The sequence below is a fragment of the Embleya sp. NPDC001921 genome, from assembly GCF_053594475.1.
Genome location: NZ_JBSFEO010000002.1, coordinates 111,842 through 340,005, shown reverse-complemented (window position 1 = coordinate 340,005; position 228,164 = coordinate 111,842). Strand labels below are relative to the sequence as shown.

At 72.6% G+C, this 228,164-nt stretch carries 193 protein-coding genes, 5 pseudogenes and 2 riboswitches (2 of these 200 running past the window's edge); of the genes and pseudogenes, 116 read left to right on the top strand and 82 right to left on the bottom strand.

Going from position 1 to position 228,164, the window contains the following annotated elements:
• The 4 genes from cobC to ACWCPW_RS03200 form a co-directional block, all read left to right on the top strand.
• On the top strand, window positions 1-179 hold the 3' end of the coding sequence (gene cobC, locus ACWCPW_RS03215; protein WP_449759845.1) for an Rv2231c family pyridoxal phosphate-dependent protein CobC. It extends 925 nt beyond the left edge of the window; only the last 179 of its 1,104 coding nucleotides appear in the window; the start codon falls outside the window, past its left edge; it ends in the stop codon at window positions 177-179.
• Window positions 176-5,590: a nicotinate-nucleotide--dimethylbenzimidazole phosphoribosyltransferase gene (gene cobT / locus ACWCPW_RS03210; RefSeq protein ID WP_449759844.1), complete on the top strand. Its 5,415-nt coding sequence runs from the start codon at window positions 176-178 to the stop codon at window positions 5,588-5,590. Before cobC ends, cobT begins: the two co-directional genes overlap by 4 nt.
• Before the next feature lie 285 nt (window positions 5,591-5,875).
• Window positions 5,876-7,099, top strand: a complete 1,224-nt coding sequence (gene cobA, locus ACWCPW_RS03205) for a uroporphyrinogen-III C-methyltransferase (protein ID WP_449759843.1) — start codon at window positions 5,876-5,878, stop codon at window positions 7,097-7,099.
• A 253-nt stretch (window positions 7,100-7,352) separates the two neighbouring features.
• Window positions 7,353-8,156 carry a TrmH family RNA methyltransferase gene (locus ACWCPW_RS03200; protein ID WP_449759842.1) on the top strand — a complete coding sequence of 268 codons (804 nt, stop codon included), beginning with the start codon at window positions 7,353-7,355 and terminating at the stop codon, window positions 8,154-8,156.
• Window positions 8,157-8,226: 70 nt separating this feature from the next.
• Here ACWCPW_RS03200 and ACWCPW_RS03195 read toward each other — a convergent pair whose 3' ends face one another.
• Complete coding sequence (locus ACWCPW_RS03195; protein WP_449759841.1) at window positions 8,227-9,120, bottom strand: hypothetical protein; 894 nt, start codon at window positions 9,118-9,120, stop codon at window positions 8,227-8,229.
• A 412-nt stretch (window positions 9,121-9,532) separates the two neighbouring features.
• Here ACWCPW_RS03195 and ACWCPW_RS03190 point away from each other — a divergent pair, with 412 nt between their 5' ends.
• Window positions 9,533-10,651: a DUF2637 domain-containing protein gene (locus ACWCPW_RS03190; protein ID WP_449759840.1), complete on the top strand. Its 1,119-nt coding sequence runs from the start codon at window positions 9,533-9,535 to the stop codon at window positions 10,649-10,651.
• Between the two features lie 265 nt (window positions 10,652-10,916).
• Here ACWCPW_RS03190 and ACWCPW_RS03185 read toward each other — a convergent pair whose 3' ends face one another.
• Window positions 10,917-13,022: a protein kinase domain-containing protein gene (locus ACWCPW_RS03185; protein ID WP_449759839.1), complete on the bottom strand. Its 2,106-nt coding sequence runs from the start codon at window positions 13,020-13,022 to the stop codon at window positions 10,917-10,919.
• 197 nt (window positions 13,023-13,219) lie between these two features.
• Here ACWCPW_RS03185 and ACWCPW_RS03180 point away from each other — a divergent pair, with 197 nt between their 5' ends.
• A complete protein-coding gene (locus ACWCPW_RS03180; RefSeq protein ID WP_395872162.1) occupies window positions 13,220-13,447 on the top strand; it encodes a hypothetical protein in 228 nt (75 codons plus the stop codon).
• A 129-nt stretch (window positions 13,448-13,576) separates the two neighbouring features.
• Window positions 13,577-14,152 carry a phosphoribosyltransferase family protein gene (locus ACWCPW_RS03175; RefSeq protein WP_449759838.1) on the top strand — a complete coding sequence of 192 codons (576 nt, stop codon included), beginning with the start codon at window positions 13,577-13,579 and terminating at the stop codon, window positions 14,150-14,152.
• 45 nt (window positions 14,153-14,197) lie between these two features.
• On the opposite strand, the gene ACWCPW_RS03170 is transcribed toward ACWCPW_RS03175, so the two are convergent.
• A complete protein-coding gene (locus ACWCPW_RS03170) occupies window positions 14,198-14,566 on the bottom strand; it encodes a WhiB family transcriptional regulator (RefSeq protein WP_402229876.1) in 369 nt (122 codons plus the stop codon).
• Window positions 14,567-14,827: 261 nt separating this feature from the next.
• On the opposite strand from ACWCPW_RS03170, the gene ACWCPW_RS03165 reads away from it, so the two are divergent.
• From ACWCPW_RS03165 to ACWCPW_RS03135, 7 genes are all read left to right on the top strand, one after another.
• The gene (locus ACWCPW_RS03165) at window positions 14,828-16,720 is read left to right on the top strand and encodes a penicillin-binding transpeptidase domain-containing protein (protein WP_449759837.1); all 1,893 of its coding nucleotides are present in this window, start codon (window positions 14,828-14,830) and stop codon (window positions 16,718-16,720) included.
• A gap of 239 nt (window positions 16,721-16,959) precedes the next feature.
• Entirely contained in the window at window positions 16,960-17,190 is a 231-nt protein-coding gene (locus ACWCPW_RS03160; protein ID WP_395872170.1) for a hypothetical protein, read from the top strand.
• Between the two features lie 120 nt (window positions 17,191-17,310).
• Window positions 17,311-17,712, top strand: coding sequence for a hypothetical protein (locus tag ACWCPW_RS03155; protein ID WP_449759836.1), 402 nt, complete (start codon window positions 17,311-17,313; stop codon window positions 17,710-17,712).
• 312 nt (window positions 17,713-18,024) lie between these two features.
• Window positions 18,025-19,437 (top strand): HEAT repeat domain-containing protein, encoded by a 1,413-nt coding sequence (locus ACWCPW_RS03150; protein ID WP_449759835.1) that lies wholly within the window; start codon window positions 18,025-18,027, stop codon window positions 19,435-19,437.
• A gap of 92 nt (window positions 19,438-19,529) precedes the next feature.
• Entirely contained in the window at window positions 19,530-21,077 is a 1,548-nt protein-coding gene (locus ACWCPW_RS03145) for a hypothetical protein (RefSeq protein ID WP_395872176.1), read from the top strand.
• Window positions 21,074-21,925, top strand: coding sequence for a hypothetical protein (locus tag ACWCPW_RS03140; protein ID WP_449759834.1), 852 nt, complete (start codon window positions 21,074-21,076; stop codon window positions 21,923-21,925). Before ACWCPW_RS03145 ends, ACWCPW_RS03140 begins: the two co-directional genes overlap by 4 nt.
• A gap of 215 nt (window positions 21,926-22,140) precedes the next feature.
• Window positions 22,141-26,691 (top strand): hypothetical protein, encoded by a 4,551-nt coding sequence (locus ACWCPW_RS03135; RefSeq protein ID WP_449759833.1) that lies wholly within the window; start codon window positions 22,141-22,143, stop codon window positions 26,689-26,691.
• On the opposite strand, the gene ACWCPW_RS03130 is transcribed toward ACWCPW_RS03135, so the two are convergent.
• Window positions 26,688-27,326 carry a nuclear transport factor 2 family protein gene (locus tag ACWCPW_RS03130; protein WP_449759832.1) on the bottom strand — a complete coding sequence of 213 codons (639 nt, stop codon included), beginning with the start codon at window positions 27,324-27,326 and terminating at the stop codon, window positions 26,688-26,690. The two genes, ACWCPW_RS03135 and ACWCPW_RS03130, sit on opposite strands and share 4 nt — an antisense overlap.
• Before the next feature lie 96 nt (window positions 27,327-27,422).
• Between ACWCPW_RS03130 and ACWCPW_RS03125 the strand changes: the two genes are divergently transcribed.
• Complete coding sequence (locus ACWCPW_RS03125; protein WP_449759831.1) at window positions 27,423-28,550, top strand: serpin family protein; 1,128 nt, start codon at window positions 27,423-27,425, stop codon at window positions 28,548-28,550.
• Here ACWCPW_RS03125 and ACWCPW_RS03120 read toward each other — a convergent pair.
• Complete coding sequence (locus ACWCPW_RS03120) at window positions 28,538-29,212, bottom strand: helix-turn-helix domain-containing protein (protein WP_449759830.1); 675 nt, start codon at window positions 29,210-29,212, stop codon at window positions 28,538-28,540. The two genes, ACWCPW_RS03125 and ACWCPW_RS03120, sit on opposite strands and share 13 nt — an antisense overlap.
• Before the next feature lie 38 nt (window positions 29,213-29,250).
• Between ACWCPW_RS03120 and ACWCPW_RS03115 the strand changes: the two genes are divergently transcribed.
• Both ACWCPW_RS03115 and ACWCPW_RS03110 read left to right on the top strand, forming a co-directional pair.
• Complete coding sequence (locus ACWCPW_RS03115; protein WP_449759829.1) at window positions 29,251-30,492, top strand: MFS transporter; 1,242 nt, start codon at window positions 29,251-29,253, stop codon at window positions 30,490-30,492.
• Between the two features lie 282 nt (window positions 30,493-30,774).
• Window positions 30,775-31,749, top strand: coding sequence for an LLM class F420-dependent oxidoreductase (locus tag ACWCPW_RS03110; protein WP_449759828.1), 975 nt, complete (start codon window positions 30,775-30,777; stop codon window positions 31,747-31,749).
• Here ACWCPW_RS03110 and ACWCPW_RS03105 read toward each other — a convergent pair whose 3' ends face one another.
• The 4 genes from ACWCPW_RS03105 to ACWCPW_RS03090 all read right to left on the bottom strand — a co-directional run bounded on the left by ACWCPW_RS03105 (window position 31,750) and on the right by ACWCPW_RS03090 (window position 35,397).
• Complete coding sequence (locus ACWCPW_RS03105; protein ID WP_449759827.1) at window positions 31,750-32,616, bottom strand: amidohydrolase family protein; 867 nt, start codon at window positions 32,614-32,616, stop codon at window positions 31,750-31,752. It lies immediately after the preceding gene.
• A gap of 101 nt (window positions 32,617-32,717) precedes the next feature.
• The gene (locus ACWCPW_RS03100) at window positions 32,718-33,911 is read right to left on the bottom strand and encodes a lipid-transfer protein (protein ID WP_449759826.1); all 1,194 of its coding nucleotides are present in this window, start codon (window positions 33,909-33,911) and stop codon (window positions 32,718-32,720) included.
• Window positions 33,908-34,354 carry a Zn-ribbon domain-containing OB-fold protein gene (locus ACWCPW_RS03095; RefSeq protein ID WP_391582043.1) on the bottom strand — a complete coding sequence of 149 codons (447 nt, stop codon included), beginning with the start codon at window positions 34,352-34,354 and terminating at the stop codon, window positions 33,908-33,910. The genes ACWCPW_RS03100 and ACWCPW_RS03095 overlap by 4 nt, the downstream gene beginning before the upstream one ends.
• A 131-nt stretch (window positions 34,355-34,485) precedes the next feature.
• The gene (locus tag ACWCPW_RS03090) at window positions 34,486-35,397 is read right to left on the bottom strand and encodes an AurF N-oxygenase family protein (protein WP_449759825.1); all 912 of its coding nucleotides are present in this window, start codon (window positions 35,395-35,397) and stop codon (window positions 34,486-34,488) included.
• 166 nt (window positions 35,398-35,563) lie between these two features.
• Between ACWCPW_RS03090 and ACWCPW_RS03085 the strand changes: the two genes are divergently transcribed.
• From ACWCPW_RS03085 to gcvP, 16 genes are all read left to right on the top strand, one after another.
• Window positions 35,564-37,597 (top strand): acetoacetate--CoA ligase, encoded by a 2,034-nt coding sequence (locus ACWCPW_RS03085; RefSeq protein WP_449759824.1) that lies wholly within the window; start codon window positions 35,564-35,566, stop codon window positions 37,595-37,597.
• Window positions 37,598-38,248: 651 nt separating this feature from the next.
• Window positions 38,249-39,685, top strand: a complete 1,437-nt coding sequence (locus tag ACWCPW_RS03080; protein ID WP_449759823.1) for a glycosyltransferase 87 family protein — start codon at window positions 38,249-38,251, stop codon at window positions 39,683-39,685.
• A gap of 62 nt (window positions 39,686-39,747) precedes the next feature.
• Complete coding sequence (locus ACWCPW_RS03075; RefSeq protein ID WP_395872198.1) at window positions 39,748-40,404, top strand: CDP-alcohol phosphatidyltransferase family protein; 657 nt, start codon at window positions 39,748-39,750, stop codon at window positions 40,402-40,404.
• 112 nt (window positions 40,405-40,516) lie between these two features.
• The gene (locus tag ACWCPW_RS03070) at window positions 40,517-43,012 is read left to right on the top strand and encodes a sugar phosphate nucleotidyltransferase (protein ID WP_449759822.1); all 2,496 of its coding nucleotides are present in this window, start codon (window positions 40,517-40,519) and stop codon (window positions 43,010-43,012) included.
• Window positions 43,013-43,159: 147 nt separating this feature from the next.
• Window positions 43,160-44,209 (top strand): DUF881 domain-containing protein, encoded by a 1,050-nt coding sequence (locus ACWCPW_RS03065; RefSeq protein WP_449759821.1) that lies wholly within the window; start codon window positions 43,160-43,162, stop codon window positions 44,207-44,209.
• The gene (locus ACWCPW_RS03060) at window positions 44,206-44,538 is read left to right on the top strand and encodes a small basic family protein (protein ID WP_020548716.1); all 333 of its coding nucleotides are present in this window, start codon (window positions 44,206-44,208) and stop codon (window positions 44,536-44,538) included. Before ACWCPW_RS03065 ends, ACWCPW_RS03060 begins: the two co-directional genes overlap by 4 nt.
• A 457-nt stretch (window positions 44,539-44,995) precedes the next feature.
• Window positions 44,996-45,904: a DUF881 domain-containing protein gene (locus ACWCPW_RS03055; protein ID WP_449759885.1), complete on the top strand. Its 909-nt coding sequence runs from the start codon at window positions 44,996-44,998 to the stop codon at window positions 45,902-45,904.
• A gap of 73 nt (window positions 45,905-45,977) precedes the next feature.
• Window positions 45,978-46,364 (top strand): glycine cleavage system protein GcvH, encoded by a 387-nt coding sequence (gene gcvH / locus ACWCPW_RS03050; RefSeq protein ID WP_449759820.1) that lies wholly within the window; start codon window positions 45,978-45,980, stop codon window positions 46,362-46,364.
• A gap of 373 nt (window positions 46,365-46,737) precedes the next feature.
• Complete coding sequence (locus ACWCPW_RS03045) at window positions 46,738-47,256, top strand: FHA domain-containing protein (protein ID WP_395872204.1); 519 nt, start codon at window positions 46,738-46,740, stop codon at window positions 47,254-47,256.
• A gap of 26 nt (window positions 47,257-47,282) precedes the next feature.
• A complete protein-coding gene (ftsR, locus tag ACWCPW_RS03040; protein ID WP_449759819.1) occupies window positions 47,283-48,008 on the top strand; it encodes a transcriptional regulator FtsR in 726 nt (241 codons plus the stop codon).
• A gap of 154 nt (window positions 48,009-48,162) precedes the next feature.
• A complete protein-coding gene (locus ACWCPW_RS03035) occupies window positions 48,163-48,636 on the top strand; it encodes a bifunctional nuclease family protein (RefSeq protein WP_020548711.1) in 474 nt (157 codons plus the stop codon).
• Between the two features lie 404 nt (window positions 48,637-49,040).
• Entirely contained in the window at window positions 49,041-49,655 is a 615-nt protein-coding gene (locus tag ACWCPW_RS03030) for a MerR family transcriptional regulator (protein ID WP_395872208.1), read from the top strand.
• A gap of 46 nt (window positions 49,656-49,701) precedes the next feature.
• Window positions 49,702-50,388 carry a SanA/YdcF family protein gene (locus ACWCPW_RS03025; protein ID WP_449759818.1) on the top strand — a complete coding sequence of 229 codons (687 nt, stop codon included), beginning with the start codon at window positions 49,702-49,704 and terminating at the stop codon, window positions 50,386-50,388.
• A 40-nt stretch (window positions 50,389-50,428) separates the two neighbouring features.
• Window positions 50,429-51,778 (top strand): DNA polymerase IV, encoded by a 1,350-nt coding sequence (locus ACWCPW_RS03020; RefSeq protein WP_449759817.1) that lies wholly within the window; start codon window positions 50,429-50,431, stop codon window positions 51,776-51,778.
• A 55-nt stretch (window positions 51,779-51,833) separates the two neighbouring features.
• A complete protein-coding gene (locus ACWCPW_RS03015; RefSeq protein ID WP_395872214.1) occupies window positions 51,834-52,526 on the top strand; it encodes a DUF4230 domain-containing protein in 693 nt (230 codons plus the stop codon).
• A 48-nt stretch (window positions 52,527-52,574) separates the two neighbouring features.
• Window positions 52,575-52,671, top strand: a riboswitch (glycine riboswitch).
• Window positions 52,672-52,673: 2 nt separating this feature from the next.
• A riboswitch (glycine riboswitch) is annotated at window positions 52,674-52,810 on the top strand.
• Window positions 52,811-52,871: 61 nt separating this feature from the next.
• Entirely contained in the window at window positions 52,872-55,790 is a 2,919-nt protein-coding gene (gcvP, locus tag ACWCPW_RS03010; RefSeq protein WP_449759816.1) for an aminomethyl-transferring glycine dehydrogenase, read from the top strand.
• Window positions 55,791-55,830: 40 nt separating this feature from the next.
• Here the strand turns inward: gcvP and ACWCPW_RS03005 are convergent, their stop codons facing one another.
• From ACWCPW_RS03005 to ACWCPW_RS02980, 6 genes are all read right to left on the bottom strand, one after another.
• A complete protein-coding gene (locus ACWCPW_RS03005; RefSeq protein ID WP_449759815.1) occupies window positions 55,831-56,421 on the bottom strand; it encodes a TetR/AcrR family transcriptional regulator in 591 nt (196 codons plus the stop codon).
• 152 nt (window positions 56,422-56,573) lie between these two features.
• Window positions 56,574-56,774, bottom strand: coding sequence for a DUF5999 family protein (locus ACWCPW_RS03000; protein ID WP_026217855.1), 201 nt, complete (start codon window positions 56,772-56,774; stop codon window positions 56,574-56,576).
• Between the two features lie 156 nt (window positions 56,775-56,930).
• On the bottom strand, window positions 56,931-57,500 hold the full coding sequence (locus ACWCPW_RS02995) for a hypothetical protein (RefSeq protein WP_395872220.1): 570 nt from the start codon (window positions 57,498-57,500) through the stop codon (window positions 56,931-56,933).
• Between the two features lie 302 nt (window positions 57,501-57,802).
• Window positions 57,803-58,789, bottom strand: coding sequence for a hemolysin family protein (locus ACWCPW_RS02990; protein ID WP_449759814.1), 987 nt, complete (start codon window positions 58,787-58,789; stop codon window positions 57,803-57,805).
• A complete protein-coding gene (locus ACWCPW_RS02985; protein ID WP_449759813.1) occupies window positions 58,789-60,021 on the bottom strand; it encodes a hemolysin family protein in 1,233 nt (410 codons plus the stop codon). The genes ACWCPW_RS02990 and ACWCPW_RS02985 overlap by 1 nt, the downstream gene beginning before the upstream one ends.
• A 389-nt stretch (window positions 60,022-60,410) precedes the next feature.
• Complete coding sequence (locus ACWCPW_RS02980) at window positions 60,411-61,229, bottom strand: polysaccharide deacetylase family protein (protein ID WP_449759812.1); 819 nt, start codon at window positions 61,227-61,229, stop codon at window positions 60,411-60,413.
• A gap of 320 nt (window positions 61,230-61,549) precedes the next feature.
• Between ACWCPW_RS02980 and ACWCPW_RS02975 the strand changes: the two genes are divergently transcribed.
• The 13 genes from ACWCPW_RS02975 (at window position 61,550) to ACWCPW_RS02915 (ending at window position 82,118) form a co-directional block, all read left to right on the top strand.
• Complete coding sequence (locus ACWCPW_RS02975) at window positions 61,550-63,028, top strand: glutamate--cysteine ligase (protein WP_449759811.1); 1,479 nt, start codon at window positions 61,550-61,552, stop codon at window positions 63,026-63,028.
• Between the two features lie 28 nt (window positions 63,029-63,056).
• Complete coding sequence (locus ACWCPW_RS02970; RefSeq protein ID WP_406294167.1) at window positions 63,057-63,854, top strand: CPBP family intramembrane glutamic endopeptidase; 798 nt, start codon at window positions 63,057-63,059, stop codon at window positions 63,852-63,854.
• A gap of 198 nt (window positions 63,855-64,052) precedes the next feature.
• On the top strand, window positions 64,053-64,631 hold the full coding sequence (locus ACWCPW_RS02965; protein WP_449759810.1) for a hypothetical protein: 579 nt from the start codon (window positions 64,053-64,055) through the stop codon (window positions 64,629-64,631).
• 100 nt (window positions 64,632-64,731) lie between these two features.
• Complete coding sequence (locus tag ACWCPW_RS02960; RefSeq protein WP_449759809.1) at window positions 64,732-65,958, top strand: hypothetical protein; 1,227 nt, start codon at window positions 64,732-64,734, stop codon at window positions 65,956-65,958.
• Window positions 65,955-67,994, top strand: coding sequence for a caspase family protein (locus ACWCPW_RS02955; protein WP_449759808.1), 2,040 nt, complete (start codon window positions 65,955-65,957; stop codon window positions 67,992-67,994). Before ACWCPW_RS02960 ends, ACWCPW_RS02955 begins: the two co-directional genes overlap by 4 nt.
• A complete protein-coding gene (locus tag ACWCPW_RS02950; RefSeq protein WP_449759807.1) occupies window positions 67,987-69,096 on the top strand; it encodes an AAA family ATPase in 1,110 nt (369 codons plus the stop codon). Before ACWCPW_RS02955 ends, ACWCPW_RS02950 begins: the two co-directional genes overlap by 8 nt.
• Before the next feature lie 3 nt (window positions 69,097-69,099).
• Window positions 69,100-71,796, top strand: a complete 2,697-nt coding sequence (locus ACWCPW_RS02945) for an SAV_2336 N-terminal domain-related protein (protein WP_449759806.1) — start codon at window positions 69,100-69,102, stop codon at window positions 71,794-71,796.
• Window positions 71,797-72,073: 277 nt separating this feature from the next.
• A complete protein-coding gene (locus tag ACWCPW_RS02940) occupies window positions 72,074-74,011 on the top strand; it encodes a hypothetical protein (protein WP_449759805.1) in 1,938 nt (645 codons plus the stop codon).
• On the top strand, window positions 74,008-75,009 hold the full coding sequence (locus ACWCPW_RS02935; RefSeq protein ID WP_449759804.1) for a hypothetical protein: 1,002 nt from the start codon (window positions 74,008-74,010) through the stop codon (window positions 75,007-75,009). Before ACWCPW_RS02940 ends, ACWCPW_RS02935 begins: the two co-directional genes overlap by 4 nt.
• A 3-nt stretch (window positions 75,010-75,012) precedes the next feature.
• Window positions 75,013-76,890 carry a vWA domain-containing protein gene (locus ACWCPW_RS02930; RefSeq protein WP_449759803.1) on the top strand — a complete coding sequence of 626 codons (1,878 nt, stop codon included), beginning with the start codon at window positions 75,013-75,015 and terminating at the stop codon, window positions 76,888-76,890.
• Window positions 76,891-76,950: 60 nt separating this feature from the next.
• Window positions 76,951-80,703 (top strand): VWA domain-containing protein, encoded by a 3,753-nt coding sequence (locus ACWCPW_RS02925; RefSeq protein WP_449759802.1) that lies wholly within the window; start codon window positions 76,951-76,953, stop codon window positions 80,701-80,703.
• Window positions 80,704-80,708: 5 nt separating this feature from the next.
• Window positions 80,709-81,506, top strand: a complete 798-nt coding sequence (locus ACWCPW_RS02920) for a PhzF family phenazine biosynthesis protein (RefSeq protein WP_449759801.1) — start codon at window positions 80,709-80,711, stop codon at window positions 81,504-81,506.
• A gap of 159 nt (window positions 81,507-81,665) precedes the next feature.
• Window positions 81,666-82,118 (top strand): VOC family protein, encoded by a 453-nt coding sequence (locus tag ACWCPW_RS02915; protein WP_406294152.1) that lies wholly within the window; start codon window positions 81,666-81,668, stop codon window positions 82,116-82,118.
• A gap of 128 nt (window positions 82,119-82,246) precedes the next feature.
• On the opposite strand, the gene ACWCPW_RS02910 is transcribed toward ACWCPW_RS02915, so the two are convergent.
• Complete coding sequence (locus ACWCPW_RS02910) at window positions 82,247-83,158, bottom strand: LysR family transcriptional regulator (RefSeq protein ID WP_449759800.1); 912 nt, start codon at window positions 83,156-83,158, stop codon at window positions 82,247-82,249.
• A gap of 119 nt (window positions 83,159-83,277) precedes the next feature.
• On the opposite strand from ACWCPW_RS02910, the gene ACWCPW_RS02905 reads away from it, so the two are divergent.
• Window positions 83,278-84,780, top strand: a complete 1,503-nt coding sequence (locus ACWCPW_RS02905; RefSeq protein WP_449759799.1) for an MFS transporter — start codon at window positions 83,278-83,280, stop codon at window positions 84,778-84,780.
• Complete coding sequence (locus ACWCPW_RS02900) at window positions 84,777-85,547, top strand: siderophore-interacting protein (protein ID WP_449759798.1); 771 nt, start codon at window positions 84,777-84,779, stop codon at window positions 85,545-85,547. Before ACWCPW_RS02905 ends, ACWCPW_RS02900 begins: the two co-directional genes overlap by 4 nt.
• 90 nt (window positions 85,548-85,637) lie before the next feature.
• Here ACWCPW_RS02900 and ACWCPW_RS02895 read toward each other — a convergent pair whose 3' ends face one another.
• Both ACWCPW_RS02895 and ACWCPW_RS02890 read right to left on the bottom strand, forming a co-directional pair.
• Window positions 85,638-86,054, bottom strand: a complete 417-nt coding sequence (locus ACWCPW_RS02895; protein ID WP_449759797.1) for an RNHCP domain-containing protein — start codon at window positions 86,052-86,054, stop codon at window positions 85,638-85,640.
• The gene (locus ACWCPW_RS02890) at window positions 86,048-86,431 is read right to left on the bottom strand and encodes an RNHCP domain-containing protein (RefSeq protein WP_449759796.1); all 384 of its coding nucleotides are present in this window, start codon (window positions 86,429-86,431) and stop codon (window positions 86,048-86,050) included. The genes ACWCPW_RS02895 and ACWCPW_RS02890 overlap by 7 nt, the downstream gene beginning before the upstream one ends.
• Window positions 86,432-86,840: 409 nt before the next feature.
• Between ACWCPW_RS02890 and ACWCPW_RS02885 the strand changes: the two genes are divergently transcribed.
• Window positions 86,841-87,308 (top strand): GNAT family N-acetyltransferase, encoded by a 468-nt coding sequence (locus tag ACWCPW_RS02885; protein WP_449759795.1) that lies wholly within the window; start codon window positions 86,841-86,843, stop codon window positions 87,306-87,308.
• A gap of 74 nt (window positions 87,309-87,382) precedes the next feature.
• Here the strand turns inward: ACWCPW_RS02885 and gdhA are convergent, their stop codons facing one another.
• The gene (gene gdhA, locus ACWCPW_RS02880; RefSeq protein WP_449759794.1) at window positions 87,383-88,744 is read right to left on the bottom strand and encodes an NADP-specific glutamate dehydrogenase; all 1,362 of its coding nucleotides are present in this window, start codon (window positions 88,742-88,744) and stop codon (window positions 87,383-87,385) included.
• A 192-nt stretch (window positions 88,745-88,936) separates the two neighbouring features.
• Between gdhA and ACWCPW_RS02875 the strand changes: the two genes are divergently transcribed.
• Both ACWCPW_RS02875 and ACWCPW_RS02870 read left to right on the top strand, forming a co-directional pair.
• Window positions 88,937-89,890 carry a glutamate ABC transporter substrate-binding protein gene (locus ACWCPW_RS02875; protein WP_449759793.1) on the top strand — a complete coding sequence of 318 codons (954 nt, stop codon included), beginning with the start codon at window positions 88,937-88,939 and terminating at the stop codon, window positions 89,888-89,890.
• Between the two features lie 53 nt (window positions 89,891-89,943).
• The gene (locus tag ACWCPW_RS02870) at window positions 89,944-90,861 is read left to right on the top strand and encodes an LLM class F420-dependent oxidoreductase (protein WP_449759792.1); all 918 of its coding nucleotides are present in this window, start codon (window positions 89,944-89,946) and stop codon (window positions 90,859-90,861) included.
• Between the two features lie 66 nt (window positions 90,862-90,927).
• Here ACWCPW_RS02870 and ACWCPW_RS02865 read toward each other — a convergent pair whose 3' ends face one another.
• On the bottom strand, window positions 90,928-92,142 hold the full coding sequence (locus ACWCPW_RS02865; protein WP_449759884.1) for a pyridoxal phosphate-dependent aminotransferase: 1,215 nt from the start codon (window positions 92,140-92,142) through the stop codon (window positions 90,928-90,930).
• Window positions 92,143-92,442: 300 nt separating this feature from the next.
• On the opposite strand from ACWCPW_RS02865, the gene ACWCPW_RS02860 reads away from it, so the two are divergent.
• From ACWCPW_RS02860 to ACWCPW_RS02850, 3 genes are all read left to right on the top strand, one after another.
• Window positions 92,443-92,964, top strand: a complete 522-nt coding sequence (locus ACWCPW_RS02860; protein ID WP_449759791.1) for a GNAT family N-acetyltransferase — start codon at window positions 92,443-92,445, stop codon at window positions 92,962-92,964.
• Window positions 92,965-93,244: 280 nt separating this feature from the next.
• On the top strand, window positions 93,245-94,219 hold the full coding sequence (locus tag ACWCPW_RS02855; RefSeq protein ID WP_449759790.1) for a ketopantoate reductase family protein: 975 nt from the start codon (window positions 93,245-93,247) through the stop codon (window positions 94,217-94,219).
• 294 nt (window positions 94,220-94,513) lie between these two features.
• On the top strand, window positions 94,514-95,869 hold the full coding sequence (locus ACWCPW_RS02850; protein ID WP_449759789.1) for an SDR family NAD(P)-dependent oxidoreductase: 1,356 nt from the start codon (window positions 94,514-94,516) through the stop codon (window positions 95,867-95,869).
• A gap of 152 nt (window positions 95,870-96,021) precedes the next feature.
• Here the strand turns inward: ACWCPW_RS02850 and ACWCPW_RS02845 are convergent, their stop codons facing one another.
• The gene (locus ACWCPW_RS02845) at window positions 96,022-96,627 is read right to left on the bottom strand and encodes a PadR family transcriptional regulator (RefSeq protein WP_079026232.1); all 606 of its coding nucleotides are present in this window, start codon (window positions 96,625-96,627) and stop codon (window positions 96,022-96,024) included.
• Between the two features lie 508 nt (window positions 96,628-97,135).
• Between ACWCPW_RS02845 and ACWCPW_RS02840 the strand changes: the two genes are divergently transcribed.
• From ACWCPW_RS02840 to ACWCPW_RS02830, 3 genes are all read left to right on the top strand, one after another.
• Window positions 97,136-97,456 carry a hypothetical protein gene (locus ACWCPW_RS02840; RefSeq protein ID WP_449759788.1) on the top strand — a complete coding sequence of 107 codons (321 nt, stop codon included), beginning with the start codon at window positions 97,136-97,138 and terminating at the stop codon, window positions 97,454-97,456.
• 45 nt (window positions 97,457-97,501) lie between these two features.
• The gene (locus ACWCPW_RS02835; RefSeq protein ID WP_449759787.1) at window positions 97,502-97,936 is read left to right on the top strand and encodes a proteasome activator; all 435 of its coding nucleotides are present in this window, start codon (window positions 97,502-97,504) and stop codon (window positions 97,934-97,936) included.
• Window positions 97,937-98,056: 120 nt separating this feature from the next.
• The gene (locus ACWCPW_RS02830; protein WP_449759786.1) at window positions 98,057-98,917 is read left to right on the top strand and encodes a thioesterase family protein; all 861 of its coding nucleotides are present in this window, start codon (window positions 98,057-98,059) and stop codon (window positions 98,915-98,917) included.
• Window positions 98,918-98,966: 49 nt separating this feature from the next.
• Here the strand turns inward: ACWCPW_RS02830 and ACWCPW_RS02825 are convergent, their stop codons facing one another.
• A complete protein-coding gene (locus ACWCPW_RS02825; RefSeq protein ID WP_449759785.1) occupies window positions 98,967-99,842 on the bottom strand; it encodes an AIM24 family protein in 876 nt (291 codons plus the stop codon).
• Between the two features lie 172 nt (window positions 99,843-100,014).
• Between ACWCPW_RS02825 and ACWCPW_RS02820 the strand changes: the two genes are divergently transcribed.
• On the top strand, window positions 100,015-100,962 hold the full coding sequence (locus tag ACWCPW_RS02820; RefSeq protein WP_449759784.1) for a TIGR03620 family F420-dependent LLM class oxidoreductase: 948 nt from the start codon (window positions 100,015-100,017) through the stop codon (window positions 100,960-100,962).
• A gap of 192 nt (window positions 100,963-101,154) precedes the next feature.
• Here the strand turns inward: ACWCPW_RS02820 and ACWCPW_RS02815 are convergent, their stop codons facing one another.
• Window positions 101,155-102,237: an aminotransferase class V-fold PLP-dependent enzyme gene (locus tag ACWCPW_RS02815; protein WP_449759783.1), complete on the bottom strand. Its 1,083-nt coding sequence runs from the start codon at window positions 102,235-102,237 to the stop codon at window positions 101,155-101,157.
• Between the two features lie 365 nt (window positions 102,238-102,602).
• On the bottom strand, window positions 102,603-103,094 hold the full coding sequence (locus tag ACWCPW_RS02810) for a hypothetical protein (protein WP_406294122.1): 492 nt from the start codon (window positions 103,092-103,094) through the stop codon (window positions 102,603-102,605).
• Between the two features lie 257 nt (window positions 103,095-103,351).
• Between ACWCPW_RS02810 and ACWCPW_RS02805 the strand changes: the two genes are divergently transcribed.
• From ACWCPW_RS02805 to ACWCPW_RS02795, 3 genes are all read left to right on the top strand, one after another.
• The gene (locus tag ACWCPW_RS02805; RefSeq protein WP_449759782.1) at window positions 103,352-104,818 is read left to right on the top strand and encodes an MFS transporter; all 1,467 of its coding nucleotides are present in this window, start codon (window positions 103,352-103,354) and stop codon (window positions 104,816-104,818) included.
• A 170-nt stretch (window positions 104,819-104,988) separates the two neighbouring features.
• A complete protein-coding gene (locus ACWCPW_RS02800) occupies window positions 104,989-105,822 on the top strand; it encodes an ABC transporter ATP-binding protein (RefSeq protein ID WP_449759781.1) in 834 nt (277 codons plus the stop codon).
• Window positions 105,822-108,356, top strand: coding sequence for an ABC transporter permease (locus ACWCPW_RS02795; RefSeq protein WP_449759780.1), 2,535 nt, complete (start codon window positions 105,822-105,824; stop codon window positions 108,354-108,356). Before ACWCPW_RS02800 ends, ACWCPW_RS02795 begins: the two co-directional genes overlap by 1 nt.
• A 108-nt stretch (window positions 108,357-108,464) precedes the next feature.
• On the opposite strand, the gene ACWCPW_RS02790 is transcribed toward ACWCPW_RS02795, so the two are convergent.
• Together ACWCPW_RS02790 and ACWCPW_RS02785 are read right to left on the bottom strand one after the other, a co-directional pair.
• A complete protein-coding gene (locus tag ACWCPW_RS02790; RefSeq protein WP_449759779.1) occupies window positions 108,465-109,139 on the bottom strand; it encodes a response regulator transcription factor in 675 nt (224 codons plus the stop codon).
• A complete protein-coding gene (locus tag ACWCPW_RS02785; RefSeq protein WP_449759778.1) occupies window positions 109,136-110,521 on the bottom strand; it encodes a histidine kinase in 1,386 nt (461 codons plus the stop codon). Before ACWCPW_RS02785 ends, ACWCPW_RS02790 begins: the two co-directional genes overlap by 4 nt.
• Before the next feature lie 316 nt (window positions 110,522-110,837).
• On the opposite strand from ACWCPW_RS02785, the gene ACWCPW_RS02780 reads away from it, so the two are divergent.
• The 3 genes from ACWCPW_RS02780 (at window position 110,838) to ACWCPW_RS02770 (ending at window position 114,984) form a co-directional block, all read left to right on the top strand.
• Complete coding sequence (locus ACWCPW_RS02780) at window positions 110,838-111,509, top strand: DUF2269 family protein (RefSeq protein WP_449759777.1); 672 nt, start codon at window positions 110,838-110,840, stop codon at window positions 111,507-111,509.
• Window positions 111,510-111,657: 148 nt separating this feature from the next.
• Window positions 111,658-112,437, top strand: coding sequence for an ABC transporter ATP-binding protein (locus ACWCPW_RS02775; protein ID WP_449759776.1), 780 nt, complete (start codon window positions 111,658-111,660; stop codon window positions 112,435-112,437).
• A 6-nt stretch (window positions 112,438-112,443) separates the two neighbouring features.
• Window positions 112,444-114,984 carry an FtsX-like permease family protein gene (locus ACWCPW_RS02770; protein ID WP_449759775.1) on the top strand — a complete coding sequence of 847 codons (2,541 nt, stop codon included), beginning with the start codon at window positions 112,444-112,446 and terminating at the stop codon, window positions 114,982-114,984.
• A 299-nt stretch (window positions 114,985-115,283) separates the two neighbouring features.
• On the opposite strand, the gene ACWCPW_RS02765 is transcribed toward ACWCPW_RS02770, so the two are convergent.
• Complete coding sequence (locus ACWCPW_RS02765; RefSeq protein WP_449759774.1) at window positions 115,284-119,102, bottom strand: ABC transporter ATP-binding protein; 3,819 nt, start codon at window positions 119,100-119,102, stop codon at window positions 115,284-115,286.
• Between the two features lie 338 nt (window positions 119,103-119,440).
• Between ACWCPW_RS02765 and ACWCPW_RS02760 the strand changes: the two genes are divergently transcribed.
• Entirely contained in the window at window positions 119,441-119,722 is a 282-nt protein-coding gene (locus ACWCPW_RS02760) for a family 1 glycosylhydrolase (RefSeq protein ID WP_449759883.1), read from the top strand.
• Between the two features lie 266 nt (window positions 119,723-119,988).
• Window positions 119,989-120,192, top strand: a complete 204-nt coding sequence (locus ACWCPW_RS02755; RefSeq protein ID WP_449759773.1) for a hypothetical protein — start codon at window positions 119,989-119,991, stop codon at window positions 120,190-120,192.
• A gap of 299 nt (window positions 120,193-120,491) precedes the next feature.
• On the opposite strand, the gene ACWCPW_RS02750 is transcribed toward ACWCPW_RS02755, so the two are convergent.
• Entirely contained in the window at window positions 120,492-121,049 is a 558-nt protein-coding gene (locus ACWCPW_RS02750) for a GlcG/HbpS family heme-binding protein (protein WP_395874280.1), read from the bottom strand.
• Between the two features lie 272 nt (window positions 121,050-121,321).
• Between ACWCPW_RS02750 and ACWCPW_RS02745 the strand changes: the two genes are divergently transcribed.
• From ACWCPW_RS02745 to ACWCPW_RS02715, 7 genes are all read left to right on the top strand, one after another.
• A complete protein-coding gene (locus ACWCPW_RS02745) occupies window positions 121,322-122,569 on the top strand; it encodes a sensor histidine kinase (protein ID WP_449759772.1) in 1,248 nt (415 codons plus the stop codon).
• Window positions 122,566-123,198: a response regulator gene (locus ACWCPW_RS02740; RefSeq protein ID WP_449759771.1), complete on the top strand. Its 633-nt coding sequence runs from the start codon at window positions 122,566-122,568 to the stop codon at window positions 123,196-123,198. The genes ACWCPW_RS02745 and ACWCPW_RS02740 overlap by 4 nt, the downstream gene beginning before the upstream one ends.
• A gap of 96 nt (window positions 123,199-123,294) precedes the next feature.
• On the top strand, window positions 123,295-124,200 hold the full coding sequence (locus tag ACWCPW_RS02735) for an SDR family NAD(P)-dependent oxidoreductase (protein ID WP_449759770.1): 906 nt from the start codon (window positions 123,295-123,297) through the stop codon (window positions 124,198-124,200).
• On the top strand, window positions 124,197-125,213 hold the full coding sequence (locus ACWCPW_RS02730; RefSeq protein WP_449759769.1) for a TIGR03617 family F420-dependent LLM class oxidoreductase: 1,017 nt from the start codon (window positions 124,197-124,199) through the stop codon (window positions 125,211-125,213). The genes ACWCPW_RS02735 and ACWCPW_RS02730 overlap by 4 nt, the downstream gene beginning before the upstream one ends.
• Window positions 125,214-125,554: 341 nt before the next feature.
• A complete protein-coding gene (locus tag ACWCPW_RS02725; RefSeq protein WP_449759768.1) occupies window positions 125,555-125,878 on the top strand; it encodes a hypothetical protein in 324 nt (107 codons plus the stop codon).
• Window positions 125,879-126,015: 137 nt separating this feature from the next.
• A complete protein-coding gene (locus ACWCPW_RS02720) occupies window positions 126,016-127,590 on the top strand; it encodes a putative Ig domain-containing protein (RefSeq protein ID WP_449759767.1) in 1,575 nt (524 codons plus the stop codon).
• Window positions 127,591-127,835: 245 nt separating this feature from the next.
• Window positions 127,836-130,064, top strand: a complete 2,229-nt coding sequence (locus ACWCPW_RS02715) for a HelD family protein (protein ID WP_449759766.1) — start codon at window positions 127,836-127,838, stop codon at window positions 130,062-130,064.
• Window positions 130,065-130,152: 88 nt separating this feature from the next.
• Here ACWCPW_RS02715 and ACWCPW_RS02710 read toward each other — a convergent pair whose 3' ends face one another.
• The 3 genes from ACWCPW_RS02710 to ACWCPW_RS02700 form a co-directional block, all read right to left on the bottom strand.
• Complete coding sequence (locus ACWCPW_RS02710; RefSeq protein WP_449759765.1) at window positions 130,153-131,088, bottom strand: alpha/beta fold hydrolase; 936 nt, start codon at window positions 131,086-131,088, stop codon at window positions 130,153-130,155.
• 30 nt (window positions 131,089-131,118) lie between these two features.
• On the bottom strand, window positions 131,119-132,042 hold the full coding sequence (locus ACWCPW_RS02705) for an SDR family NAD(P)-dependent oxidoreductase (RefSeq protein WP_449759764.1): 924 nt from the start codon (window positions 132,040-132,042) through the stop codon (window positions 131,119-131,121).
• 144 nt (window positions 132,043-132,186) lie between these two features.
• On the bottom strand, window positions 132,187-133,671 hold the full coding sequence (locus tag ACWCPW_RS02700) for a flavin-containing monooxygenase (RefSeq protein WP_449759763.1): 1,485 nt from the start codon (window positions 133,669-133,671) through the stop codon (window positions 132,187-132,189).
• A 273-nt stretch (window positions 133,672-133,944) separates the two neighbouring features.
• Between ACWCPW_RS02700 and ACWCPW_RS02695 the strand changes: the two genes are divergently transcribed.
• The gene (locus ACWCPW_RS02695; protein WP_449759762.1) at window positions 133,945-134,268 is read left to right on the top strand and encodes a ubiquitin carboxyl-terminal hydrolase 14; all 324 of its coding nucleotides are present in this window, start codon (window positions 133,945-133,947) and stop codon (window positions 134,266-134,268) included.
• Between the two features lie 82 nt (window positions 134,269-134,350).
• Window positions 134,351-135,340 (top strand): sigma-70 family RNA polymerase sigma factor, encoded by a 990-nt coding sequence (locus ACWCPW_RS02690; protein ID WP_449759761.1) that lies wholly within the window; start codon window positions 134,351-134,353, stop codon window positions 135,338-135,340.
• Here ACWCPW_RS02690 and ACWCPW_RS02685 read toward each other — a convergent pair.
• Window positions 135,251-135,664, bottom strand: a complete 414-nt coding sequence (locus ACWCPW_RS02685; RefSeq protein WP_449759760.1) for an STAS domain-containing protein — start codon at window positions 135,662-135,664, stop codon at window positions 135,251-135,253. The genes ACWCPW_RS02690 and ACWCPW_RS02685 overlap by 90 nt on opposite strands.
• Window positions 135,665-135,852: 188 nt before the next feature.
• Between ACWCPW_RS02685 and ACWCPW_RS02680 the strand changes: the two genes are divergently transcribed.
• Window positions 135,853-136,668 (top strand): SAM-dependent methyltransferase, encoded by an 816-nt coding sequence (locus ACWCPW_RS02680; protein ID WP_449759759.1) that lies wholly within the window; start codon window positions 135,853-135,855, stop codon window positions 136,666-136,668.
• 108 nt (window positions 136,669-136,776) lie between these two features.
• Here ACWCPW_RS02680 and ACWCPW_RS02675 read toward each other — a convergent pair whose 3' ends face one another.
• Entirely contained in the window at window positions 136,777-137,283 is a 507-nt protein-coding gene (locus ACWCPW_RS02675; RefSeq protein ID WP_449759758.1) for a hypothetical protein, read from the bottom strand.
• Between the two features lie 361 nt (window positions 137,284-137,644).
• Here ACWCPW_RS02675 and ACWCPW_RS02670 point away from each other — a divergent pair, with 361 nt between their 5' ends.
• Entirely contained in the window at window positions 137,645-137,998 is a 354-nt protein-coding gene (locus tag ACWCPW_RS02670; protein WP_449759757.1) for a hypothetical protein, read from the top strand.
• Between the two features lie 11 nt (window positions 137,999-138,009).
• Here ACWCPW_RS02670 and ACWCPW_RS02665 read toward each other — a convergent pair whose 3' ends face one another.
• Entirely contained in the window at window positions 138,010-138,816 is an 807-nt protein-coding gene (locus ACWCPW_RS02665; RefSeq protein ID WP_449759756.1) for an enoyl-CoA hydratase/isomerase family protein, read from the bottom strand.
• 88 nt (window positions 138,817-138,904) lie between these two features.
• Between ACWCPW_RS02665 and ACWCPW_RS02660 the strand changes: the two genes are divergently transcribed.
• Window positions 138,905-139,369, top strand: coding sequence for a DUF4442 domain-containing protein (locus ACWCPW_RS02660; protein ID WP_449759755.1), 465 nt, complete (start codon window positions 138,905-138,907; stop codon window positions 139,367-139,369).
• A 113-nt stretch (window positions 139,370-139,482) separates the two neighbouring features.
• Window positions 139,483-141,765 carry a hypothetical protein gene (locus tag ACWCPW_RS02655; protein WP_449759754.1) on the top strand — a complete coding sequence of 761 codons (2,283 nt, stop codon included), beginning with the start codon at window positions 139,483-139,485 and terminating at the stop codon, window positions 141,763-141,765.
• Window positions 141,766-141,793: 28 nt separating this feature from the next.
• Here ACWCPW_RS02655 and ACWCPW_RS02650 read toward each other — a convergent pair whose 3' ends face one another.
• The 3 genes from ACWCPW_RS02650 to ACWCPW_RS02640 form a co-directional block, all read right to left on the bottom strand.
• Window positions 141,794-142,258 (bottom strand): hypothetical protein, encoded by a 465-nt coding sequence (locus tag ACWCPW_RS02650; protein WP_449759753.1) that lies wholly within the window; start codon window positions 142,256-142,258, stop codon window positions 141,794-141,796.
• Window positions 142,259-142,369: 111 nt separating this feature from the next.
• Window positions 142,370-142,960, bottom strand: coding sequence for a DUF3558 family protein (locus tag ACWCPW_RS02645; RefSeq protein ID WP_449759752.1), 591 nt, complete (start codon window positions 142,958-142,960; stop codon window positions 142,370-142,372).
• Window positions 142,957-143,685 (bottom strand): DUF3558 family protein, encoded by a 729-nt coding sequence (locus ACWCPW_RS02640; protein WP_449759751.1) that lies wholly within the window; start codon window positions 143,683-143,685, stop codon window positions 142,957-142,959. The genes ACWCPW_RS02645 and ACWCPW_RS02640 overlap by 4 nt, the downstream gene beginning before the upstream one ends.
• Window positions 143,686-143,811: 126 nt before the next feature.
• Here ACWCPW_RS02640 and ACWCPW_RS02635 point away from each other — a divergent pair, with 126 nt between their 5' ends.
• The gene (locus tag ACWCPW_RS02635) at window positions 143,812-144,558 is read left to right on the top strand and encodes a nucleotidyltransferase family protein (RefSeq protein ID WP_449759750.1); all 747 of its coding nucleotides are present in this window, start codon (window positions 143,812-143,814) and stop codon (window positions 144,556-144,558) included.
• Window positions 144,559-144,784: 226 nt separating this feature from the next.
• On the opposite strand, the gene ACWCPW_RS02630 is transcribed toward ACWCPW_RS02635, so the two are convergent.
• Entirely contained in the window at window positions 144,785-145,219 is a 435-nt protein-coding gene (locus ACWCPW_RS02630) for a MarR family winged helix-turn-helix transcriptional regulator (RefSeq protein WP_449759749.1), read from the bottom strand.
• A 177-nt stretch (window positions 145,220-145,396) separates the two neighbouring features.
• On the opposite strand from ACWCPW_RS02630, the gene ACWCPW_RS02625 reads away from it, so the two are divergent.
• Window positions 145,397-145,975 (top strand): YceI family protein, encoded by a 579-nt coding sequence (locus ACWCPW_RS02625; protein WP_449759748.1) that lies wholly within the window; start codon window positions 145,397-145,399, stop codon window positions 145,973-145,975.
• A 173-nt stretch (window positions 145,976-146,148) separates the two neighbouring features.
• On the opposite strand, the gene ACWCPW_RS02620 is transcribed toward ACWCPW_RS02625, so the two are convergent.
• On the bottom strand, window positions 146,149-147,348 hold the full coding sequence (locus ACWCPW_RS02620) for a DegT/DnrJ/EryC1/StrS family aminotransferase (protein ID WP_449759747.1): 1,200 nt from the start codon (window positions 147,346-147,348) through the stop codon (window positions 146,149-146,151).
• Window positions 147,349-147,463: 115 nt separating this feature from the next.
• On the opposite strand from ACWCPW_RS02620, the gene ACWCPW_RS02615 reads away from it, so the two are divergent.
• Entirely contained in the window at window positions 147,464-148,399 is a 936-nt protein-coding gene (locus ACWCPW_RS02615; protein ID WP_449759746.1) for an aldo/keto reductase, read from the top strand.
• Window positions 148,396-149,172: a FadR/GntR family transcriptional regulator gene (locus ACWCPW_RS02610; RefSeq protein WP_449759745.1), complete on the top strand. Its 777-nt coding sequence runs from the start codon at window positions 148,396-148,398 to the stop codon at window positions 149,170-149,172. Before ACWCPW_RS02615 ends, ACWCPW_RS02610 begins: the two co-directional genes overlap by 4 nt.
• Window positions 149,173-149,616: 444 nt before the next feature.
• Here ACWCPW_RS02610 and ACWCPW_RS02605 read toward each other — a convergent pair whose 3' ends face one another.
• From ACWCPW_RS02605 to ACWCPW_RS02595, 3 genes are read right to left on the bottom strand one after another with little or no spacing between them, the layout of a single operon-like run.
• A complete protein-coding gene (locus ACWCPW_RS02605) occupies window positions 149,617-150,363 on the bottom strand; it encodes a succinate dehydrogenase/fumarate reductase iron-sulfur subunit (protein WP_395868427.1) in 747 nt (248 codons plus the stop codon).
• Window positions 150,360-152,372 carry a fumarate reductase/succinate dehydrogenase flavoprotein subunit gene (locus ACWCPW_RS02600; RefSeq protein WP_449759744.1) on the bottom strand — a complete coding sequence of 671 codons (2,013 nt, stop codon included), beginning with the start codon at window positions 152,370-152,372 and terminating at the stop codon, window positions 150,360-150,362. The genes ACWCPW_RS02605 and ACWCPW_RS02600 overlap by 4 nt, the downstream gene beginning before the upstream one ends.
• Before the next feature lie 5 nt (window positions 152,373-152,377).
• Window positions 152,378-153,091: a succinate dehydrogenase cytochrome b subunit gene (locus ACWCPW_RS02595; RefSeq protein WP_449759743.1), complete on the bottom strand. Its 714-nt coding sequence runs from the start codon at window positions 153,089-153,091 to the stop codon at window positions 152,378-152,380.
• Window positions 153,092-153,179: 88 nt separating this feature from the next.
• On the opposite strand from ACWCPW_RS02595, the gene ACWCPW_RS02590 reads away from it, so the two are divergent.
• The gene (locus tag ACWCPW_RS02590) at window positions 153,180-154,100 is read left to right on the top strand and encodes a LysR family transcriptional regulator (protein WP_449759742.1); all 921 of its coding nucleotides are present in this window, start codon (window positions 153,180-153,182) and stop codon (window positions 154,098-154,100) included.
• A 63-nt stretch (window positions 154,101-154,163) separates the two neighbouring features.
• Here ACWCPW_RS02590 and ACWCPW_RS02585 read toward each other — a convergent pair whose 3' ends face one another.
• Complete coding sequence (locus ACWCPW_RS02585; protein ID WP_449759741.1) at window positions 154,164-154,613, bottom strand: PaaI family thioesterase; 450 nt, start codon at window positions 154,611-154,613, stop codon at window positions 154,164-154,166.
• A gap of 69 nt (window positions 154,614-154,682) precedes the next feature.
• Here ACWCPW_RS02585 and ACWCPW_RS02580 point away from each other — a divergent pair, with 69 nt between their 5' ends.
• Window positions 154,683-155,471: a TetR/AcrR family transcriptional regulator gene (locus ACWCPW_RS02580; protein ID WP_449759740.1), complete on the top strand. Its 789-nt coding sequence runs from the start codon at window positions 154,683-154,685 to the stop codon at window positions 155,469-155,471.
• 58 nt (window positions 155,472-155,529) lie between these two features.
• Here ACWCPW_RS02580 and ACWCPW_RS02575 read toward each other — a convergent pair whose 3' ends face one another.
• The 3 genes from ACWCPW_RS02575 to ACWCPW_RS02565 form a co-directional block, all read right to left on the bottom strand.
• Window positions 155,530-155,649, bottom strand: coding sequence for an Rv0909 family putative TA system antitoxin (locus ACWCPW_RS02575; RefSeq protein WP_379989414.1), 120 nt, complete (start codon window positions 155,647-155,649; stop codon window positions 155,530-155,532).
• Between the two features lie 265 nt (window positions 155,650-155,914).
• Window positions 155,915-156,490, bottom strand: a complete 576-nt coding sequence (locus tag ACWCPW_RS02570; protein ID WP_449759739.1) for a TerD family protein — start codon at window positions 156,488-156,490, stop codon at window positions 155,915-155,917.
• Between the two features lie 395 nt (window positions 156,491-156,885).
• Window positions 156,886-158,826 (bottom strand): histidine kinase, encoded by a 1,941-nt coding sequence (locus ACWCPW_RS02565; protein WP_449759738.1) that lies wholly within the window; start codon window positions 158,824-158,826, stop codon window positions 156,886-156,888.
• A 304-nt stretch (window positions 158,827-159,130) separates the two neighbouring features.
• On the opposite strand from ACWCPW_RS02565, the gene ACWCPW_RS02560 reads away from it, so the two are divergent.
• Window positions 159,131-161,266 carry an MMPL family transporter gene (locus ACWCPW_RS02560; RefSeq protein ID WP_449759737.1) on the top strand — a complete coding sequence of 712 codons (2,136 nt, stop codon included), beginning with the start codon at window positions 159,131-159,133 and terminating at the stop codon, window positions 161,264-161,266.
• Window positions 161,267-161,406: 140 nt separating this feature from the next.
• Window positions 161,407-161,817, top strand: coding sequence for a VOC family protein (locus tag ACWCPW_RS02555; protein WP_449759882.1), 411 nt, complete (start codon window positions 161,407-161,409; stop codon window positions 161,815-161,817).
• A 78-nt stretch (window positions 161,818-161,895) separates the two neighbouring features.
• Here ACWCPW_RS02555 and ACWCPW_RS02550 read toward each other — a convergent pair whose 3' ends face one another.
• From ACWCPW_RS02550 to ACWCPW_RS02510, 9 genes are all read right to left on the bottom strand, one after another.
• On the bottom strand, window positions 161,896-162,576 hold the full coding sequence (locus tag ACWCPW_RS02550) for a response regulator (protein WP_449759736.1): 681 nt from the start codon (window positions 162,574-162,576) through the stop codon (window positions 161,896-161,898).
• Window positions 162,573-163,802 carry a sensor histidine kinase gene (locus tag ACWCPW_RS02545; protein WP_449759735.1) on the bottom strand — a complete coding sequence of 410 codons (1,230 nt, stop codon included), beginning with the start codon at window positions 163,800-163,802 and terminating at the stop codon, window positions 162,573-162,575. The genes ACWCPW_RS02550 and ACWCPW_RS02545 overlap by 4 nt, the downstream gene beginning before the upstream one ends.
• Window positions 163,803-163,914: 112 nt before the next feature.
• Window positions 163,915-166,182, bottom strand: coding sequence for an MMPL family transporter (locus ACWCPW_RS02540; RefSeq protein ID WP_449759734.1), 2,268 nt, complete (start codon window positions 166,180-166,182; stop codon window positions 163,915-163,917).
• Between the two features lie 259 nt (window positions 166,183-166,441).
• A complete protein-coding gene (locus tag ACWCPW_RS02535; RefSeq protein WP_449759733.1) occupies window positions 166,442-167,944 on the bottom strand; it encodes a sensor histidine kinase in 1,503 nt (500 codons plus the stop codon).
• Window positions 167,945-167,954: 10 nt separating this feature from the next.
• Window positions 167,955-168,686: a response regulator transcription factor gene (locus ACWCPW_RS02530; RefSeq protein WP_395868399.1), complete on the bottom strand. Its 732-nt coding sequence runs from the start codon at window positions 168,684-168,686 to the stop codon at window positions 167,955-167,957.
• Window position 168,687: 1 nt separating this feature from the next.
• Window positions 168,688-169,728, bottom strand: coding sequence for a hypothetical protein (locus ACWCPW_RS02525; RefSeq protein WP_449759732.1), 1,041 nt, complete (start codon window positions 169,726-169,728; stop codon window positions 168,688-168,690).
• 45 nt (window positions 169,729-169,773) lie between these two features.
• The gene (locus tag ACWCPW_RS02520) at window positions 169,774-170,994 is read right to left on the bottom strand and encodes an ABC transporter permease (RefSeq protein WP_449759731.1); all 1,221 of its coding nucleotides are present in this window, start codon (window positions 170,992-170,994) and stop codon (window positions 169,774-169,776) included.
• Complete coding sequence (locus ACWCPW_RS02515) at window positions 170,991-171,794, bottom strand: ABC transporter ATP-binding protein (protein WP_449759730.1); 804 nt, start codon at window positions 171,792-171,794, stop codon at window positions 170,991-170,993. Before ACWCPW_RS02515 ends, ACWCPW_RS02520 begins: the two co-directional genes overlap by 4 nt.
• Window positions 171,791-173,380 (bottom strand): efflux RND transporter periplasmic adaptor subunit, encoded by a 1,590-nt coding sequence (locus tag ACWCPW_RS02510; RefSeq protein ID WP_449759729.1) that lies wholly within the window; start codon window positions 173,378-173,380, stop codon window positions 171,791-171,793. The genes ACWCPW_RS02515 and ACWCPW_RS02510 overlap by 4 nt, the downstream gene beginning before the upstream one ends.
• Before the next feature lie 2,179 nt (window positions 173,381-175,559).
• Between ACWCPW_RS02510 and ACWCPW_RS02505 the strand changes: the two are divergent.
• From ACWCPW_RS02505 to ACWCPW_RS02495, 3 genes and pseudogenes are all read left to right on the top strand, one after another.
• Window positions 175,560-175,856, top strand: a pseudogene (locus tag ACWCPW_RS02505) (VOC family protein); the annotation flags it as partial.
• A 254-nt stretch (window positions 175,857-176,110) separates the two neighbouring features.
• On the top strand, window positions 176,111-176,335 hold the full coding sequence (locus tag ACWCPW_RS02500) for a VOC family protein (RefSeq protein ID WP_449759728.1): 225 nt from the start codon (window positions 176,111-176,113) through the stop codon (window positions 176,333-176,335).
• Window positions 176,336-176,431: 96 nt separating this feature from the next.
• On the top strand, window positions 176,432-177,118 hold the full coding sequence (locus ACWCPW_RS02495; RefSeq protein ID WP_449759727.1) for a TIGR00266 family protein: 687 nt from the start codon (window positions 176,432-176,434) through the stop codon (window positions 177,116-177,118).
• 221 nt (window positions 177,119-177,339) lie between these two features.
• Here the strand turns inward: ACWCPW_RS02495 and ACWCPW_RS02490 are convergent, their stop codons facing one another.
• The gene (locus ACWCPW_RS02490) at window positions 177,340-178,107 is read right to left on the bottom strand and encodes an AraC family transcriptional regulator (protein WP_449759726.1); all 768 of its coding nucleotides are present in this window, start codon (window positions 178,105-178,107) and stop codon (window positions 177,340-177,342) included.
• A 216-nt stretch (window positions 178,108-178,323) separates the two neighbouring features.
• Here ACWCPW_RS02490 and ACWCPW_RS02485 point away from each other — a divergent pair, with 216 nt between their 5' ends.
• Both ACWCPW_RS02485 and ACWCPW_RS02480 read left to right on the top strand, forming a co-directional pair.
• On the top strand, window positions 178,324-179,616 hold the full coding sequence (locus ACWCPW_RS02485) for an MFS transporter (protein ID WP_449759881.1): 1,293 nt from the start codon (window positions 178,324-178,326) through the stop codon (window positions 179,614-179,616).
• A gap of 30 nt (window positions 179,617-179,646) precedes the next feature.
• On the top strand, window positions 179,647-180,402 hold the full coding sequence (locus tag ACWCPW_RS02480; protein WP_449759725.1) for an HAD family hydrolase: 756 nt from the start codon (window positions 179,647-179,649) through the stop codon (window positions 180,400-180,402).
• Here the strand turns inward: ACWCPW_RS02480 and ACWCPW_RS02475 are convergent.
• Window positions 180,368-180,820, bottom strand: coding sequence for an RpiB/LacA/LacB family sugar-phosphate isomerase (locus ACWCPW_RS02475; protein WP_449759724.1), 453 nt, complete (start codon window positions 180,818-180,820; stop codon window positions 180,368-180,370). The two genes, ACWCPW_RS02480 and ACWCPW_RS02475, sit on opposite strands and share 35 nt — an antisense overlap.
• A gap of 51 nt (window positions 180,821-180,871) precedes the next feature.
• Here ACWCPW_RS02475 and ACWCPW_RS02470 point away from each other — a divergent pair, with 51 nt between their 5' ends.
• Entirely contained in the window at window positions 180,872-181,729 is an 858-nt protein-coding gene (locus ACWCPW_RS02470; RefSeq protein WP_449759723.1) for a helix-turn-helix domain-containing protein, read from the top strand.
• A gap of 233 nt (window positions 181,730-181,962) precedes the next feature.
• On the top strand, window positions 181,963-182,370 hold the full coding sequence (locus tag ACWCPW_RS02465; protein ID WP_449759722.1) for a VOC family protein: 408 nt from the start codon (window positions 181,963-181,965) through the stop codon (window positions 182,368-182,370).
• A 137-nt stretch (window positions 182,371-182,507) separates the two neighbouring features.
• Here ACWCPW_RS02465 and ACWCPW_RS02460 read toward each other — a convergent pair whose 3' ends face one another.
• Window positions 182,508-183,350 (bottom strand): metallophosphoesterase, encoded by an 843-nt coding sequence (locus ACWCPW_RS02460; protein WP_449759721.1) that lies wholly within the window; start codon window positions 183,348-183,350, stop codon window positions 182,508-182,510.
• 194 nt (window positions 183,351-183,544) lie between these two features.
• Here ACWCPW_RS02460 and ACWCPW_RS02455 point away from each other — a divergent pair, with 194 nt between their 5' ends.
• Window positions 183,545-184,024, top strand: a complete 480-nt coding sequence (locus tag ACWCPW_RS02455; protein WP_449759720.1) for a GNAT family N-acetyltransferase — start codon at window positions 183,545-183,547, stop codon at window positions 184,022-184,024.
• 147 nt (window positions 184,025-184,171) lie between these two features.
• On the opposite strand, the gene ACWCPW_RS02450 is transcribed toward ACWCPW_RS02455, so the two are convergent.
• From ACWCPW_RS02450 to ACWCPW_RS02435, 4 genes are all read right to left on the bottom strand, one after another.
• Window positions 184,172-185,740 carry an MFS transporter gene (locus ACWCPW_RS02450; RefSeq protein ID WP_449759719.1) on the bottom strand — a complete coding sequence of 523 codons (1,569 nt, stop codon included), beginning with the start codon at window positions 185,738-185,740 and terminating at the stop codon, window positions 184,172-184,174.
• 117 nt (window positions 185,741-185,857) lie between these two features.
• Window positions 185,858-186,412, bottom strand: a complete 555-nt coding sequence (locus ACWCPW_RS02445) for a TetR/AcrR family transcriptional regulator (protein ID WP_449759718.1) — start codon at window positions 186,410-186,412, stop codon at window positions 185,858-185,860.
• Between the two features lie 74 nt (window positions 186,413-186,486).
• On the bottom strand, window positions 186,487-187,008 hold the full coding sequence (locus ACWCPW_RS02440) for a pyridoxamine 5'-phosphate oxidase family protein (RefSeq protein WP_449759717.1): 522 nt from the start codon (window positions 187,006-187,008) through the stop codon (window positions 186,487-186,489).
• 67 nt (window positions 187,009-187,075) lie between these two features.
• Window positions 187,076-187,738, bottom strand: coding sequence for a hypothetical protein (locus ACWCPW_RS02435; RefSeq protein WP_449759716.1), 663 nt, complete (start codon window positions 187,736-187,738; stop codon window positions 187,076-187,078).
• A gap of 237 nt (window positions 187,739-187,975) precedes the next feature.
• Between ACWCPW_RS02435 and ACWCPW_RS02430 the strand changes: the two genes are divergently transcribed.
• Window positions 187,976-188,266 carry a hypothetical protein gene (locus ACWCPW_RS02430; RefSeq protein WP_449759715.1) on the top strand — a complete coding sequence of 97 codons (291 nt, stop codon included), beginning with the start codon at window positions 187,976-187,978 and terminating at the stop codon, window positions 188,264-188,266.
• A gap of 33 nt (window positions 188,267-188,299) precedes the next feature.
• On the top strand, window positions 188,300-189,448 hold the full coding sequence (locus ACWCPW_RS02425) for an epoxide hydrolase family protein (protein ID WP_449759714.1): 1,149 nt from the start codon (window positions 188,300-188,302) through the stop codon (window positions 189,446-189,448).
• A 279-nt stretch (window positions 189,449-189,727) separates the two neighbouring features.
• On the opposite strand, the gene ACWCPW_RS02420 is transcribed toward ACWCPW_RS02425, so the two are convergent.
• Together ACWCPW_RS02420 and ACWCPW_RS02415 are read right to left on the bottom strand one after the other, a co-directional pair.
• Window positions 189,728-190,795 carry a CNNM domain-containing protein gene (locus ACWCPW_RS02420; RefSeq protein ID WP_449759713.1) on the bottom strand — a complete coding sequence of 356 codons (1,068 nt, stop codon included), beginning with the start codon at window positions 190,793-190,795 and terminating at the stop codon, window positions 189,728-189,730.
• Complete coding sequence (locus ACWCPW_RS02415) at window positions 190,792-192,219, bottom strand: hemolysin family protein (protein ID WP_449759712.1); 1,428 nt, start codon at window positions 192,217-192,219, stop codon at window positions 190,792-190,794. The genes ACWCPW_RS02420 and ACWCPW_RS02415 overlap by 4 nt, the downstream gene beginning before the upstream one ends.
• A gap of 547 nt (window positions 192,220-192,766) precedes the next feature.
• Between ACWCPW_RS02415 and ACWCPW_RS02410 the strand changes: the two genes are divergently transcribed.
• Window positions 192,767-192,970 (top strand): hypothetical protein, encoded by a 204-nt coding sequence (locus tag ACWCPW_RS02410; protein ID WP_395868349.1) that lies wholly within the window; start codon window positions 192,767-192,769, stop codon window positions 192,968-192,970.
• A gap of 128 nt (window positions 192,971-193,098) precedes the next feature.
• Here ACWCPW_RS02410 and ACWCPW_RS02405 read toward each other — a convergent pair whose 3' ends face one another.
• The 8 genes from ACWCPW_RS02405 to ACWCPW_RS02370 all read right to left on the bottom strand — a co-directional run bounded on the left by ACWCPW_RS02405 (window position 193,099) and on the right by ACWCPW_RS02370 (window position 200,512).
• Complete coding sequence (locus tag ACWCPW_RS02405; protein WP_449759711.1) at window positions 193,099-193,749, bottom strand: LuxR C-terminal-related transcriptional regulator; 651 nt, start codon at window positions 193,747-193,749, stop codon at window positions 193,099-193,101.
• Window positions 193,713-195,026: a sensor histidine kinase gene (locus ACWCPW_RS02400; RefSeq protein WP_449759710.1), complete on the bottom strand. Its 1,314-nt coding sequence runs from the start codon at window positions 195,024-195,026 to the stop codon at window positions 193,713-193,715. Before ACWCPW_RS02400 ends, ACWCPW_RS02405 begins: the two co-directional genes overlap by 37 nt.
• 125 nt (window positions 195,027-195,151) lie before the next feature.
• Window positions 195,152-195,892: an alpha/beta fold hydrolase gene (locus ACWCPW_RS02395; protein ID WP_449759709.1), complete on the bottom strand. Its 741-nt coding sequence runs from the start codon at window positions 195,890-195,892 to the stop codon at window positions 195,152-195,154.
• Window positions 195,893-196,094: 202 nt separating this feature from the next.
• Window positions 196,095-197,234, bottom strand: coding sequence for a magnesium and cobalt transport protein CorA (locus ACWCPW_RS02390; protein ID WP_449759708.1), 1,140 nt, complete (start codon window positions 197,232-197,234; stop codon window positions 196,095-196,097).
• A gap of 170 nt (window positions 197,235-197,404) precedes the next feature.
• Window positions 197,405-198,301 (bottom strand): SDR family oxidoreductase, encoded by an 897-nt coding sequence (locus ACWCPW_RS02385; protein WP_449759707.1) that lies wholly within the window; start codon window positions 198,299-198,301, stop codon window positions 197,405-197,407.
• A 6-nt stretch (window positions 198,302-198,307) separates the two neighbouring features.
• Entirely contained in the window at window positions 198,308-199,087 is a 780-nt protein-coding gene (locus tag ACWCPW_RS02380) for an enoyl-CoA hydratase/isomerase family protein (protein WP_449759706.1), read from the bottom strand.
• A 135-nt stretch (window positions 199,088-199,222) separates the two neighbouring features.
• Entirely contained in the window at window positions 199,223-199,597 is a 375-nt protein-coding gene (locus ACWCPW_RS02375; RefSeq protein ID WP_449759705.1) for a VOC family protein, read from the bottom strand.
• A gap of 39 nt (window positions 199,598-199,636) precedes the next feature.
• Window positions 199,637-200,512: an acyl-CoA thioesterase gene (locus ACWCPW_RS02370; RefSeq protein WP_449759704.1), complete on the bottom strand. Its 876-nt coding sequence runs from the start codon at window positions 200,510-200,512 to the stop codon at window positions 199,637-199,639.
• Between the two features lie 57 nt (window positions 200,513-200,569).
• On the opposite strand from ACWCPW_RS02370, the gene ACWCPW_RS02365 reads away from it, so the two are divergent.
• Window positions 200,570-201,814, top strand: coding sequence for an MFS transporter (locus ACWCPW_RS02365; RefSeq protein WP_449759703.1), 1,245 nt, complete (start codon window positions 200,570-200,572; stop codon window positions 201,812-201,814).
• Window positions 201,815-201,863: 49 nt separating this feature from the next.
• Window positions 201,864-202,118 (top strand): hypothetical protein, encoded by a 255-nt coding sequence (locus ACWCPW_RS02360; protein ID WP_158695782.1) that lies wholly within the window; start codon window positions 201,864-201,866, stop codon window positions 202,116-202,118.
• Between the two features lie 275 nt (window positions 202,119-202,393).
• Here ACWCPW_RS02360 and ACWCPW_RS02355 read toward each other — a convergent pair whose 3' ends face one another.
• A complete protein-coding gene (locus tag ACWCPW_RS02355) occupies window positions 202,394-203,362 on the bottom strand; it encodes a helix-turn-helix domain-containing protein (RefSeq protein WP_449759702.1) in 969 nt (322 codons plus the stop codon).
• A gap of 101 nt (window positions 203,363-203,463) precedes the next feature.
• Between ACWCPW_RS02355 and ACWCPW_RS02350 the strand changes: the two genes are divergently transcribed.
• On the top strand, window positions 203,464-203,595 hold the full coding sequence (locus ACWCPW_RS02350; protein WP_449759701.1) for a hypothetical protein: 132 nt from the start codon (window positions 203,464-203,466) through the stop codon (window positions 203,593-203,595).
• A 131-nt stretch (window positions 203,596-203,726) separates the two neighbouring features.
• On the opposite strand, the gene ACWCPW_RS02345 is transcribed toward ACWCPW_RS02350, so the two are convergent.
• Window positions 203,727-204,095: a hypothetical protein gene (locus ACWCPW_RS02345; RefSeq protein ID WP_449759700.1), complete on the bottom strand. Its 369-nt coding sequence runs from the start codon at window positions 204,093-204,095 to the stop codon at window positions 203,727-203,729.
• Between the two features lie 404 nt (window positions 204,096-204,499).
• On the opposite strand from ACWCPW_RS02345, the pseudogene ACWCPW_RS02340 reads away from it, so the two are divergent.
• Window positions 204,500-204,673: pseudogene (locus tag ACWCPW_RS02340) on the top strand (TROVE domain-containing protein); the annotation flags it as partial.
• Between the two features lie 68 nt (window positions 204,674-204,741).
• Entirely contained in the window at window positions 204,742-205,131 is a 390-nt protein-coding gene (locus ACWCPW_RS02335; RefSeq protein WP_449759699.1) for a hypothetical protein, read from the top strand.
• Here ACWCPW_RS02335 and hpnH read toward each other — a convergent pair.
• Window positions 205,059-206,063, bottom strand: a complete 1,005-nt coding sequence (gene hpnH, locus ACWCPW_RS02330; RefSeq protein ID WP_449759698.1) for an adenosyl-hopene transferase HpnH — start codon at window positions 206,061-206,063, stop codon at window positions 205,059-205,061. The genes ACWCPW_RS02335 and hpnH overlap by 73 nt on opposite strands.
• Window positions 206,064-206,202: 139 nt before the next feature.
• Here hpnH and ACWCPW_RS02325 point away from each other — a divergent pair, with 139 nt between their 5' ends.
• Window positions 206,203-206,811 carry a TetR/AcrR family transcriptional regulator gene (locus ACWCPW_RS02325; RefSeq protein WP_449759697.1) on the top strand — a complete coding sequence of 203 codons (609 nt, stop codon included), beginning with the start codon at window positions 206,203-206,205 and terminating at the stop codon, window positions 206,809-206,811.
• A gap of 32 nt (window positions 206,812-206,843) precedes the next feature.
• On the opposite strand, the gene ACWCPW_RS02320 is transcribed toward ACWCPW_RS02325, so the two are convergent.
• The 4 genes and pseudogenes from ACWCPW_RS02320 to ACWCPW_RS02305 form a co-directional block, all read right to left on the bottom strand.
• Window positions 206,844-208,313 carry a penicillin-binding transpeptidase domain-containing protein gene (locus tag ACWCPW_RS02320; protein WP_449759696.1) on the bottom strand — a complete coding sequence of 490 codons (1,470 nt, stop codon included), beginning with the start codon at window positions 208,311-208,313 and terminating at the stop codon, window positions 206,844-206,846.
• Complete coding sequence (locus ACWCPW_RS02315) at window positions 208,310-209,686, bottom strand: FtsW/RodA/SpoVE family cell cycle protein (RefSeq protein WP_449759695.1); 1,377 nt, start codon at window positions 209,684-209,686, stop codon at window positions 208,310-208,312. The genes ACWCPW_RS02320 and ACWCPW_RS02315 overlap by 4 nt, the downstream gene beginning before the upstream one ends.
• Window positions 209,687-209,740: 54 nt before the next feature.
• Window positions 209,741-210,523 carry an ABC transporter permease gene (locus tag ACWCPW_RS02310; RefSeq protein WP_449759694.1) on the bottom strand — a complete coding sequence of 261 codons (783 nt, stop codon included), beginning with the start codon at window positions 210,521-210,523 and terminating at the stop codon, window positions 209,741-209,743.
• Window positions 210,524-210,600: 77 nt separating this feature from the next.
• Window positions 210,601-211,245, bottom strand: a pseudogene (locus ACWCPW_RS02305) (ABC transporter ATP-binding protein); the annotation flags it as partial.
• A gap of 159 nt (window positions 211,246-211,404) precedes the next feature.
• Between ACWCPW_RS02305 and ACWCPW_RS02300 the strand changes: the two are divergent.
• The 7 genes and pseudogenes from ACWCPW_RS02300 to ACWCPW_RS02270 all read left to right on the top strand — a co-directional run bounded on the left by ACWCPW_RS02300 (window position 211,405) and on the right by ACWCPW_RS02270 (window position 218,843).
• Entirely contained in the window at window positions 211,405-212,658 is a 1,254-nt protein-coding gene (locus ACWCPW_RS02300) for a sensor histidine kinase (RefSeq protein ID WP_449759693.1), read from the top strand.
• Between the two features lie 11 nt (window positions 212,659-212,669).
• Window positions 212,670-213,305: a response regulator transcription factor gene (locus ACWCPW_RS02295; protein ID WP_449759880.1), complete on the top strand. Its 636-nt coding sequence runs from the start codon at window positions 212,670-212,672 to the stop codon at window positions 213,303-213,305.
• A gap of 176 nt (window positions 213,306-213,481) precedes the next feature.
• Window positions 213,482-215,584: a hypothetical protein gene (locus ACWCPW_RS02290; RefSeq protein WP_449759692.1), complete on the top strand. Its 2,103-nt coding sequence runs from the start codon at window positions 213,482-213,484 to the stop codon at window positions 215,582-215,584.
• A 127-nt stretch (window positions 215,585-215,711) separates the two neighbouring features.
• On the top strand, window positions 215,712-216,635 hold the full coding sequence (locus ACWCPW_RS02285; RefSeq protein WP_449759691.1) for an SPFH domain-containing protein: 924 nt from the start codon (window positions 215,712-215,714) through the stop codon (window positions 216,633-216,635).
• A 9-nt stretch (window positions 216,636-216,644) separates the two neighbouring features.
• A pseudogene (locus tag ACWCPW_RS02280) lies at window positions 216,645-216,857 on the top strand (hypothetical protein); the annotation flags it as partial.
• Window positions 216,858-217,105: 248 nt separating this feature from the next.
• Complete coding sequence (locus ACWCPW_RS02275; RefSeq protein WP_449759690.1) at window positions 217,106-217,777, top strand: GOLPH3/VPS74 family protein; 672 nt, start codon at window positions 217,106-217,108, stop codon at window positions 217,775-217,777.
• A gap of 31 nt (window positions 217,778-217,808) precedes the next feature.
• The gene (locus tag ACWCPW_RS02270; protein ID WP_449759689.1) at window positions 217,809-218,843 is read left to right on the top strand and encodes an EamA family transporter; all 1,035 of its coding nucleotides are present in this window, start codon (window positions 217,809-217,811) and stop codon (window positions 218,841-218,843) included.
• A gap of 16 nt (window positions 218,844-218,859) precedes the next feature.
• Here ACWCPW_RS02270 and ACWCPW_RS02265 read toward each other — a convergent pair.
• Both ACWCPW_RS02265 and ACWCPW_RS02260 read right to left on the bottom strand, forming a co-directional pair.
• Window positions 218,860-219,261 (bottom strand): annotated as a pseudogene (locus ACWCPW_RS02265) (class I SAM-dependent methyltransferase); the annotation flags it as partial.
• Between the two features lie 12 nt (window positions 219,262-219,273).
• Window positions 219,274-220,533 (bottom strand): YihY/virulence factor BrkB family protein, encoded by a 1,260-nt coding sequence (locus ACWCPW_RS02260; protein ID WP_449759688.1) that lies wholly within the window; start codon window positions 220,531-220,533, stop codon window positions 219,274-219,276.
• A 333-nt stretch (window positions 220,534-220,866) separates the two neighbouring features.
• Between ACWCPW_RS02260 and purB the strand changes: the two genes are divergently transcribed.
• Both purB and ACWCPW_RS02250 read left to right on the top strand, forming a co-directional pair.
• Entirely contained in the window at window positions 220,867-222,309 is a 1,443-nt protein-coding gene (purB, locus tag ACWCPW_RS02255; RefSeq protein ID WP_449759687.1) for an adenylosuccinate lyase, read from the top strand.
• Between the two features lie 370 nt (window positions 222,310-222,679).
• Complete coding sequence (locus ACWCPW_RS02250) at window positions 222,680-224,221, top strand: ATP-dependent DNA ligase (RefSeq protein ID WP_449759879.1); 1,542 nt, start codon at window positions 222,680-222,682, stop codon at window positions 224,219-224,221.
• Window positions 224,222-224,242: 21 nt separating this feature from the next.
• Here the strand turns inward: ACWCPW_RS02250 and ACWCPW_RS02245 are convergent, their stop codons facing one another.
• Window positions 224,243-225,097, bottom strand: coding sequence for an amidohydrolase family protein (locus ACWCPW_RS02245; RefSeq protein WP_449759686.1), 855 nt, complete (start codon window positions 225,095-225,097; stop codon window positions 224,243-224,245).
• A 140-nt stretch (window positions 225,098-225,237) separates the two neighbouring features.
• Here ACWCPW_RS02245 and ACWCPW_RS02240 point away from each other — a divergent pair, with 140 nt between their 5' ends.
• From ACWCPW_RS02240 to ACWCPW_RS02230, 3 genes are all read left to right on the top strand, one after another.
• On the top strand, window positions 225,238-226,953 hold the full coding sequence (locus ACWCPW_RS02240) for an alkaline phosphatase D family protein (RefSeq protein ID WP_449759685.1): 1,716 nt from the start codon (window positions 225,238-225,240) through the stop codon (window positions 226,951-226,953).
• Between the two features lie 134 nt (window positions 226,954-227,087).
• Window positions 227,088-227,549 (top strand): MarR family winged helix-turn-helix transcriptional regulator, encoded by a 462-nt coding sequence (locus ACWCPW_RS02235; RefSeq protein WP_449759684.1) that lies wholly within the window; start codon window positions 227,088-227,090, stop codon window positions 227,547-227,549.
• Between the two features lie 5 nt (window positions 227,550-227,554).
• Window positions 227,555-228,164 carry the 5' portion of a GNAT family N-acetyltransferase gene (locus tag ACWCPW_RS02230; protein ID WP_449759683.1) on the top strand. It continues 215 nt past the right edge of the window, so the window shows 610 of its 825 coding nt (coding positions 1-610); its start codon is at window positions 227,555-227,557; its stop codon lies beyond the right edge, outside the window.

Genomic DNA, 228,164 nt, shown 5'->3' with positions numbered 1-228,164 from the left:
TCGTGCTCGCGCGGATCGAGGGGGGCCCAGAGATCCGCGAGCAGCTGAGGGAGCGAGGCTACGCGGTTCGGCGGGCCGACACCTTTCCGGGCCTGGGTCCGGACTGGCTTCGGATCGCGGTGCGGGATCGTGCCACGACGCTGGCCTTCGCGGCTGCCCTGGAAGGAGTAGTTAGATGAGCGAAGCCGACGAGCGCCGACCTGCCGGGGAGGGCGTGGGCCCTGGCCCCGCCAGGCACGCCGCCGGCACCGGCCCGGTCGGGGAACCGGCCGGTCCGTATCCGTACGACGATCTGGACGACGAGGACTCGCTGTTGATGCCGGGGCCGCAGGCCGGCTGGGCCGATCCGAACGCCGCGGTGACGGGCGCGCCGGGGATGTCCCTGGCCGACCGGATGGCCGCGGCCGGCGACGACGCGTCGGGACAGGTTCCGGTGCCGCCGGTCGAGCAGGCGTACGACGCCGTGCCCGGCCCGCAGTCCGGCATGTTCGCCACGATGATCATCGACGAACCGGAATTGCCGGTGACCCAGGTCGCGCCGATGACGGCCGGTCAGATCCCGTATCCGCCCGGTCCCATGACTCCGCATCAGGAAGTCCCGCAGCCGGTCCAGGGGTTCGGCCCCGGGGAGTACGGCGCGCCGCAGGGCGTGGCCGAGCCGTATCCGGCGCCGGCCCAGGGTGGTCCGGTGCAGGGAGCGCCGATCCAGGGTGTGCCCGCGCAGGGTGGCCCGGTGCAGGGTGGATCGGCCCAGGGGGCCGCCGTACCGGATGTGCACGTACCGGGTGTGCCCGCGCCGCTGCCGGCGCAGGCGGCGCCCGTTGTACCGCCGCCCGCCGCACCGCAGTTCGTGGCGCCGCGGTTCGTGCCGCCGGGCGCCGCGCAGCCGGTCGCCGGGTACGGCTCGGATGCACCGGTGGCGCCGGATCGCGCGCCGGTCGAGGCCGGGTCCGAGGCGACTTCGAACGTGACGCCGAACGCGACGCCGAGTGCGACGCCGAGCCCGGTGGCGAACCCGGCCGGCGATCCGGTGCCCTCGGCGTTCGCCGAGCAGGCCGGGACCGGTGGCGGGCGGTTGCGGCAGCGCGTGCGTGCGGCGCAGAGCGTGGACCAGCCGCAGGCGGTCCAGCCGGCTCAGCCGCAGCCGATCCAGGCGGTCCAGCCGGCTCAGCCGGTCCAACAGGCTCAGCAGACGCAGGAATCCGGGCAGGTCCAGGAGCCGGTGGCGCCGCAGCAGCCGGCGCAACCGGTCGGCGGGAATCCGGTGGACACCCCGCCGTTCCCGGTCGCCGCCGCCGTGCCGCAGCGCACCACGCTGCCGCCGCGTCGGCAGCGTCGGGTGGGGCGCGGCCCGGTGCCCCAGCAGAGCGGCCCACACAGTGGCGCGCATCCCGTGGGCGACGCGGTGAACACCGGCATCCCCGTGCAGGCGACGCCGGCGCACGCGCTGCCGCTGGTACCGCCGCCGCCGGCCCCCGCGCCGCAGCCGCCCGCGCCGGCACCGGTCGAACCGCCGCCGGTCGCGCCGGTCGCCGAGCGGCCCGCGCCGCCGGCCACGCCCGCGCAGGGGGTGACCGCGCCGGCCATACCGCAACCGTTGCCCGGTGTGCCGCCGCAGCCCGCGCATCCCAGGTTCGTCCAGGCCGCGCCGGACGCGGTCGTCACCGCGTTGGCCGGGCAGACCGCTCCGCAGGCCGCCGTTCCCACGCCCGTCGCGGGGCCGATCGGCAGCGCGGAGGCGGCCGGTTCGGTGCCGCCGGGTGTGGCCGACGCGCCACCGCGGGCGGCCGAGCCCGCATCGGCGCCCGAGTCCGCACCGCAGGTCGCGCCGGACCAGGCCGTGGCCGAGGCCGGGCCGTCGGTTGCCGCCACACAGCAGGAGCACGCCGAACCGCCGGTGGCGGCCGAGCCGGTGCCGGCGGTCGCGGCCGTCGCGCCCGTCGTGCCGGAAGGCAGCGGAGGTCGGCGACGCAAGCCCGAGACCGGGTCGGCCTCGGCCGAGTCCGGTGAGCACGGGGCGACTCCCGTCGTCGAAGGCCCGATCGGTCCGGTCCCACCGCCCGAGCCGGTGACCGCGCAGGTCGCGGAGGAGACCGCGGCGGCATCGCCGACGGCAGCACCGGCCGAACCGGCCGCGCCTGTCGCCGGTGCGGTCGAGTCGCCGGATGCGGCGGCGTCGAACGCGGGTCCGTCGGCGACCGAGGTGCCGGCGGAGGCCGCGCCGGTCGCGACGGCCGTGCCGGCGAAGCCGGTTGCGGCGGAGACGCCGTCCGAGGGTTCGATCGCGGCGCCGACCGAGCCGACCGCCCCGGTCGAGCCGACTGCTCCGGTCGAGCCGGGCGCGGCGGGCGTACAGCCGGCCGGGTCGCAGGTCGAGACCGGTGGCGTCGACGTGGTCGCGCCGGAAGACGGTGCGCCCCGGGCGTCCGGGAGCGCGACGGCGGCAGTGGCCGGGGAGCCGGGTGTCGAGTCGGCACCGGTCGCGCCGGCCGTGTCCGCCGGCTCCGGGGAGGCGTCGGTACCGGTCGCGCAGGCCGATTCGGCCACGCCGACGGCGCCGACCGAGCCGTCCGTACAGCCGGTGCAGACCGCGCCGTCGCCGTCGACCGGGCCGACCGCGCCCGTCGAGCAGGCCGCGTCGGTTGTGCGGGCCGTGCCGGTCACGCCGACCGCCGCTGCCTGGATCGAGCAGGGTGCGTCCGCCGAACCCGCGGGGGCCGGAGCGGCTTCGGCCGAGCCGTCCGCGCGGGGTCGGGGTGCCGAGCCATCGGGCGAGGCGCCGCCTGTCGCCGAGGCCGTTCCGGTCGCGGCACCGGCCGAGCAACCGGTGGCCGCCGCCGAAGCGGTCGCCGAGGCCGCACCGGTCGCGGTCGCCGCGGGCGAGGCATCCGCCGAGGCGACTCCGGTCGCCCCCGCGGACGACGCGTCGGCCGACTCGACCCCGGCCGCGCTTGCGACCGAGGCGCCCGTCGCCGGCGATCCGGTCGGGCCCACATCCGCCGGACCGACCACGCCGTCCGTCGCGGCGGAGCAGGTCGCGGAGGAGATCCCGGCGCCGCGGGCCGCCGGCGAGCAGCAGGCGCCCGCGACGGCCCCCGAGCCCGTCGCGGCACCGACGCCGGCCGAGGCCGCGCCGGCCGCCGGTCCGGTCCCGGCCGGGTCGGCCGGATCCACCGCCGCCGACCCGGCAGTTCCACGTACGTCCGACGAAGGCACCGCCATGCAAGGCCCCGAGGTAACGCCCACCGCCGAGCCGGATCGGCAGCCGCAGCCCGCGGCCGTCGCCGGAACCGGAACCGGAACCGGAACCGGAACCGGCGAGATTCCCAGGATCCCGCCGCCCCCGGCCGATCCGGTCGGCGCCCTGCCGATCGCACCGGCTCGGGATGATGCGGCTCAGGGTGGGCCGGCAGCGGGCGAACCGGTACCGGGCGGGCCGGCTCAGGCCGGCCCGGCCGAGGCGGTCGCGGCGGAGGCAACGGCTCCGACCGGGCCCACGTCTACCGGGCCCGTCGGCGAGGCGCCCGCGGGTGACACGCCGGCGACCGGCGACGGTGGTGCGGCTGCCGACGGTGACGCGGCGGGCGAGCCCGTCTCGGCGACCGCCGTCACCGTGCTGCTGCCCGCCACCGAACGTCCGGTCGCGGCCGAACCGGCAGCGGCGGCGGACGGTTCCGCGCCGGCTCCGGCCGAGGAGTCGACGTCGGAGGTGGTCGCGGCCGAGTCGGTGACGCCCGACGCGGGCGCACCGGTCGAGACGCCCGCCGAGTCCGAGGCCGCCGCCACGCCGGAGCAGGAGCAGGAGCAGGAACAGGAGCAGGAGCAGGAGCAGGAGCCCGAGGTCGAGCGTGGTCCGGCCGCGCCCGGTTACGACGACGCGGCGCGCGAGGCGGTGCATCGGGTGATGCGCGAGCGCCGGGACGTCCGGGCCGGTTTCCGACCGGATCCGGTGCCGGACGACGTGCTGGTGCGGGTGCTGGAGGCCGCGCACGCGGCGCCCAGCGTCGGCTACTCGCAGCCGTGGGACTTCGTGGTGATCCGCTCCGAGGAGACCCGGGTCACCGTCCAGGAACTGGCCCAGCGGCAGCGCGAGGCGTACGCGACCTCACTGCCCAAGGCCCGGGCCAAGCAGTTCCTGGAGATCAAGGTCGAGGCCATCCTGGAGACCCCGGTCAACATCGTGGTCACCGTGGACTCCACGCGCGGCGGTCGGCACACGCTCGGGCGGCACACCCAGCCGCAGATGGGCCCGTACTCCAGCGCGCTCGCGGTGGAGAACCTGTGGCTCGCCGCGCGGGCCGAGGGCCTGGGCGTGGGCTGGGTGAGCTTCTTCGACGAGCGGGAGCTGGCCACGGCGCTCGGCCTGCCCGACCACATCGACGTGGTCGCCTACCTGTGCGTCGGCTACGTGGACGCCTTCCCGGACGAGCCGGAGCTGGCCACGTCGGGCTGGGCCAAGGCCCGGCCGCTGTCGTGGGTGGTGCACGAGGAGACGTACGGCCGGCGCGGCCTGCCGGGCGAGGACCCGGTCAGCCTGCTCGACGAGACGCTCCACTCGGTCCGACCGCTCGACGCCAAGGCGCTGGGCGCGGCGTGGGAGCACCAGCGCGTGATGACCAAGCCGCCGGGCTCGCTGGGCATCCTGGAGACGATCGGCGCGCAGTTGTCCGGGCTGGCCCGGACCTTCCCGCCGCCGATTCCGGAGCCGGCGGCCGTCGCGGTGTTCGCCGCCGACCACGGCGTGCACGCGCAGGGCGTGTCGCCGTGGCCGCAGGAGGTCACCGCCCAGATGGTGGGCAACTTCCTCGCCGGCGGCGCGGTGGTCAACGCGTTCGCCAAGCAGATCGGCGTCGAGGTGTGCGTCGTGGACGTCGGCGTCGCGACCGAGCTGCCGCAGGCGTCCGGACTGCTCCCGCGTCGGATCCGGCCGGGCACCGGTGACATGACCCAGGGCCTCGCGATGACCCGCGAGGAGGCCGTCGCGGCGATCGAGGTCGGCATCGAGACCGCCCGCGACCTGGTCACCGCTGGTAACCGGGGCCTGCTCACCGGCGACATGGGCATCGCCAACACGACCGCGTCCGCCGCGCTGATCTCGGTGTTCACGGGCATGGACGTGGCCGAGGTGACCGGGCGGGGCACCGGGATCGACGATGCGACGCACCGGCGCAAGATCGAGGTGGTCAAGGCGGCGCTCGCGCGGCACGAACCCGACCCGGGTGACCCGATCGGAGTACTGGCCGCGGTCGGCGGTCTCGAGCACGCGGCGATCGCCGGCTACATCATCGGCGCGGCGGCGCTGCGCGTCCCGGTGGTGCTCGACGGCGTGATCGCCGGCGCGGCGGCGCTGGTCGCGCAGGCGATCGCGCCGGAGGCGATCCAGGCCTGTGTCGCGGGCCACCGTTCGGCCGAACCCGGCCACGCGGCGGCTCTGGCGAAGTTGTCGCTGCGTCCGCTCGTCGAGCTGGAGATGCGGCTCGGCGAGGGCACCGGCGCGGTGCTCGCGCTGCCCCTGGTGCAGAGCGCGGTCCGCGTACTGCACGATGTGGCCACGTTCGACTCGGCGGGGGTCAGCGGCAAAACCGACTGATTTCGACCCCCGCCCGCAGCAGCCGAAGGGCACCTCGGCCACGATGGAGTGGCAGAGGTGCCCTTTCCGCGCGGGAAAACGCCGAGACGGTGCCGGTATCGCCGAGGCGGTGCCGGTGCAACGCCGGAGCGACACCCGGACCGGAGCCGGTGTCGGTGCCGGCTTCGACGTCGGCGTGGACGTCGGTGTCGACGTCGACTCGATCACCGGAAAACCCGAGAACCCGAGAACCCGAGAACCCGTACCCGTACCCAGAGCACCCGCCCCACCCGAAAAGTGAGAACGATGTCCCGACTTCCTGGTCCTCCCGCCTATCCCGCCGGCCTGCGCCTGGAGGGGCGCCGGGTCGTCGTGGTCGGCGCCGGTACGGTCGCCCAGCGCCGTCTGCCCGCCCTGCTCGACGCCGGCGCGGACGTCCTCGTGGTCGCCCCCGAGGCGACGCCGGCCGTCGAGGGCATGGCGACCGGCGGCGAACTGCGGTGGGCGCGGCGCGCCTACGCGCCCGGTGACCTGGACGGCGCCTGGTACGCGCTGGCCGCGACCGACCTGGCCGAGGTCAACGAGGCGGTGGCCGCGGACGCCGAGGAGCTGCGGGTGTTCTGCGTGCGCTGCGACGACGCGTCGCACGCCAGCGCGTGGACGCCGGCCAGCGGCCGGCACGACGGACTCACCGTGGCGGTGCTCGCGGGTGGCGACCCCCGGCGGGCGGCGGGGGTGCGGGATCGCATCGTCGAGGGCCTGCACGACGGCTCGCTGGCCGCACGGGGGGAGCGCCCGGTCGGTGTGCTTCCGGGCGTGGCCCTGGTCGGTGGCGGCCCCGGTGATCCGGACCTGATCACCGTGCGCGGCCGGCGACTGCTCGCCGAGGCCGACGTGGTGATCGCCGACCGGCTGGGCCCGCGGGCGCTGCTCGGCGAGCTGCCGCCGCACGTCGAGGTGATCGACGCGGCGAAGATCCCGTACGGGCGGGCGATGGCCCAGGAGGCGATCAACGACGCGATGATCGAGCACGCCAAGGCGGGGCGGTTCGTGGTCCGGCTCAAGGGCGGCGACAACTACGTCTTCGGCCGGGGCTTCGAGGAGGCGCTCGCGTGCGCCGAGGCGGGCGTGCCGTGCCAGGTGGTGCCCGGGATCACCAGCGCGATCTCGGTGCCGGCCATAGCCGGCATCCCGGTCACCCACCGGGGTGTCGCGCACGAGTTCGCCGTGGTCTCGGGGCATGTCGCGCCGGAGGACCCGCGCTCGCTGGTGGACTGGGCGGCACTCGCGCGGCTGCGCGGGACGCTCGTGCTGCTGATGGCGGTGGAGCGGCTCGGGCCGATCACCGCGGCACTGGTCGCGCACGGGCGGGCGGAGGACACGCCGGTGGCGGTGATCCAGGAGGGCACGATGGCCACCCAGCGGGTGTTGCGCACGACGCTGGCTTCGGCCGCGGCCGATGTGGCGGCGGAGGGCATTCGGCCTCCGGCCATCGTGGTGATCGGTGACGTGGTCGCGCTCACGGGCTGAACGGTTGCCGGGCGGCTACGGGGGTGGGGGCCTGTGGTCCGGGTGTCCTCGGGCGCCGGTCGCGCCGAGTTCGGTGGGCCGGGCGGGGTGGTTGCAGTTCGCGGGCGCCTGCGGCGCGCGTCCTCGAACGCCGGACGGGCGGTCGGTGGCCGGATGGGCGAGGTCGGTGCCGGACCGTGGGTTGGCTGCCGGGTCGGTGGGCGGGTTGGTGGGGGCTGTCGGGGGGTGTCGGGTGGGCTGGGAGACTGAGGGGGTGTCCGTGATTCTGCTTGACGACTGTGCCGACCCGCGGCTTGTGGATTACACCGATCTGACCGATGTGGAGCTGCGTCGTCGTCGTGAACCGGCCGAGGGGCTGTTCATGGCGGAGGGCGAGAAGGTGATCCGTCGGGCGCTCGCGGCGGGTTACCCGATGCGGTCGATGCTGCTGTCGGAGCGTTGGATCGCGACGATGGCGGACGTGATCGAGGCCGCCGATGCGCCGGTGTACGTGGGCAGTCCGGATGTGGTCGAGCGGGTGACGGGCTATCAGGTACATCGCGGCGCGCTCGCCTCGATGGGCCGACAGCCGTTGCCGGCGGCGGCCGAGGTGGTGGCCCGGGCGCGGCGGGTCGCGGTTCTGGAGGGTGTCAACGACCACACCAACGTGGGCGCGATCTTCCGTGGTGCGGCGGCGCTGGGCATGGACGCCGTGCTGTTGTCGCCGGACTGCGCGGACCCGCTGTACCGGCGTTCGGTGAAGGTCTCGATGGGGGCGGTGTTCTCGGTGCCCTATGCCCGACTCGAGCCGTGGCCCGGCGGGCTGGACGTGTTGCGCGGAGCCGGTCTGACGCTGCTCGCGCTGACCCCCGCCGAGGGTTCGGTCGCGCTCAACGAACTGCCGGCGGCGGATCTGGACCGGTGTGCGCTGATGCTCGGTGCCGAGGGGCCCGGGCTCACCGCGAAGGCGCTCGCCGCGGCCGATCGGCTGGTGCGGATCCCGATGTCGCACGGGGTCGACTCGCTCAACGTGGGCGCCGCGGCGGCGGTCGCCTTCTACGCGGTTACGTTCGGCTGAACCCGCTGAACCCGCTGAACCCGCTGAACCCGCTGAACCGGGCGAACCGGGTGGGCCCGGGTGGGCCGGTTCAGTCGTCGGCCGGGTCGGCCTCCCGGCGTTCGTACGGGGTCGGGCCCGAGCGCTGGATGTCGTTGATCGAGCGGGTCTCGTAGAGCGCCGGCCGGTGGACCACGCGGCGCCCGCGCATCCGCTCCTTGCGGATCTCGGTGCCCCGGACCCAGATGTGTCGGCGGACCGGGTCGCCCTCGTGGTGGCCCGGGCCGGCGTGCCGGTCCGGTGGCACCGGGAGCGACCGGATCTCGCGGCGCGCGGTGCGGGCCGCGCTGACCCGGCGGCGGAAGTCGTGGAAGATCTGGAACTCGTAGTGGTGCAGGTACTCGTAGGCCATCGGGGCCTTCGCGGACACCTCGAGGCTTGCGATCAGCACCGCCTCGCGCAGCAGCGCGTCGGTGTTCCCGGGCAGGACCAACAGTCCGTCGCGCACCGTATGGTGCGGCTTGCGCTTGCGCCGACGCTCCCGCTCCCAGTCCCAGGGCGGCTGCGGATGCTCCCGCTGCCATGCCTCCCGGTCGGCGAGTGCCGCGGTCAGGCCGTGGGTCTGCCAGCGCACGGTGCCGTCCGGGGTGGCCGGCGCGGGCAACAGTTTGCGCAAGTCGCGTGCGGCCCGGCCACCGAAGGGTGTGCGCTCGGTCGCGAAGAGCACGATGGGCAAGGACGGTTCGGCCTCGAACGGGGTCGGGGTCAGGAACCGTCGATCGATCACCACGAGGGTGTTCTCGTGCCGCCCGTAGGCCAGGCCCCACAGCAGCCGGGCGAACAGCCGGGCCCCGGCCCGGTCGGACAGCACGTGCCAGGAGTCGTGAAAGTGGTTGACGGCGAATCGGGCCGTGGTGGAGGGTCGCAACGTGATCAGCGTGTACGGTCGTCCGTCCAGGTAAGCGGCGGTCCGATGCAGTTTCATCCGATCGTCCGCGTCCGTTTTTGCACCCGAACGCCCGTCATTGTGTGTTTGGTTGGTAGTGATCTGCTTCCTCTTTCTTCCTGCCCATTGATAGGTTTCTTCCGATTGCTCGGAATTGAGCGCAAGGCCCTTCCCTAATTTCTCCCAGGACATGCCGATCGTGTCATGCCAATTTCGATCGAATGTGATCTTGGACTAGCGTGTGCGCGGAAGTGCAGTACGGTCGAGCGTCGCCCTAATTGGCGCAGTGGCCTGTTGGGGTCGCACGGGCGGCCGAAAAAGTGGTTGTGCAGGGGAATGTGCTGTCACCCACACGCGGGATATTCGGTGGATTCGACCCGCACCAGGCGAAATTCCGCCAGTATGGGGCGCCGCGCAATCGGATCAGGAACGGGAAGCGAGGCAAAGCTCGTTGGAGATCATGGGTGTACCCCTGGCCTGGGCCCTCGTCGGCTTGGCGGAACTGGTCGCCCTTATGGCGCTTGTGGCGTATCTGGTCGTCCGACGCCGCAAGGTCGACGCGACGGATACCGGGGAAGGGTCCGACAACTGGGAGCGTGAGCAGGACCGTCGGCGGCGCAAGGAGCTGATGTACGGGGTCGCCTCGTACACCCTGCTGTTCGTCTGCGCCGGTGTCGCGGCCGCGCTGTCGTTCCACGGCCTGGTCGGCTTCGGCCGGGAGAACCTCGGGTTGGCCAACGGCTGGGAGTACCTGGTGCCGTTCGGGCTCGACGGGGCGGCGATGTTCTGCTCCGTGCTCGCGGTGCGCGAGGCCAGCCACGGTGACGCGGCGCTCGGCTCGCGGATACTGGTCTGGACGTTCGCGGGTGCCTCGGCCTGGTTCAACTGGGTGCACGCGCCGCGCGGCGACATGCACGCCGGTGCCCCGCAGTTCTTCGCCGGCATGTCGCTCTCCGCGGCCGTCCTGTTCGACCGTGCGCTCAAGCAGACCCGTCGGGCCGCGTTGCGCGAACAGGGCCTGGTCCCGCGTCCGTTGCCGCAGATCCGGATCGTGCGGTGGCTGCGTGCCCCGCACGAGACATTCAACGCGTGGTCGCTCATGCTGCTCGAAGGCGTGCGCACCCTCGACGAGGCCGTCGAGGAGGTCCGCGAGGACAAGCGTGCCAAGCAGGACGATCGCGAGCGTCGCCGGATCGACGGCAAGCGCGAGCGCGCGCAGCTCAAGGCGCTCAGTCGCGGCGAGGGTGGTGGCCACTTCGGCCGTCGCGGTGCCGCGCGTCAGGAAATGGCTGCTCTGCCGGGAGGTGGCGGCTCCGAAGCACTCTCGGAGCCTGCTATAGCCGGAAACGACGTTTCCGGCCACGGCGGCTCAGCCGATGCGAACAACCCTTCCGGCCGTCCGGCTCTTGCCCCCTCCGCGCGAGCGAGCGAGCTCCCGGCGGCGACTGGCGGCACCGGTGGCGAGCGGCGCGACGTCATCGACCTCACTGCCGAGGACGACACGATGACGCTGCCCCGGCTCGACTCGCTGGAGCGCAAACTGAAGGACCTGGAGCGCCAGTTCGGCTGAGGCCGGGCAGCACGATCCGCTCACCCGACGAGATGTGATCCGATCGATCCACGACGAGGGGCACCCGGCTTCGGCCGGGTGCCCCTCGTCGTGTCGGTCGGTAGTGGGTGCCCGGTGGTCGTCGTCCCGGTCCGGACGGCGACCGCGTGGTTGTCGCGCGCCGGTCGTCTCGTGCCCCTCGCCGGTCGGCTCGACGATCACGGTGCCGGGCGGGCACGGGGCACGGTGCGGAGTAGGGGGCGCGCCCGTTCGGTCGGGCGGCGCCTCACGCCCCGGCGGGGACCAGCACGCCGTCGGGGCCGACGACGTAGCGGGTGGTCACGTCCGGGACGTCCACGTAGGAGCGGATGCGCACGATCGCGCCGTCGGCGACCGTCCATCGGGTGGCCACCGCCTGCGGATCGGCGGCCGCCGCCAGCGCCGCCACCGCGACCGGCGTCCCGTTGGCGAACCGGAAGAGTTCGACCAGGTGGGTCGCCGCGCCGCCGGCACCGGGGGAGCGGGTGAGCACCACGATCACCGCCGGCGCGCCGTCCAGGCTTGCCGGGACCACGTCGCCGAGGGTGATCCGGTCGCTGCCGACCACCGCCGTGCCGTCGGCGAGGGTGACGCCCGCGCCGCCCGCGGACGGGTCCGCGTAGGTGCGGTCGGACCAGTCGGCGATCGGGATCGTGCCGTGCGCCGGGCCGATCCGGAACGGGCCGGGAGCCGGCGGGGCCTGGGCGGGCTCGGCGGCGGTCGTGGTCTTCACGCCGTCGTCGCCGTCCCCGCCGTCGTTCTGGAACGCGGCGATGGCGAACGCGGCGATGGCGGTCACCACGACGAATACGATCAACTGCTGGATCAGCAACCGCCGTCGGTCCTCCGGCCGGCGCCGGCGCGGAGTGCCGCTCCCGGCACGCGAGCGCGGCCCGTGGTCGACCCGGCCGGCGCGCTCGGCGCGGTCGGTACGCTCCTGGCGGTCCGGCGCCGCGCCACGCGCCGGGTCACCGCGCTCGGTGCGTTCGCCGCGGGTGAGGTCGTGCCGCCCGGAGTCGTGCCGCCCGGCATCGCCCCGACCCGCCTCGTGCCGAATCGGGTCCGGCCGCCCGCCGTCGGTCGAACGCCCGTCCTGCCCACGGCTGTCGTGGCCGCGTCCTTCGTGTCCACGGCCCTCGTGCGCGCGCCCTTCGTGCCCCCGCGCGTCGGGTCGCCCGCCTTCGGGTCGCCCGTCGGGCCGGGTCGAATCGTGCCGGCCCGCATCGTGCCGGCCCGACTCCGGTCGGGTCGTCGAGCGCCCGTCGCCCGGCAGCCGTCCGGAATCCGCCCGGCCCGAGTCGGCACGGCCCGCCGAGGACCGGTCGGCACGCGTGTCCTCGTCCCGGCGCGCGCTCTCCCGACGGGCCGCCTCGCGCCTGGTCCGATCCCGCTCCCGATCCCGTTCGCGCGGCGCGGCCGGGGCCGTCGGGCCGCCGTCGCCCCGCGCCGCGCCGCCTTGACCCTTGGTCGCGACCGAGGCGGCCGCGCTCGAGGCCGTCGCCTCCAGGCCGCGGGCCGGCGTACCGCGTTCGGCCTCGCGCTGACGGGCGATCGCGGCCAGCCGCTCGCGGACCTGCTCGGCCGAGGGCCGCATCCGCGGATCCTTGGACAGGCAGGCCGAGATCAACGGCACCACCTGCTCCGGCACGCCCTCCAGGTCCGGCTCCTCGTGGACGACCCGATACAGCAGCGCGTCCACCGGCCCCGACCCGAACGGCGGGGCGCCGCGGCCCGCGTAGGCGAGCGTGACGCCGAGCGCGAATATGTCGGTGGCCGGGGTCACGGTCTGCCCGCGCACCTGCTCCGGGGCCAGAAATCCCGGTGAGCCGACCGCCGTTCCGGTCACCGTCAGGGTGCCGGCGCCGTCCGCGTAGGCGATTCCGAAGTCGATGATCTGCGGGCCGTCCGGCGACAACAGGATGTTGGACGGCTTCACGTCGCGGTGCACGACGCCGACCGCGTGCACGGACACCAGGCCGTCGGCCACCGCCGATCCGACCCGGGCCAGGTCCAGGCAGCCCAGCGGGCCGCGCTCGCCGACCCGGCGCTGGAGCGAGGGCCCGGGGACGTACACGGTGGCCAGCCAGGGGCGGTCGGCGCCCGCGTCGGCGTCCACCAGCGCGGCCGTACGGTTGCCGCGCACCATCGCCGCGGCGGCCACCTCGCGCGCGAAGCGGGAGCGGAACTCCGGGTTTCCGGCCAGCTCTTGGCGGATCAGCTTGAGCGCGACCCGGGTGCCGTGCCGGTCCACGCCGAGATAGACCACGCCCATGCCGCCGGCCCCGAGACGACGCAGCAACCGATAGGACCCGACGATGCGCGGATCCTGCCGTCGCAGCCGCACCATCGTCATGTGTGACCGATCCCCTCGCGTGGTGCCGTCGTCCGGGTGTCGTGTGCCCGGATCCCCTGTGCGACACACGTTAGAGGAACCCCGGCGCCCGGCGCGGTAAGGCGCCCCGGAGTCGGGCCGGGACCACCCCCATCGGGGAGACGGTCGATGTCGGACCTGTGGGAGAAGATGGAGGTAATCGGTCGAAGGGGGCACGTATGAAGGGCGATCGGGTCGAGATAGTGGTCGACGCGGGCGACAGCACCAAGACCTACGAGATGACCGCGACGCGCGCGGGGCGCCGGGTGGACGTCGCGGTCCGCCGCGGCGTCGTCGAGGTGAGCGAACTGACCCGCACCGGCACGGTGGTGCGGACCGCGCGGTTCATGGCCAGTCGTGTGCTCGCGCTGGTCGAACAACCGCTGGACCGCCCCGGCGCGGACTGAGCGCGCCCCGGGCGGTCGCCGTGCCGCGGGCGTCCCGGGGCGGGTTCGCGGATTCGATCGTTCCCGCACCGGTAGCCTGTCCGGTCGAAGATCCACAACCGGTGCCGGAACGGAACGGGGTGCGCCGAGGTGACGAGCCGTCAGGGCAGCGGGGGACCCATCGCGCGGCGACTCGCGGACGCGTTCACCTGGCGCGAGACCCCCTGGGGCACGTTCGCCGACGCCTCCGGCTGGTGGCACGACCCCGAGGTGCTGGCGATGCTCGGCCCCGGGCTCGGCGCACTGCACGCGGAGGCGCGGCCGACGCTGATCGTCGGCATCGAGACGCGCGGCCTGGTCCTGGGCCCGATCACGGCCCTGCACCTGGGCGTCGGCTTCGTCGAGATCCGCAAGGATCGGCGGATCGTCGGCGACGGCCGACGACCCGGCGACGATCCCATGCTGCGCGCCGCCACCCCGCCCGAATACCAGGACGGTGGCCTCACGCTGGTGGTTCCGAGCCGGTTGTTCCGACCGGGCGATCGGGTGCTCCTGGTCGACGAGTGGCTCGAGACCGGCGCGCAGGCCAGCGCCGTGCGGCGGATGGTCACCGAGGCCGGCGCCGAGTGGGTCGGCGCGGCGGTGGTGGTGGACGCGTGCGCGCCGCACGTGCGGGATCGACTCGACGTGCGCGGGCTGCTCACCGAGGACGACCTGCCGGCCTGACCCCGGATCCGGCCGCGCGCCCGACGACGCCCGACGCGGGCCCGATCAGGCCGCCGTCGTGGTTTTCTCCCGCTCGTGCTCGTGCTCGTGCGCGTGTTCCTGCTCCTGCTCGCGCAGCAGCGCGGCGCGCTCGGTCTCGCCGAGACCCGCCCACACGCCTCGGCGCTCCGGGACCGACATCGCGTGCTCGTGGCAGCGCCGCCGCACGGGGCAGGACAGGCAGACCTTCTTGGCGACCCGCTCGCGCGCCCGGCGCTCGCCGGGCCGCTCCTGGTCGTCACCGAAGAAGAGCCCGGCGTCCAGGCCCCTGCAAGCCGCGTCCTCCTGCCACCCGTAACGCGGTGGTGTCGGTATGGCGATCCGTGTGGTCCCCATCGCCCCGTTCTCCTCCTGCTCGACGGTGCCAACGGTCAACTCGGGCCCCCGACCCGGCGGACCCTCATGCTCCTACCGACGCATCGGATGGGGGACCGGTTTCCTTCGGTCGCGAATTCGGCTCCCGTTCGGCAAGGGTTGAGGGCGATCCCTCACGTCCCCCGTTCGGAGCACCTCAACAACCAGGTCACAAGTCGGTCGTACGGGTGCCCGATGGCCGAAGCCGTCCGGCCGTCCGGGTAGCGTGACCGAAGACCTCCGGCGGGCCGCCGGGGGTCATGGACGTTCGGGAGGAATCTGGTGGGCAGCAAGAAGCGGCGGTTCCCGTCGACCGTGCCCTTGGCGTTGTCCGTCGTCGTGGTGGCCGCGTTGACCTCGTGCAGTGGCGGCGGTGACGAGAAGAAGGACACGTCCGAGACCACGGCCAGGAACTTCCTGAGCGCGTGGCAGGGCGGCGATCTGGCGAAGGCGGCGTCCTTCACGGACAACCCCACCACGGCGCAGCAGGGGCTGGACACCACCGGCAAGCAGTTGGGCATCGTCAAGGCCGAGTACAAGCCCGGTACGTACACCGAGGGCAAGGACAACGCGCCCGCAACGCTCACCTACAACGCGACGCTGACCCTCAAGGGTGTGGCCGACCCGGTGAAGATCGACTCGACGGTCCCCGTGGTCACCGCGAACGGCAAGACCACCGTGCACTGGACGCAGACCATCGTGCATCCCCAGCTCGCCGACACCGGGAAGATCAAGCGCGACCGCACGCTGCCCAAGCGCGGAGAGATCCTGGACCGCTCGGGCAAGGCGCTGGCCACCTCGACGCCGGTGGTGGCGCTGTCCCTGTGGCCGGCCAAGATCACCAGCCCGGACGCGCTGTACGCCGCGCTCGCCGACCCGATGTTCGACCTGGACATCCCCAAGCTCAAGTCCCGGGTCGCGGCCGCGGATCCGAACCAGTCGCTCCCGCTGGTGACCCTGCGCAAGGACAAGTGGGACGGCGGCGGTCAGGTCAAGCTGGCCGGTCAGGCCGGGATCCAGGTCAAGGAGGGCACGCAGCAGACCAGCGACGTGGCGAAGCAGATCGTCGGCACGGTCGGCTCGGGCGACAACGCGGACCTGCTCAAGAACGCGGACCCGAGCGCGTCCTCGGCGGACTCGGTGGGCGCGTCCGGCCTCCAGTACCGCTACGAGAAGAAGCTGGCCGGCACCGCCGCCCTGAAGATCACCATCGTGGACGCCGCGGGCGCCGAGAAGGCGAGCCTGGTCGACGTCAAGGGCAAGCCGTCCGAACCGCTGAAGACCACTTTGGATCCGAGCACCCAGAGGCGGGCCGAGGAGGCGCTCAAGGCGGTCACCGGCGGCAACAACGCCTCGATCGTGGTGCTCGACGCCAAGACCGGCGGGATCATGGGTGCCGCGAACACCCCCGCGAACGGCGACAACCGCGCGTTCACCGGTCGGTACCCACCGGGCTCGACCTTCAAGACGGTCTCCTCCGGCGCGCTGTTGCGGGCGGGCCTGAAGCCGACCGACAAGGTGCCGTGTGAGAACACGCTCGTGGTCAACGGCCAGACCTTCAAGAACTACGACGGTCTCCAGCCGATGCCCAACGCGCTCTTCCAGGAGGACTTCGCGCAGTCCTGCAACACGGCCTTCATCGGCAACCGGTCCAAGATCGACAACGACACGCTGAGCAAGCTGGCCGGCGAGCAGTTCGGCATCGGCGCCAAGTGGGACGTCGGCACGGCGACCTTCGACGGTTCGGTGCCCGCGGCCAACAGCGAGAACGACAAGGCCGCGTCGATGATCGGCCAGGGTCGGGTGCTGGCCAGCCCGCTGGTGATGGCCTCGGTCGCCGCGACGATCGCCTCCGGCAAGTTCAACCAGCCCGTGCTCGCGCCGGACGACGTGCCCGGACGGGTGCCCTCGCACGACCTGGACCCGGCCATCGCCGGTCAGCTCAAGGCGCTCATGCAGGGCGTGGTGGCCAACGGCTCGGGCAAGATGCTCCAGGGCATCCCGGGCACGGTGGGCGCCAAGACCGGTACCGCCGAGTTCGACGAGAAGGGCGAGACCCTCACGCACGGCTGGATGATCGCGTTCAAGGACGACGTCGCGATCGCGGTCCTGGTCGAGAAGGGCAAGTCGGGCGGCTCGGCCGCGGGACCGGTGGTGAAGGCCTTCTTCGGCTGATCCACCGGGGGATTCGAGTACGGCGACGGGCCGTTCGCGATTCCCCCACACGAAGGACCGCTCGACTCGAGGCCCCGGCGCGCGACGCGTGCCGGGGCCTTTCGACGCGTCGGGGTGCGCCTCGCGCGCTCCTTGTGCCACCGGAGACACCTGGACACCGTCCGTACACGATGCGAGCGTGAGTGGTGACCGGCAATGACAACGGCGATCGTTTTCGCTCTCCGAAGGGAGTCGACGTCATGTCGAACAATGTCACCCTGGTGGCCCGGGTTCCGGTGCTGCCGTCCGCCGACGCCGATCGTCCGATCGAACTGCGCTTCGGCCCGCACACCGACGAACAGGGCCGCCCCACCGACGAGTGGACGGTCGAACGACTGACCCCGGACCAGGCCGCCAACCTGGTCGAGGACCTGGCCGCGGTGCTCGGCCTGAGCGTGGTCGGCCCGGCCGAACTCCGGGTGGTGTCCTGACCGACCGCACCACTGCACCGTCCCACTCGTGTGGCGCGCGCGTGCGCCGTACGGGTGGGACGCGTGCGTGCGGGGGCGCTTTCCGGCCGGCGCGCCGCCGCGGCGCCGCACAATGGCCGCGTGAGCAGCAAGACCGCAGTCGTACGGAATCCGACCGCCGCCGGCGAGTCGCCCCCTTCCCTCGCGGAGCCCGGTCTTCGGGAGCCGCCGCCGGGCCCGATCGGCGAGCGACGCAAGGAGGCGGACTCGCACGCCGCGGGTCCGCGCGTGCGCATGCGCCTTCCGGACGGGCAGTACCTCGAGGTCACCCTGGTGAGTTGGCACCAGTACCGGGACGGCACCTGGCGCGCCCGCGTGCGCTGGCCCGTCTGGGGGGCGTACGGCTTCGCGGCCGACGTGCGGACCCGGGCCTGGGCGATGGAGTCGTTCGTTCCGGCGAGCGTGCTCGGCCCGCTCGACGGCGAGGACTACGGGACCGTCCGGCGCGACCGGCCGCGCGTCCAGGTGCCCAAACAGCAGTGAGGCGCGCCCGCCGGGGCCGGCCGCGGACGGGTCGACGTGTGCTCGGCCGCGGACGGGTCCACGCGTGCTGGGCCCGCCGGGTTCGCGCCGGGCGGGCGGCTCGCGAATCGCCCCCCGCGCGGCGACCCGCGGATCGGCCCCGCGCGGCCCGGACCCGCGACACACCCGGTCTTCGCACACACGAACGAGGTCGGTACAGTTCGTAGCTTCGGGTGACGAAACAGCGACGAGGTTTCCCCGAAACAACGGGCAACGGGTACATGTGTCCTAAATCCTGTTGCTCCAGGGTTGCCGGCCACCGATGCTTGCGGCATGTTCGATCCGGTCATCACCTCGCATGACGCCCTCCTGGGCCTGCTTCGCAGCGGCCACGGTCAGGGCGCCCGGCGGGCCCTCGTCGCCGACCGCGTCGCTGTGCTCGACGCGCTCGACGGCTGTGTGGTCCGCGATCCCCGCACCGTTCCGGCCACCGAGTCGCGGTCGCTGTACTACGCACGCCTGTACGCGGACCTCGACGCCGGTCTCGACGGCCTCGCCCGACACCTGTTGTGTGACGACGACTGGACCGACGAGGACGCGGACCGTACCGCGCTCCCGCTCGCCGTCCTCGGCACCCTCGCCCGGCTGGGCCGCGCCGACGCGATCACGCTGCTGCGGGACTACGTCAAGGAGGGCCGCGACTGGCCCGAGGCGTTGGACCGGCTCGCCGCGATCGGCCACGACGCGGCCCTGACCGGCCTGCTGGAGGTGGTCCTGGACCGCGGCGAGGACGACGAGCTCTACGACTGCGTCAAGCGCTCGACCGGGATGCGCCCGTGGCGGGTCTGGGCGGCCGAGGACGAGCGCGTGCGCACGGTCGTCGAGCAGGTCGACCTGGACTGGTGGCACTGGGAGTTGACCCGCTCGGTCAAGACCCCCGCCGGTCCGACCGCGCCCGCGCAGACCGTCGACCAGGTGCTCTCCGAGGCCGCCGACGGCCCCCGACAATCACTCGCGTGCGGACGACGGCTCGGCGCCGTGGCCGGACCCGAGCACCGGGGCGCCATCCTGGCCGCCGCCTGGGCCGGCCCCGACGGAGCCCGGGCCGCCGCGCTGAGATACCTGGGCGAACAGGGCGACGGCGCGCTCCTGGACCTGGCCGAGGGCGCGCTGGCGCCGGACGCGCCGACCGGCGTGCGGCTCGCTGCCGCACACGCCATCGGCGGGCTGCGCAGCCCGGCCGCGGTCGAGCGGGCCCGCACCTGGGCCGGCCGCGAGGACCTGCTCGGCGAGGTCGCGGTGCGGATACTGGCCGGCGCCGGAGAACCCGTGGACGGACCGATTCTGCTGGCCGCGCTGCGCACCCGGGTGGCCGAGCCGGCGCGCGTCGGTGCCCCGATCACCGACCAGGCCGACCACTTCCGACTGTGCGACCTGGTCTCCGGGATAGGGCGCCTGGCCCTGGTCGACGCGCTCGACCTGGTCCGCGGCGTGTATCGGGAGGCCGCCTCCGCCGGCCTGCGCGCGTGCGCGGTGCGCGCCCTGGCCCGGATAGAGCCCTCGTTCGCCGCCGGGACCGCCGTCGAAGCCCTGTGGGACTGCCAGGCCGACACCCGACTGATCGCCGCGCGCCACGTGGACGCGCGCCGCCCCGAGGCCGTGACGCGCCTGCGCCGGCTCGCGGGTGATCCGGCCGAGCACGACGAGGTGCGCACCGCCGCGCTGGCCAGGCTGAGCGAGATGTAGCCGCTCGCCCGCCGACCCGCGCCCCCGTTCGGCCCCCCGGGGCCCCAGGGCGTGTCCGAAGCTGTCGGCCGAACGTCCTAGGCTCTACTCCCATGACCGTTTCCGCCCGAGCCGTCCTGCCCGGGGAGCTGCCGCCGACCCTCGGCACGGCGCTGCCCCCGGGCGCGGCACACCCGCGCTCCGGGGTGACCGAGGAGGGGCTCGCCCGCCGCCTCAAGGCCCTCGCCTGCACCGCGCCCCTGCACGACCTGGAGGCGCGCAAGGCCAACCTGGCGGGCGAGTACACCGTCTACGCGATGGCCGAACTCGGCCTCACCGCGATCGACCTGGTCACGGTCACGATGGACTTCGACACCGGCGCCGACCACGACGAGATCGTCGCCCGGCTGCGCCCCCGGGTGGCCGCGCAGGCGCCCGGGCGCGACCCCGCCGAGTACGAACGCGTCGCCCGCTGGGTGCTGGAGAACCTGATCAACGTCGGCAGCGTCGACCGGGGCTTTCGCGCGGTCTACGGGATGTGGACCCGCGAGGGTGAGTACATCCGGCGCGACTACGACTTCAAACTGCTCGAAGAGGTGCCCGGCCCGGACGGGCACATCTTCCTGCGCGCCACCGACGAGGCGATCAACGTGCTCGTCGGCGCGCTGGACACGGACGTCACCAGCGCGCAGATCGCCGCCGACGTCAAGCTCGAACACCTGATCCGGCGCGGCCGGCTGGCCGAGGCGCGGTTCGCCGCCGAACAGGCCCGCTACCGCACCGTGCAGTACGCCGAATCGCTGCGCCGCGCGCTGGACGCGACCCGGCGCAACGTGCGCGCGGTGGACTGGTTGCGGGCCGTGCCGGACCTGATCGACGAGGCGTTCGAGCACGTCGCCGACCGCTACCGGCACGAGAACGCGATCCTGATCAACATCCGGCGGGCCCGGGACGAGGCCGAGGAGAGCGAGCGCAAGCGCGGCGCGGCCGAACTGGTCGACATCGTGCAGGACTGCATCCGCCGGCACACCCAGTTGCAGACCCGGCTGATGGAGGCCGGGCCGCTGTTCCGCGCCGAGCAGGACCGGCAGGCGTTCGCCGCTCCGAGCACTCGCACCGGGCTCGACCTGTACGGGCAACTGCTGCGCCCGCTCCTGGAGTTGCCGGTGGGCGACGCGCGCCGGGTGACCGACCGGTTCTTCGCGGCGGGCACGGGCCTGCGCACCCCGGTCGCGGTGCGCCTGCACGACCTGACCGAGATGCTGCTCACCCCGCCCGCGCCGCGCGACCACCTCGGTGCCGAACTGCCCGAGCCGGACGTGTCGCTCACCCCCGACGACAGCCGCTACAGCGAGAGCCAGCACGACGCGGCGGCGCTGCTCCTGGACATCCCGCCGGAGACCCCGCGCCGGCTCTCCGGGCTGCTCGCCGAGGCCCGCGAGGCGGATCCCGACCTCGGCTATCTGGTCGCGCTGCTGGCCTTCCACGCGGCCTCGCCGCCGGTGGGCACCGCGCTGCGGCAGGGCGACCGCACTCTCCTGGTGGCCGTCGACGACGGCACCGAACTCGACGACCCCGAGGTCGGCGGCGCCGACCTGATCATCGGCACGGCGGTCCTGACCGGCGCGCGACCCGAGCCGGAAGGCCCCACCCCCGCATGAACCACGACACGGCCGGCGAGGCCGCGCCGATCACCTCGGCCGACGTCGGCGACGCCGCGCGCCTGGTCGCCTACGGCCTCCAGCCCAAGCTGCTGCCCGCCCGCGACGCCGAGTACGCCGACCTGATCCGCAGACACCGCGAGGACCCGCGCTTCGCGGCGCTGGCCGCGGCGGTCGCGGCCGGCCTGGGCCTGGTGGTCCTGGAGGTGTCGCCGCGCGCCGGGATGGCGGTGACCGCCGGCGAGGACTCGGTGTTCGCGGTCCGGATGGGCGACTACGCGCGCCGGGCCGGCACCGAGTCGAGCGACCGGTTCCTGCACGGCCTCGCCCACCTCGCGGTCGCCGCGATGGCCTTCCCGCGTCCCGAGGACCTCGCCGACGACGCCTACGTGGGCCGGCTCAGCGTGCACGGCGTGGACGCCTTCGTCCGCCAGGCCTGCCTGCGCCTGGAGGAACGCGCCGAGCGGCGCGGCGAGATCAGCGACCCCGAGGTGGACGGCCCCGGCCTGGAGGTCGCCTGGCGGGTCTACGCCCGGCGCAGCGCCACCGGCGCGACCAAGGACGCCCGCCGGCTGGCCGCGTCCACCATCGGGATCGTGGCCAAGGCGGTCGCGTTCCTGGTCGACTCGGGCTTCCTGCACCGGGTCTCCGACGACGCGGGCGGCACCTACCGCACCACCGCGCGCTATCAGCTCCAGGTGCGCGACACGGCCGGTTCGGCGGCCATGTCCGAACTGCTCGAACTGGGTGTGGTGGCGGTGACCGACGGCAGCCCGAGCCTGTTGGCCGCCGCGACCGACGGCGGCGAGCTGGCGCCCGGCGCCGGGTTGCCCTTTCACGGGGTCTGACGGGCAAGGGGCCGGCGGGTGTGGGGATTCGCCCCGTCGCGGGCCCCGAGTCGTCGGGGAGCCGGCTCGTTTCGGGTCGGCCGGCTGCGGGCCCGAGTGGGCGGCAGGTGCCGGGTGTTCCCGGGTGTTTCGCCGGCCGAGTGTTCTTCGCTGTGTTGTTCGACCGCTGTGTGACCGTCTTGTCCTGTGCTTCGACCAGAGAGATTTGACCGCCGATGTACGAGCTGTCCCGGGTCCGCCTGTTCTCCATCGGGCCCGCCGGTGCGCGTTACGCCGACACCGTGCTGGACCTGCGCGGAGTCGGTGCGCCCGTGCCCGACCCGGCGCCCAGGCAGGCGCAGTTGTTCGAGGGCGAGCCGGTCGGGCCGCCACGCCGGCCGGCGCCGGCGGGCGTGTTGTTCCTGGAGAACGGCGGCGGCAAGTCGGTCCTGCTCAAGCTGATCTTCTCGGTGATGTTGCCCGGACACCGCAACACGCTGGGCGGCGCCAGTTCGGGTGTGCTGCGCAAGTTCCTGCTCGCCGACGACTGCGGGCACGTCGCGCTGGAGTGGCAGCACGTGCTCACCGGCGAGACGGTCGTGGTCGGCAAGGTCAGCGAGTGGCGCGGGCGTCAGGTCTCCTCCGACCCGCGCAGGTTCGCCGAGAGCTGGTACTCCTTCCGGCCCGGTCCCGGGCTCACCCTGGAGGGGCTGCCGGTGCAGGTCGGCGGGCGGCGGCGGACCATGCGCGGCTTCCGGGACGCGATGACCGAGCTGCACAAGGTCTACCCGGACGTGGACGTGGTGTGGGAGGAGATCCACGACCGCTGGATCGAGCACCTGAACGCGCTCGGGCTGGACCCCGAACTCTTCCGCTACCAGCGCGAGATGAACGCGGACGAGGGTGAGGCGGCGGGCCTGTTCGCGGTCAAGAACGACGCGGACTTCGTCGACCTGCTGCTGCGCGCGGTGTCCGATCCGGCCGACACCGACGGACTGGCCGACCTGGTCGACGGGTTCGCGGTCAAGCTCGCCCAGCGGGCCGAGTTGACCGCCGAGCGGGACTTCGTCGAGGGCGCGGTGGAACTGCTCGACGCGGTGAGCGAGGCGGCCGGCCGGCGCACCAGGGTTCGGGCGGCGCATCGCGGCGCCGAGGACGCCGCGCGCGGGCTCGGCCGCGAACTGGGCGCCCGGGCCGAGCGCGAGCGCGAGCGGGCCGCCGAACTGGCCCGCCGGGTGGCCGAATCCGCGGCCGCGGTGGACGCCGCCGAGCGGGCCCGGGCACACGCCGCCCTGGTCACCGCCGAGATCACCCACCGGCACGCGGGCATGCGGTTGACCGCCGCGGAGAAGGACGCCGCGCGGCTCAAGCGCGAACTGGCCGACGCGCGCGGGCTGCACTCGGCCTGGCTGGCCACCGAGGCGGTGTTGCGGCACCGGGCGGCGGTGGACCGCTCCGAGCGGGTGGACGTGGCGATCCGGGCGGCCGAGCGGGACGCCGCGCCGGCGCTGGCCGCCCGGCAGGGGGCGGCCGGCGCGCTGGTGCGCGCGCTGCACGCGGCCGCCGCCGGGGCCGAGGGCCGGGCGGACACCGAGGAACGCCGGGCCGCCGAACTCCAGGACCGGGGCGAGCGGGCCCAGCGCGCGGCCACCACCGCGGCGACCGAGGCGCAGCGCACCCGCAGCGAGGCGGCGCACCTGCGCGGCCGACTCGCCGAGGTGGGCGCCGAACTCGATCTCGCGGTGCAGGCGGGCTGGATCGACGACGACGGCGATCCGGCCGAGTCCGCCGCGCGCGCCTCGGACGAGGAGAAGGCCGCGTCGGCCGCGTGGGCGCAGGCCCGGGCCAGTGCCGAACAACTCGCGGCGGGCGTGCGCGAGGCCGAGTCGGCGCGCGGTCGGGCCGAGTTGGCCGCGGCGAGGGCCGCGGACCGCCTCGGCGTGGCCGAGGCCGACCTCACCGCCGTGCACGCGGGTGCGGCGGCGTTGGCGGCCGATCCGCGGGTGGTCGAACTGCTGGGCCCGGACGCCGAGGTCGCGGTCGGCGAGCAGGCCGCGCAGTCCTTCGATCGGGCCGCCGACGTGTTGCGCGAACTGCTCGCGGAGGCGGTCTCCGACGGCGAGCGCACGCTCTTCCAGTTGCGCACCGGCGCCGCCGACGACTCGCGGATCCTGGGCGCGCTCGGCGACGGCGGTCTACTGCCGGCCGGGCCGGACGTGCTGGCCGCGGTCGAACTCCTGGGCGAGCACGGCATTCCGGCGCTGCCGGGCTGGCGCTACCTGGCCCAGTCGGTGCCCGCCGAGCGGCACTCCGCGGTGCTCGCGGCCCGCCCCGAACTGGTCGACGGCGTGATCGTGACCATGCACAACGCGATGGACCGGGCCCGGGACGTGCTCGCCGAGGCCGCGCTGTTGCCGCGTTCGGCGGTCGCGGTGGGCACCCCCGAGGCGCTGCTGGAGCCGGGCGTGGACCGCCCGGACACCTTCCTGGTGCCGCCGAACCCGGCCATGCACGACGAACGGGCCGCGGACACCGAGCGGGACGCGCTGCGCCGTCGGGCCGGCGAGCGGCAGGAGGCGATCCGGGTCCGGGCCGCGCGGCTGGAGGGGGACCGCGCGTTGGCCGGGCGGCTGGCGACCTGGCGGGCCGCGTGCCCGGCGGGCCGGCCGGCCGCGCTGTGGGAGGCGGTCACCGAGGCGCGGCACGAACTGGCCGCCGCGCAGGCGGCCGGGGAGGCCGCGGAGATCGCCGCGGTCAGCGCCGAGCAGGCCCGCGTACAGGCGGTGGATCGGCGGGATCGGCGGATGGACGCCGCGCAGACCGCGCGCCGTCGGGCGGACGCGTTGGCGGGTCTCGCCTTCCGGCTGCGGGAGCGGGCCGGATGGGCGCGCCGGATCCGTGAGCTGGAGCAGGAGACCGCCGAACACGAGGCGGGCGTCGAGGCGGATCGTACGCTGGCCCGCACCGCCGACGAGGACCGCCGGCAGGCGCAGCGCTCCGCCGACGACGCCCGGCGGACCGCTCGCGCGCTGCGCGAGGAACGCGCCGAGATCACCGGCGCGCTGGAGGAGCAGGTCGCCGACGCGCCGGCCGACGAGGCCGCCGCGCGCGCGTCGCTGCCCGCTCTGCGCGAGGCGTACCGCACCGCCCGCGCGCTGTACGAGAAGGTCGGTGTGGGTGCCGATCTGCGCGCCGAGCAGGCCCGGGCGGAGAGCGAGGAGTCCGCCGCGCAGAGCACGCTGGACCGGCTGAGCGCGAAGGTGCGCCGGCAGGCGGCCGAACTGCTGGATGGATTCGACGGCTCCGACGGCCCGTCCCGGTTGGCCGCGGCCGGCCGCGCGGAGGACCACGTACGCACCCTGGAGGGCCGGGCCGACGCGGCCAGCGAACTGCTCGGCCGATTGCGTGGCGAGGTCGAGCGGCACGCCCCGGCCGAGGGCCGTGAGCATCACCTGGACCTGCCCGAGGAGCAGCGTCCCCGGGACGGCGCGCACGCGCTCGAACTGCTGCGCGCCGCCAGCGCCGAGCACGCCGGGCGTACCGAGGCGCTGACCTCGGCGCGCGAGACGCACGGCCGGTTGGCCCGCGAGCACACCGACGCGGACCACGCGGCGGGTGCCTTCGGCGAGGTGGCGGCCTCGCTCACGGACACGCTCCCGGCGGTGCCGGTGGATCCCGAGCAGCCCCCCGCGACGCCGTTCGCGAGCCCGGTCGCGGACGCCCGGGACGCGGCGACCACGTGCCGGCGGGCGCTGCGCGCGGCGGCGGCCGAGTTGTCCGCCGCCGAGGGCCAGGTCCGGGATCGCATCGAGACGCTGGTGCGGCACGCCGGCGCGACCCGGTTCGAGCAGGTCCGGATGCCCGCCCGGCAGCAGATCCGGGAGCTGCCGCCGGCCGCGCTGGCCGAGCACGCGCCCGCGTGGTCGGCCGCGTTCGCGCCGCGCCTGCGGGTGCTCACCGACGAGCTGCGCCAGATCGAGCGCAACCGGGACAGCATCGTGGACCGCATGCGCGGCATGGTCGAGGCCGCGCTGACCACGCTGCGCGCGGCCCAGCGGTTGTCCCGGCTGCCGGAGGAGCTCGGCGAGTGGTCCGGCCAGGAGTTCCTGCGGATCAGGTTCGACGAGCCGGACGCCGCGGGCCTGGTGGAGGCGCTGGGCGAGGTGGTCGACGAGGCGACCCGCACGATCAAGCGCGGTCGCGACGGCACGGTCGGCGGCGTGCGCCGGGACGGGATGACGCTGCTGCTGCGCGGGGTGCACGCGGCGCTGCGTCCGCGCGGGGTGCAGGTGGAGATCCTCAAGCCGGACTCGGTGCTGCGTGCCGAGCGGGTGCCGGTGGGGCAGATGGGCGACGTGTTCTCCGGCGGGCAGTTGCTCACCGCGGCCATCGCGCTGTACTGCACGATGGCCGCGCTGCGCAGCAACGATCGTGGTCGGGCCCGGCACCGGCACGCGGGCACGTTGTTCCTGGACAACCCGATCGGGCGGGCCAACGCGTCGTATCTGCTGGAGCTGCAACGCGCGGTCGCGGACGCGCTGGGTGTGCAACTGGTCTACACGACGGGGTTGTTCGACACCACGGCGTTGGCCGAGTTCCCGTTGGTGGTGCGCTTGCGCAACGACGCGGACCTGCGCGCGGGGCTCAAGTACATCTCGGTCGAGGAGCATCTGCGGCCCGGGCTGCCGGTGCCGCAGGAGCCGGACGCGCCGCAGATCGTCGGCGAGATCCACGCGACGCGGGTGTTCCGCCGGCCGGTCGAGGTCTCGGCGGAGTCGACCGACTAGGACCGGCCCGGCTCCCCCGGATTCGGTTCGCCCGGGTCTCCGGGATCAGTCCCGCCCGGGTCTCCGGGATCCGTGCCGCCCGGGTTTCCCGGTCCGGTTCGGGGCGGGGCGAGGGGGAAGGGCGCGTACACCGCGTCCGTGCGGTCCCGTCGGCCGGTTCGGATGCCCTCGGGCACCGGCCATTGCCCCGCCGCGTCGTCGACCCGGACCCATTCGGTGGTGGCCACGCGGCGGGCGATGCGCCACACGCCGTCGCGTCGGGCGAAGTCGTCGATGTAGCGGAAACCGGTGATCAGGTTGCCCCTGGGCGCGGGGTCGGCGCTGCGGTGGAAGGCCGTTCCGTACGTCTCCGAACGGGCGAGATCGGGCGTGTCGTCGCGGAATTCCACCAGGTGGTTGCCGGTGAGATGCATGGTCGAGGTGTATCGGGGGAGCAGTCGACCGATCCACGCGAGGTACTCGTCCACCGTCCCGGCGAAGCTGCCGTGCTCGTCGGTGGCGTCGGGGTGGTAGCACGCGCGGACGGCGTCGAGGTCCATGCGATCGATTCCCCGGCAGTACCGCATGACCACGTCGTGGATGGCCTGACGGTCGATCAGTCTGCGCAGCTCCAGGTCCCCGCCGAAGTCGTTCATGACCCACGACACTACGGTCGGGAGGCATGGATCTCCTCGGCCGGGGGAGACCGAAACGACTCCGGGCAGCGGCGACGCGACGACAAGGGTGATCAGATGGAACCGGCTCTGCGTGAACACGCGGGCACCGTACGGGAACTGGCCTCGCGCTGGCTCGACTCGATGCTGAGCGATCCCGGTGTGCGGTCGGCCGGCGGCGACGTGGTGTGCTCGCCGACCGGCCTGTGGCTCGCGCTCGCGGCGGTGGCCACCGGCGCGGAGGGCGACACCGCCGAGGAACTCGCCGATCTGGTGGGCCTGGCGTGGCGTGAGGCGGCTCCCGTGGTCACCGCCGTCGCGCGCGATTTGGCCGGCACCGAGGCGCTCGCGGTGGCGACCGGGGTGTGGAGCGCGTCGCCGCTGCACGAGGGATTCCGCGCGGCGCTGCCGGACATCGGGTTCGGCGCCCTGGCGGCGCGGGCCGACCTGGACGCGTGGGTCGCGCACGCCACCGACGGGCTGATCGAGCGGATACCCGTCGAACTCGACGCGAGGACCCGGGTGGTGCTGGTCAGCGCGCTCGCGCTGCGGGCCCGCTGGCGCGAGGAGTTCGACGCGGCCAGGACCCACGACGGGTACTTCCACGCCGCCGACGGGACGCACGCCCAGGTGCCGACGATGCGGCGCGAGGTGCCGGCCGCGGACGTGTGGGCGATTTCCGGCCGGGACGGCGAGGTCACCGTCGTGGAGTTGGCGTGCGCGGGGGAGCAGCCCGCCCGGGTGCGGTTCGCGCTCGGCCCGGAGCACGCGCCGCCGGCGTCGGTGATCACCGCCGCGTGGGCGCCGCGCGACACCGGGAAGGCGTACGAGGGCGAGGACGTGGAGGTGCGGCTGCCGCGCTTCGAACTGCGGACCCGGCTGGACGTGGTGCCGCATCTGATCGACCTGGGCGTGGAGGCCGCGTTGACCGACGGCGCGGACTTCGGCGGGATGACCGACGAGCCGGTGTGTGTCGATCGGGTGCTTCAGGAGTCGTTGTTGCGGATCGCCGAGGAGGGTGTCGAGGCGACAGCGGTGACCACGATCAAGCTGGACTGGATGAGTTACGAGCCGGAGCCGGCCCGGCGGCGGGTGGTCTTCGACCGGCCGTTCGCGTGTGTGGTGATGGACGCCTCCGGCTATGTGCCGCTGTTCGCCGCCTTCCAGGCCACCGCGCCGCGGGACGCGCCCGATCAGGGGTTGTGACGGCCCGGGGGCGGTGACGGGGCCTCGGCGGGATCCGCGCGGCCGGCGTCTTCGGGCGTCGCCGGCCGCCGGCCCTCCTGTCGGTAGCGCGGATCGCCCGGTCCCGGGTAGACCACGGTCATCGTCAATCGCGCCGGTTCGGCGTGCGGATTCCGGTACAGGTGCGGCCGATCGCCGCGCATCCGCAGCGCGTCGCCGGGGCCGACGGTGAAGGTCGCCCCGCCCACCTCGACCACGACGGCGCCCTCGCGTACGTGCAGCAGCTCGCGCGTACCGGTGGGGTGCGCGTGCGCGGGCACCTCGTCGTGTGCCGCCAGGTGTACGTCCCACAGCTCGGTGAACGGCGCGCTCGCGTCGTTGATCAGCAGGCGGAACACACTGGCCCGACCGCCGGGCCGGGTCGGCGCGTCGGCTGCCCGCGCGACGTGGCCCAGTTCCTCGGGCGGCTCGACCAGCCGGCCGATCGGGATGCCGAGGGTGGCCGAGATCCGGGCCAGGGTGGCGATGCTCGGGTTGGTCCGGCAGGTCTCGATCTGCTGGAGCATGTTGCGGCTCACGCCCGAACGGACCGCGAGTTCCTCGAGCCGCCAGCTTCGGGCCTGCCGGGCGGCGCGCAGGTTGGCGGCGAGCGTGTAGCCGACGGCTTCGGCCGGATCGGTCATGGTGGAAGTCCGTCCTCGGGGGCCAAAATACTGTGTCCATGAGACAAGATACTGTTCCCGGCTCCGAGGTCGGGACCGGACGGGCGGTGCGTCGCCTGCTCGGTGTGGGCCTCGTGGACTACCTGGGCGTCGGCCTGTTCGTCGCGTTCTCCGCCGTCTACTTCACCCGGATCGTCGGCCTGTCCGCCGGCGCCGTGGGGCTGGGCCTGGGCCTGGCCGGCGTGGTCGCGCTCGGGGCGGCGGTGCCGATCGGCCGGCTCGGCGACCGGTTCGGCGTCCGGCGCACGCTGATCGTGTTGCACCTGGCCCGGGCCGCGGGCACCGCCGGGTACGCCGCCGTCGGCGAGTGGTGGGGCTTCGTGGCCGCCGTCGCCGTGGTCACCACCGCCGACCAGAGCGTCTCCGCGCTCACCCAGGCGTTCGTGGCCGAACTCGCCCGGGGCCGGGACCGAGTCCGCACCCTGGCCGCCTACCGCACCGTGGCCAACCTCGGGATCACCGTCGGCGCCCCGCTCGGCGGCCTGGCGATCGGCCTGGACGACGCCGCCACGTTCCGGATCCTGGTCCTGGTCAACGCCGCCGCGTTCGTCCTGGTGGCCGCGCTGTTGGCGACCATCCCCGAGCCGCCAGGCCGCGCGTCCCCGGCGCGCGCGTCCGGCCGGGAGGCGCTGCGCGATCGGCGGGTGTGGGGTCTGGCCTCGATCGACACGCTGCTGCAACTGTGGCTGCCGGTGCTCAACCTGGGCATTCCGCTGTGGTTGACCACGCGCGGCGGGTTGCCCGCGGCCTGGCTGGGCGCGCTGTACGCGGTCAACACCGTGTTCGGGGTGCTGTTCCAGGTGCCCGCAGCCCGGCTCGCGGTATCCGTGCGGGCCGCGCGACGCTGCCAGGTCGCGGCCGGCGCGCTGCTCGCGGCAGCGTGCCTGGTGTTGTGGTCGGCCGCGCACGGGTCGGCGGCCGTGGCGTTCCCGGTCGGCATGGTGCTGCTCTCGTGCGGCGAGCTGATCGCGGTCTCCGCCGCCTGGACGCTGTCCTACGCCATCGCTCCACACGATCGCCGCGCCGAGTACCTGGCCGCGTTCGGCATGGGCCGCTCGGTCGGCCGCCACGTGCTCGGCCCCATCCTGGTCACCGGCCTGCTCCAGGCGGTGGGCGGCGCGGGCTGGGGCGTACTGGCCGCGGTCTTCACCACCGCGTCCGTCGGCACCCTGTTCGTGCGCCTGCCCGTCGAACCGGCGACCGAGGCCGCCGCGCACGCCCCCGACGAACAACCGGCCTGAGCCTCCCTCGGGCCCGGGACCGCCGCACCGCCGCCCGCGCGGCGCGCGCGTACTCCGCGGCGCCGAGCGCGACCGGTTCCGGATCGATCACCTCTCGCGGTGAATCGGGCGTCGCACGCCGCCGCCGCCGACTCGGGCGGCGGAGCCGCCTCGCGGGCGCCCGCGAACGGGGAGAACGCGAACGTGTCGAGGCACAGGGTCGACATGCCGTCTGACGGTACATCAGGTATTCGGCGGGTTGTGGTAGTCCTGAGGAACCATCAGGACCGCGGAGGAGCACGCATGAGCCAGTCTCGATATGGCATCACCGTTCCGCTGAACGCGCCGCTCGCCGACCACCCGCGCCTGATCGGCGCACTGCGCGCGGCCGGCTACACGGACGTCTGGTCGGCCGAGGTGGACGGCCTGGACGGCTTCACCCCGCTCACCGTGGCCGCCCTGGCCGATCCGGACGTGCGCCTGGGCACCGCGATCGTCTCGCCCTACACGCGCGGCCCGGCGACGCTGGCGATGACCGCGGCGGCGCTGGCCGAGGTGGCCCCGGGGCGCTTTCGGCTGGGCATCGGCGCGGGCTCCGCGCCGATCGTCGAGGCGTGGAACGGCGCGAGCTTCGACCGGCCGTACCAGCGGGTGCGGGACACCGTGCGGTTCCTGCGCGCGGCGTTCACGGGGGAGAAGGTCACCGAGGAGTACGAGACCTTCGCGGTGCGCGGCTTCCGGCTGTCCCGAGCGCCGCAGAGCCCGCCGCCGATCCTGGTCGCGGCGCTGCGCCCGGGCATGTTGCGGCTGGCCGGACGCGAGGCGGACGGCGCGATCCTGAACTGGCTCTCCGCCGAGGACGTCAAGCGCGTGGTGCCGTACGTGCACGAGGGCGGGCCGGACAAGGAGATCGTGGCGCGGATCTTCGTGATCCCGATCGAGGACCGGGACACCGCGCGGGCGATCGGCCGGCGGATGATCACCTCCTACCTCACCGTGCCGGTCTACGCCGAATTCCACGGGTGGCTGGGCCGCGCCGAGGAACTGGCGCCGATGTGGGCGGCGTGGGCCGAGGGCGATCGCAAGCGGGCCCTGGAACTGGTCCCGGACGCGGTCCTGGACGACCTGATCGTGCACGGCGGCCCGGCCGAGTGCCGCGCGAAGATCGCCCGCTACGTCGACGCGGGGGTGACCGTCCCGGTCCTGGCGGTGGTCGATCCGCGGCCGGACGCCGACCCGATCGAGGCCGCGCTCGCGCTCGCGCCGGCCGCCGACTGATCACAGGCCCAGGACCCGCAGCGCGTTGGCGCGCAGGAACTTCGGCCACACCTCGTCCTTGAGGCCCACCCCGGGCAGCTCGGCGAAGATCCGGTCCAGGGTCAGGCCGTACGGGAAGTAGCCCGCGTACATGATCTTGTCGGACCCGCGCGTGTTCGCGTAGTCGACGATCGCGCGCGGATAGTGCTTGGGCGCGAAGGCCGACGAGGACCAGTGCAGTCCGGGCCACTTGAGCATCAGCTTGACCGCCAGGTCGCACCACGGCTCGCCGCCGTGCCGCATCACCACGGTGAGCTCGGGGAAGTCGTAGCAGACCCGGTCGAAGCGCATCACCTCCTGCGCGGCGGCCGGCACCCGGGGGCCGGGGATGCCCGCGTTCACGAACACCGGCAGACCGAGCTCGACGCAGGTCGCGTAGAGCGGGTAGGCCAGCCGGTCGTCGATCGGCACCGGGGGCGTGCAGCCGCACGGGAAGAAGGTCGCGGCCAGTACGCCCGCCTCCTCGCGCGCCCGGCGCAGGCCGCGCACGCCCGCCATCACGTCGGTGGGATCCACCTGGAAGCTGCCGAGCAGCCGGTCCGGGTGTCGGCGCACCGCCGCCAGCGTGCCCTCGTCCTCGAACGAGACCGGGATCAGCGCCTTCTCCACGCCGAACCGGTCCATCTCGCGCAGCAGGTCCTCGGCCGAGGAGTCGGTGCGCTCCATCTGCGGCAGGTCCTTGAACATGTACCCGGCCGGATGGGTCATCCCGGTCCGGCTCTCCCGGTCCCGCAACGTGCCCGCCATCGCGGTCGCCCACCAGCGCCGATCGCGGTTCGGCAGGCCCATCAGCAGGTCGACCACGCCGACGCCGTCCGGAAATCCCATACAACCCTCCGCTGAGACGGAAACGATCCCGGAGTCGAGGGGTCGGCGGGCGCCGAGAATCCCGTCGACCCCGAGACCGTTTCGATGAATCCGAGCCGGCTCTACCGGGTGACGATGATCGAGGAGCCGTGTCCGAACAGGCCCTGGTTGGCGGTGATGCCCACCGTCGCGCCGGGCACCTGGCGCTCGCCCGCCTCGCCGCGCAGTTGCCAGGTGAGCTCGCAGACCTGGGCGATCGCCTGCGCCGGCACCGCCTCGCCGAACGAGCCCAGGCCGCCGGAGGCGTTCACCGGGATCCGGCCGGTGATCTCGGTCGCGCCGTCGCGCAGCAGCTTCTCCGCCTCGCCGCGCGCGCAGATGCCCAGGTCCTCGATCCAGTCCAGCTCCAGCGCGGTGGACAGGTCGTAGACCTCGGCCAGGCTCAGGTCCTCCGGGCCGATGCCCGCCTCCTGGTAGGCGGCCTGTGCCAGCGACGCGCGGAAGGACAACTCGTTCGGGGCCACCGCCACCGAGGAGTCGGTGGCGATGTCGGGCAGTTCGATCAGCGCACTGGGGAAGGTCGGGGTGACCGTGGAGACCGCCGAGATCCGCACCGGGGAGGTGGTGTGCCGGGCGGCGAACTCCTTGCTGCACAACACGACCGCCGCCGCGCCGTCGGAGGTGGCGCAGATGTCCATCAGGCGCAGCGGGTCGCACACGATCGGCGAGGCCGCGACGTCCTCCATCGTGAACGCCTTGCGGTAGCGCGCGTTCGGGTTGGCCAGACCGTTGCGCGCGTTCTTGACCTTGACCCGGGCGAAGTCCTCGACGGAGGCGCCGTACAGGTCGATCCGGCGCCGAGCGTACATCCCGAAGTAGGCCGGGTTGGTCGCGCCGAGCACGTGGAAGCGCACCCAGTCCGGGTCGTCCGGGCGGTCGCCGCCCACCGGCGCGAAGAAGCCCTTGGGGGCCGCGTCCGCGCCGACCACGAGCGCGACGTCGCACAGACCCGCGAGGATCTGCGCACGGGCGCTCGCGATCGCGTGCGAGCCGGACGCGCAGGCCGCGTACGAGCTGGAGATCCGCGCACCGGTCCAGCCCAGCGCCTGGGCGAAGGTGGCGCCCGCGACGAAGCCCGGGTAGCCGTTGCGGATGGTGTCCGCGCCGGCCACGAACTGGATGTCCTGCCAGGCCAGGCCGGCGTCCCGCAGCGCGTCCTGGGCGGCCTTGACGCCGTACTCGACGAAGTTGCGGCCCCATTTGCCCCACGGGTGCATGCCCGCGCCCAGGACGACGATCTCGCGGTCGGTGCTCATGCCTTGACCTCCACGGGTCGCACGTTCCACGTGGTGTAGACGTGCTCGTCGTTCTCGTACAGCACGCCGGGCACGATCTCGACCTCGACCCCGACCTTCAGGTCGTCCACGCCGACGCCGGGCGCGCCCTGGCCGAGCACGATCAGGCCCTCGGCCTCCAGGCGCACCGCGATGATGGTGAACGGCTGCCACTCGGTGTCCGGGTCGGACACGAACGGGGCCGGCGGGCGGTAGCCGGCGTTCGTGTAGGACCACACCGTGCCGCGCCGGGACAGCGGTACCTCGGCGAACTCGGTGCCGGCGCACGCCGGGTTGCTGCAGAACGTCTCCTGGCGCGGGAAGAACACGGTCCCACAGGCGGTACACCGGGTGCCGAGGAGGGAGAAGTCCTCCCCGGACGTGGTGAACCAACCGGGGACCACAGGCTTGTGGTCCTTCGTCACGGGGCCCTCCAACTCGTCTGGCCGTGTCGTGCGATGTGTGTACGGACCACAGTCTGACGGATCGTCAGTTCCGGGCGCCAACCCGACCGGGGTATTTACGGTCACACCCGCCCGCGCCGCCCGGCCGGACGCTACATCCGACGTCCCATCAGGCCCGAGGCCCGCCACAGCCGTTGCCCCGGGCCGCCGAGCAGGCCGTGCTCGTCGTAGAACGCGATCAGCCGCCTCGACCAGTGGCCCAGGGTGTCCAGGCGATGCGGATTGGCGCGTGCCACCCGGTACGCCTCGGCCGGATCCAGGCCCACCGCCGCGTAGACACCCGGATGGACCAGGCGGGTGGCGATGATGTGCGCGGCCCGGGCCAGCGCCAGGCGGGTGATCGCCCGCTCGGCGCGGGACATGTGCGGCGCGCCCCGGGCCACCTCGTCGCGCGCGTAGCGCACGTGCCGGGCCTCCTCGACCACGTGGATGCGCGCGGTCTGCCGGGTGATCGGCTGGAGCGACTCGTCGGCCATCATCTCGCGCTGCATCGTGTCCAGGACCTCCTCGGCGATCAGGGCCATCGCGAAGGCCTGCACGCCCGAGCCGAGCGTCTTCATCGCCCGCGCCGCCATGTGCGCGTACGGGCCGGGTCCGTACTCGGGGCACTCCAGTTTGTCGATCAACCTGCCGAACATGGTCGAGTGCCTGCACTCCTCGGCGATCTCCATGAACGCGTACTGCACGTGCCGCGAGGTCAGCGGGCGGTCGTAGACGTGCCGGATGAGCAACTGCATCAGCACGACCTCGAACCAGATGCCGACACTGGCCATCGAGGCGACCTCGTGCCGGGACAGGTCGATCCGCTGCCGTTCGCTCATGCGTTCCCAGGTCGGCGTGCCGTACAGGCTGACCCGGTGCGCGGGCAGGAAGTACGCGCCGTCGAGCAGCGGCGCGTCCCAGTCGACGTCGGTGATCGGGTCGAACGCGTGCGAATGCGACGCGGCGAGCAGCCGCTCCGCGACGCGCTCGCGGTCGGTGACGGTGCCGTGCGTGGTGGGCATGCGAGGCCTCCTCTGCCGGACTTGTTTCCCGTCGGTAACATCCCGCGTTCGGCGCGGCGCGTCCAGAGTGGACACGAAGATCCTTTACGACCCGCCCGGGGGATGCGCGCCGAGGCGCGAGATGGCAGGGTCGGGGGGCACACCGCGCGGAGGGGGCAGTAAAGAGATGACGGAATCGAGCGAGCGGGCCGAGCTGTTGTGGCAGCCGTCGGCCGAGCGGGTCGCCACCGCGGCGGTCACCCGCTATCGCGAGTGGCTCGGCGCCGAACGCGGCGTCCGCGCCGAGGACTACGCACAACTGTGGGCCTGGTCGACCACCGAGCCCGAGGCCTTCTGGGCCTCGCTGTGCGACTGGTTCGAGCTGGACCTGGGCGATCGGGAGGTGGTGCTGGCCGACCGGACCATGCCCGGCGCCCGCTGGTTCCCCGACGCCCGCCTCAACTACGCGCAGCAGGTGCTGCGGCACGCCGAGGACGGCGACCCGGAGCGGGCCGCGATCGTCTACCTGGACGAGGAACTGACCCCGCGCGAGATCTCCTGGGTCGAACTGCGCCGCCAGGTCGCCTCCTGCGCCGCCACCCTGCGCGAGCTGGGCGTCCGGCCCGGGGACCGGGTCGCGGCCTACGTGCCGAACACCCCGCACGCGGTGATCGGACTGCTCGCGTGCGCCGCCATCGGCGCGGTCTGGTCGGCCTGCGCGCCCGACTTCGGCGCGCGCAGCGTGCTGGACCGGTTCCAGCAGATCGAGCCGGTCGTGCTGATCGCGGTGGACGGCTACCGCTACGGCGGCAAGGAGATCCGCCGCGCCGACGTGGTCGCCGATCTGCGCGCGGGCCTGCCGACGGTACGACACGTGCTGCATGTGCCACTTCTGGACGAACCGATGCCCGCCGACGTGCTGCCGTGGGCCGAGGCGATCGGGCGCGAGGTCTCGGGCGCCGACCTCGACTTCGAGTCGGTCGGCTTCGACCACCCGCTGTGGATCCTGTACTCGTCCGGCACCACCGGCCTGCCCAAGGCGATCGTCCAGGGCCACGGCGGCATCGTGCTCGAACACCTCAAGCAGGCCGCGTTCCAGCTCGACCTGGGTCCGACCGACCGGTTCTTCTGGTACACCTCCACCGGCTGGATGATGTGGAACATGCTGGTCGGCGGCCTGCTCGCGGGCAGCACGATCGTGCTCTACGACGGCAGCCCCGGCTACCCCGGCCCCGACGCGCAGTGGACCGTGGTCGAGCGGTCGAAGGCGACCTGGTTCGGCACCTCCGCCGCGTACGTGATGGCCTGCCGCAAGAACGAGCTGACCCCGCGCGTCAGCCACGACCTGAGCCGGGTCCGGGCGGTCGGCACCACCGGCTCGCCGCTGCCGCCGGACGGCTTCCGCTGGATCTACGACGCGGTGGGCGCGGACATGTGGCTGGCCTCGGTCAGCGGCGGCACCGACGTGTGCAGCGCGTTCGTCGGCGGCAGCCCGGACCTGCCGGTGTACCTCGGCGAGATCCAGTGCCGCGCGCTGGGCTGCGCGGTCGAGGCCTGGGACGAGGACGGCCGGCCGGTGGTGGACGAGGTCGGCGAACTGGTGATCACCCGGCCGATGCCCTCGATGCCGGTGTACTTCTGGAACGACCCCGACGACGAGCGCTACCGGGCCAGCTACTTCGACACCTACCCGGGCGTGTGGCGGCACGGGGACTGGATCACGCTCACCGGGCGCGGCACCATCGTGGTGCACGGCCGCTCCGACTCGACGCTGAACCGCCAGGGCGTGCGGATGGGCTCCAGCGACATCTACGAGGCGGTCGAACGCCTGCCCGAGGTGCGCGAGTCGCTCGTGGTGGGGCTGGAACTGCCCGACGGCGGCTACTGGATGCCGCTGTTCGTGGTCACCGCGCCCGGACACAACCTCGACGACGCGCTCAAGGCGCGGATCCGTACGGTGATCCGCGAGGAGGTCTCGCCGCGCCACGTGCCGGACGAGATCATCGCGGCGCCGGGCGTGCCGCACACGCTCACCGGCAAGCGGATCGAGATCCCGGTCAAGAAGCTGCTCCAGGGCCGCCGACTGGAGGACGCGGTCAACCCCGGCTCGGTGGACGACCTCGACGTGCTCCGCTTCTACGCCGAGGTGGGCCGGTCGCGGGCCCGCGCGCAGGAGGACCGGCAGGAGACGAAGCAGGGGGACAAGCAGGGGGACAAGTAGGGACAAGTGGAGATGGGCGGGCGTTGCCGGACCGATCGGGTCGACGCCCGCAACCCTCCCGAGGGCGCCAGAGTGTGACGCACGCGCAGTAATGCGCGGAGCAAACGGGCGTTCGTGATGGCGCGATCGCACGCATGCCCGAGACGTCACGTCGCACCCGGCGCTTGCCCGGACGTCTCCCGGCGGTGGCTGCGGTCCCGGTCGTGACATCGGGCGCCGGCCGCGCCGACCGCCGCCGTTCCGGGCCGTCGGGTCGCGCTCCCGGTGCCGGTGCCCACCGGGCCGATCCGGCAGGTCCCCTACCGCGACGGCCGCGAACTCCGGCTCGCCGGGTGGGATCTCGTCCTCGCCGACGCGTACACTCTCGCCGGGCTCGCCGCGTTGATCGCGATCGCGGTCGGCCTCGCGGCGTCTCGAGGAAGGTGGACGAGCCGGTCGGCGGAAGCCGTTACGCTCGATCCGCCCGAACCGGTGGGTCGACCATCCCCCGGGGAGTCCCACCCCACGCCGGCCGGGGCCCAGGCCCTGTCCGGGAGCGTGTCCGGGAGGGTTCACCGGTTCCCGGCACCGGACGCCGGGCGGGACCGAACCGGGCGTGTGGATATCCTGACCCGGCGCCACCCGGCCAGGCGCCCATTGAACCGTGCAGTTGTGGAGTCCCCGACCGACATGTCCTTCCCCCAGGTGCTCGTGACCTCCTGCCGCGAGCTCTTGACGCTCGCGCCCCGCGTCCCGTTCGGGCACGAGCGCGGCCGGGAACCGCGTCGACCGCGCCGCGCCGCCCTCGTCGGCGGCGCCCTGCTGGTGCTCTCGCTCGGCCTGTGGGTGTTGTGGACCTACCTCGGCCGCCGCGACATGTGGCACATGCTCGACCTGAGCGTCTACCACGACGCCGCGCACCGCTTCCGCGACGGCGACGAGATCTACACCCGCAACTACGGCAATTGGACCGACAAGCTGCCGTTCATCTACCCGCCGATCTCGGGCCTGCTGTTCTACGGTCTGCTGCCGCTGGGCTTCGCCGGCCTCAAGTGGTTCATGGCGGTGGTGAGCCTGCTCTCGCTGTTCGCCGTGGTCTGGTCCTCGTGGGGCATGCTCGGCTACCGCCGCGGCCTGGGCCGGCTCGGCGTCAGCGCGGCCACCTTCGCCGTGGTGTTGTGGCTGGAGCCGGTGCAATGGACGCTCGTGTGGGGGCAGATCAACCTGCTGCTCCTGGCGCTGATCGTGCTCGACCTCGGGTTGCCGGACAGCCGCAGGTACAAGGGCATCGGCGTCGGCATCGCGGCCGGCCTCAAGCTCACCCCCGGCATCTTCATCGTCTACCTGCTGATCACCCACAGGTTCCGGGCCGCCGCGGTGGCCAGCGGCGCGTTCGTGGGCACCGTCCTGGTGGGCCTGGTCTCCGCGCCGTCGGGGTCCGTCTACTACTGGTCGCACATCGTGTCGATCAGCGGCAAGGTCAACGACAAGCTCAGTGTGGGCACGCTCAACAACCAATCCGTGCAGGGCATGTTCACCCGGTGGCTCGGCGACGGCGGGGCGGCCTCGGCGCTGTGGTTCCTGTGCTGCGCGCTGGTCGGCGCGCTCGGCCTGGTGGCCGCCGCGCGGGCCTCGCTGCGCGGGCACGAACTGGTCGGCGTGGTGATCACCGGCGCCCTGTCGCTGTTCGTCTCGCCGATCTCGTGGTCGCACCACTGGGTCTGGGTGGTGCCCGCGTTCGTCCTGCTCGCGCACACCGCGCTGACCCGGGCCCGACCGCTGTGGTGGTGGCTGACCGGCACGTTCTTCGTGTTCTTCGCCGCGTGGCCGCTGCGGCTGAACGTGCGCGGCGACTGGGACGACTCGCAGACCCTCCAGCCGTGGGGCCTGATCTGGCTCGCCCCCCGGGACGGGAACCGGGAACGGCACTGGACGCCGATCGAATTCGTGCTCGGCAACGGCTACCTCTTCGCGGGCATCGCGCTGACCCTGATCCTGGTGTGGCGCATCCTGCGCGACCGCACCCCGCTGCCCACGGTCGCCGAGCCGGTCGTCGAGCCCGCCACCCCCGATCCGGACCCGGTGAGCAGCGGATCCGCGCGTCACTAGGCTGGACTGCGAACGAGTCGGACCCGGAACGAGAAGCCCCACCGGCAGAAAGCGGAGGTCCCGTGGAGGCCCACGTGGACGCGGCGCCGCCGCATCCCCGAGACGGCGGCGTGGATGCTCCCAGCGATCGGGTCCTGACCATCCCCAACGCGCTCAGCTTCGCCCGGCTGCTCGGCGTACCGGTCTTCCTGTGGCTCATCCTGGCGCCCGAGTTCGGCGGTCCCAAACACGATCTGTGGGCGCTCGCGCTGCTCATGCTCAGCGGGATCAGCGACTACCTGGACGGCAAGCTGGCCCGCAGGTGGAATCAGGTCAGCAAGGTCGGCGCGATCCTGGACCCGGCCGCGGACCGGCTCTACGTGCTGGCCACCCTGGTCGGCCTGACCTGGCGCGAGATCCTGCCGATCTGGCTGACCGCGATCATCCTGGGCCGCGAGCTGTTCATGGGCGTGGTGCTGCTGATCCTGCGCAGGCACCGCTACGGCGCGCTCTCGGTCAGCTTCGTGGGCAAGGCCGCCACCTTCAACCTCATGTACGCCTTCCCACTGCTGCTGCTCAGCGACGGCACCGGACGTGTCGCAACTCTCGCCGCGATCTTCGGATGGGCGTTCGCCTGGTGGGGTACCGCGCTGTACTGGTGGGCAGGAGTCCTCTACGCAGCCCAGGCCAAACGCCTCGTGGCCGCGGACAAGGCGGGTCGCTCGGCGACCGCCGGGTAGCGCAGGGATCGCCCGACACCGCGGCGATCACCACGTACAGAAGGCACGCCACCCGGCCCCGGTAATTCAGCCGCGGGTGCGGGTGGTGTGACGCGATAGGAGGACGAGACCGATGAAGGCCGTCGTCATGGCCGGAGGCGAGGGCACCCGCCTGCGCCCGATGACCTCCAGCATGCCCAAGCCGCTTCTGCCGGTGGTGAACCGGCCGATCATGGAGCACGTGCTGCGGCTCCTGAAGCGGCACGGACTTTCCGAGACCGTAGTCACCGTCCAGTTCCTCGCGTCGCTGGTTCGCAACTACTTCGGCGACGGCGAAGAACTCGGGATGACCCTCACCTACGCGAACGAGGAGACCCCGCTCGGCACCGCGGGCAGCGTCAAGAACGCCGAGGAGGCGCTCAAGGACGACACGTTCCTGGTCATCTCCGGCGACGCGCTCACCGACTTCGACCTCACGGCGCTGGTCGAGTACCACCGCGCCAAGGGCGCGATGGTCACCGTGTGCCTGACCCGGGTGCCCGACCCGCTCGAGTTCGGCATCACGATCATCGACGACGAGGGCCGGGTGGACCGGTTCCTGGAGAAGCCGACCTGGGGTCAGGTCTTCTCGGACACCGTCAACACCGGGATCTACGTGATGGAACCCGAGGTCTTCGACTACGTTGCCGCGGGCGTGTCCGTGGACTGGTCGGGCGACGTGTTCCCCAAGCTGCTCAAGGAGGGCAAGCCGATCTACGGCTATGTCGCCGAGGGCTACTGGGAGGACGTGGGCACGCACGAGAGCTACCTCAAGGCCCAGGCCGACGTGCTCACCGGCAAGGTCGACGTGGACATCGACGGCTTCGAGCTCTCGCCGGGCGTCTGGGTCGCCGAGGGCGCCGAGGTGGACCGCGAGGCGATCCTCAAGGGCCCGCTGTACATCGGCGACTACGCCAAGGTCGAGGGCGGCGTGGAGATCCGCGAGCACACCGTGCTCGGCTCCAACGTGGTGGTCAAGCGCGGCGCGTTCCTGCACAAGGCGGTCGTGCACGACAACGTGTACATCGGCCCGCAGACCAACCTGCGCGGCTGCGTGATCGGCAAGAACACCGACGTCATGCGCGCGGCCCGGATCGAAGAGGGCGCGGTGATCGGCGACGAGTGCCTGATCGAGGAGGAGTCCCTGGTCGCGGGGGACGTGCGGATCTACCCGTTCAAGACGATCGAGGCCGGCGCGGTCGTCAACACGTCGGTGATCTGGGAGTCGCGCGGCCAGAAGTACCTGTTCGGCCCGCGCGGGGTCTCCGGCATCCTCAACGTCGAGATCACCCCCGAGCTGGCCGTGCGGTTGGCCGGCGCGTACGCCACCACGCTCAAGAAGGGGGCCACCGTCACCACCGCGCGTGACCACTCGCGTGGTGCCCGCGCCCTCAAGCGAGCGGTCATCTCCGCGCTCCAGGCGTCCGCGATCAACGTGCGCGACCTGGAGAACGTGCCGATGCCGGTGGCCCGCCAGGAGACCGCGCGCGGCTCGGCGGGCGGGATCATGATCCGCACCACGCCCGGGGTGCCGGACTCGGTGGACATCATGTTCTTCGACGAGCGCGGCGCGGACCTGTCGCAGGCCGCGCAGCGCAAGCTGGACCGGGTCTTCTCCCGTCAGGAGTACCGCCGCGCGTTCCCCGGCGAGATCGGCGAACTGACTTTCCCCGCACGGCCGTTCGACAGCTATGCCGGTTCCCTGCTGAAGGCGTTGGACATCACCGGCGTGCCCGAGTCCGGGCTCAAGGTGGTGGTGGACGCCGCGCACGGCAACGCCGCCCTGCTGCTGCCCAGCATCCTGGGCCGGCTGGGCATCGACGCGTTCACCGTCAACTCCGGCCTGGACGACGCCCGCCCCACCGAGACCGCGGACGAGCGGCACGAGGGGTTGTTGCGGCTGGGCGAGATCGTGGCCTCCTCCAAGGCCGCGTTCGGCGTACGGTTCGACCCGGTCGGCGAGCGCATGTCGCTGGTGGACGAGCGCGGCCGGCTCATCGACGACCACCGCGCGCTGCTGGTGCTGCTGGACTGCGTCGCGGCCGAGCGCGGCGGCGGCAAGATCGCGCTGCCGGTGACCACGACCCGGATCGCCGAGCAGGTCGCGGCCTACCACGGGGTCCAGGTGCAGTGGACCACCACGTCGCCGGACGACCTGGCCCGGGTGGCCATGTCCGACGACACGATCTTCGGCGGCGACGGACGCGGCGGCTTCGTGGTCCCCGAGTTCAGCACCGTCTTCGACGGTACGGCCGCGTTCGTCCGGCTGATCGGGCTGGTCGCGCGCACCCAGTTGACGCTGAGTCAGATCGACGCGCGGATCCCGCGCGCGCACGTGCGCCGGCGGGACGTGGCCACGCCGTGGGCGGCCAAGGGCATGGTGATGCGCCGGGTCGTGGAGGCGGCGGGCGACCGCGAGATCGACACCACCGACGGCGTGCGCGTGGTGGAGGCCGACGGGCGCTGGGCGCTGGTGCTGCCGGACCCGGCCGAGGCGGTCACCCACGTGTGGGCCGAGGGCCCGGACGACACCGCCGCGGACGAACTCCTGGACGAGTGGAGCCGGGTCGTGGAGCACGCGGGCGACTGACGGCCCCTGCCGGCCGCCGACTCCGGCGGTGCGGGCAGCCGTCTTGTAGGGTCTTCCCCGGCCGTGGATCGCCTGTCGCGATCCGCGGCCGGACCCGGTATCGGACCCTGCATCGAGCACTCCGTCGGGCATGGAACGATGGGGCGCATGTCATCGCGGGAGACACCAGGCACGAGCCGGTTCAGGCGGCCGGACGCCTCGATGTCCCTGCTCGTGGACATGATGACGAACAGCCTGGACGCGGGCTACGCGGAGGCCACCGCCCGGCGCGCGGTACGCGGCGACACCGGGATGAACAAGGGCCCGCTGGCCCGGGTGCTGGCCGTGGTCGGGGTCGCGCTGATCGCGATGATCCTGATGGTGGCCGCGATGAAGGTGCACGCCGCCGCCCCGCAGGCCGAGCGCGAGCGGCATCAACTGGTGGACCGGATCCACACCGACGAGGCCGAGGTGGACGCGCTCACCGCCACCGTCGAGCGATTGCGCGCCGAGGTGGACGCGATCCAGGAGGTCTCGCTGCCCAAGGGCGCCAAGGACCGGGTCGAACTGCTCGCGCTGCTCACCGGATCCGATCCGGTCGAAGGGCCGGGCCTGAAGGTGATCGCGGACGACGCCAAGGGCTCGGACAACACCGACGGCTCGACCGACCCGCGCCAGGCCGAGGCGGCGGCGAACGGCCGGATCCTGGACCGCGACCTCCAACGGCTGGTCAACGGCCTGTGGAAGGCCGGCGCCGAGGCCATCTCGATCAACAACCAGCGGCTGACCGCGCTGTCCGCGATCCGCGCCGCGGGCGCCTCGATCCTGGTCGACAACCGGCCGCTGGCGCCGCCGTATACGATCCTGGCGATCGGTGACGCCAAGCCGATGCAGGTCGAGTTCATGGTCGGCGCGGACGGGCGATATCTGCGCCAGCTCCAGGAGAACTACGGGATCCGGGTCAACCTGAGCGCACAGAAGAAGCTCAAGCTGCCCGCCGCGCTGGGCACCTCGTTGCGCTACGCGGACGTACCCGGCGGCCCGCCGCCCGCGAGCACGGCGCCGAGTACACCCTCGAGCCCGCCCGCGAAGCAGACCCCGGGCACACCGCCCGCGACGGCCACGGGCCGGAGCACGGCACCGCCGAGCGGTTCGGCCCCGCCGACCGGCTCGTCGATACCGTCGCAGAAGCAGACCGAACGAAAGGGTAAACAGTGATCGCGGTCCTCGGCCTGGTCCTCGGGGTCGTGGTCGGGTATCTCGCCCGACCCGTGATCCCGCACGAGCTGGAGCCGTACCTGCCCATCGCGGTGGTGGCCGCGCTGGACGCGGTCTTCGGCGGTCTGCGCGCACTGCTCGACGGCATCTTCGACGACAAGGTCTTCGTGGTCTCGTTCCTGTCGAACGTGGTCGTCGCCGCGCTTATCGTCTTCCTCGGCGACAAGCTGGGCGTCGGCGCGCAGTTGTCCACCGGCGTGGTGGTCGTGCTCGGCATCCGGATCTTCTCCAACGCGGCGGCCATCCGGCGGCACGTCTTCCGGGCCTGACGGGGAGTCACACATGGCCGACGAAACGGACGAGACGCGCGGGCGGCACGCCCGCCACGACGAGGATCCCCGCGACCTGGGCATCCCTCGCACGGCCGCGGAGCCCGCGCCCGCGCCCGAGCCCGCTTCCGGGCCCGGGCCGGTGCCCGAGCCCGAGCCGGAACCCGAGGCGGAGCAGGAGCCGGAGGCGCCGGCCGCCCGCAAGCCCACGGTCGAGACCCGGCGCCCGGTCGACCTCTATCACGAGGGCCGGCACATCCGGGAGCGGATCCGCGAGCAGGCCGCCGAGGTGACCTCGGAGATCCCGCCGATCACCGCGCCGATCCGCGAATCGGCGCGGGAGACACGGCAAACGCCCCAGGCGCCCCAGGTCTCCCAAGCCTCCCAGGCCTCCCAGACACATCGGGCGGCACAGGTGCCGCAGACGCCCCGGGCCGCGCGGGCGTCCGTGCCGCCCCTGGTGCCCGCGGCGCCCTCGCCCGAACAGGCCCGGGAGCGCGAGGTGTCCGGGCCGCGCGACCCCCTCGCGCGGCCGCACGCGGGAGCGCACGCGGTGGCGCGCGACACGCCCGGACCGGAAACGGATTCGAACGCGGTTTCCGAGCCGCACCCGCACGAGCCGGTCGACGATCAGCCGGGCCGCCGCAGGCTGCTCGAGGCGTTCTGGCCGCCGCGCGTGAGTCGGGCCCAACTCGTGGGCGCGGTACTGCTGTTCGCGCTCGGGGCGGGGTTGGCCATCCAGGTCCGCTCGAACACCGCGTCCGATCCGCTGCGTGGTGCGCGACAGGAGGACCTGGTCCGTGTGCTGGACGAACTCGGCGAGCGTACCCGGCGGTTGGAGGACGAGAAGCATCGCCTGGAGAACAGCCGCACACAGCTCCAGAACAGCAACGACCGGGTCCAGGAGGCGCGTGAGCAGAACGCGGCCAAGGCGGACGCCCTGGGCGTGCTCGCGGGCACCGTCAAGGCCAGCGGACCCGGTATCACCCTGACCATCACCGATCCGCAGCGCACGGTCAGCGGCGACGTGCTGCTGGACACGCTCCAGGAACTGCGCGCGGCGGGCGCCGAGGTGATCCAGATCAACGACGTGCGCGTGGTGGCCGGCACCTGGTTCAACGGCACGCCGCCCGGCGACATCGTGATCGACGGTACCAAGGTGCTGCCGCCGTACGTGTTCAAGGTGATCGGCAATCCGCAGGATCTCCAGCCCGCGTTGAACATCCCCGGGGGTGTCGTCAAGACCCTGGAGAAGAAGCAGGCGGGGGCCATTGTCACCCCCTCGCAGGAGGTGCTGATCGACGCCTTGCGGCCTGCGAACAAGCCTGGTTACGCTCGCTCGGCACCGGGCGCCGGTAACGGGTGAGCACACCTGACAGAATCAGTCCGCCGGTCGCCGTCGGTGCACACTCATCAGGCAAGAAGGGCAGGCTGTCCGCATGTACCCCGCAGATCTCGCGTACACGACGGAGCACGAATGGGTGCGCGTCATGGAAGAGATCTCCGGGACGGTGCGGATCGGCATCACCGAATTCGCGCAGGACGCGCTCGGTGACATCGTCTACGTCACGCTGCCGCCCATCGGCACCCGTGTCGTGGCCGGACAGCCCTGCGGCGAACTGGAATCGACCAAGAGTGTCAGCGACCTCTTCGCGCCGCTCGACGGCGTCGTGACCACCGTCAACGACGTGCTCGACGGTGCACCGGAGTTGGTCAACTCCGATCCCTACGGCGACGGTTGGATGTTCGAGGTACGCCTCGACGATCCCGCCGCACCGGCCGCGCTCTTGGACGCGGCCGCCTATCAGAACAGCCTGGGCTCCTGACGGCCCGGCGAAGCGGTAGGCAGTCCATCACCACGACCCACTCCTCCTGCCCCACGGGCGGGCCAGGTTCTCTCGGGGAGGTTCGCCCGTGAAGTTGTTCGCGAAATTGTTCGGTCGTTCCCGTCGCTCCGGCGACGCGCCGGCTGCCGATGCGGGGAGGTCCGGCAACCCGCCGGCCGCCCCGCCGACGATGCCCCCGGGCACCCCGTACGGGGCGTCCGCCGGCTCACCCCCCGCACCCGCTCCGCACCTGGGCGAGTCCGACGCGACCGCCGGGCATGTCGCTGTTGACCAGGAACACACGGCGCGCATAAGTTTCGGGCAACTCTCGACCGAAGGTCGAGGTGCGACCGGCACGGGTCAGGAGGCCGACGTGGTGGTGTGCGGCGCCTGCGGGCATCACAATCCGCCCGGTGGCCGGTTCTGCTCCAACTGCGGCGCTCGGCTGGGCGCGGGCGCCGAGCGCGCGTCCGAGCAGACCTCGACCATCTCGATCAGCGGCATCGAGGCGCTGGACGCGGAACCCGCGCCCCGTGAGATCCTCACCCCCGAGGCGCAGGCCGCGGTGGACGCGCTGCCGCCGGGAACCGCGCTGCTCGTGGTGCGCCGGGGCCCCAACTCCGGCAGCCGCTTCCTGCTCGACTCGGACCGCACCACGGCCGGTCGGCATCCGCAGAGCGACATCTTCCTCGACGACGTCACGGTCTCGCGCAAGCACGCCGAGTTCCGCCGCACGCCCGGGGGCTTCGCGGTCGCCGACGTGGGCAGCCTGAACGGCACCTACGTGGGCCGCGAGCGGATCGACGAGGTTCCGTTGGCGCCGGGCGACGAGGTACAGATCGGCAAGTACCGACTGGTCTTCTTCCCCAGCCGCCAAGGGCAGATCGGGTGAGTCCGGCGGCGGCCGGATCGGTCTCCTTGAGCATCGGCGGGGTGTTGACCCTGCTGCGTCCCGAGTTCCCGGACATCAGCATCTCCAAGATCCGGTTCCTCGAGGCGGAAGGGCTCATCGAGCCGCAGCGGAGCCCGTCGGGCTACCGCAAGTTCGGCCCCGCCGACATCGAACGACTGCGCTACGTGCTGCGTGTGCAGCGCGACCGTTACCTGCCGCTCCGGGTGATCAAGGATCAACTGGACGCGATGGATCGCGGGCTCGAACCGGCCGGCCCGACCCCGGCCGAATCCCCACGATCGCAGGACACCGAAGGCGATCCGGACTCGGCCGGTCGGGAGGGCACCACGGTGCTGCTCGACCGGCCGGGCCTGATCGCCGCGGCCGGCATCCAGGACACGGACCTGGCCCGGCTGGAGGAATTCGGCCTGATCCAGCCGCATCGTCCGCGACCCGGCGCCGCCGGCGACGGCGAGCAGGCGGTGGTCTACGACGGCGACGCGCTGGTGGTGGCCCGACTGGTGGCCGCGCTGGGCCGCTACGGCGTGGAGCCGCGCCACCTGCGGCAGACCAAGGCCGCCGCGGACCGTGAGGCCGCCCTGGTCGAACAGATCGTCGCGCCGCTCCTGCACCGCAGGGGCGCCCGCGCGAAGGCGGGCGCCGAGGAGACCGTGCGCGACCTGCTCGCGCTCACCTCGCGCCTGCACACCGTCCTGGTCACCACCGCGCTCGCGCCCCGCCTGGGCCGCTGACCCGCGTCGCCCGCGCCGCCGCCGACGGGCGCCGATCGGACCGCGAGGCGGACCGGGACGTGAACACAGGGCCACGAAGAAAAAACGACGAATCCCCGACCTATTCGGCCCCCGGGGATCGGTGACCGACAGCCGAGCGCGCTAGTGTGGCGATGTGAACGAGCTAGAGGTTGTGGGCGTCCGGGTGGAGATGCCCTCTAACCAGCCGATCGTGCTCCTACGGGAGACGGGGGGCGATCGTTATCTCCCCATCTGGATCGGCCCGGTAGAGGCGACGGCCATCGCGTTCGCCCAACAGGGCGTGGTACCCGCGCGTCCTCTGACGCACGATCTCTTCCGGGACGTGCTGGAGGCGTTGGGCCAGGAATTGACCCAGATCCGGATCACCGACCTGCGCGAGGGCGTGTTCTACGCCGAGCTGGTCTTCTCCGGCGGCGTGGAGGTCAGCGCGCGTCCGTCGGACGCGATCGCGCTCGCGCTGCGAACCGGGACATCGATCGTCGGCAGCGACGCGGTCCTGGACGAGGCGGGCATCGTGATCCCCAACGAGCAGGAGGACGAGATCGAGAAGTTCAGGGAGTTCCTGAACGACATCTCGCCCGAGGACTTCGGCACCACGAGCCAATAGTCGGCCCGCCGCGGCCGGGTGCACGTCCGAAACCGCCGACCGTCCCGCCCGCCGCTCCCGGCGAGGCGGTAGCGGACGGCGGTTTTTTCGCGTCCGGGACCGGTCGGCGCCCACGCGGGCCCGCCGGCGCGCCGCCGATCACGCTCGATCCGGCTCGATCCGCTTCGATCAGAGGCAAAGCGGCCAGACCTACCCCTGGGCAACCGGTTCAAACCACTCGTGCGAGCAGCGTCACTCGGCGTGCCGAACGGCCCGGTCGTTGACGCGCTGTTGGTGACTGCCTACCGTCGAAATCGACAGTTCCGGGATGACCCCTGCGCGTTGCACCTCGCCGCCTGCGGCCCGGGACTGAAAGAGACTCTCCGCGCCGTACTCGGGCGCGGGGAGACGAAAGGGAGGTCGGCGTGAGCAGCACCGGCGACATCACGGCGGCGGAACGCGCCCGCACGGCACGTCCTCTGCCGGCGACCGACCCCGGTGCGGGCCCCCGGCGGCAGGACGTCACGCCGCCCGGCACCCCGTCGGAGGACGTCGGTTACCGGGGCCCGACGGCGTGCGCGGCGGCCGGCATCACCTATCGCCAACTCGACTACTGGGCCCGCACCGGCCTGGTCGAGCCCACGGTCCGCCCGGCCCACGGCTCGGGCACACAGCGGCTGTACGGCTTCCGCGACATCCTGGTGCTGAAGATCGTCAAGCGGCTCCTGGACACCGGCGTCTCGCTGCAGAACATCCGGATCGCGGTGGCCCACCTGCGCGGTCGCGGGATCGGCGACCTGGCCGGGATGACCCTGATGAGCGACGGTGCCAGCGTGTACGAGTGCACGTCCTACGACGAGGTGATCGACCTGGTCCAGGGTGGTCAGGGGGTCTTCGGGATCGCCGTGGGGGCGGTGTGGCGCGAGGTGGAGGGCTCGCTCGCGCAACTCCAGGGCGAGCACACCGGCACCGGGGAACCGATCACGCAGGTCCATCCGGGTGACGAACTGGCACGCAGACGCCGGGACAAAGCGGTCTGAGGCGCCCGGGGCGGGTGGGAACCGGTTCGCCGGGCAGGACGTCCCCATGGACGTGATCCTTCGTCGGCCGACCCCGCCGCGCTCGCGGCGGGCCCAACGGCGCGGCTATCAGGCCGCCGTCCTGCTCACGGTGGCCGGGCTGGCCCCGATCACGGGGCTGCATCTGTACGCCGGGAACCGGGTCCGCACGGTGGCCGACGTGCCGCACGAGGACGTCACCATGGTGCTCGGCGCGGGTGTGCACGGGGACCGGCCGTCCGATCTCCTGGCCCGCCGGCTCGACGTCGCGCTCGCGTTGTACCGCGCCGGCAAGACCCGGGTGATCCTGGTCAGCGGCGACGGCGGAGGCAACCGCTACGACGAGACCAGGGTGATGCGGCGCTACCTCGCGGACCGGGGAATCCCGCGACACCGGATCGTGACCGACGAATCGGGATTCTCCACCTGGGAGTCCTGCATACGCGCCAAGCGCGTCTACGGGATCGACCGGGTCATCGTGGTCACGCAGAGCTTCCATCTGCGCCGTGCGCTCGGCCTGTGCCGGGCCGCCGGGATATCCGCGTACGGCGTCCCGGACGAGTCCTTCGCGTGGGGCCACATCGGGCCCACCGTGTACGGAACCGGTCGCGAGACGCTCGCCGCGATCAAGGCGACCGGGCAGATCGTGCTCAAGCCGGATCCGCGGGTGAAGGGCCCGGAAAGCGACGAGATCCGACGCGCCCTGAGCGGTTGAACGCGCGTTCTGTCGCACCCGTGCGTCATCATTGCCCGGTGTGAGACAGGCCCCGGGCATCCTCCATCTCGACATGGACGCGTTCTACGCGTCGGTCGAGCAGGTCGCGAAGCCCAGTCTGGCCGGCAAGGCGGTGATCGTCGGCGGCATCGGCGTGCGCGGCGTGGTGGCCACCGCCTCCTACGAGGCCCGGGTGTTCGGTGTGCGCTCGGCGATGTCGATCGGCGAGGCCCGCCGGCGCTGCCCCAACGCCGCCTTCCTCGGCCCGCGCTTCGCGCTCTATCGCCAGGTCAGCGACACCGTGATGGAACTGCTGCACCGCCTGTCGCCCCTGGTGGAGCCGCTCAGCCTGGACGAGGCGTTCGTCGATCTGGAGGCGGGCCCGCACGGCGGCACCCTGGACACCGAGCGGGTCACCGAGATCGCGGTGCGCCTGCGCGCGGACATACACGCGGCCACCGGGCTCACCTGCTCGGTCGGCGCGGCCACCTCCAAGCTGCTGGCCAAGATCGCCTCCGAGGCGGACAAGCCCGACGGGCTGTGCGTGGTCGCGCCCGGGACCGAGCGGGCGATGCTCGACCCGCTGCCGGTGCGCGCGCTGCCCGGGGTCGGCCCGGCCACCGGCGACGTGCTGCGCCGGGCCGGCCTGGACACCGTGGCCGACCTGGCCGCCGTCGACGAGAGCGAACTGGTCCGGCTGCTCGGCCAGGCGCACGGACACGGCCTGCACGTGCTCGCCACCGGGCTGGACGCGCGTCCGGTGGTCGCCGACCGGGACGCGAAATCGGTATCCGTGGAGGACACCTTCCCCACCGACCTGGTCGACCGCGAGCGCATCACCCGGGAACTGGACCGGCTCTCGATCCGGTGCGTGGAGCGGTTGCGCGCCGCCGGACGCTCCGGGCGCACGATCGTGCTCAAGCTGCGGCGCTACGACTTCAGCACGCTGACCCGCTCGGAGACGCTGCGCGGGCCCACCGACGACCCGGGGGTGGTGCGCGAGACGATCCGCCGGTTGGCCGCGCAGGTGGACGTCACGGGCGGCGTGCGGCTGCTGGGGGTGGGCGTCGGCGGGCTGGCCGACTTCGCCCAGCAGGACCTGTTCGGCACGGCCGAACCGGAACCCGCCGAGTCGCACGAGGAGGACGCGGAGGCCGACCGGGAGGCGCCGGCACAGGCCGCCCCGGAGCGGGTCTCCTGGTCGCCCGGCCAGGACGTGGTGCACGAGGAGTTCGGGCCCGGCTGGGTGCAGGGCAGCGGCGTCGGGCGGGTCACCGTGCGGTTCGAGGTACCGGGCGGAAAACCGGGCCGGGTGCGCACGTTCGCGATCACCGATCCCGCGCTGCGACCGGGGGAGCCGATTCCGCTGCCCGCCGCCGACGGGGGATAGCCCGGGTGATCCGGGGCAGGCGCCGGGCAGACGACTCCTCGGGGGTGTCCCGACAATGACTGATGTCAAAGAGCGGCCGGCGCGAGGGCAGGGTGCCTTCCGATCGGTTCGCCGCAGGCTCGGCCTGCCCGCCTTCCTGGTCACACTCCTGGTCGGCTTCATCGTGCTGGCCCTGGTGCTGGTCGGCCTGGTCAACCTGCTGCCCGGCAAATTCAATCCGTTCGGCGAGACCACCAAGGACCACAGCGGACCGGTGATGCTCAAGGCCGTGCAGGATCTCAGCCGCTACGAGGCGGTCAGCGGCACCTTCCAGGTCGTGGTGGACCTGGAGAAGGACGCGAAGTTCCTGCCGGACGCGGTCCGAGGCCAACGTACGCTGTTCGTCGGCGTCGGCCAGGTGGGTGGTTTCGTGGAGTTCGGCGGGATCGGCCAGGACGCGATCCAGACCTCGCCGGACAACAAGAGCGTGACCATCAAGCTCCCGCACGCGCGGCTCGCGCCCGCCGCGCTCGACCAGAAGAACAGCCACGTGATCGCCCAGGACAAGGGCCTGTTCGACCGCTTCGGCGACTTCTTCTCCAGCAATCCCGGCGATCAGCAGCAGCTCTACGTGCTGGCGACCAAGAAGATCGACGACGCGGCGAAGACCGCGGGACTGGTGGAGCGCGCGGAGCGGAACACCACCGGCATGCTCCAGGGGATGATGCGCTCGCTGGGTTACACCACGACCACTGTGACCTACGCCTAGTGCGAAGCCCCTGGTGGGTGTCACGCTGATACCGTTGTAGCCGCCCATTACGTTCGCGCGGGAGAGTCCTCGTGTCGTGCACACGAGGCGCCGAAGGAGCAACTCCTCCCCGGAATCTCTCAGGCACCCGTACCGCGTGGTCGTGGGCACTCTGGAAAGCAGGATCCGCGCGTGGCTCGCCGAGTCGGGTCGGATCCTCGCCGACGGTGCAAATCGCGCCCGTGGGAACCGGTCCGACCGGTACTCCGGGCGCGGTGAAGCTCTCAGGTACAGATGACAGAGGGGGAGGCCGGTGGACGCGCGACCCGCGTGTCCGTCCAGGAGCGATCCAGGAGGCCTTTCGCGATGACCCCGCGCACCCCCGCCCCGCGTGCTCACGCCGTACTCCCCTCCGGCCCCGGCTCGTTGACCGGCCTGGAGGCCGCGTCGCCGTTCACCGGCCGGCACATCGGTCCGGACACCGACGAGCAGGCGAAGATGCTCGCCGCGATCGGCTACGGATCCCTGGACGAGCTGACCGACGCGGCGGTGCCCGCCGCGATCCGCGCGCTGGAGGGCTTCGAACTGCCCGCCGCGCGCAGCGAGGCCGAGGTGCTCGCCGAGCTGCGCGAGCTGGCCTCCCGCAACAGCGTGCTGACCTCGATGATCGGGCTCGGCTACCACGGCACCTTCACCCCGCCGGTGATCACCCGCAACGTGCTGGAGAACCCGGCCTGGTACACCGCCTACACGCCCTACCAGCCGGAGATCTCGCAGGGCCGGTTGGAGGCGCTGCTCAACTTCCAGACCGTGGTCACCGACCTGACCGGCCTGGACGTGGCGGGCGCCTCGCTGCTGGACGAGGCCACCGCCGCCGCCGAGGCGATGACCCTGGCCCGCCGGGCCGGGCGGGCCACGAGCGACGTGTTCGTGGTGGACGCGGCCACGCTGCCGCAGACGATCGCGGTGGTGCGTACACGCGCCGAGGCGCTGGGCATCGAGGTCGTGGTCGCCGACACCGCACAGGGGCTGCCCGAGGGCGGCTGCTTCGGTGTGTTGCTGCAGTACCCCGGCGCCGACGGCCGGGTCCGCGACCTGACCCCGGTGATCGAGGCCGCGCACGCGCACGGCGCGCTGGTGGCGGTCGCCGCCGACCTGCTCGCGCTCACCGTGCTGCGCGCGCCCGGCGCGATGGGCGCCGACATCGCGGTCGGCACCAGCCAGCGGTTCGGCGTGCCGATGGCCTTCGGCGGCCCGCACGCGGGCTACCTGGCGGTCCGCGAGAAGCTCACCCGCAGCATGCCGGGCCGGTTGGTCGGGGTGTCCGTGGACTCCGACGGCGCGCCCGCCTACCGACTCGCGCTGCAGACCCGCGAGCAGCACATCCGCCGGGAGAAGGCGACCAGCAACATCTGCACCGCGCAGGTCCTGCTGGCCGTGATGGCCGGCATGTACGCGGTCTACCACGGGCCGGACGGGCTCACCTCGATCGCGCGCCGCACCCACCGGTACACCACCGTGCTCGCGGCCGGGCTGCGCGCGGGCGGCGTCGAGGTCGTGCACGGCGACTTCTTCGACACGATCACCGCGCGGGTGCCGGGCCGGGCGCGGGACGTGCTCGCCGCGGCCCGCGCCGCCGGGATCAACCTGCGCCCGGTGGACGCCGACCACGTCGCGATCACCTGCGACGAGACCACGCTGCGGGCGCATGTCGAGGGGGTCTGGGGCGCGTTCGGGGTCACCGGCGACGTGGCCGCGCTGGACGCGGACACCGCCGACGCGCTGCCGACGGCGCTGCTGCGCGACACCGAGTTCCTGACCCACCCGGTCTTCCACACGCACCGCTCCGAGACCGACATGCTGCGCTACCTCAAGCGGCTCGCGGACAAGGACTACGCGCTGGACCGGGGGATGATCCCGCTCGGCTCGTGCACGATGAAGCTCAACGCCACGGTCGAGATGGAGCCGATCACCTGGCCCGAGTTCGCGAACCTGCACCCGTTCGCGCCGGTCGACCAGGCCGCGGGCTACCTGGAGCTGATCGACGGGCTGGCCGACTCGCTGGCCCGGATCACCGGCTACGCCAAGGTCTCGCTCCAGCCCAACGCCGGTTCGCAGGGCGAACTCGCGGGCCTGCTCGCGGTCCGCGCCTACCACCACGCCAACGGCGACACCGCCCGCGACGTGTGCCTGATCCCCTCCTCCGCGCACGGCACCAACGCGGCCAGCGCGGTGATGGCGGGCATGCGCGTCGTGGTGGTCAAGACCGGTGAGAACGGCGACGTGGACCTGGCCGACCTGCACGACAAGATCGAGCGGCACCGGGACACGCTCGCCGTGCTGATGGTGACCTACCCGTCCACGCACGGCGTGTTCGAGGAGGGCATCGAGCAGGTGTGCGCGGCGGTGCACGAGGCCGGCGGCCAGGTGTACGTGGACGGCGCGAACCTGAACGCGCTGGTCGGGCTGGCCCAGCCGGGCGGCGCGATCGGGGCGGACGTGTCGCACCTGAACCTGCACAAGACCTTCTGCATCCCGCACGGCGGCGGCGGTCCGGGCGTGGGCCCGGTCGCGGTCCGCGCGCACTTGGCGCCGTACCTGCCCAACCACCCGCTCCAGCCCACCGCGGGCCCGGAGACCGGCGTGGGGCCGATCTCGGCCGCCCCGTGGGGCTCGGCGGCGATCCTGCCGATCCCGTGGACCTACCTGCGCCTGATGGGCCCCGACGGCCTCAAGGAGGCCACCCAGGTCGCGGTGCTGGGCGCCAACTACATCGCCAAGCGGCTCGCACCGCACTTCCCGGTGCTCTACACCGGCCCGAACGGCCTGGTCGCGCACGAGTGCATCATCGACGTGCGGGGGATCACCAAGGCCACCGGCGTCAGCGTCGACGACGTGGCCAAGCGGCTGATCGACTACGGCTTCCACGCGCCGACGATGTCCTTCCCGGTGCCCGGCACGCTGATGATCGAGCCGACCGAGAGCGAAAACCTGCGGGAGATCGACCGGTTCTGCGACGCGATGATCGCGATCAAGGGCGAGATCGACCGGGTCGCGTCCGGTGCGCTGCCCGCCGAGGACAACCCGCTCGGCAACGCGCCGCACACCGCCGCGTTGCTCGCGGGCGAGTGGACGCACGCCTACACCCGCGAGGAGGCGGTCTTCCCGGCCGGTGTGGTGCCGGCCGAGAAGTACTGGCCGCCGGTGCGTCGGATCGACGGCGCCCAGGGCGACCGCAACCTGGTCTGCTCGTGCCCGCCGATCGAGGCGTACGGCAACAACTGACCTCGACCGCGCGGCCCGCTCCCGATCGAACGCGCTTCGATCAGGGGCGGGCCGCGCCGTAGGTCAGCAGGTGGGCCACGGACGCGGCGAACCCGGGCTTGGCGGCCAGGTCGCTGCCCAGCACGCCGAACATCAGCGCGCCGCTGAGCGACTCGAAGAGCAGATCGGCGTCCACGTCCGGGCGGGCCTGGCCGCGCGCGATCGCGTCCGCCACGAAGGCCCGGAAGATCGCCCGGACCGGGTCCATCCGGGCCACGAGCAGTTCCTTGAGCTCGGGCTGGTCGCGGTACTCGGCGAGCAGCCCCGGCACCGCGCCCGCCGTCTCCGGGCGCCGGAAGGACTCCAGCGCGGCCTCGGCGAAGCGCAGCACGCCGGTCGCGAAGTCCTCGTGCGGCAACGGCCGGAAGCTCATCTCCCGGGCCGGGTAGACCGCCTCGTGCACCAGGTGCGCCTTGGACGGCCAGCGGCGGTACACGGTCGGCCGGGTGACCCCGGCCCGGCGCGCGACCGCGTCGATGCTGACCCGGTTGTACCCCTGCTCGGCGATCAGCTCGCGGGTCGCGGACAGGATCAGTTCGTCGGTACGCGGATCACGCGGGCGACCGGGCCGAGGGGTGCCGCCAGTGCCCATGGGGATGGAACTCCCAGTCGTCGCGCCGACATCGTTTCGCTGCGTGCTGCCGTTCGGACTGTACCGGGACGGCGGCCCGACCGGCCCCGGGCAGACCAGAGCCGGAGGTCGCTCCGAGGTGACCTCCGGCTCGTCAGGGCCGTGCGAACGGATCAGGCCGCCGAAACCAACCCCACAGGGGGTCGGTGCGGGGCGATGGTGCGTCCGTCCGGCAGCAGTTCGCCCGTGTCCTCGAACAGGACGACGCCGTTGCAGAGCAGGCTCCATCCCTGTTCGAAATGGGCGGCCACAACGGCGGCGGCCTCACGATCGGGACTGTCCGCCGGCGGGCAATGCGGTCGGTGCTGGCACATCCTCGTACCTTCTCGGTGTCTCTGCGCGGAGCGCGTCGGGCAGCCTTGCCCGGCAGCTCACAGTCTCCGCCTCGAAAGCGCCTCGCGCAGGACTTCTCGCGGTTCTCACCCGACTGCGTCCAAGATGTGACCACACGTGTGAACTCCGGGGTGTGATCAGCTGTCCGGAGCCCCCACGGCGGCCGGCCGGCGGGTGCGCGCGGCCAACACCTCGGCCAGTTCGGCCGCGGTGTATCCGCGCAGCGCCTGCACGCCGCACGGCGCCGGCGCGAGCGGGATGAGCAGGTCGACACCGCCCGCCTCGTCCGCCAGCCACAGCGCCACCATGTACATCCCCGGCACGTTCAGCAGGCGTGCCTCGTCCCGGCGGAGCAGGGTCTGCGGGAGCGCGCGGGCCGCCGCGGCGGCCGGTGCGGTGGCGACGGTGAACGGGCCCTCGACGAATCGGCCGACGCCGTGGCCGGACGGACCCGGGCGGACCTCGATGCCGCCGACGACCACGTCGCCGGACCACATGAGCCAGCGCCAGCCCACGGGGCGGGCGCTGCGCACGCCACGGTCGGCGACCAGGTCGAGCAGGTCGATCTCGAAGACGCGGTGCGGGAATCCGGCCGTGAGCGCGGCGTGATCGGCGCGGCAGTCGGCGGGAAGCGAAGCGCGGGATTCGAGCACGGCTCGGGCCGCTCGTCGGGCCGACTCGGGAGCCTCGGGCACACGCAGGACCATGAGACCGCCTCATTTCGATGCAGAGTCCAAAAACCCGGAGAATCCGGGGAGGGGAAAGCGGCGCTGTGCTGTGGGGAACCGGGTATCCGACCGGGGGACGACCCGGCGGCGTACAGAGGGACCCGGCAGGGCCGGTCAGCGCATTGTACCGAAACGGCTCCGAAAAGTAACGGTGTAATGCGAACTGACACCCGTTTGAAGACCTTTTGGACAGTCTCGATCAGCGGAGCGGTCCTCGATCAAGGGGGCGGTCCTGCTCGGGCGGCCTTGCTCGGGGGGCTCGGTCGGGGGAGCGGTTCCGGTCAGGGGAACAGCGAGGACATCACGTCGTCGAGGGTGACCAGGCCGAGCGGGGTCGCGTCCGGTTCGCCGACCAGTGCCAGGTGGGTACGCGAGCCGCGCATCCGGGCCAACAGGGCGGTCAGCGCGGTGTCCGGGCCGACGGTGACGAGTGGGTATACCGGTACCGAACCGTCCGGTTCGGGCGCCAGCACGTCGAGCACGTGTACGTAGCCCACCGGCCGCTCGGTCGCGTCCAGGACCGGGAAGCGGGACAGGCCGGTGCGTACCGCGACCTCCTCCAGGGCCGCCGCCGGCACCGGTCGGGGCAGGGCCACCACGTCGGTCCACGGCCGCATGACCGACGCGGCGGCACTGGAGTGCAGCGCCAGCGCGCCGGCGAGCCGGTCGTGCTCGCGCACGTCCAGCAGTTCGTGCTCGCGCGACTCGGCGAGCAGCGCCGGGAGTTCCTCGACGGTGTACACGCTGCGCACCTCGTCGACCGGGCGTACCCGGAAGGCGCGCAGGAACAGGTTGGCGACGTGGTTGAGCAGCCACAGGATCGGCGCGGTCAGGCGGGAGAACAGCAGCAGCGGCGGGGTCAGCCACAACGCGCACTCCTCCGGGCCGGCCAGCGCGATGTTCTTGGGCACCATCTCGCCGAGCACCATGTGGCAGAACACCACCACCGCCAGGGCGAGCACGAACGCGATGGGGTGCACCGCGCCCGCGGGCAGCCCGATCGCCTCGATCGGGGCGGCGACCGCGTGTGCGAGCGCGGGTTCGGCGACCGCGCCCAGACCCAGCGAGGCGACGGTGATGCCGAGCTGGGCGGCGGCGAGCATGGTGGACAGCCGGCCCATCGCGGTGAGCACCATCGCGGCCCGGCGCGAACCGGCCTCGGCCATCGGGGCGATCCGGGTGCGCCGGGCCGAGATCACCGAGAACTCGGCGCCGACGAAGAAGGCGTTGGCCGCGAGCAGGACCAGCGAGAGCAGCAGGTCGCCCATCAGGAGTCGGCCTCCATCCGCAGCTCGACCTCGTCGACGCGGTGCCGGTCCATGGCGGTCACGGTGAGCCGGCGGCCGTCCACGTCCACGTGGTCGCCGATCCTGGGCAGTCGGCCCAGACGGGCCAGTACCAGTCCGGCCAGCGTGCTGTAGTCGCCCTCCGGCAGCCGCCAGCCGCTGGCCTCCTCGACCTCGTCCGCGCGCAGCAGGCCGGACAGCCGCAACACGCGGGAACTGGGCACCCGTTGCGGCGGCGCGTCCGGCTCGTCCGCCGGGTCGTGCTCGTCGGCGAGGTCGCCGACCAGTTCCTCGGCGAGGTCCTCGGCGGTGAGTACGCCGGCTGTGCCGCCGTACTCGTCGACCACGATCGCCAACTGGGTCCGGCCCTCGCGCAGTCGTTCGACCGCGCGTTTGAGGTCCAGCGAGGTCGGGATCAGCACCGGGGCGCGGGCGATCCGGGTGAGCGGGGTGCGCGCGCGGTCGGCCGCCGGTACGCGCAGCGCGTCGCGGAACACCGCCACGCCGACGATCTCGTCCAGGTCCTGGCCGCGGACCGGAATGCGACTGTGGCCGCACTCGCGGGCGGTGTTCATCAGTTCGCTCACCGACGCGGTCGAGGGCAGGGTGACCAGCTCGGTGCGCGGGGTCATCGCCTCGGCGGCCTGCTTCTCGGCGAACCGCAGCGCGCGGTGCAGCACCCGGGCGGTGCCGGTCGGGAGCACTCCGGCGCGGGCGGAATGTCGGACCAGTTGGGCCAGTTCGTCGGGCGAACGAGCCGAGCCGAGCTCCTCCTGCGGTTCGATGCCGAGCTTGCGCACGAAGTAGTTGGCGGAGCCGTTGAGGAAGACGATCAGCGGTCGGCACAGCCGGGAGAAGCCGACCTGGAACGGGCCGGCGACGCGTGCGACGCCCAGCGGGCGGGCGATGGCGGCGTTCTTGGGCACGAGTTCGCCGAGCACCATCTGCAGGCCGGAGGCCAGTACCAGGGCGGTGAACCGGGGCAGTCGGAACGCCGCCTCGGCGAGGTAGCCGGCGATCAGCGAGGTCACGGTGATGCCGAACTGGGCGCCGGACAACTGGAAGGACAACGTGCGCAGCGCGTGCAGCACCCGGCGCGCGCCTCGGTCGCCGGCCTCGGCCCGGGCCGCCACGTCGCCGCGCTCGACGGTGACCAGGGAGAACTCGGCGGCGACGAACATGCCGTTGCCGGCGATCAGCAGCACGAGCAGCACGATGGCCAGAGTGGCGTCGATCGGGCGGCCTCCCCCGGGGTGCGGTTGGGTGTGGGCCTGGCACACATGCCCGGTGGGCGCGGGGGCTATTCACTGGGGTGTGGTGCGGAGGGGGTGTGGGGGTGGTGTCCTCGAACGCCGGACGGGCTGGACGGCTCGCACGGGCGGGTGAGGAGGTTGCCGTCGGGGGGTGTCCTCGAACGCCGGACGGGCTGGAGCCGGGCCGGGTGGGGAGGTTGCCGTTGGGCGTGGGGTGGGTTGAGCGGTGTCCTCGAACGCCGGACGGGCTGGAATCGGCCCGGGTGGGCCGAGGGCGACGTGGGGGCCGGATGACCGGGGCCCGAGATGGCCCGGGCGGCCCGAGGTGGCCGGGGGTGGGGTGGACTGGGTCAGGGGGTGACGAAGGTGTAGCCGGCGGACTTCAGTTCGGGGATGAGGCGGTCGAGCATGGCGATGGTCTGGGTGCGCTCGCCGCCGCCGTCGTGGCAGAGGATCACTCCGCGCGGGCCGATTTGGCTGTGCACCGTCTGGAGCATCTTGTCCACGCCCGGCTTCTGCCAGTCGTTGGTGTCCACCGTCCAGTGCAGCGAGCCCATGCCCAGCGACGCCGCGGTCTGGCGCACCTCGTCGGACCAGTTGCCGCCCGGCGCGCGGTACCAGCGCACGGGCGTGCCCGGGGACGCCTTGTGGATCCACTCCAGCGCCTCCTGCATCTGGGCGTGGATCTGCTCCGGCGTCTTCTTCTTCAGGTTGATGTCGTGCGTCATGGTGTGGTTGCACACCGTGTGGCCGGCGGCGACCACCTTGCGGACCAGGTCCGGGTGATCCTTGGCCTGCTGGCCCACCATGCAGAAGGTGGCCTTGACCTCGTAGCGGGCGAGCAGCGACAGGGCCTTGTCGGTCCACTCCGGCCACGGACCGTCGTCCAGGGTCAGCGCGACCACCTTGCCCTCGCCCTTGACCCTGGACACCAGCGTGGGATCCACCGGGAGCGGCGGCGCGGCGGGCGGGGTGGCCGGCTGCTGCGCGTTCGGATTTCCCGGCGGCGGCAGCGGGGCCTGTATCTCCTTGGGCGCGTCGGCGGCCCGGGGCGAGGCGGCGGCCTGCGACCATCGGCCGGCATTGCCGACATTCCAGATCAGCGCCCCGCAGACGAGTATCGAGATCACCGTGATCACGGCCTGGAAACGCAGTCCCTGTATGGGCATCGCCCGAACCGACCCTCGCACGACAACCCCCATAGATCTCGCCACGCCCGCCACGGCAGAGGACACCCTAGGTGATCTCCGAGAAGCCTTGAAGATCGACCGCCGAACGCGTCCTCGATGTGATCAGTGACGTGGTTCCCGGCCCCTTGGTTCCCCCCTGTGATTCGTCACGGTCGATCGGTAATGTTCCCAATGTCGGCCCGATGCATCGGTTTGGGAGAACGTCGGCGGGAACGATCAGGTCGTCCCGATCCGACAGGTACCGGATTGCGACCACTCGACCGGCTCCGCGGGAGCCGGGTTCATGGGGGAGGGCATTCATGGGCGAAAAGGTGGAGGTCACCGGGTTCAGCCGATCCGATCGGCAGCGCTACCGGCACAAATTGCGTCGCTGCCTGGAAACGCTGCAGCGCATGCTGGACGAGGAGCGGTTCGAGAGCGCCCGCAAGCTCATGGGCGTCGAGATCGAGCTCAACCTGGCCGACGCGGCCGGTCGACCCCGGATGAGCAATGCCGAAGTCCTGCGGCGGATCGCGAGCCCCGATTTCCAGACCGAGCTGGGCCTGTTCAACATCGAGGTCAACATTCCGCCGCATCGGTTGACCGGACCGGTGTTCTCCGAATTGGTCGAGGAACTGCGTACGAGCCTGGACTACGCGGACCGCAAGGCCGCCGAACTGGAGGCGCGGATCGTGATGATCGGCATTCTGCCGACCCTGACCGACGCGCACATGGCGTTCGAGACGATATCCGACAACGCCCGCTATACCCTTCTCAATGATCAGATCCTCAACGCCAGGGGCGAGGACATACGGTTGCATATCGAGGGCGTCGAGCGGTTGGACACGACCTCGACCACGATTGTCTCCGAGGCCGCGTGTACGTCCGTGCAGTTCCACCTCCAGGTCACTCCGGGGAATTTCGGCCCGCTGTGGAACGCGGCGCAGTCGATCACCGGGGTGCAATGCGGGATCGGGGCGAATTCACCGTTCCTGTTCGGGCGCGAGCTGTGGCGCGAGACCCGCCCGATCCTGTTCGAGCAGGCGTGCGACACCCGCCCCGAGGAGCTGATCGCACAGGGCGTGCGACCGCTGACCTGGTTCGGCGAACGATGGATCGACTCGGTGGTCGACCTGTTCGAGGAGAACCTCAAGTACTTCCCGTCGCTGCTGCCGATCTGCGACGACGAGGACCCGATCGAGGCGCTGGACCGGGGTGACGTCCCGCACCTGCGCGAACTCAAGCTGCACAACGGCACCATCTACCGGTGGAACCGGCCGGTGTACGACGTGGCCCGGGGCAAGCCGCACCTGCGGGTGGAGAACCGGGTGCTGCCGGCCGGGCCGACCGTGGTGGACATCATGGCGAACGCGGCCTTCTACTACGGCGTGGTGCGATCGCTGGTGGACGACGAGCACCCGGTGTGGGAGCGGATGCCGTTCGAGGTCGCCACCGAGAACTTCCACGCCGGCGCCCGGTACGGCATCGACGCGCGGCTGAACTGGCCCGGCCACGGCACCGTTCCGGTCACCGAACTGGTGCTGGAGGACCTGCTGCCGCGGGCCTACGAGGGCCTGGACCGGTGGGGGATCGATCCGCGCGAGCGGGACGAGTACCTGGGCATCATCGAGCAGCGCTGCCTGCTGCGCACCAACGGGGCGACCTGGCAGAGCGCGCAGTACCACCACTATCGGGACACCAAGGGCATGGACCGGTTGGAGGCGCTGCGCGCGATGACGCTGCGCTACGCCGAGCACATGCGCGGCGGGGACGCGGTGCACACCTGGCCCGTGGGCTGACGGCGACCTTATCCGCACTCGATACCGTGTGCGGGTGATCACCGAGCCCGAGCCCGTCCGGACACCCACCGAGCCCCGGCGCCGCGTGCTGCGCTCCGAAGTGGTGCTGGTGCTGGCTCTGTCCCTGGGCGCCTCCGGGGTCTCCTCGCTGATCTCCTTCCTCGGGTCGCTGACCGCGCCGGGCGGTCTGGGGCACAAGGCGGCGGTGCTGAACGGCTCGCGGGCGGCGGATCGGCCCTGGTTGGATCTGGCCTGGCAACTGTTCGGGATCGCCACCGCGCTGGTGCCGGTGTTCCTGGTGGCGCACCTGCTGATGCGCGAGGGCGGTTCGCTGCGGGTGCTCGGGGTCGACCGGGCCCGGCCGTGGTGGGACCTGGGCCGGGGGGCGGCGGTCGCGGCGGCGATCGGCGGGTCCGGCCTGGCGCTGTATCTGGGCGCGCACGCCGCGGGCGCGAATCTGACCGTGGTGCCCACCACGCTGCCGGATGTGTGGTGGCGCATCCCGGTCCTGGTGTTGTCCGCGATCCAGAACGCGGCCCTGGAGGAGGTGATCGTCCTCGGCTATCTGCTGTACCGGCTCGATCAGTTGCGAGTGCCGTGGGTCAAGGCGGTGGCGATCAGTTCGGTGGTGCGCGGCTCGTACCACCTCTACCAGGGCATCGGCGGCTTCTTCGGCAACGTCGTGATGGGCGTGGTGTTCTGCCTGCTGTACAAGCGCTGGGGGCGGGTGATGCCGCTGCTGGTGGCGCACGCGCTGATCGACATCGTCGCATTCGTGGGCTACGTACTGCTCGCGGGCAGGGTGGACTGGGTCCCCACGCCGTAGCCGGCCGCCGGGACGTCCCCGGGCCCGGGGACGCGCGTGAACGTGCGGCGAACATCGGGCACGGTGGTCGATTTGTGGACTCGTTGGTACGTCTCGAGCGCCTCGTTGGTGTCTGATGGTCATAGTGGGCAGACCCCTTCCGAGTGGGTTCGCCACGCACGGGCGCATATCGGGCGACACGGGGACGCAGGGGGTCGTATGGACAACCGGAGGCGGGTGGAGTTCTTCTCCACGCCGACGCCCATCGGCGGGCCGCCGCGCGGGCGGTTCGGATTGAACGCGCTGAGTCGGCATCCGGTGCGGATCCTGATGGTGGTCGGCGGACTGATCCTGTTGGTGATCGTCTTCTTCGTGGCGCTGCTCACGGTGGACGGCGGCGGCTCGGACGACAAGAAGCCCAAGACGGCGGGCACCGCTTCGGGCAAGAGCTCTTCGGCCTCGCCGAGCCCGGCCAAGTCCGGTACCGGAAAGGCGACTTCCGGTCAGACCCCGAACGCCGGGCCCAAGCCCGGGTCGATCGCGGCAACCGTGCACACCGGTGGCCGGCTGGTGATGTACAAGGGCACGTCGTACCAGTCGGACAAGGTCGTGCAGATCCAGACCGGCACCGAGGTGCGGGCGAACTGCCACGCGGAGGGCTCGATCGCCTACTACGCGGGCTCCTCCAGCCGCACCTGGGCGCAGATCGACGTCGAGGGCAAGACCGGTTTCGTCCCGGCGATATTCCTGGAGACCGGCGGCGACGTGAGCAAGCAGATCCCCGCCTGCACGAGCTGACGAATCGACCCGGGCGGCTGGGGAAGTGACCCCATCGGGTCGGTTGGATCACTAGCGTACGGCGGGCAAGGGCGGATCGACTTCGTATCCGGGGGAGCCCATGACCACGATCGTGTTCGTGCACGGAACCGGTGTGCGCGAGATCGCCGACTCGTCGACGGTGCGCGCGGTCACCGCGAACATCGCCGAGCGGCTGCCGGGTGTGCGGGTGGAAGTCGTGGACTGGGGGGACGCGTTCGGGGTCGAGGTGTCGCCGGCACTGCGCGCGCTGATCGGCATCGCCGATCCGGGCGAAAGCGCCGAGGCCGCCGAGGTCGACCCGGAGGAGGCCGAACTGCGATTGTGGGCGGTCCTCGAGCAGCACCCCCGGCACGAATTGCGCGAGGTGGCCGCGGGCCGGGACGGCGTGGACGCCGGCCGGCGGAGCGAGGCGGCCGAGGACCTGGACTGGGCGGTGCGGCACGACGTGGTGGGCATCGACGTCACGGCCGTGCTGCCGAAGGCGCCGACCGACTGGGCGCCGGTGTTCGCCGAGGCGGCGCGCGCCGTCGCCGACTCGGCCGAGTTCGCGGGTGTGGTCGACACGGTGGCCGCGAGCGCGGACTACGACGTGATCGGGCGGGCCGTGGTGGCGACCTTCGCACACGCGCTCGCCGCCCGTCCCGCCGGTGCGACGCCGTGGTCCCAGGAATGGCGCGACGCCCTGGTGGCGGCCGTGCGGGACGCGTGCGGCGGCGCCGCGGCCGGTGGCGGGCGGCTCACCGGAGCGCTCAAGGGCGGCCTGATGTACGCGAGTTGGCCGTTGCAGAACGCGCTGCGCGGCGGCACGCTCGGCGGCAGTGTGCCGCAGATCGGCGACATCCTGTACTACCAGGCGCACGGCGCGATCCTGCGCGCCTACCTGGCCGAGCGGATCTCCCGGGTCCCGGGGCCGGTGGTGCTGCTGGCCCATTCCCTGGGCGGCATCGCCTGCTACGAGACGTTGGCCGAGGCCCGCTCGCAGAGCGAGCCGGATCGGCCGCGCCACGCGCTGCCGCGGGTGCGCGCGTTGATCACGGTCGGCTCCCAGGTCGGCTATCTCGCCGCGGTCGGCGCGCTCGCCACGCATCCCGCGCACGGGGTGCGGCCCACGCACCTGTCCATCCCGTGGAGCAACGTGTGGAACGCGCGCGACTGGCTGTCCTTCCGGGCCGAACCGGTCTTCCCGGGCGCCGTGCGCGACGTCGAGGTCCGGGTGCGTCGACCCTTCCCGCAGGCGCACGGCGTCTACTGGACCTGCGGCGCGCTGTACGACGAGATCGCGCGCGTGGTGGAGGCCACTCGGTGACGGTGCACGCCCTGTTGGTCTGCGTCGAGCACTACCCCGAACACGAGGGAAGCCCGGACCACCTGCCGGGCGCGCTGGCGCAGACCCTGGAACTGGTGGAGTGGTTGTCCCGGTGCTGCGGGGCACAGCGCGGCGACATCACCGTGCTCGCGTCGGTGAGCGCGACCTCGCGGGCGACGGCCGAGCGGTTGCGCGCGTTCGTGGGCGAGCGCTCGATCCTGCTCGGACCGGGCGCCGAGCCCGGGGAGTTGCGGCCCGAGCAGATCGAGTCGGCGATCGCGGTGGCCGCGGACGCCTGGCGGGACGGGGACCGATTCCTGCTGCACTGGTCCGGTCACGGCTACCTGACCGAGCGCGGACGGCGCCTGGAACTGCCCGCGTGTCACCCGGTGGACGGCCCGCCCCGGCAGCGCGTGCTCTCGGTCGAGGACATGCTGACCCACTTCGGCTCGATCCCGCGTCGCGTCGACCAGTTCGTCGTCTTCGAGACCTGCGCCGACCGGCGCCGCGACCCTCGGGGCATCGTGCTGAACCTGACCGCGGAGGGAGCGATCGCCAAGTCGGCCAAGGCCCGGGTGTCCGCGGCCTTCGCCGCGGACGACGGTCAGTTCGCGCGCCGCCCGGGCAATCGGGCGGTCTTCACCCGGGCGCTGCTCGAACACCTGGCGGTCTGGGGGCCGAACGCGCTGACCGAGCGCGGCTTCAAGGAGGTGTTCGACGCGATCGACGCCGAACTGGCCCGCGCCGCTCCGGGCGGCCGGCCGCTGTGGCAGTCGCCGCGCTACCGCGGCCCCGGCGAGACCCGGTGGCGGACCGGCGAACGCGATCCGGAGGACCCGTTCGGCATCGACGGCCGCCGGCTGCTCGCGCTGCTGGCCGACCTGGAGATCGGCGCCGGCGAGCAGGCCGTGCTGCGGACCTACCTGTGCGAGCAGCACGTCCCCGAGTGGGTGGTCGCCGGCGACGACCTCGTCGCCTGGGGACGGGCACTGATGTCGCTGCCGGCCGCCCCCGGTCGGCATCCCGTCCGGCACCTGCTGGAGTGGCTGCACGCGTGTTGCCGACAGGTGCAGGTCGCGCAGTGGGCCGACCGGCTGCGCGAGGCCGGGCACATCGCGGACTTCGAACCGGCCCGGGTTCGGGTGCGCCAACCGCTGACCCTGGTGTTGTTCGTCCGCGAGGACGACCATTCCCCCGAGGACCGCGCGCTGGTCCGCTACGACACCGAACCGCAGTTCTACGTCGGGTCCGAGCGGTTCGCGTCGCCCCCGGGACCGGTCCCGGAACCGGTCCCGGTCCCGGGAGCGGGCCTGCCGGCCGATCGCCTCGGCGCTTCCCTGGCCGCATTCTATCTGGCCGTGCGAGCGCACTGGACGTCCCTGGACAAGGCCGGGATCCAGGTGGTGGTACCGACCGAACTGCTCAACGAACCCTTCGAGTTGACCCGGGTCGGCTCGGCCGAGGACCACATCGTGCTCGGTGAGCACCACGAGGTGGTGCTCCGGCCGCTCGTGCGGCACGGCATCGCCAGACCGATGCACTACGACACCTGGGCCGGCTCGGCACACCTGCGGACCAACCCGGCGCTACGGCACCTGAACCGGCACCGGTGCGGCCTGGGCGGTCGCGCGTGCGACAAGGAGGTGGTCGGCTTCCTCCAGGACTACGGCTGGCGGCACCGGCCGGGCGAACCCGGCACGGTCGAACGGGCCGTCGGCCGCGGCGACTGGGCGATGGTGTGGACGGACCGGACCACGTGCACCGACGCGTGCGCCGGAGCGAACGGCTCGAACGGCTCGAACGCGGTGTGTTCGGGCTCTCTCGTGGGTGAGGACCTGTATCGCATGCTCGATCGCGAGGATCGAAAGCTGGCTCAACTGCCTTCCACGGTGGCGCGGTTGCGAGGCACCCTGGGTCGCAAGGCCGCGTCGTCCGAGCGGGTCGTGCTGCTCTTCGACGATCCGGGCTGGTGCCCGTGGCAGGGGGCGGGGTTGCTGCGAAGCACTCCGAGGGCACAAGGGACGCGCCATGGTTGAGTCGACGGCGACACCGGGCGGGGATCGGGCCGACGGACACGTCGAGGTTCCCGCGCCGTGGTGGATCTATCACGGCGACACCGCGACCGCGGTCGGGCCGGCCGGGTCGGGAGGGGGCTCCGGTCCGGTCGCGGTCCCGCCGCCACCGCCGTGGCGCAGCTTCGGCATCGACGACGTCGACGCGGCGACCTTCGCCAAGCTTCCCCGCGATCGATCCGACGAGCCCTACGCGGGCGAGTTCTACGGCGACAAGCGGGTGTACGACCTCGTCAACGCCGCGATCTACCTGCGCCGCCCGCTCCTGGTCACCGGCAAGCCGGGCACCGGCAAGACCACGCTGGCCACCAGCATCGCGGCCCGACTGCGGCTGGGACCGGTGCTGCGGTGGGGGATCACCAGCCGGTCCACCCTGCGCGAGGGGCTCTACGAGTACGAGGTGCTGGGCCGGCTGCACGACATGAACCTGCGGCTGAAGGGCGCCCAGGGGAGTGTCCGACAGGACATCGACGACATCGGCGCCTACATCAGGCTGGGCCCGCTGGGTGACGCCCTGCTGCGCCGACCGCATCCGCGGGTGCTGCTGATCGACGAGATCGACAAGAGCGACGTCGACCTGCCCAACGACCTGCTGCACGTGTTCGAGACCGGCAGATTCGAGATCCCGGAACTGCGCCGGGCCCGCGTGGAGTCGGCACAGGTGACCCCGTGCGACGGCGATTTCGGGGATCGGGTCGAGGTACGGGACGGCATCGTGCGCTGTGCGGCGTTCCCGATCGTCATCCTCACCAGCAACGGCGAACGGGCCTTCCCGCCGGCCTTTCGGCGACGCTGCGTGCCGCTGGAGCTGGGGCCGCCGACCAAGGACGTGCTGAAGCGGATCGTGCGAAGCCGGCTGCGCGGGTACGTGGAGCTCGACGAACCGTTGCTGGACGAATACCTGGCCGCGGCGGAGCGGGTGGACGGGCCGCTGTTGTCGCCCGACCAGCTCCTGAACGCGCTCCAGTTGCGGGCCCGGATCCGGCAGTTGCCGGGTGGCGCGGATCGACCGCCCGAGAACGACGTGCTGGCCAAGATCCTCTTCCACGACCTGAACGGCGGGTGAGCGATGGCGCAGGCGGATCCCGTCGGGGTCACCGTCGACGCGGTCCTGGACTGGGCCTGGCTGAACGCGGCGATCACCGCGGCGGGCGAGCGACGTACGCCGGCCCAGACCCGGACCGCCCCGGTCGAGTCGGGATCGATCCCCGACCCGGGGGTTCCGGACGCACCGCCGCCGGGGCGAAGACGGGACGAAGCGGGGGACGGGTCGCGGTCGTGCGTCCCGGGCGGACCGGACCCGGGGACCACGCACGCGTACACGGTGGCCTCCGAAGAGGTGGAGTCCGTCGAGCAGACCGGGTCCGGCGGCACCCGGACGAGCGGTCTTCCGGTGCCCGCGTGGCTCGGCAAACCCCCGCCGCCGGCCGCGTCCGTGTTGCCCGACCGATTGGAACTGGCGCGACTGCTGCGCCGGTTGCGGCACTTCGGCCCGGCACCGGACTCGGTCGTGCTGGACGAGGACGCCACGGCCAAGCACGCGGCGTTCACCGATCTGATCGTGCCGGTCCTGAACCCGGCCCGGGAACGCTGGTTCGAACTCGCGCTCGTCGTGGACGGTTCGGCCTCGATCGGCCCGTGGCGCCGATTGCTGGCCGAGTTCACCCGGCTGGTCGGCGGGCACGGCACCTTTCGTTCGGTGCGCACCTGGACGCTGGACACCGAGTCGGCGGGTGCCGCCGTGCTGCGCACCCCGTTCGGCACGGTGAGCCCGACCGCCGCGCCCGTGGGTCCCGTCGGCCGACGGATCGTGATGGTGATCAGCGACGGTGTCGGCCCGGCCTGGTCCGATCCGCGCACCTCGGCGATGCTCGCGTCCTGGGCCGGGCAATGCCCGGTGGTCTTCCTGAACCTGCTGCCCAGGCGGTGGTGGGACCGCTCGCGCATCCCGCTCACGCCGGTGGTCTTCCGCGGTCACGGTGTGGGCCCGGGACGCCGGGCCGGCTTTCGGCTCCGGCACACCACGCGCTGGCTGCGCCCGTCCGAACGGGTCGCCATCCCCGTGATCGGCCTGCATCCCGACGGCCTGCGACCGGGCGACGCGGCGGACGCGGCGGCCGGTCGCTGGAGCGAGTTCTCCCGCTGGACCCGGATGATCACCGACGACCGCGGGCGCGAGTTCGCCAATCCGGCGTGGGTGCTCGATCCCCGGCCGTCGGCCCGGGACGCCGAGCCGGTCGTCGTGCCCGCCGAGGACGAACGCACCCCCCGGGCACGGCTCGCCGAATTCCGCGCCGGCGCTTCCCCGGCCGCCGTCGAGCTGCTCGGCAAACTCGCCGCCGCGCCGATCAGCCTGGCCACCATGCGGGTCGTGCAGTCCACGGTGCTCGAGGCGGAGGATCCCGCCTTCGCGGCCGAGGTGTTCCTCAGCGGCCTGCTGGTCGAATCCGCCGAGCGCGACGACCACGAGCGCGGGGACAACGCCGAGTACGACCTGGACGAGAGCGTCCGGGAGACGCTGCTGACCGCGATGAGTCGGCGCTCCGCCCTGGAGGTCTACTTCCGGGTCGCGGAGTTCGTGCACGATCGGCTCGGGCACGCGGAGTTCGACTTCCAGGACCTGCTCACCGCGCGCGAGCCCGCCACCGTCGGGCTGATCGGGCCGCGCAGCCGGTCGCTGGCGCGAGTCGGCGCGACGCTGCTGTATCGACTCGGCCCCGACTACCAGCACCGCGCGCGACGGCTGGAGGCCCGGGCCAACGGCCCGATGCTGCGCCGACGCGACCTCGTGCACCGGTGGACCCTGCGGATGGGCGACTGGATCCGCGCCCGGCCGATCGTGCTGGACGACCTGATCCTGGTGCAGGACACGGCGGGCAACCTGGTCGGGCTTGATCCGCTGACCGGCCTGGCCCGATGGCCCACCGTGGCGGGCGGCGCCACGCGGTGCGCGCCGGTGCTCACCCCCGGGACGGTGTGGACGGGCACCGAGTCCGGCACGGTGTGTCGCTACGACCTCGCCCGCGGACAGGCGATGTCGCCGCCGGTCGAGGTCGGGATCGGGGCCGTGGTCGCGCTGGCGCCGATCGGCGCGCGGGACGTACTCGCGACCACCCTGGACGGCGGCGTCGCGCTGATCGGCGGCGCGGACGGGCGGGTGCGGGCGCGGCCCGCGGACGGCTCGGGCGCGCCGGTCGGCGTCTGCGCCCGGGACGGGTGGGGCGCGGTACTCGACCGCACCGGGCGAGCACGCGCGTGGCACCTCGATCGGGACCCGGAAACACCCTCGTGGGAGGTCGGGTTGCCCGGTGCGGCGCACGGCGCGCCGATGGCGGACCACACGCTGGTGTACGTGCCGCTGGCCACCCGGGGCATCACCGCGCTGCGCTGGGACACCGGGGATGTCGCATGGTCGACCGACCTCGCCGGCGGCGTGGTGACCGCGCCCGAGCCGGCGGCCGGGCGGGTGCTGGCCGCGACGCCGGACGGGCTCGTGTACGCGCTCGACGGCGCCAGCGGGGAGGTGCTCTGGCGCAGCGTCGACGTGCCGCAGCCGGAGTTGCGGGTGACGGTGGTCGGCGCGCTCGCGCATGTCGCGGGTGCCGGCGGTGGGATTCGCACCTACGACGCGGACACCGGCCGTCGGTTGGCCGAAATTCGTTCCGATTCGGGGGTGTTCGTGGCCGGCGGCGCGCACGGGCAACTGATCCTCGCCGGCCTCGACGGCACGGTGACCGTGCTGGAAGGGCCGCTGGTGGTCGACTGACCGCCCGTGGCATCACCCGTGGGTGAGGGTCCGATCACAACCCGGCGGAAACACCTCGACTCGGCCACGCGCGGGACTACGATCGGCCACTGCGGGTAAGTCCTCGTCACTGCGAGCAGGCCTGCCCGGCGGGAGCCACCGCCGCCCACGAGCGCGCCGCCACCGGCCGGCGACTCCCGGGTCGGGCCTGCCGAATGGGACGAACAGGGGGATTCGTGCCAGGAGTTCAGCCACGGATGAGCAACTCGGGGCGGGCGGTCCGACGGGCCCGGGTGCGGTGAACGACCACGGCGGAGCCCGCGAGGTGGTGTGCCCCGTGTGCTGGGGCGTGATGCCGCCCGCCGGGCCGTGCGCGAGCTGTGACTGGCCGCCGCCAGCGCCGGGACCCACCGCCTATCAGGACGCGGCGCGGGCGTTCGACCACGCGGCCGCGATCCGGGTCGCGCACGCGCGCGGGTACGACGGCGTTCCCGACGACCTCGCCAAGCTGGTCCGGCACGGCCCGGTGCGCTCCGATACCGCGTTCCCGGCCGCCGAACCGCTCGCGACGTCCGGGCGGGCCGCGGCGCTGACCCTGCTCACCGCGCTGACCGCCGGCGAACTGGACCTGTTGTTGTTCCTGGAGATCGGCACGCGCCACCTGTCCACCCAGTGGGTGACCATCGACGAATACGGCTTCGTCCGGGTACCGGCACGGAACTGGGCCCGCCTGGAATGGCGCGGCGCGGTGCCGTGGCTGCCCGAGGACGCCGCGGCCCGGGACCTGACCCTGGCCGGCGGGGTGGGCCGCAGCCCCGCGGTGGGCACCGCGCAGACGCCCGAGCCGCTGGGTCCGCGAGCGCGGCGCGAACTGCGCCGGACCTGGGCCGGTTCGCTGGCCGAGTTGCGCGCGTCGGCCACCGGTCGCGCACGGCAGGCCTGGGCGTTCGTATTGGTCGAACGCCGACCGGACTGGACGTGGTGCGCGCTCGCCGCGGAGCTCGTGCACGAGATCCTGCCGCCCGCCGCGGTGCTGCGGGGCGGTCCGTACGCCGCCGAGGAGGTCGAACTGCCACGACTGGTCGAGCGGTTGGCCCTGGACGTGCCGGTTCGGCACGCCGTGCACCTGGTCGGTGTGGATCCGGGCCCGGACGGGCCGGGCCGAGAACGTCGGGACGTGCTGCTCGAACGCGGCGCGATACCCGGCACGGCGGGCGCGCCGCTGGCCGAGGTCACCCTGGGGCTGCGCGGTGGCGCGGTGGACGGGCACGAGGTGGCGGTGGTCGTCGCGGACTCGGCGAATCCGCGGCAGTGGTCCGAACTGGAACGCGTCAAGGTGGTCGCCCCGCCGGGCGAGGTCCGGTTCACCGTGGGCATGCCCACCTCCGGGCGATTGCGGTTCACTCCGGTGTCCGGCGCCGCCTGGACGGTGGCCGAGGGGCCCGCCGAGATCCGCCCGGTGGCCGCGGTGTCGCGCGGCCCGGCGCCGCCCCGGCCGCACTGGCACCGCGAGCGCACGCTCTGCGACCTGCTGTGCGCGGTCGAACTCGGCGGCGAGCCGAGCTCGACCCGGGCCCGACTCGACCTGGTCCGCGCGCTGCTGACGGCGGCGGGGCGCGCGGGAGACGACACGCCGTGGGGACGCGCGTGCGTGGTCGGCTACGACGACCACCCGCAACCCTGGCGCTCCGGGCACGATCCGCTCCGGTGGGTCGACTTCACCGACCCGGACGCGGCTCGGGCCGCGATCGCACACTGGACCGGCTCCGCGATCGTGGACCCCCATGCCGCGCCCCTGGAACACGTGTTCGCGCTGTTGCGCGGGAACGCGCTGGACTGGTCGCCGCACCGGCCCACCCTCGTGGTGACCGTCGGTCGACGCGGCCCGCACCCCTACATCGCGGGCGCCGACCCCGCCCGCTCGAACAACAGGCACCACTGGGACGTGGACCTGATGGCGATGCGGGCGGCCCGGCCGGTACGGCACCTGCTGGTGATCGACGACACCGGGCACGCTCGCTCGCCGGCGTCCCCGGCCACCGTGCGCACCCTGAGGGCGTGGCGCCTGCTGGGCGCGAGCGGATGCTTCACGCTGGGCGGCTGCACCCCCGCGGACCTGCTGCGGTTCGGCCACGACGCGGCCACCGACGCGGGCGGCCCGCCGCTGCTGCTGAACCTGATCGCCCGGCCCGGCGGGACCGGGATCGAGGTCGGTACGAAGGAGGAGCGCCGATGACCGAACCGAGCGTGCGCGCGGCCGATCCGTCGTTCGAGGACGCGGAGCGGGGTCCCACCGACGGCGTCGTGCGGGAGAAGCGGATCGCGCTGTGGGGTGCGCGGCGCTCGGGCCGCACCACGTTCCTCGCGATGGTCGAGGACGCCGCCGCGGAGACCCGGCGCCGCGTCGAGGAGGGTGTCGACGCGGGACACCACGTCCCCGGCTGGAACGTCTTCGGCGCGGACGGGGCCACCCTGGCCTTCGTGGAGAAGTCCCGCGCCTTGCTTCGGGCGGGCACGCTCCTGCCCGAGTCGATCACCTCGAACGACCCGGGCGGGTCGAGCCACCCGGCGCGCTGTCGATTCCTGTTCCGTCGCCGCCCGCGGACCCCGCTGCTGCGCCGGTTCGCCGACCGCACCCGATTCGTGGCCACCGTGCACGACCTGCCGAATCTGGCCGAGACCCGAGCCGAGGCCGTGCAGCCCACGCTCAACGAGTGCACGGGCCTGATCCTCCTGTTCGACCCGATCGGCGAGGCCGGCCACGGTCTCGACGACCTGACGAGGCTGCTCCGCGAGGCCTCCGCCGTGCAGCAGCCGCGGATGCCGTCCGTGGACCTGCTGCCCCTCGAACTCGCCGTGTGTGTCACGAAGATCGACGACATGCGGTTGTTCAGGGCGGCCAGATGGGGAGCGTGGACGGAACTCGACCGACACGGTCGGATCCGGATTCGCGACCCCAAGGCGTTCTTCCACTGGTTGTGCGACCCGGCGGGGCCGTTCGGCGCGTCGGCCGCGAACAGGCTGCCGCCGCTGCTGGAGCGGCACTTCGACCGCATCCGCTACTACGCGACCAGCTCCGTGGGCTTCTTCAGCCCCGACGGCGTGCCGATCGACCCGGAGAGCTGCCGCAACCTCACCTCGGACCGCACGCGCCTGGAGGGCCGGCCGCGACCGCAGGGGATCGTCGAGCCGATCCTGGCGATGCGGGCCACGCGCTGGGCCAAGGAGGGATGAGCGATGTCCCGACCCCGACGGAGCCCCGACCACCGGGCGATCCGCCGCGTACCGCCCGGCGTGCGCGTGGCGTCGCCGGCACTTCTCCCGCTTCGCCCGCTCCTCCTGCTCCCGCTGTTCGTCCTGCTCCTGGTGATCTGCGCGCCCACCGCGACCGGCGCCCGGCCGGCCGACGATCCCCGGTCCGCCGAACCGGAGGCGGCCACCTCGCGACTGCTCGACGAGCTGGGCGTGGACGCCCAGCCGGCCGACTTCTACATCGTCCTCGACGTGTCGACCTCGATGCTCGACGACGGCAACTACGACGCGGCCAAGGCCGCGCTGAAGGACTTCCTGCCGGCGGTTCCCGCCGGCGACCGGATCTCGGTGATCAGGTTCGGCGCGAGGACCACGACCCACCTGCCGTTGACCAAGGTGCCGCGGGGCGACCGGGAGATCGCGGCGTTCCTGGACTCGCTGCCCAGACCGAACGACACCGAGAGCGACTTCGGCGCCGCGATGGTGTCGGTGTCCGAGATCATCGCCAGGGACGACCGGGCCGTGTTCGGGTACCGGCCGCCCACCGTGATCGTGGTGCTCACCGACGCCGAGTTGTACGCGCCGGACAATCCGGCGTTCGCGAACGCCAAGGCACCCGGCTGGGCGACGCTGAAGCACGAGTACGCGAAGGCGGTCGAGCGGCGCGGCCCGATCGACGCCTACGCGCTGCCGCTCGGCGACAACGCGCGCGGCGTCAACCTGATCGCCGAGGTGTTGCCGCAGGCGCAGACCCTCAGCGGTACCGTCAGCCAACAGGCCGCGCGGCTGCGCGCCCTCGAACACGAGGCACGCAAGCGCAAGGGCGTCGAGCTGGTGCGGGCGGACAACACCGCGACGGTCCGGGCCACGTTCGGCCCCGGACCCGCGTCCCGGCCCGGCGTACGGCCGTCCGACGCGGACTGCGCCGACTCGACGGCCCCGGTCGGGCCGGTCGATCTGTCCACGCGCACCGTGCTGTGCCTGACCCTGACGACGACTTCGCGCCACATCTCGACGACCGTCACCGATCTGCGCACCGGCGACCCCGAGTTGGACCGGGGGCTGCCGCGCACCCCGATCGTCGTGGAACCGGGCGTGCCGCGCCGGCTCCCGGTGGAGTTGCGGGCCCGGGACCGGACCCGATCGGACCTGTTCGGCAGGTCGCGCGACTACACGGCCGCCACGACGCTGAGCGGGACCGTCACGGCCACCCGGGCCGCCGAGTTCGCCGCCCTGCTGCGTCTCGACGGCCCCTACACGGCCCCCCGTCTGCTCGGCGGCGAGCTCGACTACACCGGCCGGGTGCGCGGATCGGTCACCTGGTGGGTGTGGGAGTCGATCGCGCTGACGCTGGTGCTCACGGCGGCGACGACGACCGCGATCTGGCGGCTGTTCCCCAAGGACGCCTACCTCGAACTGAGCCTGGAGGACCGGCGGCACACCTTTCCCGAAGCCGCCCCGTTCCGGGTCCGGGGGCTGCGGCACCGGTGGGTGCACGAGCCCCCGTCGTCGACCGGCGCCACCACGACGTTCCTGGCCAGGGGGCGTCGGCCCCGAGCCGGTCGGGGCGTGACCGTGACCGCGCGGCACGAACACGGCGGCGTCGTCGACACGGCCCGGCGGCGGTTGCGCGTCGGCGAGAGCACCATGCTGTTCGGCATCTGCGTTCGCACACTGCCCCGACCGGCACCGGCCGCACCGGCGGCTCCGGTGCCGCCCCGACCGTCCGTCGTTCCCCCGTCGCCCGGGCCCGATCCGGAGATCGAGGGGTCCGGGGGGATGATATCGACCGATCCCGGGGAACAACCGAAACCGGTGGAGGCAACGGTCACCCAGCCGCCGAACCCCCGGCCGCCCCGCTGAACCCCCGGCGGGACGACCGGCCCCGACCGCGACCGGTATCCCGCGCACAGAAAGGTTCACGTGGACGCGACCGACCGACACGACCGCCCCCGCGAGACCGCGGGCACGTTGCGGGCACATTGGGCCTGGTACCACGACGGTGCGGTGCCGGCCTGCAGCGCGGGGCCGGAGCGGCGGGCGCACTTCGAGCGGCTGGTGCGACCCACGCTGGACGAGTACGCGCCGCCCGGGTGGGTCGGGCTGACCAGCACCGGGCGCGAGGACCCGTTCGTCGCGATGACCCTGCGTGATCCGGACGGCGTCCGCTACTTCACCGCGCCGTACGCCGAGATCGCCGCCGCCGGCGCCGGCTACACCGCGCTGTGGCTGGCCTTTCGCGGCATCGAGCTGCCCACCGACCGGGAACGACCCCTGCGGGTGCGGCTGCCCGGCCCGCCCGCCGAGGTCGCCGTGCGGGCAGGCGACTTCGAATGGCTCGCCGGGGTCGCGGCGGCGGTCCTGGCAGGCCCGGTGGTGATCACCGGCGGGGATCGACTGGACACCCGGGCCCGGCTGGAACTCCTGGACCGGGTGGCCGCGTTGCTGCCCTACGGCTGCCGCGCCGGACTGCGGTTCGCGACCTCGATGGGCTCCACCGGGCGGCTGCGGCCCCGGCTCGCGTTCGGCCGAGTGCCCGCGCCCGGCACGGTGCGGGTCGCCCTGGACGGTGTGCCGGCGGTGCCCGACCTGCCCGCGGCCCGGGCCTACCTGGGCGAACTGACCACGCTGCGCCGCCGGATCGGGCTCGACCCGCTGGTCGTCGCGCTCGCGACGCTGCGCGACCCCGGGACGCCCGCCGCCGGGGACCACGTGCTCGGGTTGCTCGCCGAGGCGGGCGCACGGGCCGGTGCCGGATCGCCGGCGGGGACGGGGGCCGGGACGGGGGCGGGCACCGGGGTCGACGCGCGGCGCTCGGCCGCCGCGTTCGTGGGCGCCGCCGCGGCCGGCCCCGCGGCGCGGGCGCCGGCGACCGAGGCCCGCCCGCCGTCGGTGCTCGACCGGTTGTTGAGCGGGGAGACCACGCTGTCCGGTCCGATCGCCGAGCGCTGGCGGGCGGAGGACGGCGACGAGGTGACCCGGGACATGGCCGCCGCGCTGCGCGCCCGACCGGCGGGCCTGGCGGTCGGCTGGAACACCGCGGTGGCGGCCGGGCGCGGCGATCGGCTCGTCCACGTCCTGCTCGGCCCGGTCCCGCCGCTGCTGGCCGACGCCACCCCGCCCGCCGGCACCGCCGCGCGGGCGCCGCGCGGCGCGGATCCCACCGCCAACGGCGCGGGCCGGGCGGACGGCGACGCGATATCGCCCGAGGCGCTGGTCGCCGACCTGTGCCGGTTGCTCGGCCCGGCGCCGACCACCGATGTGCCCGCGCTCTACGACGCGCTGTGGAACCACCCCGTGGTGCTGCGCCGGCTCCTGGACACCTCGGGAGCGGACCTGCGCGCGTGGCTGGAGGTGATCCGGCCGTGGGACGACCGTGCGCCGGAATGGCTGGCGCCGTACGCGCTGTTGGCGGGCGAGCGGCTGCGGCCCGCCGAGATCCCGCCCGCCGAGGCGGTGTTCACGCTGCGCGTGGCCGGGCACACCGACCAGGCCACGATCGCCGCCGTCCTGCACGACCTGTGGCCCACCCTGGTCCCGCTCACCGACCGCCGCGCGGATCCCGCCGCGCAGGGCCTGGCCGCGCTCCTGGGCGGACCGCTCGGACCGCAGGCTCCGGTCGCCGCCCGGGTGCGGGCGGACGTGCTGCGGCTGGCACTGGGCGGCGCGCCGACGGACGGGCCGTACGTCGCGGCGGACCTGCTGGCGCTGCGGCACGAGCCGGTCGCCGAGGGGCGCTTCGCCGGGTGGATCGCCGCGTTGTTGCGGGCCGTGCCGGTCACCGCCGAACTGCTCGGCGAACTGGTCCGCGCCGGGGATCCGGCGGTCACCGCCGCGGTCGCCGACGCGGTGCACGCCGACGCCCGACTCGCCGAACTGCCCGGTCTGGACAACGCGTGGTGGGCGGCGGTGGCCCGGGCCCGACCGGAGTTGGCCGCGCGCGCCGCGAGCGGCTGGTTCCGCGACGCGCTGCGCGGGGTGAACGCCGACGCGGCGGCCCGGGTGTGGGCGGGCGAGATCGTGGACGGCCCGGCCCGCTCCCGCCGCGACCTGTACGCGCACGAGGTCGGCCGCTGGTGGCACGGCGCGCCCGACCGTGAGCGCGACCTGCTGCTGCCGTATCTGGAGCGGGAACTGACCGCCCGCGGACCGACCCCGGCGCAGGCCCGCGAGGAGCTGCGGGCGATCCGGGTGTTGATCGCGGGGCACATCTGGGGGCCGGAGGCCGCACTGCTGATCGTCGAACGTGAACAGGACGAATTCGACGCGTTCCGCCGCCATCTCAAACAGCTGCGGACCGCGCTCAAACACGGCGACGGGCTGCGCGCGCTGGCCCTCCCGGTGATCCTCGCGCTGCTCGCGCTGTCGGCCGCGGTGCCCGCGGGCGACGCCGCGGCGGCCCCGCGACCGGCGGCGGCCGTCACCGCCGAGCCGCCCGATCCGTACGGCGCCGAGCGGCTGATCGCGAGCCTGGGCGCGGATCGGGAGAGCGTGAACTACGTGATCCTGGTGGACACCTCGGCGTCGATGAACCGCACCGGGCGCTACGCCGCGGTCCGCACGGCGGTGACCACGTTCCTGGGCCGGCTCAACCCGCGCGACCGGGTCTCGTTGATCAGCTTCGACGCGACCGCGACCGAGTACGGAAACGGCCTGGAACCGGTCACCGACCCGGCCGCGATGGCCGAGCGGCTGCCCGCCGTACGTGCCCCGGACCCGCCCGAGAACGGCCCGGCGGGCAGCCCGCCGCCGATTCGGGCGGAGGTGCCCAGCGACGTGAACGCGGCGCTCGACCGGGCGCTGACCGTACTGCGCACCTCCGCGCCGAACTCGGTGAACGGAGTCCTGCTGCTCACCGACGCGGCCCGCGACACGGTCGGCCCGGACCTGCGCAAGGACTTCGACCGGCTCGGCGAGGAGGGCCGCGGCATCGCGGGCTTCGCGATCCCGCTGGCCAGCGACAGCAGCGCGGGACCGGTGCTGCAGCGGGTGTTGCCGGACACGAAGGTGCTCCGGGACAACCCGGCCGACCCGGGCACCGGCCTGGCCCAGGCCCGGACCGGCCTGCAGTTGCGCGGCGCCGCCCGGATCGTGGAGGCGGACAGGGACAAGGGTGTGCGGGCGACCTGGCTGATGCCTCCCGCCGAGCAGCCGGACGCGCTGGACTGCCGGACGTTCCAGCCGGTGCCGTCGAACACCCGACTGGACCTGTCCTCGGGCCGCGAACTGTGCCTGCGCCTGGTGGCGACCACGAGCCGGGTACCGCTCCAGGTCACCCGGCTGCGGGTGGACGGCGTCGGCGTGGTCGGCCTCAAGGACGGCGCGCCGCTGCTCGCGCCGGGCCAACCGGTCTACTTCTCGGTCAACCTGGCCGCGCGTACCCACCGCACCGACGGCATGTGGGCGGACGCCGGCCACTACGAGGCGAAGGCGCGGGTGGCCGGCGAGGTGCGCACCCCGCTGGCCGAGTCGTTCAAGGAGCACCTGCCGAACACCCGCGTCGCGCTCGGACCGGAGGTGTCCGGGGACGATCTGCTCTATCGGGGCGACGAACGGGTGGACCTGAGCTGGTGGCCGTGGCTGCTGGTGGGCCTGGGCACGCTCGCGTTCGTGGGAGCCGTGTGGTTCGGATGGTCGTGGATCCGCCCGCGTGTTCGACGTCGTTGGGTACGGTGACGGGTATGCGGATTTTCGTCGTGGACGCGTTCACCGACCAGCCGTTCCGGGGCAATCCGGCGGGAGTGTGCCTGCCCGACCCCGCACATGCCGAGGACGTCGCCTGGATGCAGTCCGTCGCGGCCGAACTGCGGCACTCCGAGACCGCGTTCGCGGTGCCCCACCCGGGCGCCGACGCGGACTTCGGGCTGCGCTGGTTCACCCCGCAGACCGAGGTGGACCTGTGCGGGCACGGGACGCTGGCGACCGCGCACGTACTCTTCGGGCAGGGTCTCGCGGACACCTCGCGGATCCGCTTCGCGACCCGCAGCGGAGTGCTCGGCGCGTCGCTGGACAGCGCCGGCGTGGTCCTGGACTTCCCCGCGTTGCCGCCGCGCGAGGTGCCGGTCCCGTCCGATCTGGGCCTGGCCCTGGGCGTGGAGCCGATCCGGGTGGCCGCGGGCGGTGACGACCTGCTGGTCGAGGTGGCGTCCGAGGCGGTGGTACGCGCGGTGGACCCGGATCTGGGGATGATCGCCGCGCTGCCGTATCGGGCGGTGATCGTCACCGCGGTGGGCGCGGATCGGGCCGACTTCGTCTCGCGCGTGTTCGCGCCCTCGGTCGGCGTCGACGAGGACCCGGTCACCGGGTCCGCGCACTGCGCGCTCGGCCCGTACTGGGCTCCGCGGCTGGACCTACGCCGGATGACCGGCGCGCAGTTGTCCGCGCGCGGCGGCACGATCGGCGTGGAACTGGTCGGCGACCGGGTGCGGCTGTCGGGCAGCGCGGTCACGGTGCTCGAGGGCGACCTGGTCGCGGGCTGACCGGGGCGGGAGGCGCGAGCGGTCGGCCGTCGCGGCCGATCGAAACGTGGGCCTGCTCGACTCCGGTCGGAAAACGGCGGTGGATCATTGCGCCCGCCATTGCTAGCGTGCGCGGACCAACCGATCTGACGCATCGTCAGTAAACCCGGGAGTCGCGCCATGTCCGACGCCATCAGCTACAACGCGTCCCACCTGGGCCTGTGCGTCACCGACCTGGACCGCGCGCTGCGGTTCTATCGCGACGGCCTCGGCTTCACCCCCGTGGTGCGCTACGACGTGGGCAACGAGGTGGCACACACCCTCGAGGTCGAGGGCGACGTGCGTCTGGTCTCACAGATGATCGCCAAGGCGGGCATGGTCGTCGAACTGCTGCACTACGCGTCGCCGGACCCGCTCGGCGAGCCGTCGCGGCGGCGCAACCAGCTCGGGCTGACCCACCTGTCCTTCATCGTCGAGGACGTGGACGCCGCCGCCGCGCGGCTGGTCGAGTACGGCGGCACGCTCCTCGCCGACACGCGCGCGAGCCTGCCGAGCGAGACCGGCTCGACCGAACTGGTCTTCCTGGCCGACCCGGACGGGACCCGCATCGAGTTGATGCGTCTCGACGGCTGACCTTCGGGCGCGAACCGGCGAGGACCGTCACGGACAGGCACGGACCGGCGCAACCGGCCCGATCCGGGGCAGTGCGGCGCGGTCGTCCCGATCCGGGGCAGTGCGGCGCGGCCGGCCCACCCTCGGGCCTACCCGAGCGTCTCCATCAGCACGTCGCGCACGCACCGCCGCAGCCACGCGTGCCCCAGGTCGGCGTCGTTGCGTGGATGCCAGGCCAACCCCATCGGCAGCGCCGGCAGTTCCAGCGGCACCTCGAAGGTGCGCAGCCCCATGCCCTCGACCATCGACGTGATCTGGCCCGCGACCAGGCCGACCAGATCGCTCGCCCCGAGGATGAACAGCGAGGACGGGAAGGTCGGCGCGGCGCCCACCACCCGCCGTTCCAGCCCGAGTTCGGCGAGTGCCGTGTCGACCGGGCCGTGCATCCTGCCCCGACGCGAGACGATCAGGTGCTCGGCGGCGGCGAACCGCTCGGGCGTGCACCGACCGCGCAGCAGCGGGTGGCCGGCCCGCACGCAGGCGACCATCCGGTCCTCGAAGAGATGCTCGGTGAGCACCTCCGGCGAGGTGGTGTCGATCACGCCGACCTCCAGATCGGCGACCCCCTCGCGCAGCGCCGGAGTGTCGACGTGGCTCTCCGCGAGGAACTTCAGTCGTACGCCCGGCGCCTCACGCGCCGCGCGCGCGAACAACTGCGCGCCCCACGCGGCGGCGAAGGCGTCGTGCGACCACACGGTGAAGGTGCGCGACAGCGTGCCCAGGTTCACGTCGCCGGCGGCGGCGAACAGGGTCCTGGCGCGTTCCACGATGGTGCGCACCTCGGCCCGGATGGCCAGCGCGTGCGGCGTCGGCACCATCGAGCGGCCGGCCCGGACCAGGACCGGGTCGCCCAGCGCCTTGCGGATCCGGCCCAGCGTCCGGCTCATCGCGGGCTCGGACAGGTGCATGCGCCGAGCCGCACCGGAGACACTGCACTCCTCCAGGAGCGCGTCCAACGCGGTCAGCAGGTTGAGGTCCATCCCGGATTGCGTCACACGCATCCTTTCCATGCAAAACATGCACTGGAGTCAATCGGTTGCTCAGCCTACGGTGAACGGGTCCGGACACGCAGTCCCCGCAACATCCCTTCCTCCTTCGTCGGTCAGCTCCTGGGGGACCCATGTCCACGCCCGTCCTGGGCACGTCGGCGCCACGCGCCGGCGGTGCCGAATCCGAATCCGCCGGCGCGTCGCGCGCCGTGCTCCTCGCGATGTGTGCCTGCGTGCTGGTCGCGCAGAGCATGGTCGCCGCGATCAACCTGGCCATTCCGCAACTGGCCGCGTCCCGGTTGCATCCGTCCGCCGACAGCATCCTGTGGATCGTCGACGCGTACGTGATCGTCTTCGCCGGCCTGCTCATCCCCGCCGGCGCGCTCGGCGACCGCTACGGCCGCAAGGGCGCGCTGCTCGCCGGGCTCGGCGTGTTCGCCGCCGGTGCCTGCGTCAGCGCGCTCGCCACGAACTCGGCCACGCTGATCGCCGGCCGGGGCGTCTCCGGCGCGGGCGCCGCGCTGATCATGCCCGCGACCATGTCGATCCTGATGCACGTCTTCCCGGCCGAACGCCGGCCCCAGGCGATGGCGTCCTGGACGCTCGCGGTCGGCCTGGGCGGCCTGCTCGGCAACGTCGGCGGCGGTCTGGTCCAGGAATACCTGCCCTGGCAGGGCCTGTTCTGGATCATGGTCCCGCTGGCCGCGGTGCTCGCCGCGATCGTCCAGTGGGTGACCCCGCGAACCGCCACCCACCCGGCCGCGCTCGACCCGATCGGCTCCGCGCTGCTGATCACCGGCCTGGTCGCGGTGTTGTACGGGATCATCGAGGGTCCGGAGTTCGGGTGGGGCTCCACCCACGTGATCGGCGGCTTCGCGCTCGGCGGTCTGCTCCTGGGCGGCTTCGTGGTGCACGCGCTCCGTGCCGAACACCCGCTGCTGGACCCGCGCGTGTTCAAGTCCGCCAAGCTGCGGGCCGGCGTGCTCGGGATCGGCGCGAGCTTCTTCGGACTGTTCTCGCTGTTCTTCATCAACGCCCAGTACCTGCAATACGTGAAGGGCTTCTCGGCGCTGCGCACCGGCTTCGCGATCATCCCGCTCACGGTCGGCATGGCCCTCGCGCCCAAGATCGCGGTCAAGGCGCAACAGCGGGTCGGTACCCGGCCGTTGGTGGTGTTCGGGCTGGGCCTGATCGGGATCGGGCTGCTGTGCATGGCGACGGTGGACGCACGCACCCCGTACGCGGTGTACGCCGGGTTCCTGCTGGTCCTCTCGGCGGGCATGGGGCTGTGCGCGCCCGCGCTCTCCTTCGGTGTGGTCTCCGAACTGCCCAGGCACCAGGCGGGGTTGGGCTCCGGCCTGAACACCGCCGCGCGCGAGGTGGGGGCGGCGCTGGGGGTCGCGGTGTTCGGCACCATCCTGGCCGGCCGGTTCTCCGGTCAGCCGGCCGCGGAACTCGCCCGGACCCGGGGCGCGGAACACGCCCGGGTCGTGGACTCGTTCACCGACGCGATGTCGGTAGGCTTCCTGGTCGTCGGCGGCCTGCTGCTGGTGGCCACCGCCGTGGTCGCGATGGGCTATCGCGACCGCGCGGGCGCATCGGCCGACTCGGGTGCTTCCGGGAGGACCGCGTGAACCGCGAGACGCATCGGCGGCGAGGCCCGATGGGCCGGTTGCTCGACCGGGTGTCCCTGTCCGCCACGATCGTCGAGACGGAGTCGATCGCGGCTCGGATGCGACGGATCCGGATGCACGACGACGCGCTGCGCGGACTGTCCTGCCGGCCCGGACAGCAGGTTCGGGTGCATGTGAACGACGTGCTCTCGATGGCGGGTTGGCGCCAGGGGCCGGGCAACCTGCTGCGCACCTACTCGGTCTGGAGCAACGACCCGCGGGCCGGGACGCTGGACCTGTGCGTGCTGGACCACGACGGCGACGCCGGTCCCGGAGCCGCGTGGGGTCGGGCGGCGCGGCCCGGCGACCGGGTCCGGTTCGGCCGGCCCGAGGGCGGCTTCGTGCTGCGTCCGGAGGCGCCCTACCACGTGTTCGTCGGCGAGGAGACCGCGTCGGTGGCGCTGGGCGCGATGATCGCGGCGGTGGGGCCGGCGGTGAACGTGTACGGGGTGATCGAAACCGCGACCGCGGCCGACCGGCTGCCGATACCGCACGCCGAACGGCTCACCTGGCTCGAACGCGGCGACGCGTCGGCGGCGTCCTCGGCGACCCTGGCCGACGCGGTGGGCCGCCTGGCGCTGCCCGCCACGCCGGGCGTGGCCTACGTGGCGGGCGAGGCCAAGACGGTCAAGCTGGTCCGGGACCGCCTGGTCGCCGACCACGGTTGGGGCCGCAGATCGGTGATCACCAAGCCCTTCTGGTCCCCGGGCCGAACCGGCATGGACTGATGCCCGGGACGCCCGCGCTCGCCCCGTGGCGCCGGCCGGGCCGTCCTCGGCCCGGCCGGCGCCCACCCTTCCCCGCGTTCGGGTGCCGCCCTACAGCGCGAGCAGCGCCCGGATCGGGCGGGTCGGGTCGCTCAACGGGCGCAGCGCCAGCCGGATCAGCGCGAGCGGATTGTCGTCGCCGGCGATCCGGTTCGCGCCGAGCGCCCCACAGGACTGGCACTGATGGATCAACTGCCACTCCCCGTCCGGCCGAACGGACATGCTCAGCACGGTCATCCGGCCCCGACAGTCGGCCGCCCGATCACCGGGGACACGGCGATCCAGGTGCAGGCTGGTGAGGCAGTGCGGGCAGTGGTTGCGATGCGCCGTACCGGGGGCGAGCAACGGCACGTCGAGTCGACACCCCACGCAGCGGAACGCGTCGCCGCGTCCGGTCCGCCCATGGGTGACGTCCTTGTACCGCTGCGGGCGCCGGTCGGCCGGTCTGCGGCGGGCCACCGTCACCACTCCCCGAACACTTCGAGCGGGAAAGGCGGTTGCGCCAGTGGCCGGACGGCCATCCGGACCAGGATGAGCTGGTTGTCGTCCGGAGCGATCGGATTCGACGTCAGTTCGTCGCACCGGATGCACCGGTGCACGATCATCCAGTCGCCGCCGCGCAGCACCGCGATCGAGATCGGCGACATCCGCGCCGCGCACTCGGACGGTCCGCCCTCGACGCGGTCGAGGACGTGCCGGGAGTGCAGGCAGCTCGGGCAGTGGTTGCGCCGGCCGCCGGCCGGGTCGACGGTGGTCACGGTGAGGCCGCAGCGGACACAGGTGAAGGTCTCGGTGCGTGGTGGGATGCTGTGTTGTCTACCGGAATTGTTGTTGCCGTTGGACACTCGGAAATCTCCTTGCCGAAGGCGGAAGCGAAGGCAGCAAGGAAGCGCCGAGCGGTCTCGGAGGGGTCGTCGACGCGGTCCGCCGCGATGTGCGCGTGCGGACCGGTGGGCCCACCGGGGGGATCAGCGAGCGTCGGGGAGGTCCCGGAGGCCGGATCCGACCGCGGTCATACGAGGCGCGCTCGGCGCGGAGACGGGCATCAACACCTGATTTCCGAAGCGGGTGGAGGTCCGCGGTCGCGCGGATCGGACCCGGCGAACGTAACAGCGGGCGCGGCGACGGAGCCAACGATTTTCGCCGGGCGGGGCGGCGGGCGCAGTCGCGTTCGGGGCCGCGTCGGGCCCGCGTCGCGGGTTCCGCGTCCGAGGCCCCTCTCGCGGGCCGAATCGGCCCTGCCAGACTGGGCCGATGATCGTCAGACCCGCGCACGCGGCGGACCGGGCCGGATTCCTCGCACTGGCCGCCGAGGTCGAGCACTGGTTCGGACCGATGGTGGAGGAACCCGGATTCCACGCGGCGCTGGACGAGCACATCCGGACCGGCCTCGCGCTCGTGGTGCCCGCCGACAGCGGACCCGGCCTGCTGGGCGGGCTGCTGTTCGGCGCCGAACCGCCGGTGCACCACGTGCACTGGCTGGTGGTGGCAAGGGCCGCCCGGGGGCGGGGCGTGGGCCGTGCGCTGATGGCGGAGGCGACGAGCCGGTACGTACGCGGGCCGGGCACCGTCGAGTTGATCACCTTCGGGCCCGACCACCCGGGCGCGATCGAGGGCGGCTCGCGCGCGTTCTACGAGTCGCTCGGCTTCGTGCCGGGCGAGTCCGCCGATCCGGGGCCCGAGGGCGGTTCGCGGCAGGTGTTCCGGCGCACGGTCGGCTGAGCGCCGACCGTGCGCCGCCGCCCGAGCGGGGGAGACCGGTCGGGCGGCGGCGACGCGTCGGGTTCAGCGGTGGATCACACCACGCCGAAGGCGTTCATCGCGTCGGCGACGCGCAGGAAGCCGGCCACGTTGGCGCCCAGCACGTAGTCGCCCTCGTGACCGTACTCGGCGGCGGTGCTCAGGCACGTGTCGTGGATGTCGCGCATGATCGCGCCGAGCCGGGCGTCGGTGTCGGCGAAGCTCCAGGACGTGCGGGCCGCGTTCTGCGCCATCTCCAGGGCGGAGGTGGCCACACCACCCGCGTTGGCCGCCTTGCCCGGCGCGAACGAGACGCCCGCGGCGCGGAAGACGTGCACCGCGTCCGGTGTGCACGGCATGTTGGCGCCCTCCGCGACCGCCGTCAGGCCGTGTTTGACCAGGTGCGCGGCGGCCGGGCCGGTCAGCTCGTTCTGGGTCGCGCACGGCAGCGCGACATCGCACGGGACCTCCCAGACCGAGCCGTCCGGCACGTAGCGCGCGTGCGCGACCCGATCGGCGTACTCCGCGATCCGGCCGCGCCGGTCCAGCTTGATCTCCTTGAGCAGGTCCAGGTCCAGGCCCTTGTCGTCGACGATGTAGCCGGTCGAGTCGGAGGCCGCCACGACGCGGGCGCCGAGTTCGCGGGCCTTCTCGATGGCGAAGATCGACACGTTGCCCGAACCGGAGACCACCGCGCGCCGGCCCCCGAGGTCGTCGCCGCGCGCCGCCAGCATCTCGGCCAGGAAGTACACGCAGCCGTAGCCGGTGGCCTCGGTGCGCACCTGGGACCCGCCCCAGCCCAGCCCCTTGCCGGTGAGCACGCCGGACTCGTAGCGGTTGGTGATCCGCCGGTACTGGCCGAACAGGTAGCCGATCTCACGTCCACCGACCCCGATGTCACCGGCGGGAACGTCGGTATGTTCACCCAGGTGGCGGTACAGCTCGGTCATGAACGACTGGCAGAAGCGCATCACCTCGGCGTCCGAGCGGCCCTTGGGGTCGAAGTCCGAGCCACCCTTGCCGCCGCCGATGCCGAGCCCGGTCAGGGCGTTCTTGAAGATCTGTTCGAAGCCGAGGAACTTGACCACGCTCAGGTTCACCGACGGGTGGAAGCGCAACCCGCCCTTGTACGGGCCGAGCGCGCCGTTGAACTCCACCCGAAAGCCCCGGTTGACCCGGACCCGACCGGCGTCGTCGGTCCACGGCACCCGGAACAGCACCTGGCGTTCGGGCTCCACGAGCCGTTCCAGGAGTGCCGCGTCGGCGAGTTCGGGCCGCCTGGTCAGGGCCGAGGCGAGGCTTTCCAGCACCTCGTGCACCGCCTGGTGGAATTCGGGCTCTCCGGGATTGCGGCGCTGCACCTCGTCGAAGGTGGCCGCTGCCGGGCCGGTCAGTTCGGCGAATGCCTGGAGACTCATGGATGGTTGTCCTTCCGTCGACGGGGCGCGTCGCGGGCGATCGCGTGCGGTTACGCTATCCGGCTTCGGGGCCTCCTCGATCCACGGCGGACCTTCGGGTGGAGAAGAGGGAACGCCCTCGTTTCCCGCGGCACCCCACCTGCGATGCTGCATTCCGTGTGGCCCAACAGAGTTGATGCAGCGTCACGTCGAGTGGCGGCCCTGGCACTGGTATTCCTGGTGACCGCGTGCGGGAGTGGCGGGGCGGACGGCGCCGACGCGCGTTCCGCGCCCCCGTCCCGGTACGCCCCGGTGGAGGTCGGCGTACCCGATCCGGTGCTCGCGCCCGCCGTGTCGGCGCCGCCGTGCGACCCGAGTCGGAGCCTGACCCCGAGCACCCCGCCCCGGCCGGGCGGCACGATGCCGGCCGGTTCGACGATGCGGGCGATCCAGGAGCGGGGCAGGCTGGTGGTCGGCGTCGACCAGAACACCCGGATGTTCGCCGCGCGCAGTGCGGCCACCGGGGAGTTGGAGGGCTTCGACATAGAGCTGGCCCGGGAGGTGGCGAAGGCGATCTTCGGCGACCCGAACCGGATCCAGTTCCGGACCATACCGCCCGGTCGCCGGATCGACGTGCTGGTCGGCGGCCAGGCGGACATGGTCGTGGACGCGATGACGATCACCTGCGAACGCCGACAGCAGGTGGAGTTCTCCGGCGTCTACCTCGACGACGCGCTGCGCTTCCTGGTGCCCAAGGGCACGAACGTGAACAGTCTGGCGGATCTGGCCGGAAAGTACGTGTGCGTGTCGGCGAACACCACGCCCGAACGCCGGGTGGCCGAGTCCAAGGCCCGGGTGTACGCGGTGGCGGACCGGACCGACTGCCTGGTCGCGCTCCAGGAGGGCCGGGTGGCGGCGGCGTACACCAACGCGTCGCTCCTGGAGAGCCTGCGCGAGCAGGACCCGTGGTTGCAGGTGGTCGGCCCGACCGCCGTGGAGGAGGTCAAGGGCATCGCGGTGCCCAAGGGGCAGACCGACTTCGTGCGCTTCCTCAACGGTGTGCTGGAGCAGCTCAAGAGCAGCGGCCGCTGGCAGGAGTTGTACGACAAATGGCTGAGTGCGGCGCTCGGCCCGGCCAAGCCGCCGGCCACGACCTACGGCGGATGACGGCTGTGGCAGCGGTTACTGACGATGCGTCAGGTCGCTGCTACGTTGCCGCCATGTTCCTTTCGCTCGGACTGCCCACGCACCTGGTCGAGGCCGGCGCCGATCTGATCAGCGCCGAGGCCGTGATGGAGATGTCCCGCGCGGCCGAGTCCGCCGGGTTCGACGCGGTCTTCACCACCGACCACCCGTTCCCCGGCGACCAGTGGCTCGCCCACGGCGGCCACCACACGCTGGATCCGATGGTCACGCTGTCCTTCGCCGCGGCGGCCACCACCCGGCTGCGGCTGCACACCAACCTGTTCGTCCCGGCGTACCGCAACCCGTACCTGTCCGCGAAGATGATCTCCTCGCTGGACGCGCTCTCCGCCGGTCGGGTGATCCTGGGCGTGGGCGCGGGCTACCTGGAGCCCGAGTTCGCCGCGCTGGGCGCCGACTACGCGAACCGCAACGACGTGCTGGACGACGCGCTGCGGGCGATGCGCGCGGCGTGGACCGGGGAGAGCGTGGCGGGCAACACCATGCGCCCGCGCCCCGCCCAGCCGCGGATCCCGATCTGGGTGGGCGGCAACAGCAAGCGGGCGATCCGCCGGGTGGTGGACCTGTGCGACGGCTGGCTGCCGATGCCGGCCCCGGCGGGCGCGTCCAAGTACCTCAAGACCCCGGGCCTGGAGACGCTGGCCGACCTGGCGGCGCGGCTGGACTACGCCCGCGAGTACGCGGCCTCGGTGGGCCGCACCGACCCGATCGACATCACCTTCATGCCGCGCGGGATGAGCATGTTCGACGGCGACGGCATCGACCACGAGGCGATCGTCGCGGACCTGACCGAGCAGGCCGAGGCCGGGGTGACCGGGGTGACGCTGACCCTGCCGGCCACGTCGCGGGAGCAGTACCTGGAGCAGACCGCCGCGTTCGGCGAGCTGGTCGTGCCGCACGTCAAGAAGCTCGCCGTGCGCCCGCTCCTGGCCTGAGGAACGCCGAGGGCCCGACGCCGATCGGCGCCGGGCCCCGCGGTCAGCGTCGGGTCACCGGCCGGGTCACTGCCCGTAGGACCCGATGAATTCACCGATCCGGGTGATCGCGTCGGTCAGGTCGTCGACCTGGGGCAGCGTCACGACGCGGAAGTGGTCCGGCTGGTGCCAGTTGAATCCGGTGCCCTGCACGACCAGGATCCGCTGGCTCTGGAGCAGGTCGAAGACGAACTTCTCGTCGTCGACGATCTTGCACACGTCCGGGTCGATCCGGGGGAACGCGTACAGCGCGCCCTTGGGCTTGACGCAGGTCACCCCCGGGATCGAGATCAGCGCCTCGTACGCGGCGTCGCGCTGGGCGTGCAGCCGGCCGCCGGGCAGGATCAGGTCGTTGATGCTCTGGTAGCCGCCGAGCGCGGTGGCGATCGCGTGCTGCGAGGGCACGTTCGCGCACAGGCGCATGTTGGCCAGGATGTTCAGGCCCTCGATGTAGCTGGTCGCGTGCCGCTTGGGGCCGGACAGCAGCAACCACCCGGAGCGGAATCCGGCCACCCGGTAGGCCTTGGACAGGCCGTTGAAGGTCAGGCACAGCAGGTCCGGCGCGAGTGAGGCGAGCGGGACGTGCACGGCGTCGTCGTAGAGGATCTTGTCGTAGATCTCGTCGGCGAGGAGGAGGAGTCCGTGCCGGCGGGCGAGCTCGACGATGCCTTCGAGGATGTGCCGCGGGTAGACCGAGCCGGTCGGGTTGTTCGGATTGATCACCACGATCGCGCGGGTGCGGTCGGTGATCTTGGCCGCGATGTCGTCGAGGTCGGGATACCAGTCGGCGCTCTCGTCGCACAGGTAGTGCACCGGGGTGCCGCCGGACAGGCTCACCGCCGCCGTCCACAGCGGGTAGTCCGGCATCGGCACGAGCACCTCGTCGCCGTTGTTCAACAGCGCCTGGAGAGCCATCACGATCAGCTCGGAGACGCCGTTGCCCAGATAGACGTCGTCGACGTCGACACCCTCGATACCGCGCGTCTGGTAGTGCTGGACCACCGCCCGGCGCGCGGACAACACGCCCTTGGAGTCCGAGTAGCCCTGCGCGGACGGCAGGTTGCGGATCATGTCGTGCAGGATCTCGTCGGGGGCCTCGAAGCCGAACGGCGCGGGGTTGCCGATGTTCAGCTTGAGGATCCGGTGTCCCTCGTCCTCGAGGCGTTTCGCCTCGTCCAGAACCGGACCCCGGATGTCGTAACAGACGTCCGCGAGCTTGCCCGACTGACGTACCTCGGGCAACGGACGATGTTGTGGCTGCGACAACTCTTCGACGCTCACCTGGATATCTCCTCCTCGCAGGGCAGTCGCCCGCGAGATCCTCGTGTGCACGGCGGAGGCGGGCGAGATTGCGAGTCTTCCACGCCCGGTGTCCGGCACGCAGTGGGATATTTGACACGTGGATCGGCAGGTACCCGCCCGGGACCGGGCCGGCACCTGCTCGTGACGCCGCCCGCCGGCCCACAAGAGTTCATCCGAGCGTTGCCCGCGTGGCAGATTGGGGTCGCCCGACGGCGCCCTCGCGGTGCCACTCTGCGGCATATGGACGTGTCGTACTTCTACGGAACAGCGGGCGAAATCGACGCCGCGAGTCTGTACCGGCTGTTGTCGCTGCGCAGCCGGGTCTTCGTGGTCGCACGCCGGCAGCCCTGGCTCGATCCCGACGGCCGCGACATCGAGCCGGGAACCGCGCACCTGTGGGCGGAACAGGACGGTGTGGCGGTGTCCACGCTGCGGCTGACCGAGGAGGGGGACGGCCTGCTGCGGATGGGCCGCGTCTGTACGTTGTTGTCGCATCGCCGACAGGGGCACGCCACCGTGCTGCTCCGGCACGCGCTGGTGCTGGCGGGTCCGCGCCCGGTGATCTCCGACGTGTACGCGCGCAGCGCCGACTGGTTCACCCGGCGGGGCTTCGAGCCGCGCGGCGGGCGCACCGTCGTGGACGGCGAACCGCACACCTCGATCCAGCACGTCCCCGCCCGACGCGCGACACCGGTGCCGTCCGGGGGAACGGGGCAGGGGCATCGGGGCGGCGGGTACGTACCGGCCTGGGCGTCGACCTGACCGCGATCCCGCGCGGGGCGGGCCGAGAACGCGCCCGATAGCGCGGTTCGGCGGGCGTACGTCCGCTCGGCGACGCGTTCGTCGGAGCGGGCCCCACCGGGCCCGACGGGCGCGGCGGACCCGGGCCGCGCCCGGGCCCGGGCGGATCCGGTGCCCACCCGGCGCGCCCGCGGCGGCGGCGCGGCGTCGTCCGGCAGGCCGGAAAACCGGTGGCCTCGCGGGCCCCACGGTGGTGCCCTGACGTGTTTGGATGGGCTCTCGCGTCGGGGAGGGATCGGCCATGCGATTTGTAGTTCTGGGGGCCGGGGCAATCGGCGGTGTCCTCGGCGCTCGCCTCGCGCAGTCCGGGCACGACGTACACCTGGTCGGCCGGCGCGCGCACGTCGACGCGATCAACGCCCACGGACTTCGGGTCCTGACGCCCGACGGCGAGAACGTGGTGCGCCTGGCCGCGGTGACCGACATCGCCACGCTGGATTCGCTCGTGGACTGGGCCGAGGTGGACGCGGTGGTGCTGTGCGTCAAGTCCCACGACACCGCCGGCGCGCTGCGCGAGTTGGCCCGCTACGCCCACTCGCGGGTGCCGATCCTGTGCGCGCAGAACGGCGTGGCCAACGAGGACGCCGCGCTGCGCCTGTTCGCGAACGTGTACGGCGTCCTGGTCGCCTGCCCGTCCGCCTACCTCGAACCGGGCGTCGTGCGCGCGTACTCGTCGCCGGTGACCGGGGTCCTGGACATCGGCCGGTACCCGCACGGCCGGGACGCGTTCGCGGCCCAGGTGTCACGTGTCCTGTCGGGCGCCGGCTACGGCTCCGAGGTGTACCCGGACATCACCGCGTACAAGTACGGCAAGCTGGTGACCAACCTGGGCAACGCGGTCGAGGCGCTGTGCGGCCCGAACGCGCGCGGCGGAAATCTGGACCGACTCGCGATGGACGAGGCGCGCACGGTGCTCTTCTCGGCCGGGATCCACGCCGAGTTCGCGCCGGTCAGCCCCCTTGTGCAGGTACGCCCGGTGGGTGGCGAACGGCGGCCCGGCGGCTCGTCCTGGCAGAGCCTGTACCGGCACACCGGCGGCATCGAGACCGACTACCTCAACGGCGAGATCGTCCGGATCGGCCGCCTGCACGGCGTGCCGACCCCGGTCAACGCCGAACTGCAACGCGCGGCGAACCGCTTGGTCGCCATCGGCGGCGAGCCCGGCTCGGTATCCGAACTCGACCTGCTGCGCGCGGTGGTCGACCGACGCGATTAGGCCGCCCGGGGCGTCGTCCCCCGCGGCGCGGACCGGCCGGGCCGCCTCGGATCCGCCCCGGAGGCGGCGAAAAGCCGGTGACCGGTCCGGCGGCGCCTCGCTAATGTGACGGTCCGTCGGTGAACCGCCGACGCGTCGATCCGCCGGTTCGGCGGCATCGGCCCAGGATCCGCCCGCGGAGGGAGTGAGCCCATGGGAGAGTCGCCGACGCGCCCGTGCGACGCCCGCTTCGCGGATCCCGCGGAGCCATAGGGCCCGTCGCCGGATCCGCCGCATGTCCCTCGGGGGGACCCCATGACCGACTCGGACACACGTTTTGTCCCACCGTCCCTCGAGGACTGTCTCGCCGTGCTCGGCGCGATGTCCGACCTCCCGCCGGACGCACCCGAGCGGCGCCGGATCGAGCAGGTGCTCTCGTCCTTCGTCCGTTCGGGGCGCCATCGCCGCCGGGCCGAGCAGCGCGCGCTGCGGCGCGCGGAGCGCACCGAGGTGACCGAGCGCACCGCGTTGGGCGCCGCCGACCGGGTCGAGGACCTCCCGCTGGACGACACCGGGCTGCCCACGTGCGTCGGCGTGGTCGAGATGGGCCTGCGCTGCTACATCTGCAAGCGGCCGTACCGGCGGGTCGACGGCTTCTATCACCGGCTGTGCCCACCGTGCGCGGCGGAGAACCGGCAGCGGCGCCACGCGCGCACCGACCTCACCGGGCGGCTGGCACTGGTCACCGGCGGCCGGGTGAAGATCGGTTACGAGCTGGTGCTCAAACTCCTGCGCGACGGCGCGGAGGTGATCGTGACGTCGCGCTTCCCACACGACACGCACGAGCGGTTCGCCGCCGCGCCCGACCACGACGTGTGGGCGCGTCGGCTGCACGTGCACGCGATCGACCTGCGCGACCTCGGCGGATTGGTCGCGTGGTGCGATCGGCTGGTCGCCGAGGGACGCCCGCTGGACATCCTGGTCAACAACGCGGCCCAGACCATCCGTCGACCCGCGTCGGCGTACGGGCCGCTGCTCGCCGCCGAGCGGGCCGCGCTGGGGGCGGGCGCGTTCGAGTTCGCGCTCGACCGGTCGCCCGCCGACGAGTGGGACGCCACTTCGACGACGCTCGGATCGGTGCCGGCCCGGTTCGAGCCGGACGCGGCGGGGCTGCTCCCGGACCGGGCGCCGGTCAACTCCTGGTCCAAGCGGGTCGACGAGGTGGATCCGGTGGAACTGCTCGAGGTGCAACTGGTCAACGTGACCGCGCCGTTCGTGCTGGTGAGCCGGTTGTTGCCGCTGCTGCGCCGGGCCGGGTGCGAGCGGCGCTACATCGTCAACGTGTCGGCGGTGGAGGGCCAGTTCGGGCGCGCGTACAAGGCGCCCGGGCATCCGCACACCAACATGGCCAAGGCCGCGTTGAACATGCTCACCCGGACCAGCGCCGAGGATCTGGCCGGGCACGGGGTGTACATGACCAGCGTCGACACCGGCTGGATCACCGACGAGAAGCCGCATCCCGACAAGGCGCGGGTGGCCGCGGCCGGGTTCCGCACGCCGTTGGACATCGTCGACGGCGCGGCCCGGGTGTACGACCCCGTCGTGCGCGGGGAGCGGGGGGAGCCGGTGTTCGGGTGCTTCCTCAAGGACTATCGGGTCGCGCCCTGGTGATCCGCGGGCGCGAACGGTGACGCGGTGACCGGAGGGCGAGGGCGCCCCGGCAGTCGGGTTCGACTACCGGGGCGCCTTGCGGGGGACCTGCTCGCGGGGCGGAACGGGTGCTCCGAGCCGCAAACGGTGATCGGCGATCCGGGCGACCCACATCAGTCGGCTTCGGCCAGGATCAGGTAGAGCCGCTTGCGGGTGTCCGTGACGACCTCCAGGGCCTTGGCCCGCTGCGCCTCGGTGCCGTTCATCATGAGCTGGCGCAGTGCGTCGCCGATGCCGTGCATCGCCGAGCGCAGGTCGTGGACCGCTTCGAAGTCGACGCCCTGGCTGGCCTCGTCCCAGGGCTTGGTGCCTTCGGGAAGCGCGGCGGCCTCCTCGCGGCCGGCGTCGGTGAGGGTGAACAGCTTGCGGCCGCTGCCCTCGACGCCCTCGATCACGCCCTCGTCCTCAAGTAGTTGGAGGGTGGGGTAGACCGAACCGGGGCTGGGCTTCCACACGCCGCCGGTGCGCTCGCCGATCTCCTGGATCATCTCGTAGCCGTGCATGGGCCGTTCGGTGAGCAGGGCCAGGATCGAGGCCCGTACGTCGCCGCGCCGGGCGCGACCGCGCCCACGGCCTCGGCCGCGCCCCTCCGGTCCGCCACGTCCACCGTGGCCGTGCCCGCGTCCCCACGGGCCGGGGCCCGGCGGGCCCCACGGTCCGAAGGCCGGGCGGTTCTGTCCTTCCGCGCCCCACTGGGGGCGTCCTTTGCTGCGGTGCATGGGTTTCTCCTTGTGAAGAGGCGACTCGTCGAGCCGCCGATCGATCTTCTGTGTGTATCGCGATCGTTCGCGATGCTTCAACGATATATCGGGAGTGAGTCTTTCGCAAGCGTGTGGTGTGCGGTTGTCTCGGCGGGGCAGGCTGCGGCTCGATCGACGGGGCGCGCCGAGCACGGACCCGGGCGGGTCGGGCGCGGGATTCGAGCAGGTGGGAGCGGGGTTCGGGCGGGTCGGGCGCGAGAGTCGGATGGAGACGAGGCCGAGGCTGCCGTGGTCCGGTCGGGGAACTCGGTGCCGGCCCCGGACGTCCTTCCCGGGGTGTGGGGTTTCGTCGGGCGCTCGGCGGGGTCGGTCCGCCGGTGGGATCGGCCGACGCGCTCGGCGGACCTTCGCAGGTTCTCCACGGAACCCGCACGAGGCGGACGCGCCGGACGCGTTGGGCGAGCCTCGCTTACGGGTAGATTTCGGTTGATAGCTCTTGGTGATCGACTGGCGTGGGGAGAGGGCTGTGTGGACCTGGCTGGTGGTAGGGGTGGCCGCATACCTGGTGTTCCTCGCGTGCGTGATCGTGGTGCTTCGAGCCGCCAAGGCGCGGGCGCGCGTGGAGCGGAACGCCGACGCGCGGGCGGCCGGCGCGCCGGCGCCGGTGGGGGCGGTGGGGGCGATCGGGCCGGTACCGGTGGGCGATCGGCCGGTGGCGGAGCAGTCGGCCGACACCGACACGGCGCGTGCGCACCCGGTGCCCGACGAGCACCCACAGCCGTCCCGAGGGTGCGACGCGGGGTCGTCCGAGCCGCCCGTTCCGCCGGCGTCGCGGATGCGCGGTTGAACCGGGCCGGCGTTTTCGGCCTCCGGCGTGGGGTAGGCGCGGCGCATGGTTGATTCGAGTGTGACCGCCACCCACGAAGGGGACGATCGACGCCCGCTCGACGAATTGGTCCCGGCCCCCGATCGCGTGATGCGCGTCGCCGAGATGATCCGCCACCTGTTGGAGGAACTGCGCGACGCGCCGCTCGACGAACCGGGCCGAGGCCGGGTGCGCGCCGTCTACGAGCGCTCGCTGCCCGAGCTGCGCCGCTCGCTCGCGCCCGATCTGTACGAGGAACTGGAGCGCCTGACCGGGCCGTTCGCCGGGGCGGGTACGCCCAGCGGCACGGAACTGCGGATAGTGCAGGCGCAGTTGATCGGCTGGCTGGAAGGTCTGTGGGGCGGTATCCGGTTGACCCTGATGCTGCGGCAGAACGCCGGGGCGGGTCCGCCGCACGGTCTCCTGGGCGGGGACGCGGAGGAGGACGGCTCGTACCTGTGAGGGTGGGCCGGCGGCTTCGGCCCGGCCTCGGCGAGGTGGGGCGGCGGCCCGGGATCTGTGACTGTGCCAAGCTGTTTGCCCGTCAGTCGCTTCCCGTCAGTCGCCCCTGGAGCCGCCGCCATGACCGAGCAGGCATCCGCCGAGACCGGGTCGGCCGGCGCCGCGCCCGGCTACGAATTCGACCGGGACACCACGTGCGTCGAGCGCCCGGGCGCGCCGGGCGTGTACGACGCCACGCTCTCGCCGGACTGGGCGTTCGGGATGGGCCTCAACGGCGGATACCTGCTCGCCCTCGCCGGCCGCGCGCTCGGCGCGGCACTGCCGCACCCCGATCCGTTCACGATCACCGCGCACTACCTGACCACGTCACACCCGGGGCCGGCCGAGGTACGCACGGAGATCCTGCGTACCGGGCGCACGCTGAGCACCGGCACCGCGCGGATCGTGCAGGACGGCGAGACCCGGGTGCACGTGACCGCCTCCTACGGCGACCTGGCCGCGCTGGATCCGGAGGTGCGTACCAGCGCCCGGCCGCCGGCGCTGCCCTCGCCCGAGGAGTGCGCGGCGAGCGCCGCCGGCGCGGCGCCCTTTCGGCGCGCCGCGTTCATGGACCGCAGCGAGCAACTGCTCGACCCGGCGACCGCCGGCTGGTCGACCGGGCGGCCGTCCGGGCGCGGGGAGATCCGCGCCTGGTGGCGGCTCGCGGACGGCCGCGCTCCGGATCCGCCGGCGCTGCTGCTCGCGGTCGATTCGCTCGTGCCGACCGCGTTCGACCTCGGTGTGCGCGGGTGGGTGCCCACGGTGGAGTTGACCGTGCACGTCCGCGCCCAGCCGGCGCCGGGGTGGCTGCGGGTGGCGCTGACCACCCGCAATCTGGCGGGCGGCTACCTCGAGGAGGACGGCGAGGTCTGGGACTCGACAGGCCGACTGGTCGCCCAGTCCAGGCAGTTGGCGCGTGTACCGCGCAAACGGCAGCCGTAGGTCCGGCCGGCCTGTGGATCCGTGGTCGGCGTGCGGCCGGTCGCGGGGGTCAGCGTGGCGGTCCGTACGATCCGGGGGGACCGTAGGGGCCGGGCGGAGGGGGGCCGTACGGGCCCTGGGGGCCGGGCGGGCCGTACGGGCCCGGCTGTGGGGGCGGCGGGGCGCCGTGGGGGCCGCCGGGGGCGGCCCAGGTGTTGTTCTGGAAGCCGTCCCGACCCATGCCGAAGTGGCGGTTGTTCTCGGTCGCGGTCAGGTTCGCGGGCAGGATCTCGCTGGGCTGGACCACCACGTAGCCCTCGCCGATGAAGGCCATCGTCCAGCCCTCGCCGGTCTGCCGGCGGCGGCGCCAGATGCGCTGCGACGTGGTCTGCGCCTGCAGGCTGGTCTGGAGGCCGGCGGTCCAGGCGATCACCGCGTCGGCGTCCGCGAACACCTCGCGGTCGTTGGAGGCGCGCAGGACCAGCGGCGCGCCGGACGTGGTGATGACGATCTTGCCGGTGCCGCCGATCTGCATCGAATAGGCGCCCATGCCACCCACGTTGTAGCCGGCGTCGATCTGTACGACGCTCCAGTTCAGCGTGTTGTCCAGGGCCAGGACGTTCTCGTCCTCGACGATCAGCGCCTCGTTGCGCAGGTTCAGGATGTGGATGCTCTGCGCCTGCTGGGCGAGGTAGACCGTGCCGTGTCCGTGGCAGCGCATCAGGTCCAGCATGTCGCCGGTCAGCGCGCCGGTGCGGATCTCGGCGGCGCTCTGGAACGCCCCCTCGAACTGCACGTTGCCCTGATAGGCGACCATCGCGCCCTTGCGGGCCAGCACCTCGGTACCCACCTCGGGGGCCAGCAGGACCCGCAGCATGTGCGCGTTCTGCAAGCTGTAACGCTCGGCGGACTGGCTCACCGTGTGGTTGAACAGTGGACTCTGCACGAGGTCTCCGACGGATCCGGCAACGGCGTGGGCGCGGTTGGCAAGTGGTTCGTGTGACCAGACCATGATTCCGCGTCGTTGGTTCCCTCGGAACCAAGGGTGACCCATGTCGACCGGTATGGTGCGGGAGATAGCTTCTGTTACGGCGTTACAGAGATCTCGGGAGCGTGCCATGACCACACCGACCCCACCGGCGACACCCGAACCGACACCGGCCGCGGCGCGGTCCGTTCCCGACCTGGGCCGGATCGGGCTGTGGACCGCCGCGCTCGACTTCATGCCCGTGTCGCGGCTGCGGGAGACCGTGGCCGAACTCGACGAACTCGGCTACGGCGCGCTGTGGTGGGGCGAGACGGTGGGCCGTGAGGCGTTCACCCAGGCGATGCTCGTCCTGGGCGCCGCGCCGCGCATCGCCGCCGCTACCGGCATCGCCAACGTGTGGGCCCGGGACGCGATGGCCGCCAACGCGGCGGCGCGCACCGTGCACGAGGCGTACCCCGAGCGGTTCCTGACCGGTCTCGGGATCAGCCACAGCGGGCTGGTCGAGGGGCTGCGGCCGGGTGGGCGCAGGTACGAGAAGCCGCTCGCGCACATGCGCGAGTACCTCGACGCGATGGACTCCGCCCTGTACCTCGCGCCCGGCGGCGACGGCCCCCGCCCGGCGCGCGTGCTCGCGGCGCTCGGCCCGAGGATGCTGGACCTCGCGCGCGAGCGGTCCGAGGGCGCGCACACATATCTGGTCACGCCCGAGCACACCGCCGAGGCGCGCGCGGCGCTGGGCCCGGATCGGCTGCTCGCGGTGGAGCAGGCGGTCGTCCTGGGCACGGACCGGGAGACCGCGCTGCGCCGGGGCCGCGAGCACCTGCGGATGTACGCGACGCTGCCCAACTACCGCCGCAACTGGCTACGACTGGGTCTGACCGAGGACGACCTCGCCGACGGCGGCAGCGAGCGCATGGTGGATCGGCTCGTGGCGTCGGGCGACGAGTCGGCGATCCGCTCGGCGGTCGACGCGCACTTCGCCGCCGGCGCCGACCACGTCTGCGTGCAGGTCCTGGGCGAGACGTTCGACGCGGCCCCGGCGGCGGATTGGCGGTCGCTGGCGGCGGCGCTGCTGTGAGGGCGCGGAGTCCGGTGTGAGGGCGCGGGGTCCGGATCGGCTCGGTCGGGCACCGGGCGGTGTCCCGGTGCCCGGCGCCGCGTGCGCACGGGCGGCCGTGCGCACGCGGCGCCCGTTCGTCGGTCGGCGGCTCGGTGCCGTCGGTGGCGGGCGGGTGATGGGCCGGGCGGTGTCGGGTCGGTCCCGGGTGGGTCAGGAGGTGAGTGCGGTGACGGCGGTGTCGACGTCGGCGTCGGTGTTGTACACGTGGAAGGCCAGTCGGGTGCGGCCCGCGCGGGCCGAGAACCGGATGTCGGCCGCCGCCAGGCGCTCCTTGGCGTCGGGGATGTCGATCGCGACGATCGCGCTGTCGCCGGAGGGCAGGCCCAGGCCGGCCAGGAAGCGGTTGGCGAGGGCCACGTCGTGGGCGTGGATGCGCTCGACGCCGATGCGCTCCACCAGGTCGAGTGCGGGGTCGGCGCCCACCTGGCAGAACCAGGCCGGCGAGGTGTCGAATCGGCGCGCGGTGTCGGTCAGGCGCAACGGCGGGCCATAGTAGGGGTCGCCGTCGGCGGCACCGGCGTACCAGTTCGCGGCGTGCGGGAGGGTACGCGCGGCCAACTCCGGTGCGACGTAGCCGTAGGCCGTGCCGCGCGGTGCCATCAGCCACTTGTAGGCGCTGACCACGAACAGGTCGTAGCGGGTCGCGTCCAGCGGCAACCAACCGCAGGCCTGCGTGCCGTCCACGTACACGCTCGCGCCGTACGCGCGGGCCGCCGCGACGATGTCCGCCTCGGCGGCGATCGAGCCGTCGGCGGACTGGACCAGGCTGAACGCGACGGCCGTGGTGCGCTCGTCGATCGCGTCGACGAGCTTGGCCGGCGGCACGGTGACCACCTCGACGCCCCGGGCCTCCTGGACCAGCCACGGGAACAGGTTCGAGGTGAACTCGACCTCGGGTACCACGAGCCGCCCGCCGACCGGGAGTCCGGCGGCGAACGGGGCGAGCAGGCCGGAGGTGGTGTTGCCCGCCATGATCGTCTCCGCGGGCGCGCCGACGATCCGCCCGAAGGTGGCCCGTGCCCGCTCGCCGGCCGCGTGGAACCCGTCCATGTCGGTGCGGCCGCGCCGCCAGGTCTCCTGGGCCCGGGTCAGCGCCGCGTAGGCGACGTCCGGCGGCAGGCCGCTGCTCGCGGTGTTCAGCCAACCGGGGTCGGTGCTCCAGTGCGAGAGCGCGCGACCGGGGTCCGCGTCGGGAAGGGGATTCGCCGTGGGGTGGTCCGGTTTCGAGTCCATGGGCCGAGGCTAGGCAACCGGTGGATTCCGGGAATAGGGCCACCTTGTCAACGGTGGCCTGCTTTCGGCGCGGACGGGGCCGCGGTTCGGGCCCGTTGTGGCTCGCGCGGGTCGCGGCGCGTCGCGGCCGGCCGGCCGGGCGGGGCGGGACGGGTTCGGCCCGGGCGCGGTCCGAGCCGCCCGCCGGGCCGTGCCTGTCATCCCCGGGCCGTGCCCGTTGCCCCCCGGCCCGTGCCGTCGTCCCCCGGGCTGTGCTCGCGCCGGGCCTCGTGCCGTGCGCGCCGGGCCTCGTGCCGTGCGCGCCGGGCCTCGTGCCGTGCGCGCCGGCCCGCGTGTCGTGCCGGCCTCGGTCTCGTCGCCTCCGCCTACCGGCTCGTGCCGTCCTCGACGTCGCTGTCGGTGCGCGGGGACAACCAATCCGGCCAGGGGACCGGCGGGTTGGGGAGCGGGGTGATGTCGCGCTCCGCACACAGGCGCTCGAAGCCCGCGCGGTCGGCGGGGACGGCCCGGGGGTCGCCGCACATGATCTCGTACAGGGTCGCGCCCTCGGGGCCGGCGATCAGCGGGCCGAACGCGGCGCCCTGTTCGAGGGTGATGTGGGTGCCGGTGGGGCACGGGCGGTCGCCGATCAGGACCTCGCCGGCCACGACGAAGACGTAGTGCTCGGACATGTGGCCGTGCCGTTCGACCACGACACCCGCGTCGTAGCGGGCGTAGATGACCAACCGCTCGGGGGACCATTCCAGGAACTTCTCCCAGACCGACGTGCGCCGGCCGCCGTGCGACTGGGCCTTGACCTCGTGCCACGGGGTTTCGGAGATGTGGGTGATGCGCAGTTCGGGCTCTCGATCCGCCACGGGGTTGCCCTCCCAAGAAGTGACGATGCGTCAGATCGATCTTGGCACAGAATCGCACGTTGAGTTTTGCCCGATATTTGGCGGATTTCTGGCTCTTGCGCACCAAATACTTACAGGGAATTTACCCCCGGTGCTGCGCCTGGCGGTGATCGTGTGTTCCGAGGCCGCATAAAGTCGGTTGGTACACCCAACCAAAAACCCTGTCGCGGGCCCACCGTGCGTCTGTGTCGGTGGCCCGTACATGTAAGGAACCAGCCTTGAAGAGCGCGCAGCAGGCGCCGTCCGCCACTGTCCCGCCCGCCGCACCCGGAACCCCGGTCACGACCGCGCCCGCAGGCGTGAGCCGGACCGGGTTCGTCCTGCTCGTCCTGATCATGGGTGCGCTGACCTACTCGCTGCTCCAGTCGATGCTCGCGCCGGCCCTCCCGCAGATCCAGACCGAGATCGGCGCGAGCGCCGACGCGACCTCGTGGCTGATGACCGGCTACCTGCTGTGCGCCTCGGTGACCACGCCCATCCTCGGGCGGCTGGGCGACATGTACGGCAAGAAGCGCCTGTTCGTGTTCACCATCGGCATGCTCGCGGTCGGTTCGTTGGTCTGCGCGCTGGCCGACTCGGTCGGCCTGATGATCATCGGCCGGGTGATCCAGGGCTTCGGCGGCGCGGTCTTCCCGCTCTCCTTCGGCATCGTGCGCGACGAGTTCCCGCCGGAGCGCCGGGCCGGTGCGATCGGCCTGATGTCCGCGATCATGGGCATCGGCGGCGGCATAGGCATCGTGGTCACCGGCCCGATCATGGATCACCTGTCCTACCACTGGCTGTTCTGGATCCCGATGGTGACCTGCCTGGTCACCGCGATCGCGTCGTGGTTCCTGATCCCCGAATCACCGGTCCGGGTCAAGGCGCGGATCCACTGGCTCGGCGGCGCGCTGATGTCGCTCGGCCTGGTCGGCGTACTGCTCGCGCTGAGCAAGGGCGAGTCCTGGGGTTGGGGTTCGGTGAACACCGTCGGCCTGTTCGTGGTCGGCATCGTCTTCCTCGGCCTGTGGGTGCTCGCCGAGTCGCGCGCGGACGAACCGCTCGTGGACATGCGGGTGATGCGGCTGCGCGGGGTGTGGGCGACCAACCTCGGCGGCCTGCTCGTCGGGTTCTCGATGATGGCGGGCATGCTGCTCGTCCCGCGCTTCCTCCAGATGCCGGAGAGCACCGGCTACGGCTTCGGCACCACGGTGACCGTGTCCGGTCTGTACGTGCTCCCGCAGGCCTTCGCGATGTTGCTGATCGGCCCGATGGCGGGCGTGATCGACAAGCGCTTCGGCTCGAAGATGGCGATGGTCGCCGGCTGCGTGCTGATGGCCGCCGGCTTCGCGTTCCTGGCCGTCCTGCACACCGGCGGCTGGCACATCCTGCTCGCGATGTTCGTCTTCGGCATCGGCATCGGGCTCGCCATGTCGGCGATGGCCAACCTCATCGTCGGCGCGGTCCCGGTCGAGCAGACCGGCATCGCCACCGGCATCAACACGATCGCCCGCACCGTCGGCATGTCCTGCGCGAGCGCGATCTCCACGACACTGCTCACCGCCAACCCCGGCCCCGGCGGACTGCCCGCCGAACGCGGCTTCGTGCTGACCTTCGTCTGCGCCGCCGCGGCCGCGCTCGTCGCACTCGGGGTCACCTTCGTGGTACCCGACCGGGCCAAGCCGGGCGCGCGCCCCGTCGCCTGAACACCCGGTGGTGGGGTGGGCCGCACCACCCGCGTCCCCACCCCCCCCGCCCGGGGGTGGGGTTGTCCCCACCCCCGATCCGCGTGGTCGCACCCTCGTGCCGAAGGGGCGCCGATCCGTAGCGTCGAACCTGTTGGTTTCGACAGGCGTTACGGGTCACAGGAGGCAGCATGTTCGGGCGAGGCGGTCGCGGTACACGACAGGCGAAGCGGGATGCCGCGAACTCGCCGCGGTACGCGGCGCCCGCGTCGGTCGACTGCGCGGTCCGGCTGGACGCGGTGACCAAGGCGTACGGCAAGGGCGAGTCGGCCGTGCACGCGCTGCGCGGCATCGACCTGGCGATCCCGCGGGGCACCTTCACCGCCGTGATGGGCCCGTCCGGGTCCGGCAAGAGCACCTTCCTGCACTGCGCGGCCGGCCTGGACCGGCCGGACGGCGGCCGGGTGCTCCTGGGCACCGACGACCTGACCGCGATGAAGGAGAACGAGCTCACCCGGCTGCGCCGGACCCGGCTCGGCTTCGTCTTCCAGGCGTTCAACCTGCTGCCCTCGCTCACGGTCGAGAAGAACGTGCTGCTGCCGCTGCGGTTGGCAGGCGTACGCGCCGACCGGCGCCGGGCCGCCGAGGTGCTCGCCATGGTCGGTCTCGACCGGCACTCCGGCCGCCGGCCCGCGCAACTGTCCGGCGGCCAACAGCAGCGCGTGGCGATCGCCCGGGCCCTGGTCACCCGGCCCGACGTGCTCTTCGCGGACGAGCCCACCGGCGCGCTGGACACCACCACCGCCGCGGAGGTGCTCTCGCTGCTGCGCCGGGCCGTGGACGAGACCGGCGCCACCATCGTGATGGTCACCCACGACCCGGTCGCCGCCTCCTACGCGGACCGGGTGGTCTTCCTGGCCGAGGGCAACCTCGCGGGCGAGCTGTACCGGCCCACCCCCGAGGCGATCGCCGCCCGGATGGTCGACCTGTCCCAGGTCGACACACGACAGGGATGGGCCGCCTGATGTCGCTGTTTCGACCCAACGGTCTCGCCCGCACCTCGGTGCGCTTTCGGCCCGCGTCCTTCGCGGGCTCGTTCGTGGCGCTGCTGTTCGCCGCGATGCTGGTCACGATGTGCGGCGTGTTCATGGAGAGCGGCATCCGCGCGCACGCCACCCCCGAGCGCTACGCAGACACGCCGGTCCTGGTCAGCGGGCCCAACGAGGTGAGCAAGCGATTGGGCAAGGGGGAGGGCACGTACACCGAGTCGGCCCCGCTGCCCGAGCGCACCCGGCTCGACGCCGGGCTCGCCGGGCGGATCGCGGCCGTGCCGGGGGTGGGCTCGGTGATTCCCGACCTGACCTTCCCGGCGCAGACCGAGCGGGCCGTGGTGGACGGGCACGGGTGGTCCTCGGCGCCGTTGGCCGGTACCCGCGAGGGCACCGCGCCGCGTGCCGGTGAGGTCGTGTTGACCACCGACGCCGCCGGTTCGGCCAAGGTCGGCGACAGCGTGCGGTTGACCACGCCCGGCGGTGAGGTCGCGCTGCGGGTGAGCGGCGTGCTGCCGGGTCGGGGCGCGCACCTGTACGTGCCCGACGCGGACGCGCAGCGGTTGGCCGGGCATCCCGGCACGGTCACCGCGATCGGCGTGCTTCCGGCGGCCGGCGCGGACACCGGCAAGGTCGCCCGGGACGTGCGGGCCGCGCTGACGGGCACCGGTGCCAAGGTGTCCACCGGCGACGACCGCGGGGCGGCCGAGTACACCGACTTCGGGAACACCAAGGAGATGTTCACCGCGATCGGCGGCACCCTGGGCGGCATCGTGCTCATGGTCGCGATCTTCGTGGTCGCGGGCGCCACCGCGCTGTCGGTGGGGCAGCGCCGGCGTGACATCGCGCTGCTGCGCGCGGTGGGCGCCACGCCGTGGCAGATCCGCCGGATGATCGCCACCGAGACCGGTCTGGTGTCCCTGGTGGCCGGCGTCGTCGGGGTGCTGCCCGGCACGCTGCTGGCCCGCTGGTGGTTCTCCGCCATGGACGACCGGGGCCTGGTCGCGCACGGCGTCACGCTGTCGGTGGGCTGGATCCCGATGGTCGTGGCGGTCGGGGCGGGGACGTTGACCGCGCTGGGCGCGGGACTGCTCGCGGCGCGGCGCAGTGCGAAGATCAAGCCGACCGAGGCGCTGGGCGACGCCGCTGTCGAGCGGGTCTTCGTCGGCTGGATCCGGCTGGTGCTCGGCCTCGGCGCGCTCGGCGGCGGAATCGCGGTGACCCGGATCGCGCTGAACGCGACCGGTGACGACGCGATCGCCGCGGCCGGCGGCGTGATCATGCTGTTCATGCTCGCGATCGGACTGCTCGGCCCGATCCTGGCGCACGTGTGCGTCTCGGTGTTCGGGTGGGTCGGGAGCCTGTTCGGCACCACCGGACAACTCGCGTTCGACAACGCCCGGGCCAACTCGCGGCGCCTCGCGTCGGCGATCACCCCGATCGCGCTGGCGGTCGCCTTCGCGGCCACGCTGAGCTTCATGTTCGCGGCCGAGGACCACCACGCGAGCGTGCAGTCCCGGGATGCGATCACCGCCGATCGGGTGCTGGCCGGGCCGGGCTTCATTCCGCAGACCACCGCCAAGGTGGCCGCCACGCCCGGCGTCGCTTCGGTGACGTCGGTGCTGAACACCGCGGTCGTGGTGGTCCGGGACGGCGGCCTGCAGAAGCAGAGCGCGCAGGGCATCGGGGGCACCGCGGGGGACCTGGCGAGCACGCTGGATCTGGGTGTGCTCGAGGGCAGCACCGACGCGCTGCGGCCCGGTGCGCCGCAACCGGCGGGCGGAGCGGTCGCGTTGGACCGCGAGGTGGCGTCGGCCCTGCACGGCAAGGTCGGCAAGCCGGTCTCGATGTGGCTCGGGGACGGTACCGCGATCGACCCGGTCCTGGTGGCGATCTACGATCGCGGCCTGGGCACCGCCGGCGTGACGCTGCCGCGGGCCGCGGTCGAGGCACACGTGGAGACGGCGCTGGACACGCGGCTGCTGGTGCGGTTCGCCCCCGGCGCGGACGTGCGGGCCGCGGACGCGGCGCTGACCGGTCTGACGCAGCGTCAACCGGGGGCCTCGGTGCAGGACCGCGCCGCGTACGCGACCCAGGTGGACAAGGACCGCGAGACCAACAAGTGGCTGAACTACATCATGCTGGTCATCCTCGCGGGCTTCGCGACGATCGCCGCGATCAACACGATGGCGGTCACCACGGCGGCCCGGAACCGGGAGTTGGGCCTGATGCGGATGATCGGCAGCACCCCCGGCCAGGTTCGGGCGGTGCTGCGGCGTGAGGCGATCATGGTCGGTGCGATCGGACTGGGGCTGGGCATGTCGGTGGCGCTGGCCACCCTGGTGCCGTTCAACAAGGGCTCGTTCGACACCTCGACCCCGTACGTCCCGCTGCCGCTGTGCCTGGCGATCAGTGCGGCCGCCCTCCTGCTGGCCCCGCTGACGGTGGCCCCGGTGGCCCGCCGGCTGCTGCGGCCGGCTCCGATCGACGCGGTCGGCGCCAAGGAATAGCGCGGTTCGCGCACCGCGAGCGCCGGACGGGCCCATCCAGGCCCGTCCGGCGCTCGCGTCGGTGCGGTGTCGATGACCGCGTCGGCGCCGGCGACTCGCGTCGGCCGGTCACGAGGAGGCGCGGCCCGGGGTGACCAGACCGGTCTCGTAGGCGAAGACCACCAGTTGGGCCCGGTCGCGCACGGACAGCTTGGTCATCGCGCGGCTGACGTGGGTCTTCGCGGTGAGCGGACTGAGCACCAGGTGCTCGGCGATCTCGTCGTTGGACAGGCCGCGACCGACCAGCCCGACGATCTCCCGCTCGCGCTCGGTGAGCAGGGCCAGTTCGGCGGCCGGCGCGGCGGTCGGGCGCGAGGCGCCGGCCGCGTACTCCTCGATCAACCGGCGGGTCACGTTCGGCGACAACAACGCGTCGCCCGCCGCGACCACCCGTACCCCGCGCAGGAGTTCGGCCGGTTCGGTGTCCTTGACCAGGAAGCCGCTCGCGCCGTTGCGCAGCGCCTCGAAGACGTACTCGTCCAGGTCGAAGGTGGTCAGGATGATCACCCGGACGTCGGTCAGCGCCGGGTCCGCCGCGATCAGCCGGGCCGCCTCCAGACCGTCCATGCCCGGCATCCGGATGTCCATCAGCACGACGTCCGGACGCAGTTCGCCGGTGAGTCGAATCGCCTCGCCGCCCTCGCCCGCCTCGCCCACGACCTCCATGTCCGGCTGCGCGGTCAGCAGGGCCCGAAAGCCCGCGCGCACCAGCGCCTGGTCGTCGGCCAGCACCAACCTGATCATGCGTCCCCCTCGTCGGTCGGCGCCGGACCGCCGGCGGTCGCCGTCGATCCGGTCGGCGGATGTCCGCCGCCATCATGCCCGTCGGCGCGATCACCGTAGGGGAGGTGCGCCTGAACGTGGAAGCCGCGTCCGGGAACCGGCCCCGCGACACAGCGGCCACCGAGCGCGGCGGCCCGCTGACGCATGCCGTGCAGCCCGTTGCCGCCGGAGACCAGCGTGTCGGCGGGAGCCGACCTCGACTCGAGCCGCGCGCCCGGGCCGTTGTCGCGGACCGACAGCTCCAACCCGGTCTCCCCGTAGGTCACGCCCACCACGGCCTCGCTCGCCGCGGCGTGCCGCAAGGTGTTGGTCAGCGCCTCCTGCACGATGCGATACGCCGCCAGGTCCACCGCCGAGGTCAACGGGCGCGCGGTGCCCGAGCGCTCGACCCGGACGGTCAGCCCGCCGGCGGACGTGCGCGCGACCAGCTCGTCCAGCCGGTCCAGGCCCGCGGTGGGCGCGCGTGGGGCGCCGTCCGGGCCCGAACGGTCCACCGAGTCGCCCTTGAGGATGTCCAGTACCGAGCGCAGCTCGCCCAGCGCCTCGCGGCTCGCGTACTTCACCGCGCTCAGTGCCTCGCGGGCCTGCTCCGGCGACGAGTCCATCAACTCCAGGCCCACCGAGGCCTGCACGTTCATCAGCGAGATGTGATGCGCGAGCACGTCGTGCAACTCGCGGGCGATCCGCAGCCGTTCGTCGCCCGCCCGGCGCCGCTCGGCCTCGGCCAGGCCGAGCGACTGCATGCGGGCCCGTTGCGCCTCGGCGGCGTTGAAGGCGCGGCGCAGCCGAACCATCTCCCCGATGCCCGCGAGCACCAGCAGCCACGCGGCGATGCCCAGCGCGGGCGCGAGGTCGGGCGTGGACTCCGAGGTCAGCAGCGGTGAGATCCAGACGAAGCCGGTGTAGCCCAGCACGAGGACCACATACGCCAGGAGGCGCAGGCCGGCCGCGAACGCGCTCCACAGCGCGATGATCATCGCCAGGAAGATCGGGCCGCGCGGATAGTCGAGCCACGTATAGAGCAGCGCCGAGCCGACCGCCACCAGGAGCACGCCCGTCGGGTGGCGGCGGCGCACGGCCAGGGCCAGCGGGCCGAGCGCGATCAACAGCACGCCCCACACGTCCAGGTCCCGCGGGGCGTCCGGCTGGCGGTGGGCCGCGAAGGCCGTCGCGGCCAGTTGCACCACACACACCAGCAGCGCGAGCGCGACGTCGCGCACGATGCGGGGGACCGGGCCGAGGAGGTGCTCGAGCCAGCGCGCGCCGGGGCGGGAAACCCGCGACCACGGTGATCCGGGCCGCGGGCCCGGGTGTCGGGTCGGGGGATTCGAGGGGCTCGTCATGTGATCAACGGTAGGGGGCGTGGGCGGCGTCGCGCGTCGGCTGCGCGTGGGCTTGTCGTCTGCTCCCGGGGGAGCAGACGAAGCGCTGCGGGCTGCTTCCCCGGGAGCAGGAAGACGCCGGTCGACGGGCCCTTCGACCTGCCCCGGCAGCAGGCCCGGTGCATCCCCGGGCCGGACGCCGGCCGGGGCGCGAATCGCGAGAGTTGACCTTGTCGACGAGGCCCCGGAACGAACCCGGTTCCGCACCTCGCCGCCGCGGCCCGGGCCCTTCGCCCGACCCCGCGTCCTCGTCCCGCACCACTTCCAGGAGGTCACTGTGAACGCGTCCCCGACGAACGGGAACCGGCGCTTCCCGAGGTCCGTCCGCAGGGCGGTCAACTCCGGGCACGTCGTGTTCGCGGTCGGTCTCCTGGGTGTCGAGTGGGTCATGCTGCTGATCGGCATCGTGGCCCGGTCGACCGACGACCCGGCCCTGCGCCACGGCGCGTATCAACTCATGCGGATCTTCGCGCTGGCGGGCGGCATACCGTTCGCCGTGTTGTCCCTGATCACCGGCGTGCTGCTGTGCCTGTACACGCCGTGGGGGCTGTGGCAGCACCTGTGGATCAAGGTCAAGATCGTGCTGCTGATCGCGGTGATCGTGACCGGCGCCGCCGTGGTGAGTCAGTTCGCCCACCGGTTGATCGCCGCCTCCGCGTCCGAGGGGAACGCGGACGCGCTGCCGCCGTTGCAGACCTGGCACCTGGTCGTGGTGACCTTCCAACTGGTCGCGCTGATCGTCGCGACGGCGCTGTCCGTGTTCAAGCCCTCGGGCGACCGCGGCCGAGGCCGGCCCCGGGCGCGACGCCGCGTCGAGGGCGCCCCGGGCGACCGCTCGACCGCGCCCGACACGAACGGCGAGGCGGCCGGCGCTCGTGAGGCCGTCGGCGTGGGCCGATCCACGCCTCGGCGCCGGTCCCCGGCGCCTGCTCGCAATCCGGTCGCGTAGCACCGGTCCGTACCGCCACCCGGCACCGGCTCGGAGCAACCGGCCGGGAGCGCCGGTCCGCGATACCGATCCATGGCACCGACCCGCGGTCCGGTCCGCGGCACTCGTCCCGTCCCGCACGTCCGTCCTCTCTTCGACAAGGATCGTCATGACCACGAGCACAGACCCCACCAACTCCTACGCGGCGCGCGCCGAACGCGTCTCGCGGGTGCACGGCGACGGGGACACCATGGTGCGCGCCCTGGACGACGTCAGCATCGGCTTCCCCCGCGGCCGGTTCACCGCCGTGATGGGCCCCTCCGGCTCCGGCAAGTCCACCCTGCTGCACTGCCTCGCCGGGCTCGACGAGGTCACCGACGGCGCGGTCTTCCTCGGCGACACCGAGCTGGGTGCGCTGACCGATCGGCAACTCACCCGGCTGCGCCGGGACCGGATCGGGTTCGTCTTCCAGGCGTTCAACCTGCTGCCCACGATGACCGCGCTGGAGAACATCGTGCTGCCCGCGTCGCTGGCCGGCCGCAAGGCGGACCAGGCCTGGCTGGACCGGGTGGTCGCGGCGGTCGATCTGGATCGGCGACTGCACCACCGGCCCGGCGAGCTCTCCGGCGGGCAGCAGCAGCGGGTCGCGGTGGCCCGGGCGCTGGTCGGCCGGCCGGAGATCGTGATGGCCGACGAGCCGACCGGCAACCTCGACTCGCGCTCCGGCGCCGAGGTGCTCACCCTGCTGCGCGACGCGGTGGACGAACTCGGCCAGACCGTGCTGATGGTCACCCACGACCCGGTCGCCGCCGGCTACGCGGACAGCGTGGTCTTCCTGGCCGACGGCCGGATCGCGGACCACATGCGGGAGCCCACTCCGGATCGGGTGCTCGACCGGATGAAGGCGTTCGACCGCGTCGCCGCCGGTGCCGGCGCCCGGGGGGAGTGACCCGCGATGCTGATTCGTCTCTCGCTCGCCAATCTGTGGGCCCGCAAACGCCGGCTCGTGGGACTCGCCCTGGCGGTGCTGCTCGGCACCGCCTTCCTCTCCGGCGCGCTCGTGCTCGCCGACACGATGAACTCCTCGATCGGCGGGCTGATCCGGGACAGCGGCGCCGGTACCGACGTGGTGGTGCGCAACGCGACCTCGGTGACCGACGACCCGGGCACCCAGCGCGGCGGCATCGACGCGGCGCTGGTGGACCGGGTCCGGGCGGTGCCCGGTGTCGCGGGCGCCGAGCCGGTGATCCAGGGCTACGGCCAGGTGGTCGGCAAGGACGGCAAGGCGCTCACCGGCAACGGTCCGCGGATGGCGGGCAACTGGGTGCCCGACCCGGCCTTGACGCCCTATCGCCTGGCCGCCGGCCGGGCGCCGGCGGCGCCCGACGAGGTGGTGATCGACCGGGCCACCGCCAAGCAGGGGCACCTCGAGCCCGGCGACCGGATCACCGTGCTCACCCCGGGACCGGTCCCGGCCACGATCGTGGGCGTGGCCACCTTCGGTGACCTGGACGCCTTCGGCGGCGGCTCCTACACGGCGTTCGACCTCGACGGCGCGCGGCAACACGTGCTGCGCGATCCCGGCAAGGTCGGCACCATCGCGGTGCGCGCGGCGGCCGGCACCGACCAGAAGGAATTGGCCGCGCGGATCCAGCGCGCGCTGCCCGCCGACGTCCAGGCGGTGCCCGGCAGTGTGGTCACCGGCGAGGCGGTGTCCGCGGTGGAGGACGGCTTCCTCAGCGTCTTCCGCACCTTCCTGACCGTCTTCGCCGCGATCGCGCTGGTCGTCGCGGCCTTCTCGATCAACCACACGTTCTCCGTGGTCGCCGCGCAGCGCACCCGGGAGGCGGCGCTGATGCGGGCCCTGGGCGCGAGCCGGGGCCAGGTGCTGCGGCAGGCGCTGATCGAGGCCGTCGTGATCGGTGTGGTGGCGTCCGCACTCGGCCTCGCGGCCGGGCTCGGACTGGCCGCCGGACTCAAGGAGCTCTTCGCCGGGCTCGGCTTCGAACTGCCCGCCCGCGGGCTGACGTTCAAGGCGACCACGGCGTTGACGGTGTTGCCGGTGGGCATCGTGGTGACGGCGTTCGCGGCCCTGGTGCCGGCGGTGCGCGGCTCGCGGGTGGCGCCGGTGACCGCGCTGCGCGGAGCGGGCGCGGAGCGTGTCGAGCTGCCTCGGCGCCGGTTGATCGCGGGCCTGGTGCTGCTGGCGACCGGCCTGGGGGTGGGCATCGTCGGCGGCGGCCTGGTGGGTCTGGCGATCGCCGCCCCGGCGCTGCTCGCGGGTGTGCTGCTGGTCGCCCCGGCGGGCATTCGCGCGGCCGGCGGACCGCTCACCGCACTGCTGCCGCGACTGCGCGGCGCACCCGGTGCGTTGGCCCGGGGCAACCTGCTGCGCAGTCCGCGCCGGACCGCCGGTGCGGCCACCGCGATGTTGCTCGGGATCGCCATCGTCACGCTGTTCGCCGTGTTCGCGGCCTCGCTCAAGGAGGGCGCCGGCGAGCAGACCCGGAAGGTGATCGCCGGCCAACTGGTGATCGGCGGATCCTCGCCGGGTGGTTGGGCCGGTGGCGGCCACAGCCCCGAACTCACGTCCAGGGCGGCAGCGTTGCCCGGGGTCGAGGCGGCGACCGGGATTCGCAACGCGGGCGCGCTCGTGGACGGACGCGGCCGGCAGTTGCTGGCCGTGGACTCGGCCCGGCTGGACCGGCTGTTCGATCTCGACGTACGTGACGGTCGGGTGACCGGGCTCGGCGCGAACGGCATGGCGGTGTCCGCGGACGCCGCGAAGGACCGCGGTTGGCGGCTCGGTTCGACCACCGAGGTCACCTTCCCGGACGGTGCGCGGCAGACGTTCACGGTCACCGGGCTCTACGACCGCACGGCGGTGGTCGGCGACTACCTGATCGATCGTCTCGCCTGGGAGCCGCACGCGGACGCGGCGCTGGACGCGGCGACGGTGTTGCGGCTGGCGCCCGGTGCCTCGACCGACGCGGTCAAGGCCGAGGTGCGGCGGTTGGCGAAGGACTACGGCGCGCCGCCGGTGCGCGACCGTGAGGGGTTCGTGGCCGCGCGTGCCGAGATGTTGCAGACGCTGGTCGCGGTGGTCTACGTGCTGCTCGCGCTCGCGTTGGTGATCGCGCTCGGTGGAATCGCCAACACGCTGTCGCTCGCCGCCTACGAACGCACCCGTGAGCTGGGGTTGTTGCGGGCGATCGGGGCCGCGCGGGCGCAAGTGCGGTCGGCGCTGCGCTGGGAGTCCACGCTGGTCGCGGTGATCGGGGCGGTGGCCGGGCTCGTGGTGGGTCTGTTCCTGGGCTGGGTGGCGATTCGGGCGATCGGCGGGGTGAACACGGGGGCGGCGCTTCCCTTCTCGGTGCCCACGGTGCAATTGGCCGTGCTGGTGGGGGTGGGCGCGATCGGTGGGTTGGCCGCCGGGGCGAGGCCCGCTGCGCGGGCCGCGCGGTTGCCGGTCTTGCGTTCGATCGCGACCGAGTAGGTCTCGCGTCTCGTCCTCAGGCACGGTTGCCGGGTCGGCGCCTGGGGTTGGGTTGTGTTGGGTTGGCCTCAAGCGCCGGCCGGGCTGAGTTGTTGCCCGGTCGGTGTTTTGGGGTTGCGGTGTGTGGGAGTTGGCTTGGGTTGGCCTCAAGCGCCGGCTGGGCTGAAGTGGCCTCAAGCGCCGGCCGGGCTGAGTTGTTGCCCGGTCGGTGCTTTGGGGTTGCGGTGTGCGGGAGTTGGCTTGGGTGGCCTCAAGCGTCGGCCGGTGGTGGTGGGTGGTAGGGGTGGGGAGGTGGGGGGTCAGGCCGCGTGTTGGGTTGTGCCGGTGAAGGCTGCCCATAGGGCGGCGTAGGGGCCCTGGTGGGTGAGGAGTTCGGTGTGGGTGCCGAGTTCCACCACCTGGCCTCTGTCGATGACGGCGATGCGGTCGGCGCGGGCGGCGGTGGTGAGGCGGTGGGCGACCACCAGTGTGGTGCGGCGGCCGACGAGGGCCTCGGTGGCGCGGGTGACGGCGGCCTCGGTGGCCAGGTCGAGTGCGGCGGTGGCCTCGTCGAGCAGGAGGATGTCCGGGTCGACCAGGTAGGCCCGGGCCAGCGCGATCAACTGGCGCTGACCCGCCGACAGGTTGCGCCCGCGCTCGCCGACCTCGTGGAGGTAGCCCCCGTTCAGCTCGGCGATGGCGGCGTGCGCGCCGACCGCGCGGGCGGCCGCCTCGACCTCGGCGTCGGTGGCCCGCGGGCGGCCGTACGCGATCGCGTCCCGTACGCTGCCGGGCGCCAGATAGGCCTCCTGCGGGACGATGCCCAGGCGGTGCCGGTAGTCCGCGAGGTCGTAGTCGCGCACGTCCACCCCGTCCACCAGGACCGCGCCCGAGGTCACGTCGTAGAACCGGGCCACCAGCTTGACCAGGGTGGACTTGCCCGCGCCGGTCTCTCCGACCAGCGCGACCGTCTCGCCCGGCTCGATGTCCAGCGTGACGCCCGACAACACCTCGGGCGAACCCACCGCCGCCGCCGCGCCCTCGCCCGACTCGTCGGTGTCCACGAACGCGGGCGTGTTGTACGCGAACCGCACATCCCGGAAGCTGATCGCCCCCTTGAGCCCACTCGCGGGCACCGGCACCGGTACGGCCGGAGCCGGCGTCGTGGTGGGCGTGCGCAGCAGATCGCGAATCCGGCGCAACCCCACCGCCGCCTGCTGGTAGCCGTCGAACACCTGTGAGAGCTGCTGGATCGGCGAGAAGAACATGTCGATGTAGAGCAGGTACGCGATCAACGCGCCCGCCGACAACGTCCCGCCGCCCACCCGATGCGCGCCGACGATCAGCGCGATGCCCGCCGCGAGGTTGGACAGGAACTGCCCGAACGGGAAGTACAGCGCGATGTAGCGCTGGGCCCGCAGCCGCGACGCGCGATAGTCGTCGCTGCGTTCGGCGAACCGCTCCCGGTTGCGGCCCTCGCGGCGAAACGCCTGCGACACCCGCAACCCCGCGACGTTCTCCTGGAGGTCGGCGTTGACCACGCTGACCTTCTCGCGCGCCTCCGTGTACGCCTTGGACGACCTGGACCGGAACACCACCGTGGCCGCGATCAGGATCGGCAGCACGCTCATCACGATCAGCCCGAGTTCCCAGTCCAGCACGAGCAGCGCGACCATGATCCCGAAGAAGGTCAGCACGCTGACCACCGCGCTGATCAGCCCGGTCTGCAGGAACGTGGACAGCGCGTCCACGTCGGTGGTCATCCGGGTCATGATCCGCCCGGACAACTCGCGTTCGTAGTAGTCCAGTCCCAGCCGCTGCAGGTGCGCGAAGGTCTTCACCCGCAGCGTGTACAACAGCCGCTCGCCGGTGCGGCCCGCGATCAGCGCCTGGGCGACGTTGACGAACCAGTCGGCGATCACGATCACCACCGCGATCAGCGACACCGTCATGATGGCGCCGGTGGCCCCGTCGTCGATGCCCCGGTCGATCCCGTCCCGGATCAGCGCCGGCAGCGCGAGCTGGGCGCCGGTGTCCAGGATCACGAGGACCAGACCGAGCAACAGCACCCACCGGAACGGCCGCAGCAGCGAGCGCAGATCGAACGCCGAGTCCGAGCGGCGCGCCTGCGCGTCGTCCACACCGGGCCGATCGGTGGCGGGCGGGAGCTTGTCCACCTGGGCGAGCAACTCCGGCGTGGCCTGGAGCATCGCCGCCCACCCGCCCGGACCGCCGCGCGTCCCGGTCGGGGCGACCACGCCGGCGGCCGGGTCCACGGGCGCCGTGTCGGTCGACGCCGAGCGATCCCACAGCGCGGGCGTGACCCCGCTCGCGTCGAGCGGCGCCACCGACGCGGCGAGCGAGAGCGACTCGTGCGCGTCCACACCCTCGGCGTCCTCGCCCGGCCCGGACAGCAGCAGCCGGTACAGCGGGCAGCGCGCGCTCAGTTCGTCGTGGCTGCCCACGTCCACCAGCCGGCCCTTGTCCAGGACGGCGATCCGGTCGGCCAGTTGCAGCGTCGAGCGGCGGTGCGCGACCAGGATCGTGGTACGCCCGGCCATCACCCGGTGCAGCGTGGCGTGGATCTCGGCCTCGACCTTGGGGTCCACCGCCGAGGTCGCGTCGTCCAGCAGCAGGATCCTCGGGTCGGTGAGCAACGCCCGTGCGAGCGAAACCCGTTGCCGCTGCCCGCCGGACAGGGTCAGCCCCTGCTCGCCGACCACCGTGTCGTAACCGGCCGGCAGTTCGCGGATGAACGCGTCGGCCTCGGCCGCCCGCGCCGCCGCGAGCACCTGCTCCTCGGTCGCGTCCGGCCGGCCGTACGCGATGTTGGCCCGCACGGTGTCCGAGAACAGGAAGCTGTCCTCCATCACCAGCCCGATCGCGGAACGCAGCGAGTCGAAGGTCAGGTCCCGGACGTCGTGCCCGTCCACCAGGATCGCGCCGGACTGCACGTCGTAGAACCGGGGCAACAACATCGACACGGTGGACTTGCCCGATCCGGACGTGCCCACCAGGGCCAGCGTCTCGCCCGGCTCCACCCGCAGCGACAGCCCGTCCAGGACCGGCCGCGAGGCGACGTAGCCGAACCGCACGTCGGCCAACTCCACCGAGGCGGCCACCACCGGCAGCACCTCGGCGTCCGGCTTCTCGGTCACGATCGGCTGGGAGTCGATCACCTCGAAGATGCGCTCGACGCTGGCCCGCGCCTGTTGCCCGAAGGTCAACAGACTCGAGAGCATCCGCACCGGCCCGACCAACTGGCCCAGATAGGTGGAGAAGGCGAGGAAGGTGCCCAGGGTGATCTCGCCCCGGACGGCCAACCAGCCGCCGAGCGCGAGTACGCCGACCTGGCCGAGTGCGGGGATCGCCGAAAGCGTCGGCGTGTACCGGCTGTTCAACCGCACCGAGCGCAACCGGGAGGCGAACAGCGTGCGTCCGGCCGCCTCCAGCCGATCCAGCTCCTGCTCCTCCTGCCCGAAACCCTTGACCACGCGGACCCCGGTGACCGCGCTGTCCACGACGCCGGCCAGCGCGGCGGCGTCCTGCTGGGCCTGCCAGGTGGCCGGGAACAGTCGTTTCCGGGAGAGGTAGGCCACCGCGAACAATCCCGGCCCCACCGCCAGCGACACCAGCGTCAGCAACGGCGACAACCAGAACATCACGCCGAGCGAGATGACGAACAACAACACGTTGCCGGTCATCATCGGGATCATCGACAGGAAGCCCTGGACCATCGTCACGTCGGAGATGCCCCGGCTGACGATCTGCCCGGTCTGCAACTGGTCCTGTCGCGCGCCGTCCAGTCGCGACAGCGCGCCGAAGATGCGCGTGCGCAGGTCGTACTGCACGTCCAGGGACAACTTGCCGCCGACATAGCGCCGCGCGAACGCGCAACCGAAGATCACCGCGGCGGCGCCCAGCAGCAGCACCGACAGCGGCAACAGCCCGCCCAACTCGCCGGCGACCGCGTCGTCGACCACCTTGCGCTGCACCAGCGGGACCAGCGCGGTGACCGCCATGCCGACCAGGGAGGCGCCGAACGCGATCAGCACGCTGCTCCGATACCGCCACGAGGCGGCCATCAGTCGGCGCAGCCAGCCGTGTTCGGGGCGGCCTGGCGCGGGTCCGGTTGTCATAGCCAACCATTGTAAATTGTTAACCGAGGAAACGATGTTCGGATGACCCGATCACACCCTGATCGCGCACCGTCCGCGCCGGCATGGGCCGCGATCCGATGCCCGTCCGCGCCGGCATGGACCGCGATCCGATGCGCGATCGCGACTCCTACCCGACCGCGACGGCCCACCCGACCGCGACGGCCCACCCGACCGCAACCGCCCGCCCGAGCGTCGGCGGACCGGACCGGCAGCGCCGGCGGGGCGGCCCCGGACAGTCGGGGAATCCCTCGACCCCGCACACCCGACCCACGGGACACATGAGTCCGCCATGACGTCCCCCGCCAACCCCGGGGACTATCCGGATCACCGAGAACGGGTGCTCGACCGCCGAGGATCTCGACGATCCGGAACGCGTCGCGTTCCCGGACGGGCATATCGCCGCAGTGAGCGCGGCGGGCAAAGTCGGAATCGACGTCCGCGGCTATTTCGTCCGGTCCCTGCCGGACAACTTCGAATGGGCCGAGGGCTATCACCAACGCCTCGGCCTGATCCATGTCGACTTCCCGACCGGGACCCGGACACCGCGAGCATCCCATTACCGGTTGCGCGAGCGAATCGGTGCCGGGCGGCCCGGATAACGCCCGGCGCCGGTCATGGACACGGACCGGAGCGCACAGGCGCACAATCCTCACCCTTCCGAGTGAAATTGCGTGTCCTGGGCCCTGGGCCAACCGATGACGTCACCCGGGAGGGCGAACGACGCCTTTCCCTTTGCCGACAAAACCTTAGAGTTGCCGCGCCGCCATGAAATCCCCGGGCGGTGCGGCGGAGCCGTGTCCGGAATTCCGGTGCGCGGCGGGACGCCGACTCGTTTCCCCCGACGTCCCCGGTGAAGGGCAATTCCATGGTCAAGCACGGATTTCGCAAGGCGGCCGTGATCGTCACGGCGGTCATCTTCGGCTCGATGGCCTCGCTGTACATTCCCGCGGCGCGCGCCGCGCAGACGCCCCGCGAGCCGCTGACGCCGGACAGCTTCCTGCCCTCGCAGTTGCTGCTGCCCTTCCAGAGCGCGGTGTTCAACGTCCAGGGCGCGGTGGCCTTCGGCTGATCGCGCGCTGTCCGCGCCATCCGCGGGTCGGCCGCGCGCCGACCGCCGCCGGGGTCGCGAACCAGCCGATCCCGGAGCCGAGGGGCGACGGAGCGGTGCCTCGTCCCCTCGACTCCGGGATCGACCCGGGTCCGCGATGTCCCCGGCGGTCGGCCGCCGGAACGCTCGGCGGCTCGAACGGCGGGCCCGCTCGAACCCCCGGCGACTCGAACCCCCGGCGACTCGAACACCCGATGGTTCGAACGCTCGGTGGTTCGAACGCTCGGCGGCCCGACCTCCGGGCCGCCCGACCGCGCCGGCTACTTCAGTTGACCGGCGATCGCCTTGAGGCCCTCGGCGGCGTACTTCTCGTCCAAGTCGCCGCCGGGAGCACCGGCCACCCCGATGCCCACGATCGGGGCGCCGTCCACGGCGACCGGCACCGCGCCGGCCAGGAACAGCGTGCCCGGGATGTCCCGGAGCGACGCGCCCGGCGCGGTGACCCGCTGGGCGAGCGTCGAGGTCGGGGCGTTCCAGGACACGGCGGTGTACGCCTTGCGCCGCGCCGACTCCTCCGACTGCGGGCCCGCCCCGTCGCCCTTGAGCACCACGCGCGTGGAGCCGTCCCGGGCGACCACGACCACGGTGACCTTCTGGCCCTCCTTCTCGGCGGCGTCGAGCGCGGCCTGGGCCGCCTTGCTCGCGGCGTCCACGCCGAGCGTCTTGACCGACACCACGGCGGGCGCGGGGCGCTCGTCGTGCTTGGCCTCGGTCGTGCCGGGCACCTGGGCCGCCGCGACACCCGCGGTGACCGCACCGACCGCCGCGAGCGAGAAGACCCCGGTCAGAACCCGACCACGCGTCGAGAAGTTGCTCATCGTCCGTACCTCTTTCACATTCCTGCGTCGTTCCCGGGCGGTTGCCCCGATGCCTCCACACTCCCGTCGATCCGCCCGTCCGCCATCGGCAAAGCCGCCGGTCCCGGCGCGCCGGTCGGGCGGTGCGAGGATCAACCGATCGGCTGATCCGGACCCGCGCGAGCGGGTCCACGGTGGAGGGGATCGTCGATGCGCGCGCGCCGCGCGTGATCGAGCCGAGCGGGACAGGGAACAGGTACGTCGTGCCCCGACAGCGAACAGAGCCATGGCCCGTGCGGCACGCCGGGCTGGTGATCCACGCGGGCTTCCTGCTGCTGCTGGCCGCGTCGCTGGGGCGGTACACGGTCCGGCACGGCACCGACGGCCGCGCCCCGTGGGTGCTCGCCCTCGCGGTGCTGCTCGCCGTGCTCTACCTGGCCGGCCTGACCCTGCCCGAGGACCGCTCGCCCGCGCGGCCCGCCTGGCTGACCGCGGTCCTCGCCACCTGGCTGGCCCTGGTCACCGTCGCGCCGAGTTTCGCGTGGTGCGCGGTGCCGCTGCTCTATACCGGCCTGCGGGTGTTGTCGACCCGAGCGGCGATCGGCACGGTGGTGCTGCTCACCACCGCCGTGGTGATCGCGCAGTACCGGCTCGCCGACACCATCGACCCCAGCCTGTTCCTCGGGCCGCCGGCGGTGGCCGCGATCGCCACCGCCGTGTTCACCCGGATGCGCAGCGACGAGCGGCGGCTGCGCGAGACGGTCGCCGAACTGGCGGTCAGCGAGCGCCGGGCCGGGGTGCTGGCCGAGCGTGAGCGGTTGTCCCGGGAGATCCACGACACCATCGCGCAGGGCACGTCGAGTCTGCGGATGTTGCTCCAGGCCGCGGACCGCGGTTGGGACAACGATCCCGACGCGGCGCGCGCGCACGTGCGTCGGGCCGAGCGGGTGGCGGCGCTCGGCGTCGAGGAGATCCGCCGGTTCGTCCGCGACCTGGCGCCGGCCGAACTCGCCGGCGACCCGGGCCTGCCCGGCGCCCTGGCCCGGGTGGTCGAGCGGTTTCGCGGAGAGGAGGGGCCGAGCGTCGCGCTCGCCGTGGACGGCCGGGTGCGCCCGCTGGCCGAGCCGGTGCAGGCCGCGCTCACCCGTACCGCGCAGGGCGCGCTGGCCAACGTGCGCGAACACGCCCGGGCCCGGGCCGTGCACGTGACCCTCACCTACCTGCCGGACCGGGTCGCGCTGGACATCCGCGACGACGGCGTCGGCTTCGACCCGGGCCTGACCCGGGCGGGCGACCTGCGCGGTTACGGCCTGCCCTCGCTGCGCCGCCGGCTCACCGAGGTGGGCGGCGAGCTCACCGTCGAGAGCGCCCCGGGCGAGGGCACCGCGCTGGCCGCGACCGTACGGGACGCCTCCGGCGCGGCGGAGGCCGAGCCGGCCCCGACCGCCGACCGGGACACGCCCTTCGAACAGGCACCGGGCACGACCCCGGCCGCCGGCACCGAGCCCGCCTCCCGCCCGACCCCAGGAGCCGCACCGTGAACCCGATCCGCCTGATCGTCTGCGACGACCACGCCGTCGTGCGGGCGGGTCTACTCGCGCTGTTCGCCGGCGAGGACGGCATCGAGGTGGCGGGCGAGGCGGCGAGCGGCGAGGAGGCGGTCAAGCTGGCCGCCGCGCTGCGCCCGGACGTGGTGCTGATGGACCTGCAACTGGTCGGCGGAATCGACGGCGTCGAGGCCACCCGGCGACTGCTCGCGTTGCCCGAGCCGCCGCACGTGCTGGTGCTGACCATGTACGACACCGACGCCGACGTCTCGCGCGCGATCGAGGCGGGTGCGGCCGGCTATCTGCTCAAGGCGGGCAGCCCCGAGGACCTGTTCCGCGCGGTGCACGACGCCGCCGCGGGCCGCACCGTGCTGGCCCCGGAGGTGGCCGCGCGGCTGTTCAGCCGGATGCGCAAGCCGGACACCACGCTCACCGCCCGCGAGGTGGAGATCCTGCACCTGCTCGCGCGCGGCGTCGGCAACGCGGAGATCGCCAGGGAACTGTTCATCTCGCAGGCCACGGTGAAGACCCACCTGGGCCACATCTACGCCAAGCTCGGCGTGGACACCCGCACCGCCGCGGTGAGCGTGGCCACCGAGCGACGGCTGATCCGGCTGACCTGACGATCCGTCACGCAAGCCGCGCCGCGGCCTTGCCATCGCGACACGTGCGCCCCATAGTGCTGAACACAGTCAAGCATCTATCCGGCGGAGTGTGCCATGCCATGGGGACCCGACAGCACCACCGACGAGGTTCTGGCCGACCTCGACCCGACCGGCCGCACGTTCGTGATCACCGGCGGCACCTCCGGCCTGGGCCGGGAGAGCGCGCGGGCGCTCGCCGCGGCCGGCGCACATGTGGTGGTCACCGCCCGCGACGCGGACAAGGGCCGCGCGGCGGTCGCGGAGTTGCCGGGCCGGGTCGAGTACGCCGTCCTGGACCTGACCTCGCTCGCCTCGATCCGCGCGGGTGCCGCCGAACTGCGCGAGCGTTTCCCGTCATTGGACGTGCTCGTCAACAACGCGGGAGTGATGGCGACCCCGTTCGGGCGTACCTCGGACGGCTTCGAGCTGCAGTTCGGCACCAATCATCTGGGCCACTTCCTGTGGACCACCCTGCTGGAGCCCGCCCTCGGCCCGGGCTCGCGGGTGGTCAACCTCAGCTCCGCCGGGCACGTCGCGTCGGGGATCCGCTGGGCGGACCCCAACTACGAGAAGGCGCCCGAGGAGTACCACCCCTGGCAGGCGTACGGCGCGTCCAAGACCGCGAACATCCTGTTCACCGTCGAGTTGGACCGCCGGCTGCGCGGACGCGGCGTGCGCGCCTACGCCGTGCACCCGGGCATGGTGGCGACCAATCTGGGGCGGTACATGACCCGCGACGCCGGGCGCGATCTGCAGCGCAAGGTCACCGCCGCGAAGATGCCGCCGCTCAAGCAGGTCGCCAACGGCGCCGCGACCCAGGTCTGGGCCGCGACCGCGCCCGAACTCGCGGACGTCGGCGGCGTGTACCTCGCGGACTGCGCGATCACCGCCGAGCACGCCCCCTGGGCGCTGGACGAGGCGGACGCCGCGCGGCTGTGGAGCCTGTCCGAGGAACTGGTCGGCGAAGAAGACACCCGATGAGGGTCTACACCGGGATGGACCCGCGGCTGCCGCTGCGCGAGGTGGCGGCGCACGCGCGCCGGGCCGAGGCGGCCGGGTTCGACGGGTTGCACGTGGCCGAGACGGTGCACGACGCGTTCGCCGCGGCGCTGCTCGCGCTCGAGCACACCGAACGCCTCGTGGTGCGCACATCGGTGGCGCTGGCCTTCGTGCGCTCCCCGCTGCTCACCGCCTACGGCGCGTGGGATCTGGCGAGGTTCTCCGGCGGCCGGTTCCAGCTCGGCCTGGGCAGCCAGGTGCGGCAGAACATCGAGGACCGGTACGGGATGCCGTGGTCGGCGCCGGTTCCCCGGATGCGCGACTACGTGGGCGCGGTCCGGGCCGCGTTCGAGGCGTTCCGGACCGGCGAGCCGCCCGCGTACGAGGGGCCGCATCACCGACTCACCCGGATGCAGCCGTACTTCAACCCCGGCCCGGACCCGGACACCGCCGCGCCTCGGATCCTGCTGGGCGGCGTCGGTCGGGCGATGTGCGCGCTCGCCGGCGAACTCGCGGACGGCCTGGTCACCCACCCGACCAACTCCGGTCCGCGGTGGCTGGCGACGGTCGCCCGACCGGCGCTGGCCGAGGGCATCGCCCGCGCGGTGCTCCCGCGCACGGTCGAACTCGTGGCCGGCACACAGGTGATCGCCGGCCCCGACCGGGCCGCGCTGGACGCGGAACGCGAGCGGCAGCGGCGGTTGTTCGCGTTCCTGTACTCGACACCCGCGTATCGCGCCACGCTCGACCTGTACGGGTGGGGCGAACTCCAGGACCGGTTGCGGGTGATGGTCCGCCGCGACGACTGGTCGCGGTTGGCCCGGCACGTCACCGACGAGGTGCTCGACACGCTGGTGCCGATGGCGGTGTACGAGGAACTGCCCGCGCTGATCACGGAGCGCTGGGGCGGCCTGGCGGACGCGGTCACGCTGCCGCTGCCGGTCGATCCGGCCGACGACGCGCGGATCCGCGACGTGGTGCTCGCGCTGCGCTGACGCGGGTGCTCGACCGTCCCGATGCCGGGCGGGAGTGGGGCGACGGACCCGCGGGCGGGGGGAATGCCCGCGGGCCCGTCTTCCTCGGCGGCGCACTGGGGGGAGGTGCACGCCGCCGGCCGCCCCGCCGGTACCGTCCCGGGCCCGGCGGGAGCCTGAGGCCACGATGCCGCCTCGACACCCCTTCGCGCCGGAGGATCGCCATTTCCGATCCGCACGGATCGCCGAACACAGTCCACCTCCCCTGGATTGGCCCTTTATCGGCAGGCCAGTCATACCCAGAATGAGAACTGGCCTGGTCGATGCGCAGGCCGATTCCATCGCACCATCGGGAGTGTGCCGTGAACGCGTATGTCGCCTGGTCCCTGGTCCTGTTCCTCGTGCTGATCGCCGTGCTCGGCCCGCGCTTCGGCGCCGACACGCGCGACGGCGCGGACTGGTCGCGGCCCCGGGGGCGGCCCGAGGTGTGGCCGGGCGGGCGCGTCGACGAGCCGGCGACCGAGGAACCGGCCACCGGGCAACCGGCGCCGATCCGGACGACGCCGGCGACCACAAATTCTGACGGATGGTCAGCTTTGCCGGGCCGCACCCGTACAGGCGGCCCGGACCAGCGAATTCCAACGGGTGATCTTCTCGCGGGGAGTACTCCCGGTCGCTCCCGGTGAGCGCTAGCATCCGCGCTGAGGAGCTGCCGGAAAAGCCGTGCGCGCGGAATCCGCCGACCCCGTGAACCGGGGATAGCGGTGGGCCGTCCGGTGCCGTCCGGTATCGAGAGCCGCAGCCCACCCGGGGGTCCATCTCCATGCACAGCGCCATCCGCCGTCGTATCCCGCGCCCTGGAGCACTCGGTGCGGGGCTGCTCGCGACGGTGTGCGCGCTCGCCGCGCTCGCGCCGGCGGCGGTCGCCGGCGCCGATCGCCCCGGCGCGGCTCGGACCCGGCCCGCCGCGCCGACCGCGCCGGGCGGCACGACCCAGGTGCAGACGGCGATCACCGGCACCGGCGACCACCGGGTGACCATCCCGGTCGGCGCGAGCGCGATGACCGTGACGGTGTACGGAAAGGCCGCCGGAGCCACCCAGGGCGCGTCGGTGGCCGGCTCGACCGCGATCGCCGCGAACAGCCCGGCCCAGGCCGGCGCGACCCTGGTCGTGCGGATCGCCGACACCGGCACCACGCTGTTCTCCGCGACCGCCCCGCTGCCGTGGTTGTTCGCCCCGGCCGCCGGCGGCATCGGCCCGTACGCCGACCCGATCGTCTTCCCCGGCGCCCAGACCTCCGCGTCCGGCGGCGTCGGCGACGGCCACGCGCTGCTGTCCTTCACGGTGCCCGCCGCCCAGGTGGGCGACCTGCCGGCCACCGTCGACTTCGGCACGGCGCCGGTCGGCCGCAAGGCCACCCGCAACCTGCCGATCACCACCACCGGCGACGTGCCGTTCATGATCGCGTCCGCGACCGTCGAGGGACCGTTCGCGATCGACCCGGCCGGCACCACGTGCGCGACCGGCCCGGACACCAACGTGCCCGGCGGCTCCGCGTGCTCCTTCGCGATCGTGTTCACCCCGACCAAGCGCGGAGCCGGCACCGGCAAACTCACCCTGACCGGCAACATCCCCGGCGGCAGCCGCACCGTCACCCTGTCCGGACTGGGCAGCGGCAAGCCCGGCGCGCCCGGCGGCCTGGCCGCGACCGCGGGCCAGGGCCAGGCGGTGTTGTCCTGGATGCCGCCCGCGGACACCGGCGACAGCCCGATCACCGGCTACCTGATCCGCCGCTCCACCAACGGCGAACCCGGTTCGACCCCGCCCCTGGCCACCCTGGGCGCGGACATCCTCACCTACACCGACCAGGGTCTGGAGAACGGCACCACCTACTCGTACACGGTCGTCGCGACCAACGCGGTCGGCGAATCCGACCCGTCCGCACCCGTCGACGCGGTGCCCTCGGCCGCACTGGTACTGCCCTCCGCCGCGCTGCCGCCCGCGACCGTCGGGCAGCCCTACACCGCCAGACTCGCCGCCCAGGGCGGCACCGCCCCCTACCACTGGGTCGCCGACGACCCGCTGCCGCCGGGACTGGCCCTGGACCCGGACAGCGGTGTGATCACCGGCACCCCCACGGCCCCCGGCGAGACCGGCTTCGGGATCACCGTCTCGGACAACGCGCCCACCCGGCACGAGGCCAAGGCCCGGTACGGGATCACCGTGGCGGCCCCGTCCGCGGCACCCGGCGGCCCCGCGCAGGCCGCCTTGGCGCCGGGCCGGACCGGCGGCGACGGCGGGTCGGACGGCACCGTCTGGCTGTGGGTGATACTCGGCATGGCGGGTCTGATCGGAGTGGTCGTCGCGCTGCGCCGGCTGCGTGCCCGGCGCGCCTGAGCGGTCGCGCCGGCGGCGCTCGGGAGCGGGTACCGGGCCCGCCGGGAGGGCACCCACCGGGCCCGGGCGTCGCGAAGACCGGCGCGGGTCCCGAATACTGTGTCCCTCGGGGGAGCACCCCCGACCCCAGCCGCAACCCCCGTGGGCGGATCGGCCCGCGGGGACGGCACCGGCGACGCCATACGATCGTCGGCGCCTCGTCCACCGTGGGCGCAGACCTGTGTCACATCACAAGGAGCATCACTATGCCCGCGCCGGCAGGCGACCCCCAGGCCAAGGAACGCGAGCTCGCCGCGGAACAGGGCCATGTCGATCGCTCCTACACGCGCCTGGAACACATGCGCGACGAAGCCCAGGCGCTGCTCCAACAGGGCTACCGGCAGGCGCAGGTCGGCACGCGCGCGGCACTCGTCGAGCGGGACGTCATGGTCTACCGCGCCGAACTGTGGGCCCGCTCACTCGACGCCGCCGACGACGGACTCGTCTTCGGCCGCCTCGACCAGCTCGACGGCGAGATCCGGCACATCGGCCGGATCGGCATCCGCGACGAGGACAGCGAGGTGCTCGTCGTCGACTGGCGGGCGCCCGCCGCGGAGGCGTTCTACCGCGCCACCCCCGACGACCCGCGCGGCGTGGTCCGCCGCCGGGTGCTGCACTGCCGAGGCCGTTCGGTGGTCGACATCGAGGACGACCTGCTCGACCCGGACGCCGCCGACGACATGGTGATCGTCGGTGACGGCGCGTTCCTGGCCGCGCTCTCGCGCACCCGGGACGGCTCGATGCACGACATCGTGGCCACCATCCAGCGCGAGCAGGACGAGGCCATCCGGGCGCCCATCGACGGCTCGGTGATCGTGCGCGGCGGCCCGGGCACCGGCAAGACCGCCGTCGCGCTGCACCGCGTCGCGTACCTGATGTTCCAGTACCGCCGCCGCTTCGGCGCGCGCGGCGTGCTCGTGGTCGGCCCCAACCCGCGCTTCACCGCCTACATCGAACGGGTGCTGCCCTCGCTCGGCGAGGGCGGCGCGGTGCTGCGCTCGCTGGGCGACATGGTCGACGGCGTCGAGGCGGCCTACCACGACGACGCGGCGGCGGCGAAGCTCAAGGGCGCCGCGGCGATGACGCACCTGCTCCGCCGCGCGGTCGCCGACGTGCCGGCCGGCGCGCCGACCGAGTTCGCGATCTCGCACCGCGGCACCCGGATCGTGCTCGACCACAAGGCGCTGCGCCGGATCCGCCGCGAGGTGCTGGCCAAGACCCGCAACGGTCCCAACACCGCCCGGCTCCAGGTGGCCCGCCAACTGCTCACCGAGCTGTGGGGCCGACTGCTCTCGCGCGGCGCCGGCCGCGGCGAGAAGGACGCGTTCCACGAGGACGTGGCCGCGCGCGACGAGTTCGCCGCGTTCCTGCGCGCGTGGTGGCCGCTGCAGCGCCCGGTGGACGTACTCGCCGGACTCGCCGACCCGGAGCGGCTGCGCCGCTACGAGCGCGATCTGACGCCCGCGCAGGTGTCCGTGCTGGCGAACTCGTGGGCGCGCACCGCGCGCACCGGCGAGGTCTCCTTCCACGACGTGGCGCTGATGGACGAGCTGACCGGCCTGCTCGGCCCGCTGCCGCGCAAGCGCACGGTCGCCTACGGCAACCCGGACGAGGACAACCCGTACGTGGTGGACGGCCGGGACATCTTCAGCGGCGAGACGGTGGGCCGCGACGTCCCGGACGAGATCACCGAGGTGACCACCTACGCCGACCGGATGGCCGGCGGGCGCGGCGCGCGCAGGCCGCGCGACGAGGACGAGGACGAGCCGGTCGAGTACGCGCACATCGTCATCGACGAGGCGCAGGATCTGACCCCGATGCAGTGGCGGATGCTCGGCCGGCGCGGCATGCACGCGACCTGGACCATCGTCGAGGATCCCGCGCAGAGCGCCTGGGAGGACCCGGGCGCGTCCGCGACGGCGATGGCCGAGGCGCTGCGCGAGCGGCGTCGGTACGAGTTCGAGTTGACCACCAACTACCGCAACCCGGTGGAGGTGGCCGACGTGGCCGCGCGCGTGCTGGTGCGGGCGGTGCCCGGGGCCCGGCCGGCCCGGGCGGTACGCAGCGGTGGCGAGCCGCCCAGGGTGCACGCCACGGCGGGCGAGCGGACCGGGCCGGTGGTGCGCAAGCTGGTGCGCGAGCTGCTGGAGACGGTCGAGGGCACCATCGGCGTGGTCACCCCGGTCGGGGCGGTCGAGGAGCTCGCGGCCGAGCTGGAGGGCCTGGACCCGCGCGTGCAGCCGATGGACGCGCTGGACGCCAAGGGCCTGGAGTTCGACGTCGCGGTGATCGTCGACCCGCGCGGGATCGTCGAGCAGTCGCCCAACGGCATGCGCACGCTCTACGTCGCGCTGACCCGGGCCACCCGGCTGCTGGCCGTGGTCACGGCGGACCCGGACTGGACCGCGGAGTTGCTCGGGATCGAACCGAGCTGAGCGTGCCGGGGAACCGGTGGAGGTCCGGCCCGAGCCGGACCCCCACCGGCCCGCGGACGTCGGCCGGCCCGCGGCCCGTGGGGGAGGGTCAGCGGGCGATGCCCGCGCACAGGTCGCGCAGCGGTTCGGACACGCTCTCCGGGCGCTCGGTGAAGACCATGTGCCCGCAGTCGTGTTCCACCCGCAGGGTGGCCTCGGGGAGTTCGGCCGCGAGCGTCCGGCTGTGCGCGAGCGGGGTGAGCCGGTCGTGGGCGCCCACCACGATGTGCACCGGCACCCGCGCGAGCGCGGTCAGCGCGCCGGCCTTGTCGTGCGCGACCAGCGCCGGGAAGAACCCGCACACCGTGGCCATCGGCGTCGCGAACAGCATCCGCGCGCAGTCGCGCACCACCGTCGGGTCGACCGTCGGGCCGAACAGGCCGCGCCGCACGATCCGCAGGTGACTCGGCCGGCCCGGGCCCGGCAGCAGGGTGCGCCCCCGGGTGACCAGCCGTGGGTGCCGCAGTCCGAACGCGAAGAACCGGATCTGCGCGGCCGACCTGAACCGCACCGCGGCGGGCACGCCGCGCCCGGTGGGCACCAGGCCGCCCGCCGAGGTGCCGACCAGGACCACGCCGGCCACCCGCGACCCGAACAACTCGGGCCGGGCCGCCGCCAGCGCCATGATCGTCATGCCGCCCATCGAGTGCCCGCACAGCACCACCGGGCCGCTCGGCGCGACCGCGTCGAGCACGTCGGCGAGATCGTCGCCGAGCAGGTCGATCGTCCACGGCGCCGCCCGCCCCGGCGTGGATCGTCCGTGACCGCGGTGGTCGTAGGTGACCGCCCGCACCCCGGCCGACACCAGCGCCCCGACCTGGGCGCGCCAGACGTCGCCGTGCAGGGTCCAACCGTGTGCGAAGACGACCGTGACCGCCGCGTCCGGCGGCCCGGCCACGTTCACCCGCAGTTCCGCGCCGTCGCCGGTGCGTACCGTGAGGTCGTGTCCCACGAGTTCCGTGGTGCCCCTGGTGTCCGCCGTCATGCTCGCCTCCCGCTCGCGTCTCCGTCTTTTCTACCCACCGGTAACGGGGTCCGAATACCCGTCCGGCGACAAAGCCGGGACCGGGTCGGGAACGCGTGCCCGCACCGCGCGCGGGGCGGGCACCAGGGTGGTGGGACCCGTGCGCTTGGACACCACGCGCACCAGCGGTTCGAACACGGACCCCAGCAGGCGGGAGCCGACGTCGATCGCGGTCGCGTCCGCGCCCACGTACACCCGGGCCCGCCCCCGCCGCACACCGCGCAGGATGATCCGCGCGGCACGCTGGGCCGAGGTGCGCGACGCCGAGTCGTGCAGTGCCGCGACCTTGTCCCTGTCGTGCGCGCCCGAGGTCCGCGAGTTGCGCACGATGTTCGTCTTTATCCCGCCGGGATGCACGGTGGTCACCGCGACCCCGGAACCGGAGAGCCGCATCTCCTGGCGGACCGACTCGGTGAACCCGCGGACCGCGTACTTGGCCGCGCAGTACGCGCTCTGCGAGGGGACGCCGAAGAGCCCGAAGACCGAGGAGATGTTGACCAGATGCCCCTCGCGCGAGCGACGCAGGTGCGGCAGGAAGGCCTTGGTGCCGTACGCGACGCCCCAGAAGTTGACGCCTATCAGCCATTCGAAGTCGTCCCAGGCCATCTCCTCGACGTCCGCGGTCAGCGACACGCCGGCGTTGTTGACCACCAGGTCCACCCCGCCGAAGCGCTCGGCGGTCGCGTCCGCCCAGGCCGAGACGGCCGCGCGGTCGGCGACGTCGAGGACCTCGGTGTGGATCTCCCGCGCGCCCAGCCGCGCCGCCCGCTCCCGGGTTTCGGCGAGCCCCGCCGCGTCGACGTCGGCCAGCGCGAGCCGTGCGCCGTGCGCCGCCAACTCGTACGCGAGAGCCCGTCCGATGCCCGATCCCGCGCCGGTGACCACGCACACCCGACCTGTGAATTCCCGGATCACACGCACTCCCCTGTCCGTACCGCTCGAACCACCGGAACGTTCGCATCGCCCGAACCACCGGCCCGGCAGACCCCGCCTGTCGGGGCCGCCCCGCATCTCATCAGATTCCGGAGCCCGGATAAGTCTTACAATCCGATAACTGGCCTACGCGATCCGGTCCCACCGTCGGGCCCGATGACCCGCCGGCGAGAACCGTCGGTTGATTCGCCGGAACCGGGTCAGCGACCCCGGCCACAGCGCGGTCACCCGGCCGTTGCGCCCGTCCATGTACCAGCTCGTGCAGCCGCCCGTGCTCCACACCGTGCGGCCCATGCGCTCGTCGAGCCACGCGTTGTAGGCGTCCTGCGCCCGGGGGAGCACCTCGACGTCGGCGATGCCCTGGTCGTGCATGCGTCGGATCGCGTCCACCGCGTAGCGCACCTGCGCCTCGATCACCACGATCATCGACGAGTGCCCCAGCCCGGTGCCCGGCCCGATCACCAGGAACAGATTGGGGAAGCCGGCCACCATGGCGCCCTGATGGGCCGCCATCCCGTCGCGCCACACCTCGGCGAGCGTGCGCCCGTCGCGCCCGGTCAGCACGCGCGCGATCGGCGGCCGGGTGGCCTCGAACCCGGTGCCCAGGACGATCGTGTCGGCCTTGTGCTCGGTCCCGTCGGCGGTGAGCAGCCCGCCGGGGCGCACCTCGGTGATCGGGGCGGTCACCAGCTCGACATTGGGTCGGGTCAGCGCCGGATAGTAGTCGTTCGACAACAACACCCGCTTGCATCCGAGCCGGTAGTCCGGGGTCAGCCGGGCGCGCAGCTCCGGATCCGGGACCTGCCGGCGCAGGTGTGCCAGCGCCTGCCTCGTGGCCAGCGCGGTGACCGGGTCGAGCGGTCCCAGGAAGGCGCCGAGGGTGGCCTCGCGCTGCCAGTACAGGCCCTGGCGGACCACCCGTTGCGCGGCCGGCAACCGCCGGTACAGGGACCGCTGCCAGTTCGGCAGCGGTCGGTCGTTGCGTGGCATGATCCACGGCGGGGTGCGCTGGTAGAGGTCCAGCCGGTGCACGAGCGGCTGGATCCGCGGGACGAACTGGATCGCGGAGGCGCCGGTGCCCACCACCGCGACGTGCTCGCCGCTCAGATCGTGCTCGTGGTCCCAGCGGGCGGAGTGGAACACCCGCCCGCCGAAGTCCGCCAGGCCGGGCAGCGCGGGCATCGCCGGCTCGGTGAGCGGACCGGCTCCGGCGATCACCACGTCGGCGCTGTACGCGCCGCCGGAGGTGGTCAGCCGCCAGCGCGCCCGGTCGTGGTCCCACCGCGCGGCGGTCACCTCGTGGCCGAACCGCAGATGCGGCACCAGCCCGAACTCGCGCGCACAGCGGCGCAGATACGCCTGGATCTCGTCGCCCGGCGAGAACGCGTGCGACCAGGTCGGGTTCGGCGCGAACGAGAAGCAGTACAGATTGGACGGCACGTCGCAGGCCGCGCCGGGATAGGTGTTGTCCCGCCAGGTGCCGCCGACGTCGTGCGCGCGCTCGAGGATGACGAAGTCCTCGATGCCGGCGTGTCGGCGCAGGCGATGGCCGGCGGCCAGGCCGGAGAAGCCCGCCCCGATCACGGCCACTCGAACGTGGGTGGTGTGCACTGCGGCCTCCGGTGCCGGATGGGGACGCTGTAACTGGAGGCTACTGACAAGTAGCCTCGACGTGGAAGACCGGCGCGCCCCTTCCGCGTGTGCCGTCCTCGCCGGCGCCGCTCCCGCCGCCGAGGCGCCGCCCCGGCGTGAACCCCGTCGTGTACCCCGCCGCGATCGCGGCCTCGTCGGGGCGCGCGTGCGGGCCCGCGTGGTAGGGAAGGGGAGATCGATCGGGCTCGCGCAAGAGGCGACGCCCGCAGTGCTGCGACGAGGAGTACGACGATGGCCGGGATTCGCTACCAGGTGGTCCAGGACGGCGACGGGCGACCCACGGACGGGCCCTGTGCGCACCTGGACACGCTGCCGGAGACGGTGGTGCCGGGGTCGACGAAGGGGTGTGAGGACTGTCTGCGCAACGGCACCCAGTGGGTGCACCTGCGGGAGTGTCTGACCTGCGGGCACATCGGCTGTTGCGACAGCTCGCCGAACCGGCACGCGACCGCGCACTGGCACGCCGCCGACCATCCGCTGGTGCGCTCGTTCGAGCCCGGCGAGGAGTGGGCGTGGTGCTACGCGGACGAGCTCGTCGCGGTTCCGGTGGACTGAGACGCCGAGAACGTGCCCGTGTCGGTGCGGCTGCCTAGACTCCGGTACGTGTCGACACAGCCGGAAGCGGTGGGAGTACCCGATGAGTGATCTCGAGGCAACGGACGGCGCCGACGTCGTGGAGGTGCACTTCGAGCCGTTTCGGGTGGAGCTCACCGGCTACTGCTACCGGATGCTGGGTTCCGTCTTCGAGGCGGAGGACGCCGTCCAGGACACCATGGTGCGGGCCTGGAAGAGCTTCGACCGGTTCGAGGGCCGCTCGTCGATCCGCTCGTGGTTGTACCGGATCGCCACCAACGTGTGCCTGGACAGCCTCAACGGGCGCGAGCGCCGGGCCCGGCCGATGGACCTGTCCTCGCCGGTGCCCGCCTCCTCGGCGCTGACGCCGGCGCGGCCCGAGGCCACCTGGATCGAGCCGATCCCGGACGGCCGGGTCGTGCCGAGCGTGGCCGACCCGGCCGAGCTGGCGGTCGCGCGCGAGAGCGTACGGCTGGCCTTCGTGGCCGCGCTCCAGCACCTGCCGCCGCGCCAGCGCGCCGTGTTGATCCTGCGCGAGGTGCTGGCCTGGAAGGCGAGCGAGGTGGCCGAACTGCTGGGCAGTTCGGTCGCGTCGGTCAACAGCGCGCTCCAGCGCGCCCGGGCCGCGCTCGCGGAGAACGAGGTCACCGCGACCGACCCGGTGCGGCCGATGGACGAGGAGCAGCAGTCGCTGCTCGCCCGCTACGTGGACGCGTTCGAGCGCTACGACCTGGACTCGCTCACCGCCCTGCTGCGCGAGGACGCGACCCTGTCGATGCCGCCGTACGCGCTGTGGCTGCGCGGGCACGCGGACATCCGTGCGTGGTTCCTGGGCACCGGCATCGGTTGCCGCGGTTCGCGGCTGGTGCCGATCGTGGCGAACGGTACGCCGGGCTTCGGCCAGTACCGTCCCAGCGGTCCCGGCGGCAGCTTCGAGCCGTGGGCGCTGCAGGTGATCGAGATGTCACAGGGGCAGATCATCGGCCTCAACTCGTTCCTCGACGTCCCGCACCTGTTCCCGCTGTTCGGCCTCCCGCCGACACTCGACGCCTAGAAGGCGCCCGCTGCCCGGACCGGTCGGGACGATCTCGTCCAGGCCGGTCAGGGTCAGCAGGTCGCGCAGCTCACCGCTCGTGCCGTGCAGGCGGATCCGCCGGCCGACGCCGCGCGCGGTGAGCTGGAGCCGGGCCAGCGCCTCGATCGCGGCCAGGTCCGGGCGGGTGAGCGCGCTCACGTCGCACGGGAAGGGGTCGGCCCGGTCCTCGTGCAGGAGCGCGAGCAGCCGTGCGCACAGGCCCGGGACGTCCGCGCGGGTGAGCGGCGCGGACACGGCCAGTACGACCGGGGGCGGGGTGGGTGTTTCGGGCGGATCGACCATCGACGACCTCCTGTGACGACGCTGTACCCGGTTATGACCGTTCCGGCGGGCAAAACTCATCACCCGCGTTCGCCCAGGGGTCGTCGAGGGTTTCCCGGTGGGGGCGCGAACCGTGGCAAGTCCCTTGTGGAACGGGCCGTTTGGCGTGTCGTAGGCTGACGCGGTACCGACTTCGAGGGGATGACACGTTGTCCGAGCAGGACTGGGCGCCGACCGGGATCGACGTCAGCCGTCCCCACCCCGCCCGTGTGTACGACTACCACATCGGCGGCAAGACCAACTACCCGGTCGATCGCGAGTTGGCGGAACGGTTCATCGCGGTCGCCCCGCAGACCTCGATCACCGCGCTGGACAACCGGGCCTTCCTCGCTCGCGCGGTGCGGTGGGCGGCGGAGCAGGGCATCGACCAGTTCCTCGACATCGGGACCGGGATCCCGGCGCCCGGCAACACCCACGAGGTCGCGCAGGAGGTCGACGCGTCGGCCCGGGTGGCCTACGTGGACAACGACCCGATCGTGCTCGCGCACGCCCGCGCGCTGATGCCCGCCACCGATCGGGGGCGGACCACCTTCACCATGGGCGACGTCCGCGAGCCGGAGAAGATCCTGGCTGCCCCCGAGGTGGGCGAGGTGATCGACTTCGACCGCCCGGTGGCGCTGCTGTTGGTGGCGATCCTGCACTACGTCCCGGACGCCGAGGACCCGGCGGGCATCGTGAACCGGCTGCTGGCTGCGGTGCCTTCGGGCAGTGTGCTGATCGCGTCGCACACCACGTCGGACTTCCTGCCGCCGATCGCGGCGGAGCGGGTGCTGGAGATCAACGACGACGCCGAGTTCATGCTGCCCCGCCCGCACGCCGAGATCGCGTCCTTCCTGACCGGAGTGGAACTGGTCGAACCCGGCCTGGTCCAGGCGCCGTTGTGGCACCCGGCGCAGGACGCCGACCTGTCGCCGGAGCGGCTGGCGCAGTCCTGGATCTACACCGCGGTCGGCCGGAAGGTCTGAGCGACATCCGCACGCGGCCGAGTCCGCGGGCACGACGCGAGCCGGCGCCCGACCACCGATGCGGTGGCCGGGCGCCGGGCTCGACGAATTCCGCACCGGAGCGGTGCGCTACGGAAGCGCGCTTTCGACGGCGGCGACCAACGCGCGCATCAGCGGCGTGTCGTCGATCCACGCGACCGCGTCGCCGCGCCGGCGCGGCTCGGCGTCGGCCCGGATCGCCGACGCGTTGCGCTGGAGCCAGGCGGCCGCGTTCGCGCAGTGGTAGGGATGCATGTCGGCGATCTCCAGCACGTCGCCGCCCGCGGTGGTCCAGGTCAGTTCCTCGTGCAACAACCGCGCCCAGGCGCCCTTGCGGTGCGCGCCGCGCGCGATCAGCGCCTGCCGGCCGGCTCGGGTGATGCCCATGTTCCGCCCGCGCAGCGGCACTTCGGCGCCGAGTCGGACCAGTCGCCGGCGCTGGAGGGTGGCCAGCGTGCGCAGCGAGATGCCGGGCGCGCCGTCCCGCACGCCGTCCGGGTGGGTGCGCACGGTCTTGGTGTCGATCCGGGTCAGGGCCCGGCGCACGGTCGCGGGTTTCACGGGGGTCAGCCGGATCATGGTGTTGACAGTGGACATCGAGGGATCCTCCTCTGCGTCGAGCCGCGGCCGACCGACCGCGGTGGCGCTCAACCCATGCGTCAAGCATCCCATCCGGCACTGACACCGCGACCCGTGCGACCTGCGGGTTTGCCGATCAAGTCACTTTGTGGGTACGGGAGTTGACGGTGGGTCGGATGGTTCACCGGTGCCGGGCGGGGGAGTTCGCCGCGCGGTGACCGCAGGGTGCGCCGGCCCCGAGCGGAAAACCATCGGGTCGCCGGTGTCCCAGCGTGTCCGCGTCCGCACTGTGGGCGCCCGGGCAAACGATTGGTCACTCGTTTGTGTAGGGGTTGTGCGGTTTGCCCTGCCGGGCGCGGTCGTGTTCGAGACTGAGGCCATGAGGCGCATCTGGGGCGAGGACGGCGGGTCGGGGCTCGGGCCCGAGGACGCGCTCCTGAAGGACGCCCGGCTGAGTGTGCGGGCGCGCGGCCTCGCGGTGTATCTGCTGTTGTTGCCGGACGGCGCCCGGCCGGAGCCGCGGGCGCTGGGGTCGCGGCCGGGGGAGAGTCCGGAGTCGATCGCGGGCTATCTCGACGAGTTGGCGGCGGCGGGCTACCTGACGCGGGTCCAGGGGCGCGACGCGCACGGGAACCCGATCGAGGAGGCCCGGTTGGCGGCGAATCCGGGCGAGCACGCGGCCGAGGCCGGGCGGTTGTTCCGTTGGCCCCGTCCGGGGTCGATCGGCGGGTGAGCGCGGGGTGTTCACATGTCCCGCCAGGTGGGGCTTCGGCGTTCGCGGAAGGCGGCGGCGGCCTCGGTCATGTTGCCGGTGAAGGTGCCCAGCACCTGGGTGCGGTTCTCCAGTTCGATCTGTTGGCGCAGCGAGGTCGCGCCGATCCCGGACCACAGGCCCTTCTTGGTCATCCATACGCCGTATTCGCTGTTGGTCGCGATCGAGCGAGCCAGCTCCAGGGCGGCGGGCAGGTGTTCGCCGGCGGGTACGCGGGCGTTGAGCAGGCCCCAGGAGTGTGCCTCGGCGGCGTCGAAGTGGCGTCCGGTGAGCATCAGTTCGGCCGCCCGGGTGGGGCCGACCAGGCGCGGGAGCAGGTAGCTGGTGCCCACGTCGGCGGAGGACAGGCCGACCTTGATGAACACCGAGCCGAAGCGCGCGCTCTCGTCCGCGACGCGCAGGTCGCAGGCCAGCGCGAGGGCCAGGCCGCCGCCGACGGCCGCGCCGTGCACGGCGGCGATCACCGGCTTCTCGCATTCGTGGACGGCCAGGATCAGTTCGGACAGGTGCTCCTGCGAGCGGTAGACGTGTCCGACCGGGCCGCGGCCCTCGGCGTCCGGCGCGTGGTCGGGGTCGCCGGAGAGGTCGGCGCCGGAGCAGAAGCCGCGTCCCTCGCCGGTCAGCACGATCGCCCGCGTGCCGCGCTCGCGGTGCAGCGCGGCGAAGGCGGCCTTGAGGTCGCCCACCATGGTCGCGGAGAGCGCGTTGAGCCGGTCCGGCCGGTCCAGGCGGACGATCGCGACGTGGGGTTCGGGGTGCTCGATGCGCACGTATTTCATGTGACTCAGTCAAACAGATTCGCCGGGTGAAGGAAATGCCCGCGAGGCGCCGCCCCGGGAGAAGTTACCTGCCGGTAGCATCGCGACCATGACTGAATCGACGACCGACTTCGACGCCGTCGCCGAGGGCCTGCGCGCCTCGGTGCCCTTCGTGCGCACACTCGGCCTGGAGTTCGTGGAACTGGCCGCCGACCGCGCCGTGCTGCGGCTGCCGGACGAGCCCGCGCACCACAACCACATCGGCGGCCCGCACGCGGGCGCGATGTTCACGCTGGCCGAGTCCGCCTCCGGGGCGATCGTGATCGCCGCGTTCGGGGACCAGCTCGCCCGCGCGACGCCGCTCGCGGTGGACGCCGCGATCCGCTACCGCAAGGTTGCGCTCGGCCCGGTGCTGGCCGAGGCCCGATTGACCCGTCCGGCCGCCGAGGTGGTCGCCGAACTCGACGCCGGCAAGCGCCCGGAGTTCGTGGTCGAGATCACCATCCGTGACGAAGCGGGCACCACGACGGCGGAGATGACCGTCACCTGGACACTGCGCCCCAACCGCGCGTGATCGGCGCACACTGGCGCGGGTGACCGGCACACGTTTCCGGTCCCGGCTCTCGGGCAGGCAAGGGCCCGTGCCGGTCGGGAAGGTCCCGATCATGTTTTTGCTTCGGGTTGGTGATGATTTCCTATCCTGCTGGGGCGACCAGGCAGATCGTGGTCGGCAAGGTCTCCCGCCGGCTCAAGGTCCGCGCCGCGTGGCGGCGGTGGCGCCGCGTGGCGCGGGCCCTGCTGACCGCGCTGGTGGCGCTGTCGATCACCGTGGTCACCGGGCTCGCTGTCGCGCGGGCCACGGTGCTCTCCGCCGACTGGTACGACGGCGTGCTGGAGCGCGAGCACGCCTACGACCGGCTCTACGACGAGGTCCTGGTCGACCCCCGGATGGCGGGGGTCACCAACGACCTGCTGGGCCGGCTGCCGATACCGCCCAACCAGGTCACCGCCAACCTGCGCCTGGTGCTGCCGCCGTCCACACTGCGCGGGATGGTGCGCGAGCAGATCGGGCACACCGTCGGCTACCTGCGCGGCGACGAGCGCGAACTGCGGCTGACCGTCGACCTCAAACCGGTGATCAACAACCTCGGCAAGGTCGCCGACGTCTTCGTCGGCGACCTCACCGGCAACGTGCCGCGGGTGACCGAGGACAACGCGCCGGCGCTGGTGGACGGCGTGTCCAAGGCCCTGGACGCGCTCGCCCAGGGCCGCCCGCCCGAGTCGCTGCCGGCGCTGAACCTGGACCCGGCCGCGGCCCCGGAGGTGGCCGACCTGATCCTGGCCCGCCTGCCGGCGGAGTCCCGCGAGCCGATCCGCGGCCAGGTGGTCGCCTCGCTGCGCGCCGACGACCTCGGCGGGGTGCTGGTGGCGATCGTCCCGGTGATCTTCGGCGAGAAGGTCCGCCAGGCCCAGCTCGGGCTGACCGGGCTCTCCCACGGCGGCACCTGGGACCTGACGCTGGACCTGCGGGCGAGCCAGGCCAACGAGAGCACCAAGCTGAAACTGGGCCAGCTCGAACAACTGCGCGCGATGACGGTGTTCGGCCTGGGCCGGCTGCTCGCGGTGGCGAGCGTCACCGCGCTGCTGGGCCTGGTGGTGCTGTGGCGCACCGGGTCCGCGCGCGGGGCGGCCCGGCTGCGGCTGCCCGCGCTGGCCCTGGCGGGCGGCGGGCTGCTCGCGGGCGTGGGCTGCCTGGTCGCGTGGGGACTGCTGCCGCACGTGGTCTCGGAGAACCGGGACGGCTGGGCGCCCTCGGTGGTGCGGCTCGCCGGCGACCTCCAGGAGGCCGCGGCGCGCGACGTGGTCGGGGTGTGGCTGGCCGCGTCCGCGGTGCCCCTGGTGTTCGGCGGGGCCACCTTCGGCGCGATCGTGCTGTGGGACAAGCACAAGCACCGGCGGGCCGCGCCGGTGCGGCACACCACCCGTCAGGTGCTCACCTCCGGCGCCGCGGTGATCGCCGCCGGGGCGATCGCGCTGACCATCTTCGTGCCGGTGCCCACCTCCGGCTCCGGCTCCGACGCCAAGCGCTGCAACGGGATGACCGAGCTGTGCAACCGGCGCTACGACCAGGTCGCCTACCTGGCCACCCACAACTCGATGTCCTCGACCGCGGCCCGCTTCCTCAGCCCGCTCCAGGACTCGGACATCGTCACCCAACTGGACGCGGGCGTGCGCGGCCTGCTGGTGGACTCGTACACGTGGGAGGCCCCGGAGGAGGTGGCCGGCCGGCTCGCCGAGTCGGACCTTGATCCCGAGTCGCGCAAGATCGTCGCCGGCGTGGTCAACGACGTCGCGCCGGCCCGGCCCGGGCTGTGGTTGTGCCACTCGGTGTGCCGGGGCGGCGCGTTGCCGATGGTGGAGACGCTGCGCGCGGTGGGCCAGTGGATGGATCGCAACCCGCACGAGGTGGTCACCCTGATCGTGCAGGACGCGATCACCGCGCAGCAGACCGAGTGGGCGTTTCGCGAGGCCGGCCTGGAGCGACTGCTGTACACGCCGGCCGCCGACCCGGACGAGCCGTGGCCCACGCTGGGCACGATGATCGAGCGCAACCGCCGGCTGGTGGTCTTCGCCGAGCGCGCCGACGGGCCCGTCCCGTGGTACCGCAACTTCTACAAGTACGGGATGGAGACGCCGTACGCGTACACGAGTCCGGCCGAGATGACCTGCGCGCCCTATCGCGGCGACGTGGGCAAGCGGCTGTTCCTGCTGAACAACTTCATCACCTCCGCCGGCGGCAGCCGGATCGACGCCGGCGTGGTCAACTCGCGGCCGTTCCTGCTGGATCGGGCCCGCCGCTGCGAACGCGAACGCGGTGCGCAGGTCAACTTCGTCGCGGTCGACTTCGCCACCATCGGCGACGCGAAGGGTGCCGTGGACGTGTTGAACATCACCCGGAAAACACACTGACGGGCCGTCAATTTATCGACAGCGAGGGTCAATAGGACAGTCCGTGGCCGGTTTCGAAGAGCGGCTCCGCGTCCGCGGGCAGGTCGCTGACGAGCCGGCCGGCGGGCGCGTAGCGGCCGAACACGACGTCCAGCACACCCTCGTCGTCGGCGCCCCTGGTGCCCAGCAACGCGGCGCAATAGCCGACCAGATCGGCCACCGCGGCGGGCCGGTACAGGTCGATCACCGCGACCGTGGGCACCGACGCGGCGATGTCCACGATCCGGTCGAGTTCGGCGTCGCCGTGGTCCTCGGGCAGGCGCAGCAGGGCCACGTCGGCGTCGGCGAGGTCGTTCACCACGGTCGCGTACCGGGCCGCGACGCCGGTGTCGACGTGTTCGGTGTACACGCGCAGCGCGTCCCGCAGGGGTAGGGCCGGTCCGCCGCTCGTGCTGATGCGCGAGCTGATGCGGTTCGTGAGCAGCACGACGGCGTGCGGGTCCCGATCCGTCATGGGTGAGCCCTCCTCCTGGCCGCGGCAGGCGCCGCCCTGACCCCGGACCCTACGCGTCGGGGACGACGTCGCGGGCACCAGGTGGCCGGCGTATACCCCCGACCGCCGTGCTCAGCCCGGCGCGTCCAGGGCCGCGGCCGCGGTGCGGGCCAGCGCGATCAGCCGCTCGCGGTCGACGGCCGGGATGACGATGTCCACGGAGGTGACCAGGTCGCCGCGCGCCCGGGCGAAGGCGAGGCCGTCGCCGCGCGCGGGATCGCGGTAGATCACCGCGGCGTCCGAGACGCCGGGCAGCGTCTCGCGCGGGCCCGGGCCGGTGGCGGTCGAGCGGGCGGTGTCCAGCGGGCCGCCGACCATCGCCTGGGGCAACTGCCCGACGACGACGGTCAGTACCCGCCGGTCGCCGGCGTCGAGGTACTCGCACGAGCGCCCGGCCTCCGCGGACCGGGTGTGCACGGGGCCGGTCGCGAGCACCTCCTCGACCCGGGTGGTCGAGAGCAGTTCGCAACCGTCGGTGGGTGGTGCGTCGGCGGCGGGCGGGGAGGGGGTGGGCCGAGGCGGCGCGCCCGCCTTGTCGCCGGCCGCCGCGGTGGACACCGCCACGTGCCGCGGCGGTGTGTCCGGATCGTTGCAGCCGCCGAGCAGGCACGCCAGACCCACCACCCCCACCAGGGTGGTGGCGGGCCCGACGCGCCCGGTCACAGCCGGCCGATCATCGTCCGGGCGATATTGGCGAGAAGGTCGGGCGAGACGTCCTTGTCGCTGCGGTCGATGTAGACGTCGGCGTCCAGGTAGGTGTCCCCGACGAGCTTCGTCCACACCACCCCGTTGGAGGTCGAGTCGCGGTAGGTGAAGGCCGCGTCGCCGACCCCCGGCAGGGCGGTCGGGTTGTCCCCCGCGTCGATGGTTCCCTTGGCGGCCTGTTCGGCGGTGCTGTACTTGGGGTCGCTGGTGGACATCATCACCGTCATCATCGACAGGCCCCGGGCGTTCCGGTAGTCGCAGAACGAGCTGCTCGAACTCTTGAGCTTCTCGTCCACCTCCGCCTTGACCACCGGCAGGCCGAGCAGCGCGGCCACGTCGGCCGCGGTGAAGAAGCGGCAGGGGTCGTTGACGTAGGCCGCGGTCGATCCGGTCGCGGGCGCCGAGGTGCCGGTCGAGGAGGTGCTCGGCGAGGCGGTGGCCGACGCCGACGCCGACGTTCCGCCGGTGGGCGGCGCGGTGGTGCGGCGCGCCGGCGGGGTGGTGGTAGCCGAGCCGGTCGGTCGGCCGGTGGGCTCGCTGCTCGGCTTGTCCTTGCCGCTCTCCAAGGCGCGAACGGTGTCCAGCGGCGACCTGTCGTTGTTGCCGCAACCGGCGACCGTGGTGCCGACGGTCAACGCGACGAGTACCGCCGCCACGCCCGTGCGGACATTCGTGGTGCGCACTTTGTTGTTCCCCCCGGTGTTCGAAGTGCAGTCGTCCATGAGATGAACCTAGGGCCCAGCGCGTTCCCGAACGAGTGGTACCTCCCTTGGAAGTCGAGGGGGATTCGAGGGCGCGATAATGCGCCCATGACTTCCGCACCACATTCGACCACCCACACGGGGGCTCGCGCGGTCACGCAGGCCGTGATCCTCGCCGGCGGGCAGGGTTCACGGCTGCGCCCCTACACCGACGATCGACCCAAGCCGATGGTGGAGATCCCCGGCACCGGCACCCCGATCATCGGACACCAACTGCGCTGGCTGGCCGCGGAGGGCGTGCGCGACGTCGTGGTCTCCTGCGGGCACCTCGCCGAGGTGCTCCAGGACTGGCTCGAGAGCGCCGATCTCCCGGTGCGCGTGGAGACCGTGGTGGAGACCGAACCGCTGGGCCGGGGCGGCGGGTTGAAGTTCGCCGCCGCCGCGCTGCCGCGCCCGGACGAGCCCTGGTACGCCACCAACGGCGACATCTGGACCCGGTTCTCGCTCACCGAGATGGCCGCCTTCCACCACGAGCGCACCGCGCTGGCCACACTCGCGCTGGCCCGACCCCGGATTCCCTGGGGGGTGGTGGAGACCGACAAGTACGGCCATGTCCTGGACTTCATCGAGGCGCCGCCCTCGCCGTATCTGATCAACGCCGGCGTATACGTGTTCGCGCCCGAATTCACCGCGCTGCTGCCGGACGTCGGCGACCACGAGCGCACCACCTTCCCCGGGCTCGCCCGGGCTCAGCGGCTGGCCGGCTTCCCGATTCCGCAGGGCGCCTACTGGCGGGCGATCGACACCGCCAAGGACCTGTCCGAGGCGGCCCGGGAGCTGCGCGCGGACGGCTGAGCGAGGTCTCGCCCCGGCGGCGAGGCGGCACACTGTCCCCGGTCGCCGAACAGGTCGAAAAACGGATCCGCCCCCAGCCGCCGAGCGGCTGGGGGCGGATCGTTCTCCCGGGTCTTGCCGGCTTCCTGCGTCGATGGGCGAGTCGTTCGGGGTCTTGCGCGCGCTTCCCGTGACCCCCGCGGCCACGGGTTCGAGCGGACGGGCTACTCGGTGTCGGTGGCCGCGGTCAGGACGAGATGCCCGCGCGGGCACCGGGGTTGGCGGTGTCGCGCACCACCCGCAGACCGTCCAGCAGCCCGGCGAGCTGACCCTCGGTCAGCGGGTCGATCAGCCAGCTCTGGAGCAGGTCGACGTGGCCGGGCAGGACGCCGCCTATCCGGTCCGCGCCGTCGCGGGTGAGCACCGCGAACAGCGCGCGCCGGTCGGTGGGGCAGTTCTCCCGGGCGACCAGCCCTTCCTTCTCCAGGCGGTCCACCACGCGGGTCACCCCGGAGGTGGACAGCGACGTCTGCGCCGCGAGATCGCTCATCCGCAGGCGCTGCTCGGCCGAGCGGGACAACCGGACCAGCACGTTGAAGTCCACCGTGGACAGGCCGTGCTCGGCCAACTGCGGGCTGAGCCGATCCATCAGGCCGGTGTAGACCTCCACGAGCAGTCCCATGGCGGTGATGCGTGGATCGTCGAAGGGAGTGGTAGTCGATGGGGCGGGGGATGCGGCTCTCGGGGGAGTGTGCATGTCCCTATCATAGCAAGTAGTTGACACGCGGAATATCTTTGTACAAGATGTTGCTGAGGTCGATATCCGCAAGGCAACGATATCTCTCCCGAGGAGTGCGACATGACCGCCACCACCCCCCGCCGCGACTGGGAAGGGCTCACGATCCCGACGGCCGGCACGTACGCGCTCGATGTGGCCCACACCCGCGTCGGGTTCACGGCGCGGCACTTGATGGTGAGCAAGGTGCGTGGGCAGTTCACCGACTTCACCGGTGCGATCACCGTCGCCGAGGAGCCGATGGACTCCACCGTCGAGGCGGCGATCTCCACCGCGAGCATGACCACCGGTCAGCCGGACCGCGACGCCCACCTGGCCAGTGCGGACTTCATGGAGGTCGAGAAGTATCCGCGGATGACCTTCCGTACGCTGCGCCTGAGCGGCCGCAGCGGCAACGAGTTCACCCTGGTCGGCGAGCTGACCATCAAGGGCATCGCCCGCGAGGTCGAGCTCGCGGTCGAGCTGGAGGGCCTCGCGACCAGCCCGTGGGGGCAGGAGGTGCTCGCGTTCACCGCGACCACCGAGATCAACCGCGAGGACTACGGGATGACCTGGAACCAGGCGCTGGAGAGCGGCGGCGTGCTGGTCTCGAAGAAGGTCCGGATCGAGATCGAGGGCGAGGCCGTCCGCCAGGACGGCTGACCGGCGCCGACGGCCGGTGGGCGAGGACGGGCGAAAGGGGCCCGGCGCGACGCGCCGGGCCCCTTCGGTACGCGGTCCCTCGGTGGGCGGCCCCTTCGCGGTGCGCGCTGCTCCGGCGCGCGGCCTCTCGGGGGTGTGACGGGCGCGGGCGCGGGGGCGGTCGGTCGCCGTGGTCAGCGCGTCGCCAGGAAGGCGTCCACCTGCTCGTGGATGTAGGCCACGTCCTCGGCGTCCATGCGGTGGTTCATCGGCACGATCAGCGCGTGCTCCATCACCCGGTCGGCGTTGGGGTAGCCGCCCGGGTCGGCGCGGTGCGCGATGTCCTTGAAGCCGGGCTGGCGCAGGATGTTGCCCGACCACACGGTCCGGGTGGACACCCCGCGCTCCTCCAGCCACGCCTGCATCTCGCCGCGATGGAACGGCAGCCCCTCGTTCAACAGGATGGGGAAGTTGAGCCACCCCGTCTCCAGGCCCTCGGTCTGGCGCGGCGCGGTGAACTCCGGACGCGCGTCGAAGTACGCGTGATGCGCCGCGAAGTGCTCCCGGCGGGTGGCCAGGAACCGGGGCAGCTTGGCGAGTTGGGCCACCCCGAAGGCGGCGCCCAGCTCCGAGGGCTCGAAGTTCCAGCCGATCTCGTCGAAGATGAACAGGTTGTCGTACAGCACGCCGTCGATCTCTTCGAAGAAGTCGCGGTTGCCCCGCTTGGAGCCGAAGAGCTGCACCTCGCTGCGTCGGCCCCAGCGCCGCAACATCAGACCGCGGTCGCGCAGGTCCTCGTCGTCGGTGAGCACCATGCCGCCGTTGCCCGCGCAGGTGATGATGTGCGACATCGCGAAGCTGGTCACCGAGATGTCCGCGCGGGTGCCCGTCGGCGTCCCGCGCAGGGTCGCGCCGAGCGCGTCGCAGGAGTCCTCGATCACCTTGAGGCCGTGCCGGTCCGCGATCGCCCGGATCACGTCCCAGTCCGGCGCGTTGCCCGCGAGGTTGGGGGTCAGGATCGCCCTGGTGCGCGGGCCGATCAGGGCCTCGATCCGGGTCGGGTCGATCTGGTAGGTGTCCGGTTCGACGTCGGCGAGCACGGGCACCAGACCGGCCTTGACCATCGGTGCGATGTCCGTGGAGAAGGTCAGCGTGGAGGTGATGATCTCGTCCCCGGGGGACAGGCGCAGCAGTTCGATCGCGAGATACAGCGCGGAGGAGCCCGAGTTGCACATCAGGCCGTTGCGCTTGCCGAACAGTTCGGCGACGCGCGTCTCCAGTTCCGCGACGTTGCGCCCGATGCCCATCGCCGAGGGCGGCCCGTTCAGGACCGCCAGCATCGCGTCGATCTCGCTCTGGTCGTGCACGCTGCCGGCGTACGGGATCTTGCGCATGAGTGCCTACCCTCGTGGTGATGTCGCGATCGCAGCACGGCTGACGAGGTGTCAGCTGACGATATGTCATAGCTATCATGGCTATGATGGGTGAACAAGACGACGGGAGCTGAGCGTGCGCTACACCACCGTGGGCAAGTCGGGTCTGAAGGTCTCCGCGATCGGCCTCGGCTGCAACAACTTCGGGATGCGGATCGACCAGGACGGCGCCGACAAGGTGGTCGGCGCCGCGCTCGACGCCGGGGTGACCCTGTTCGACACCGCCGACATGTACGGCGGCGGGAAATCCGAGGTGCTGCTCGGCAAGGCACTCGGGAGCCGCCGCGAGGACGTGGTCGTGGCGACCAAGTTCGGCGCGAAGGTGGCGGAGGGTCCGTACGGCCGCGGCTCCTCGCGCCGGCACATCGTGCGGAGCTGCGAGAACAGCCTCCGGCGCCTGGGCACCGACCACATCGATCTGTACTACCAGCACTACGCCGACCCGGACACCCCGATCGAGGAGACGCTGAGCGCGCTCGACGACCTGGTCCGGGCGGGCAAGGTGCGCTACGCGGGCACCTCCAACCTCGCCGCGTGGCAACTCGCCGACGCCGCGCACCTCGCGGGCGCCACGCGGTTCGTGGCCGCGCAGATCCAGTGGAGCCTGCTGGAGCGCACCGTCGAGCGGGACATGGTGCCCGCGGCCCGGCACTTCGGCGTCGGCGTCATCCCGTACTTCCCGCTCGCGTCCGGCCTGCTCACCGGCAAATACCGGCACGGCGAGGAGTTCCCGCAGGACAGCCGGTTCGCGGCCATCCCGCGCTTCGCGCAGGGTGTGGCCACCGACGACAACTTCGCGATCGTCGAGCGGCTCACCGCCTACGCCCGGAGCCAGGGCCTGACCCTGCTCGCGCTCGCGCTGTCCTGGTTGGCCGCGCAACCCGAGGTGGCGTCGGTGCTGGTCGGCGCGACACGCCCCGAGCAGGTCGCGGCCAACGCGGCCGCGATCGTGGACCTCACCGCGACCCAGGTCGCCGAGGTCGCCGAACTCGCCGCGGCGGTACCGGCGTGAACCCGGCGGCGCAGCCGGTCCGTTCCGGCACCGAGCGATCCCTGCGCAACGCCGGCATCGCGGACGAGCTCGCCCGTCGGCTGCGCCGCCGGATCCTGGACGGTCCGCTGCGGGACGGCGACATGCTGCCCAAACAGGACGACCTGATCGCCGAGTTCGGTGTCGGCCGCACCACGCTGCGCCAGGCGTTCCGGATCCTGGAGACCGAGGGCCTGATCACGGTCAAGCGCGGCAACACCGGCGGCGCGGTGGTGCACGTCCCGCAACCGGCTGACGCGGCACACATGTTCGGCATGGTCATGCACGCGCGCCAGGTCCGCCTGGACGACCTCGCGCAGGCGCTGCGCCGGCTGGAGCCGGTCTGCGCGGCGTTGTGCGCGGCGCGCCCGGACCGGGCCACCGAGGTGCTGCCGTGGTTGCGCGAGGTGCACGCGCGGATGGAGCGCGCGGTCGAGGACGGACCGGCCTACATCCGCGCCGGCCGCGACTTCCACGAGGCCCTGGTGCTGCTGTGCGGCAACGAGACGATGAAGATCCTGCTCGGCGCGGTCGAGGTGTTGTGGGCGCAACAGGAACGCGAATGGGCCCAGGAGGCCTTGGCCGACACGGGCGAACGCGTCCGCCGCGCCGGCCTGCGCGACCACGAGCGCCTGATCGCCCTGATCGAGGCCGGCGACGAATCCGAGGTCTACCGCGAATCGGTACGCCACCTCGAAGCCGCCCAGGACTACCCCCTGCGCGACCGAGCAGCCGCCCCCATCACCTCCCCTTGACCCGACCTCGAACGCCGCCCGGCGCTCGAGGCGGAAAGCCCCAGCCCACCCCGGCAGCCGGCCCCATTCCAGCCTGCCCGGTATTCGAGGCCACGAGCCCCGCAGCCTGCCCGGCGTTCGACGCCAAGCGCCGCAACTTGTCCGGGCAGGCAGCCCATTCCAACCAGGCCGGCGTTCGAGGCCAAGAGCCCCAGCCTGCCCGGGCAGCCGGCCCCGAATTCAGCCTGGCCGGCGTTCGAGGTGAAGAGCCGCAGCTTGTCCGGGCAGGCAGCCCAATTCCAGCCTGCCCGGGCAACCAACCCCCGAATTCAGCCCGGCCCGCGTTCGAGGCCAAGAGCCGCAGCCCGTTCGGGCAGCCGGCCCAATTCCAGCCCGGCCGGCGTTTGAGGCCAACCGGCCGCAGGCCGGCCAGGTGCAGCGCCATGCGGCGACGAGCACCGCACGTCAGCGCCCCCGCCACGCGGCAGAAAGCACGTCCCCGTTGAACCGCCCGATGACCCCCAGCGGAATGCCCTTCGGGCACACCGCGGTGCACTCGCCGGTGTTGGTGCACCCACCGAAGTCCGCGTCGTCGTGAGCGTGGATCATCGCCTCGACGCGCGTGTCCTGCTCCACCGCGCCCTGCGGCAGCAGGCCCAGGTGGGTGGCCTTCGCGGCGGTGAACAACATCGCCGACCCGTTCGGGCACGCCGCCACGCACGCGCCGCAGCCGATGCAGGTCGCGGCCTCGAACGCGGCGTCCGCGTCGGCCTTGGGAATCGGCGTCGCGTGCGCCTCGGGGGCCGAGCCGGTGGGCGCGGTGACGTACCCGCCGGCCTCGATGATCCGGTCCAGACCGGAGCGGTCCACCACCAGGTCCTTGACCACCGGGAAGGCCGCGGCGCGCCACGGCTCGACGTCGATGGTCTGCCCGTCGCGAAAGTGCCGCAGGTGGAGCTGGCAGGTCGTGGTCGCCTTCTGCGGCCCGTGCGGCACCCCGTCGATGACCAGGCTGCACGCGCCGCAGATGCCCTCGCGGCAGTCGTGGTCGAAGGCGACGGGCTCGTCGCCGCGCTCGGTGAGCCGCTCGTTGAGCACGTCCAGCAGTTCCAGGAACGACATGTCGGCCGACGCGTCCGGCACGTCGTAGGCGACCATGCCGCCCCGATCCGCCGGGCCCTTCTGCCGCCAGATGCGCAGGGTGAGCTTCATGCGTAATTCCTCGTGGCCAGGGTGACGTTGTCGAAGGTGAGCCGTTCGCGGTGCAGTACGGGCGGCCCGTCCGTGTACTCCCACGCGGCGACGTAGGCGAACGCCTCGTCGTCCCGGGCGGCCTCCCCGCCGGCGCTTTGGTGCTCGGCCCGGAAGTGGCCGCCGCAGGACTCCTCGCGGTGCAGCGCGTCCAGGCACATCAGTTCGGCGAGTTCGAGGAAGTCGGCGACCCGACCGGCCTTCTCCAGCGACTGGTTCAGCCCCGCGCCGGTGCCCGGTACGCGCAGCCGCGACCAGAACTGCTCGCGCAACCGCGGGATCCGCGCCAGCGCCTCGCGCAGCCCGGCCGCGTCGCGCTCCATGCCGCACTTCTCCCACATCAGCAGACCCAGCTCGCGGTGGAAGTGGTCGGCGGACAGGTCGCCGTCGATCGCGAGCAGGCGCTTGACCCGGTCCTGGACGCCCTGTTCGGTGGCCACCACCTCCGGATCGTCCGCGTCCACCGGTCCGAACGGCCCCGCCGCGAGGTAGTGGGTGAGCGTGGTCGGCAGCACGAAGTAGCCGTCGGCCAGGCCCTGCATGAGCGCCGAGGCGCCCAGTCGGTTCGCGCCGTGGTCGGAGAAGTTCGCCTCGCCGATCACGAACAGGCCCGGGATGGTGGACTGGAGGTCGTAGTCGACCCACAGCCCGCCCATCGTGTAGTGCACCGCCGGGTAGATCCGCATCGGCACGGCGTACGGGTCCTCGCCGGTGATCCGCTCGTACATCGAGAAGAGGTTGCCGTACTTCTCCTCGACGGCCGGCGCGCCCAGCCGCTCGATCGCGTCCGCGAAGTCGAGGTAGACGCCGAGCCCGCCCGGTCCCACGCCGCGTCCCTCGTCGCAGACCCGCTTGGCCGCGCGCGAGGCGATGTCGCGCGGGACCAGGTTGCCGAAGGCCGGGTACATCCGCTCCAGGAAGTAGTCCCGCTCCGCCGCCGGGATGTCGCCGGGCGCGCGGGTGTCCCCGCCGGCGGTGGGCACCCACACCCGGCCGTCGTTGCGCAGCGACTCGCTCATCAGGGTGAGCTTCGATTGGTGCTCGCCGGAGACCGGGATGCAGGTCGGGTGGATCTGGGTGAAGCACGGGTTGGCGAACAGCGCGCCGCGCCGGTGCGCGCGCCAGACCGCGCTCGCGTTGCAGCCCATCGCGTTCGTGGACAGGAAGTAGGCGTTGCCGTAGCCGCCGGTGGCCAGTACGACCGCCTCGGCCAGGTGGGTGGTGACCTCGCCGGTGACCAGGTCGCGCACCACCACGCCGCGGGCCCGGCCGTCCACCACCACCAGGTCGAGCATCTCGGTGCGCGCGTGCACGGTGACGTTGCCGGCCGCGACCTGGCGCGACATCGCCTGGTAGGCGCCGAGCAGGAGCTGCTGGCCGGTCTGGCCCCGCGCGTAGAACGTACGGGAGACCTGCGCGCCGCCGAACGAACGGGTGTCGAGCAGGCCCCCGTAGTCGCGGGCGAACGGCACGCCCTGTGCGACGCACTGGTCGATGATCTGGGTGCTCACCTCGGCCAGTCGGTGCACGTTGGACTCGCGGGCGCGGAAGTCGCCGCCCTTGATGGTGTCCTTGAACAGCCGGGCCACGCTGTCCCCGTCGCCGCGGTAGTTCTTGGCGGCGTTGATGCCGCCCTGCGCGGCGATGCTGTGCGCGCGGCGCGGCGAGTCCTGGTAGCAGAACGAGGTGACGGGGTGGCCGAGTTCGGCCAGCGTGGCGGCGGCGGAGGCGCCCGCGAGACCGGTGCCGACGACGATGACCGGGAGCCGGCGCCGGTTGGCCGGGTTGATCAACCGGGCGGCCAGTCGGCGCTGTTCCCAGCGCCCGGCCAGATCGCCGTCCGGGGCCGCGTGGTCGGCGATCTCGGCGCCGACGGTGTAGTGCGCGTACTCGGTGTGCCCGGCGTGTCCGGTGTCCTCGCCGGAGGCGATGTGTCCGGCGTCCCGGGTCGGCTCGGTGTGTCGGTTCATCACCTTCACCCCACGATTCCGACGGTCACGGCGAACGGCACGGACAGGAATCCGACCGTCATGAACACGGCGTATCCGGTCGCGATCCGGCCCATCAGCCGCTCGGTGCCGGGGCGTTGCCGGCCGAGCGAGCGGGTCATGCTCCACACGCCGTGGCGCAGGTGGAAGCCGACCGCGACGACCGCCACCGTGTAGATCGCGGTGATGTACCAGTGCTCGAAGTCGGCGGTGACGTTCGTGTACGGCTTGCCCGAGGCGCCGACCGGATTGGCCACCCCGACGGTGAGGTCGAGCAGGTGGTAGACCACGAACAGGGCGATGATCACACCGCCCCAGCGCATCGTGCGCGCGGCGTACGAACCCTGGACCGGGGGGCGGTGCACGTACTTGACCGGCCGCGCCCGGCGCGCGCGCCGGGTGAGCAGGATCGCCATCGCCATGTGCACGAGCACGGCCGCGGTCAGGCCCACCCGGATGATCCACAGGGCGCCCTCGTGCGGGACCAGCGGCTCGCCGATGGTGCGCAGCCAGTGCGCGTAGTGGTCGAAGCTCGACTCGCCGAAGAAGATCTTCAGATTGCCCAACATGTGGACGGTCAGATAGGCAAGGAGCACGGCACCGCTGAGCGCCATCGCGACTTTCATCATGACGGTCGAACGGTGCGACGCTCCCTGCCTGCGCTGCCCGGCGGAACCGGGTGCGCGGGTCAGGGTCGCCATGGGTTCGACGGTAGGCGGACCAAGGTCATGCCGTCCAAGATCGGAAATGCCTCGTTTCGATAGCCGTCGGCTATGCAAGGCTGAAGGCATGCAGTTCCAGCAGCTCGTCTACTTCGTCGCGGTCGCCGAGACCCGGCACTTCACCCGCGCGGCGGCGCGTACGCACGTCGCCCAGCCGTCGCTGTCCAAGCAGATCCGGGCCCTGGAGCACGAGTTGGGCGCCGAACTGTTCACCCGCGTACGCGGCAACATCGCGCTGACCCCGGCGGGGGAGCGGTTGTTGCCGATCGCGCGGCGGATCCTGGCGGACGTGGACGTCGCGCACCTGGAGGTGGCCGAGCTGGTCGGGCTGCGCTCGGGCCGGGTCCGGATCGGCGCCACGCCGTCGTTGTCCGCCAGCCTGCTGGCCGAGGTGTTGCGCAGCTTCCAGGCCCGCTACGCGGACATCCGGCTGCTGGTCGACGAGAACGGCTCGCGGGACCTGGTCCGCGCCCTGCTGCGCGGCGACCTGGACCTGGCGCTGATCGTGGTGCCGCCGCAGGGGGTCGGCGCGGCGCTGACCACCGAGCCGCTGCTGCGCGAGGACCTGGTGCTCGCGGGCACGCCGCCGGTGGCCGGTGCGACGGTGCCGATCGAGGCGCTGCGGGGGGTGCGGCTGGTGATGTTCCGGGACGGCTACGACCTGCGCGAGTCGACCCTGACCGCGTGTCACGAGGCGGGTTTCGAGCCGGAGTTCGCGATCGAGGGCGGTGAGATGGACGCGGTGCTGCGGTTCGTGGAGGTGGGCCTGGGGCCGGCCATTGTGCCGAGCATGGTGCTGGTCGGCCGACCGGGCCTGACCGCGACGCCGCTCACCCCGCCGGGCCTGTCCCGCACCATCGCCCTGGCCCACCGCAGCGACGCCGCGCTCACCCACGCCGCGCGCGCCTTCCGCGACGAACTGCGCGCCTTCCTGACCCCGGACCGGCTGCCGGCCGGCGTCGAGCGCATCGGCGACCACGGGGTGTGATCCGCATCCGCCGGCGGTGCGGGCGGCGCTCCGGGCGCCGCCCGACCGCCGGCGTCGCGGGTGTCACCCCAGCGGCATGATCAGGCAGGTCGTGGTCGCGGTGGCGAGCAGGCGGCCTTGGTGGTCGGTGAGTTCGGCCTCGGCGGTGCGGATCGTGCGCCCGCGGTGGATCACCCGGCCCTCGGCGCGCAGCTTGGTGCCGTCGAGCGGGCCCGGGCGCAGGTAGCGCACCGAGATGTCGAGCGAGGTGTACCCGGTCGCGGGCGGCAGCGTGGTGTGCACCGCGCAGGCCATCGCGGAGTCCAGCAGCGTGGCCGCGATGCCGCCGTGCATGGTGCCGATCGGATTGGCGAACTCGGGCCGGGCGGACGCGCTGAACACGATCCGGCCGTCCTCGACCTCTTCCGGCTCCATGCCGATGAACGGGCCGATCCCCGTGGGCATGCCGTGCTCCCGCAACGCCTGGAGCTGTTCCAGACCGGTCGGTCCCACGGTCGACGACGTTGTGCTCATCCCGAACCCCTCACCTGAGTTGACGCTGTCAAGTTGACAGCGTCAAGTCGGTGGCTGTCAACTGGACGCGTGCCGCCCACCAGCCGATCCCGCGCCCGTACCCGTGCCCGTCCCGGGGACGGCGCGCTGCTGCGCGAGGAGATCCTGCGCGCGGCGACCGCGCTGCTCGACGAGGCCGGCGACGAGTCCGCGCTCACGCTGCGCGCGGTCGCCGCGCGGGTGGGTGTGACGACGCCGTCGGTGTACCTGCACTTCGCGGACAAGGAGGCGCTGGTCGAGGCGGTGTGCCTCGCGGTGTGGGAGGACCTCGGGCGGCGGATGCGCGAGGTGGGCGACGGCATCGCGGACCCGTACCAGTCGATGCGTCGGCGGGGTGCCGCGTTCGTCCGCTTCGGGCTCGAACACCCGGTGCAGTACCGCCTGTTGATGATGCGGCCGCGATCGGGCGCGGCGGGCGGGTGGACCGCGGCGGACGCGTGCCTGGCCTATGTCGGCGAGGCGATCCAGCCGTGTCTGGACGCCGGTGTCCTGGTCGGCGACCCGACCCGGCTGACCCTGCAGATGCTCGCGGCGCTGCACGGCCTGGTGGCGCTCTACCTCGCGCGGCCCGACTATCCGTGGCCGGAGGACGTGGAGACGATGGCCGACGAGGTGACCCGGATGGCCGGGTTGGGCTCCGCGCTCGCCGGCCGCCTGCGCGGTCCCGGCCCGGCGCCGAGCACGAGCGCGTTCGCGGCGGGCTTCGACGCGCTCGCCGACCGGCTGCGGAGACCCGAGCACGCGAACTGGCCCGCGGACCCGGCCCGGGACGCCGGGCCGGCTCGCGGCGAACCCGCGGGCGGCGGGCCGCTCCCCTAGGGCGTGTCGCCTAGCGGCGAACAGGGGGAGCCGGCCGCGCGCCCGGTGCGGGTGCGGGTCAGTGACCCTTGCGCTTGTCCGCCTGCTTCTTCACCTTGTCCACGATGGACTTGACCTTGTCCGGGTTCTTCTTGGCGTAGTCGGTCGCCTTCTTGATCAGCTTGTCGAGACCGGCCATGACGCCCACTCCTTGTTTCGTTCGGGGCGATCGGATCGCCGCCGCTCTGGTCGATGTCACTGTGCTGCGACCGCCGCGCTCGCCGGGCGCTGCCCGGCCGCGCCGCCGTTGCCCGGATGCGATGCCGCTCCGGTTCAGGATCAACCGCCGCCCGCCCGAAATCGTTCCCCCGGATCCGACGTCAGGGCCGCACCGAGGACGATGCGGCCCTGTCACACGTTCGTGCGGGGGTCGTGCGGCCGGGGCGACCCCGGGGGGAATCGGCTCAGACGTTGACGCCGAAGTCCTTCGCGATGCCGGCCAGGCCCGAGGCGTAGCCCTGGCCGACCGCGCGGAACTTCCACTCGTTGCCGTTGCGGTACAGCTCGCCGAAGACCATCGCGGTCTCGGTGGAAGCGTCCTCGGTGAGGTCGTAGCGCGCGAGCTCGTTGTTGTCCGCGCGGTTGACCACCCGGATGTAGGCGTTGCGCACCTGGCCGAAGGACTGGTCCCGGGCCACCGCGTCGTGGATCGACACGGGGAAGACCACCCGCTGGACGTCGCCGGGCACGGACGCGAGGTCGACGTTGACGGTCTCGTCGTCGCCGTCGCCCTCACCGGTGAGGTTGTCGCCGGTGTGCTGGACCGAGCCGTCGGGGCTGGTCAGGTTGTTGTAGAAGACGAAGTGCAGATCGGACAGCACCCGACCGTCGTTGCCGAGCAGCAGTGCGCTCGCGTCGAGGTCGAAGTCCGCACCGGTCGTGCTGCGCGCATCCCATCCGAGACCCACCGCGACGGCGGTGAGACCGGGCGCGGCCTTGGACAGGGATACGTTGCCGCCCTTGGCGAGACTGACTCCCATGGCAGTGCTTCCTTCCCTCGTGCATATCGGGGTACAGGCGGATCGGGTGATCACGCGACGGCCGCCGATGGGTGAATCTACAGGACTGTAGAAGCCCGGCGCGCGCCGGCGCGACGTGTGCATGTCGTGTGACGTGCGATCGCCAATGCAGTGATACCCCATCCCACCATCGTGGGACGACAGCGGGCAGCCGAACTCTCGGTACGGATGCGTCGATTCGGTCGCATCCGAAGCCCGGACGGGTCGCGCGGGGGCACGAGCGGCAGGGCAAATAGGTTGATTTCCTTGGAGATTACCGCACATCACCCGGGCGTCTTCAAGGAACTCCCCGTCCGTGCACGGCAGGCGCGCAACGGCCCGGACCGGCGCGGTGGCCCGGCAGCGCGCGGGGGGGTTCACGCGCACGCGAGCCCCGCGCGTACGTCCCCGGGTATGCGCGCGCTCAGCCGGAACGCGTCGCCGACGACCCCGGCGGTGAGCGTGCCGCCGAGCGCCGCCAGGCGCGCGTCGAGGGACCTCAACCCCAGGCCCGCCCCGGTCGGCGCCGAACCCGCGCCGGCCGGCACGCCGTCGTTGGTCAGGACCAGTACGACCGCGCCGTCCGGCTCGACCGACGCGGTGATCGCGCACCGGGTCGCGGTGCTGTGCCGCAGTACGTTGGTGGTGCCCTCGCGCAGCACGGTCGCCAGCACGGTGTCGGTACCCGCCGGCAACGCGCCCACGTCGACGGCGACCTCCACCGCCACCCCGGCCCCGGCCAGCACGTCCCGCGCGGTTCCCGCCTCGACCGCCAGCGACATCCCGCGATACCCGCCCGAGACCGTGCCGACGTCCACCAGCGCCTGCCGGGCCATGGCCAGGCCCTCGGCGAGCCGGGTCGCCGCCGACTCCGGGTCGCGATCGGCGAACCGCAGCGCCAGTTGGATCTTGAGCACCAGCGCGGACAGGCTGAAGCCGAGCAGGTCGTGCAGATCGTGTCCCAGCCGCAGCCGCTCGCGGGCGACCTGCCCGGCGGCCAACTCGATCCGGGCCGCGCCCAGCGCCCGCGCGAGGTCGGCCATCCGGACCAGACCGTAGACCAGCGCCGCGCGCTCCAGGATCCACACCACGTGGTAGACGTGGTCCAGGAGGGTCGGACTCCAGGTGCCGAAGTACACGTCGTGCAACGCGAATCCGATCACCGCGAGCACGCGCCACGGCCCGCGCAGCAACACCAGGGCGAGCCCGGCCAGGAACAGCCCCACCGACCAGACCCGGGCGTCGAACACGACGAGCGGCACGTACGCGAGCGCGACCTGCGCCGCGAACGTGCACTGCCACCAGCGGGGCCGCCCACCCGAGGCGGGTGTGCAGTTGCGGATGTACAGCGCGACGAAGGCGCACAGCAGGAGCCCGAACAGCGCCTGCCGGGCCGGGGAGTAGTCGCTCGCGGCGAGCACCCGCAGCGGCAGCGGCACGATCAGCAACACCAGGATCACCACCCGCAGCACCGCGACCGCGCGCGGCGTCGGCTCGTCGGCGATCGCCGGCGGCGGGGTGCTCTCGACGCTCTTGTGCTCGTGCGCGAAGGCCCGGGCCCGGGCCATCGCCGCACGGGCCTCGGCCAGCGCCTCGGCCAGGGCGGGCCGGGCGCTCTCCGGGCGCTCGCGCAGTCCGGCCAGCAGTGCGTCGCCGCCGGCCAGGATCCGGGTCAGGCTCGCGCCGACGCCGTCGGTCAGGTGCCGGGCGAAGCGCAGGCGTTCCCGGGCGACCTCGGCCTCCGCGAGCGCGGTGCGGGTCGCGGTCAGCGCGGCGATCAGGTCGGCGAGCCCGGCGAGCGCGTACACCGCCAGCCCGACCAGGGCGGCCTGCCCCAGAACCAGGTACAGCGCCTCCACCACGGTCGGCCGGACCGCGAGGCCCACCGGCACCTGTACGGCCAGCACCGCCACGAACCCCGCCCAGGCCGCCCACGCGGGCCGCAACAGCAGCAGCGCCGCGCCCGCGAGGAAGCCCGGATTGCCGTACCAGGTCTCGTGGAACCACGTCATCGGCAGATAGGTGAGCACGGCCTGCGCGCCGAGCGTCCACCTCCAGCCCGCCGGCCGGGAGCCGTCCGCCGGGCGTACGCAGTTGCGCAGGTGCAGCGTCACCAGGGCGAGCAGCAGGCCCAGCGCGATCGCCTTGGCGCCGGTCGACAACCGGGTCGACTGGACCAGCCCGACGAAGCCGCCGAAGAAGAACCCGCAGGTGATCACCGCGGTCACGACCCGGGCGAGCAGCGGCGCGAAGGCGGCGTCCTCCCGAGGGCCGAACGCGGCCCGTATCGCGTCGCGGCGACCAGTCGACGCCACCATCACCATCTCCGTGCCGTTCCCCGGTGCCGCCGACGGCGGCGCTGTGCGAGCATGCCGGCCGCCCCGGGCGTCCCGGCGGAGCTCGGCTTTTCCCTCGACGGCAGGCAAACGGTACCGACCGGACATCGGAGCTTCCCGCCGGGGTCCGCCACACGAACTTCCCCGCTTCGCGGGTGCCGGCGCGGTCCCGCGCCGCCGGTCCGGCCGGTCACTCGCACGGATCACCCGGCTGGCGCGGCCCTTGGGTGCGTTCGACGGTGACGTGAGGCAGCCGTATCCGTCACGAGCACGAAGCGAGGCGCCCATGTTCGAGGCCCTGGGCGGGTTTGTCGTACGCAGGCCCTGGTGGGTCATCCTGGCCTGGGTGATCGCGGCGGGTGTGGTGATCGGCCTCGCGCCGAAGCTGACCTCCTCCACCGACGAGAAGAGCTTCCTGCCCAAGTCCTACGAGTCGGTCCGCGCGTCCGACCTGCGCGACCGGGACTTCCCGCAACAGGAGAACGTCGGCGCGGTGATCGTCTTCCAGCGCTCCGACGGCAAGCCGATGACCCAGGCGGACAGCGAGCAGGTCGCCCGGATCTCGGCGTCGGTGCAGGCGCGGAAGATCGAGGACGTCATCGCGGTGACGCCGGGGCAGGTCTCGCCGAACGGCCTCGTGCAGACCTCGATGGTCGCGATGCCGGAGATCACCGACCCCAACGACGAGACCCCGCAGGACGCGGTCGAGGAGATGCGCAAGGACGTCGAGGCGCAGGTGGCCGGCACCGCCCTGACGGCGGGCATCACCGGTCAGGCCGCGCAGGCGCTCGACGAGCGGGACTCCTCGGAGAAGGCCGGCACGCTGGTCGCGGTCGGCACCATCGTGATCATCGTGTTGCTGCTGCTGATCATCTTCCGCAGCCCGATCATCGCGCTGCTGCCGGTGGTGATCATCGGGTTGATCGCGCCGATGGCCACCGGGCTGATCGCGTCGGCCAACAAGGTCTTCGACATGAAGGCGGACAGCTCGATCGAACAACTGCTCACCGTGGTGTTGTTCGGCGTCGGCACGGACTACGCGCTGTTCCTGCTCTTTCGCTACCGCGAGGTGTTGCGCGAGGGGGTCGACGCCAAGAACGGCATGGTGCACGCGGTGTCCAGGGTCGGCGAGGCGATCGCCTCCGCCGCGGCGGCGGTGATCGTCGCGTTCGCGGCGCTGACCCTGTCCACGCTCGGCATGCTGCGCTCGATGGGCCCGGCGCTGGCGATCGCGGTGTTCGTGACGCTGGTCGCCGGCCTGACGCTGGTGCCGGCCGTGGTCTCGCTGCTGGGTACCCGCGTGTTCTGGCCGTCCAAGTCCTGGCGGGTCGCGCCGCACGGCACCGGCTTCGCCCGGCTCGGCCGGGGCATCGGGCGCCGACCGGCGGTGTTCGCGCTGCTGTCCGCGCTGGTGATGGGCGTACTCGCGATCGGCGCGCTGGGCTACAAGGCCAACTTCGACCTGGCCGGTTCGTCGCTGCCCTCGGACAAGGAGTCCGTGGTCGCGATGAAGAACCTGGAGAAGGGCTTCCCGCCCGGCACCACGGACCCCACCGAGGTGTATCTGACCTCGACCACTGGTCGGCCGCTCACGCCCGCGGAGCGGATTCCGTTCGAGGCGGTGCTGCAGCGGGTCCAAGGGGTCGGCTCGGTGACCGAGGCGGTGCTCAGCGCGGACCAGCGGACCGCGTTCTACTCGGTCGTGCTCACCGACTCGCCGGCCACCGACGACGCCCTGTCGACGATCAAGGACCGGCTCCGGCCGACCATGCACGAGGCCGCGCCGGCCGGGACCCGGGCGCTCGTGGGCGGGATCAGCGCCGTCTACGTGGACATCAACCGGGCCGTGGACCGGGACTACTCGGTGGTCTTCCCGGTCGCCGCGGTGTGCATCATGATCATCCTGGGCCTGCTGCTGCGCAGCCTGGTCGCGCCGTGGTACCTGATGGCCTCGGTCGCGCTGGGCTTCGGCGCCACGCTCGGCGCGACGTCGGTGCTCTTCCAGAAGATCGGCGACCAGCCCGGGCTGATGTTCATGCTCCCGGTGATCATGTACCTCTTCGTGGTCGCGCTCGGCACCGACTACAACATCCTGATGGTGTCGCGATTGCGTGAGGAGGCCCGCGAGGGCCACAACCCCCACGACGCGGCGGCCGTCGCGGTCAAGCACTCGGGCCCGACCATCGCGGCCGCGGGCGTGATCCTGGCGGGCACCTTCGCGACCCTGATGCTGGCGGGCAACTCGACGTTGTCCCAGATGGGCTTCGCGCTCTCCAGCGGCATCGCGATCGCGGCCTTCATCATGGCGCTGATCTTCACCCCGAGCCTGACCGCGCTGATCGGACACATCGCGTGGTGGCCCGGCCACGGCGACACCAAGCCCGCCGGCGAGACGGAACGCGAAAGCGAGCGGGTGGGGTGAGGCCGGGTCTCCGCGGGCCGCACTCGCCTTCGGCGCGGCGGCGCGGCCGGTCGAAGAAAGTTCGGCGCGGCCGATGAGTTCTTCCCCGGGGGACCGTCTATCCCTTCGAAAGCACCGAGACGTACGAGATGGGACGCATCATGGCCACGATGATCTTTGTGAACCTGCCGGTCAAGGACCTCACGAAGGCGACCGAGTTCTACACCGCGCTCGGGTTCACCCAGAACGCGCAGTTCAGCGACCAGAACGCGAGCTCGTTCGCGATCAGCGACACGATCCACGTGATGCTGCTCGCGGAGCCGTTCTTCAAGACCTTCACGAGCAAGGAGATCGTCGACGCGACCAAGGCCACCGAGGCCATCGTCGCGCTGAGCGCGGAGAGCCGCGAGGGCGTCGACGAGCTGGTGGAGAAGGCGTTCGCGGCGGGCGCCAAGAAGTCGAACGAGACGATGGACCAGGGGTTCATGTACGGACGCAGCTTCCAGGACCCGGACGGCCACCTGTGGGAGGTCGTGTACATGGACATGTCGGCGGTCCCGGACCAGCCCTGAGCCGGGGCGATGCGACGCGGCAGCCCCGAGCCGGGGCGACGCGGCCCGGCCGGCCGGGCCGCGCCGGGCCCGCGGTGGTCAGAGGCCGGGTGGCTCGGGGCGCACCAGGCCGTTCTGGTAGGCGATGACGACGAGTTGGGCGCGGTCGCGGGCGCCGAGTTTGGTCATGGCGCGTTGGATGTGGGTGCGGACGGTCAGGACGCTCAGGACGAGTTCCCGGGCGATCCGGTCGTTGGATTTGCCCTGGGCCGCCAGGACGGTGACTTCCTGCTCGCGGGGGGTGAGGTCGGCGAGGCGTTCGGCCGGGGCGAGGGGAGGTCCGGAGGCGGGGGTGGTGAGGAAGCGGGTGATCAGGGCTTGGGTGGCTCCGGGGGACAGGAGGGCTTCGCCCGCGGCGATGGTGCGGATTCCGTCCAGCAGCGCGTCCGTGGTGACGTACTTGCCGAGGAAGCCGCTGGCACCCACACGTAGTGCCCGGGCGACGTACTCCTCGGTCTCGAACATGGTCAGGATGAGGACGCGGGTGCCGGCGAGGCCGGGGTCCGCGCAGATGGCGGCGGTGGCGGCGAGGCCGTCGCCGTTGGGCATGCGGATGTCCATGAGGACGACGTCGGGCCGGTGGGCGCGGGCGAGTTCCACCGCTTCCCGGCCGTCGGCGGCCTCGCCGACGACCTCCAGGTCGTCGCAGGAGTCGATCAGGAGCCGGAAGGTGCCGCGCAGCAGGGCCTGGTCGTCGGCGAGCAGGACGCGGATGGTCAACGGGTTTCCTCGGGTCGTCGTCCGGTCGGGTCGTCCGCCGGGGTGCGGGGCTGGAAGGGCAGGGCGGCGGCGACTTCGAAGCCGCCTTCGGGTCGGGGGCCGGCGCGCAGGTCGCCACCGACGGAGTGGGCGCGTTCGCGCATGCCCATCAGTCCGTATCCGCCGCCGGGCATCGGCGGGAGGGCCCCGCCGTTCGCCGCGGCGTCGTTGGTGACGGTGATGAGCAGGCGCGAGCCGTCGTAGCGGAGCCGGACTCGGGCCGCGTGGTCGGGCGCGTGTTTCGTGGCGTTGGTCAGGGCCTCCTGGATGATCCGGTAGGCGGTCAGGTCCACCCCCGGGGACAGCGGCCGAGCCGCTCCCTCGGTGCCGACCGTGACGGTCAGGCCGGCCGACGCGCAGGCCGCGACCAGTTCGGGCAGGCGGTCCAGGCCCGGGGTGGGTTCCAGCGGGGAGGCGTGCGGGTCGGCGGTGTTGCGCAGCACGCCCACCGTGGCGCGTAGTTCCAGGAGCGCGGAGGTGGTGGTGCCGACCAGGTCGGCGAGGATCTTGCGGGTCTGCTCCGGGTGCGTGTCGGCGAGGTGGGCGGCGGTGCCGGCCTGGGCGTGGGCGACGGCCATGTGGTGGGCGACGGCGTCGTGGAGTTCGCGGGCGATGCGCATGCGTTCCTCGGCGACGCGGAGCCGGGCCTCCTCCTCGCGGGTGCGCTCGGCGTGCGCGGCGCGGGCCTGGACGGATTCGAGGTAGGCGCGCCGGAAGCGGCTCCTGCCGCCCAGGGACACCGGCAGCAGCAGCCACAGGACCGTGCCCACGGTGCGGAGGATGAGGTCGTCGCCGAGCGGCGCGCCTGCCAGCGAGGTGGCCACGAGCAGGGCCACGGTCGCCGAGCCGTAGACGCCGGTGGTCCGCGAATCGGTGAGCGCGGCAAGCCAGTACAGGGCGGTCATCACGGGGGCCAGCAGCAAGGGGCTGGGCAGGTAGCCCAGCGCGGTCAGCAGGGCGGCCGCGGCGGCGGTGACCGCGAGGGTGGCCCGCGGGCGGCTGCGGGCGGCCAGGACGGCCGCGCCGGAGAGGACGAGGATCCAGGCCGGCCACAAGGCGTGCGGGGGCGAGGACTCGGACGTGCTGATCCGGGCCCCGAAGAGCGTGCAGACGCACAACGCCACCGCCGTCACCACGTCCGCGGCTCGGGCGTGGCGCTCCGCGTACCGTTCGAGGTAACTGGTCATCGTGCTCTCCGCTGGGGGGTGTCGCAGGGGTCCATGGTCGCCGATGACCACGAGGACGGGGCGTGCGGACCGCCCGAGACACGGGTCTCGGGCGGTCCTGGGGCGGAGCCGGTCACACGCGCGCCTCGACCGGTCCTTCCGGGTCGTGGTCGGGTCGGTCGGGCCGCGCGTGGCCGAGTGCCCCGCCTTCCACGTCGACCCGGGGCAGCACGCGGCCCAGCCACCCCGGCAGCCACCAGGCCCGGTCGCCGAGCAGGGCCAGGACGGCGGGCACGATCGCCATCCGGACCACGAAGGCGTCGAAGAGCACCGCGGCGGCCAGGCCGAACCCCAGCATCTTGATCAGCCCGCCCTGTTCCCCGATGAACCCGGAGAAGACCGCGATCATGATCAGCGCGGCGGCCGTGACCACCCGGGCGCTGTGCCGGAACCCGGACACGATCGCCTGATCGGCGGATTCCCCGTGGGTGTACGCCTCCCGCACGCGGGAGACCAGGAACACCTCGTAGTCCATGGCCAGTCCGAAGACGATGCCCATCATGAAGATCGGCATCAGGCTCATGATCGGCCCGGTCTGCTCCACCCCGAACAGGTCCGCCGCGTGTCCCTCCTGGAAGACCAGCACCAACGCGCCCAGCGCCGCCAGCACCGAGAGGACGAAACCCAGGGCCGCCTTGACCGGCACCAGTACGGACCGGAAGACCAGCAGCAGCAGCACCACCGCCAAGCCGCCCACCACCGCCAGGTAGGGCACCAGCGCGGACTGCACCTTCGCGGCGATGTCGATGTTCAGCGCGGTCGTGCCGGTGACCTCGAACGTCGCCGACGCCTGCTTCTGCACAGCCGCACGGTTGCGGCGGATCGTCTCCACCAGGTCCTTGGTCTTCTCGTCCGTGGGGCTGGTCGAGGGGGTGGCCCGGAAGACCGCCGTGTCGCCGGCCTGGTTGAAGCGGGCCTGGGAGACCGACACGATGCCTTCCGTGTCGCCGATCCGGTCGCTGACGGCGCGTACCGCGGCGCGTGGGTCGGCCGCTCCCCTCGCGTCCACGACGATGGTCAGCGGGCCGTTGAAGCCGGGGCCGAAGCCCTCGGCGAGCGCGTCGTAGGCCCGCCGCTCGGTGGTGGCGGTGGACTTGGCCTCGTCACCCGGCATGCCCAACCGCAGCGACGCCATCGGCACGGCCAGGGCGGCCAGGCCCACCACGCCGAGAACCAGCACCGCCACGGGACGACGCAGCACGAAACGAGCCCAGCGCGTGCCCAGGTTGCCCCGCCCGGCGGCGGTGCGGCTGCCGGATCCGGTGATGGCCCGTGTACCGGTGTCGGGTGTGTTTGGTGCGTTGCGTGCGCTGCGCGCCTTGCGCGCCTTGCGTGCCAGCACCGCGTCGGGCCAGAACCCGAGGAGCGCGGGGACGACCGTCAACGCGACCAGCACGGCGACCGCGACGGTCCCCGCGGCGGCCAGGCCCATCTTCGTCAGGGTCGGAATCCCGACCACCGACAGGCCCGCCAGGGCGATCACCACGGTGAGCCCGGCGAACACGACCGCCGAACCCGCGGTACCCACCGCGACCCCGGCCGCCTCCCGCGGTGCCCGCCCGCGCCCGCGCTCCTCCCGATAGCGGGACACCACGAACAGGGCGTAGTCGATGCCCACCGCCAGGCCCAGCATCATCCCGAGGGTGATCGTGTCCGAGGACAGACCCAACGGGCCCGCCAACAGCAGGATCGCGAACAGGCTCACGGCGACACCCACGATCGCGGTCAGCAGTGGCAGGCCCGCGGCCGCCATCGACCCGAACGTGACCAGCAGTACGACCGCCGCCGCCGAGAGGCCGACGATCTCCGCGGTCCCGCCGGGGCCGCCGCCGCTGTCCATCGCCGACCCGCCGGTCTCCACGGCAAGGCCCGCCGCCCGCGCGCGGTCCGCCGCCTTGTCCACCGCCGCCCGACTGGCGTCGGTGACGTCGGCGGACTCCACCTTGTAGGTGACGGTCGCGTACGCCGTCGAACCGTCCTCGCTGACGGCCTTCGACTCGAACGGGTCCGCGACTCCGGCCACCTGCGGGCCGCCGCCCAGCGAGCCCACCGCGTCCTCGACGGCCTTCCGCAGGTCGCCCGCGGTCACCTTCCGCCCGCCCGGGGCGACGAAGACGACCCGGGCGGTGGCGCCGTCCGCGGCCGTTCCGGGAAAACGCTCCTCCATGAGATCGAACGCCTTTTGCGACTCGATCCCCGGCATCGAGAACTCCTCGTCCGAGGGCCCCTGCGCCTGCGCGGCGCCCACCGCGACGGCGGCCAGCACCCCCAGCCACACCAGGAGGACCGTGCCGCGGCGCCCGAAGGCGCCGCGGCCGAGCCGATACAGAAAAGTCGCCACGTCAGGGTCTCCCTATCCACATGCGATGACCGCTCAAGGCTCGCCCGGCGAGACCCGTCCGGTCGTCATGCGGGTACGGACACTGCGACCTACCGAAACCGCAGGACCGACTACTGAAATCGCAGTAGGCGCACTCGGCGCCACTCGTGCGGATCGGCTGCGGGGCGGGCGCGATGCGGCTCGGCTCGGGTGGGGTGGGCCGGTCGGTCGTGCCGGGCGGGTCGGTCGGGGCCGGGCGAGGCGGGTCGGGTCGGGCGGGTCAGGGCAGCAGGACCCGGAAGGCGGCGCCGCGACCGGGCGCGGTGCGTACCTCGACCCGGCCGCCGTGCGCGTTGACCAGCGCGGCGACGATGGCCAGGCCCAGGCCCGAACCGCCGCCGGCGGCCCGACTGCGGGAGGAGTCGACGCGGTAGAAGCGTTCGAAGACGCGCTGCGCGTCGGCCGGAGCCAGACCGGGGCCGGCGTCGGTGACCTCCAGAGCCGCGCACGGGTCCGGTGCCGGGGTCCGGCCCACCGCGATCCGGATCGCGGTACCGGTCGGGGTGTGCGTCAGCGCGTTGGAGACCAGGTTGGCCACCACCTGCCGCAGCCGCGACTCGTCGCCGGAGACGATCACCGGATGCGCCGCGCCGCCGTCCAGCCCGGTCAGCGTGACCGAGCGATCGGGTGCGAGCGTCTTGATGTCGTGCACCGCGTCGGCGGCCAGGATCCGCAGGTCCACCGGCTCGTTGCAGAGCGGGCGCTGTTCGTCCAGGCGGGCCAATTGCAGCAGGTCCTCGACCAGGCCGCCCATCCGGATCGCCTCGTCCTCGATCCGGCGCATCGTGCGGGCCACCTCGGCCGGATCGGTGAGCGCGCCCATCCGGTACAACTCGGCGAAGCCGCGCACGCTCGCCAGCGGGGTGCGCAACTCGTGTCCGGCGTCGGCGACGAACCGGCGCATCCGCGTCTCCGACTCGGCCCGGGCCGCGAACGCGGTCTCGATCTGGGCGAGCATGCCGTTGATCGATGTGGACAGCCGGCCGATCTCGGTCCCGGGCGCGGGTACCGGAACCCGATGCGAGAGGTCGCCGGCCGCGATCGCCGCCGCCGTCTCCTCGATCCGGCGCAGCGGGCGCAGGCCGCCGCGCAGCGCGAACCAGCCGGCCGCGGCGAGCACGGTCAGACAGCTCAGGCCGATCACCAGGCACACCGTGCGCATCCGATCGACGGTCGCGCGCACGTCGTCCAGCGGCTGGGCCAGCACCACGCTGCCCTCGCCGCCCGCCACCGGCACCGCGAGTACCCGCCAACGCCCGTCGCCGCTCACCGAGTCGGTCTCGAACGCCCGTCGCTCCAACCCCAGCACCGTGTCGGTGTCCAGCTTCGGCAGTCGGGGTCCCAACTCGTCCTCGGCGCCCGGCGAGCGGATCCGCTGGCGGGTGGTGCCGTCGGGAAACAGGTACTCGGCCACGATCCGGCTCGGCAGCACACCGGGCGCCCGCCCGCGCGGCCCGCTCCGCGGCTCGCCCGACTCCGGCGGACGGAACGCCATCCCGCGTGCGGCCTGGGCCAGTTGCCGGTCCATCTGGTCGGTGAGGTAGCCGCGCAGCGAACCCACCACGACGGTCTGGCTGACCAGCAGCGCGACGGCGACCAGGGCCATCGCGATGATCAGGACCCGGACACGCAGCGAGGACCGGCTGGGATGCGGGAGGCGCAGCGTGGACCGGCTCGGGCGCGGGAGGCGCAGCATGGACGGGTTCGGGTGCGGGACGCGCATGGGGGCGCCGTCAGACCGTCGGCTGCGGGCGGCGCAGCACGTACCCGACACCGCGTACGGTGTGGATCAACTTGCCGCCGCCGACGTCGAGTTCGACCTTGCGGCGGAGATAGCTGATGTACGACTCGACGATGCTCAGGTCGCCGCCGAAGTCGTACTGCCAGACGTGGTCCAGGATTTGGGTCTTGGACACCACCCGGCCGGTGTTGAGCATCAGGTAGCGCAGCAGCTTGAACTCGGTCGGCGAGAGTTGCACGGGACGGCCGCCGCGCAGCACCTCGTGGCCCTCCGGGTCGAGTTCGAGGTCGGCGACCACGATCCGGTTCGACGGCGTCGGCAGGGCCGCGCCGCCGTCCACCCGGCGCAGTACCGCGTGGATGCGGGCGATCAGCTCCTCCAGGCTGAACGGCTTGGTGACATAGTCGTCCCCGCCCAGGGTCAATCCGGTGATCTTGTCCTTGGTGGTGTCCTTGGCGGTCAGGAACAGCACCGGCAGGTGGGTTCCGTCGGCGCGCAGCCGGCGGACCACCTCGAAGCCGTCCAGGTCCGGGAGCATCACGTCGAGGACGACCAGGTTCGGCCGACAGCGCGCGACCGCCGCGAGGGCGTCCGTGCCGTCCGCCGCCGAGTCGACGTCGAATCCGGCGAAGCGCAGGCTGGCGGACAGGAGTTCGCGGATGTTGGGCTCGTCGTCGACGACCAGGAGGCGGGCGCGGGCGCCGGCTTCGGTGGGCGTGGTCACGTCAGCCCGTTCCGCCGGCGGTGGGGCCGGCTCCGTTCGTGCCGCCTGCCGTTCCGTTCGTGCCCGCGGTTCCGCTCGTGCCGGGGCTGCCGGCTCCCGGGCGGGCGGCCGCGGCGGTGCCCTCGGTGACCGAGGTGGCGGCCACCGAGCCGTCGGCACCCGTGGTGCCACGCACCACGACGGCGTCGCCGGGCCTGAGGTCGACGGGTTTGCCGTCCCGGACGACCTGGATCTTGGTTGTGGCGTCGGTCTTCACCTTGACGATATTGCCGGCCGAATCTGAGACGTAGATGAAGGAGTCGTCCACAACCTTCACGGTCCCGGTGGTCAGGTCGGAGGCGGCGCCGGTTCCGGGGCCGGCCGCCGCGCCGCCGGTACGTCCGGTGCCCTGCCCGCCGCCACCGGTCGAAGGCGCGCCGGCGGCGCGGGCGCCGTACGGGTTCGCGCCCTGTGCGGCGGCGGGTCCGACGGCCTGGCTCGTGCCCTCGCCTTGATCCTTCTGCACCTCGACGCCCGCCAGGAAGCCGACCGACAGGAACACGCCCGCGCCCAGGGCCAGCGTCAGCGCGGGCAGCCTGCGCCGGGGCGGGGCGGTGAGTTCGGCCGCCACGTCGCGGGCCGTCGGCGGCCGGCCGAGGATGTCCTCCGGGGACTCGTCGGGGTGGGATGTGTCGGGGTGGGATGTGTAGGGATGGGATGTGTAGGGATGGGATTCGTCGGCGGCTTCCGGTTCGGTACGGAAGCCGCCGACGAACCCGGTCTCGGCCGCCGCGTTCGCCGCCGGCCCGGGGTCACCGGGCGCGGGGATGCGGGAACGGGGGCCGAGAGTCTCGGAGTCGGGCGGTGTCGTGTCGGGGATGCGGGTCTGTGGCCGAGTGGCGTGTCGGTCGGGTGTCTCGGTGTCGGGCCGCGTCGTGTCGGGGACGGCGGTTTGTGGCCGGGTGTCGTGCAGGTCCGGTGTCTGGGTGTCCGGCCGCGCAGTGTCGGGGGCGGCGGTTTGTGGTCGGGCGTCGTGTCGGTCGACGCGGTGCTTCGGCGTCATGGTCTCGGTCCTCCTGGGACGCTGGAACGGCGGTGGTCGGGCGGGCTATTCGTGCCGCAGCGCCTCGATCGGTCGCAGCGCCGCCGCGCGCGCGGCCGGATAGCCGCCGAAGAACAGGCCGATGGCGACCGACACGGCGAACGAGCCGACCACCGAACTCGGCACCACGACAGGCGTGATCCCGACCACCTCGAAGCGCGCCGCGAACAGCCCGGCGGCCACGCCCAGTCCGCCGCCGAGGACGGACAGCAGGGTCGACTCGGCGAGGAACTGGCCCAGGATCGCGCCGCGCGGGGCGCCGATCGCCTTGCGGATGCCGATTTCCCGAGTCCGTTCGGCGACGGTCACGAGCATGATGTTGGTGATCCCGATCCCGCCGACCAGGAGCGAGATCGCCGCGACCGCCGCGAGCAGCACGGTGAAGGTCTTGTTGGTCTCGTCGTTGGCGCTCAACAGCGACTGCTGGTTGGTGATCCGGAAGTCGCTCTGCGTCGAACTCGTGATCCGGTGACGGTTGTTCAGGATCGAGGTGACCTCGTCCTGGGCGAGCGTGGTGTCCGCCGAGGAGGTGGCCCGGACCGCGATCGAGGAGAGCGAGCCGTAGCCCGTCAGGCTGTCGCGCATCGTGGTCACCGGCAACACGATCGTGTCGTCGGAGTCCGCCACGCCGTTGCCGCCCTTGGTCTTCAGCACGCCGGCGACGCGGAACGGTACGCCCCCGATCAGGATCTCCTTGTCGATCGGGTTCTCCGTACCGAACACGTTCTCGACCGTGGTGCCGCCCAGGACGGCGACCTTGCGGCGGGCGTTCACGTCCTCGGTGCCGAACAGCGCGCCTCGGCCCAGGTCGTGGTTGGTGGTGGCGAACCAGTCCGGTGTGGTGCCGACGACCTGGGACACGGTGACCGACTGGCCGGCGTAGGTGATGCTCTGCGACGCGGTCTGCACGGGCGCCGCCGACGCGACGTGCGGGGCCAGGGTCCGGTCGACGAGGGCCTGCGCGTCGTCCAGGGTCAGGTCCTTGAGCGCACCGCCCTGGCCGGCCGCGCCGAAGCGGCCGCCGCCGGCGGTGTGCGAGATGGTGAGCAGATTGGTGCCGAGTCGCTGGATCGAGGCCTGGACGGACTTGGACGAGCCGTTGCCCACGGCGACCAGCAGGATCACCGCGCCTACGCCGATCAGCACGCCGAGCATGGTCAGCGCGGTGCGGATCTTGTTCGCGGCCAGGCCCAGGACGGCGAAGCGGAGCACTTCGACGGGGTTCACCGGCGGGCTCCTTCGGCGGGAGAGCCGGTCGGGACGGCTGCGGTTGCGAGTGCCTGGGTCGGGTTCGGGTTCAGGGTCGGGTTCGGGTTCGGGGTGCGGCGGTGGTCCGTGACCACCAGGCCGTCGACCAGGCGCAGGATGCGCTCGGCGCGGGCGGCCACCTCGTCCTCGTGGGTGATGATCACGATCGTGCGTCCGGAGCCGTGCAGCCGGTCCAGGATTCCGAGCACCTCGGCGGTGCTGTGGCTGTCCAGGTTGCCGGTCGGCTCGTCGGCGAGCAGTAGTGCGGGCGTGGTGACCAACGCACGTGCCAGCGCGACGCGTTGCTGCTGGCCGCCGGAGAGTTCGTTGGGCGCGTGGTCGGTACGGTCGGCCAGGCCGACCAGGTCGAGCGCGGCCAGCGCCCGGCGCCGGCGCTCCTTGGCGCGCACCCCGGCGTAGGACAACGGGAGTTCGACCTGGGCGAGCGCGCTGGTGCGCGGGATCAGGTTGAACGACTGGAAGACGAACCCGATGCGCCGATTGCGGACCAGGGCGAGTTGGTGTTCGTCCAGGCGGCCGACGTCCAGGCCGTCGAGCAGGTAGCGGCCCGAGGTCGGCACGTCCAGGCAGCCCAGCACGTTCATCAGCGTCGACTTGCCCGAGCCCGAACTGCCCATGATGGCCACGTATTCGCCGACCTCGATGGTCAGGTCGACGCCGCGCAGCGCGTGCACCGAGGCGGCGCCGTGCCCGTACGACTTGGTCACCGCACGCACGTCGATGACGGGCGCGGGTCGGTCCGCGTGCGACTCGATCATCGTGAGCCGCCGCGCGGGAGGCCGCCGCCCGAAGCGCCGGTCGAGGCGCCGCCGACCGCGCCGCCGGGGAAGTTGCCGATGCCCGGGACGGGTTGCCCGCCGCCGGTCGTTCCGCCTCGGGTGGACTGGCCGGAGCGGCCCGACGTGGACCCGGCGGAACCGGCCGCGGCGACGGTGCCGATCACGATCTCGTCGCCCTCGGCCAGGCCGGAGACGATCTGGGTGGTCTGGTCGCCGACCACGCCGGCGGTCACCGTACGGCGCTGCTCGGCGCCGTTGACCAGGACCCGCACCGAGGCCGTCGCGCCGGTGCCGGTGACGGCGGCGGAGGGCACCTGCAACGCGTTGTCGGCCTGCGCGACGACCACCGAGATGTTCGCGGTCTGTCCGGTCCGCAGCGTGGACACGTCACCCTCCAGCGCGATCGTCGCGCCGTACTTGACCGAACCCGAGGTCGAGCCGCCGTCCGGCAGCGGATTCACGCTGACCACCTTGGCGTTCAGCCGGATCGCGGAGTTCACGTTGAGCGTCACGGTGGCCGGTTGGCCGGCCTTGACCTTGGCGGCGTCGGCCTCGGAGAAGGACACCCGGGTCTCCATGCCGGTCGGATTGGCGATCACGACGAAGCCGGTGACGGTGCCGGTGGAGGAGGTGGAGGAACCGCCCTGGCCGCCGCTGGTGCCGCCCGATCCGCCTGATGTGCCCGATCCGCTCGATCCACTGGAGGAGGCCGTGGCGGAGACGGTGTCGCCGACCTTGCCGGAGACCGATGCCACGATGCCGGCGGAGGGCGCCTTGAGTACGCAGCCGTCCAGGGCGCGTTGGGCGTCGGCGAGCTTGTTGTTCGCCGCGATCAGGGCCGACTCGGCCTGGGTCACCGCCGCCGCGTCGACCGTCGTGCTCGGCGTCGGGGTGGCCGCCGGGGCCTTGGTGATGGTGACGGTGACGGTCGGGTGTGGCTGGGTGACGGGGGGCGCCGAGGTCCGGGGCGCCGCCGTCGATGTGGACGTGGGGGTGGGCACATTGCCGGTGCCGCCGGTGGTCGCTGCGCCGCCGGTCGTGGTGCCGCCGGTCGTGGCGTCTCCGGTTGTGCTGCCGCTGCCTGTGGTCGAGCCGCGCAGGACCGTGTTCTGGGCGTCCGTACCCTGGTTGCCGCTGCCACCGCCGTTGCCGTTGCCGCCGTTCTGTTGGACCGGGGTGCCCGCCTGGGCCTTGGTCAGGTTCGCCTGGGCCACCGTGACGGCCGCCTTCGCCGCGTCCAGTGCCTCCTGCGCCTGGGTCGGGTCGACCTGCGCGAGGACCTGACCGGCGGTGACGGTATCGCCGACCTTGACGCCCACGGCGGTGACCCGGCCGGCGGCGGTGAAGCCGACGCCGACGTCCGAGGGGGAGGTCAACGACCCCGACGCGGACACCGTGGCCTGCACCGTCCCCTTGGTCACCTTGCCGGTACGCGTTCGCGTCGCGCCGGCCGATCCACCGCCGTCGTCCACCGCCGCGTAGGCGAAGCCCACGCCGGTCACCATCGCGGTGGCCAGGGCCAGGTTGATCAGGACCGACTTCCGTCGTAGCCGTACACGCCTCATGGCCGCACAGCCTGGTCCGGACACGTCCCCGAACACTGGCCGCCGTCTGGGAGTTCACTGGGAGCGCCGACGCGCCCCGAAGTCGGCGGCGCCCGGCGCGGTACGCCGAAATCGGCCTGATCACGACAATCCACGCGTCGGCTCGACCGTGCCGATGGCCCTTCTCGGGCGGGGCTCCCAGAGAACTCCCAGGCGGTGCGCGGGCTTTCACCATCCCGCCGTGCTTGAGTCCTGAGCGGATGGGCGGTGCGCACGTCCGGCGCCGACCCCGAAGCTCGTGGGAAGGACGTCATGACGAGGTACCCGGGTCGACCGGCGTGGACCACAACGGTGGCGCCGGCCGCCGCCTCGGCACTCGTGCTGCTGCTGGCCGGATGTGGGGGGAGCAGCGGCAAGAGCACGAGTGCCTCGGCCCCGTCGAGCGCGGCGAACGGTGGTGGGGACGCGACCAAGGCGTACACCGAGTGCCTGCGCGAAAACGGCGTCGCGGTGCCGACGGGACGCCCGGACGGCGGCAACCGCCCATCGGGTGAGCCGCGCCCGTCCGGTGAGCCTCGCCCATCCGGCCGCCCGAGCCGTCCGGTCGGCGAACGACCCACCGCCTTCCCGACCGGGCGACCCAATCCCCGCGCTACGGACCCGGCGTACCGCAAGGCCGAGGAAGCGTGCGCGAAACTACGCCCCTCGCGGGGCCCGGCCGGCGGTGGTGGCGGCGCCGGCGGCACGGACGCCCCGAGGCGAGGCGGCAACTCGGCAGGCCAGGCCTTCGCCGGCTGCCTCAAGGACCACCAGGTCGAACTCCCACCCGGCGGCGCACCCGCCCTTGACCGAAACGACCCCAAAACCGCCGAAGCCCTCAAGATATGCGAACCCCTCCTGCCCCCGACGCCGGAAACACCAACGACGCCAACGACCCCGGCACCGCCGACCGGCTCGACGACATAGGGCGGCGGGGGATGCGCCGACGCGGTGCGGTGTCGTGGGGTGGGGTGGGGTGGGGGTTGGGCGGAGGCAGGTCGGTCTTGGTCGGCTGGGCCGGCGTGGGTCGGTCTCGGCCGGCATGCGCCAAATCGACCTGAGCCCGATGAACCAACGCGATCAAGAGCACCCGATCGATTCGAGAGCACCCGTTGATAACGAGAGCGGTGCTCGCGTCGAGAGCAGTGCTCACATCGCGAGAGAACGGCAAACACGCACGTGCCTGGCCTCCAATGCCCCTCGCCCGCAGCGAGTCGAGTGGGTGGCCGAAGTGCGTGCGGCTCTCCGCAACGTGAACAGTGCCCCGTATCGAGAGCATGAGTCCATACCGAGAGCACTGCTCACGTCGGGGTGGGCGTCCGCGTCGGAGAGCACTGCTCGCATCGGGTTGTACGCCCACGCCCGAGAGCACTGCTCACGTTGCGAGCGCGCGTCCAAATCGAGAGCGCCGCTCACATCATGCTCGGTGCCAGCGCTGGGTGCTGTCCGACTGGGGTCTGGCGCCTCTCCCGCCGACGCGGTTCCCCGTCGGTTGCGGCCGGCCCCTTCGACGTGGCGGCCACGCGGGTGCTGAGCCGGGGCGGATGTGGCCACCCCAGGCTGGCGCGCCTTCCGCGATCGTCCGGCTGCCCGCGGCCCGCGCGTCTCCCGTGATAGTCCGGTTGCCCAGCGTCGGCGCGCTTCTCGCGAAGACCTGGCTCCCGGCCTCAGCGCCTCCCGCGACGGCAGCGCCCACGATGTCGTCCTCTGGCCCCGCCCTTGTACTCGTCGATTGCCGCGTCCGACCGTGTCCGCCGCGTCCGACCGTGTCCGCCGTGTCCGCCGTGTCCGCCGCGTCCGACCGTGCCCGACCGCGTCCGCCGCGTCGGGCGTGCTCGTTGTGCTTGCGTTGATGTGGTTTCCGGGCCCCGCTGTGCCCGGCATGTCCGTGTGCTGTCCCGGGTCGCGTGCTCCGGTCGCCGTGTTCGTCGCCCGCGCGCCGGCGACCTGTGCCCGCCGTGACCCGCGTTCGTCCGTTCCCGTCTCCGTTCTTGTCCGGGGTGGGGCGGGTGGAGGTGTTGGTTGGGGTTAATCGGGCATTTGGTGTGATTGTGTGGGTTTGTTGAGATGGGGGTGGGGGCGGCCCTCCGTCGGGTGGGGTTTGAGGTGTGTGTGGTGGGGCGGGTTGGGTGGCTGGTGGATTCGTGGAGAGTGGGTTGTCATGCTTACGACTGAATTTGCGGCTGGTGCTCCGATTTGGATTGATCTTGGGGTGGGGGATATTCCGGCGGCGGGGGCGTTCTATGGGGATTTGTTCGGGTGGGATTTGGAGATCACCGGGCCGGAGACCGGGGGGTACGGGATTTTGCGGAAGGGTGGGAAGAGTGTCGGGGCGTTGGCGCCGTTGATGGATGAGAGTGCGGCCTCGGCGTGGTCGGTGTACTTTCACGCGCCGGATGTGGATGCCACGACCAAGGCGGTGGAGCGGGCCGGGGGTGGGGTGTTGCTTCCGCCGATGGATGTGTTGGACATGGGGCGGATGGCCGGGTTCACCGATTCGACCGGTGTGGGCTTCATGGTGTGGGAGCCGGGCACGAACAAGGGCCTGGAGTTGGTTCAGGACGTCGGTGCGCTGTGTTGGACCGAGTTGTACACCGCCGACCGGAGCGCGGCCACCGGCTTCTATCACGCGGTGTTCGGCTGGAATTATCAGGACTTCCCGTCGCCTGCCGGGGTCTACACGCTCGCCTATCCGGGTGAGGACGTGGAGCGATGCATGGTGGTGTGGCGGAGGTCGACCCGCAGGAGACCACCCCGCAATGGCAGATCTACATCGGTGTGGATGATTGCGACGCGTCGTTCGCCCGGGCGATCGAGTTGGGCGCGACCGAGTTGACGGCGCCGTACGACATCCCGGACGTCGGCCGGATCGCGATGGTGAACGACCCCTTCGGGGCGCGTTTCGCGATGATCAAGGGCATTCCGCCGGCCAAGTGAGCGTGGGTGGAACCGCCGACCCGATCGGGTGATGGCAGTCGCCCGGTCGGGTCGTTTTGGTCGGTGGGGGCGGCCTGTGCGTGTGAGGTTCGCGGGATGAGAGTCGAAGTCAGGCACGGTCCCGCGTTCGCCGCCGCCCGTTGCACGCTCGATCCGGGCGAGGCGATGCGGGCCGAATCCGGCGCGATGATGGCGCACAGCGCGGGTGTGGAGATCACCGCCAAGGTCGAGGGCGGCATCATGCGCGGTCTCAAGCGCAGTGTGCTCGGCGGCGAGTCGTTCTTTCAGACCACGTTCACCGCGCCCGACCGGGGCGGCTGGGTCGACGTGGCGACCGCGCTGCCCGGCGACATCGCCAATGTCACGCTCACCCCCGAGGTGCCGGAGTTCCTGCTCACCCGGACCAGTTGGCTGGCCAACTCGGCCGGCGTACAGATCGACACCCGCTGGGGCGGATTGCGCAATCTGGTCGGTGGCGAGGGCGGCTTCCTGGTGCACGCGTCCGGCCAAGGCGAGGTGATCATGGGCTGCTACGGCGCGCTGGACGTGTTGGACCTGGAGGCGGGGGAGCAGGTCGTGGTCGACACCGGCCACGTGGTCGCGTACTCGCCCACCATCACGTTCTCCACCCGCCGGGCCGCGCGCGGGCGGACCATCGCGTCGGTCACCTCCGGCGAGGGGCTGGTCTTCGACTTCACCGGCCCCGGCCGGGTGCTCATCCAGACTCGAAACCCGTCCGCGTTGGCCGATTTCATCACGGGTCTGCCGGGCGTACGCAACTGACCGACGACGGGGGTACATAACCGAAGGGCGATGGGCGTTCGCAACCGACGGGCGACGGGTGTACGCAGCCGACCGACGACTCGCGTGCGCAGCCGACCGATGACTGGAGTGCGGAACCGACCGAGGCCCGGCGTACGTAATGCCCGACGCCCGAGGCGCGCAACGACCCGCGCCGTCGCGGGCTTCCGCCGGCGGCCACGGCCATGGCGACAGCCGCGGCCTCAGCCCAGGCCGATCGTGCGGTGTGCGCCCGGAGTGTGGCCGAAGGCGCGTCGGAAGACGTCGATGAACGCGCTCGCCGAGGACCAGCCGCAGCGGTGCGCGACGGTGGTCACCGGTACGTCCTCGGCGAGCAGGCGCAGCGCGTGGTGCAGGCGCAACTGGGTGCGCCACTGCGGGAACGTCATCCCCAGCTCGGCCGCGAACAGCCGGGTCAGCGTGCGTTCTCCCGCCCCGACGTCGGTGCCCAGTGCGGCGAGTGTGCGTTGGTCGGCGGGATCGGCGCGGAGCAGTTCGCACACCGCGACCAGGCGCGGATCCCGGCCGGTGGGCAGATGCAGCGCCTGTTGCGGGCTGTGTCGGAGCTGGTCGAGGAGCACCGCCAGGATCCGGGCGCCCTCTGCGGTGTCCGGGAGTTCGGGCCGGCTGTAGGCGATGATCAGCTCGCGCAGCAGGGGGCCGACCGCGAGTACGGCGGGGCCGTCCAGGTTCAGCGGGTTGGTGTCGGCCGGGACGCCCACGGTGTGCAGCACGGTGCGGCCGTGTGCGCGGTGCCGGTGCATGGTGCCGGCCGGGATCCACAGTGCGCGGGTGGCGGGCGCGACCCAACTGCCGGCGTCGGTGGTCACCGTCAGTACGCCGCGCCCGGCGTAGACGATCTGGTGCACGTCGTGTCGGTGTGCGGTTACGCCACCGCCCGCGGGCAGGTGGCGGGTGCTCGTGGTCAGCCCGCTCGCCGGCTCGACGTCGGGTCGGCTGGAGATCGGCATCACCTGGCAGATTATCGGAAGCCCGCCGAATCCGGCGGCTCGGATCATCGACGGGTGACCGATTCCGCGCCCACCGAACACCCGCCGCTCACCGAACACCCGCCGCTCACCGAAGACTCGCCGCCCACCCCGCATCCCGATGCGCCCGGCCGACCGCTTGTCGCCGAGCGGCCCGCCCCTTCCGTCCGATCTCCCGAGCGCCGCGCCATCCCGATGATGGCCGTCGGCCACGCCACCGTGGACTTCTACCAGGGGGCGGTGCCCTGCCTGGTCCCGTTCCTGGTGGCCGAGCGGCACTACGGCTACGTCGCCGCGTCCGGCATCGTGCTGGCCGCGACCCTGCTGTCCTCGATCGTGCAGCCGCTGTTCGGCGCGCTCACCGACCGCTGGACCATGCCGTGGCTGATCCCGGTCAGTACGACCGGCGCGGGCCTGGGCATCGCGCTGTCCGGTCCGGCCGACTCGTACGTGCTCACCTGGCTCGCGATCGCGCTGTCCGGCATGGGCGTCGCCGCCTACCACCCGGAGTCGGCGCGCCTGGCCCGGGTGGCCTGCCGAGGCAGCCATGTCGTGATGGGCTGGTACTCGCTCGGCGGCAACATCGGCTTCGCGCTCGCTCCCGTCGTCGCCTCGCCGATCCTGTCCGCCGGCGGCCTCGACGCGACCCCGTGGCTGCTGCTGCCGGCGGTCGCCGGGGTCCTGGTGACCGCGTCGGTGATCCGCCGCCTCGCCCGGCACGCGGCCACGGCTCGCGCCGCGGCCGGTCGGCTCCGCGCGGACGACTGGCCGAGGTTCGCCCGGCTGTCCGCCGTCATCGTGTGCCGCTCGATCGTCTTCGTCGGGCTGAGCACGTTCATCGCGCTCTACGCCGAGCAGCACACCGCCGGCGGCTCCACGGCCGGCTCCGCCGCGCTGTTCACTCTCTTCGCCGGCGGCGCGATCGGCACCGTGCTCGGGGGTCGGCTGGCCGCGCGCTGGGGCCGCACCCGCACCCTGCGCCGCGCGTACGCCGCCTCCGTCCCGGCCACGGCCGGCATCGTGCTGGCGCCCGGTCCGGGCCTGTACGTCTTCGCCGCGGCCGCCGCGACGGCGCTGTACATCCCGTTCTCGCTGCACGTCACGCTCGGCCAGGACTACCTGCCGAACCGGGTCGGCACCGCGAGCGGCGTCACCCTGGGCCTGGCCGTGAGCATCGGCGGCGTGGCCACCCCCGCCATCGGCGCCCTCGCCGAGGCGACGACCCTGCGCGTCGCCCTCACCCCGCTGATCGCCCTGTGCGCCCTCGCCTGGTTCCTCGGCCGCACCCTCACCGAACCCGACGACCGGGTCGCGCCCGACGACCGGCCCGGGCCCGACCCCCAACCCGCGTCCGACCCCCGACCCGCGTCCGACCCCCGACCCGCGCCCGGGCCCGACGATCGAGCCGTCCCCACCGGCCGGCGCGCCCAGCCCGACGACCGGCCCGCGTTCGCCCCGACAACCCCGCGCGGGGCCCGCCCGAAGGACTGATCCGGCCCCGAATCGGGGACTCGCGTGATCATGAACCTCCGTGCGCTGGCCCTCGACTTCGGCGACACCCTCGCGGTCCGCGGACCCAATCCGGACGGCCGCACCGTACTCGACGTGCTCCGCCGGATGCCGGACACCGACGTTCCGGACACGTTCGTCGCCGCCTACGACCACGTGCATCGGATCACCCGCGAGGGGGACCGGGTCCGGGACACGCACACGCCCTTCGCCGACGAGATCCGGCACGCCTCGGCGTTGTGCGGGGCCCGCGTCCCGGACCCCGGGGCGGTCGCCGAACTCGTCTTCGGGCGGATCCCCGACTCGCGGGTGATCCGCCGGGCCGCCGACGCGCTGCTGCGCATCCGGGAACGCCGCGACCTGGTGTGCGTACTCGCCTGCGACACCCGGCGTCCCGAGTCGGTGCGCCGACGGACCCTGGCCGAGGCGGGCATCGAGGCGTGCTTCGACGCGATCGTGCTGTCCTGCGCGATCGGCCTGCGCAAGCCGCATCCGCGCTTCTACGCCGAGGTCGAGCGGGCCTGCGGCGTCCCGCGCGAGCAGATCATGTACGTCGGGAACACCCCGGCCAAGGACGCCACCGCGCCGCACGTGTACGGCATGCAGGCGGTGCTGATCGCCCCGGCCGGGCGTCCGCCCGGGCTGGCCGACGCGATCGGGGTGATCGACCACTTCGCCGACCTGCCCGACTACCTCGACCGCACCGTCCCCTGCCCCCTCGGTCCGGCCCGGCTCAGCCCCGGATCTCCGCCACCCGCTCGACGTTGAGCACGTCGGCGATCTCCTGGCTCGGGGCGGTGTCGAACCACGCGTCCAGGATCTCGATCAGTACCGGCCCGGAGGTCAGCCGCAGGCTCAGCGCCAGCACGTTGGCGTGGTTCCAGCGCCGTGCGCCCGCCGCCGTGGCCGCGTCCGTGCACAGCGCCGCCCGAATCCCGTCCACCTTGTTCGCCGCGATCGAGGCACCCGTACCGGTCCAGCAGCACACGATCGCCTGATCCGCGCGCCCCAGCGTCACCTCGCGCGCGGCGGCTTCGCTCACCGGCGCCCAGTCGTCGGCGAACTCCGGCTTGTGCGCCGGGTCGAACGCGCCGAACGGCAGCACCTCGTGACCGCGCTTGCGCAGTTCGTCGGCGAGGTAGACGCCACAGCCCTTGATCTGGTCGGCCGAGATCGCGATGCGCATCGGACACTCCTTGGTCGGTGCATTGTCGGTGGCGGATGTGAGACTGGGGGCATGGTCCCCACGGACACTCTGCACGTGACCCGACACACCTCCGCGCTCGGGTCGATGGAGACCGTGTTCGCGCCCCCGCATCCCGCGCTCGCGCCGCTGATCCACTCCTACCTCGGATACGACGAGCGCACGCTCGCGCCGTTGCGCCGCCGGGAGGTGGCGACCGGCTCGATCACCGTGATCATCGGCTTCTCTCCCATCCGGGTGTGGTCCCCACGCCACGCCCGGTACGGACCGGGCCACACCAGCTCGTTCGTGGCCGGCTTGCACGACGGCCCGGCGATCGTGGAGCACGACGGCCGGCAGTCCGGCATCCAACTCGACCTCACCCCGCTCGGCGCGTACACGCTGCTGGGTCTGCCGTTGGTCGAGATCGCCGACCGGGTCGTGCACCTGGACGACCTGCCCGGGTGGGACGCGGGCGCGCTGGTGGACCGGCTTCAGGACACGCCGGACTGGTCCGCGCGGTTCGCGCTCCTGGACCGGGTCCTGCTCCGCCGCCGTGAGCTGGGTCCCGAACCGCTGCCCGAGGTGGCCCGCTGCTGGGATCTGCTCGCGGCCAGCGCGGGCCGGATCGAGGTCGCCGCGCTCGCCCGCGAGACCGGCTGGAGCCGACGCCACCTCGGCGCGCGGTTTCGCGAGACGCTCGGCCTGCCGCCCAAGACGGTGGCCCGGCTGCTGCGTTTTCGGTACGCCGTCGAGTTGCTCGACGACCCGCTCCGGTCCTGGGCGGACATCGCGGCGGAGGCGGGCTACTACGACCAGGCGCACTTCAACCGCGACTTCAAGGCGTTCGCCGGCTGCACCCCCGGTGACTATCTGAGATCCCGCCTGCCCGGGGGCGGCTTCGCGAGCTGAGCCGTCCCGGGGCCGCGAACCGGTGCACGTGTTTCGGCCGCGGTGCCGGCGTTCCCGTTTGTCCAATACCGCGAGGGGTCACTCGCCGGAAGCTGGAATCGACCACCCGGCGACATCCGGTTCCGAGCCCGGCTTCGACGTCCGGTTCCCATCCCCGGTTTCGACGCCCGGTTCGGACGGCCCGGTTTCGACACTCGGGTCGACCGTCCCATATCCGGTTCAAGGAGTGCACCATGAGCGACAAGACCCTGATCTCCGACCTGGTACCGACGCTGCGCTACAACGACGCGACAGCGGCGATCGCGTTCCTGGGCGACGCTTTCGGCATGAAAGCGGTGCTCGTGGTCCCGGGCGACAACGACACCGTCGCGCACGCGGAGCTGGCCTTCGGCAACAGCATGATCATGCTCGGCACCAACCTGCCGGAGGGCTGCGGCGACCAACTGCGTTGGCCGGTCGGCGGCTCGGCCGTCTACGGCATCGTCGACGGCGACGTGGACGCGCACTGCGCGCGGGCGGTGGCGGCGGGCGCGACGGTGGTGCGTGAGCCCAAGGACGAGGACTACGGCGGCCGCGGCTACACCGTGCGCGACCCGGAGGGGAACCTCTGGAGCTTCGGCACCTATCGCCCGCAGGTCTGACGGCCGTGCCCGGCAGCCTGCCCGGCTCTTCCGCCCGAGCCGCCCGAGCCGCCCGAGCCGCCCGGCCCGCCGGACCTGCCCGACCTGCCCGACCGGCCGGTGGCGCGCGTCCCCGCCCGCCGCCGGCCGGGCCGCGCTCAGCCCTCGTGCGCCGCGAGGTAGCGGTCCACCTTGGCCCGCTCGTAGGCGTACACCGGCTCGATCGGGCCGACCGGGACGAAGGTGGCCGTCGCGCAGTCCTCGTACAGGTCGACCCGGGTGTAGCCGACGCCCGCCACGCCCTGATAGGTGCCCGCGGGCGGGAACACGTCGGCGCGGTAGGCGACGGCCGGGGCCGCCCACACCGGCACCCCGGCCAGTACGCCGCAGGTCGCGTGGTGGTTGTGGCCGGTCAGCACGATCCGCACGTCGGTCCCGGCGAGGACCGCGCCCAGCCGGGTCGGCTCACGCAGCGAGAGCCGCTCCAGGAACGCCAGTGGCGTGGGGATCGGCGGATGATGCAGGCCGAGCACCGTGCCGCCGGCCGCCGGCGTGGCCAATTCGGCACGCAGCCACTGCAATTGATCATCCGTCAGATCGCCGGAGTGGCTGCCCGGCGTGGTGCTGTCCAGCATGATCACCCGCACCTCGCCGGCCATGTGCACGAAGTCGTGCGGCTCGGTGGACGCGGGGACGTCGAGCAGTCCCTCGCGAAACGCCGCGCGGTCGTCGTGGTTGCCCATCCCGTACAGCGCGGGCGCGCCGATCCGCGGCCCGGCCTCGGCCAGCAGCGCTCGCAGTCGGCGATAGGCGCGCACGTCGCCGGTGTCCGCGAGGTCGCCGGTGAACAGCAGCGCGGCGGGCTCCAGGTCCGCCGCCTCGACCGCCGCGAGCGCCTGACGCAGTTGCTCGGCGGTGTCCAGCCGGTCGAGCAGCAGTTCACCCTCGGGGACCAGATGCACGTCGCTGAACTGGACCAGGGTGTGGCGCGGGATACGCACGGCAAATCCTCCTGCGGGCAGGGCAAGGCGACACGTGTCACCGGGTGGGGCCCAGTCCACCGCCGATAGGCGACAAGGTCAAGCATTTCCCGGGACGAGCTGCGGCCGAGCCGCGGGCGGGGTCCCGCCGCATCCCGCCGAGCCGCGGCCGACCTGCCGCCCATCGCCCCGAACACACGGGCTAGCGTTTTCCCGTGGAGATCAAGACTCTGGGGTACGACCACCCCGACGTGCGCAAGCTGGTCGCCGATGTGCAGCAGGAGTACGTGGAGCGCTACGGCGACCCGGACGAGACCGCGGTGGACCCGGCCGACTTCCGGCCGCCGGAGGGCCTGTTCTGCGTGGCCTACGAGAACGACGTCCCGGTGGCCAGCGGCGGTTGGCGAGCCCGCGGCGCGGCCGGCGACGACGACCCGAACCTGCGGGAGGGCGACGCCGAACTCAAGCGCATGTACGTGGTGCCGCACGCGCGCGGGCGCGGCCTGTCCCGGGCGATGCTCGCGCACCTGGAGGAGACCGCGCGCGCCGCGGGCCGCGTGCGCCTGGTGCTGGAGACCGGCGACAAGCAGCACGAGGCGATCGCGCTGTACCGCTCGAGCGGCTACGAGCCCATACCGGGGTTCGGGTTCTACAAGGACTACGACAGCAGCATGTGCTTCGCGAAGGCACTCTGAAGCACCCGCACGAGCCCGACGCTCCGCACCTCGCGCCGGGAGCCCCGCGCTCCGCCCCCGCGCCGGGAGCCCCGCGCTCCGCGGCCCACGCGCAGGGGGAGCCCGGAGGCCGGGCGGCGGGATCCGTCCCGCCGCCCGGCCCGGGCGTCAGTGCTCGACGTCCGACCCGGCCGTGCGCGCGCCGCGCAGCATGAACCAGGCCGCGACGGCCGCCGCGAGCAGTACCGCGGAGCCCGCGCCGGCCGCGATTCGCAGTCCTTCCAGGAACGCGTCGTTCGCCGAGTGGGTGAGATCGGCCGCGACCTGTCCGTGCACCGTCCCGGCCGCCTCCGCGGCGCCCGCGAGCGATTCGCGCGCGCCGCCGGCCGCGTCCGAGGACACGCCGTCCGGAATCGTCACGTGGCCCCGGTACACCCCGGTGACCACCGAACCCAGCAGTGCGATGCCCAGCGCCGCGCCCAGTTCGTACGCGGTCTCCGAGACCGCCGAGGCGGCGCCCGCGTTCTCCTTCGGCGCGCTGCCCAGGATCAGGTCGGCGGTGACCGTGAAGGAGAAGCCCGCGCCGACGCCGACCAGGAGCAGCACGCCGCCCAGGTAGAGGTACGGCGTGTCCACGGTCAGTACGGTCAGCGCGCCGAGCGCGAGGCCGATCGCGGTCAGACCGCTCGTCACCACCACGCGCGGGGTGAGCCGGCGCGCGGCCAGGCCGGCGAGCAGACCCGACACGATCGCGCCCACGGTGGCCGGCAGTTCGGCCAGGCCGGCCTGCAACGGGCTGCGGCCCTGGACCAGTTGGAGGTACTGGGAGAGGAAGAAGATCAGCCCGGACATGCCGAGCACGGTGAGCAGGTCGGCGAGCACCGAGCCGGAGAAGGCCCGGTTGCGGAACAGCCGCATGTCCAGCAGCGGCACCGGCAGCGACAACTGCCGGCGGCCGAACCAGCCCAGCGCGCCCACGCCGACGACCAGCGCGGCCCACACGTCCCAGCGCAGCAGGCCGTGGGTGGCGGCCTCCTTGATCGCGTACACGGCGGCGATCATGCCGACCAGGGACAACGCCGCGCTGAGCATGTCCCACGGACCCGGATTCGGGTTGCGCGACTCCGGCAGCATCTTGACGCCGACCACGATCAGCACCGCCATCACCGGCAGGTTGATCAGGAAGACCGAGCCCCACCAGAAGTGTTCGAGCAGGAAGCCGCCGACCACCGGGCCGAACGCGGCGCCGGCCATCGACATCGCGCCCCAGACGCCGATCGCGAAACTGCGTTCGCGCGCGTCCGGGAAGATGTTGCGGACCAGGGCGAGCGTGGACGGCATCAGCGACGCGCCCGCGACACCCATCGCGACCCGGGCCGCGATCAGCGCCTCGGCACTGGGGGCGTAGGCGGCCACCACGGACAGCGCGCCGAACGCGGCCGAGCCCCACAGCAGCAGCTTCTTGCGACCGATGCGGTCGCCGAGCGTACCGGCGGTGACCAGCAGGCCGGCGATGACGAACGAATAGACGTCGCCGATCCACAACAACTGGGTGCCGGTCGGTTCGAGGTCCTCGCTGAGGAAGGGGATCGCCAGCCCGAGCACCGTGGCGTCGATCGCCACCAGCAGCACGGACAGGGTCAGTACGCCCAGGGCGATCCAGCGGCCCGGCGCGCCCTTGTCGGAGCCGCCGGTGCCGGTATGTATCGAAGTCGGGGAAGAGGTGCCAGTCGACATGATCAGGATTCCAAAAAACGAGAGGGATCGGCTGTACGGGTCAGCCGGGGAGTCGCGGTAGCGGGGTGGATCGGCGGTGCGGCCTCGGCACGGCGGCCGGCCCGCGGTGGCGCCGAATCAGCACTGGGGGCGGCGGGCCGCGCCGCCGAGCAGGAGTTCGGCCACCGAGCGGGAGGCGTCGCGGCCGGCGAGTCGGCCCTCGTGGACCGCCCAGCCGGCGGCGGCGACGAAGGAGAACAGCGCCTCGGAGACCCACTGCGCGGTGAGGTCCACCCGCATCGAACCGTTCTCCTGGCCGCGCCGGACCGCGGCGGCGACCTGCTCGTCCATCACGCTCCAGGCCTGCTCCAGGTCCGGGTCGCCGACCAGCGAGCTCTCGCCGTACAGAAAGGCCAGGTATTCGGCGCAGGGCATGAGTCGGTCCACCAGGCCGCGCAGTACGGCCGGGACGTCGTCGCCGCTGGTGAGGTCGGCCGCGTCGATGGCGCGACCGATCTGCGCCGACGCCTGCGCGCCGAGCGCGGCGATCAGTGCCGGGCGGCCGGGGAACATCCGGTGCAGTGTGGCCCGGCTGATCCCGGCGGCCCGGGCGATCTCGTCCATGGACGAGGCGGGCCGCCGCAGCAGCAGGGTGACGGCGGCGCGCAGCACGTGCTCGTTGTCGGTGGGCATGGATCGATGCTAGCCCAGATGAGACAACTTTGTCTCAGGAATTACTGCGTGGATTCAACTGGAACCCCGTGGCGTCAATTGCAGCCCTGTGGCGTCAGCTCCGGGCGCGGTTCCTGCCAGGTCAGCACCGGGTCGCCGGGCCCGCCCTTGAGCGCCGTGCCCGGGAACACCCGCAGCCGCCACGGCGACAGCCGCATCACCGCGAAGCCCGGCGACGAGGGCTTCTCCCACCCGGGCACCCCGATGGCGGCCGGGTCATAGCCCAGCGGTTCGGGGGTGTCCCGGAACAGGTTCCACACCCGCTCGCGCACCTCCGGCTCGAAGAGCAGATCCGCGCGGCACTCGGCGGCGCACGTGTCGTGCGAGGGCGACCAGTAGTTGCAGGACACGAACGGGTTGCGGGCGATGTGCGCGCGCTTGGTCGCGGTGGGCGCGGTGGCCACCCAACCGGTGAGCGTGCCGTGCTCCCACACCCAGTACGGGTGCAGGATCCGGGTACGCGGCCGGCCGGCGCTGTCCACCGTGGCTATCGAGGCCCACACGATCGAGTGCGCCATGGCGATGAAGGCCGGGGCCGCGGTTTCCAGATCGGTCATGGCGGCAACCCCTGTCTCGTTCCGACGTCCCGGCACCCCACCCATACTGTCGTGAACGCGCGCGACCCTAAAGGCCCGGCGGGAAGTCGTACGAGGCCGGCGGCTTGATCCGGACCTTGTCGTCCTGGTACATCACCGAGATCTGGTCGTGCGGACGCAGCTCGATCCGGGCCGGATCGCCCCCGACCAACTCGCCGTTCAGGTAGGTGCGGAAGGTGTGCGTGGCGTCGGGGGTGAGCGCGCCCAGGTGGGTCTCGTCGAAACGCACGTTCCACATGGCGAACAACTGGCCCAGTACGAACCGGGCGTCGGCGTCGTGGCTCTCCACGTGCAGCACGCCGCTGTCGTCGTGGGTGTGCAGATCCGCGAGCAGACCGGTCCTCTTGTCGATGCCCAGGTCCGGCGGCACCAGGACCCGGTCGAGGCCGACGAAGATGTCCAGATGCACGTGGAAGTGCTGCTTGGCGCCCTCCATCTTGTCCAGTTTCAGACCCGCGTCGGCGCCGCGCCGCGCGCTGTCCTCGGGAACCGGCCAGGGCGGCAACTCGGCGTTGGTCGCGGCCCTGGGCTCCGGCAGCGGACCCCGCGGCCCCGCACCGGGCGTGAACAACGTGGTGAGCCCGCCACCGGGCCCGGGCTCGTGCGCGGACACGGGCGCGCCGGCGGCGAGCGAACAGGCGGTCAGGAGCGCGGCGGTGACGCCTACCCCGGTGCGGAGGTGACGGTTCATCAGGGGCCTTCCGGTGATCAGGTGCCATCCGGTGCGGACGAGAGCAACAACCTGTCCGCTTCGGTGGTCCCGGCGAAAGCCGATCGGGCGCTTCACACGCGGACTTCACCCATACGGAGCACGCCCGTCGGGCCGCCCGAGGCGGCGGGCGCCAGGACTGAGTCCGGATTCGCCGGGCAGACGTGAGGCGACCCACCCGCGGGTGGTCCGCAGGGTGTTCCCAGGGAGCCGGATCCAGTGATTCCTACCAGCCGCCGTCGGCGGCACGTCGAGAACGAACGCCCGTGGTTCGCCAAGCAGCGGGCGGTCCTGCTCCTGCTCGTGGTACTGCCACCGATCGGCGTGCTGCTGATGTGGACGGTCACACGTTGGACGCCGATGACCAAAGTCGTGCTCTCCGTGATCGCGGCACTCTGGTGCGGTGCCCTGGTGATCGGGTTGAGTACCAACCTGGAGACGCACGACAGGAGTCCCGACCCGGTCGCACCGATCGTCGACGACGGTCGTGGCCCGCAGTCGTCGCCATGACCTGATCCCCGCCTCGGATGGAGTTGCCGGTCGATGCCCAACCCGTCGCACATCACGCCGTTCCGGATCGAGATACCCGAGGCCGACCTGACGGACCTGCGGGAGCGCCTGGCGCGTACCCGCTGGCCCGAGGCGGAGCCGGTGGCCGATTGGTCCCAGGGCGTGCCGCTCGCCTATACCAGGGAGTTGGCCGAGCACTGGCGCACCACCTACGACTGGCGCAAGACCGAGGCCCGGCTGAACGGGCACGCGCACTTGAAGGCCGAACTCGACGGCCTGGGCATCCACTTCCTGCACGCGCCGTCGCCGCACCCGGACGCGCTGCCGCTGATCCTCACCCATGGCTGGCCCGGTTCGATCATCGAATTCCTGGACGTGATCGGCCCGTTGACCGATCCGACGGCGCACGGCGGCGACGCGGCCGACGCGTTCCACGTGGTGCTGCCCTCGCTGCCCGGCTACGGCTTCAGCGACCGGCCGGCCGAGACCGGATGGGGGATCGACCGGATCGCCCGCGCCTGGGCCCGGCTGATGGCCGACCTGGGGTATCGGCGCTACGGCGCGCAGGGCGGCGACTGGGGGTCGATGGTCACCGCCTCGATCGGCCGGCAGGACCCGGAGCACGTGCTCGGCATCCACCTGAACATGCCGGTGGCGATGCCGGACGCGGAGGCGATGCGGGATCCGACGCCCCAGGAGCGGCAGGCGCTCGCCGATCTGGGCTCGCACTCCGAGTGGGGGGCGGGATACAGCAAGATCCAGTCCACCCGCCCGCAGACCCTGGGCTACGGCCTGGCCGACTCCCCGGTGGGCCAACTGGCCTGGATCGTGGAGAAGTTCCAGGAGTGGACCGACTGCGGCGGACACCCGGAGAACGCGCTCTCGCGCGAGCACATGCTGGACAACGTGACGCTGTACTGGCTCACCGACACCGCCGCGTCCTCGGCCCGGCTGTATTGGGAGAGCTATCGCAACCCGGACCTGTCCGAGGTCGGCGTCCCGACCGGATGCTCGATCTTCCCGCACGAGATCATCCGCTCCTCGCGCCGCTGGGCCGCGAACCGCTTCACCGACCTGCGGTATTGGAACGAACTCGACCGCGGCGGCCACTTCGCCGCCTTCGAACAACCGGAGACCTTCGTCGAGGAGGTCCGCCGCTTCTTCCGCCTGGTCCGCGAGTAGGCCCGAGGGCGCGGGTGGGGCCGGTCGTGTGCTCGCAGGGGCGGACGCCGGCATTGCCGCCGCGTGCCCTCGCAACCCGTACGGGTCCTCGGATGTGCCGAGCGATCGAGGTCGCACCGAGGGGGTGCCCGGACACCCTTCACCGGCATCCGGGCCGGCGGACGAGACTGCCGACGACACGCGGGTGAGCGAGCCTTCGTCGAGTGATCGCCGGACGGGCGATCAGCGGGCCTCGCCCCGACCTCACAGGTCGGGGCGAGGCCCGCTCGGGGGTGTGCGCTATGCCGCCCGGGCGCCCAGGACGCTGCCGAGGAGGTCGTCGAGGCCGACCAGGCCCAGGAGCGTGCCGTCGGCGGCGTGTACCAGGGCCAGCGACGCGCGGCGTTCCTGGAGGGCGGCCACCGCGCGCTGGATCGGGGTGTCCACGCCGAGCGTGAGCACCGACGTGGCCAGCTCGCCGGCGGTGTTGCCGGAGGTCTGGGTGCGCGACGTGAGCACCTTGCGGATGTGCACGACGCCGAACAGCGTGCCGTCCTCGCCGCGCACCAGCAGCCGGTTGCGGCCGTTGCGACGCGACATCGCGACGATCTCGTCGGGTCCCGCGCCGGCCGGCACCGAGTCGATCTCGGCGGTCGGCACGACCAGTCGGGCCAGCGGCTCGGTGTGCGTGCGCAGCGTGCCCGACAGCACGTCGTGCGACGAACTGTCGATCAGGCCGAGTCGGCGGGACTCGCCGACCAGCCGGCGCAGCCCCTCGGCGTCCTTGGGATGGGACAACTCGTCCTTGGGGTCGATCCGGGCCAGGCGCAGGATCGCGTTGCTGACCCCGTTCATCGCCAGCAGCAACGGCCGCACCACCCGGGTGTAGCCGCGGAAGGACGGCGCGAGTACGAGCGCGACCTTCTCGGGGCCGGCGATCGCCCACGACTTGGGCGCCATCTCGCCCAGCACCATGTGCAGGATCACCACGACCACCAGCGCGATCGCGAACGCCACCGCGTGCCCCGCCGCGGCCGGCATGCCGACCGCGTCGAAGAGCGGGTCGAGCATGGTCGCGATCGCGGGCTCGGAGACGATGCCCAGGCCCAGCGAGCACATCGTGATGCCGAGTTGGGCGCCCGCCAGCATCAGCGACAGCTCGCGCACGCCGGCCAGGGCCGACTTGGCGCCGCGCTTGCGCTCGGCGACCAGTGCCTCCAGGCGGTGCCGGCGCGCGGCCACCATCGCGAACTCGGCGGCGACGAAGAACGCGTTGCCCACCAGCAGGGCGGTCGTGATGGCCAGTGCCGGCAACAGGCCCAGCTCCAGCGAGCCCAGGCCGCCACCAGAGGCCAGGGTCGGGGTCATGCGGTCACCTCGGTGTTGCGACCGGAGCGCCGTTCGGCACTCCACTCGGACGTGTTTCGGGGGAACGAGGGCGCGGAGGTCAGCACGCGGATCCGGACCAGCGCCGGCACGTGCCGTTCGACCTCGAGCACCTCGATCTCGGTGTAGCGGATCGGTTCGTCGTCCTCGTCGGCCGGGCGCCCGGCGCGTACCTCGTCGGGGTCGGGCACCCTGATCCGGTCGCCCACCTCGGGCAGCCGGCCCAGGTGCGCGATGACCAGACCACCCAGCGTGTCGTACGGGCCGTCCGGCAGCTCGGCGCCGACGATCCGCTCGGTCTCGTCCACGCGCAGCCCCGCGTCCAGCCGCCACCAGCCGTCCTCGGGCTCGGTGTCGACGGGGTCCTCGTGGTCGCTCTCGTCGGCGATCTCGCCGACCAGTTCCTCGGCCACGTCCTCGTAGGTGACGATCCCGGCCAGGCCGCCGTGCTCGTCCAGCACCACCGCGAACTCCTCGTGCGCGGCCCGGAGCTGTTCGAGCAGCGAGGCCAGCCCGGCGGTGTCCGGGACCAGCAGCGCCGGGCGCGCGATGGATCCGGCGCTCACGTGCGCGGCGTCCTCGGGCGCGACCTCCAGGAGGCAGGCCACCCCGACCACGCCCAGTACGTCGTCCACCCGCTCGCCGACCACCGGATAGTGCGAGTGGCCGCACTCGGCGACCAGCTCGATCAGCTCGGCGGCGGTGGTCTCGGCGCGCACCCGGACCACGTCCGGTCGCGGCACCATCACCTGGTCCACGGTCAGGTCGCCGAACGCGATCGCGCGGCGCAGGATCCCGGACAGGCCGGGGTCGAGGTCACCGTCGCGGCCGGCCTCGTCGACGATGTGCGCGAGCTCCTCGGTGGTGGCTCCGCCGTGCAGTTCCTCGACCGGTTCGATGCCGATCGCGCGCACGATGCGGTTGGCCAGCGTGTCGAACAGGCGGATCAGCGGCCCGGCGACCTTCAGGTAGATCAGCGTGGGTCGGCCGAGCAGGATCGCCACCCGCTCGGGTTCGGCGATGCCCCAGTTCTTGGGGACCAGCTCGCCCAGCACCATCTGGATCGCGGTGGCCACCGCGAAGCCGAGCATCAGGGAGATCAACGGGACCGCGCCGCCGGGGACGGCGATCAGGTCCAGGAGGGGGGAGATCACCGCCGCGAGCGCGGGTTCGGCGATGAAGCCGACCAACAGGGCCGTCACGGTGATGCCGAGCTGGGCACCGGACAGCATGAACGAGAGCCGCCCCATCACGGTCATCGCCCGGGCCGCCGCCTTGTCGCCGGATTCGGCACGGCGGCGCAGCAGACTGCGGTCGGCCGCGACGTAGGCGAACTCCTGGGCCACGAAGAAACCGGTGCCGAGGGTCAGGACGACGATCGCGGCTATGCCAAGAGCCGCGGTCATGAGACCGCCTCCCGGACGTCGCGGCTTCGATCACAGTCTCGGGAGGGACCGGTACTAGGGGGGTCCGTCTCTTGGGCGGACACGCACGCTCCTTGCTCAACGGGCAATTCGGGGGCAAAACACTTTCCTGCCCGAACGTATCATCGCGTGCGCTTGTTCCCCGGGCGCGGGCGGGGAACCGTGCGAGGAGGGTCGGATTCGAACCGATAGCAAAAGATGCTTGGCTTTCCGCCCTCCGCCATGACAATCTGTGCTTCCTCGAACACCGTGTGGTGATCAGCCCTCGTCGAGTGCGCATGACCCGCGTACTGCGGCGAGGGGAGTACGCGCTCGCTGCGCCTCCTGCCGCAGACGTCGCGAAGTTCATCCGTACGGGGGAGCGACCCGCGCCTTCCCGTCCGGAAGATTGGTACCGGGAACCCGCACCGCCGCAATGACGTTGACAACATCAGACGGGGGCAGCGTGTACGACAGCAGCCCTGATCCGGCCGACGCCGGCTCGCCCGAGGTGCCCGCATCGGACCTCCCAGCGCGCGAGAAGGAGACCATGCCTCGCACACTCGACGACTACGCCGTGTCGCTCGCCGCGTTGAAGGCCTACGACATCACCGGCGTTCGTCCACGCGATCTCCGCCGATTCCGCGATTCGGGCGAACTGCCGGACGGCGTGCCCGAGGCCGTCGTACTGCGCGCCCAACGCATCGTCGAGGAGGAACGGGACCGGCTGTTGCGCTTGACCACCGGTTCGTGAGCATCCGCCCGGATGCGCCGTGCGGCCGCGCTTGGTGAGAGCGATCTCACACAGTCGTCCCGGTCGTCCGTGGCCGGGTCCGGTCGCCGTCTTGGATCACGCCGGCGCGAAGGCGGCCCGTCGGACGTTCAGCCGCCCCCGTTGAGGTAGGCCAGCACCGCGAGCACGCGCCGATTCGTCTCGTCCGACGTGTCGATCGACAACTTCGCGAAGATGTTCGTGGTGTGCTTGCTGACCGCGCCCTCCGAGACGAACAGCCGGCTCGCGATGGCCGCGTTCGAGCAGCCCTCCGCCATCAGCTCCAGCACCTCGCGCTCGCGTGGCGTCAGTTGGGCCAGCGGTTTGTCCCGCACGTTGCGGGCCAGCAGCTTCGAGATCACTTCGGGGTCCATCGCGGTACCTCCCGACGCGACCCGGCGGACCGCGTCCACGAACTCGTCGGTGTTGAACACGCGGTCCTTGAGCAGGTAGCCGACCGCGCCGGTGCCGTCGGCGAGCAACTCCCGCGCGTACAACTGCTCGACGTACTGCGACAACACCAGGATCGGCAGCCCCGGGACGCGCCGACGGGCCTCCAGGGCGGCCTGGAGGCCCTCGTCGGTGAAGGTCGGCGGCAGCCGGACGTCGACCACCGCGACGTCCGGCTTGTGCTCCACCAGTGCCCGCAGCAGTTCCGGGCCGTTGTCCACGGCGGCGACGATCTCGAAACCGTGGGCCTGGAGCAGGCGGACCAGACCGTCCCTCAGGAGGGCGAGGTCTTCCGCGAGGACAAGTCGCACGGCAGCTCCATGATCACAGTCGTCGGGCCGCCCTCGGGGGAATGCAGGGCGAGCGTCCCGTCGAATGTATCGAGTCGGCGCTCGATGCCGCGCAGACCGGTGCCCTTCATCAGATCGGCCCCGCCGACGCCGTCGTCGGTGACGGTGATCCGCAACTTGCCGTCGGCGTAGGTGAGATCGATCTCGACGTGTTGTCCGCCGGAGTGCTTGGCCGCGTTGGTGAGCACCTCGGTGACCGCGAAGTAGGCCGCCGACTCGAGCGGCAGCTCGGGACGCGCGGGCAGCGAGACGCGGACGTCGACGTCGAGCGGACTCTCCAGCGCCACCGCGCGCACCGCGTCGCCCAGGCCCCGGTCGGAGAGCACCGGGGGGTGGATGCCCCGGACCAGATCGCGCAGCTCGTGCAGGGCCTTGGCGGAGGCCGCGCGGGTCTCGGCGAGCAGCACCCGGGCCGCCTCAGGATCGCTGTTCATCAGCGCCTCCGCGGCGCCCAGGTTCATGCCCATCGCGACCAGGCGGGCCTGCGCGCCGTCGTGCAGGTCGCGCTCGATCCGGCGCAGCTCGGCGGCCGAGGCGTCCACGGCGTCGGTCCGGCTCTCGGTCAGGTGCTGGACCCGCAGGGCCAGCGCGGCCTCCTTGGTGGGGGCGAGCAGGGACCGGTTCCACAGCGCGTTGACCCGTGCGAACCACGGTGCGAGGGCGAGGCCGAGGGCCATTTGCACCAGGCCCCACGGCACCGACAGGCCGGCCCGCTGCGAGCTGTCCACCTTGATGAACGTGTACCACTGCGGCTCGACGTGCCGGTAGGCCACCTCCCACAGGAAGGGCATCAGCACGCCGTGCAGGCCGTTCACGATCAGCATCATCGGGAAGCACGCGAGCAGCAGGCTCGACGGCAGGTACAGCAGTGCCCAGAGCAGGTCCCGCCAGGTGGCCCCCTCGGCGATCGTCCGCCGGGTGCGCCGCCACAGCCCGGTCACGCCCCCGCCCGGGGGCAGCCGCCGGTAGGGGGTCGCGATCGGGACGCCGGACCACGAGCCCATCGCGGTGCGGGTCAGGTTGGCGGTGGCGCGCAGCAGCAACATCAGCGGCAGGAAGAACAGCAGGCCCACGCCCAGCGGGATCAGGGTCATGAACACCACGCAGGTGATGAACAGCGCGAGGGTGGGAACGGAGAGGAAGACCAGGATGAAGCCGTGCCACGCCGACAGCAGGGCCCGACCGAGCCGCCAACCGGTCGCCGGTGGGTCGCCTCTGTGCGGCGTGAGCGTGCTCATGCGGGTTCCTCCCGTGGATGTGCCGTGCGTTGGTGGTGTCACCAGTGTGTCGGGCGACGACCGTGCAGGTCACTGGGGTGGCACCCCCGCACGGGGTGGGCCTGGGCCCACCCCGCGGGTACGGGTCAGCCCGCGATCTCCGCGAGCAGTGCGGCCAGTTCCTCGGGGCGGGAGAACATCGGCCAGTGGCCGGTCGGCAGGCCGTGCACGCTCTTGACCTCGGCCGCGGCGAACTCGGCCATGAACGGGTGGCCCTGGGCGAGCATCGCCTCGACCTGCTCGGCCGGGAACATGCAGGTGATCATGTGCGCGGGCACCTTGAGCCGGGCCGCGTCGCCGACCTGCTGCGCACTGGCCGCGACCGCGTACGGCTGCGCCACCGCGCGGGTGCGCAGCATCTCCAGGTCGGCCGGGGTGATTCCGTCGAGCATCGCGGGCTCGGCCGCCGGGTCCCAGGGGTAGGTGTAGCGGCCGTCGCCGCGTTCGGCCACCTCGGCCTCGATCCGGGCCCGCTCCGCGGGCTCGGTCAGGTCCAGGAGCGAGGTGCCCTCGGGCACCGGGCCCGCGTCCACGTAGACGATCCGGGCGATCCGGTCCGGGATCCGGCCCAGTGCCTCGTACGCGGTGAACGCGCCGCCGGAGTGGCAGACCAGGACCACGTCGCTCGACTCGCGCGCGGTGATCTCGGCGACCAGGGCGTCGGTCTGGGTGGAGAGGTCGATGCCGGCGGCGTCGGCGCCGTCGGCCGCCAGACCCGGCAGGGTCACCGCGAGCACGTCGTGTCCGGCCGCGCGCAGCGGCTCGGCGACCCGGTCCCATGCCCATGCGCCGAGCCAGTAGCCGGGAACGAGAACGATGTTCGCCATGGTGGTGCTCCTCCAGTGGTGGTTCGGTGTGCGTTCTTGCGTGTCGCGAGCCCGTGTGTCGCGTTCCTGCTCGTCGCGTTCGTGCGTGTCGCGTTGTGCGCGTGCGTTCGTGCGTCCTTGCAAAAACGATCCTGGACCGCATACCTGACAGAACGCGACAGGTTTGTCGAGGGAGTCGTGACCGGTGTCGGTTCCGGTGTCGTCAGAGCCAGTTGCGGCGCTTGAAGACGACGTAGAGGATCACGCAGACCAGGACCATCAGGCCGACCGCGAAGGGGTAGCCGAGGGTCCAGTGCAATTCGGGCATCTCGTCGAAGTTCATCCCGTACACGGTGCCGATCAGGGTCGGCGCGAACAGGATGGCGGCGTACGCGGAGATCTTCTTGACCTCCTCGTTCTGCGCGTTGCTGGCCGCCGTGAGTTGTCTCATCTCCTCGTTCTGGGCCTGGGTCACCACGATCGCGTTGACCCGCATGATGCCTTCGAGCAGCGACCGGAAACCGGCCACCCGCTCCACGGCGATCGTCGCGTGGTCCTGCACGTCGCGCAGGTAGCGGCGCAGCTCCTGGTCCACGTGGTACTTGTCGAAGCCGGTGGACAGGTCGGTGAGCATGAGCAGGAGCGGTCGGGTGGCGCGCTGGAACTCGATCACCTCGCGGGAGAGTTCGTAGATGCGCCGGGAGACGTTCGGGGCGCCGAGGAAGGCCTCCGCCTCGATCTCGTCGATGTCGTTCTGCAGCCCGCCGACCACCGGGGCGTAGGCGTCCACGACGCTGTCCAGGATCGCGTACAGCACCGCCTCCGGGCCCTGGCGCAGGAGTTCGGGGCGGTCCTCGGCCCAGCGGCGGACGGCGGACAGGTCGGGTGATTCGGAGTGCCGGACGGTGACCACGAAGTTGCCGCCGAGGAAGACGTGCAGCTCGCCGAAGTCGACCTCCTCGACGTCGTCGAGGTAGCGGGCCGCGCGCAGGACCACGAACAGCGTCTCGCCGTAGCGTTCCAGCTTGGGCCGCTGGTGGGCCACGATCGCGTCCTCGATGGCCAGCGCGTGCAGGTCGAACTCCTCGGCGGCGGAGAGGAGTTGACTCTCGGACGGGCGGTAGAGCCCGATCCAGGCCATGGCGCCGGGGCGGGCGTGCAGTTCGCGGTAGGTGTCGGCGAGGGTGGCGGGCGAGGCGACGCGCACGCCGGCCACGTAGATCGCCGCGTCGATCAGGCTGTGCTCGACCGGTGCCGGCTCGGGGGTGTCCGCCGCGCGCGGGTCCATCGAGCGCTCGGGCGGCTCTTGCGATCCGGACGCACCGTGTCTGCGGGCGCGGAAGGGCAGACGCCGATCGGGCATGCGGGGCTCCGAGACACTGGGCGGCGACGAGCACGGACGTGACGTCGGGCCGGTCGCGCCAGGGAATCGCGATCGACCCGACTGTCGTATTGTCCATTTCTCCGCGCGGATATGACGGATTTATGCCATTCGGCGTCGTGCCATCCGGTGCGTCGGCGCCCGGGTCGCGCTCACGGCAGTTCGAACGGGCCCTTGCCCATCTGCTGCCGCACGGTGACCACCGGCGGGTTGACCAGTCCGCGCCGCTGCCAGTTGGCGCCGTCCACGACCAGGGTGTGGCCGGAGACGAAGCGGGCGTAGGGCGAGGCCAGGAAGGTTGCGGCCCAGCCCAGCTCGCGCGGCCGGCCGACCCGCATGGCGGGCTGGCAGGGGTCCTTGTCGTGGGTGCCGGCCAGATTGCCTTTGATGTCGGCGGTCATGTCCTCGTGCGGGAACAGGCCCGGGACCAGGCCGTTGACCTGGATCCCGTACGGGCCCCACTCGACGGCGAGGGTCTCGACCATGTTCTTGACGCCCGCCTTGGCGGCGGCGCTGTGCGCGAAGCCGGGGCCGCCGGTCCAGGCGTAGGAGGCGCCGATGTTGACGATCGAACCGGGCGTGCCGGCCGCCAGATGCCGGCGGGCGAACTCGCGGGCGCAGAAGTAGGTGCCGTTGAGCGTGATGTCCACGACGGTGCGCCACGCGTTGGGCGACATCTCCTCGGCCGGGACCGGGAAGTTGGCCGCCGCGTTGTTGATCAGGACGTCCGGCAGGCCGAAGGTGTCGACGGCCGCGTCGAACGCCGCCGCGATGTCGGCGGGCTCGCGGATGTCGCAGGCCACCGTGCGCACCCGGGCGCCGGTCTCGGCCAGCGCCTCGCGGGCGGCCTCGAGGTGGTCCTCCTTGCGGCTGGCCACCACCAGGTCGGCACCCAGCCGGGCGAACTCGATCGCGATCGCCTTGCCCAGGCCCGTGCCGCCGCCGGTGACGAACACCGTGCGGCCCGTGTAGGTGCCGGCCGGCAGCGCGGCGGCGCCGAGGGCGGGTGGTTCGGGCAGGCCGATGATGCCGTCGGATGCCTCGGTCATGGGGGTTCAGCTCCCGGTGTAGTGGGCGGGCCGGCGTTCGGCGCGGGCGGCGCGGAACTCGGCGTAGTCGTCCGACTTGTTGACGAAGGTCTGCGCGATCAGTTCCTCGGCCATCGAGGTGCGCACGGCGGGTTCGGCGAGGTGGCCGAGTACGCGTCGGGCCATCTTGATGGTCACCGCCGGCGCGGCGGCGATCCGTTCGGCCATCTCACGCACCGTGGCGTCCAGTTCGTCGGCGGGCACCACACGCGAGACGATGCCGTGCCCGTACGCCTCGGCGGCGTCCATCGGGCGGCCGGTGAGCACCAGGTCGGCGGTCACCCCCGGGCCGCAGATCTGGAACAGCCGACCCACGCCGCCGGTGTCCGGGATCACCCCGTGGGTGGTCTCCGGCAGCATGAACCGGGCACCCTCGGCGGCCACCCGGATGTCGCACAGCAGCGCCCGCTGGAAGGACGCGCCGATCGACCAGCCCTGACAGGCCACCAGGACCGGCGCGGGCAACTCGAAGAGCTGCTGTACGCCGCGATGCCCGCGGGTCATCAGCTCATGGTGCGTCAACTCCACCCGGTGCCCGCCGATCGAGGACACGTCCCGACCGGACGAGAAGGACTTGCCCACCGCGCGCCAGATCACCGCGCGCACCTCGGGCCGCTGCCGCAGCTCGCCGAGGATCTGCCACAACAACTGGTCCATGTCGTCGTCGAACGCGTTGTGCTTGTCCGGGTTGTTGTTGGTGATCGTCGCGATCGGGCCGTCGTAGTCGAGAAGCACCTTGTCCGCCATGACACCCTGGGATATCCCAACCCCGTACAGGAATCGAGGGGCACGGCGCCCGCGAGGACCGCAAGCGGGCAAGATCACAGCCGGCGCCTCACCGGCCCGCGAACGGGCCGGGGCGGCGGCGTGGGCGCGGGCGGGTCAGGGGTTGCGCTGGGTCAATCCGTAGAAGTTGCCCTCGTTGTCGCGGAAGGTGGCCCACCAGCCCCATTCCTGCTGGGCGGGCTTGTCCGGGAAGTCGATGCCCTTGGCCACCAGTTCGCGGTACGTGCGCTGGATGTCGTCGCAGGTGAACAACACGTTGTTGAGCGAGCCGACCTTCTCCATGTCGAAGCGGTGGCTGAACAGGATCAGCGTGATGTTGTCTCCCGGGGCGCGGACCTCGATCCAGCGCGGGCTGCCGGCTTCGCCCATCGGCGTGTCCATGACCTCCTCGAAGCCCATCTTGTCGACCCAGAAGCGCTTCGCCGCGTCCTGGTCGTCGACGTTCAGCGAGACCTTTCCGACCTGCACCATGTGCACTCCCTCGGCTGGCGCCACCGGCCCTCGGCGGCGCTACGGCCGGTGTTCGACCGGCTCGCCGAACAGTGCCTCCTGGCTCACCGTCGCAAACAGCGCGCCGGACGCGTCGAAGAGCCGGCCGTGCACCGTGCCGTGCGCGGCGTGCAGCGTGGTGCCCTCCTGGTCGTACAACCACCAGCGGTCCGCGCGGAACGGGCGATGGAAGCGGATCGAGTGGTCCAGGCTGGCCCGAGGGATCCAGCGCCGGCCCAGGGCCCGCGCGTGCGGCAGCACCAGCGTGTCCAGGATGCTCAGGTCGGTCGCGTACGCGATCGCGCACGCGTGCAGCAGCGCGCGCTCCGGCAGATCGGCCTCGACGCGACACCACAGCGCGTTGGACGGCGGGCGGGCGGCGCACGTCTCGTCGGCCCAGCTCGGCGGCTCGACGAAGCGCAGATCCACCGGGTTGTAGCGGACCAGCCCGGGCCGGCGCAGCGGGCCGTTCAGCGCCGCCAGCCGTTGCGCGAGGGTGGGCAGCGTGTTCGGGTCGGGCGCGGCGGGCGCGCTCGGGGCGTGCTCGAACGGCGTCTCGGGTCGGGTCACCCGGAAGGACGCGACCAGGTGTACGACCACCTTGTCCGCCTGGAGCACGTCGACCAGCCGATGGCTGAGCGTGCGGCCCTGGAGGGTGCGGGTGACCCGATAGGTCAGCGGCAGCGTCGAGTCGGCCGGCCGCAGGAACGAGGTGTGCAGCGAGTGCGGCACACGATCGGCGTCGACGGTGGCTCCGGCGGCGGCCAGCGCCTGTGCGACGAGCCAGCCGCCGAAGACGCGAAAGGCGTCCGGATCAGGGCTTTTCCCCTCGAATAGATCGGAGTTGAGTCGGGTCGGCTCAACTTCTTCGACGAATCGGGTAACGTCGCTGCTCATGGCTGTCAGTACAGCAAGGTGAGTCGCGACATCGATGACGAGGGGCATGGTGGGCGCGTGGCGTGGGGTGCGGTAAAGGTGCTCGGGGACCGCAACGCGAGTCTGTATCTGAGCGGGGTGGTGGTCTCCGGCTTCGGCAGCAGCGCGATGTCGCTCGTCGCGGGAGTCTGGGCCAAGACGCTGACCGGCTCGGACAGTGTCGCCGCGTTGATGGCACTCGGGGTGTTCGCGCCGTCCCTGCTCGGCCCGTTGCTGGGCGCGGTCGTCGATCGATGGCCGGCCAAACGTGTGCTCCTGGTCACCAACCTGGTGCTCGCGGTGTTGTTGACCACGACGCTGACCGTGCGCTCGGCCGATCAGGTGTGGATCCTGTTCGCGGTGATGTGCGGCTACGGGATCGGCTTCGTGCTGCTGGACGCGGCCGAGTCGACCGCGCTCACCGCCGGTGTCGCGCCGGGCATGCTGGGCGACCTGAACGGCATACGGCTCAGTGCCTCCGAGGGGATGAAGCTGATCGCGCCCCTGGCGGGCGCGGGCCTGTTCGCGTGGGCCGGCGGGCACACCGTGGCGTTGCTGGACGCGGGCACGTTCGTGCTCGCGGCCGGCGTGTTCGCGCTGATGCGCTTCGACCAGCCGGTGCGGGTCGAGGCCGAGGAGAGCGGGTGGTGGAGCCGGACCGCGGCGGGCGTGGGCCACCTGTGGGCGCACCGTCCGCTGCGCCGGCTGGTGCTCTCCGGCGGCCTGGCGATGGTGGTGTCCGGGATCAGCGGCGGCGCCATCTACGCGGTGGTCGACCAGGGGCTCGGGCGCTCGCCCGCGTTCGTCGGCGTGTTGTACACGGCGCAGGGTGCCGGGTCGGTGGTGGTCGGGCTGTGTGCCGGCGCGCTGATCCGGCGGCTCGGCGCGCGCGGGTTCGCGGTGCTGGGCCTGGCGCTGTTCGCGGTCGGGGTGGGGCTGCGCGTGGTGGAGTGGCTGCCCGTGGTGTTGGCCGGGAGCGTGGCGATCGGGTTCGGGCTGCCCGCGGTGCACGTGGCGGCGATGACCGTGTTGCAGCGGGAGACGCCGGGGCACCTGGTGGGGCGGGTCGCGGCGACCGCCGGGACGCTGATGTTCGCGCCGACCGCGTTCGCCATCCTGGGCGTCGCGGGCCTGTTGGCGGTGGTGGACTACCGGGTCATCCTGCTCGTCACGGCGGCCCTGGGCGGCGCGGTCGCGCTGTACTGCGCGGCCGGTCGCGGCGAGCGGGGGCCGGTCGGGGAGGAGGCGCCGGCGGGGGAGGCGCGCGATTCGCGGCACGTGTGACGCACGCATGTCCTAGGTCGAGCGCGGCTTGCCACCTACGATGATCCGCATGTATGAACCGGCGGAAATCCCGGCTGAGCTGGTTGCCCTTCAGCGGGACCGCGACCACGCGGCCGACGTCGTCACGACGTTCGCGCGCGAGAACCCCGGGCGGCTGGACGCCGAACTGACCCGTCAGTGGTCGGCGGCCGTGCGAGCGGAACGCAACGCCATACACGCGCTGCACGCGCACCCGATGATGGTGCTGGGGCCGAACCGGTTCAAGATCATGCGAGCGCTGCGCGCCGCCGCCAAGCTCACCTGACGACGGCCCGACCGCGACAGGGGCAAGAGAGCGTCGGGCCGGACCGCCGAAGGACGAAGGTTACGCGCCCGCACCGACAACCGTGCCGGGGAGCGCGCACCGAGGTGTATCGGCTGCGTCTTGGCTGCGTCTTCGATGTATTTCGACGTGTCTTGATGTGGCTTGATGTGTCTTGATGTGTCTTGCCACGCCTCGAGGCGTCGATGCGTTGTGGTGTGTCGAGGTGTCGATGTGTCCGTGCGGCCGCCCCGACGCCACGGGGGCGCGGGCGGCGGTCACGCGGTGGCGCTTCCGGGGCAGAAGGTGCGGCGGTAGTTCTGCGGGGTGGTGCCGCGCCTGCGCAGGAAGTGGTGGCGCAGCGTCGCGGCGCTGCCGAAGCCGGAGCGTTCGGCCACGGCGTCGATCGGCAGGTCGGTCTCCTCCAGCAGTTCCTGGGCCAACAACACACGCTGCGCGGTGAGCCACTCGTAGGGCGTGGTGCCGATCTCCTGCTGGAACCTGCGGGCGAAGGTGCGCGGTGACATCAGCGCGTGTTCGGCCATCTGATCGACCGTCACGTCCCGGCCCAGGCGCCGCTCCATCCAGGTGAGCGTGGCCTGGAGCGGGCTGCCGGACCGCTCGGGCAGGGGCCGGGAGATGTACTGCGCCTGGCCGCCCTCGCGGTGCGGCGGGACGACCATGCGCCGGGCGATCGCGTTGGCCACCCGGGTGCCGTCCTCCAGACGGACCAGGTGCAGGCACGCGTCGATGCCGGCGGCCGTGCCGGCGCTGGTGATCACCCGGCGGTCCTCGACGTAGAGCACGTCCGGCTCGACGGCGGCCCGGGGGAACATGCGGGCGAGACGGTCGGTGTACTTCCAGTGCGACGTGCAGCGGCGGCCGTCGAGCAGGCCGGCTCGGCCCAGCGTGAACGCGCCGGTGCACACGCTCATGATCCACGCGCCGCGGGCCTCGGCGGCGCGCAGCGCGTCCAGGAGCCGGGGATCGGGCCGCGCGTTCTCGTCGTGCTCGGTGGCCGCGGGGATCGCGATCAGGTCCGCGTGCGCGACCCGGTCGAGGCCGTGTTCGGCGAACAGGTCGTAGCCGGCCTTGGTGCGGATCCGGCCGGGGGTGACCGCGCACACCGCGAAGTCGTAGACCGGGCAGCCCTCCTCGCTCCGGTCGATGCCGAAGACCTCGCACAACACCCCGAGTTCGAAGGGTGCGACGCCGTCCTGAACGATCGCGACCACGTTGCGCAACATGCGTCCAGCATGCCGGCAGTCGACCTGGGATGGCAGGATATTGCGGCAATCAGGCAGTCCTGCCACTCGATGTATGTGCAAGCATCGGGCAGTCTTGGGGCATGACGATTCTGGCGGTTTTCCTGGTGATCACGGTGGTTGTCGGTGCCCTGTCGGCCGTGGGGCGGTCGGCCGATACGCGCGATCCGGACAATTACGGGGCGTGGCACAAGCACGGGTCATGGCATCACTGAGCGGCGCGGCGGTGATCCCGCCGCGACGGGGGCAAACGACCGCGCGCCCGGCCCAAGGGACATGGGCCGGGCGCGCGGTGCGTTCCGGATCGACCGGGAGAGGGTTCTCCGATCGCTCGCGAGCGCTTGTCTCAGTTGCGGCGCTTGAGTGCCCGCCAGACGAAGAAGACGATGATCGCGACGATGATGATGCCGATGATCGCGAAGATGAACTTCCCGGCCTTCTTGAAGAAGCCCTTCTTCTTTTTCTTCGACTTCGACTTCTTGGTCGGGTGGTTCTGCTGCGCGGCGGCCCGATGTGACGTGGTCTGAGCCGAGGTGTCCGCGACCGTCTGCACGCCGGTCGTGGTGAGCCCCGTGGACACCGACGTGGACGAGACCTGGCGAACCTGTGCCTGAGCGGGCGCGGACGCGGCCTGCGCGGGCACGGCGGTCAGCACCGCCGCGAACACGGCGAGCAGAATCGGACCGGCAAGACGCCGAAGAACACGATGAACCATCTGACAAGCCCCCATTTCAAACCCCGCGGAACAGGCGCCTCGCGGAGTCGCCTCGACCCCGTGGTGGGCCGATAGCGGCGCGAATCTACCCGACACGCCGGTCCTCACGTGCCGCGAAGAGTCAAGATTTGGTTCGGACGCGACCCATGCGACACGTGTCAACGACGGTTCCGGTACGCTGACGACTCATCAGGTTGTGGCAGCCCGGATGCCGGTGAGGGGTGTCCGGGCTTCCCAATCGACGCGCCCCCGAGCGCTCGGCGCAGCCGCGGAATCGCGGGCGCCGCGCGGCAGCGGCGGCGACGCGCCCAACCTCCTCCACGGTGCGGAGATTTCCGTCCGCGCATCACGAGGCAGCGCGGCCGTGCCGAACGGAACACGGCCCGACCACGCCTCGACGACTCTCGGACCGCTACCGGTTCGCCGACGTGCCGAACCTGGTCCACGCCGCGCCCGCGGCGGACAAGCCGTGGCCGGGCGAGTTGTTCGCGTACGCGCTCGATCGGCGTCACCACCCGGACGAGGCCGTGCCTGCCGCCGTCCTGCGCATGGTGACGGCCAACGCCGCGCTGCGCGCCGCCGCGTCCGCCCACCGCGCGACACCGTCGCGGCGCTGCGGGCGGCCTACCGGGGGCACGAGCGGGTCGTGATCATCTCCGACATGCAGGCGTTCGCCCACCCCGGATACGGCGGCGGCTCCTCCGGCGGGACCGGGATCTCGGTGTCGGACGCGATACCCGCGACGGTGCCGATGTTCGGGGTCGACACCACCGGCTACGCCGCGACCTCGATCGAGGCCGGTACGCCGAACCGCCACGAGATCGGTGGGTTCGGCGACCGGATGTTCACCATGCTCGGCCTGATGGCGCGCGGACGCGACGTCGGTTGGCCGTGGGAGCACGCGCGCGACCGAGCGCGGCGGGGTCGGCGCGGTGGTGTCGTTCGCTTCGCCGACCCCGGCGCTCAGCCCGCGACGACCGCGCGCAGGCTTTCCTTGAGGGAGCCCATCGTGGCCAGGACGGCGGTCGGCTCGTAGCCGCAGTGCGCCATGCAGTTGTCGCAGCGCGGGTCCTTGCCGCGGCCGTAGTTCTCCCACTCGGTGTCGGTGAGCAACTCCTTGTAGCTCTGCACGTAGCCGTCGCCCATCAGGTAGCACGGCTGCTGCCAGCCGAGCAGCGAGTAGGACGGGATGGCCCACGGCGTGCACTCGAAGTCGCGCTTGCCCTCGAGGAAGTCGAGGAAGAGCGCCGAGTGGTTCAGCCGCCACTTCTTGCGGTTGCCGCCGGCGAAGGCGGAGGCGAACAGCTTCCGGGTCTGCTCGACGCCCAGGAAGCGGTTCTGCACCGGGGCCTTCTCGTAGGCGTAGGCCGGGGAGATCTGGATCCGGTCGACCTTGAGGTCGTCGTTGAGGAAGTTCAGCACGTCCACGATGCTCTCGGGGGAGTCCGTGTTGAAGAACGTGCTGTTCGTGTAGACCTGGAACCCGGCGGCCTTGGCCATCTTGACCGCGGCCACGGCCTCGTCGAAGACGCCTTCCTTGTCCACCGCCTGGTCGTGCTTCTCGCGCAGGCCGTCGATGTGCACCATCCACGCGAAGTTCTTGTTCGGCTTGAACTTGTGCAGGTGCTTGGGCAGCAGCACGGCGTTGGTGCAGATGATCACGAACTTCTTGCGCTTGAGCAGTTCCTCGACGATCCGGTCGATCTGCTTGTGCATCAGCGGCTCGCCGCCGGCCAGCGACACCATCGGCGCGCCGCACTCCTCGACGGCCGCGACGGCCTGCTCGACCGACATGCGCTTGCGCAGCACGTCGTGCGGTTGCTGGATCTTGCCGCAGCCGCCGCACTTGAGGTTGCAGGCGAACAGCGGCTCGACCTCCACGATCATCGCGAACTTGTCGACCCGCTTGATCTTCTGCTTGACCAGGTGAGTGCCGATTTTCACAGCCAGGTTCAGCGGCAGGCCCATGACCGTCGCGTCCTCTCTATCCCCGAACCCGGGGGCGTCGGCGTCCGCTGAAACTCGACTCGGCGTGGCGTCGTTGCCCGGGTGTGCCCGATGATGACAACATCTTCAACATACAGGCTGTACGTCACGTGGGGGTTGTATGGCGGTCACGCGTCGGGCACAACATGTCGCGGACACCCGCGCGGCCCTGTTGGCCGCGGCGCGTGAGCTGTTCGCGACCCAGGGATACGCGCAGACCGGCACCGAGGAGATCGTGGCCAGGGCCCGGGTCACCCGGGGCGCGCTGTACCACCACTTCAAGGACAAGGCCGACCTGTTCCGCGCGGTGATGGAGACCGTCGCGGCGGACGCGGCCCAGACGCTGGTCGCCCACGAGATGCGTCATGCCCAGGACCACCCCAGCGAACCGTGGGATCAGTTGCGACACGGATTCCAGTCCTTCCTGGACGTGTGCACGACCGGGGACTTCCAGCGGATCGTGCTGGTGGACGGACCGGCGGTGCTCGGGCCGGGGTCGTGGGACGCGCTGGTGGACGAGCACGGACACGGGCTGCTCGCGGCGTGGCTGCGGCAGGCGATGGACAACGGCGAGATCGACGAGCTGCCGGTGCCGCCGCTGGCCCGGTTGCTGGCCTCGCTGATCTCCGAGGCGAGCATGTACACCGCGCGTGCCGCGGATCCGGCGCTCGCGCGGCGCGAGGTGGGGCAGGTCATCGATCGGGTGCTGGCCGGGCTGCGCAAGAGCTGACCGATCGGTGCTCGCGCCCTGTGGTGGCGGGGTCACCGCGCGAGCACGGCGGACATCACCGCCTTCGCGATCGGGGCGGCGAGGCCGCCGCCGGTGATGTCGGCGCGGTCGGCCGCGCCGTCCTCGACCACGACCGCGACCGCGACCGCGGGTTTGGCGTCGGCGTCGGCCTTCGTGTACGCGATGAACCACGCGTAGGGCATGGCCCGGTTGCGTTCGCCGTGCTGGGCGGTGCCGGTCTTGCCGCCGACGATCGCGCCGTCGATCCGGGCGTTGCCGCCGGTGCCGTTGATGACCACGTCCTGCATCATCTTCTGGAGTTGGCGCGCGACCGGCGGGGAGACCGCGCGGGCCAGGGTCTCGCGGTGGGTCGCCCGCACGGTGCTGCCGTCGCTGCGGGTGAGTCGTTCGACCAGGTACGGCCGCATCACGTCGCCGTCGTTGGCGATGCCGGCGGCGACCATCGCCATCTGCAGCGGGGTGGCCCGCGTGTCGAACTGGCCGATCGAGGACAGCGCGGTCTGCGGACGGTCGGGGCTCTTGGGGAACACGCTCTCGGTGACCGCGACCGGGATGCGCAACTTCGGGTCGCCGAAGCCGAACGCCTTGGCCTGACGGCGCATCACCTCGGCGCCCATGTCGACCCCGAGCTTGGCGAACACGGTGTTGCAGGACACCGACAGGGCATGGCGCAGCGACGCGTTGCGGCAGCCGGAGGCCTCGTTGCCCAGGCGAGTCTCCGTTTCGGGCAGGGGATACGGGTCGGGTGATTCGGTCGGCTCGTCGGGGTCGGCGACCGTGCCGGAGCCGAGCGCGGCGGCGGCGGTGACCACCTTGAAAGTGGAGCCCGGGGGATAGGTCTCGCGCAGGGCCCGGTTGAGCATCGGGCGGTCGGGGTCGGTGTCCAGCGCGGTCCACGCGGTACGGGTCGCCTTGTTCGCGACGGCCAGCCTGCCCGGGTCGTAGGAGGGGGTGCTGACCAGGGCCAGGATCGCGCCGGTGGTGGGGTCGATCGCGACCGCGGCGCCCTTGTTGCCGGTGCTCGCGAGACCGGCGAACGCGGCCTGTTGGGCGGCGGGCAGGATCGTGGTGGCCACGTTGCCGGCGGGGCTGCGCTTGCGGGTGACGGCGGTGATCACCGGCCACGCGCCCAGGCGCGGATCGGTGCCGGCGAGCAGGTCGTCCTCGACGCCTTCGAGCAGTGTGGTGCCGTAGAGCTGGGAGGCGTAGCCGGTGACCGGCGCGTAGAGCGGGCCGTCGGTGTAGCTGCGGCCGTAGGCCAGGTCGGAGGACGTGTCCGTGTGCGGGGAACCGGTGATCGGCCGGTCGGCGACCAGGATGTCGCCGCGCGGCTCCTGGTAGCGGACGATCTGCGGGCGGCGGTTGCCCGTCATGTGGTCGTAGGCGTCGGCCTTGTGCGCCTGGAGCCAGGTCGCGTTGCCGAGCAGTGCCAGGAGCAGCAGCAGGCAGAATCCGGCGGCTCGTCGGGCGGTGACGATCACGCGGGCACCTCCTCGGGCAGCGGGGCCGGTTCGTCGATCGGCGCGAGTGGTCGGCGGCCGCGGTCGCTGATCTTCATCAGCAGCGCGATCAGCGCCCAGTTGGTGACCACGGACGAGCCGCCCTGGGCGAGGAAGGGCATGGTCATGCCGGTGAGCGGGATCAGCGCGGTGACCCCGCCCGCGACCACGAACACCTGGATCGCCAGGACGGCGGAGAGCCCGTAGGCGAGCAGTGAGCCGAACGGGTCCGGCGCGGTCAGGCCGGCTCGGAAGCCGCGCGCGACCAGCAGCGCGTAGAGCACGAACAGCGCGGCGAGGCCGGTGAGTCCGAGCTCCTCGCCGACCGTGGCGAGGATGAAGTCGCTCTTGGCGGCGAAGCCGACCAGGATCGAGTGGCCCAGCCCGAGGCCGGCGCCGAGCAGGCCGCCGGCCGCGAAACAGAACAGCGACTGGGCGAGTTGGCCCGCCCCCAGGCCCGCGTGGATGCTCGCGAACGGCTCCAGCCAATTCTGCACGCGCAGGTGCACGTGGGGTTCGGCGGAACCGACGACGAACGCGCCGAGGGCGATCAGGATCAGGCCGACCAGGATCCAACTGATCCGGGCGGTCGCCACGTAGAGCATCACCACGAACGCGCCGAAGTAGAGCAGGGACGTGCCCAGATCGCGTTCCAGCACCAGGATGCCGACCGAGGCCAGCCACACCGCGACGACCGGACCCAGGTCGCGCCCGCGCGGCAGGTTCACGCCGCAGAACCGGCGCCCGATCATCATCAGCGTCTCGCGTGTGGTGGCCAGGTAGGAGGCGAAGAAGACGACCAGGATGATCTTGGCGAACTCGCCGGGCTGCAACGAGAACGGGCCGAGCCGGATCCATACCTTCGCGCCGTTGATGGCCGGGAAGAAGACCGGGACGATCATCAGGAACAGCGCCACGGTGGCCGCGAGGTAGGAGTACTTGCCCAGGGTGCGGTGGTCGCGCACGGCGATCATCACCACCGCGAACAGGATCACCCCGATGGCCGACCACATCAGTTGCGAGGACGCGGCCTGCACCTTCGGCGTCTCCAGATCGAGCCGGTAGATCAGCACCAGGCCGAGGCCGTTGAGCAGCGCGGCGATCGGCAACAGCACCGGATCGGCGTACGGCGCGAAGCGGCGCACCAGAAGGTGTGCGACCAGGACGAGGAAGCCGAGCCCGAGCCCGTACTTCGCGGTGTCCTGGGGGATGGAGCCGTGTTTGGCCAGGCCGACGTTCGCGTAGGCGCAGACGGGGACCAGAACCGCGAAGACGAGCAGCAGGAGTTCGGTGTTGCGGCGCGTGGGCGGCAGGGGTTCCCCCGTTGCCGCCTCGCGCCGCCGCCATCTGGACATGGGCTCTGGAATGCCCACAAGTGACCCTGGGTAACCGGAGGATCGTGCCCGGCGTCAGGCGTCGCGCCGGCGCACCACGATCAGCGCGGTGGCCGCCGCGGCGATCGCCCACAGGGCCATCACCCCCAGGCCCGCCCACGGGTCGAGTTCGTAGGCGTTGAAGTCGTGCAGCCGCATGATGCGTTGCCCGGCCCGGTCCGGCAGGAATCCGGCCGCCTCGCGCACGCCGGGTATCGCGGTGAGCGCCGCAGTGCCCAGCAGGATCAGCGGTATCAGCAGGCCCATCGAGGCCATCGGCGTGCGCAGCACGAAGGTGACGCCGGCGCAGATCACCGCCAGCAGCACCAGGTAGGCCCCCTGGCCGAAGGCCGTGCGCCAGGTCTCCGTGGTGGTCAGCGAGATGTCGCCGGCGGGCAGGAACACCCGGGCCACCAGGGTGCAGGCCAGGCTGGAGACGATGCCCGTGACCAGCGCCACCGCGGTGATCACGGTCATCTTCGCGGCGGCGAACACGCGGCGGTCGGGCACCGCGGCGAGCGAGGCGTGGATGGTGCCGCTGCCGTACTCGCCCGCCACGGCCAGCACCGCGAAGGACACCAGAGCCATCTGGCCGAAGTTGACGCCGTAGTGCACGAGGGTGAAGGGGTCGTACTCCGCGCCGTCCTCGCGGCGTTGGCCCTCGGCGACGAACGCGTCGACCAGTGCGCCGACGCCGACGGTCAGCGCCACCGTGACCATCGGCAACCACCGGGTCGCGGGCACCGTGCGGATCTTGGTCCACTCGGCGTGCAGCGCCGCCGGGAACGAGCCGCGCACCTGTGTCGTTGCCGTGCTCATGCGCGGCCACCTCCCACGAACTGTTCGTGTCCGGCGGTCAGCCGGAGTTAGACGTCTTCCAAGGACTCGCCCTCGCCGACGAACTCGGTCAGCGAGGTGTCGGCCAACAGGCGCCCGCCGGCGATCACCACGAGGTGTCCGGCGGTCAGTGCCATCTCGCTCATGAGGTGGCTGGAGAGGAACACCGTGCGGCCCTCGGCGGCCGGCGACCGGATCAGGTCGCGGATCCACCGGATGCCCTCCGGATCGAGCCCGTTGACCGGTTCGTCGAAGATCGGCACCCCCGGATCGCCCAACAGCGCCGCGGCGATGCCCAGGCGCTGGCGCATCCCGAGCGAGTAGGTGCCGGCGCGGCGCCGGGCCGCGTCGGTCAGGCCGACCCGGTCCAGCACCTCGTCCACCCGGGAGTCCGGTATGCGGTTGGACCGCGCGAGGTAGAGCAGGTGGTCGCGGCCCCGGCGGCGTCGGTGCACCGCTCCCGCGTCGAGCAGCGCCCCGACATGGCGCAGCGGCTCGCGCAGCTCGCCGTAGGCCCGGCCGCCGACGGTGGCGCATCCGGAGGTGGGCCGGTCCAGGCCCAGCACCATCCGCAGGGTGCTGGACTTGCCCGCGCCGTTGGGCCCGAGGAAGCCGGTCACCGTGCCCGCGGCGACCTGGAAGTCGAGGTCGTCGACCGCGAGAACGTCGCCGTAACGCTTCGTCAGGTTGGAGATGCGGATCATCTGCCGTGCTCCCTCTGCCGTCTCGGAGTGGTCACCGCCCGGTTGCCGCGGTGCCTCAAGACTGCGATTCGGGAGCCCGGCGCCGGATCCCCCAACCGTGGGGACGGTCTCCCCCGGGCGGGGGAGGCCGCGCGCAGGACGACCCGGCAGGATGGCGGCATGTCCCGGATCGCGCCGCTTCGCATCTCGCTCGCCCGCCTTGCCCGGCCGCTCGTCGCGGCGAGCACCTACACGCGCGGGTTCCACCTGTTCACGGCGCTGGCCCTGGGCGTCGCGGTCGCTCTGGTGTACCCCGGCCTGGAGGAGAACGACGGGGTCGCCGACGGGCTCGCGCTGCTGACCGCTCCGATTCCGATCCTGGTGGCGTTCGGGCTGCTCGCCGAGGCGCGCCGGTTCGAGGGCTTCATGGCCCGGCTGCTGCTGCGCCCCGGCGACGAGAGCGACATCGCGGTGACCCGCTCCCAGGGGTGGGCGGATCGATGGCGCACCGCGCTGTGGCTGGTGCTGCGGGTCGAGCTGGCCTGGCTCGGCCTCGCGCTCGTGGGCCAGGCGGTGTTCACCGGGATCGCGATGATCGTGGCGCCGGCCACGGACGAGGGCCTGGAGTTCAGCGGGCTCACCTTCGCGGGCGGTGCCGGGCACTGGTGGCTGATCCCGCTCGGCCTGCTCGTGGTCGTCGCGGCGATCTACTACCTGGCGGGTGTGGGCTGGCTGCTCACCCGGCTCGGTACCAGGCTGCTCGGGCCGTCCGCGAGCGAGCGGCTCGCCATAGCCGAGCGGCGGACCGAGCAACTGCTCGAACACAATCGGCTCGCCCGAGAGTTGCACGACTCGATCGGCCACGCGTTGTCGGTGACGGTGCTTCAGGCCGGCGCCGCCCGGCAACTGCTCGACACCGATACCGGCTTCGCGGACCGGGCGCTCGAGGCGATCGAGGAGACCGGGCGGCAGGCCCTGGAGGATCTCGAACGCATGTTGCTGCTGCTGCGCGACGCGCCGGAGCCGGCCGCGCCCCGGCCGGGCCTGCCCGAGGTGAAGACGCTGGTCGACACCACGCGCGGCGCGGGCGCCTCGGTCGCACTGCGGATATCGGGCGCCCTCGACGCGGTGCCGGCGGTGATCTCGCGCGAGGGCTATCGCATCGTGCAGGAGTCGCTGACCAACGTGCTGCGGCACGCGGGCCCGGTTCCGGTCGACGTCACCGTGGCGGTGGACGACCACGACGTCGAGTTGACCGTGCTGAACAGCGCACCCGCCGCCGGCGCGGAGCGATCGGTGGTCGGCGCGGGCAGCGGCAGCGGGCTGCGCGGGATTCGCGAGCGGGCCGCGCTGCTCGGCGGCGAGGCCACCGCCGGCGCCCAGGACGGCTACTGGCGGGTGCACGTGCGGTTGCCTCTACGGTGGGCGTCGTGACGATCACGATCATGCTGGTGGACGACGACGAACTGGTTCGGGCGGGCCTGCGGGCCATCCTGGGCGCGCAGCCCGACTTCGAGGTCGTGGGCGAGGCCGACGACGGTGCGGGCGTGCTCTCGCTGGTTCGTTCGCTGCGCCCGGACGTGCTCGTGATGGACGTGCGCATGCCGCGCGTGGACGGCATCCAGGCCACTCGGGACCTGCTCGCCCATCTCGACCAGCCGCCCAAGATCCTGATCATGACCACCTTCGAGAACGACGAGTACGTCTACGAGGCGTTGCGGGTGGGAGCGCACGGCTTCCTGCTCAAGCGGGCCCGCCCGGCCGAGATCACCGGAGCGGTGCGGGCACTGGCCACCGGGGACTCGCTGCTGTTCCCGGCCAAGCTGCGGGCGCTGGTCGAGCGCCACCGGAAGGCGGTCCAAGCCGACGCGGTGGCCCGGGCCAACCTCACCGACCGCGAGGCCGAGGTGCTGCGGGCGATGGCCCGGGGGCTGAACAACGCCGAGATCGCCGGCGAGTTGTTCCTGGGCACCGAGACGGTCAAGAGCCATGTGAGCGCGCTGCTGGGCAAGTTGGGTGCCCGCGACCGCACGCAGGCGGTGATCGCGGCCTACGAATCGGGCTTCGTCGGACCCGGCTGACCGGATTGGGTCGCCCGACCGTGCGAACCCTGATCGTTTCGACCAAAAGCCGACATAAAAAGAGATGTTCGTACTATGTGTGACCCCTTTGGGTGGTGCTCGTTGGCCATCGTGCGCACGGGCCCCGTACCGATTCGCGGGAGCCGACGAAGGCGCGGCGAAAAGGGGACCCACACATGCGACACGGCGGCGACGAGAGCACACCGGGCCCGGCGGCCCGACCCGACCCGAACGGCCGCGAGCCCCACGGCGACCACGGCAGTCGCGACGACCGCGCCGGTCACAGCGACCGCGGCGCCCTGGGCCGAATCCGCCGTACCCGGGTCGATCTCGTCGAGCTGTGCCGGCGCCAGCTGGACCAGGGGGCGGTGCGCCGGACCGAGGCCCTGCTGGTCGGGCGTTACCCCGACCTCGTCCGGCTCGCCTACCTGATCCTGCCGCCCACGATGGAGCGGCACCGGCGGGTGCTGGCCGCACACGCCCTGGTCCAGGACGCGCTGCCGGGCCGACTGCGCGACCTCGGACGTGCCGCCGGCGGCGCCGGCAGCCCTGACGGCGCGGGCACGAGCGACGCCGAGCTGGTCCGGCTGCGCATCGTGCGCGGCGCGCTGCGCCTGAATCGCACCACCCGGCGTCGGGTGCTGCTGCCGCAGGTCTGGGGGCTGCGCCTGTTCCCGTCGACCGGCGGCGCGGACGCCTTGGCGATCGAGCAGGCGCTCGGCCGACTGTCCGGCCCGGCCCGCGCGGCCCTCGTATTGCGCGCACTGGACGGCCTCGACCCCCTCGAGGTGGCCGAACTCCTGATCGCCGCCGGCGTCGAGGACGTCCTGGCCGCCGAGGCCGAGGCGGATGCCGCCGAGCCCGCGCTGCGCCCGGTCGACGCTTCGGCCGGCCCCGGGTCAGCGGCCGATCGACTGCTGCGCGCCGATCCGTTCGACCCGTGCACGCTCCGGGCCAGCCCCTCGGATCTGCTGCGCCGCCGCCGACGCCGGCGCACCGCGCCGGGCGTACTCGCCTCGATCGCCGCGTTCGCGATGATCGCCTGGTACGCGAGCGACCGCACCGATCCCTCGGCCGACGGCGGCCGGACCGACGAGGCCGCACCCGCCGCGCAGGTGGTCGCCGGGCCGCCGCGATCGATCCCGGCCGGCGCCTGGAACACCACGACCCGGCTCGACTTCGAGGTCTGGTCCACCCGAGGCGCCCGGGCCGGCGACGAGGCGCTGACCCGGCGCGCGGTCCGGGCGTGGACCGATCCCGACGACGGCACCCCCGTCACCCTCGGCCCGGACGCCGCGGTGGGCCCGCCGTCGGGCATCCCGCACCTGCTGTACGCGGGCGACGTCGCCGGCGCCGCCGTGGTGCTGCTCGCCGACGGCACGCGCCTGGCCCGCTATACCGAGGAGCACGGCCGGCGCCGACTCGACGTCGCCTCGTCCGACGACTCGGACGAGCGCTCCGCTTCCGCCGTGGTGCTGCGTCGCGACCCGGCCGGCGTGCGCATGCTGCTCGCGCCCTGGGTCGACGAGGCCGCCGTGCGCGACCTGCGTCGCCCCGAGGACAAGGGCAGGCCGCTCGCGATCACCGGCGGCGTCACCGCCCCGATGCCCGATCTCGGCACCGCCGCGAAGGGTTGCGTCACCGTACCCGTGCTCGAACTGCTGTCCAGGCGCGCCGCCGACAACCACCCCTACCTGCTCGCCGACCTGGGGGAACTGTCCGCGACGCACCTGACCTACATGCCGCCGCCGGACTACTTCCACACCGGCCGCCCCTCCGAGGCCGCCTCCAGTGAACGCGCCCTCAACACCTGGTCGCGGACCGCGTGCGCGTTGGACACGCTGCGCGGACGGGGCCTGCGGCTGGTCAACAACTGGGAGTTCGCGCATTTCGACCTGCCCGAGTCCGCGGGGGAGGCGATGTGGTCGTGCCTGCACGCGTTCGACCGCAGGGGCGGCGGTGACGTCGTGGTCCAGTTCCTGCCGCCCGGGGCGAGCGCGACCGGCGCGCAGACCGTCAACCGGCTCACCGACTCGCCCGCGTGCAGCCGCTCCGGCAACGACATCGTCACCTCGACCTGGTGGCGCTCGCGCACCGGCGCCTGGTACCTGGTCGCGGCGGGCACGCGCGACGTGGTCAAGGTGACCGCGTCCGGCTCGGTCACCGGCTCCGCCGACGCCCGGCAACTCGTGATCAAGGCCCCGCCCGGCGCGCTTCCGCCCGCCCCGGCGCTGGCGGCCAACGTCCGCAACGGCAGCACGATCAAGTCGCTGGGCTGACCGACGGGTCGCCCTCACCGGGAGGACCGTCCGGACCGCGGGCGCGATCGAGGATTGCCTCTCGCTTAAAGTGATATCACTTTGCTATGGTGGTGATGACACATCGAAACGATCGGGGAGTGACCTCATGAGCGACATCGGCTCCGAGACCATTGTGGAAATGCCGGCCCCCCGGGTCCGGGAGAAGGTGGTGACCGGCGCCCCCGGGCTGCCCGCGCTCGCGGTCGGTCTGCTCTGCGTAGGCGGCGGCGTGGGGCTCACCGTCTTCGGCGCACTGCAGCACGGCGGGCAGAAGGCCGCGGGCATCACCGCGGGCATCGTGATCATCGTCGTGTCGGTGTCCTCCCTGCTGGGGCTGACCACCGTCGCCCCCGGCGAGGCCCGGGTGCTCCAGTTGTTCGGGCACTACAAGGGCACGCTGCGCAAGGACGGCCTGCGCTGGGTGAACCCGTTCACCAACCGCACCAAGGTCTCCACCCGCATCCGCAACCACGAGACGCAGACCGCCAAGGTCAACGACAACGACGGCAACCCGATCGAGATCGCCGCGGTCGTGGTGTGGCAGGTCAAGGACACCGCGCAGGCCAAGTTCGAGGTGGACGACTTCGAGGAGTTCGTCGCGATCCAGACCGAGACCGCGGTGCGGCACATCGCCAACAGCTACCCGTACGACGACCACGGCAACGGCGGCATGTCGCTGCGCGACAACGCCGACGAGATCACCGGCAAGCTCTCCGCCGAGATCGGTGCGCGGGTCGCCTCGGCCGGGGTCAGCGTGGTCGAGTCGCGGATCACCCGACTGGCCTACGCGCCGGAGATCGCCCAGGCGATGTTGCGCCGCCAGCAGGCGGGCGCGGTGGTCGCGGCCCGGCAGCGGATCGTCGAGGGCGCGGTGGGCATGGTCGAACTGGCACTGACCCGGCTCGAGGAGGGCGACATGGTGGAACTGGACGACGACCGCCGCGCGGCGATGGTCAGCAACCTGCTCGTGGTGCTCTGCAGCGAACAGGCCACTCAGCCGGTGGTCAACACCGGTTCCCTGTACGCGTAGTCGGTCCTCGTGACCGAGCGCAAGAAGATCCTGCTCCGGTTGGACCCCGCGGTGCACGACGCGATCGCCAAGTGGGCGGCGGACGAACTGCGCAGCACCAACGCGCAGATCGAGTTCCTGCTCCGGCGCGCGCTGGGCGACGCGGGCCGGATGCCGGGCAACGCCGGCCGTCCGGCCCGGCGGGGCCGACCACCCAAGGCCGACCCCGCGCCCTCCGGGCCCGAGTCCCGCGAGTCCCGGTCCTCGGAGTCCGAGTCCCGCGAGTCGGAGCCCTCCGAGTCCGAGCGCCGCGAGTCCGGGTCCGAGTCCGTATCCGATACCGAGCCCGGCGGAGGCGACGGTGGCGATCGAGGCGACCCTGGCGGTGCTGGTCGGCGTGGCGGCCGCCGTGGCGACCCTGGCGACCTCGGTACCGCGCCGTGACGACAACCCCGACGACGATGTGACGCCCTGGCGCCGAGGAGGCCGATGTGAACGCATTCCTGGAGGTCGACGTGAACGTGTCCATGGCCCGACGAGTGTTCCTGCTCGCCTACAGTCCCGAGCGACGCCGACCGCTGAGCCGGGCGCACCTGGGGGTGACGCTCCAGGCGGCGGCCCTGTACGACCTGTACGAGCGGGGCCTGATCCGTGACGACGACGGAAGGGTGACCGTGGCCGCCCCCCGGGGCACCGTCGTCGCGCACTGCGATCTGGCTGCCGACCTGCTGGCCAGGATCACCGCGAGCAAGCGAGCGCACCGGTGGCGCCACTGGGTCAAGAAGGGCGAGCGACAGGCCGTGGGCCGAGTCGGTGCCCGCCTCGAACGCGAGCGGGTGATCAGGTACGAGTCGCACCGCCTGCTGGGCATCATCCCGACCCGGCGCATAGTCCTGCGCCAGCCGCGCCTGCGGACCGAGGCGACCGAGGCGATGTGGGGCGCGCTCAAGGGCACCCGGCCGATCACGCGCGTCCCGGCGGCGGACGCCGCGCTGGCCGCGCTGGCCTACGAGGGCCAACTGCGCGTGGTGCTCGGCGGTCGCGAACGCCGGGCCGCCAAGGGCCGGGTCCGCGAGTTGGAGGCCGGCCTGGGTCCGGTGCCCGAGGCCCTGCGCAAGGTGGTGCGGGACCGGAATGCCGCCGAGGCCGGGGCCGGCGCGTGAAGTGGCTTGACGATGTCCGTAGTGTCGGAGAATGACCTCCCGCACCACCACCGACGCGACCTCGCGTGCGCTACCCGCATTCGTCGACCGGCTCCGGCCGGGAGCGCAGGGTCGAGCGGTGTTGCTGGTGCTGGCGAGCGCGTGCTCGATCCAGTTCGGCGCCGCGTTCGCGGCCCGGCTGTTCCCGTACGTGGGCCCGGCCGGCGCGGTGACCCTGCGGCTGGTGCTGGCGGCGACCATGCTGCTCGCGTTCTGCCGGCCGCGGCTGCGCGGGCGCGCCCGCGCGGACTGGGTCGTGGTGGTCGGCCTGGGCGTGATGTTCGCGGGCATGAACATGTTCTTCTACGAGGCCATCGCCCGGCTGCCGCTGGGACCGGCCGTCACGCTCGAGTTCCTCGGCCCGCTCGGTCTGGCCGTGGTGTTGTCCCGGCGGCCGCGCGACATGGTGTGGATCGTGCTCGCGGCGGGCGGCGTGCTGCTCCTGGGCCGTGGCGGCTTCAGCGGTCTGGACCCGGTCGGCGTCGCCTTCGTGATGGCGGCGGCGGCCTGTTGGGCCGGCTACATCGTGGTCGCCTCGAAGATCTCCAAGCGTTTCGACGGCATCGAGGGCCTGGCACTCGGCTTCGCGGTCGCCGCGGTCCTGGTCACCCCGTTCGGCGTGGCCTCCGCCGGTACCGCGCTGTTCGAGCCCAAGGTGCTGGGCCTGGGCCTGTGCGTCGCGCTGCTGTCCTCGGCGCTGCCGTACAGCTTCGAGATGCTCGCGATGAAGCATCTGCCGACCGCGACGTTCGGGCTGTTGGCCAGTCTGGAGCCGGCCGTGGCCGCGATCGCCGGCTTCGTCGTCCTGCATCAGTCGCTGGTGCTGATCCAGATCGGGGGCATCGCGCTGGTGGTGATCGCCAGCGCCGGTGTCACCGTGGCCCAGTCGCCTCGACGGGTCCGGGCGAGGTCCGATACAGCCGGGCCCGAGCCCGATCCACGACCAGTTCCCGCCGCAGGTGCCATCCCCACTCCGGCCGCAGCACCGGACGCTTGTGCGGAGTCACCACAACGAACGCGGACGTGACCTCGGTCAGCGCGTACGCCAGCGCGGGCAGCCGGGACTCCGCGAGCAGGTGCAGCGCGTAGCTGCACACCACGAGCGAGTACGCGCGACCGGCCAGCGCGCCCGCCGCCACCTGCTCGAACCGCAACGGCTCGGCGTCGCGCCCGGTGCGCTCGCGGTAGGCGACGCCGGTGTACGGGTCGACGCCGGTGACCTCGCGCGCGCCGAGCTCGCGCAGCGCGAGGGTGGCCTCGCCGCTGCCGCACGCCAGGTCGAGCACGGTGTCGAGCAGCTCCGGCTCGGCGGCCTTCGGCTCGGCCAGTACCTCGGCCAGCACCGCCCGGACGCGGGGCTCGTGCGGATTGCGGTACCGCGCACCGTGTGAGGCGTAGAAGCCCTCGGCGCCCAGTTCCTCGTACGCGGGCCGGATCTTGTCCATGCCCTCGATTGTCTACTCCCCGCCCTCCCGCGTGGCCCCGGGTGCGCGGCCGAAGCGGAGCCGGCGCTTCCAGGCACCCTTGGGTTTGGGCGTGTCGCGCATCCGGACGTACGGCTCCAAGGTCGGCGGGTGGCCGCCGGCGATCGCGCGGGCCCGCTCCATCTCCGCGTTGTACTCCGCGCCGAGCAGGATCGCCATGTTGGTCAGCCACAGCCAGACCAGGAACACGATCACCGCGGCGAGTGTGCCGTAGGTCTTGTTGTAGGTGCCGAAGTTGGCCACGTAGTACGCGAACGCGGCGGAGAACAGCGCCCACAGCAGCACCGCGAGCACGCCGCCGGGAGTGATCCAGCGAAAGCCCTGCTTGGCGTTCGGCGCGGCCCAGTACAGCAGCGCGAACAGGAAGTTGACCACCACGATCAGCACCGGCCACTTCGCGTAGTCCCACAGCAGCACGCCGGCCTCGCCCACGCCCAGCGCGTGTCCCGCCTGTTTGGCCAGCGAGCCGGTGAACACCACCGCGATCGCGCAGACCGACAGCAGCACCAGGGTCACCACGGTGACCGCGATCCGGGTGGGCACGGTCTTCCACAGCGGCCGGCCCTCGGGTACGTCGTAGATCGTGTTGCACGCGCGCATGAACGCGGCCACGTAACCGGACGCCGACCACAGCGCCAGGCCCAGGCCGGCCAGGGCCAACGGGCCGGCGGCACCGCGGCTGTTCTCGAGGTTCTGGATCGCGTTGATCACGATCTGGTGCGTCTCGGTGGGCGCCACGCTCTGTACGTTCTCGGTCAGCGCGTCGGTGGCGGAGCGGCCGGCCAGGCCGACCAGGGAGACCACGACCAGCAGCGCGGGGAAGATCGACAACACGCTCTGGTAGGTGAGCGCGGCCGCCCAGATGTTGAGGTCGTCCTCCTTGAACTCGCGGATCGTGCGCCAAGCGGCCCGAAACCACGACGAGGTGGGCAGGTCGGTGGGGCGTTCGGGGAGGTGCGACTCGGGGGGCGGTTCGTCGGGTATGTCGGACTTGTCGAGGTCCACCGGTTCGGTGGATCGGTCTCGGTCTTCGTCTTTGTCCCGGTCCCGGCTGCGGGGCTTGGCCTTGTCCGCGTCGCGCGGGCCCGGGAGTCGGGTGGTCTCGTCCTCGGTTCCGCCGCGCCGGGGTGGTTCCTTGGCCGTGTCGGTTTCCCCGCGCAGCGCGCGGGCGGTTCGCTCCTCGCGCTCGGCACGTTCTCTGCGTGCGTTTCGCGCGTCCTGCCGCCTGCCCATGAGCCCGCCCCCAAGGTCGTTCCGCGATGGCCGGCGTCTACCCGGCGTCGCCCGGCACATGCGGTGCCGGGCACGGGTTGTGACGCGGCGTCAGCGCCGGCGCGCGGACATGATCGAGGCGACGCCGGCCGGGCGGACGGTTGCCCCGGAGAGGTCCTGGGGAGGGTCCGGGGAGGGCCCGGCGAGGTCTCGACGGGCTGGGCGGGCCGGCCGGAAACCGTGCGGCGGAGTGTGCTCGCGCACGGATGTCCGGACCGCTCGCGGCGCCGGCGCGGGGCGTGATCGCGGACGTACGTCGAAGGCGGCTCCGGCGGCTCGGTAAACTCGCCGCTCGTGACGTCCCAGCCTGTGCGCAAGCCCCGCATTCCGAACGTTCTGGCCAACCGCTACGCCTCCCCGGCGCTGGCCACGCTGTGGTCCCCCGAGCACAAGGTGGTGCTGGAGCGCCGACTGTGGCTCGCGGTGCTGCGTGCCCAGGCGGACCTGGGTATCGAGGTGCCCGAAGGCGCGGTCGCCGACTACGAGCGGGTGATCGACCAGGTCGACCTGGCCTCGATCGCCGAGCGCGAGCGGGTCACCCGGCACGACGTCAAGGCCCGGATCGAGGAGTTCAACGCTCTCGCCGGCCACGAGCACGTGCACAAGGGCATGACCTCGCGCGACCTGACCGAGAACGTCGAGCAGTTGCAGATCCGCTCGTCGCTGGAACTGGTCCGGGACCGTGTGGTGGCCCTGCTGGTGCGTCTGGCGGAGTTGTCCGCGCAGCACGCCGAGCTGGTGATGGCGGGCCGTTCGCACAACGTCGCCGCGCAGGCCACCACGCTGGGCAAGCGGTTCGCCTCGGCGACCGACGAGCTGCTGGTCGCCTACCACCGGCTCGACGACCTGATCACCCGTTACCCGCTGCGGGGGATCAAGGGCCCGGTGGGCACCGCGCAGGACATGCTCGACCTGCTCGGCGGCGACGAGGACAAGCTGGCCGAGCTGGAGGGGCGCGTCGCGGCGCACCTGGGCTTCGAGCACGCGTTCGTCTCGGTCGGCCAGGTCTACCCGCGCTCGCTCGACTACGACGCGGTCACCGCGCTGGTGCAACTGGCCGCCGGGCCGTCGTCGCTGGCCAAGACGATCCGGTTGATGGCCGGGCACGAGCTGGTCACCGAGGGCTTCCAGCCCGGCCAGGTCGGCTCGTCCGCGATGCCGCACAAGATGAACACGCGCTCGTGCGAGCGGGTCAACGGCTTCACCGTGATCCTGCGCGGCTACGCCTCCATGGTCGGCGAGTTGGCCGGCGACCAGTGGAACGAGGGCGACGTGTCCTGCTCGGTGGTGCGGCGGGTGGCGCTGCCGGACGCGTTCTTCGCGTTCGACGGCCTGATCGAGACGTTCCTGACCGTGCTCGAGGAGTTCGGCGCGTTCCCGGCCGTGGTCGCGCGCGAGCTGGACCGCTACCTGCCGTTCCTGGCCACGACCAAGGTGCTGATGGCCGCGATCCGCGGCGGGGTGGGTCGCGAGGCCGCGCACGAGGTGATCAAGGAGCACGCGGTCGCCTCCGCGCTGGCGCTGCGCGAGGGCGTCGAGCGCAACGAACTGCTCGACCGACTGGCCGCCGACGAGCGGCTGCCGCTGGACCGCGCGGCGCTGGACACGCTGCTCGCCGACCGCCTGTCCTTCACCGGCGCGGCGGCGGCCCAGGTGGCCGAGGTGGTCCGCCGCGTGGAAACGGTCGCCGAGAAGCACCCGGAGGCGGCGAAGTACCGCCCGGGCGCGATCCTGTAACCGACCCGACCACGGCGATGGGCCGGGACGCGGGGCACACCCCCGGGTCCCGGCCCATCGCCGATTCCCCACGGCAACCGACGCGGCTTCCCGTCCGAGCCCGCGGTGGCCGAGCCCGCCGGCCCGGGCGCGCGGTGGTCGAGACCCCGCGCGGCGGCGCCGCCCCCCTACACCACCCGCCCCGAGGCCTGGGCCGACCACCACCCACCCCGCGCCGCTGTATCGACGCCGAATCACCCGCCTCCCCGCGACCATCGCGCTTTCCGGGACATCCGGGGGCTCGGCCGGATGGGTGTCGGGGGCATGAGTCAGGGTGGGGTGGGCGATGGGGGTGGGGGGCTTGGGCGTGAGGAGTTGTGGCGTGGGGTCGCTGTTGTTCGGTGACGTGGCGGTCGTGTCGCGGGAGATCGCGGGCGAGGCCGGGCGGACCGCGAAGGCGGAGTTGGTGGCCGGGTGTCTGCGGCGGGCGGATCCGGCGGAGGCGACCGTGGTGGTGGCCTATCTCGCGGGCGCGCTGACCCAGCGGCAGATCGGGGTCGGGCCGGCCGCGTTGCGTGACATGCCGGAGCCGGCCGCCGAGGCGTCGCTGACGCTGCTGGAGGTGGACGCCGCGTTGGAGGCGATCGGGACCACCACCGGGCCCGGGTCGCAGGCTGCCCGGCGGGCGCTGATCGAGGCCCTGTTCGCCCGGGCCACGCAGGTCGAACAGCGGTTCCTGGCCGGCCTGTTGATCGGCGAGGTGCGCCAGGGCGCGCTGGACGGGGTGATGGCGGACGCCATCGCGCGGGCGGCCGAGGTGCCGGTGGCGGCCGTGCGCCGCGCGCTGATGCTGCGTGGGGCGGCCGGCCCGGTGGCCGCCGCGGCGCTCGCCGGCGGCAAGGCCGCGCTCGCCGCGTTCACGCTGGAGGTGGGCCACGCGGTGCGCCCGATGTTGGCCGCCTCCGCGCCGGATGTGTCCGCCGCGCTGGCCAAGTTGCGGGCCAAGGACCCGGAGGCGAGCGTCGCGCTGGAATGGAAGATCGACGGCATCCGGGTGCAGATCCACCGCGACGGCGAGCACGTCGCGGTGTTCACCCGCAGCCTGGACGACATCACCGCGCGCGTTCCGGAGCTGGTCGAGGCCGCCCGCGCGCTGCCGGTGCGCACCGCCGTGCTCGACGGCGAGGCGATCGCGCTGCGCGCGGAGGGCCGGCCGCACCCGTTCCAGATCACCGCGTCCCGGACCGGCACCCACGACGCCGCGCGGTCGCGGGCCGAGACGCCGTTGACGGTGTACCTGTTCGACGTGCTGCATGTGGACGGCGCGGACCTGATCGACCGCCCGGGCGCCGAGCGCTGGGCCGCGCTCCAGGCGCTCGCGCCGAGCGGGCTGTTGGTGCCCCGGCTGGTCACCGGCGACGCCGGTTCCGCGGACGCGTTCTTCGTCGACGCGGTCGCGCGCGGGCACGAGGGGGTGGTGGTCAAGTCGTTGGACACCCCGTACACGGCGGGTCGGCGCGGCGCCGGGTGGGTCAAGGTCAAGCCGCGGCACACCCTGGACCTGGTGGTGCTGGCGGCCGAGTGGGGGCACGGGCGGCGGCGCGGGACGCTGAGCAACCTGCACCTGGGCGCGCGCGACCCGGGCGGGGACGGGTTCGTGATGCTGGGCAAGACGTTCAAGGGGCTCACCGACGAACTGCTCGCGTGGCAGACCGAGCGGTTGCGGGAACTGGCGGTCCGCCGGGACGACTGGACGGTGTGGGTGCGGCCCGAACTGGTGGTCGAGATCGCCTTCGACGGGTTGCAGCGCAGTACCCGCTATCCGGGCGGGCTGGCCCTGCGGTTCGCCCGAGTGCTGCGTTATCGCGAGGACAAGACGGCGGCGGAGGCGGACGACATGGACACGGTCCGGGCGCTGGCGTCGGAGGAGTGACGCCGATTCCCGCCGCCCGGATCACCCGGACCCGGGCGCCTCGATCCCGATGGGGCGGTAGAGGGCGCGCGCGTTGTCGTGCAGGACGGCGGGGGCCAGGTCGGCGCCGACCGCCTCGGCGATGACGTCGAGGTCGGCGTCCCGGAACGGTCTGGGCGCGCGGGTGGAGGGCAGGTCGGTGCCGGCCACGAGCGCGTGCGGGGCGACGGCGGCCACGGCCCGGAGCGTGGCGGGCACGTCCAGCTCGACCCGGCCGAACCCGGTGGCCTTGACGTGGGCCCCGCGTTCGACCAGGCGCAGCAGGTGCGGCAGGCCCTCCCGGGACAGGCCCAGGTGGTCGATGCTCACCTTCGGCAGCGCGGTGAGCACGGGTGCCAGGTCGGGCAGGTCGCGGGCGTCGAGGTACAGCTCCGCGTGCCAGCCCGCCACCTCGTGCACGCGTCGGGCGAGCCGATCGAGCCCTTCGAGGGCCGCCGAGCCGCCCCGGCGTACGTTGAACCGGATCGCGCGCACACCCGCCGCGTCCAGCTCGCGGATCGTGTGGTCCGCGACATCGGCGCGAAGCTGGGTCACGCCGACGAAGCCGGGCCCGAGCCGGCGCAGCGCGTCGAGCAGAAAGGCCCGGTCGAAGCCCTGGAACGAGCCGGACACCACGGCGCCGCCGGTGACGCCGAGCGCCGCGACGCGGGCGAGGTAGTCGGCGACGGTGAAGGTCGGCGGCAGGTAACCGTGGTTGGCGGTGAGCGGGAAACGCGGGTCGACGATGTGCAGATGCGCGTCGAACACCGGCCGCCGGGCCGCGGGGCCGCGTGCGGCGGGTCCCTCGGCCGGGAGGTGAACCGCCGGGTCGGGCGACGCGGTGGGCGAGTGGGGCACGGCGCGGCCTCCGGGTCGGATCGGGAACGCCGCATACCGTAGCGAAGGGTTCGTGGGCGCGGCGGGCATTGGCGTCGGTCGCGCGGGGCAGGCACATGCCACGGAAGGCTTCGCTACGAGGGTGGGGAGGACCGAGGACGATGGCCGAGTTGCTGCTCGGTCCCGTGCTGCGGCACGTGGATCGTACGAGTGCCACCGTGTGGCTGGAGACGGACGCGCCGTGTGTGGTGACCGTGGCGTGCGAGGACGGTGTGGCCAGTGCCGCCACCTGGAACGTGTTCGGCCACCACTACGTGCTCGTGGTCGTCGAGGGGCTCACGCCCGGGCGGTCGCGGGAGTACCGGGTCCTGCTGGACGAGCGGGTGTGCTGGCCGGACGCGCGCTCGGGTTATCCGCCGAGCGCGGTGCGTACCGCCTCGGCCCACGGTGACGAGCGGGATCTGAACGTCGTGTTCGGATCCTGTCGCTGGTCGAGTCCGCCGAGCACCGAGGCCGGTGAGGAGCGCCGGCTCGACCCGGACGCGTTGGACACGCTCGCTCGCCGACTGATGCGGGCCCCCGACGAGCCGTTGCCGGACGCGCTGTTGTTGCTCGGTGATCAGGTGTACGCGGACGAGACCTCGCGCGCGATGCAGAACCGGTTGGCGCGGCGGCGCGACCTGAACAAGGCGCCGGGTCCGCAGATCGCCGACTTCGAGGAGTACACGCTGCTGTATCGCGAGTCCTGGTCCGATCCGCAGATTCGCTGGCTGCTGTCCACCGTGCCGAGCGCGATGATCTTCGACGACCACGACGTGATCGACGACTGGAACACCTCGCACGCGTGGCGAACCGAGATGGCCGCGACCGATTGGTGGTCGGAGCGGATCGCGGGCGCGCTCGCGTCGTACTGGGTCTATCAGCACCTGGGCAATCTCGACCCGGCCGCGTTGGCGCGCGACGAGTTGTTCGCGACGGTCAAGGCCGCGGCGCCGGGCGAGGACGTGGGGCCGCTGCTGCACGAGTTCGCGCTGCGCGCGGACGCGGAGGCGGAGGGCAAGACGACCACGCGGTGGAGCTTTAGGCGCGACTTCGGCCGGACCCGGCTGCTGATGATCGACTCGCGCGCGGGCCGGGTGCTGACCGGGGACGCGCGGGCGATGATCGGTGCGGACGAGTTGGCCTGGATCACCGAGCAGGCGGACGAGGGCGGGTACGACCACCTGCTGATCGGCACGTCGCTGCCGTGGTTGTTGCCGCACGGCATCCACGACCTGGAGTCGTGGAACGAGGCGCTGTGCGCGGGCGAGCGGGGGCCTCGGGTGGCGGCCTGGAGCGAGTGGTTGCGGCGGGCGAGCGACCTGGAGCACTGGGCGGCGTTCCGCGACTCGTTCGAGGCGCTGTCCGCGTTGATCGGCCGGATCGCGCTGCACGGCCCGCGGGCGGGCGGACCGGCGCCGGCGACGGTGTGCGTGTTGTCGGGGGATGTGCACCACGTCTACGCGGCCGAGGCGCGCTGGGTCAGTCCGGGGGAGGGGCCGCGGGCCGGTGAGGATTCGGCCGACCTGGCCCGGGTCTACCAGTTGACCTGTTCGCCGGTGCACAACTCGGTGCCCCCGGCGATCCGGGTCGGGTTCCGGTTCGGGTGGGGCAGGGTGGCGACCCGGATCGGGCGCGCCCTGGCCCGGCACGCGCGGCTGACCCCGCTGCCGGTCGAGTGGACGAAGCTGGGCGGCCCGTGGTTCGGCAACCACCTGATGACGCTCACCCTGCACGGGCGCCGGGCCACGCTGTCCCTGGACCGGGCCGTGGGCGGCCGGCACGACCGGGCCGCTCGGCTGCGCCGCGTGGGCCGGGCGACGCTGCGGGAGGAATGAGACACGGGCCGCGGAGCGGCCGGCGAGTCACGGGTGGGCCGCGCCCCGGGGGAGGGGTCCGCCTCATGGAAGTTGCCGAGCGCAACTAACATCTTTTATGGTGGTGGCGAGTCGCCACGAAGAGGAGCCTCGCCATGGCCACCCGGGAAGCCTGCCGGCACCTGCTCACCGAACTCGAGGGCATCGTCGGCGTCCACCGCAGCCTCGTCAAGGCGGTCCCGATCGGCAGCCTGCCGCCCGGCTCCGCCGTCCTGTTCGCGCTCGCCCGCAGTACGCGGCCGCTGCGCGCCGGGCACGTCGCCGAACTGCTCGACCTGGACATGTCCGTGGTCAGCCGGCACATCGCACACCTGGTCGAGCACGGGTGGGTGGAGCGCCGGCCGCACCCCCACGACGGCCGCTCCTTCCTGCTCGGCCTCACTCCGGAGGGTCGCGCGGTGGTCGACCGGGCCACCGACGACCGCCTGACGGTGATCGCCGAGCGCCTCGACGACTGGTCCGACGAGGACGCCCGGACGCTGTCCGAGCTGCTCGCGCGGCTGAAGGCCGGGTTGGCGCACCGGCCGGTATCGGTGCCGGCGGTCGTGTCACACTGACCCGCATGCCGAAGTCCGCCGCAGAGGCGCGCGCCCACTTGGAGATGTTCTACGACGCGGTGGCTCGCCGGGCCACCCGTACGGAAACGATCGGCGCGCTGACCCTGTTCATTCGCGAGGGCCACGGATGGCCCTTCTACGCACGACCCACGCTCGGCAGCTCCGTCGAGCCCACCGTCGCGGACGTCCGCGCGGTGCGGGCGCGGCAGAGAGAGTTGAAAGTGCCCGAGACGTTCGAATGGGTCGACGAGACCACCCCGGCGCTGCGCGCGGCCGCGATCGAGGCCGAACTGCACGTCCACGAGCACCCGTTGATGGTGCTCGACCCGGACGAGCAACCGGCCGAACGCCCGGCCCTGCCCGACTTGGTGTCGGTGCGTCGGATCCGGGCGGACGCGACCGACCTGGCGATCGTGCACAGCGTCGCGGCGGTCGGCTTCGCGAATCCGGGCACCGCGTCCGGGACCGACGGGCCGACCGAGCGGGACACCGCCGCGCTCGGCCAGGACCCGGGCCTGCTGTCCTACCTCAACGAGCGCCTGCGCACCGGCGAGACGGTGATGTTCGCCGCGTACGGCCCGTCCGGGCCGCTGTGCGTGGGCAGTTATCAACACC

Bases quoted from the DNA above. Each gene is read 5' to 3' on its own strand.
- cobA (WP_449759843.1), top strand. From the start codon at position 5,876: ATGTCCCGACTTCCTGGTCCTCCCGCCTATCCCGCCGGCCTGCGCCTG.
- ACWCPW_RS02905 (WP_449759799.1), top strand. From the start codon at position 83,278: ATGTCCACGCCCGTCCTGGGCACGTCGGCGCCACGCGCCGGCGGTGCC.
- ACWCPW_RS02660 (WP_449759755.1), top strand. From the start codon at position 138,905: ATGACTGAATCGACGACCGACTTCGACGCCGTCGCCGAGGGCCTGCGC.
- ACWCPW_RS02475 (WP_449759724.1), bottom strand. From the start codon at position 180,820: ATGCGCATCGCGATCTCGGCCGACCAGATCAAGGGCTGTGGCGTCTAC.
- ACWCPW_RS02375 (WP_449759705.1), bottom strand. From the start codon at position 199,597: ATGGTGCAGGTCGGAAAGGTCTCGCTGAACGTCGACGACCAGGACGCG.
- ACWCPW_RS02490 (WP_449759726.1), bottom strand. From the start codon at position 178,107: ATGCCGATCTCCAGCCGACCCGACGTCGAGCCGGCGAGCGGGCTGACC.
- ACWCPW_RS02860 (WP_449759791.1), top strand. From the start codon at position 92,443: ATGGACGTGTCGTACTTCTACGGAACAGCGGGCGAAATCGACGCCGCG.
- ACWCPW_RS03090 (WP_449759825.1), bottom strand. From the start codon at position 35,397: ATGCCCACCACGCACGGCACCGTCACCGACCGCGAGCGCGTCGCGGAG.
- ACWCPW_RS03120 (WP_449759830.1), bottom strand. From the start codon at position 29,212: ATGACCGATCCGGCCGAAGCCGTCGGCTACACGCTCGCCGCCAACCTG.
- ACWCPW_RS03195 (WP_449759841.1), bottom strand. From the start codon at position 9,120: ATGAAACTGCATCGGACCGCCGCTTACCTGGACGGACGACCGTACACG.
- ACWCPW_RS02675 (WP_449759758.1), bottom strand. From the start codon at position 137,283: ATGTCCACTGTCAACACCATGATCCGGCTGACCCCCGTGAAACCCGCG.
- ACWCPW_RS02915 (WP_406294152.1), top strand. From the start codon at position 81,666: ATGTCCGACGCCATCAGCTACAACGCGTCCCACCTGGGCCTGTGCGTC.
- ACWCPW_RS03105 (WP_449759827.1), bottom strand. From the start codon at position 32,616: ATGGGATTTCCGGACGGCGTCGGCGTGGTCGACCTGCTGATGGGCCTG.
- ACWCPW_RS02465 (WP_449759722.1), top strand. From the start codon at position 181,963: ATGAGCGACAAGACCCTGATCTCCGACCTGGTACCGACGCTGCGCTAC.
- ACWCPW_RS02870 (WP_449759792.1), top strand. From the start codon at position 89,944: ATGTTCCTTTCGCTCGGACTGCCCACGCACCTGGTCGAGGCCGGCGCC.
- ACWCPW_RS02270 (WP_449759689.1), top strand. From the start codon at position 217,809: ATGACCTCCCGCACCACCACCGACGCGACCTCGCGTGCGCTACCCGCA.
- ACWCPW_RS02445 (WP_449759718.1), bottom strand. From the start codon at position 186,412: ATGCCCACCGACAACGAGCACGTGCTGCGCGCCGCCGTCACCCTGCTG.
- ACWCPW_RS02565 (WP_449759738.1), bottom strand. From the start codon at position 158,826: ATGGTGGCGTCGACTGGTCGCCGCGACGCGATACGGGCCGCGTTCGGC.
- cobT (WP_449759844.1), top strand. From the start codon at position 176: ATGAGCGAAGCCGACGAGCGCCGACCTGCCGGGGAGGGCGTGGGCCCT.
- ACWCPW_RS02600 (WP_449759744.1), bottom strand. From the start codon at position 152,372: ATGAACCGACACACCGAGCCGACCCGGGACGCCGGACACATCGCCTCC.
- ACWCPW_RS02350 (WP_449759701.1), top strand. From the start codon at position 203,464: ATGACGATTCTGGCGGTTTTCCTGGTGATCACGGTGGTTGTCGGTGCC.
- ACWCPW_RS02450 (WP_449759719.1), bottom strand. From the start codon at position 185,740: ATGTCGACTGGCACCTCTTCCCCGACTTCGATACATACCGGCACCGGC.
- ACWCPW_RS02695 (WP_449759762.1), top strand. From the start codon at position 133,945: ATGGCCGGGATTCGCTACCAGGTGGTCCAGGACGGCGACGGGCGACCC.
- ACWCPW_RS03110 (WP_449759828.1), top strand. From the start codon at position 30,775: ATGAGCCAGTCTCGATATGGCATCACCGTTCCGCTGAACGCGCCGCTC.
- ACWCPW_RS03140 (WP_449759834.1), top strand. From the start codon at position 21,074: ATGAACCACGACACGGCCGGCGAGGCCGCGCCGATCACCTCGGCCGAC.
- ACWCPW_RS03065 (WP_449759821.1), top strand. From the start codon at position 43,160: ATGTCATCGCGGGAGACACCAGGCACGAGCCGGTTCAGGCGGCCGGAC.
- ACWCPW_RS02775 (WP_449759776.1), top strand. From the start codon at position 111,658: ATGACCACGAGCACAGACCCCACCAACTCCTACGCGGCGCGCGCCGAA.
- ACWCPW_RS03000 (WP_026217855.1), bottom strand. From the start codon at position 56,774: ATGTGCCAGCACCGACCGCATTGCCCGCCGGCGGACAGTCCCGATCGT.
- ACWCPW_RS02670 (WP_449759757.1), top strand. From the start codon at position 137,645: ATGAGGCGCATCTGGGGCGAGGACGGCGGGTCGGGGCTCGGGCCCGAG.
- ACWCPW_RS02630 (WP_449759749.1), bottom strand. From the start codon at position 145,219: ATGGGACTGCTCGTGGAGGTCTACACCGGCCTGATGGATCGGCTCAGC.
- ACWCPW_RS03070 (WP_449759822.1), top strand. From the start codon at position 40,517: ATGAAGGCCGTCGTCATGGCCGGAGGCGAGGGCACCCGCCTGCGCCCG.
- ACWCPW_RS02605 (WP_395868427.1), bottom strand. From the start codon at position 150,363: ATGAAGCTCACCCTGCGCATCTGGCGGCAGAAGGGCCCGGCGGATCGG.
- ACWCPW_RS02560 (WP_449759737.1), top strand. From the start codon at position 159,131: ATGTTCGAGGCCCTGGGCGGGTTTGTCGTACGCAGGCCCTGGTGGGTC.
- ACWCPW_RS02850 (WP_449759789.1), top strand. From the start codon at position 94,514: ATGACCGACTCGGACACACGTTTTGTCCCACCGTCCCTCGAGGACTGT.
- ACWCPW_RS03180 (WP_395872162.1), top strand. From the start codon at position 13,220: ATGAAGGGCGATCGGGTCGAGATAGTGGTCGACGCGGGCGACAGCACC.
- ACWCPW_RS02625 (WP_449759748.1), top strand. From the start codon at position 145,397: ATGACCGCCACCACCCCCCGCCGCGACTGGGAAGGGCTCACGATCCCG.
- ACWCPW_RS03125 (WP_449759831.1), top strand. From the start codon at position 27,423: ATGGAACCGGCTCTGCGTGAACACGCGGGCACCGTACGGGAACTGGCC.
- ACWCPW_RS03015 (WP_395872214.1), top strand. From the start codon at position 51,834: ATGACTGATGTCAAAGAGCGGCCGGCGCGAGGGCAGGGTGCCTTCCGA.
- ACWCPW_RS02420 (WP_449759713.1), bottom strand. From the start codon at position 190,795: ATGACCCCGACCCTGGCCTCTGGTGGCGGCCTGGGCTCGCTGGAGCTG.
- ACWCPW_RS02800 (WP_449759781.1), top strand. From the start codon at position 104,989: ATGTTCGGGCGAGGCGGTCGCGGTACACGACAGGCGAAGCGGGATGCC.
- ACWCPW_RS03160 (WP_395872170.1), top strand. From the start codon at position 16,960: ATGTCGAACAATGTCACCCTGGTGGCCCGGGTTCCGGTGCTGCCGTCC.
- ACWCPW_RS02325 (WP_449759697.1), top strand. From the start codon at position 206,203: ATGGCGGTCACGCGTCGGGCACAACATGTCGCGGACACCCGCGCGGCC.
- ACWCPW_RS02285 (WP_449759691.1), top strand. From the start codon at position 215,712: ATGAGCGACATCGGCTCCGAGACCATTGTGGAAATGCCGGCCCCCCGG.
- ACWCPW_RS02470 (WP_449759723.1), top strand. From the start codon at position 180,872: ATGGTCCCCACGGACACTCTGCACGTGACCCGACACACCTCCGCGCTC.
- ACWCPW_RS02980 (WP_449759812.1), bottom strand. From the start codon at position 61,229: ATGCCCATACAGGGACTGCGTTTCCAGGCCGTGATCACGGTGATCTCG.
- ACWCPW_RS02990 (WP_449759814.1), bottom strand. From the start codon at position 58,789: ATGGGCGACCTGCTGCTCTCGCTGGTCCTGCTCGCGGCCAACGCCTTC.
- ACWCPW_RS02920 (WP_449759801.1), top strand. From the start codon at position 80,709: ATGCGGATTTTCGTCGTGGACGCGTTCACCGACCAGCCGTTCCGGGGC.
- ACWCPW_RS02765 (WP_449759774.1), bottom strand. From the start codon at position 119,102: ATGACAACCGGACCCGCGCCAGGCCGCCCCGAACACGGCTGGCTGCGC.
- ACWCPW_RS02635 (WP_449759750.1), top strand. From the start codon at position 143,812: ATGACTTCCGCACCACATTCGACCACCCACACGGGGGCTCGCGCGGTC.
- ACWCPW_RS02425 (WP_449759714.1), top strand. From the start codon at position 188,300: ATGCCCAACCCGTCGCACATCACGCCGTTCCGGATCGAGATACCCGAG.
- ACWCPW_RS02440 (WP_449759717.1), bottom strand. From the start codon at position 187,008: ATGACCGATCTGGAAACCGCGGCCCCGGCCTTCATCGCCATGGCGCAC.
- ACWCPW_RS02295 (WP_449759880.1), top strand. From the start codon at position 212,670: ATGCTGGTGGACGACGACGAACTGGTTCGGGCGGGCCTGCGGGCCATC.
- ACWCPW_RS02960 (WP_449759809.1), top strand. From the start codon at position 64,732: ATGACCACGATCGTGTTCGTGCACGGAACCGGTGTGCGCGAGATCGCC.
- ACWCPW_RS02300 (WP_449759693.1), top strand. From the start codon at position 211,405: ATGTCCCGGATCGCGCCGCTTCGCATCTCGCTCGCCCGCCTTGCCCGG.
- ACWCPW_RS02975 (WP_449759811.1), top strand. From the start codon at position 61,550: ATGGGCGAAAAGGTGGAGGTCACCGGGTTCAGCCGATCCGATCGGCAG.
- ACWCPW_RS02545 (WP_449759735.1), bottom strand. From the start codon at position 163,802: ATGACCAGTTACCTCGAACGGTACGCGGAGCGCCACGCCCGAGCCGCG.
- ACWCPW_RS02345 (WP_449759700.1), bottom strand. From the start codon at position 204,095: ATGGTTCATCGTGTTCTTCGGCGTCTTGCCGGTCCGATTCTGCTCGCC.
- ACWCPW_RS02235 (WP_449759684.1), top strand. From the start codon at position 227,088: ATGGCCACCCGGGAAGCCTGCCGGCACCTGCTCACCGAACTCGAGGGC.
- ACWCPW_RS02380 (WP_449759706.1), bottom strand. From the start codon at position 199,087: ATGGCGGACAAGGTGCTTCTCGACTACGACGGCCCGATCGCGACGATC.
- ACWCPW_RS02735 (WP_449759770.1), top strand. From the start codon at position 123,295: ATGCCATGGGGACCCGACAGCACCACCGACGAGGTTCTGGCCGACCTC.
- ACWCPW_RS02360 (WP_158695782.1), top strand. From the start codon at position 201,864: ATGTATGAACCGGCGGAAATCCCGGCTGAGCTGGTTGCCCTTCAGCGG.
- ACWCPW_RS02485 (WP_449759881.1), top strand. From the start codon at position 178,324: ATGGCCGTCGGCCACGCCACCGTGGACTTCTACCAGGGGGCGGTGCCC.
- ACWCPW_RS03005 (WP_449759815.1), bottom strand. From the start codon at position 56,421: ATGGGCACTGGCGGCACCCCTCGGCCCGGTCGCCCGCGTGATCCGCGT.
- ACWCPW_RS03025 (WP_449759818.1), top strand. From the start codon at position 49,702: ATGGACGTGATCCTTCGTCGGCCGACCCCGCCGCGCTCGCGGCGGGCC.
- ACWCPW_RS02480 (WP_449759725.1), top strand. From the start codon at position 179,647: ATGAACCTCCGTGCGCTGGCCCTCGACTTCGGCGACACCCTCGCGGTC.
- ACWCPW_RS02965 (WP_449759810.1), top strand. From the start codon at position 64,053: ATGGACAACCGGAGGCGGGTGGAGTTCTTCTCCACGCCGACGCCCATC.
- ACWCPW_RS02390 (WP_449759708.1), bottom strand. From the start codon at position 197,234: ATGCCCGATCGGCGTCTGCCCTTCCGCGCCCGCAGACACGGTGCGTCC.
- ACWCPW_RS02715 (WP_449759766.1), top strand. From the start codon at position 127,836: ATGCCCGCGCCGGCAGGCGACCCCCAGGCCAAGGAACGCGAGCTCGCC.
- ACWCPW_RS02585 (WP_449759741.1), bottom strand. From the start codon at position 154,613: ATGAGCACAACGTCGTCGACCGTGGGACCGACCGGTCTGGAACAGCTC.
- ACWCPW_RS02665 (WP_449759756.1), bottom strand. From the start codon at position 138,816: ATGAAATACGTGCGCATCGAGCACCCCGAACCCCACGTCGCGATCGTC.
- ACWCPW_RS03185 (WP_449759839.1), bottom strand. From the start codon at position 13,022: ATGACGATGGTGCGGCTGCGACGGCAGGATCCGCGCATCGTCGGGTCC.
- ACWCPW_RS02395 (WP_449759709.1), bottom strand. From the start codon at position 195,892: ATGGCGAACATCGTTCTCGTTCCCGGCTACTGGCTCGGCGCATGGGCA.
- ACWCPW_RS02370 (WP_449759704.1), bottom strand. From the start codon at position 200,512: ATGAGCAGCGACGTTACCCGATTCGTCGAAGAAGTTGAGCCGACCCGA.
- ACWCPW_RS02795 (WP_449759780.1), top strand. From the start codon at position 105,822: ATGTCGCTGTTTCGACCCAACGGTCTCGCCCGCACCTCGGTGCGCTTT.
- ACWCPW_RS03145 (WP_395872176.1), top strand. From the start codon at position 19,530: ATGACCGTTTCCGCCCGAGCCGTCCTGCCCGGGGAGCTGCCGCCGACC.
- ACWCPW_RS02410 (WP_395868349.1), top strand. From the start codon at position 192,767: ATGCCTCGCACACTCGACGACTACGCCGTGTCGCTCGCCGCGTTGAAG.
- ACWCPW_RS02650 (WP_449759753.1), bottom strand. From the start codon at position 142,258: ATGACGGATCGGGACCCGCACGCCGTCGTGCTGCTCACGAACCGCATC.
- ACWCPW_RS02945 (WP_449759806.1), top strand. From the start codon at position 69,100: ATGGCGCAGGCGGATCCCGTCGGGGTCACCGTCGACGCGGTCCTGGAC.
- ACWCPW_RS03100 (WP_449759826.1), bottom strand. From the start codon at position 33,911: ATGAGCACCGACCGCGAGATCGTCGTCCTGGGCGCGGGCATGCACCCG.
- ACWCPW_RS02495 (WP_449759727.1), top strand. From the start codon at position 176,432: ATGAGAGTCGAAGTCAGGCACGGTCCCGCGTTCGCCGCCGCCCGTTGC.
- ACWCPW_RS02950 (WP_449759807.1), top strand. From the start codon at position 67,987: ATGGTTGAGTCGACGGCGACACCGGGCGGGGATCGGGCCGACGGACAC.
- ACWCPW_RS02655 (WP_449759754.1), top strand. From the start codon at position 139,483: ATGATTTCCTATCCTGCTGGGGCGACCAGGCAGATCGTGGTCGGCAAG.
- gcvH (WP_449759820.1), top strand. From the start codon at position 45,978: ATGTACCCCGCAGATCTCGCGTACACGACGGAGCACGAATGGGTGCGC.
- ACWCPW_RS02535 (WP_449759733.1), bottom strand. From the start codon at position 167,944: ATGCGCGTCCCGCACCCGAACCCGTCCATGCTGCGCCTCCCGCGCCCG.
- ACWCPW_RS02845 (WP_079026232.1), bottom strand. From the start codon at position 96,627: ATGCACCGCAGCAAAGGACGCCCCCAGTGGGGCGCGGAAGGACAGAAC.
- ACWCPW_RS02575 (WP_379989414.1), bottom strand. From the start codon at position 155,649: ATGGCCGGTCTCGACAAGCTGATCAAGAAGGCGACCGACTACGCCAAG.
- ACWCPW_RS02855 (WP_449759790.1), top strand. From the start codon at position 93,245: ATGCGATTTGTAGTTCTGGGGGCCGGGGCAATCGGCGGTGTCCTCGGC.
- ACWCPW_RS03135 (WP_449759833.1), top strand. From the start codon at position 22,141: ATGTACGAGCTGTCCCGGGTCCGCCTGTTCTCCATCGGGCCCGCCGGT.
- ACWCPW_RS02355 (WP_449759702.1), bottom strand. From the start codon at position 203,362: ATGTTGCGCAACGTGGTCGCGATCGTTCAGGACGGCGTCGCACCCTTC.
- ACWCPW_RS02935 (WP_449759804.1), top strand. From the start codon at position 74,008: ATGACCGAACCGAGCGTGCGCGCGGCCGATCCGTCGTTCGAGGACGCG.
- ACWCPW_RS03130 (WP_449759832.1), bottom strand. From the start codon at position 27,326: ATGAACGACTTCGGCGGGGACCTGGAGCTGCGCAGACTGATCGACCGT.
- ACWCPW_RS02910 (WP_449759800.1), bottom strand. From the start codon at position 83,158: ATGCGTGTGACGCAATCCGGGATGGACCTCAACCTGCTGACCGCGTTG.
- ACWCPW_RS02720 (WP_449759767.1), top strand. From the start codon at position 126,016: ATGCACAGCGCCATCCGCCGTCGTATCCCGCGCCCTGGAGCACTCGGT.
- ACWCPW_RS02750 (WP_395874280.1), bottom strand. From the start codon at position 121,049: ATGAGCAACTTCTCGACGCGTGGTCGGGTTCTGACCGGGGTCTTCTCG.
- ACWCPW_RS02770 (WP_449759775.1), top strand. From the start codon at position 112,444: ATGCTGATTCGTCTCTCGCTCGCCAATCTGTGGGCCCGCAAACGCCGG.
- ACWCPW_RS02590 (WP_449759742.1), top strand. From the start codon at position 153,180: ATGCAGTTCCAGCAGCTCGTCTACTTCGTCGCGGTCGCCGAGACCCGG.
- ACWCPW_RS03085 (WP_449759824.1), top strand. From the start codon at position 35,564: ATGACGGAATCGAGCGAGCGGGCCGAGCTGTTGTGGCAGCCGTCGGCC.
- gcvP (WP_449759816.1), top strand. From the start codon at position 52,872: ATGACCCCGCGCACCCCCGCCCCGCGTGCTCACGCCGTACTCCCCTCC.
- ACWCPW_RS02820 (WP_449759784.1), top strand. From the start codon at position 100,015: ATGACCACACCGACCCCACCGGCGACACCCGAACCGACACCGGCCGCG.
- ACWCPW_RS02730 (WP_449759769.1), top strand. From the start codon at position 124,197: ATGAGGGTCTACACCGGGATGGACCCGCGGCTGCCGCTGCGCGAGGTG.
- ACWCPW_RS02685 (WP_449759760.1), bottom strand. From the start codon at position 135,664: ATGGTCGATCCGCCCGAAACACCCACCCCGCCCCCGGTCGTACTGGCC.
- ACWCPW_RS02310 (WP_449759694.1), bottom strand. From the start codon at position 210,523: ATGAGCACGGCAACGACACAGGTGCGCGGCTCGTTCCCGGCGGCGCTG.
- ACWCPW_RS02260 (WP_449759688.1), bottom strand. From the start codon at position 220,533: ATGGGCAGGCGGCAGGACGCGCGAAACGCACGCAGAGAACGTGCCGAG.
- ACWCPW_RS02290 (WP_449759692.1), top strand. From the start codon at position 213,482: ATGCGACACGGCGGCGACGAGAGCACACCGGGCCCGGCGGCCCGACCC.
- ACWCPW_RS02755 (WP_449759773.1), top strand. From the start codon at position 119,989: ATGGTCAAGCACGGATTTCGCAAGGCGGCCGTGATCGTCACGGCGGTC.
- ACWCPW_RS02240 (WP_449759685.1), top strand. From the start codon at position 225,238: ATGGCCGAGTTGCTGCTCGGTCCCGTGCTGCGGCACGTGGATCGTACG.
- ACWCPW_RS02830 (WP_449759786.1), top strand. From the start codon at position 98,057: ATGACCGAGCAGGCATCCGCCGAGACCGGGTCGGCCGGCGCCGCGCCC.
- ACWCPW_RS02555 (WP_449759882.1), top strand. From the start codon at position 161,407: ATGGCCACGATGATCTTTGTGAACCTGCCGGTCAAGGACCTCACGAAG.
- ACWCPW_RS02930 (WP_449759803.1), top strand. From the start codon at position 75,013: ATGTCCCGACCCCGACGGAGCCCCGACCACCGGGCGATCCGCCGCGTA.
- ACWCPW_RS02815 (WP_449759783.1), bottom strand. From the start codon at position 102,237: ATGGACTCGAAACCGGACCACCCCACGGCGAATCCCCTTCCCGACGCG.
- hpnH (WP_449759698.1), bottom strand. From the start codon at position 206,063: ATGGGCCTGCCGCTGAACCTGGCTGTGAAAATCGGCACTCACCTGGTC.
- gdhA (WP_449759794.1), bottom strand. From the start codon at position 88,744: ATGAGTCTCCAGGCATTCGCCGAACTGACCGGCCCGGCAGCGGCCACC.
- ACWCPW_RS02400 (WP_449759710.1), bottom strand. From the start codon at position 195,026: ATGAGCACGCTCACGCCGCACAGAGGCGACCCACCGGCGACCGGTTGG.
- ACWCPW_RS02620 (WP_449759747.1), bottom strand. From the start codon at position 147,348: ATGCGCAAGATCCCGTACGCCGGCAGCGTGCACGACCAGAGCGAGATC.
- ACWCPW_RS02570 (WP_449759739.1), bottom strand. From the start codon at position 156,490: ATGGGAGTCAGTCTCGCCAAGGGCGGCAACGTATCCCTGTCCAAGGCC.
- ACWCPW_RS02510 (WP_449759729.1), bottom strand. From the start codon at position 173,380: ATGAGGCGTGTACGGCTACGACGGAAGTCGGTCCTGATCAACCTGGCC.
- ACWCPW_RS02435 (WP_449759716.1), bottom strand. From the start codon at position 187,738: ATGAACCGTCACCTCCGCACCGGGGTAGGCGTCACCGCCGCGCTCCTG.
- ACWCPW_RS02385 (WP_449759707.1), bottom strand. From the start codon at position 198,301: ATGACCGAGGCATCCGACGGCATCATCGGCCTGCCCGAACCACCCGCC.
- ACWCPW_RS02790 (WP_449759779.1), bottom strand. From the start codon at position 109,139: ATGATCAGGTTGGTGCTGGCCGACGACCAGGCGCTGGTGCGCGCGGGC.
- ACWCPW_RS02710 (WP_449759765.1), bottom strand. From the start codon at position 131,088: ATGACGGCGGACACCAGGGGCACCACGGAACTCGTGGGACACGACCTC.
- ACWCPW_RS02500 (WP_449759728.1), top strand. From the start codon at position 176,111: ATGCATGGTGGTGTGGCGGAGGTCGACCCGCAGGAGACCACCCCGCAA.
- ACWCPW_RS02835 (WP_449759787.1), top strand. From the start codon at position 97,502: ATGGTTGATTCGAGTGTGACCGCCACCCACGAAGGGGACGATCGACGC.
- ACWCPW_RS02515 (WP_449759730.1), bottom strand. From the start codon at position 171,794: ATGATCGAGTCGCACGCGGACCGACCCGCGCCCGTCATCGACGTGCGT.
- ACWCPW_RS02525 (WP_449759732.1), bottom strand. From the start codon at position 169,728: ATGACGCCGAAGCACCGCGTCGACCGACACGACGCCCGACCACAAACC.
- ACWCPW_RS03115 (WP_449759829.1), top strand. From the start codon at position 29,251: ATGAGACAAGATACTGTTCCCGGCTCCGAGGTCGGGACCGGACGGGCG.
- ACWCPW_RS02690 (WP_449759761.1), top strand. From the start codon at position 134,351: ATGAGTGATCTCGAGGCAACGGACGGCGCCGACGTCGTGGAGGTGCAC.
- ACWCPW_RS02415 (WP_449759712.1), bottom strand. From the start codon at position 192,219: ATGACCGCGGCTCTTGGCATAGCCGCGATCGTCGTCCTGACCCTCGGC.
- ACWCPW_RS02785 (WP_449759778.1), bottom strand. From the start codon at position 110,521: ATGACGAGCCCCTCGAATCCCCCGACCCGACACCCGGGCCCGCGGCCC.
- ACWCPW_RS03150 (WP_449759835.1), top strand. From the start codon at position 18,025: ATGTTCGATCCGGTCATCACCTCGCATGACGCCCTCCTGGGCCTGCTT.
- ACWCPW_RS02595 (WP_449759743.1), bottom strand. From the start codon at position 153,091: ATGGCGACCCTGACCCGCGCACCCGGTTCCGCCGGGCAGCGCAGGCAG.
- ACWCPW_RS02995 (WP_395872220.1), bottom strand. From the start codon at position 57,500: ATGGTCCTGCGTGTGCCCGAGGCTCCCGAGTCGGCCCGACGAGCGGCC.
- ACWCPW_RS02315 (WP_449759695.1), bottom strand. From the start codon at position 209,686: ATGTCCAGATGGCGGCGGCGCGAGGCGGCAACGGGGGAACCCCTGCCG.
- ACWCPW_RS02885 (WP_449759795.1), top strand. From the start codon at position 86,841: ATGATCGTCAGACCCGCGCACGCGGCGGACCGGGCCGGATTCCTCGCA.